This is a genomic window from Psychrobacter sp. YP14 (genome assembly GCF_003209315.1).
Taxonomy (GTDB): Bacteria; Pseudomonadota; Gammaproteobacteria; order Pseudomonadales; family Moraxellaceae; genus Psychrobacter; species Psychrobacter raelei.
Window position 1 is genome coordinate 1,095,757 of record NZ_CP029789.1, and the last position, 230,686, is coordinate 1,326,442.

The 230,686-nt window shown below is 44.8% G+C and carries 167 protein-coding genes, 2 tRNA genes, 4 pseudogenes and 1 other annotated feature (2 of these 174 running past the window's edge); of the genes and pseudogenes, 97 read left to right on the forward strand and 76 right to left on the reverse strand.

Translation table 11 applies throughout. The features are described 5' to 3' along the window. From sixA to DLE54_RS04730, 6 genes are all read left to right on the forward strand, one after another. Nucleotides 1-257: the 3' portion of a phosphohistidine phosphatase SixA gene (gene sixA, locus DLE54_RS04705; protein WP_011960202.1), read on the forward strand. Its footprint begins 199 nt before the window's first position; 257 of the gene's 456 nt are visible here — the last part of the coding sequence; its start codon lies off the left edge, out of view; it ends in the stop codon at nucleotides 255-257. Between the two features lie 62 nt (nucleotides 258-319). Beyond that, nucleotides 320-856, forward strand: coding sequence for a DUF4870 family protein (locus tag DLE54_RS04710; RefSeq protein WP_011960203.1), 537 nt, complete (start codon nucleotides 320-322; stop codon nucleotides 854-856). A gap of 239 nt (nucleotides 857-1,095) precedes the next feature. Next, on the forward strand, nucleotides 1,096-2,130 hold the full coding sequence (locus tag DLE54_RS04715; RefSeq protein WP_011960204.1) for a quinone-dependent dihydroorotate dehydrogenase: 1,035 nt from the start codon (nucleotides 1,096-1,098) through the stop codon (nucleotides 2,128-2,130). 45 nt (nucleotides 2,131-2,175) lie between these two features. Further along, nucleotides 2,176-2,727: a CvpA family protein gene (locus DLE54_RS04720; RefSeq protein ID WP_110816423.1), complete on the forward strand. Its 552-nt coding sequence runs from the start codon at nucleotides 2,176-2,178 to the stop codon at nucleotides 2,725-2,727. A 104-nt stretch (nucleotides 2,728-2,831) separates the two neighbouring features. Beyond that, the gene (gene purF, locus DLE54_RS04725; protein ID WP_011960206.1) at nucleotides 2,832-4,367 is read left to right on the forward strand and encodes an amidophosphoribosyltransferase; all 1,536 of its coding nucleotides are present in this window, start codon (nucleotides 2,832-2,834) and stop codon (nucleotides 4,365-4,367) included. Nucleotides 4,368-4,569: 202 nt separating this feature from the next. Next, nucleotides 4,570-5,085 carry a RidA family protein gene (locus DLE54_RS04730; RefSeq protein WP_110816424.1) on the forward strand — a complete coding sequence of 172 codons (516 nt, stop codon included), beginning with the start codon at nucleotides 4,570-4,572 and terminating at the stop codon, nucleotides 5,083-5,085. Between the two features lie 107 nt (nucleotides 5,086-5,192). On the opposite strand, the gene DLE54_RS04735 is transcribed toward DLE54_RS04730, so the two are convergent. The 5 genes from DLE54_RS04735 to yajC form a co-directional block, all read right to left on the reverse strand. Further along, entirely contained in the window at nucleotides 5,193-6,671 is a 1,479-nt protein-coding gene (locus tag DLE54_RS04735; RefSeq protein WP_110816425.1) for an anion permease, read from the reverse strand. Nucleotides 6,672-6,684: 13 nt separating this feature from the next. Beyond that, nucleotides 6,685-8,100 (reverse strand): MATE family efflux transporter, encoded by a 1,416-nt coding sequence (locus DLE54_RS04740; protein ID WP_110816426.1) that lies wholly within the window; start codon nucleotides 8,098-8,100, stop codon nucleotides 6,685-6,687. A 218-nt stretch (nucleotides 8,101-8,318) separates the two neighbouring features. Continuing rightward, the gene (secF, locus tag DLE54_RS04745) at nucleotides 8,319-9,515 is read right to left on the reverse strand and encodes a protein translocase subunit SecF (RefSeq protein WP_110816427.1); all 1,197 of its coding nucleotides are present in this window, start codon (nucleotides 9,513-9,515) and stop codon (nucleotides 8,319-8,321) included. 9 nt (nucleotides 9,516-9,524) lie between these two features. Further along, nucleotides 9,525-11,402, reverse strand: a complete 1,878-nt coding sequence (gene secD / locus DLE54_RS04750) for a protein translocase subunit SecD (protein ID WP_011960211.1) — start codon at nucleotides 11,400-11,402, stop codon at nucleotides 9,525-9,527. Nucleotides 11,403-11,673: 271 nt separating this feature from the next. Next, the gene (yajC, locus tag DLE54_RS04755) at nucleotides 11,674-12,006 is read right to left on the reverse strand and encodes a preprotein translocase subunit YajC (RefSeq protein ID WP_110816428.1); all 333 of its coding nucleotides are present in this window, start codon (nucleotides 12,004-12,006) and stop codon (nucleotides 11,674-11,676) included. A gap of 394 nt (nucleotides 12,007-12,400) precedes the next feature. Between yajC and DLE54_RS04760 the strand changes: the two genes are divergently transcribed. From DLE54_RS04760 to DLE54_RS04775, 4 genes are all read left to right on the forward strand, one after another. Further along, nucleotides 12,401-12,775, forward strand: coding sequence for a lipopolysaccharide assembly protein LapA domain-containing protein (locus DLE54_RS04760; RefSeq protein WP_110816429.1), 375 nt, complete (start codon nucleotides 12,401-12,403; stop codon nucleotides 12,773-12,775). Between the two features lie 258 nt (nucleotides 12,776-13,033). Then, complete coding sequence (pyrF, locus tag DLE54_RS04765) at nucleotides 13,034-13,747, forward strand: orotidine-5'-phosphate decarboxylase (protein ID WP_041773576.1); 714 nt, start codon at nucleotides 13,034-13,036, stop codon at nucleotides 13,745-13,747. Further along, nucleotides 13,744-14,538, forward strand: coding sequence for a metallophosphoesterase (locus tag DLE54_RS04770; protein WP_110816430.1), 795 nt, complete (start codon nucleotides 13,744-13,746; stop codon nucleotides 14,536-14,538). Before pyrF ends, DLE54_RS04770 begins: the two co-directional genes overlap by 4 nt. A 12-nt stretch (nucleotides 14,539-14,550) precedes the next feature. Beyond that, complete coding sequence (locus tag DLE54_RS04775) at nucleotides 14,551-15,402, forward strand: histidine phosphatase family protein (RefSeq protein ID WP_110816431.1); 852 nt, start codon at nucleotides 14,551-14,553, stop codon at nucleotides 15,400-15,402. A gap of 110 nt (nucleotides 15,403-15,512) precedes the next feature. On the opposite strand, the gene rpsT is transcribed toward DLE54_RS04775, so the two are convergent. The 3 genes from rpsT to ppsA all read right to left on the reverse strand — a co-directional run bounded on the left by rpsT (nucleotide 15,513) and on the right by ppsA (nucleotide 19,738). Then, nucleotides 15,513-15,779, reverse strand: a complete 267-nt coding sequence (gene rpsT, locus DLE54_RS04780) for a 30S ribosomal protein S20 (RefSeq protein WP_011960217.1) — start codon at nucleotides 15,777-15,779, stop codon at nucleotides 15,513-15,515. A 488-nt stretch (nucleotides 15,780-16,267) separates the two neighbouring features. Beyond that, nucleotides 16,268-17,098 (reverse strand): RDD family protein, encoded by an 831-nt coding sequence (locus DLE54_RS04785; protein ID WP_110816432.1) that lies wholly within the window; start codon nucleotides 17,096-17,098, stop codon nucleotides 16,268-16,270. A 252-nt stretch (nucleotides 17,099-17,350) separates the two neighbouring features. Further along, nucleotides 17,351-19,738 (reverse strand): phosphoenolpyruvate synthase, encoded by a 2,388-nt coding sequence (ppsA, locus tag DLE54_RS04790; RefSeq protein WP_011960219.1) that lies wholly within the window; start codon nucleotides 19,736-19,738, stop codon nucleotides 17,351-17,353. 533 nt (nucleotides 19,739-20,271) lie between these two features. Between ppsA and DLE54_RS04795 the strand changes: the two genes are divergently transcribed. The 5 genes from DLE54_RS04795 (at nucleotide 20,272) to DLE54_RS04815 (ending at nucleotide 26,630) form a co-directional block, all read left to right on the forward strand. Next, nucleotides 20,272-21,171: a pyruvate, water dikinase regulatory protein gene (locus tag DLE54_RS04795; protein WP_011960220.1), complete on the forward strand. Its 900-nt coding sequence runs from the start codon at nucleotides 20,272-20,274 to the stop codon at nucleotides 21,169-21,171. Between the two features lie 178 nt (nucleotides 21,172-21,349). Further along, a complete protein-coding gene (gene sthA / locus DLE54_RS04800; protein WP_011960221.1) occupies nucleotides 21,350-22,990 on the forward strand; it encodes a Si-specific NAD(P)(+) transhydrogenase in 1,641 nt (546 codons plus the stop codon). Between the two features lie 176 nt (nucleotides 22,991-23,166). Beyond that, a complete protein-coding gene (locus tag DLE54_RS04805) occupies nucleotides 23,167-23,598 on the forward strand; it encodes an HIT family protein (protein WP_011960222.1) in 432 nt (143 codons plus the stop codon). 171 nt (nucleotides 23,599-23,769) lie between these two features. Further along, nucleotides 23,770-24,804 carry a tRNA dihydrouridine synthase DusB gene (dusB, locus tag DLE54_RS04810; protein WP_011960223.1) on the forward strand — a complete coding sequence of 345 codons (1,035 nt, stop codon included), beginning with the start codon at nucleotides 23,770-23,772 and terminating at the stop codon, nucleotides 24,802-24,804. An 89-nt stretch (nucleotides 24,805-24,893) separates the two neighbouring features. Further along, a complete protein-coding gene (locus DLE54_RS04815; RefSeq protein ID WP_197708910.1) occupies nucleotides 24,894-26,630 on the forward strand; it encodes a dipeptide ABC transporter ATP-binding protein in 1,737 nt (578 codons plus the stop codon). A 75-nt stretch (nucleotides 26,631-26,705) separates the two neighbouring features. Here DLE54_RS04815 and folE read toward each other — a convergent pair whose 3' ends face one another. Continuing rightward, nucleotides 26,706-27,311: a GTP cyclohydrolase I FolE gene (gene folE / locus DLE54_RS04820; protein WP_011960225.1), complete on the reverse strand. Its 606-nt coding sequence runs from the start codon at nucleotides 27,309-27,311 to the stop codon at nucleotides 26,706-26,708. 266 nt (nucleotides 27,312-27,577) lie between these two features. Between folE and DLE54_RS04825 the strand changes: the two genes are divergently transcribed. After that, entirely contained in the window at nucleotides 27,578-28,384 is an 807-nt protein-coding gene (locus tag DLE54_RS04825; protein ID WP_041773301.1) for an enoyl-ACP reductase, read from the forward strand. A 92-nt stretch (nucleotides 28,385-28,476) separates the two neighbouring features. On the opposite strand, the gene DLE54_RS12055 is transcribed toward DLE54_RS04825, so the two are convergent. Together DLE54_RS12055 and DLE54_RS04830 are read right to left on the reverse strand one after the other, a co-directional pair. Then, nucleotides 28,477-28,641, reverse strand: a complete 165-nt coding sequence (locus DLE54_RS12055; RefSeq protein WP_162853843.1) for a hypothetical protein — start codon at nucleotides 28,639-28,641, stop codon at nucleotides 28,477-28,479. Nucleotides 28,642-28,884: 243 nt separating this feature from the next. Further along, nucleotides 28,885-30,060, reverse strand: coding sequence for a cupin domain-containing protein (locus DLE54_RS04830; RefSeq protein WP_110816433.1), 1,176 nt, complete (start codon nucleotides 30,058-30,060; stop codon nucleotides 28,885-28,887). Between the two features lie 184 nt (nucleotides 30,061-30,244). Here DLE54_RS04830 and DLE54_RS12060 point away from each other — a divergent pair, with 184 nt between their 5' ends. Beyond that, entirely contained in the window at nucleotides 30,245-30,409 is a 165-nt protein-coding gene (locus tag DLE54_RS12060) for an NF038104 family lipoprotein (RefSeq protein ID WP_197708911.1), read from the forward strand. 118 nt (nucleotides 30,410-30,527) lie between these two features. On the opposite strand, the gene purB is transcribed toward DLE54_RS12060, so the two are convergent. Together purB and mnmA are read right to left on the reverse strand one after the other, a co-directional pair. Beyond that, nucleotides 30,528-31,937 (reverse strand): adenylosuccinate lyase, encoded by a 1,410-nt coding sequence (gene purB, locus DLE54_RS04835; RefSeq protein ID WP_110816434.1) that lies wholly within the window; start codon nucleotides 31,935-31,937, stop codon nucleotides 30,528-30,530. Between the two features lie 532 nt (nucleotides 31,938-32,469). Next, entirely contained in the window at nucleotides 32,470-33,666 is a 1,197-nt protein-coding gene (gene mnmA, locus DLE54_RS04845; protein WP_197708912.1) for a tRNA 2-thiouridine(34) synthase MnmA, read from the reverse strand. 56 nt (nucleotides 33,667-33,722) lie between these two features. Here mnmA and ispF point away from each other — a divergent pair, with 56 nt between their 5' ends. The 3 genes from ispF (at nucleotide 33,723) to DLE54_RS04860 (ending at nucleotide 35,687) form a co-directional block, all read left to right on the forward strand. Continuing rightward, nucleotides 33,723-34,238 (forward strand): 2-C-methyl-D-erythritol 2,4-cyclodiphosphate synthase, encoded by a 516-nt coding sequence (ispF, locus tag DLE54_RS04850; protein ID WP_110816436.1) that lies wholly within the window; start codon nucleotides 33,723-33,725, stop codon nucleotides 34,236-34,238. A 236-nt stretch (nucleotides 34,239-34,474) separates the two neighbouring features. Continuing rightward, nucleotides 34,475-34,810: a Grx4 family monothiol glutaredoxin gene (gene grxD / locus DLE54_RS04855; protein ID WP_110816437.1), complete on the forward strand. Its 336-nt coding sequence runs from the start codon at nucleotides 34,475-34,477 to the stop codon at nucleotides 34,808-34,810. Nucleotides 34,811-35,201: 391 nt separating this feature from the next. Next, nucleotides 35,202-35,687, forward strand: coding sequence for a hypothetical protein (locus DLE54_RS04860; protein ID WP_110816438.1), 486 nt, complete (start codon nucleotides 35,202-35,204; stop codon nucleotides 35,685-35,687). A 94-nt stretch (nucleotides 35,688-35,781) separates the two neighbouring features. Here DLE54_RS04860 and creC read toward each other — a convergent pair whose 3' ends face one another. Both creC and DLE54_RS04870 read right to left on the reverse strand, forming a co-directional pair. Then, nucleotides 35,782-37,668 (reverse strand): two-component system sensor histidine kinase CreC, encoded by a 1,887-nt coding sequence (gene creC / locus DLE54_RS04865; RefSeq protein ID WP_110816439.1) that lies wholly within the window; start codon nucleotides 37,666-37,668, stop codon nucleotides 35,782-35,784. Next, nucleotides 37,665-38,465 (reverse strand): response regulator, encoded by an 801-nt coding sequence (locus DLE54_RS04870; RefSeq protein WP_049750988.1) that lies wholly within the window; start codon nucleotides 38,463-38,465, stop codon nucleotides 37,665-37,667. The genes creC and DLE54_RS04870 overlap by 4 nt, the downstream gene beginning before the upstream one ends. 301 nt (nucleotides 38,466-38,766) lie before the next feature. Here DLE54_RS04870 and DLE54_RS04875 point away from each other — a divergent pair, with 301 nt between their 5' ends. The 3 genes from DLE54_RS04875 to DLE54_RS04885 are packed head-to-tail and all read left to right on the forward strand — an operon-like array spanning nucleotide 38,767 to nucleotide 41,733. Further along, complete coding sequence (locus DLE54_RS04875) at nucleotides 38,767-39,432, forward strand: alpha/beta hydrolase (RefSeq protein WP_110816440.1); 666 nt, start codon at nucleotides 38,767-38,769, stop codon at nucleotides 39,430-39,432. A 24-nt stretch (nucleotides 39,433-39,456) separates the two neighbouring features. Continuing rightward, nucleotides 39,457-40,551 carry an esterase/lipase family protein gene (locus tag DLE54_RS04880; RefSeq protein WP_110816441.1) on the forward strand — a complete coding sequence of 365 codons (1,095 nt, stop codon included), beginning with the start codon at nucleotides 39,457-39,459 and terminating at the stop codon, nucleotides 40,549-40,551. Between the two features lie 60 nt (nucleotides 40,552-40,611). Further along, a complete protein-coding gene (locus DLE54_RS04885) occupies nucleotides 40,612-41,733 on the forward strand; it encodes a lipase secretion chaperone (protein ID WP_110816442.1) in 1,122 nt (373 codons plus the stop codon). Nucleotides 41,734-41,798: 65 nt separating this feature from the next. Here DLE54_RS04885 and DLE54_RS04890 read toward each other — a convergent pair whose 3' ends face one another. From DLE54_RS04890 to DLE54_RS04900, 3 genes are all read right to left on the reverse strand, one after another. Beyond that, nucleotides 41,799-42,233: a hypothetical protein gene (locus DLE54_RS04890; protein WP_011960240.1), complete on the reverse strand. Its 435-nt coding sequence runs from the start codon at nucleotides 42,231-42,233 to the stop codon at nucleotides 41,799-41,801. A 124-nt stretch (nucleotides 42,234-42,357) separates the two neighbouring features. Further along, nucleotides 42,358-42,888, reverse strand: coding sequence for an inorganic diphosphatase (locus tag DLE54_RS04895; protein ID WP_011960241.1), 531 nt, complete (start codon nucleotides 42,886-42,888; stop codon nucleotides 42,358-42,360). A 354-nt stretch (nucleotides 42,889-43,242) separates the two neighbouring features. After that, nucleotides 43,243-43,383 carry an entericidin A/B family lipoprotein gene (locus DLE54_RS04900; RefSeq protein WP_110816444.1) on the reverse strand — a complete coding sequence of 47 codons (141 nt, stop codon included), beginning with the start codon at nucleotides 43,381-43,383 and terminating at the stop codon, nucleotides 43,243-43,245. Nucleotides 43,384-43,754: 371 nt separating this feature from the next. On the opposite strand from DLE54_RS04900, the gene DLE54_RS04905 reads away from it, so the two are divergent. Further along, nucleotides 43,755-44,297 carry a tRNA (cytidine(34)-2'-O)-methyltransferase gene (locus tag DLE54_RS04905; RefSeq protein WP_011960243.1) on the forward strand — a complete coding sequence of 181 codons (543 nt, stop codon included), beginning with the start codon at nucleotides 43,755-43,757 and terminating at the stop codon, nucleotides 44,295-44,297. A 10-nt stretch (nucleotides 44,298-44,307) separates the two neighbouring features. Here the strand turns inward: DLE54_RS04905 and DLE54_RS04910 are convergent, their stop codons facing one another. The 4 genes from DLE54_RS04910 to tusD form a co-directional block, all read right to left on the reverse strand. Beyond that, nucleotides 44,308-44,694, reverse strand: coding sequence for a TusE/DsrC/DsvC family sulfur relay protein (locus tag DLE54_RS04910; RefSeq protein WP_011960244.1), 387 nt, complete (start codon nucleotides 44,692-44,694; stop codon nucleotides 44,308-44,310). Between the two features lie 95 nt (nucleotides 44,695-44,789). Next, nucleotides 44,790-45,137 carry a hypothetical protein gene (locus tag DLE54_RS04915; RefSeq protein ID WP_110816445.1) on the reverse strand — a complete coding sequence of 116 codons (348 nt, stop codon included), beginning with the start codon at nucleotides 45,135-45,137 and terminating at the stop codon, nucleotides 44,790-44,792. 44 nt (nucleotides 45,138-45,181) lie between these two features. Continuing rightward, nucleotides 45,182-45,505 carry a hypothetical protein gene (locus DLE54_RS04920; RefSeq protein ID WP_011960246.1) on the reverse strand — a complete coding sequence of 108 codons (324 nt, stop codon included), beginning with the start codon at nucleotides 45,503-45,505 and terminating at the stop codon, nucleotides 45,182-45,184. A gap of 24 nt (nucleotides 45,506-45,529) precedes the next feature. Continuing rightward, nucleotides 45,530-45,940 carry a sulfurtransferase complex subunit TusD gene (gene tusD, locus DLE54_RS04925; RefSeq protein WP_110816446.1) on the reverse strand — a complete coding sequence of 137 codons (411 nt, stop codon included), beginning with the start codon at nucleotides 45,938-45,940 and terminating at the stop codon, nucleotides 45,530-45,532. Between the two features lie 219 nt (nucleotides 45,941-46,159). Between tusD and DLE54_RS04930 the strand changes: the two genes are divergently transcribed. The 4 genes from DLE54_RS04930 to DLE54_RS04945 all read left to right on the forward strand — a co-directional run bounded on the left by DLE54_RS04930 (nucleotide 46,160) and on the right by DLE54_RS04945 (nucleotide 52,472). After that, nucleotides 46,160-47,500, forward strand: a complete 1,341-nt coding sequence (locus DLE54_RS04930) for a glycosyltransferase family 4 protein (protein WP_227535545.1) — start codon at nucleotides 46,160-46,162, stop codon at nucleotides 47,498-47,500. A 241-nt stretch (nucleotides 47,501-47,741) separates the two neighbouring features. Then, nucleotides 47,742-48,326 carry a phosphatase PAP2 family protein gene (locus tag DLE54_RS04935; RefSeq protein ID WP_413775373.1) on the forward strand — a complete coding sequence of 195 codons (585 nt, stop codon included), beginning with the start codon at nucleotides 47,742-47,744 and terminating at the stop codon, nucleotides 48,324-48,326. Between the two features lie 184 nt (nucleotides 48,327-48,510). Beyond that, the gene (gene glnE / locus DLE54_RS04940; RefSeq protein ID WP_110816447.1) at nucleotides 48,511-51,372 is read left to right on the forward strand and encodes a bifunctional [glutamate--ammonia ligase]-adenylyl-L-tyrosine phosphorylase/[glutamate--ammonia-ligase] adenylyltransferase; all 2,862 of its coding nucleotides are present in this window, start codon (nucleotides 48,511-48,513) and stop codon (nucleotides 51,370-51,372) included. Between the two features lie 170 nt (nucleotides 51,373-51,542). Next, nucleotides 51,543-52,472 carry a branched-chain amino acid transaminase gene (locus DLE54_RS04945; protein ID WP_011960251.1) on the forward strand — a complete coding sequence of 310 codons (930 nt, stop codon included), beginning with the start codon at nucleotides 51,543-51,545 and terminating at the stop codon, nucleotides 52,470-52,472. A gap of 105 nt (nucleotides 52,473-52,577) precedes the next feature. Here DLE54_RS04945 and DLE54_RS04950 read toward each other — a convergent pair whose 3' ends face one another. After that, a complete protein-coding gene (locus DLE54_RS04950; RefSeq protein ID WP_110816448.1) occupies nucleotides 52,578-53,651 on the reverse strand; it encodes an NAD-dependent epimerase in 1,074 nt (357 codons plus the stop codon). Nucleotides 53,652-54,040: 389 nt separating this feature from the next. On the opposite strand from DLE54_RS04950, the gene rfbB reads away from it, so the two are divergent. From rfbB to DLE54_RS04985, 7 genes are all read left to right on the forward strand, one after another. Continuing rightward, complete coding sequence (rfbB, locus tag DLE54_RS04955; RefSeq protein WP_110816449.1) at nucleotides 54,041-55,102, forward strand: dTDP-glucose 4,6-dehydratase; 1,062 nt, start codon at nucleotides 54,041-54,043, stop codon at nucleotides 55,100-55,102. Nucleotides 55,103-55,110: 8 nt separating this feature from the next. Then, complete coding sequence (gene rfbA / locus DLE54_RS04960; protein WP_110817309.1) at nucleotides 55,111-55,989, forward strand: glucose-1-phosphate thymidylyltransferase RfbA; 879 nt, start codon at nucleotides 55,111-55,113, stop codon at nucleotides 55,987-55,989. Further along, complete coding sequence (locus tag DLE54_RS04965; protein ID WP_110816450.1) at nucleotides 55,986-56,387, forward strand: sugar 3,4-ketoisomerase; 402 nt, start codon at nucleotides 55,986-55,988, stop codon at nucleotides 56,385-56,387. Before rfbA ends, DLE54_RS04965 begins: the two co-directional genes overlap by 4 nt. Then, a complete protein-coding gene (locus DLE54_RS12195; RefSeq protein ID WP_110816451.1) occupies nucleotides 56,384-56,848 on the forward strand; it encodes an acyltransferase in 465 nt (154 codons plus the stop codon). Before DLE54_RS04965 ends, DLE54_RS12195 begins: the two co-directional genes overlap by 4 nt. Further along, nucleotides 56,845-57,945, forward strand: coding sequence for a DegT/DnrJ/EryC1/StrS family aminotransferase (locus tag DLE54_RS04975; RefSeq protein ID WP_110816452.1), 1,101 nt, complete (start codon nucleotides 56,845-56,847; stop codon nucleotides 57,943-57,945). The genes DLE54_RS12195 and DLE54_RS04975 overlap by 4 nt, the downstream gene beginning before the upstream one ends. 39 nt (nucleotides 57,946-57,984) lie before the next feature. Beyond that, nucleotides 57,985-59,238, forward strand: coding sequence for a glycosyltransferase family 61 protein (locus DLE54_RS04980; RefSeq protein WP_110816453.1), 1,254 nt, complete (start codon nucleotides 57,985-57,987; stop codon nucleotides 59,236-59,238). 61 nt (nucleotides 59,239-59,299) lie between these two features. After that, nucleotides 59,300-60,181, forward strand: a complete 882-nt coding sequence (locus DLE54_RS04985) for a glycosyltransferase family 2 protein (protein WP_110816454.1) — start codon at nucleotides 59,300-59,302, stop codon at nucleotides 60,179-60,181. A gap of 84 nt (nucleotides 60,182-60,265) precedes the next feature. Here the strand turns inward: DLE54_RS04985 and DLE54_RS04990 are convergent, their stop codons facing one another. From DLE54_RS04990 to aspS, 7 genes are all read right to left on the reverse strand, one after another. Then, nucleotides 60,266-60,883 carry a YrbL family protein gene (locus DLE54_RS04990; protein ID WP_110816455.1) on the reverse strand — a complete coding sequence of 206 codons (618 nt, stop codon included), beginning with the start codon at nucleotides 60,881-60,883 and terminating at the stop codon, nucleotides 60,266-60,268. Nucleotides 60,884-60,927: 44 nt separating this feature from the next. Beyond that, the gene (locus tag DLE54_RS04995) at nucleotides 60,928-61,707 is read right to left on the reverse strand and encodes a glycosyltransferase family 25 protein (protein WP_110816456.1); all 780 of its coding nucleotides are present in this window, start codon (nucleotides 61,705-61,707) and stop codon (nucleotides 60,928-60,930) included. 67 nt (nucleotides 61,708-61,774) lie between these two features. Beyond that, on the reverse strand, nucleotides 61,775-62,539 hold the full coding sequence (locus DLE54_RS05000) for a glycosyltransferase family 25 protein (protein ID WP_110816457.1): 765 nt from the start codon (nucleotides 62,537-62,539) through the stop codon (nucleotides 61,775-61,777). Between the two features lie 30 nt (nucleotides 62,540-62,569). Beyond that, a complete protein-coding gene (locus DLE54_RS05005) occupies nucleotides 62,570-63,568 on the reverse strand; it encodes a Stealth CR1 domain-containing protein (protein WP_110816458.1) in 999 nt (332 codons plus the stop codon). Between the two features lie 78 nt (nucleotides 63,569-63,646). Further along, a complete protein-coding gene (locus tag DLE54_RS05010) occupies nucleotides 63,647-64,435 on the reverse strand; it encodes a glycosyltransferase (protein WP_110816459.1) in 789 nt (262 codons plus the stop codon). A gap of 45 nt (nucleotides 64,436-64,480) precedes the next feature. Beyond that, nucleotides 64,481-65,488, reverse strand: a complete 1,008-nt coding sequence (locus DLE54_RS05015) for a lysophospholipid acyltransferase family protein (protein WP_110816460.1) — start codon at nucleotides 65,486-65,488, stop codon at nucleotides 64,481-64,483. Between the two features lie 107 nt (nucleotides 65,489-65,595). Continuing rightward, complete coding sequence (gene aspS / locus DLE54_RS05020) at nucleotides 65,596-67,401, reverse strand: aspartate--tRNA ligase (protein ID WP_193564695.1); 1,806 nt, start codon at nucleotides 67,399-67,401, stop codon at nucleotides 65,596-65,598. Between the two features lie 242 nt (nucleotides 67,402-67,643). Between aspS and sohB the strand changes: the two genes are divergently transcribed. The 6 genes and pseudogenes from sohB to DLE54_RS05055 form a co-directional block, all read left to right on the forward strand. Next, nucleotides 67,644-68,642 (forward strand): protease SohB, encoded by a 999-nt coding sequence (gene sohB, locus DLE54_RS05025; protein WP_110816461.1) that lies wholly within the window; start codon nucleotides 67,644-67,646, stop codon nucleotides 68,640-68,642. Between the two features lie 170 nt (nucleotides 68,643-68,812). Then, nucleotides 68,813-69,850 (forward strand): alpha/beta fold hydrolase, encoded by a 1,038-nt coding sequence (locus tag DLE54_RS05030; protein ID WP_110816462.1) that lies wholly within the window; start codon nucleotides 68,813-68,815, stop codon nucleotides 69,848-69,850. A 35-nt stretch (nucleotides 69,851-69,885) separates the two neighbouring features. Continuing rightward, nucleotides 69,886-70,539: a DUF1543 domain-containing protein gene (locus DLE54_RS05035; RefSeq protein WP_110816463.1), complete on the forward strand. Its 654-nt coding sequence runs from the start codon at nucleotides 69,886-69,888 to the stop codon at nucleotides 70,537-70,539. A 442-nt stretch (nucleotides 70,540-70,981) separates the two neighbouring features. Beyond that, on the forward strand, nucleotides 70,982-75,160 hold the full coding sequence (gene hrpA, locus DLE54_RS05040) for an ATP-dependent RNA helicase HrpA (protein WP_110817311.1): 4,179 nt from the start codon (nucleotides 70,982-70,984) through the stop codon (nucleotides 75,158-75,160). Between the two features lie 27 nt (nucleotides 75,161-75,187). Next, nucleotides 75,188-75,406: a hypothetical protein gene (locus DLE54_RS05045; RefSeq protein ID WP_162617731.1), complete on the forward strand. Its 219-nt coding sequence runs from the start codon at nucleotides 75,188-75,190 to the stop codon at nucleotides 75,404-75,406. A 532-nt stretch (nucleotides 75,407-75,938) separates the two neighbouring features. Next, a pseudogene (locus tag DLE54_RS05055) lies at nucleotides 75,939-76,157 on the forward strand (alpha/beta fold hydrolase); the annotation flags it as partial. Between the two features lie 165 nt (nucleotides 76,158-76,322). Here DLE54_RS05055 and DLE54_RS05060 read toward each other — a convergent pair. The 3 genes from DLE54_RS05060 to DLE54_RS05070 all read right to left on the reverse strand — a co-directional run bounded on the left by DLE54_RS05060 (nucleotide 76,323) and on the right by DLE54_RS05070 (nucleotide 82,466). Next, nucleotides 76,323-77,855 carry a type I restriction-modification system subunit M gene (locus DLE54_RS05060; protein ID WP_110816465.1) on the reverse strand — a complete coding sequence of 511 codons (1,533 nt, stop codon included), beginning with the start codon at nucleotides 77,853-77,855 and terminating at the stop codon, nucleotides 76,323-76,325. Between the two features lie 79 nt (nucleotides 77,856-77,934). Then, nucleotides 77,935-79,638: a restriction endonuclease subunit S gene (locus DLE54_RS05065; protein ID WP_110816466.1), complete on the reverse strand. Its 1,704-nt coding sequence runs from the start codon at nucleotides 79,636-79,638 to the stop codon at nucleotides 77,935-77,937. Then, entirely contained in the window at nucleotides 79,635-82,466 is a 2,832-nt protein-coding gene (locus tag DLE54_RS05070; protein ID WP_110816467.1) for a DEAD/DEAH box helicase family protein, read from the reverse strand. The genes DLE54_RS05065 and DLE54_RS05070 overlap by 4 nt, the downstream gene beginning before the upstream one ends. A 168-nt stretch (nucleotides 82,467-82,634) precedes the next feature. Here DLE54_RS05070 and DLE54_RS05075 point away from each other — a divergent pair, with 168 nt between their 5' ends. Further along, nucleotides 82,635-84,578, forward strand: a complete 1,944-nt coding sequence (locus DLE54_RS05075; protein ID WP_227535555.1) for an AAA family ATPase — start codon at nucleotides 82,635-82,637, stop codon at nucleotides 84,576-84,578. Next, nucleotides 84,571-85,860, forward strand: coding sequence for a 5-methylcytosine restriction system specificity protein McrC (locus DLE54_RS05080; RefSeq protein WP_110816468.1), 1,290 nt, complete (start codon nucleotides 84,571-84,573; stop codon nucleotides 85,858-85,860). Before DLE54_RS05075 ends, DLE54_RS05080 begins: the two co-directional genes overlap by 8 nt. A gap of 654 nt (nucleotides 85,861-86,514) precedes the next feature. Here DLE54_RS05080 and DLE54_RS05085 read toward each other — a convergent pair. Beyond that, nucleotides 86,515-86,591 (reverse strand) — tRNA-Asp (locus tag DLE54_RS05085). Between the two features lie 56 nt (nucleotides 86,592-86,647). Further along, a tRNA-Val gene (locus DLE54_RS05090) sits at nucleotides 86,648-86,723 on the reverse strand. Nucleotides 86,724-86,934: 211 nt separating this feature from the next. Here DLE54_RS05090 and ftsY point away from each other — a divergent pair. Next, entirely contained in the window at nucleotides 86,935-88,128 is a 1,194-nt protein-coding gene (ftsY, locus tag DLE54_RS05095; RefSeq protein ID WP_110816469.1) for a signal recognition particle-docking protein FtsY, read from the forward strand. Nucleotides 88,129-88,215: 87 nt separating this feature from the next. Next, nucleotides 88,216-88,779 (forward strand): methylated-DNA--[protein]-cysteine S-methyltransferase, encoded by a 564-nt coding sequence (locus DLE54_RS05100; protein ID WP_011960272.1) that lies wholly within the window; start codon nucleotides 88,216-88,218, stop codon nucleotides 88,777-88,779. Here the strand turns inward: DLE54_RS05100 and DLE54_RS05105 are convergent. Beyond that, nucleotides 88,772-89,770, reverse strand: coding sequence for a GlxA family transcriptional regulator (locus DLE54_RS05105; protein WP_110816470.1), 999 nt, complete (start codon nucleotides 89,768-89,770; stop codon nucleotides 88,772-88,774). The genes DLE54_RS05100 and DLE54_RS05105 overlap by 8 nt on opposite strands. Nucleotides 89,771-89,927: 157 nt before the next feature. On the opposite strand from DLE54_RS05105, the gene DLE54_RS05110 reads away from it, so the two are divergent. The 9 genes from DLE54_RS05110 (at nucleotide 89,928) to DLE54_RS05150 (ending at nucleotide 101,391) form a co-directional block, all read left to right on the forward strand. Further along, complete coding sequence (locus tag DLE54_RS05110; RefSeq protein WP_110816471.1) at nucleotides 89,928-91,733, forward strand: acyl-CoA dehydrogenase; 1,806 nt, start codon at nucleotides 89,928-89,930, stop codon at nucleotides 91,731-91,733. A 44-nt stretch (nucleotides 91,734-91,777) separates the two neighbouring features. After that, nucleotides 91,778-92,560, forward strand: coding sequence for an SDR family NAD(P)-dependent oxidoreductase (locus DLE54_RS05115; RefSeq protein WP_110816472.1), 783 nt, complete (start codon nucleotides 91,778-91,780; stop codon nucleotides 92,558-92,560). 53 nt (nucleotides 92,561-92,613) lie between these two features. Continuing rightward, complete coding sequence (locus tag DLE54_RS05120; protein ID WP_110816473.1) at nucleotides 92,614-93,375, forward strand: SDR family oxidoreductase; 762 nt, start codon at nucleotides 92,614-92,616, stop codon at nucleotides 93,373-93,375. A gap of 207 nt (nucleotides 93,376-93,582) precedes the next feature. Next, a complete protein-coding gene (locus tag DLE54_RS05125) occupies nucleotides 93,583-94,299 on the forward strand; it encodes a 2Fe-2S iron-sulfur cluster-binding protein (protein ID WP_110816474.1) in 717 nt (238 codons plus the stop codon). After that, the gene (locus tag DLE54_RS05130; protein WP_110816475.1) at nucleotides 94,296-95,288 is read left to right on the forward strand and encodes an FAD binding domain-containing protein; all 993 of its coding nucleotides are present in this window, start codon (nucleotides 94,296-94,298) and stop codon (nucleotides 95,286-95,288) included. Before DLE54_RS05125 ends, DLE54_RS05130 begins: the two co-directional genes overlap by 4 nt. Before the next feature lie 2 nt (nucleotides 95,289-95,290). Then, nucleotides 95,291-97,732 (forward strand): xanthine dehydrogenase family protein molybdopterin-binding subunit, encoded by a 2,442-nt coding sequence (locus DLE54_RS05135; RefSeq protein ID WP_110816476.1) that lies wholly within the window; start codon nucleotides 95,291-95,293, stop codon nucleotides 97,730-97,732. Between the two features lie 21 nt (nucleotides 97,733-97,753). Continuing rightward, entirely contained in the window at nucleotides 97,754-99,061 is a 1,308-nt protein-coding gene (locus DLE54_RS05140; protein WP_110816477.1) for an XdhC family protein, read from the forward strand. Between the two features lie 19 nt (nucleotides 99,062-99,080). After that, on the forward strand, nucleotides 99,081-99,926 hold the full coding sequence (locus DLE54_RS05145) for an NTP transferase domain-containing protein (RefSeq protein ID WP_110816478.1): 846 nt from the start codon (nucleotides 99,081-99,083) through the stop codon (nucleotides 99,924-99,926). A gap of 301 nt (nucleotides 99,927-100,227) precedes the next feature. Further along, entirely contained in the window at nucleotides 100,228-101,391 is a 1,164-nt protein-coding gene (locus DLE54_RS05150; protein WP_110816479.1) for a cytochrome P450, read from the forward strand. Between the two features lie 124 nt (nucleotides 101,392-101,515). On the opposite strand, the gene DLE54_RS05155 is transcribed toward DLE54_RS05150, so the two are convergent. Beyond that, the gene (locus DLE54_RS05155) at nucleotides 101,516-102,262 is read right to left on the reverse strand and encodes a YebC/PmpR family DNA-binding transcriptional regulator (protein ID WP_011960283.1); all 747 of its coding nucleotides are present in this window, start codon (nucleotides 102,260-102,262) and stop codon (nucleotides 101,516-101,518) included. Between the two features lie 449 nt (nucleotides 102,263-102,711). Here DLE54_RS05155 and DLE54_RS05160 point away from each other — a divergent pair, with 449 nt between their 5' ends. The 3 genes from DLE54_RS05160 to DLE54_RS05170 all read left to right on the forward strand — a co-directional run bounded on the left by DLE54_RS05160 (nucleotide 102,712) and on the right by DLE54_RS05170 (nucleotide 105,781). Further along, on the forward strand, nucleotides 102,712-103,542 hold the full coding sequence (locus tag DLE54_RS05160; RefSeq protein ID WP_011960284.1) for an ion transporter: 831 nt from the start codon (nucleotides 102,712-102,714) through the stop codon (nucleotides 103,540-103,542). Nucleotides 103,543-103,667: 125 nt separating this feature from the next. Beyond that, complete coding sequence (locus tag DLE54_RS05165) at nucleotides 103,668-104,966, forward strand: ABC1 kinase family protein (protein ID WP_011960285.1); 1,299 nt, start codon at nucleotides 103,668-103,670, stop codon at nucleotides 104,964-104,966. 140 nt (nucleotides 104,967-105,106) lie between these two features. Further along, entirely contained in the window at nucleotides 105,107-105,781 is a 675-nt protein-coding gene (locus tag DLE54_RS05170) for a YoaK family protein (RefSeq protein ID WP_011960286.1), read from the forward strand. Between the two features lie 87 nt (nucleotides 105,782-105,868). Here DLE54_RS05170 and leuE read toward each other — a convergent pair whose 3' ends face one another. Together leuE and DLE54_RS05180 are read right to left on the reverse strand one after the other, a co-directional pair. Beyond that, a complete protein-coding gene (gene leuE, locus DLE54_RS05175) occupies nucleotides 105,869-106,525 on the reverse strand; it encodes a leucine efflux protein LeuE (protein WP_110816480.1) in 657 nt (218 codons plus the stop codon). Nucleotides 106,526-106,638: 113 nt separating this feature from the next. Continuing rightward, on the reverse strand, nucleotides 106,639-107,127 hold the full coding sequence (locus tag DLE54_RS05180; RefSeq protein WP_110816481.1) for an Lrp/AsnC family transcriptional regulator: 489 nt from the start codon (nucleotides 107,125-107,127) through the stop codon (nucleotides 106,639-106,641). Between the two features lie 395 nt (nucleotides 107,128-107,522). On the opposite strand from DLE54_RS05180, the gene leuA reads away from it, so the two are divergent. Beyond that, nucleotides 107,523-109,283, forward strand: coding sequence for a 2-isopropylmalate synthase (gene leuA, locus DLE54_RS05185; protein ID WP_110816482.1), 1,761 nt, complete (start codon nucleotides 107,523-107,525; stop codon nucleotides 109,281-109,283). Between the two features lie 140 nt (nucleotides 109,284-109,423). Here the strand turns inward: leuA and DLE54_RS05190 are convergent, their stop codons facing one another. The 4 genes from DLE54_RS05190 to DLE54_RS05205 all read right to left on the reverse strand — a co-directional run bounded on the left by DLE54_RS05190 (nucleotide 109,424) and on the right by DLE54_RS05205 (nucleotide 113,778). Continuing rightward, entirely contained in the window at nucleotides 109,424-109,681 is a 258-nt protein-coding gene (locus tag DLE54_RS05190) for a YfhL family 4Fe-4S dicluster ferredoxin (protein WP_110816483.1), read from the reverse strand. A 38-nt stretch (nucleotides 109,682-109,719) separates the two neighbouring features. Further along, entirely contained in the window at nucleotides 109,720-110,523 is an 804-nt protein-coding gene (locus DLE54_RS05195; RefSeq protein WP_011960291.1) for a YdcF family protein, read from the reverse strand. Between the two features lie 252 nt (nucleotides 110,524-110,775). Continuing rightward, nucleotides 110,776-112,191 (reverse strand): tRNA 5-hydroxyuridine modification protein YegQ, encoded by a 1,416-nt coding sequence (gene yegQ, locus DLE54_RS05200; protein ID WP_011960292.1) that lies wholly within the window; start codon nucleotides 112,189-112,191, stop codon nucleotides 110,776-110,778. A gap of 351 nt (nucleotides 112,192-112,542) precedes the next feature. Next, the gene (locus DLE54_RS05205; protein WP_110816484.1) at nucleotides 112,543-113,778 is read right to left on the reverse strand and encodes a YeiH family protein; all 1,236 of its coding nucleotides are present in this window, start codon (nucleotides 113,776-113,778) and stop codon (nucleotides 112,543-112,545) included. Nucleotides 113,779-113,968: 190 nt separating this feature from the next. On the opposite strand from DLE54_RS05205, the gene DLE54_RS05210 reads away from it, so the two are divergent. Beyond that, nucleotides 113,969-114,994, forward strand: a complete 1,026-nt coding sequence (locus DLE54_RS05210; RefSeq protein WP_197708913.1) for a LysR substrate-binding domain-containing protein — start codon at nucleotides 113,969-113,971, stop codon at nucleotides 114,992-114,994. A gap of 98 nt (nucleotides 114,995-115,092) precedes the next feature. On the opposite strand, the gene DLE54_RS05215 is transcribed toward DLE54_RS05210, so the two are convergent. Then, nucleotides 115,093-116,247 (reverse strand): S-(hydroxymethyl)glutathione dehydrogenase/class III alcohol dehydrogenase, encoded by a 1,155-nt coding sequence (locus DLE54_RS05215; protein WP_011960298.1) that lies wholly within the window; start codon nucleotides 116,245-116,247, stop codon nucleotides 115,093-115,095. Nucleotides 116,248-116,377: 130 nt separating this feature from the next. Between DLE54_RS05215 and DLE54_RS05220 the strand changes: the two genes are divergently transcribed. Continuing rightward, nucleotides 116,378-117,262 carry a LysR family transcriptional regulator gene (locus DLE54_RS05220; RefSeq protein WP_041773305.1) on the forward strand — a complete coding sequence of 295 codons (885 nt, stop codon included), beginning with the start codon at nucleotides 116,378-116,380 and terminating at the stop codon, nucleotides 117,260-117,262. 5 nt (nucleotides 117,263-117,267) lie between these two features. Here DLE54_RS05220 and DLE54_RS05225 read toward each other — a convergent pair whose 3' ends face one another. The 6 genes from DLE54_RS05225 to DLE54_RS05250 form a co-directional block, all read right to left on the reverse strand. Next, entirely contained in the window at nucleotides 117,268-118,134 is an 867-nt protein-coding gene (locus DLE54_RS05225; protein ID WP_110816485.1) for a mechanosensitive ion channel family protein, read from the reverse strand. Between the two features lie 190 nt (nucleotides 118,135-118,324). After that, on the reverse strand, nucleotides 118,325-119,782 hold the full coding sequence (locus tag DLE54_RS05230) for an aminoacyl-histidine dipeptidase (RefSeq protein ID WP_110816486.1): 1,458 nt from the start codon (nucleotides 119,780-119,782) through the stop codon (nucleotides 118,325-118,327). A 349-nt stretch (nucleotides 119,783-120,131) separates the two neighbouring features. Further along, nucleotides 120,132-120,365 carry a hypothetical protein gene (locus tag DLE54_RS05235; protein ID WP_011960302.1) on the reverse strand — a complete coding sequence of 78 codons (234 nt, stop codon included), beginning with the start codon at nucleotides 120,363-120,365 and terminating at the stop codon, nucleotides 120,132-120,134. Nucleotides 120,366-120,563: 198 nt separating this feature from the next. Further along, a complete protein-coding gene (locus DLE54_RS05240) occupies nucleotides 120,564-121,139 on the reverse strand; it encodes a VOC family protein (RefSeq protein WP_011960303.1) in 576 nt (191 codons plus the stop codon). A gap of 35 nt (nucleotides 121,140-121,174) precedes the next feature. After that, nucleotides 121,175-122,455, reverse strand: a complete 1,281-nt coding sequence (gene fahA, locus DLE54_RS05245; protein WP_197708934.1) for a fumarylacetoacetase — start codon at nucleotides 122,453-122,455, stop codon at nucleotides 121,175-121,177. Nucleotides 122,456-122,640: 185 nt separating this feature from the next. After that, the gene (locus tag DLE54_RS05250) at nucleotides 122,641-123,606 is read right to left on the reverse strand and encodes a LysR family transcriptional regulator (RefSeq protein WP_011960305.1); all 966 of its coding nucleotides are present in this window, start codon (nucleotides 123,604-123,606) and stop codon (nucleotides 122,641-122,643) included. A gap of 155 nt (nucleotides 123,607-123,761) precedes the next feature. On the opposite strand from DLE54_RS05250, the gene hppD reads away from it, so the two are divergent. The 4 genes from hppD to nhaC all read left to right on the forward strand — a co-directional run bounded on the left by hppD (nucleotide 123,762) and on the right by nhaC (nucleotide 127,658). Continuing rightward, nucleotides 123,762-124,880, forward strand: a complete 1,119-nt coding sequence (gene hppD, locus DLE54_RS05255; RefSeq protein ID WP_110816488.1) for a 4-hydroxyphenylpyruvate dioxygenase — start codon at nucleotides 123,762-123,764, stop codon at nucleotides 124,878-124,880. A gap of 86 nt (nucleotides 124,881-124,966) precedes the next feature. Then, entirely contained in the window at nucleotides 124,967-125,764 is a 798-nt protein-coding gene (phhA, locus tag DLE54_RS05260; RefSeq protein WP_110816489.1) for a phenylalanine 4-monooxygenase, read from the forward strand. 62 nt (nucleotides 125,765-125,826) lie between these two features. Beyond that, nucleotides 125,827-126,168 (forward strand): 4a-hydroxytetrahydrobiopterin dehydratase, encoded by a 342-nt coding sequence (locus DLE54_RS05265; RefSeq protein WP_011960308.1) that lies wholly within the window; start codon nucleotides 125,827-125,829, stop codon nucleotides 126,166-126,168. Between the two features lie 77 nt (nucleotides 126,169-126,245). Next, on the forward strand, nucleotides 126,246-127,658 hold the full coding sequence (nhaC, locus tag DLE54_RS05270) for a Na+/H+ antiporter NhaC (RefSeq protein WP_110816490.1): 1,413 nt from the start codon (nucleotides 126,246-126,248) through the stop codon (nucleotides 127,656-127,658). A 107-nt stretch (nucleotides 127,659-127,765) separates the two neighbouring features. Here the strand turns inward: nhaC and DLE54_RS05275 are convergent, their stop codons facing one another. The 5 genes from DLE54_RS05275 to DLE54_RS05295 form a co-directional block, all read right to left on the reverse strand. Next, entirely contained in the window at nucleotides 127,766-128,602 is an 837-nt protein-coding gene (locus DLE54_RS05275) for a PAP2 family lipid A phosphatase (protein ID WP_110816491.1), read from the reverse strand. 28 nt (nucleotides 128,603-128,630) lie between these two features. Then, on the reverse strand, nucleotides 128,631-129,101 hold the full coding sequence (locus DLE54_RS05280) for a diacylglycerol kinase (RefSeq protein WP_110817314.1): 471 nt from the start codon (nucleotides 129,099-129,101) through the stop codon (nucleotides 128,631-128,633). A gap of 216 nt (nucleotides 129,102-129,317) precedes the next feature. Beyond that, the gene (locus DLE54_RS05285; RefSeq protein WP_110816492.1) at nucleotides 129,318-130,652 is read right to left on the reverse strand and encodes a sensor histidine kinase; all 1,335 of its coding nucleotides are present in this window, start codon (nucleotides 130,650-130,652) and stop codon (nucleotides 129,318-129,320) included. A 45-nt stretch (nucleotides 130,653-130,697) separates the two neighbouring features. Then, the gene (locus tag DLE54_RS05290; RefSeq protein ID WP_110817315.1) at nucleotides 130,698-131,393 is read right to left on the reverse strand and encodes a response regulator transcription factor; all 696 of its coding nucleotides are present in this window, start codon (nucleotides 131,391-131,393) and stop codon (nucleotides 130,698-130,700) included. Nucleotides 131,394-131,491: 98 nt separating this feature from the next. Beyond that, a complete protein-coding gene (locus DLE54_RS05295) occupies nucleotides 131,492-133,207 on the reverse strand; it encodes a phosphoethanolamine transferase (protein WP_227535565.1) in 1,716 nt (571 codons plus the stop codon). A gap of 350 nt (nucleotides 133,208-133,557) precedes the next feature. Between DLE54_RS05295 and DLE54_RS05300 the strand changes: the two are divergent. From DLE54_RS05300 to DLE54_RS05310, 3 genes and pseudogenes are all read left to right on the forward strand, one after another. Beyond that, nucleotides 133,558-134,771 (forward strand): annotated as a pseudogene (locus tag DLE54_RS05300) (IS3 family transposase); the annotation flags it as partial. Next, nucleotides 133,833-133,949, forward strand: a sequence feature (AL1L pseudoknot). (Overlaps the previous pseudogene by 117 nt.) Before the next feature lie 293 nt (nucleotides 134,772-135,064). After that, nucleotides 135,065-136,042: an OmpA family protein gene (locus tag DLE54_RS05305; protein ID WP_110816494.1), complete on the forward strand. Its 978-nt coding sequence runs from the start codon at nucleotides 135,065-135,067 to the stop codon at nucleotides 136,040-136,042. 53 nt (nucleotides 136,043-136,095) lie between these two features. Continuing rightward, nucleotides 136,096-154,815, forward strand: coding sequence for a Calx-beta domain-containing protein (locus DLE54_RS05310; RefSeq protein ID WP_110816495.1), 18,720 nt, complete (start codon nucleotides 136,096-136,098; stop codon nucleotides 154,813-154,815). A 163-nt stretch (nucleotides 154,816-154,978) separates the two neighbouring features. Here the strand turns inward: DLE54_RS05310 and DLE54_RS12105 are convergent. Both DLE54_RS12105 and DLE54_RS05320 read right to left on the reverse strand, forming a co-directional pair. Next, a pseudogene (locus tag DLE54_RS12105) lies at nucleotides 154,979-155,202 on the reverse strand (transposase); the annotation flags it as partial. A gap of 311 nt (nucleotides 155,203-155,513) precedes the next feature. Further along, entirely contained in the window at nucleotides 155,514-156,500 is a 987-nt protein-coding gene (locus DLE54_RS05320) for a glutathione S-transferase family protein (protein WP_110816497.1), read from the reverse strand. 414 nt (nucleotides 156,501-156,914) lie between these two features. On the opposite strand from DLE54_RS05320, the gene potA reads away from it, so the two are divergent. Genes potA through DLE54_RS05345 form a run of 5 tightly spaced genes read left to right on the forward strand, consistent with a single transcriptional unit; the run spans nucleotide 156,915 to nucleotide 161,574 of the window. Next, nucleotides 156,915-158,063, forward strand: a complete 1,149-nt coding sequence (potA, locus tag DLE54_RS05325; protein WP_011960325.1) for a spermidine/putrescine ABC transporter ATP-binding protein PotA — start codon at nucleotides 156,915-156,917, stop codon at nucleotides 158,061-158,063. Beyond that, on the forward strand, nucleotides 158,056-158,958 hold the full coding sequence (gene potB / locus DLE54_RS05330) for a spermidine/putrescine ABC transporter permease PotB (RefSeq protein ID WP_197708914.1): 903 nt from the start codon (nucleotides 158,056-158,058) through the stop codon (nucleotides 158,956-158,958). Before potA ends, potB begins: the two co-directional genes overlap by 8 nt. A gap of 9 nt (nucleotides 158,959-158,967) precedes the next feature. Then, on the forward strand, nucleotides 158,968-159,744 hold the full coding sequence (gene potC / locus DLE54_RS05335) for a spermidine/putrescine ABC transporter permease PotC (RefSeq protein WP_011960327.1): 777 nt from the start codon (nucleotides 158,968-158,970) through the stop codon (nucleotides 159,742-159,744). 9 nt (nucleotides 159,745-159,753) lie between these two features. Further along, nucleotides 159,754-160,878 carry an extracellular solute-binding protein gene (locus tag DLE54_RS05340; protein ID WP_110816498.1) on the forward strand — a complete coding sequence of 375 codons (1,125 nt, stop codon included), beginning with the start codon at nucleotides 159,754-159,756 and terminating at the stop codon, nucleotides 160,876-160,878. 9 nt (nucleotides 160,879-160,887) lie between these two features. Next, a complete protein-coding gene (locus DLE54_RS05345; protein WP_110816499.1) occupies nucleotides 160,888-161,574 on the forward strand; it encodes a DUF1345 domain-containing protein in 687 nt (228 codons plus the stop codon). A gap of 102 nt (nucleotides 161,575-161,676) precedes the next feature. Here DLE54_RS05345 and DLE54_RS05350 read toward each other — a convergent pair whose 3' ends face one another. Both DLE54_RS05350 and DLE54_RS05355 read right to left on the reverse strand, forming a co-directional pair. Next, nucleotides 161,677-162,390 (reverse strand): 3'-5' exonuclease, encoded by a 714-nt coding sequence (locus DLE54_RS05350; protein ID WP_110816500.1) that lies wholly within the window; start codon nucleotides 162,388-162,390, stop codon nucleotides 161,677-161,679. 164 nt (nucleotides 162,391-162,554) lie between these two features. Continuing rightward, a complete protein-coding gene (locus DLE54_RS05355) occupies nucleotides 162,555-163,676 on the reverse strand; it encodes a multidrug resistance efflux transporter family protein (protein ID WP_110816501.1) in 1,122 nt (373 codons plus the stop codon). A 230-nt stretch (nucleotides 163,677-163,906) separates the two neighbouring features. Here DLE54_RS05355 and DLE54_RS05360 point away from each other — a divergent pair, with 230 nt between their 5' ends. From DLE54_RS05360 to DLE54_RS05375, 4 genes and pseudogenes are all read left to right on the forward strand, one after another. After that, on the forward strand, nucleotides 163,907-164,272 hold the full coding sequence (locus tag DLE54_RS05360) for a nuclear transport factor 2 family protein (RefSeq protein ID WP_110816502.1): 366 nt from the start codon (nucleotides 163,907-163,909) through the stop codon (nucleotides 164,270-164,272). Between the two features lie 159 nt (nucleotides 164,273-164,431). Further along, nucleotides 164,432-165,358 carry a bestrophin family protein gene (locus DLE54_RS05365; RefSeq protein ID WP_011960333.1) on the forward strand — a complete coding sequence of 309 codons (927 nt, stop codon included), beginning with the start codon at nucleotides 164,432-164,434 and terminating at the stop codon, nucleotides 165,356-165,358. A gap of 381 nt (nucleotides 165,359-165,739) precedes the next feature. Further along, nucleotides 165,740-166,846, forward strand: coding sequence for an RNA-guided endonuclease InsQ/TnpB family protein (locus DLE54_RS05370; protein ID WP_110816503.1), 1,107 nt, complete (start codon nucleotides 165,740-165,742; stop codon nucleotides 166,844-166,846). A gap of 18 nt (nucleotides 166,847-166,864) precedes the next feature. Then, nucleotides 166,865-167,992 (forward strand): annotated as a pseudogene (locus tag DLE54_RS05375) (iron-containing alcohol dehydrogenase); the annotation flags it as partial. A 163-nt stretch (nucleotides 167,993-168,155) separates the two neighbouring features. Here the strand turns inward: DLE54_RS05375 and DLE54_RS05380 are convergent. Beyond that, complete coding sequence (locus tag DLE54_RS05380) at nucleotides 168,156-168,902, reverse strand: hypothetical protein (RefSeq protein ID WP_110816505.1); 747 nt, start codon at nucleotides 168,900-168,902, stop codon at nucleotides 168,156-168,158. A gap of 533 nt (nucleotides 168,903-169,435) precedes the next feature. Here DLE54_RS05380 and DLE54_RS05385 point away from each other — a divergent pair. From DLE54_RS05385 to DLE54_RS05395, 3 genes are all read left to right on the forward strand, one after another. Further along, nucleotides 169,436-171,343, forward strand: a complete 1,908-nt coding sequence (locus DLE54_RS05385) for a hypothetical protein (RefSeq protein WP_110816506.1) — start codon at nucleotides 169,436-169,438, stop codon at nucleotides 171,341-171,343. A gap of 98 nt (nucleotides 171,344-171,441) precedes the next feature. Then, entirely contained in the window at nucleotides 171,442-173,235 is a 1,794-nt protein-coding gene (locus DLE54_RS05390; RefSeq protein ID WP_110816507.1) for a hypothetical protein, read from the forward strand. Between the two features lie 165 nt (nucleotides 173,236-173,400). Beyond that, nucleotides 173,401-174,396 carry a phosphatase PAP2 family protein gene (locus tag DLE54_RS05395; protein ID WP_110816508.1) on the forward strand — a complete coding sequence of 332 codons (996 nt, stop codon included), beginning with the start codon at nucleotides 173,401-173,403 and terminating at the stop codon, nucleotides 174,394-174,396. A gap of 53 nt (nucleotides 174,397-174,449) precedes the next feature. Here the strand turns inward: DLE54_RS05395 and DLE54_RS05400 are convergent, their stop codons facing one another. Then, complete coding sequence (locus DLE54_RS05400; protein ID WP_197708915.1) at nucleotides 174,450-175,709, reverse strand: MBL fold metallo-hydrolase; 1,260 nt, start codon at nucleotides 175,707-175,709, stop codon at nucleotides 174,450-174,452. 228 nt (nucleotides 175,710-175,937) lie between these two features. Further along, complete coding sequence (locus tag DLE54_RS05405) at nucleotides 175,938-176,843, reverse strand: LysR family transcriptional regulator (RefSeq protein WP_110816509.1); 906 nt, start codon at nucleotides 176,841-176,843, stop codon at nucleotides 175,938-175,940. 272 nt (nucleotides 176,844-177,115) lie between these two features. On the opposite strand from DLE54_RS05405, the gene dld reads away from it, so the two are divergent. The 6 genes from dld (at nucleotide 177,116) to DLE54_RS05435 (ending at nucleotide 186,313) form a co-directional block, all read left to right on the forward strand. After that, nucleotides 177,116-178,828, forward strand: coding sequence for a D-lactate dehydrogenase (dld, locus tag DLE54_RS05410; RefSeq protein WP_197708935.1), 1,713 nt, complete (start codon nucleotides 177,116-177,118; stop codon nucleotides 178,826-178,828). A gap of 168 nt (nucleotides 178,829-178,996) precedes the next feature. Then, entirely contained in the window at nucleotides 178,997-180,667 is a 1,671-nt protein-coding gene (locus DLE54_RS05415; RefSeq protein ID WP_110816511.1) for a fatty acid--CoA ligase, read from the forward strand. A 276-nt stretch (nucleotides 180,668-180,943) separates the two neighbouring features. Next, nucleotides 180,944-182,155 (forward strand): enoyl-CoA hydratase/isomerase family protein, encoded by a 1,212-nt coding sequence (locus DLE54_RS05420; protein ID WP_110816512.1) that lies wholly within the window; start codon nucleotides 180,944-180,946, stop codon nucleotides 182,153-182,155. A 214-nt stretch (nucleotides 182,156-182,369) separates the two neighbouring features. Then, nucleotides 182,370-183,578 carry an alanine racemase gene (locus DLE54_RS05425; protein WP_110816513.1) on the forward strand — a complete coding sequence of 403 codons (1,209 nt, stop codon included), beginning with the start codon at nucleotides 182,370-182,372 and terminating at the stop codon, nucleotides 183,576-183,578. Beyond that, the gene (locus DLE54_RS05430; RefSeq protein ID WP_110816514.1) at nucleotides 183,566-184,903 is read left to right on the forward strand and encodes a D-arabinono-1,4-lactone oxidase; all 1,338 of its coding nucleotides are present in this window, start codon (nucleotides 183,566-183,568) and stop codon (nucleotides 184,901-184,903) included. The genes DLE54_RS05425 and DLE54_RS05430 overlap by 13 nt, the downstream gene beginning before the upstream one ends. 201 nt (nucleotides 184,904-185,104) lie before the next feature. Beyond that, the gene (locus DLE54_RS05435; RefSeq protein ID WP_227535567.1) at nucleotides 185,105-186,313 is read left to right on the forward strand and encodes a WG repeat-containing protein; all 1,209 of its coding nucleotides are present in this window, start codon (nucleotides 185,105-185,107) and stop codon (nucleotides 186,311-186,313) included. Between the two features lie 134 nt (nucleotides 186,314-186,447). On the opposite strand, the gene DLE54_RS05440 is transcribed toward DLE54_RS05435, so the two are convergent. From DLE54_RS05440 to DLE54_RS05460, 5 genes are all read right to left on the reverse strand, one after another. Next, nucleotides 186,448-187,077, reverse strand: coding sequence for a glutathione S-transferase family protein (locus DLE54_RS05440; protein ID WP_110816515.1), 630 nt, complete (start codon nucleotides 187,075-187,077; stop codon nucleotides 186,448-186,450). 26 nt (nucleotides 187,078-187,103) lie between these two features. Then, nucleotides 187,104-187,781, reverse strand: a complete 678-nt coding sequence (locus DLE54_RS05445) for a type 1 glutamine amidotransferase domain-containing protein (protein WP_110816516.1) — start codon at nucleotides 187,779-187,781, stop codon at nucleotides 187,104-187,106. A 58-nt stretch (nucleotides 187,782-187,839) separates the two neighbouring features. After that, entirely contained in the window at nucleotides 187,840-188,904 is a 1,065-nt protein-coding gene (locus DLE54_RS05450) for an NADP-dependent oxidoreductase (protein ID WP_110816517.1), read from the reverse strand. A gap of 235 nt (nucleotides 188,905-189,139) precedes the next feature. Further along, entirely contained in the window at nucleotides 189,140-190,348 is a 1,209-nt protein-coding gene (locus tag DLE54_RS05455; RefSeq protein ID WP_110816518.1) for an iron-containing alcohol dehydrogenase, read from the reverse strand. Between the two features lie 513 nt (nucleotides 190,349-190,861). Further along, nucleotides 190,862-191,452, reverse strand: a complete 591-nt coding sequence (locus tag DLE54_RS05460; RefSeq protein WP_011960356.1) for a TetR/AcrR family transcriptional regulator — start codon at nucleotides 191,450-191,452, stop codon at nucleotides 190,862-190,864. 640 nt (nucleotides 191,453-192,092) lie between these two features. On the opposite strand from DLE54_RS05460, the gene DLE54_RS05465 reads away from it, so the two are divergent. Next, nucleotides 192,093-196,970, forward strand: a complete 4,878-nt coding sequence (locus DLE54_RS05465; RefSeq protein ID WP_110816519.1) for an NAD-glutamate dehydrogenase — start codon at nucleotides 192,093-192,095, stop codon at nucleotides 196,968-196,970. A 152-nt stretch (nucleotides 196,971-197,122) separates the two neighbouring features. On the opposite strand, the gene DLE54_RS05470 is transcribed toward DLE54_RS05465, so the two are convergent. Both DLE54_RS05470 and DLE54_RS05475 read right to left on the reverse strand, forming a co-directional pair. Then, complete coding sequence (locus tag DLE54_RS05470) at nucleotides 197,123-201,163, reverse strand: AAA family ATPase (RefSeq protein WP_110816520.1); 4,041 nt, start codon at nucleotides 201,161-201,163, stop codon at nucleotides 197,123-197,125. Nucleotides 201,164-201,280: 117 nt separating this feature from the next. Continuing rightward, nucleotides 201,281-202,876 (reverse strand): exonuclease SbcCD subunit D C-terminal domain-containing protein, encoded by a 1,596-nt coding sequence (locus DLE54_RS05475; RefSeq protein WP_110816521.1) that lies wholly within the window; start codon nucleotides 202,874-202,876, stop codon nucleotides 201,281-201,283. 213 nt (nucleotides 202,877-203,089) lie between these two features. Here DLE54_RS05475 and DLE54_RS05480 point away from each other — a divergent pair, with 213 nt between their 5' ends. The 6 genes from DLE54_RS05480 (at nucleotide 203,090) to DLE54_RS05505 (ending at nucleotide 212,651) form a co-directional block, all read left to right on the forward strand. Beyond that, nucleotides 203,090-204,292: a methyltransferase gene (locus DLE54_RS05480; RefSeq protein WP_110816522.1), complete on the forward strand. Its 1,203-nt coding sequence runs from the start codon at nucleotides 203,090-203,092 to the stop codon at nucleotides 204,290-204,292. Nucleotides 204,293-204,528: 236 nt separating this feature from the next. Then, complete coding sequence (locus DLE54_RS05485) at nucleotides 204,529-205,293, forward strand: ABC transporter ATP-binding protein (protein WP_110816523.1); 765 nt, start codon at nucleotides 204,529-204,531, stop codon at nucleotides 205,291-205,293. A gap of 1 nt (nucleotide 205,294) precedes the next feature. Continuing rightward, a complete protein-coding gene (locus DLE54_RS05490; RefSeq protein ID WP_227535569.1) occupies nucleotides 205,295-206,413 on the forward strand; it encodes an ABC transporter substrate-binding protein in 1,119 nt (372 codons plus the stop codon). After that, nucleotides 206,400-208,508, forward strand: coding sequence for a Fe(3+)-hydroxamate ABC transporter permease FhuB (gene fhuB / locus DLE54_RS05495; RefSeq protein WP_227535571.1), 2,109 nt, complete (start codon nucleotides 206,400-206,402; stop codon nucleotides 208,506-208,508). Before DLE54_RS05490 ends, fhuB begins: the two co-directional genes overlap by 14 nt. A gap of 20 nt (nucleotides 208,509-208,528) precedes the next feature. Beyond that, entirely contained in the window at nucleotides 208,529-210,004 is a 1,476-nt protein-coding gene (locus tag DLE54_RS05500; protein WP_110816524.1) for an MFS transporter, read from the forward strand. Nucleotides 210,005-210,371: 367 nt separating this feature from the next. Then, nucleotides 210,372-212,651, forward strand: a complete 2,280-nt coding sequence (locus tag DLE54_RS05505) for a TonB-dependent receptor (protein WP_110816525.1) — start codon at nucleotides 210,372-210,374, stop codon at nucleotides 212,649-212,651. A 186-nt stretch (nucleotides 212,652-212,837) separates the two neighbouring features. On the opposite strand, the gene cysG is transcribed toward DLE54_RS05505, so the two are convergent. From cysG to DLE54_RS05525, 4 genes are all read right to left on the reverse strand, one after another. Further along, complete coding sequence (cysG, locus tag DLE54_RS05510) at nucleotides 212,838-214,301, reverse strand: siroheme synthase CysG (protein WP_110816526.1); 1,464 nt, start codon at nucleotides 214,299-214,301, stop codon at nucleotides 212,838-212,840. Between the two features lie 216 nt (nucleotides 214,302-214,517). Further along, nucleotides 214,518-215,147 carry a phosphoadenosine phosphosulfate reductase family protein gene (locus DLE54_RS05515; RefSeq protein ID WP_011960367.1) on the reverse strand — a complete coding sequence of 210 codons (630 nt, stop codon included), beginning with the start codon at nucleotides 215,145-215,147 and terminating at the stop codon, nucleotides 214,518-214,520. Nucleotides 215,148-215,248: 101 nt separating this feature from the next. Beyond that, nucleotides 215,249-215,851, reverse strand: coding sequence for a DUF934 domain-containing protein (locus DLE54_RS05520; protein WP_110816527.1), 603 nt, complete (start codon nucleotides 215,849-215,851; stop codon nucleotides 215,249-215,251). After that, nucleotides 215,844-217,532 carry a nitrite/sulfite reductase gene (locus tag DLE54_RS05525; protein ID WP_110816528.1) on the reverse strand — a complete coding sequence of 563 codons (1,689 nt, stop codon included), beginning with the start codon at nucleotides 217,530-217,532 and terminating at the stop codon, nucleotides 215,844-215,846. Before DLE54_RS05525 ends, DLE54_RS05520 begins: the two co-directional genes overlap by 8 nt. Nucleotides 217,533-217,831: 299 nt before the next feature. On the opposite strand from DLE54_RS05525, the gene sat reads away from it, so the two are divergent. The 5 genes from sat (at nucleotide 217,832) to DLE54_RS05555 (ending at nucleotide 223,469) form a co-directional block, all read left to right on the forward strand. Continuing rightward, nucleotides 217,832-219,091: a sulfate adenylyltransferase gene (sat, locus tag DLE54_RS05530; protein WP_110816529.1), complete on the forward strand. Its 1,260-nt coding sequence runs from the start codon at nucleotides 217,832-217,834 to the stop codon at nucleotides 219,089-219,091. A gap of 538 nt (nucleotides 219,092-219,629) precedes the next feature. Beyond that, complete coding sequence (locus tag DLE54_RS05535) at nucleotides 219,630-220,004, forward strand: hypothetical protein (protein ID WP_110817321.1); 375 nt, start codon at nucleotides 219,630-219,632, stop codon at nucleotides 220,002-220,004. A 236-nt stretch (nucleotides 220,005-220,240) separates the two neighbouring features. Then, nucleotides 220,241-221,347, forward strand: a complete 1,107-nt coding sequence (locus DLE54_RS05540; RefSeq protein WP_110816530.1) for an RNA-guided endonuclease InsQ/TnpB family protein — start codon at nucleotides 220,241-220,243, stop codon at nucleotides 221,345-221,347. A gap of 172 nt (nucleotides 221,348-221,519) precedes the next feature. Continuing rightward, nucleotides 221,520-222,956, forward strand: a complete 1,437-nt coding sequence (gene cls, locus DLE54_RS05550; RefSeq protein WP_110816531.1) for a cardiolipin synthase — start codon at nucleotides 221,520-221,522, stop codon at nucleotides 222,954-222,956. Between the two features lie 114 nt (nucleotides 222,957-223,070). Continuing rightward, nucleotides 223,071-223,469, forward strand: a complete 399-nt coding sequence (locus tag DLE54_RS05555) for a hypothetical protein (protein WP_110816532.1) — start codon at nucleotides 223,071-223,073, stop codon at nucleotides 223,467-223,469. Between the two features lie 21 nt (nucleotides 223,470-223,490). Here DLE54_RS05555 and DLE54_RS05560 read toward each other — a convergent pair whose 3' ends face one another. The 3 genes from DLE54_RS05560 to DLE54_RS05570 form a co-directional block, all read right to left on the reverse strand. Further along, complete coding sequence (locus tag DLE54_RS05560; protein ID WP_110816533.1) at nucleotides 223,491-224,255, reverse strand: M48 family metallopeptidase; 765 nt, start codon at nucleotides 224,253-224,255, stop codon at nucleotides 223,491-223,493. Beyond that, nucleotides 224,252-227,605 carry a type I restriction endonuclease subunit R gene (locus DLE54_RS05565; RefSeq protein WP_227535580.1) on the reverse strand — a complete coding sequence of 1,118 codons (3,354 nt, stop codon included), beginning with the start codon at nucleotides 227,603-227,605 and terminating at the stop codon, nucleotides 224,252-224,254. Before DLE54_RS05565 ends, DLE54_RS05560 begins: the two co-directional genes overlap by 4 nt. Before the next feature lie 208 nt (nucleotides 227,606-227,813). Then, nucleotides 227,814-230,686 carry the 3' portion of an RNA-directed DNA polymerase gene (locus tag DLE54_RS05570; RefSeq protein WP_110816534.1) on the reverse strand. The gene runs 109 nt beyond the window's last position, so the window shows 2,873 of its 2,982 coding nt (coding positions 110-2,982); the start codon falls outside the window, past its right edge; the stop codon is at nucleotides 227,814-227,816.

The following is a 230,686-nucleotide window of genomic DNA, read 5'->3' on the forward strand; positions in this document are numbered from 1 at the left end:
CTGAGATACCGGTCATCGTACAGCCCAACATTACTCCAGGCGATGACCCGCTACAGGCACTGCACAGCTTAATGGATGTCGATGGTGAGTGTGTGGTGGTGGTGTGTCATATGCCGATTGTGGCAAAGATGGCTGCACAGCTGACCGCAGATGAGCCTGAGCCATTTAGTCTTGCAGAAGCTCGAATATTTGAAACTGTATTTATTGCGCCAAACATGGGCCATGAGATAGGGCGTTATGTGCCTAAGCAGTATTAGCAGCTTTATGGCTTAGCTGATTTTTTGCTGGCTGAAAAAACAACTTTAAAAAGGGGGCAATAATGGACCCGAAGCATTCTGATAATAATAGTGGCAAACCCACATTAGATAAGCCAAATCTTGATAGGCCAGTCTTTGACTCAACTACTGAGTTTGGGCATTCAAACTTGGTGCGTCAACCCATAGGTGCGCCTGATATATTAAGCCATGAGCAGCAAGAGTCTTTGATTCGTTATAACCACATCACCTACTTATTATATGCGCTTAGCTTTTTTACAGCGGGCTTGATGTGGATAGTGCCTATTGTTATGAATTATGCCCGCCGCCAGCAGGCTGACGGAACTTGGCTTGCCACACATTTTGATTGGCAAATTAAGACCTTTTGGTACAGTATTATCTTAGGCATCCTAGGCATTATCATAGGTGTGATTGGCTTAGGCGGATTGGGGATAGGTGTGTTTGCCGATAGCTCAAATGTGGCCTTAGGCTCAACTGCTCTTACTGTGGTCGGCGGCATTATATTTTTGTTTTCAATCATTTGGCACATCTACCGTATTGTCAAAGGCTGGATAGCCTTAAGTGATAAGCGGCCTATTTAGTAAGTGGCCATAATAAACGTGCCAAATCTCACAGTGACATCAATCACTTAGCTGTATTTTAGCGGTTATTTTAGTGGTTATTTTAGTTGTGACTAATCGATGATTTGGCTTACGTATGCTGTTATAATCAATACCTCTTGAGTAGAACACAACTTATCTTGAGTAAACCCATAATTGATCGAATGTGCTTGATTGCCATCTTCTAAATTTACTTATTTCATAACAGGTTACCTAGCGTTATGTCCTACGCCTTACTACGCCCTTTCTTATTTAATTTAGATCCTGAACATGCTCATGAGCTTACGCTGCAACTGCTAGAAAAAGCGCACAAAGCTCGGGCGCTTGGTTTTATCTATTCTCAGCAGTCTTTGCCGACTGAATGTATGGGTTTGCAGTTTTCAAACCCTGTGGGATTGGCAGCCGGCTTAGATAAAAATGGTCAATATATTGATGCGTTGGCTGAGCTTGGTTTTGGCTTTATCGAAGTGGGTACTGTGACGCCAAGACCGCAGCAAGGTAATGAAAAACCGCGCTTATTTAGAATCAAAGAGGCCGATGCGATTATCAACCGTATGGGCTTTAATAATCTAGGGGTGGATCGCTTAATCCAGAACGTTCAGCGTGCAAAATACAAAGGCAATATCGGCATAAATATTGGAAAAAATGCAGTGACGCCGGTTGAAAATGCCGCCGATGACTACATATATTGCTTAGACCGCGTATATCCTCATGCCTCTTATATTACGGTCAATATCTCCTCTCCAAACACCAAAAATCTACGTGACTTGCAAAGTGGTGAGGCCTTAACTGAGCTGCTAGACAGCATAAAAAACCGTCATAGTCAGCTGGCAACAGAGTATGGGTTTTATGTGCCCATGGTGCTAAAAGTAGCACCAGACTTAACCCCTGAGCAGGTCGATTATATTGCCAACCAGCTTATTGAATTTGATATTGATGGCTTGATTGCTACCAATACTACGTTAAGTAGAACAGGGGTAGAGGACTTGCCGTTTGGTGATGAGGCAGGTGGACTCTCAGGTCGCCCTGTGGGTCATCTAAGTACCCAGATTATCGAACAGTTTTATGAGCGACTAGAGGGTAAGGTGCCTATTATTGGGGTTGGCGGTATTGATAGTGGAGATAAGGCGGTACGTAAGTTAAACGCTGGCGCTACCATGATACAGCTGTACAGCGGTATGATTTATCAAGGGCCAAAACTGGTGCAGCAGTGTGTCGAAGCCATTACCAGTCATCGTGATGCCATGATGCTTTAGTAAGCCATCAATTGATAAAACAACTAAAGTAGGCGTGGAGAGAGTATGGGGTTTTTAGACATTGTTATTGCCATTATGGTGCTGGCAGGGTTGTGGCGAGGCTTTAGCGCAGGTTTTATTCGTAGCGCCATCTCGCTGGTAGGCTGGTTTATTGCCCTATTAGCTGCAACGCGCTTGGCCGATGATGTGGCGCCTTATTTGGCCAATGTTGTCAGCTCCCCCGTATTACAGATGGGCGCAGGCTTTTTGGCCGTGGTACTTATCGTAATGCTGGTGATTCAGATACTCACCATGCTGGTGTCTGGTATTGTCAAAAGCCTAAAGCTTGGTTTTATTGACCAGCTGGCCGGCGGGGTACTGGGTGCTTTTAAAAACCTACTTGTGGTGCTGGTGATGCTTAGTGTATCAGCGCCGGTACTGGTCAATACGGCCATGTGGCAGTCCTCTGTGCTTGCTCCAGAGCTACTGCCTTATGCCCCTTTTGCCAAAGAATTTGCTACCAAAGTGTTGGGTGAGGCATGGCAACAAATTGATGTGCCTGACTCGAAAAGCAATGAGCCCTCTGCTGTTGATTCAAACTCAATGGAGCAGCAGTAAGCGGGTTGATAACCAAAAGCTGAGTGTTTTCAGCGATGAAGTGTAGTTTAGCCACCACTAAATGAATCTTTTAACCAGTAAAGACTATTTTAAAAGGATAGAGTATGTGTGGAGTTGTAGGTGTTGCAGCACATGAACCAGTCAACCAGATGTTGTATGACGCATTAACTGTACTTCAACACCGTGGGCAAGATGCCGCTGGTATCGTGACCATGAAAGATGGACGCTTTTTTCTGCGTAAAGACAATGGTATGGTGCGTGATGTGTTTATGACACGTCATATGTTGCGACTTGTGGGTGAGTTTGGTGTGGGTCATGTCAGATACCCAACAGCAGGCACTTCAAGTAGTGCAGAGGCGCAACCTTTTTATGTAAACTCTCCTTATGGCATTACACTTGCACATAATGGTAACTTGACCAATGCAGAAACCTTGGCAAAAGAGCTGTATCAAGATGACCTACGTCATCTAAATACCAACTCTGACTCAGAGGTATTATTAAACGTATTGGCGCATGAAATTCAGGCATTAGGCAAAACTCAGCCTACGCCCGATGACATTTTTGATGCGATCAGCTCAATGTATAAGCGTATCGAAGGCGCTTATGCTGTAGTGGCGCTAATTACTGGTCAAGGCCTGATTGCTTTTAGAGACCCTAATGGTATTCGTCCACTGATTTACGGCGAGCGTGAAGCTGCTGATGGCCGCATCGAATACATGGTAGCTTCAGAGTCAGTGGCTCTGACTGGATCAGGATTCAAAGTGGTTCGTGATATCAAGCCTGGTGAAGCCATCTTTATTGACCTTGATAATAAGATGCACACCCGTCAATGTACGGAGCAAAAAGAGTACACCCCTTGTATGTTTGAGTATGTATATTTTGCGCGTCCAGATTCTATTATGGACAACATCTCAGTATACAAAGCGCGTCTGCGTATGGGCGAGAAATTGGCTCAGAAGATTTTGGATGAGTGGGGCAATGAGCACGATATCGACGTGGTTATTCCTATCCCAGATACATCACGTACCTCAGCGATGGAGCTGGCGCTTAAGCTTAATGTGAAGTACCGCGAAGGCTTTATGAAAAACCGCTATATCGGCCGCACCTTTATTATGCCCGGTCAGCAGCAGCGCAAAAAATCGGTGCGCCAAAAGCTAAATGCAGTACCGCTTGAATTTAAAAATAAAAATGTCTTATTGGTCGATGACTCTATCGTACGTGGTACGACCTGTCATGAGATTATCCAAATGGCGCGTGATGCCGGCGCCAATAAGGTGTTTTTTGCCAGCGCCGCGCCACCGGTTAAATTCCCGAATGTCTATGGCATTGATATGCCAGTACGTCATGAGCTGATTGCATCAGGTCATACGGTAGAAGAGGTTCGTGACATTATCGGTGCTGACCGTTTGATTTTCCAAGACCTAGATGACTTGATTGAAGCGGTACAAGATACTAAGCACAGCAAGGTAGAAGGTTTTGATTGTGCGGTATTCGATGGTAAATACATCACAGGTACCATTACCCCTGAGTATTTAGACTACCTGCAAGAGCAGCGCAACGATCAGGCCAAAAGCAAGGCAGGGGGAGTGGAAGTCATTGCAGATACGCCAGTGGACATGACTGGGGTACAAGAAAACTAAGCGAGGCGTTTAAGATCATTATCATCTGATAATATAAAGCAGATTGATGTTGACTGAAAAATTGCCCGCCAAGCTCACCATTAGTTTGTTATGATAAAAGCACTGCATAATTTATGCGGTGCTTTTTTTATGCTCATAATAGACCACAGTTTCTTTGTTTGACCTTTAACTAATAACAAACTAAAAATAAAATAGGATGGTTATGTTTCAGATATCTTTAAATAAAATTGCGATTGGCTCGCTGCTGAGTATCACTCTGGTAGCCCAAGCCATGACGGTACAAGCTGCCAGTCAGGGCGTCAACCCCAGCCAAAACTCTCATCCACCCACACCCAAAGTGAATATCGTCAGCAAAACAGCGCCTATTTTTTATGGTTCACAAGGCGCTTATCCTTTTTCTAAGGCGGTTCGGGCAGGCGATACTTTGTATCTATCAGGCGAACTGGGTATGAAAGACAATAAACTGGTATCAGGTGGTATTAAAGCGCAGACCGCTCAGGCCTTAGACAATATCAATCAAACCCTGTTAAGCTACGGTTACCAAAGCTCGGACTTGGTCAAATGTATGGTGATGCTCACTGATATTAAAGATTTTGATGCGTTTAATGACGTGTATCAGAGCAAGCTAAGTAAACCATATCCGGTACGCTCAGCCTTTGCCGTTAAAGACTTGGCACTAGGTGCTAAAGTTGAAATAGAGTGCATGGCCGTTAAATAGCCAGCTTAGGTTGGGCTAGTATGGATCATAAAAAAGACGCCCTGATACAAGGCGTCTTTTGGTGTTCTGGCGTTGGACAATATAACCGCTGCGCAATAACACAGGGGCTAGTAATAGCCGAGTACTTTCCACCAGATTAGACCAGAGCCAATCCAAACCACTAAGTTCACCACACTCATGATAGCGCCGACTGTCCACCACTCTTTTAAGGTGGTATAGCCTGAGTTAAAGATTACCGGAGCGGTACCGGTAGCATAGTGGGTGAGCGTCATCATGATGTTACCCGCGGCTGCTAATATGAGTGCATACAGCATAGGGGGCGCGCCTAGGCTTAAGCCGACTGCATAAAAAGCGGCGAACATGGCGGTCACGTGTGCGGTAGTACTGGCAAAGAAATAGTGCATGTACAAATAGACCAAGGTCAAAATTGCCACAGCGCCGACCCAGCCCACACCTGTTAGAGCAATGGCTGATTCGATATTGGATGAAAACCAACTGATTAAACCTAGTTTATTGAGATAATCAGCCATCATGACCAGCGCGCCAAACCATACGATGGTGTCCCACGCCGATTTTTCTTTTAGCACATCCTCCCAAGTCAATACACCAGCCATAATCAGCACAGACAAGCCTAAAAATGCTGTGGCTGTGGCATCTACACTAAACTGATCACCGAAGATAAGCGCAGGAATATTGGCCCAAAGCAGTAGCATTAGGGCAAACACCGCCAGCATAATTTTTTCTTGACGGGTGACGGAGCCAAGCTTGGCTAGGTTTTCTCTTGCATAGTTTTTGGCGTCAGGAGTCTCTTTAATCTCTGGCGGATACACCAGATAAATCACCAGCGGCATAATCAAGATACACAGTAGCCCCGGCACAAACATCGCCAGTGCCCAAGTGGTCCAAGACAGATGAATGTCGCTGCCTGTTGCCTTGTTGACTAAGTCAACGACTAAAGGGTTGGGCGCTGTGGCAGTAATAAACATACCAGAGGTAATGGGGTTGGCATGATAATTGACCATCGCCAGATAACGCCCCATCTTATTTTGGGTACCCTCTTCAGGCGTGGAGTGAAAGCTTAGCGCGATAGAGCGCATAATAGGATGAATAATCCCGCCACCTCGGGCTGTGTTTGAGGGCGTAATAGGCGCAATCATCAGCTCCGCTGCCGCTAATGAATAACCAATACCTAAGGTCTTTTTGCCAAAGATAGAGATGAAGTAATAGGCAATTCTTGAGCCAAGCCCTGTTTTAATCAGGCCACGTGATATCATGACCGCGATACCGATGAGCCAAATTAAGGGGCTTGAGAAGCTTGATAAGGCATCTTGCATAGCCGCTTTAGGCGTCTCAGCTGTCACGCCGGTTAAGGCCACTAAGGTAATACCGATAATGGCCAAAGCACCAATGGGTAAAGCCTTACCGATGATAGCCACGATGGTTGCCACGAACAAGGCTAATAAATGCCAAGCATTGTCGGTGACACCTTCAGGGGTGGGAATCACAAACCAAATAATAAGTCCTACCGCTATTGCTATTAGAGTAGGCCAAAGCTTAAAGGGAAATTTTTCAGGAGCTTGTGACATAAATATTCCTAAGTTAGTTTTTATTATAAATTAATACATCTTGGTTGCGCCATAAGACAATAGCGGCCACCACAAAGCGAGAAGCTAATAACCAATAAACCCCAAACCAGATGACCAGCATGGCATGCTCAGACCCATAAAGTGCGTACACTATATAGGTTAAAGGAAAGAAGATAGCCGACACGATAATGGCCACTTGACGGATTTTTGATCCTGCAGTTAAGCCAAACATGATGCCATCTAGCCAATAAGCACCAGCGCCCATTAATGGCAGTAACGTGGCCACATAACGATACTCTATGGCCAAGTCATATACCGCTGTCAAGTCGGTCATTAGGCTTAAAAAATAAGGCAAAACAAACGCCCAAATGATGCTTAACGATAAGGCCAATAGAAATGTAATGACACCAGTACGCTTGAGTGCAGTGATAAACTGATCACGACCCTTACGCGCCGCCGCCTGTCCTGATAAGCTCTCAGCTGCCACAGCAACCCCATCTAACGCAAAAGCGGAGATACTAAGTACTTGTAGCAGCAGTGCATTAGTGGCCATCACCAAGTCGCCTTGCTGAGCCGATAGACGAGTGATCCAAGCAAAACTTAAGGTAAGCAAAATGGTGCGGATAAAAATGTCTTTGTTCAAAGAAAACAAGCTGAGCATTTTATCAGCGGCATAAATTTGTTTGAGCCTAAGCGTTAAGTCTTGGGGCGGGGGTGACGCCAAAGCTTTGTGGGGCGAGGCAGCGGTACTTATGCTTGCCAAGCTTTTTTTGGCCAAAATAAGGGCGGTGACACAGCCGGATGCATAGCCGATGACTGTGCCCAAAGCCACGCCTTCAAGACCCATATCAAACAGATACACAAAGCTTAAAGTGAGCACAATATTAATGATAGAAATAAGCAGCTGCACCATCATCATTTGATTGGTTCGGCCTTGTCCGGCAAACCAACCAATAAAAGCGTAGTTCATCAGCTCAAACACAAGGCCATAGTAGCGTACGCTTAAGTAGGTATGAGCAGCTGCACTGCTGTTTGGCTGTGCACCGAGTAAGTCAAGGCCCAGACTCAAGATATAGGGTCGACATACCCACAGTAGCGCCGCCAATATCAGCGCAAGACCCAAGGAGCGGTACAAGATATCAGCCAGCTCATTGGGCGTAGCTAATCCGCTGGCTTGTCGACCCAAAGCTTGAGCGGCAAGACCAGATGACGCATATTGCAAAAAATTAAAGCTGACTAAGATAAGTAGCCACAGCTGTGAGGCAATGCCTAAGCCGGCCAAATTATAAGAGCTTGGAAAATGGCCTACCACACCCACATCAATAGCGCCTTGTAGTGGCATTGCAAGATTAGCAATCAGTACAGGGGCGGCAATAGCAATGATATGACGATAACTAAGATTGAGGGGAGCGGCTGAGTCTTGAGTCATAAAAACCTTAACTTTTTAATCAAATATGAAAGCAAATACAACATGGCCGGTCACAAAACATAAAAGCACCCTAAGGTGCTTTTATGGCTTGCGGCATATCAATTGCTGCATAAAAAATGTTAGGTGGGGCTAGTATCTCTTGGCAAAGATATTAACTCAAGAAGCAAGCTGTAACTTTAGTTAGCAAAGCTTCTTGAGTGATCTCCACAGACTTTATCTTAGTCTTCAAAAGCCTTAGGGTCGTTGAAGCTGACCACTTCTTCTTGGAATTCAGGCTTAACTTTTACGACGAAGTCATCACGCGATAAGCCTAAGGCTAACGGGATTGAGCTTGAGATGTACGTAGAAGAATAAGTACCTGCAATCAGACCGATGAAGAAGGCGAAGGAGAACCAGTATAGGCCGGCACCACCTAAGAACAGCATCGCCAATACCACAACCAATACCGTAGATACGGTCATAATAGTACGGCGTAAGGTCTCTGTGAGCGATAAATCAATGATTTGCCTTGGGCTGGCATCACGCACCCGTCTGAAGTTCTCACGGATACGGTCAAACACAACAATGGTATCGTTCAATGAGTAACCGATTAACGCCAAGATGGCGGCTAATACAGTCAAGTCAAATGGAAACTGAAATAACGCAAACACCCCTAAAGTAACAATGGCATCATGCACTAGGGCCAATAAAGCGCCCACAGCCAACTTGAACTGGAAGCGAACCGCAACGTACAGCATCATCATGACCAACGCTGTGACGATGGCAATGAGTGAGCTAAGATATACCTCGCTGCCCACCTGACTACCAATGATGTTTAAATTGCTAATTTCAGCATTGTTACCTGGTAAATCCAATGCTTTACCTAAGCTTTCATTAAGGCCAGCCACGTTATCTGACTGAGGGGGTAGACGTACCAAAAGCTCAGTAGTACCACCAAGATACTGTACGACAGCATCATCAAATCCAGATTTCTCTAGAGACTGAATGACCTCAGTCTGCTCTACTGGATTTTCATATTTGACATCTGCTGAGACACCACCGGTGAAGTCTAGCCCTAAATTCAAACCATTAATGAGCAGCGCACCGATACTGATCAAAACCATCAGAATTGAAAAAATAGCCATCGGCTTTTCAAGCTTCATGAAGGGGATGATGCGCTTAGAACCTACCGCTTTAATGCCCCCTTCGGCTAAAGCGGCTTCATCTTCATAGACGTCTGCATCAAAGCCATTGCTGGCTGCTAAATCTTGAGAGGTGGTTAAGTCTGTAGACTCTGACACCGCACTGCGATTTGAGCTGTTATTTTTACCATCACGGCGAGGGCCACGTCTGCGGCGACGACCGCCTTCAATATAGTCAGGATGTGAGCCGCCTGGCGTGTTGTTCGGTTGGTCGTTTTGATTGTTATTAGACATTATTCTCTCCTAGCCTATGCTCAATTTATCGACAGATTTACGGTTGCCATAAATCAGGTGAACCAAAGCACGTGTCACGATGATGGCTGTGAATAGCGAGCTTAAAATACCAATCGCTAGGGTAATTGCGAACCCTTTGATTGGACCAGAACCAATTGAGAATAAGATAATAGCGACCAATAACGTGGTGATGTTACCATCAAAAATACTGCTAAAGGCGCGGTCAAAACCGGCAACAATAGCAGATTTTGGCCTTACGCCCTCGGCAATCTCTTCGCGTATACGCTCAAAGATAAGCACGTTGGCATCCACCGCCATACCAATGGTCAATACGATACCAGCAATACCAGGTAGGGTTAAAGACGCCCCTAAGATAGACAATACCGCAATCATAATAATAAGGTTAAAGGCCAAAGCAATATTGGCAATCACCCCAAACAGACGATAGAACAAGATCATAAATAAGAAGACCAGTAAGTAACCAATCTTAGTTGAGAACAAGCCATCATCGATGTTTTGTTGACCCAGTGACGGACCAATGGTGCGCTCTTCTACGAAGTACATTGGCGCAGCCAGAGCACCAGAGCGAAGCAATAATGCCAGCTCAGCGGCCTCAGCATTACTGTTTAAGCCAGTAATACGGAATGAGGAGCCCAGCACCGCTTGAATATTAGCTTGGCTAATGATTTTGGTCTCAGCGTAGGGGGTACGCGTCTCAATGGTCTCGCCAGTGTTTGGGTCTTTGCTATAGGCGATTTTTTGTTTGTTTTCAATAAACAGTACAGCCATCTGCTTGCCAACAGCGCTCTTAGTGGCATTTTGCATCAGCTTACCACCAGCGGTATCTAGGGTAATATTTACCTCAGGTGCCCCATTTTCATCTAGACCAGAGGTGGCGCCTTGGACTTTTTCACCCGTTAAGATGGGCTGACGGTTTAGCAAAGATGGTGGGCCATCAAGTGTCATGTAAGGAAAGGCTTCGGTGCCTGCAGGAGGAATGCCACCTGCATAAGTGGTGTTCTCATCAGCAACTAAGCGAAACTCTAAGTTTGCGGTACGACCTAACACACGCTTGGCTTCAGCGGTGTCTTGGACACCTGGCAATTCAACCACAATACGGTTGCTACCTTGCGACTGAACCAACGCTTCTGATACCCCAAGCTCAGCGATACGGTTACGTAGTGTGGTTAAGTTTTGACCCACTGCGTATTCATTAATCTCTTTTAAAGTTGCCTCATTATAATTCAGGCGCAGCGCAGGACCTTGATCATCCATCAATGCCTGCATGTCAAACTGGGCACCATGGTCACGCTGGATAATGCGCTGTGCTTTGTCACGCAGATCAACATCTTTAAAATGCAGTACTAAGCCTTGCTCCACCACGTTAATACCTTTGGCGGCCACACGCTCAGCACGTAAGCTGCTGCGCACATCATTACTAGTGGTTTTTAGACGCTGCTCTAAGGCTTTGTTCATATCGACTTCAAGAACAAAGCGCACACCACCACGTAAGTCTAGCCCAAGCTTTAATGGCTTGGCACCGATACTGCGCAGCCATTCTGGGGTAGTTTGAGCCAGGTTTAAAGCCACAACATAGTCATTACCAAGTTGTTGGCGCAGTACTTCTTGAGCTTTTCGTTGCTCTGCCCCGTTTTCTACACGTAACAAAGCACTGTTACCTGAGAAAGTGGGATCATGATAGGCGATACCCGCTTCATCAAGCAGTTGAGTGGATTGGGTTAGCACCTCTTCAGTCAGCTCGGTACCTGCTGAGGCACTGGTTACTTGAACCGCAGGTTCGTCAGGATATAAATTCGGCAGAGCATAAAGCCCAGCGATGACGAGCACGGTGACGATTAAGAAATATTTCCAGGCAGGGTAATGCATAGTAGCTTCTTCACTTGAGGGAAGGGAAACAGTAGAGTGCTATAGGCAGTCTTTAACAGATAAGATACGTATAAAACGAGGTGATAAGCGCTATTGTTAAAGCAATCAAATTGGGCTTATAACACTGAACTATAGTTATCGCGAGTGACGCACTCTAATTCATTTAACTAAAACATATAATCCAAAAACCACTCCCATTTTGCCGTTAAACCAGTGATGGTTTAGGGGCATGGGGTTGGTTTTTGGATTAATTAACGGTCATAATAAACTGTTATTGCAAGCCATCAATTGTGCCATTTGGCAAAACTGAGATGACAGAAGCACGTTGTATCATTACGTCGTTTCTATTGTTTAGGCTAACTACCGCGTAATCGCCTTCAATAGATTTGATTTTGCCCATTAAGCCGCCGGCGAAGATAACTTCGTTGCCAACAGCCAACGAGTCCACCATATTGCGGTGCTCTTTGGCGCGTTTTGACTGAGGTCTGATCACCAAAAAGTAAAAAATTGCGAAAATGGCTAATGGGAAAATCCATTGCATAATCATAGCAGGGCCACCGGCCGCTTCTGGAGCCGCGTGGGCCGCTTGAATAAATAAACTCATCTTACTTCCTTAAAATTCAATAAATAACAGGGATTAGCTGTCGGCGGCAAGGCCTACGTTAAGGCAGGTCACCGACCTAAGATTGCGCATAATCTGACAGGCAATTTATGCCGCCCTTCCTGTTATTGGTATATAGGGCTATAGTTGTCATAATTTAACACGCATAGTACCAAAAAAATGGCCTATTGATAACTATTACTTGTAATACAGCACGTTAATCCGTGTGATTCGGTCATTTTTCACAAAAAAACAGATTATGGCATAAAATGAATGCTAGCGGCATGCGCTTATAAAGCGTTATAATCGCATTTATTAGCGTATTTAATAAGTCAATGTCTATAATAAATGCGCCCTATTTTACTTTTTTTCTAAATTTGATTATTTTGAGGTCACTATGCGTTTTGTCTTAATTGTTTTATTATTTTTGATTTTTGGCTATTCTTTGGGTCTGGTATTGGTCAACGGTAGCGAAGTGGCAGTAAATTTACTGTTTACTCAAGCGCCAGCCATGAACTTAGGTCTGTTATTAATTTTGTGTCTGTTCTTAGGTGTCGTGATCGGCATGCTATTGGCTTTATTGCTGTTTAAAGTACTACAAAACAAGTGGGAAATTGGCCGTTTGAATAAAGAGAACAAGCGCTTACAAGAAGAGCTGGCTCAGTCAACCATCGAGATAGAGCGTCTATCAACCGTTAAGACTGCCGATCAGACCATCTATGTTGACTCACAAGCGGGCGTAGATCCCGTGGATACGACCGTTATTAGATAAGATAAGATGTTATAGCGATTAAAAAACGACCTCAGGGTCGTTTTTTTTGGCCGAGTGTTTGAGTGACGGGTCATAACAATCGATTAACATGAAAACTAAGTGGTCAACTGTGGATTAATTTAGCGCTTTGCAGGCGCATCCTATATACTATTTATTTGCTCAAGCTTATCTGCTAAAGCGATTTAATCAGCTCATTTTATTATTTATGATACATGCTTAGGAGGCAATGTGACCCAACTTCAGCAGTCCAAGTCAATTCTGCAAAACAAACCACAATTAACCCGGCCCAATTCGCCTATTATTGTGGCGTTAGATAAAGCCTCTTTGAATGAAGCCTTGGCTTTGGCCGATCAGCTGGATCCTAAGTATTGCCGCGTAAAAGTGGGTAAAGAGCTGTTTACACGCTGTGGACCTCAAATTATCGATGAGTTACATCAACGAGGCTTTGAGGTGTTTTTGGATCTAAAATTCCATGACATTCCCAATACCACAGCACAAGCGGTATTGGCAGCAGCAGATATGGGGGTATGGATGGTCAATGTACATGCCAGTGCTGGTCTTGAAGCGATGCAGACGGCCAAAGAGCGCTTGGTAAACGGCGGCCATGAGACGTTATTGATTGCAGTGACAGTATTGACCTCTATGACTGAGGTGGGGCTGCGTCAGCTGGGGATCGATGTGCCGGTCAATGAGCAAGTTGAGCGTTTGGCGCTGCTGACTAAAGAGGCGGGACTTGATGGGGTAGTGTGCTCCGCTCAAGAGGCCAGTCGTCTCAAACAGCTTTGTGGGATGGATTTTCAATTGGTGACCCCAGGCATCCGTACCCTTGAGGATGCAGCCGATGACCAAAAACGTATTTGTACCCCAGAGCAGGCTATGAAAAACGGCTCAGATTATCTGGTTATAGGCCGCTCTATCACCCACGCTGATAATCCCACCCAAAAGATGTCACAAATTCTTGATACGTTATGAAACTACAACTATTAAGTGATCTTCATATCGACAGTTATGCCAAACGGGATAAGCCGCTGGGCCATATCCCAAAGACAGCGGCCGATATTATCTTGGTAGCCGGAGATACCGCCAACAGTGATAAGGGGATGGCTTGGCTACAGCAGCAAGCCATGCTCAATGAAACGCCTGTGGTGACCATTGCCGGAAATCATGAATATTTCTCAGAAGACATTTTGTGCTTCGATCAGCAGCTGGCTCAGTGGGATACTTTTGACAGTAACCGCATGAGTGGGCTAAGAGTACTACAGTGTGATCAGATTGATATCCAAGATGTGCGTATCTTAGGCTGTACTTTGTGGACCGACTATCAGTTTGGTGCCACCGAAGAGACGCGAGAGGTCGTCATGTCATTTATGCGAGACTACCGACAAATTTACGCAGGCGAACAGTTATTCTCGCCTGAGATTTCGGTGCAGATTCATGCTCAGCACCGAGCTTGGCTCAAGCAGGCTTTAATAGAGGCACACAGTGAGCACAAGAAGGTAGTGGTCATGACCCATCACAGTGTCACCCCCAGATCGGTATCACAGCGGTACGCAGGTATGCCAAGCAATGCTGCATTTGTCAGTGATTTAAGTGCTTGGATGCACAAGCCCTGGGCTCCCAAGCTATGGCTACATGGTCATACGCATGAGGCTTTTGACTATATAGAAGGCAATACTCGAGTGATTGTGAATCCCCGTGCTTATCCTGGTGAGGTGAGTAGTACTCAATTAGAGTTTGACTGGTCAAAAATGGTGGAGGTTTGATACGGCGAAATTATGACAAATAATTCAACAGATAAAATCACAAGCCATGACGTTCGTTTGGATAACAAGTCCATACAGCCGGAGTTTGGTTCTGCCAAGCTTAACACAGGCGATTTAACACTCACTGCCAATACCCCCAGTCTACATAAGACAGCGCCGGCGCCTGCGCATCTGCCACCGAGTATGATGCATTCGGTTAAGCATTTGCCGCATAATAATGAGCGGCTGATTTTATTCACCCGTCATTCTTTAAGAGAGCGCTCAAATGGTCAGGGCTTTGCCAGCTATGACTTACCGTTAACCCCACAAGGCCGAGTGTTGGCCAAGTCATGGGGGCGCTGGCTGGCAGAGTCTTTACCGTACTCTTTAGATACGCATAGTATTGCCAGTCCCATTTGGCGCTGTGTAGATACTGCCAAATTGATGCAAGAGGGGGCGGGGGTGAGTCAGCCCATTGCTCATGAGCCGCTATTGGTCGAGCCTGGTAGTTTGGTGGTTGATGCTAAGCTTGCCAATGCGGTGTTTAAAGAGATTGGTGCTTTAGAGTTTATCAATGCTTTTTTACAAAATAGCTTGCCAAGTACTAAGCCTGCCAATAAAGGGGCTTTAGATTTATTATCTGTACTGTATCAATCGCAGCCGCAGCCGGGACATTTGTCACTGGCGGTCAGTCATGATACTTTGCTCGCGGCATTTTTGGGGGTTATGACCCAAAGCACAGGTATTACTTGGGATGATTGGCCTAAGATGATGGAGGGGATGTTCTTGTGGTTTGATGATAAGCCGTTTGAGCAGGCGACTGCCAACTTTATTTGGCGTGGTGAGAGATTTGAAGTACCCACACAGCGTTTAATATTGCCTTAGTCTGCCAGTCATTTAAAGATTTATGGCTAAATTTGAAGTCTGTATCTGACAAAAAAAGCCCCTAACTTCATAAAAAGTTAGGGGCTCTTTTTTGGGTTATATCAAATCAATTAAGCTTTAAGTGCTTTGATTGCTTTGTTATAACGGCTCTTATGACGAGCAGCTTTGTTCTTATGGATAACACCTTTATCAGCCATACGATCAATAACAGGTACTGCTTTGTTATAAGCGGCAGTAGCGGCATCATAGTCACCAGCTAAGATAGCGGCATCTACTTTTTTGATGTAAGTACGGATCATTGAACGCTGTGATGCAGCGTGCTGACGACGAGTGTTGTTTTGACGAACGCGTTTACGAGCTTGTGCTGAGTTAGCCACGGATGTCTCCTTGGTAGAGTTTAATTACTAAAATTAGGACTCAGTAATAATTACTGATGAATATAAAAATCAATAGTTTATAGCAAAAACTAATTGACGCAAAATTCTATTTGTAAAATAACACAAAACTTATCAATTAATGCCATTAAGCAAGCTTAGGGCAGGGCAATGGTAAGCTTTCCTATTTTAGCCATCATGGATCTGAGACTATCCATTGACTAGCAAATAGTTGTTGACACAAAATAGCTGGTTATCAGAGCAGCCCATCTAATAACATGATATTTAAGTCTAAAGGGTTGTGAGTAATCACTTATCTTAGCTTAAATCTAAGCGGCCGTTGTGTCATTTACACCAAATTGGAATATTATATTTGTGTGTAAATTAAAGCCGCCAATTTTAACAAATTTGGCAGCTTAATACAATATAAACTCAAGAAATGAGCGGCTTTTGGGGCATATTAATAGCACCAAAGGCCTATAGCGAGATTATTATTTTTCTAACTGCTTAGGATCGGCTTTAACCACTCTGGTTTTGGCAATCCTATCGTGAATACTGCGGCGCTCTTTATTTATAGTCATCACCACAAAATCAGCCAATAAAATCATAGGGCCTACCATGGGTAGAATATACAGTGCTGACGTAATGACGCTGCGCATTAAAATAACCTGAGTCACTGAAGCCAGTTTTTTTGACTGCTCATCAACAATACGAATACCATTCACCAATTTACCAATGGTCTGCCCACGTCTTAGTAATAAGATCAGCTGAATGGCAAACAGCGCCAAAAACATAATCGAGGTCATTGAGCTTAAATGCTCAGGAACCGATTGCGCCAATTGGGTCATTTTTTCCATGTCGCCATTGGTGGCGGTAATTTTTGCAAAATCATAATTTAAGCCTGACAAAAAGGGTAAGTAGCAGGCCAAAAATAATAAAGCATCGAGCAGTACCGCAAAAACTCGGCTGCTAATGCTGGCCAGCTGTGTGGGCGCGGCCATGCTGGCGGTCTGTTTTTTTAGACTAACTGGTTTATTGATATTAAAAGGCTTATTGCCTGAGGGCGATGTAGTCGAATGAGACTCTTTTTTGCCATAAAGCTCAGCCACAGACACTCGCTTTGGCGGTACTGAGCTTATGCTGCCATTTGGGTTGTAGTGATTTTTGCCTTGGGTCATTTCACCAACTTGCTGCCACTGTTCCATACCGGCATGCCACATCAGATCACTTAAGTCTACCTGACCGGTGGCAAGCATATTATTGAGCTCTGTGAGCGTGTAAGGACCCGCCTGAACTTGGTTTCTTGCTAGATAAATCTGCATTGATATAACAACCTTTTGTAAAATCAAAACCACTACTTAAGACAAAATTCATTAAAACAGTTAAATTAAAGTGTTTAAGCTATTTTTATCCCTATAGTTTTTATAGTTGGGTGTAGCGCGGTGGCTTTCAATCTTATTTATTATATTAAATGAAAAAGACCACAATAATCAATAAAACTTGATAATTGTGGTCGCCGGATTAGAGGCTAAAGATTAACCTCTAAGCTGTCTGCTTTTCAGCGCTGTGCCTAATTAGCCATTTTGTTTGGCATTGGCATCATCGGCTAAGAACATCCAAGTGTCTAGGACTGAGTCTGGGTTTAATGATACAGAGTTGATACCTTGCTCCATTAACCAGTAAGCTAGATCTGGGTGATCTGATGGGCCTTGACCACAGATACCGACATATTTACCTTGCTTACGGCATTCTGCAATGGCCATTGACAGTAGTTTTTTCACCGCAGCATCACGCTCATCAAATAGATGAGAGACGATACCTGAGTCACGGTCTAGACCTAAGGTTAACTGAGTTAAGTCGTTAGAGCCGATTGAGAAGCCATCGAAATGCTCTAAGAATTCTTCAGCCAATAGGGCGTTGGTAGGTAGCTCACACATCATGATAAGCTCTAGGCCATTTTCACCACGTTTTAGACCGTTGGCGGCTAAGATTTCAACCACTTGACGCGCCTCATCAGTAGTACGTACGAATGGGATCATGATTTTAACGTTGGTTAAACCCATCTCATCACGCACACGCTTTAATGCACGGCATTCAAGATCGAAGCAGTCACGGAAGTTCTCAGACACATAGCGGCTAGCACCACGGAAACCAAGCATTGGGTTTTCTTCTGATGGCTCATACAGCTTACCACCGATTAAGTTGGCATATTCGTTTGACTTGAAGTCAGACATACGAACGATAACAGGCTGGTTTCTAAAGGCCACGGCTAGCGTTGAGATACCCTCAACCAATTTGTCTACATAGAAATCTACAGGAGAGGCATAGCCTGAGATGCGCTCTTTAATGGCTTGCGACACTTCACGTGGTAGCGTGTTCATGTTCAATAGCGCTTTTGGATGCACACCAATCATACGGTTGATGATGAACTCTAGACGCGCTAGGCCCACACCTGCGTTTGGAATTTGAGCAAATGAGAAGGCACGGTCAGGGTTACCCACGTTCATCATAATCTTAAATGGAAGCTCTGGCATAGAGTCGATAGAGCTGCTCTTCACCTCAAAGTCTAATAGACCTTCATAGATAAATCCGGTGTCACCCTCAGCACACGACGCAGTCACTTCTTGGCCATCGGTCAATACTTCAGTGGCATTACCACAGCCAACGATAGCAGGTACACCTAATTCACGAGCAATGATCGCTGCGTGACACGTACGACCACCACGGTTGGTGATGATGGCAGAAGCACGCTTCATAACAGGTTCCCAATCTGGATCTGTCATGTCAGATACCAGTACGTCACCGACTTGTACTTTGTCCATTTCATGGATGCTGTTTACCACACGTACTTTACCTGAGCCTACGCGCTGACCGATCGAGCGACCTTCGCATAAGATTTTAGCGTCTTTGCTTTGTACCAAGTAGCGTTCCATGACGTTGCGGTCTTGGCGACTCTTAACGGTTTCTGGACGTGCTTGAACGATAAATAGCTTGCCTGAATCACCGTCTTTGGCCCACTCGATGTCCATTGGTTGACCGTAATGTTTTTCGATAACCAATGCTTGTTTGGCAAGTTCAGTCAGCTCTTCTGTCGTTAGTGAAAACTGGTTGCGATCTTCTTTTTCTACTTCGATGGTTTTCACTGAACGGGTAGTGCTGCCTTCATCGCCATACACCATTTTTTGATGTTTGCTGCCTAGGTTACGGCGGATAACAGCAGGCTTGCCCTCTTTTAATAGCGCTTTTGATAGGTAGAATTCGTCTGGGTTAACCGCACCCTGTACCACCATTTCACCTAGGCCATAGCTTGAGGTGATAAATACCACTTCATCAAAGCCGCTTTCGGTATCTAGAGTAAACATAACGCCGGCCGCGCCAGTTTCTGAGCGAACCATACGCTGGATACCCGCTGATAGGGCAACACCTGCATGCTCAAAACCTTGGTGAACACGGTAAGCGATAGCGCGGTCATTATAAAGTGATGAGAACACCTCTTTAATAGCGATCAGAACGTTTTCGATACCACGGATGTTTAGATAGGTCTCTTGTTGACCGGCAAATGAGGCATCTGGTAAGTCTTCTGCTGTGGCAGAGGAGCGAACAGCAACCGCAATGTCTTGGCCTTCGCTCATCACTTCAAAAGCGTCACGAATTTCTTGCTCTAGTGACTTAGGTAGCTCTTGTTCGATGATCCAGTTACGAATTTTTTCACCGGTTTCGGTCAGTTTTTTGACATCATCAACGTCTAGGCTTTTAAGCTCATTGTTGATTTTGTCTAACAGACCTGTCTCGATCAAAAAGCTATTGAAAGCCGCTGCAGTAGTAGCAAAGCCGCCAGGAACACTCACACCTAAATCTGATAAGTGGCTAATCATTTCGCCTAAAGAGGCGTTTTTACCGCCGACTGTGTCGACGTCGTTTTTGCCTAGCTTGTCAAGGGTAATAACTTGCGGTGCTGTCATGATAACTCCAGGAAATAAGGTTATTTTTTTAAATTATAACGTTATTTAAAAAAATTGTGTAGGGTCAGTGCGCTGTGAGATTGGGCGTAGTCAACACTCTGACGGGTTACGGTAGTAGATTTGGGAATACTATAGCATTTAAGTTAATTGAGAGTCTATGTTGCCCAGTTGTATCAAGGCTGAATTATGCCGTTTTTAGCCTTTAATAGCATGGGTTATAATCTAATTAAAATACAGATATTTATTTTAGAAATGATAACTTTTTGGTTGTTTTTTGAACAGTTTTGAGCTTAAAGGCAGTTGCTATGGCTATTCTATGGCTATCAAAAATAAGGGCATTTAGCACACAGCCTAAATAAAACCTAAAAAAGACAGACGGGGTAATTGTCAAAATTAACTTAAATAGATTGCGATAAATCAGGTTAAGTTATTACATACTCAAAACTTATTACACACTCAAAACACCGATAATTTGATAAGATGCGCTTAGTTTATAAAATTTGGTTTTTAACGCTCTGCTGCTAAGGAATTTTATGGAAAATCTACTCAATACTCTGTCGGTAAAACCCACCATCCAAAATCGTAGTGCACTGGCTGTCGATGACAAGCCGCAAGTGATTCGGGTGGCCTTTTTTATCTCAGATGGTACCGCCATTACGGCAGAGACCTTAGGCCGCTCTATCTTAAGCCAGTTCGCCAGTGTGCCTTTTGAGACGCGAGTTATTCCTTATGTGGACACCATTGAGACAGCAGAGGCGGCGGTAAAACATATCAATGAAGCCTATCAGTCTACCGGTATTCTGCCTTTGGTGTTTGATACCATTGTGGATCCTGATATTCGTGCGGTGGTGAATTCTGCTCAGGCTTGTAATCTTGATATGTATGAGGGATTAATTGGCCGTATTACTGATGAGATAGGGGTAGAGCCAGACGGTCATTCAGGCCACGCCCATGATAATGTGGACTCAGAAACCTACAAATCTCGTATTGATGCGGTACATTTTGCACTAGATAATGATGATGGCGCTCGCACCCGTCATTATGATATGGCCGATATCATTCTAATCGGGGTATCTCGATCTGGCAAAACGCCCACCTCTTTATACTTAGCCTTACAGTTTGGTATTCGTGCCGCTAACTATCCGCTGACCGAAGATGATTTGTTTGATAACCAGCTGCCCAAAGCGCTACAGCCGCACCGTGGTAAATTGTTTGGTCTGATTATTGATACTGAGCGTCTTCAAAAGATTCGACAAGAGCGCAGAGCCGGTAGTCGTTACGCCAGTTATAAACAGTGTGAAGAGGAGCAGCGGGCAATTCAGGCAATTTATATGACCCAAAATATTCCCAGCCTAAATGTCTCTGAGATGTCGGTCGAGGAGATTGCTACCCGTATTTTACAAATTACCGGATTAAAGCGCCGTATTGGATAAGGCTACTTTACCATGACCTAAGGGTCAGTATTTGTTATAATGGCGCCAGTTTTTATTGGGCATTTTCACAGGCTCTAAAATAGCCAATATCAAAAAGTGATGCCGAAAAAAACATTTTGTGCCACTGAGCGATTGCCGTACCCACTGCAGCCAGAACTATAATACCAAAGAGGATGATATGTCTAAAAAACGTAAAGGTGATGAAACCAGCGATATTAACGATGACAAACAAAGCACTCAAACAGCGGCTAATGAGATTGGCAGTGCTGCACCTAGTGTGTTATCAGAAGTCAAAAAAACGCCTGTCAAAGCCAGTGACAGCTCGTTAGAGGACACCTTGTTTCATCCAAACCTCATCAGTCCATTAGATAACGATCGCATTCGTATCAATTCTGGGTTCACTCGTGACTCTGAGCGCCTAAAAAATGACAATCATGAGTATGAATATGATGCTGTCGTTGTTGGCGCAGGTCCTGCTGGGGAAGCGGCGGCCATGAAGCTTGCCAAATCTGGCAAAAAAGTTGTGGTAGTCGATGCCCGTAGTCAAGTCGGTGGTAACTCAGCCCATGTGGGGACCATCCCCAGTAAGGCGCTACGTCAGTCTGTGTTTAACTTAATTAACTATCGCCGTGACCCTTTATTCTCTCAAGGCTTAGACTATTATCAGGTACCTTTAAATAAGGTGCTGACCAAAGCGCGTAAAGTCGTGCGTAATCAAGTAGACACGCATACCCGTTTTTATGAGCGCAATCAGATTGAAGTGCGTCATGGCTGGGCAAGCTTTGTAGACAATCACACCTTGCATATCGAATTAGGTGACGGCTTAGGCTTTGAAACCATCACGTTTAACAAAGCCATTATCACAGTCGGTAGCCGTCCGTATCGTCCAGACTTATTAGATTTCGATCATCCACGCGTGTTTGACTCTGACAAAATCTTGCAAATGGATTATGTGGTCAAAAAAATCATCATCTATGGTGCTGGCGTGATTGGCTGTGAATATGCTTCTATCTTCACCGGTCTTGGCTATAAAGTGGACTTAATCAATAACCACGACTCGTTGCTCAGCTATCTGGATAAAGAGATTAGCGATGCTTTATCGCATGACTTCCGTCAGTTTGGGGTATTGGTTCGCAATAACGAAGAGATTGAAAAGCTTGAGACCTATGACGACTGCGTTATTTTATATCTAAAAAGCGGTAAAAAAATCAAATCAGATGCCATTTTGTGGTCGAATGGTCGTTCAGGCAATACAGAAAGCCTAAACTTAGAGGGCATTGGCCTAAAAGCCAACAGCCGAGGCCAGCTCAAAGTCGATGACACTTATCGTACTGAGGTTGAGAACATCTATGCTGCCGGTGATGTTATTGGCTGGCCATCACTGGCTTCTGCCGCTTATGACCAAGGCCGCTGTGCAGCTGCCTTCATGGTGGGTGATGAAGATGCTGAGCCGGTATCTAGCGTACCTACTGGTATTTATACCATCCCTGAGATTTCAAGTATCGGTAAAACTGAGCAAGAATTGACCGATGAGAAAGTACCTTATGAAGTGGGTCAGGCTTTCTTTAAGCATTTGGCACGTGCCCAAATCATCGGTGAGCGTTCAGGCGTACTAAAAATCTTATTCCACCGCGAAACCTTAGAGATTTTGGGTATCCACTGCTATGGTAATCATGCCTCTGAGATTATTCACATTGGTCAAGCCGTTATGAAATGTGGTCACAATCTAGAGTACTTTGTGAATACCACCTTTAACTATCCCACCATGGCAGAAGCGTACCGTGTGGCTGCGTTAAATGGTCTAAACCGCGTATTTTAATCTAAGTGGTTCAGTGTTTAACTACCATAAAAAAGGAGACTGCTTGGCAGTCTCTTTTTTATGGTGCAATTACAGTTGCAACTTGTCAGCGGTTGGTGTTGAATAGTTGGATAAATACGACTGATGTTGAGGTAAACGTATGCCTCATATAAACCACAACAAATAAGGACATAACGATGAGCATTAAGCATTACGAAGACGATAATATTTTTGCTAAGATTTTATCGGGTGATATCCCTTGTCACAAGGTATACGAAGATGACAAGACCTTAGCTTTTATGGATATCATGCCGCAAGCTAAAGGTCATGTGTTGGTTATTCCTAAACAAAAAGCGGTAGAGCTTTCGCAGCTTGAGCCTGAGTATGCCAGTGCGGTACTGATGACGGCCAAAAAGGTAATGGCAGCACAGCGTAAAGTATTTGATCGTGAAGGCATTATTCAAATGCAGTTAAATGGCGCTGAGGCAGGCCAAACCGTCTTCCATTATCATGTGCATCTCATTCCCTCTAATATCCATGAGCTGGGTAAACATGCTGTGGTTCAAGCAGACATGGCAGAGCTTGCACAGCAGGCTGAGCAGCTAGCAGCAGCGATTGAGCACGCTTAACAGGCCGCTTTGGGCGCTGGGTATCTAAACCTTAGGTTTTGAGTTAACGCTTGAGTTTTAGGTATTAGCCCTTACAATAACGGCAGGATAAAACGGGCTTGTCCTTATTAGGGCAAGCCTTTTTGTCTGCAAATAATATACTTCTTTTAAAATGATTTTTTGAGCGATTCAATGGCAAATGATATGACATTACCCACCACCTTGGCCGATCATCCCTTATTGCAGCCATTATATATTGGCGGATTAGAGATTCAGAACCGATTGATGGTGGCGCCTATGGCTGGAGTAACAGACAACCCGTTTCGACGCTTATGCAAGTCGTTTGGGGCCGGTCATGCCGTCAGCGAAATGATGACGGCTGATGCCACGTTATATGCCCATAAAAAGTCGTTATTTCGAGCCAACTTTGAGGGAGAAATTGCCCCCATATCCGCGCAAATTGCAGGCGCAGATGTTGATAAAATTGCTGAAGCGGCTCAGTATCAGGTCAATAATGGGGCGCAGATTATTGATATTAATATGGGCTGCCCGGCCAAGAAGGTGTGCCGTAAACTGGCAGGCTCTGCTTTATTAAAAGATGAAGATCTGGTGGCACGTCTGCTGGATGCGACAGTGGCCGCAGTGGATGCACCTGTCACTTTAAAGACACGCTTGGGCTATGAGAATGGACAGGAGAACATCTTGCGTGTGGCCAAACGAGCAGAAGAGGCGGGTATTGCTGCCATTGCTATCCACGGCCGTACTCGAGAAGACAAATACGGAGGTCAGGCCCGTTATGATCTCATTCGTGAAGTAAAGCAATTGGTTAACATCCCGGTGATTGCCAATGGCGACATTGACAGCCCCCAAAAAGCCATAGAAGTGTATGAGCAGACCGGCTGTGATGCCATTATGATTGGTCGTGCTGCTCAAGGTCAGCCTTGGCTGTTTCGAGATATCGCCCATTATTTGCAGACCGGTGAGATATTACCAGCCCCCAGTATTGAGCAGTTAAGACAAATTGTATTGACTCATTTACAAGAGCTATATGATTTTTATGGTGAATACTCAGGCTGCCGCATCGCCCGCAAGCACATTGCTTGGTATACCTCTGGTATCGAGGATTCTAACGCCTTTAGGCAGGCCATGTATGGCGAGGAGAGCACTGCTGGTCAATATAAAGTGGTGGATAAGTTTCTATCCTCTCATTCAGCTCGTGAACGCTAGACCGGCATCAGTACAGACCAACTTTGGCTAGGATTCACCGCTCAAATGGGTTAAATTAGGCGTTCAGTCTTTGTTATGAGAATGAGTCCATGCCCGTAAGCCCTGCCAACCCCTCCGATTCTGCTTGTCATCCGGCTCAATCTACTAAGATTGACGGCTCATCTATTAATCATAATTGTGCTGAGCAATATGGCGGTGAGCCGGTGCTGAGTGTCAGTCACCTACATATTGCGCAAGCACACACTGTGCTGGTGCAGGATCTATCCTATCGGCTGTATCAAAAGCAAACTTTGGCCATCGTTGGCGAGTCCGGCTCTGGTAAGTCTTTATCGAGCTTGGCGCTCCTTGGCTTATTGCCTGAGAGCTTAAGCGTTAAGGGGACGGTCAGCTTACAGCAGGTAGGTGAGTTGCCCATCACCCAGCAGCCGGATGGCTTTGCTAGGCGTCAAGTTAAGCGTGAGCGTATTTTAAAGCAAGTCCGCGGGGCAAAAATTGCGATGGTGTTCCAAGAGCCAATGACGGCCTTAAACCCCCTGCATACAGTAGGCAAGCAAATTGCTGAGAGTCTGCGCTTGAGTGGCCTCCCAAAATCTCAGATTAAAGCGCGCATTATTGAGCTGTTAAATGATGTCAATATCAAGCAGCCTGAGCAAAAATTAAATCGCTATCCGCATGAGCTCTCAGGGGGTCAGCGTCAGCGGGTAATGATTGCTATGGCGCTTGCTCAAAACCCCGATGTGCTCATTGCCGATGAGCCCACCACCGCTCTTGATGTCAGCTTGCAGCATGAGATTCTTGAGCTGCTTAATCGGCTAAAACAACAAAAAGGCATGGCGATGTTGCTGATCAGCCATGATCTGAACCTAGTACGCCGCTATAGCCATCAAATCATTGTGATGCAGCAAGGCACAGTGGTGGAGCAAGGGCTAAGTGAGCAGATTTTTAACCATCCCCAAAGCGCTTATACCCTGTCATTAATTAACCAAAACTTTGGCCCAGCGCTATCTTTATCAGATGATAGCGATACCGTACCTATTATTAAAGCCATCAACTTATCGATTGCCTTTGCTGCCAAAAAAAGTCTGCTGGGCGGGGTGAGTGAGTGGGCACCTGCAGTAAACAATGTCAGCTTTGAGTTGGCCCGTGGCGCCTCGTTAGGTATTGTGGGTGAGTCAGGCTCAGGCAAGACCACCATCGCCTTGGCCCTGTCTCGATTGCTCAGTACTCAGGCCCAAGTAAGCGGCGAGATTGACGTGGCAGGCATAAAAGTAAATAGCCTAAGCAAAAGTAAGCTGCGTCACTTTCGTTCTACCTTACAAATGGTGTTTCAAGATCCTTTCGCCAGTATCAATCCACGATTTAACGTCATGCAAATCATTGAAGAAGGTCTATTGGTAAAAGGGGTGGACAAGGCTGAGCGTGAAAAGGCAGTGATTGACGTGCTACAAACGGTGAACTTACCGCCAGACTTTGTTTATCGCTATCCACATGAGCTGTCAGGAGGTCAACGTCAAAGAGTGGCACTGGCACGTGCACTGATTATGCGTCCAAAGGTTATCATCTTAGATGAGCCGACCTCTGCCTTAGATAGCAGCACCCAGGTGGCTGTGGTGCATCTACTAAGAGATATCCAAGCTCGGTTTGGTATCAGCTATATCTTTATCAGCCATGATCTAAAAGTTGTACAAGCTTTGTGCCAGCACATTATGGTATTAAAGGCGGGGGCGTGTGTCGAATATCAACCCACTCAGCAGCTATTTGAGAATCCTCAGCATCCTTATTCAAAGTTACTGATTGATACCAGTGCCCATAGCCAGCAGTTTTAACCCATCAAAAAACCCGCCTATAAAGACGGGTTGATATCAGTAAACACGGTCAATGGCTAGGGATAAATAAGCGGTTTAAAGCTTTGAGGCCGGCAGCGCAGCAAAGAATTCGTTGCGGGCTTGCATATCCGTCTTAAAGTCGCCTAGCATGGCTGTGGTACGGGTGCTAGATAACTGCTTATTGACCCCGCGCATCATCATACACATGTGCGAGGCGTCCATAACTACAGCTACGCCGCGGCACTGAGTCACCTCCATGATGGCTTCAGCGACTTGTTGGCTTAAGCTTTCTTGGATTTGTAAGCGGCGGGCATACATATCGATAATGCGTGCCACTTTGGATAAGCCCAGTACTTTGCCATCTGGTAAGTAGCCCACATGAGCGACACCATGAAACGGCAGCAAGTGATGCTCACACAATGAGTAAAACTCAATATTATGCACCAATACCAACTCAGAGTTATCCGTAGGGAATACCGCATTATTGGTCACTTCAGTGAGTGATTGATGATATCCTTGGGTTAAATAACCAAATGCCTTGGCGGCGCGAGTAGGCGTATCTAGTAAGCCTGGTCGATTTAAATCTTCTCCAGTAGAGGCGATTAATTTGGCATAAAGATCAGGACTGGGCAGTCTGGGATCTAGGGCAGTATTTAAAGAATTTGAATTAGAATCACACATAGTTATAAATAGCAAAATAGAAGAATGCTATAGCTTAACGGCTACAAATAAATTGTAAAGGTCTTTGTCAAAAAATAGCTGAGTATTTTTCACCTAAGAGATAAAAAAACACAGATTACTGTGAATTATGCTGACTTTTGTATTATTATGCACATCACAAAAGTCTGAGTGAACACTTGGTACTAAAAATGGAGTCCTTTTATCTTAACATCAGGTGGGGGACAATGATAAAACAACGAAAAATTATAAATAAGGGAGTAATAGTGATGTTATTACAAGGTAAACGTTTTGTGGTGACGGGTATTGCCAGCAAGTTATCTATCGCTTGGGCCATCGCTGAGGCATTACATAGAGAAGGGGCGTCATTGATTTTAACTTATCCCAATGACAAGATGAAAAAACGCGTAGATATGGCGGCAGAGGCTTTCGGCGCAGATTTGGTATTGCCCTGTGATGTGGGCTCGGATGCTGAGATTGACGCGTGTTTTGCCGCTGTGGCTGAGCACTGGGAAGACGGTATCGACGGGGTAGTCCACGCCATTGGTTTTGCACCCGCTGATGAGCTTAATGGGGACTTCACTCAAGTGACCAGCCGTGAAGGTAGCGCCATTGCTCATGACATTTCTGCGTACAGTTTTGTGGCGCTGGCACGTGCCTCAAGAGCACTATTGGCCAAGCGTCAAGGCTCATTACTGACGTTGACTTACCAAGGCAGTATATCGGTTATTCCAAACTACAACGTAATGGGTATGGCCAAAGCCAGCCTTGAGGCCAGTGTGCGCTATTTAGCGGCTTCTATGGGCGGCGAAGGTATCCGCGTCAATGCCATCTCAGCCGGTCCAATCCGTACCCTAGCGGCCAGCGGTATCAAATCATTCCGTAGAATGCTTGATGTGAATGCTAAGATTGCGCCGCTACAACGCAATGTGACTCAGATGGAGGTGGGTAATACAGCTGCCTTCTTATTATCACCTTGGGCCTCAGGGATTACCGGTGAAATTGTATTTGTAGATGGTGGCTTTAATACCGTGGCTATCAGTGAGCAGTTGCTATCGCTGGGTGACGAAGAATAAGCATGCCATAACATCAAAGCACATCAAATAAAAAAGACGCTAACGAGGGTTAACGTCTTTTTTTATAAAACTTTGATTAAAAATAAACTTAATTAGCTGTCTTGGCTATCTTCATGGTCTTCGTGATCATGCAGACCCTGCATCATATCTAAGGCACAATCATCGGTACGCTGCTGGTCTTTTTTGTCTAAATGGTCTTGGTTAATATCATTACGCGCCATTTTGGTGGTTTCGTTAACGCTATTATCATCGGACATGGTGGTTCTCCTTGTTACAGCACTCCGTGCAGTGGGGGTCTATCTATGTTATTGATTGGGTGATTGATTGGTTGTTATTAAAAAATTATAAATAAGTCACTTTTTTATTATAAAACCAAATTAAACCTAGTGTGTTTACAAATGTAAACTAATATGGAGATGTGGTTAATAAAACCACCCACCGCACCTTAGTGTATCAATGATGTAACGCAGCGCACAAATTTTAAGCGCTACAGCCGATGATTACTGGGCATCGAAGTCCAGCCACACCCAGCTGTTTTCAAGCCAGCCCATTATTGTCTCAAGCGGCAAATCAGCGGCCAATAAATCCTGATAAGTTAGGCTTTGTGCATCCGCTAAGCGTTGTAATAGCTCGGCTTCACAGCCGATTATGTCCTCTAAACGCTGACCGTTGGCAAAGACAGTGATTTGGTCTGCCTGTTGGCTATAAATGAGGCGGCTGCTGTAGTCTGTCTTAATGACGGCGCCCTCTTTAAGTGCCTGCTCCAGCTCTGAGACATCGAGCGCTTCTTCGGGCACCAGTAGCTCGTACTGGCGCTTGCTGACCACTTCACTGACGGCTTGTGCAATCAGCTGATCACCTTGTTCAGACTGTAGCTTGGCCAACAGCTGAGACTTAATTTGGGCAATACTTGAGGCTTCAAGTTGACCTGAAGGCTGCAAGGGCTGCTCTAGTAGCAGTGGGGTAAATAACGAGGGCTCAGCGGTCGCAATGTCCACCAAGCTATCTAGTACTTGCATTAAGTTTGGACGTCGAAAGCCAAATGAAAAAGTCAGGCAATCATCCTGAGCCACCCCGTAATGAGAGAGCTTGGGTGGCACATATAACACGTCACCTGGCTCTAATATCTCATCAAAGATAAGCTCACCCATGTCATCGAAAATACGAATGGGTTGATCGGCAATAAACTCAGTACCGGCATCACACACCTTGCCCAGTTGCCAGCGTCTGTGACCATAGCCTTGCGCCAAAAACACATCATATTCATCATAGTGCTTGCCCACAGAGCCGCCAGCAGGGGCGTAGGACACCATAATGTCATCACGCTGCCACTGCGGAATAAAGTTAAAAGCATGCCATAATTGACCCAGCTCAGGTGACCATTGTTCTAAGTTTTGTACCAACACTGTCCATTGCTCAGGTAAATCGTCAAACATTTCCTCAGATAAAGGGCTTTGCTGAAGATGCCACTGATCGCCTTGTGACGTTGGGTTTTGGGTCAGCAGCCGAGCTGTGGCTGCCTCATCTAGGCTAAGACCTAAAATATCATCTGGCTCAAACATGCCGGCCAGTTGTGGTAGGCCTTGTTTAATGAGTAAAGGTTTTTTTTGCCAATAGTCACGCAAGAAGACCTCAGGGCTGATGGTATCTGGCAGACAAAACTTAATGGTATTCATAAAAAAGGGTATCCATATTGAGGGTATAGGTGGCGAAATAAAAATATTAATGGGGCTTTTATGAGTGCAAAGAAAGAAAAAAATATAAAAATTGGGTGTTGTATCTGATTTTATTGCTTTATTATGAGCACTAAAATCAGACAAGTTATTTGTCTTTTATGTTTATTATTGCATTAAGGTATCTATGAAAAAACTCACCCTTTTGACCATTCTTATTAGCAGTCTCATGCTCCAAGCCTGTGTCCATAAGTTGGTCACTGTGCCGGTTAAAGTCGCCTACAAAACCACAAAAGGTGTGGTGAAAGGGACAGCAGCGGTTACTCGTGCTGTTATCCCAGGCGGTGATTAAACGCATCAGGTAATTAAAGCGCTTATCTTCTCCAATAATGAGATACATAAGTTGTATTATGAATAAAGACCCTACTGATGAGTAGGGTCTTTTTTATAACAGTGAGTAAATAACAGCATTATTTATTTAATGCAGCAATCCACTCTTCGATGGCTAGGGCTTGTTCATCAGCATTACCAATATAGGTGGCAGGGGTCAGCTCACGTAAGCGGGCTTTGTCTGCATCTGGCACTGCATCTAATTCATTGCTATCAACAAACTCAAGCATTTTTTCACGGGTCATGGCCTGGCCACGGGTTAACGCTTTTAGCTTCTCGTATGGGTTTTCAACACGGTAGCGGCGCATCACAGTTTGGATAGGCTCTGCCAATACTTCTTGAGCATTATCAAGATCGCTATCTAGCTTCTCAGGATTAACTTCCAATTTGCCAACGCCTTTTAGGCACGCATCATAAGCAATCATGCCTTGAGCCAGACCAACCCCAATGTTACGTAGAACAGTTGAGTCAGATAAGTCACGCTGCATACGAGAGATAGGCAGTTTTTCGCCCAAATGCGCCAGCATGGCATTTGCCACACCCAAGTTACCTTCAGAGTTTTCAAAGTCAATGGGGTTAACTTTGTGCGGCATGGTGGATGAGCCGACTTCACCGTCTTTAAGTTTTTGCTTGAAATAGCCTAAGCTGATGTATTGCCAGATATCACGGTTAAAATCGATTAACACGGTGTTAAAACGACGCAGCGCATCAAATAGCTCAGCAATATAGTCGTGTGGCTCAATCTGAGTGGTGTAAGGATTAAAGGTCAGACCTAAGCGCTCAGTGATAAATTGCTGTGCATGTGCTGTCCAATCAACCTCAGGATAAGCAGATAAATGAGCGTTGTAGTTACCCACGGCGCCATTGATTTTGCCTAGTAGCTCAACTTGATTGATTTGCTTGATTTGACGGGCTAGGCGGTAGGCCACGTTAGCCATCTCTTTACCCAAAGTCGTTGGGCTGGCAGTCTGACCATGAGTGCGAGACAACATAGGCTGGTTGGCATGTTCTTTTGCCAGTGCCACGATAGAGTCTGTCACTTGTTGCAATTTGGCAACCACGATGTCACGGCTGTCTTTTAGCATTAATGCATAAGATAGATTGTTAATGTCCTCTGAAGTACAAGCAAAGTGGATAAACTCTAAGCTGTCCTCTAGCTGAGCATTACCACGAAACTTGTCTTTGATGAAGTACTCAACCGCTTTTACATCGTGGTTGGTGGTTTTTTCGATGTCTTTAATCGCTTGTGCGTTGTCTTCGCTAAAGTTATCAACGATGGCGTCTAAAAAGGCATTGGTCTCTTGATCAAACTTGGCCAATTCAGTGATGGCATCATTATCGGCTAAGGCTTGCAACCAACGAATCTCAACAGTAACGCGGGCTTTAATAAGACCAAACTCTGATAAATGAGCACGTAATGAGTCAGCACGGCTGGCATAGCGACCGTCAATCGGAGATAGGGCAGTTAAGGCAGATAAAGAGGCAGACATAAATATCCTTTAGCTCAGTGGGTGAAAAACAAGAATAGGAAACGACAAATTGTTAACACAATAAATAAAAAACGGCTGCCGCGATGGACAGCAAAACTCAGACCAAACAGCAAAAACGTAAATCAAATACAGCGTCTGATCAGCGTGGTTTGCAATTATAGCAATTAATGACGTTAAGTGACTTTTTAAGTCTAATAAAGACTAATAAAGTTAAAGTCTAATAAAGTCTAAAAAAGCAAAGTCTAAAAATTGGCGCTATACCGAAGCAGCAGCATCAAATATAGCACTAATAAATGCATACAATAAGAATGAAGTGACTATGAGGTAAGCCACAGTCACAGCACATAAGAAAATAAGTTTATTCTTCGAATAGTCGGGCTTAGAATTGTCAGAGGACTCACTAGTAAGTGCAATCAGCCCTAGCAAAATCGAAAGCCAAACAACAACTAATAGTAATAGAATAAACATAGCACTCCATATAAGCATGATTTCTTTTATATCAAGGAGTGACTAAATGACTTATCTCACTTAATTACTCAAACGACTCAATCACACCGCCGCCTAAGCACACCTCGCCGATATAAAATACCGCAGACTGACCTGGTGTGACCGCACGTTGTGGCTCATCAAATATTACTTTTACGCGGCTGCCATCATCAGAGTCAGCAAATACCGTGCAGCTTTGATCGGGCTGACGATACCGAGTTTTGGCCATGCATTTGAGGCCTTGCTCACTAAAGATAGCAGCTGGCGCGATACGCTCAACCCAGTCAAGCTTATAAGCGGTTAGGCGTTGGCTAAGCAGCATCGGGTGGTCATGACCTTGACCAACAATCAGCTCGTTGTTACTCAAGTCTTTTTGTAGCACAAACCAAGGCTCTTCAGGACGGTCTTTGACCCCGCCAATACCTATGCCGCCGCGCTGACCTAAGGTGTAGTACATGAGGCCATCGTGCTTGCCAATAGTAATGCCATCATCGGTCACGATGTTGCCCGGCTTGGCCGGCAAGTATTGCTGCAAAAAGTCTTTAAAGCGGCGCTCACCGATAAAGCAAATACCGGTTGAGTCTTTTTTCTTAGCCGTAATCAGATCATGCTCCTCAGCAATACGGCGTACTTCAGGTTTTTCTAACTCGCCCACTGGGAATAATGTCTTAGCAATCTTGTCGCCGCCCACTGCATGTAAGAAATAGCTTTGGTCTTTGTTGTTATCAAGCCCACGCATCAGATGCGCCACTTCAAGCCCATCTTCACGGGTGTAATTGACACTGCGGCGGGTGTAATGACCGGTGGCAATGTAATCTGCGCCTAGGGTCACAGCGTAGTCTAAGAAGGCTTTGAACTTGATTTCTTTATTACACAGAATATCTGGGTTTGGGGTACGGCCGGCTTGGTATTCGGCTAAGAAGTGCTCGAATACTCGGTCCCAATACTCCATCGCAAAGTTTGCGGTATGTAAGGTGATGCCTATTTTGTCACACACCGCTTGCGCATCGGCCAAATCTTCCATAGCTGTACAGTATTCGGTGCCGTCATCCTCTTCCCAGTTTTTCATAAACAAGCCTTCTACCTGAAAGCCAGCTTGCTGCAGCAGTACCGCAGAAACAGAAGAGTCCACACCGCCAGACATGCCTACGACCACACGAGTCTGGGCAGGATTGGGCACATCGCTTAGGCGTAGGGCGGGCAAATTATAGGCGTTATTATCAAAACCAGTAGATGTCGTCATAAGTATCAGAAACTATGCTAAAATTTGGGCTAAATTATAACACTGATAGGCTGATAATGATAAGAATTGGACAAGGTATTGATGTACACGCGTTTTATGACAAAAAGCTGGACGCACAAAGCGCCAAAAGTGAGCCCAATCAATTTGTTACCCTAGCGGGCGTGAAGATTGAGCACAGCCACAGTCTGCTGGCTCACTCTGATGGCGATGTGGTATTGCATGCACTTGCCGATGCGCTTTTGGGCGCTTTAGCACTGGGGGATATTGGTCAGCATTTCCCAGATACTGATGATGCCAATTCAGGACTAGACTCACGCGTGCTGCTGCGCCATGTTTATGATTTGATTCTCCAAAAAGGCTACAGCTTAGTCAATGCCGATATCACGGTCATGTGTGAGCGTCCTAAGCTTGCCAAACACAATATGGCGATGCGCCTTAATATCGCTCAAGACTTACAGACTCACGTTGATAATATTAGTGTTAAAGCCACCACTACTGAGAAGTTAGGTTTTACGGGTCGTCAAGAGGGTATTATGGCCAGTGCTGTGGTGTTATTAACAAAGCAGGTGTAAGCTGATTTTTTAGCAAAAGCTGAATTGAGATGACAGATAAGATGCATTTTCGTTGTATTTTTTGTTACTATCCCCATAAATACTATAATTACCTATGAATGATATTTTTAGCCGCTACACCGGTTAGACGCCAGGCTATTGACGCCTAGCTGATTCGGTACTAGCATTCACCAATTTGTTAAACTGTAGCTTTAAAACTGTAGTTGGCAACCTTGTCTCACCATTAAGGAATTGATATGACAGAACAAGCCCAAGACATCGAAACGTTAATTCGTAACCAGATTAAAGAAAACCCAGTGCTACTTTATATGAAAGGTACGCCGCAGTTTCCGCAGTGTGGTTTTTCTGCTAAAGCCATTGAAGTATTAACTCAAATTGGTCGTCCATTTGCATTTGTTAATATTTTAGAAAACCCTGAAATTCGTGCCACTTTGCCAAAAATTGCCAACTGGCCGACTTTCCCACAGCTTTGGATCAATGGAGAGCTTATGGGTGGATCTGATATTATTCTAGAGATGTATCAATCAGGCGAGCTTAAGCCTTTAGTAGAAGAGCACAGCCCAGCTAACTAATCGTTTAGCAGCGGTTAATTAAAATAAGTTAGTACCAAAGGCCCCGGAATGATTCTGGGGTTTTTTTTGGTCAAGAATTTAAGAAGTAAAGCGATTTGAATAACAGACAAGCTGTTATGTTTTTGTATATGTGCCCTTTAGAAGTGAGCGCTCATCACCATATAGATAACAAGCAACATAAACAACAAGCAACCTAAACAACAAGCAACCACAATAAACGATAAACATATTTAGTGAGCCCTAACCCATATAGGCTGCTTTAGCTTAAATCTCGCTTAGCGATGCTTTATAAATTAGCTTTTATAACAGCAGCGAAACACAGGCAAGATGTCAGCTGAGATCAAGTGGGGTAACCTGTGGGACAAATACGGGCTTAATTAGGAAAATGACTATGACAGATGATAAATTACTGCAAAAAAGACAGCATTTAGAAGCGCAATCAGAGAAAATTATGGCGATTGCCAAAGAGCCGCATTCTTCTTTGAAGTGTATCCACCTATTAAGTGTGGCAGGCGGCGCGACCAGCGAGACTTATAGCGCCATTGAGCAGCGTATCGTCACTGATGATGATATCTCAGGCGCCTATCACCTTGCTTTAATGGCACAATCTACCCCAGACTTACCCGTAGATGCGCGTCAGCTTATTGAGATGGTGGTGACCAAAGGCGACAATGCGCAATTAATCTCCTTATTAAAGAATTTACCGGTACCGCCAGTTGAGGTAATTAAGCAGCGTCTTATCGACAGTGGCGATGAAAACGCCATTGCGCAGATGACCGCTTATCTTGAGGCCAATCCAGAAGGGGTGGGCAGCCAAGGTATGTTAGGCAGTGGCCAAAAAGAGCGTATCGTGCCGTTAAGCCCCTCGCAAAGCTAACTTTGTAAGAATTGATAACCACCTAAAGGCCCCATAACATATGTTTTGGGGCCTTTTTTTATTTAAAAATCAGTACACTGTGCCAAGACAATATCTAAGTGGTTGTCGTCTCGCTGCCACTGCGCTCATTACCAGACACACGGGTTAGGGGTAAATATAAAATTAACTCGACGCCGGTGAACTGAATCGGTGTGGTGGGGCTATCACGGTTAATATCCGTATCCTCTAAGATAGCCTCTAGATTATGGACGCTGACATTACCGCTGTGACGCTCGATGACTTGTTTGACTAAGGTTAAGCCAAGTCCGGTGCCTTTTTTGCCTTGAGTGGGGCTGGCATTACTGAGGCTACTTACACCGGCTGCACCTTGCGACGAGATGGGAGCAGCTTGCGGCTTTGAATACTGATGCGAGAGGCTAAAATAGCGATCAAACACCTTACTTAGCGCATAGTCAGGAATAAGATTGCCATCATTGATGACCGACAGCTTAATATAATCAGTTTTTTGGATGGTCTGAGAGGTGAGGGTGATAGTGACCTGATTGTGAGCAAAATATAGAGCGTTATCGAGCACATTTTGCAACGCTTGCGTGAGCCAAAATTCATCCGCTAAGATGCTGTTGTTATCCGCTTGTGGCAGTTGGCATTGATAATTGATTTGCAGGTTTTGGTATTGACGCTGCATCTCATAACCGGACACCAAAGTCTTAATTAACCCATCTAGATTAATACGCTGCATGGCCAAACGAAAGGTCGGCTGCTCAATTTTGGCCAACAGCAGCAAACGATCAATTAAGGACTGTAGCTTGATGCTTTGCTCGGTAATGGTTTGGCTCAACATCAGTCTGTCTTCACCGTCCAAATCCGTCTCTTCAAGCAGCTCACCGCTGGCACGAATGGCGGTCAGCGGGCTTTTTAGCTCGTGGGTAAGGGTATGCACATAGTCAGTGACATAAGCACGGTTTTCGAGACGATGCTTCATGCTCTCGATGGTATCACTTAATTCATTGAGCTCACGCCCTAGATAAAAATAAGGCTTTTTGGTGTCTTGCGCCAATGACTGCGTATAACGGGTGACCAGTAAGGTGCTTTGTCTTAGCCACCAAGCAATTAGACCCGCCATCAATAAGGTGACGATACTGATGATAAGCGAGGCGGTTAGCATGCGCTGGCGAGTGGCATTAAGATAGGGCAAGACGGTGGAGGTGGGTTTGCCGATACTGACAACACCAATGATTTGCTGTGGGTCACTGGAGCTGTAGATGGGCTGGGCGACATACATGACTGACGAGCTTGAGTCTTCAGGATTAGTGCGTGTGGTCCGGGCACCGTATTTGCCTTGCAAGGTCAAATTGACATCGTTCCAGCTTGAGTAATCTTGGCCCTCAGCGTTGGCCTCAGGCATTATGTCATTGCCATCCTTGGGTAAGGAGTCGTAGATAACAATGCCTTCGTTATTGGTGATGTACACCCGAAAGCTGCTGTGTGTCTTTTCGTGATACCAAGTACCAAAAGGTGCAGAAGCTGGGCGCGCTGGATCGATGGTTGTATTGTCTGCACTAGATGGGTGTTGGGCCGCTTGCTCCTTGGTGGGCAAAGTGGGTGCCAAAAACGCATTATCGAGCATCGACTGATAGTGTCTATCATAAATCTCACCGGACTCCACCGCTGACTGCAAGCTTGCTGCCAGCAGCTTTGAGGTGTCCACTAAGGTATCCTCGATAACTTGTTGGGTGATGGGGCGCACGTAGTTAAACAACTGATTGAACACCACTATGCCTGAGATAATCACGATAACCCCAACCGCTATCCATATTCTAAAAAATAAGCTTAAGTTGAGGATTTTTTTGGGTTTTTTGTCTTGAATCACAGGCGGAGTCTCTTTGCCAGTGGGGTGAAGTTTGGCGTACCAGTTCGCAGAGCCGGCTTTATTAAGCGCTTGTTTTGTCGCTTCGCTCAGCTCATTATCCTCATCACTCATGAACTACAAAGCCCATAGCCAAGACCCCGGTGGGTATGGATAATCTCCAAATCCTCACGCTCACTAATTTGTGCCAATTGCTTACGTATAGATTTAACGTGGCTATCAATGGTGCGCGCTAATCGGTGATCGGGATAATCACTAATCGCGTTTAAGAGCTGTTCACGGCTAAAGACACGCTCCGGATTGGCCAACAATGCCAACAATAATTTGCGCTCAGTATTGCTCAGCTCAAGCTTGTGGTCATTCCAGTACAAGGTATAGGTAAGCGGCTCGTAACGCCAAATACCTGAATCTAACTCAAACAGTTGTGGCGTGGTGTCCTCAGCGCTGCTGATGTGCGTCTCGATGCTGGTGGCGGACAACTGCTCGCGGCGCCAAATGGCTTTGAGACGTGCTACCAACTCTCTGGGGCTAAAGGGCTTAGGGCAATAATCATCACCGCCCATCTCTAAGCCCAAAATTCTATCCACCTCGTCGCTGCGGGCGGTCAAAAATACAATAGGCAACTGCTTTAGTATCCCAATGCCCTCGCTGTGACGAATGTCTTGACATAAACTTAAGCCATCACCATCAGGCAGACCCACATCCAGCACAATGCCAGAAAGTGGCTGCTGCTGATCGTTGAAATGCTTTAGGGTAGGGATGACACTACTGGCGTTATCCAGCCAAGTCACTTGCCAGCCTTCGCGCTTGAACGTCACTCGAAGCGACGTGGCGATGGCAGGATCATCTTCGACGATCAGAATATGAGGGGCAGGAGATTGGCTTGCAGCGAAATTAGATAATGCCGTCATGAAAAATACCAGATAATGAAGCGAAGAGGGGCGAAAACAAATTAACAGGCCTAATCCTAGCATAGCTGATGCCAAAATAGATGTGTTTCAGATGAGCAGACTATGAAAAATTAATGAATGTCAGTATCGTCAAATGAGTTCAGAGTCAATAGCAGCAATTTGAACTGGCATGTAAAAACGCCTACCCGCTGGGTGTGTTAAAATTACTAAGAAGTTTGTTAAATAGGTAACGTCGCGCAAGTTATTGACGGTGTGACGACACCCAGCGCTGATAACCCATAAAAATACGATAAGGATAATTATGACCCACTATTTAGATTGTGTTGTTGTAGAGCATAACCCAGCCAATAAAGACATTGATTGTGCTGTGATTTGGCTACATGGCTTAGGGGCCAGTGGCCACGATTTTGAGCCTGTGGTGCCCGAGCTAGGCCTACGCAGCGATCTGGCGGTACGCTTTGTATTCCCGCATGCGCCCAATATTCCAGTGACCATCAATGGCGGCATGGTGATGCCAGCTTGGTATGATATTTTAGAGATGAGCTTAGAGCGTAAAGTGGATGTGGCACAAATTGAGAAGTCTGCTGCAGCCATTCATGATTTAATTAATCGTGAGGTTGAGCGCGGTGTGCCTCATCAGAACATTGTGATTGCCGGCTTCTCTCAAGGCGGGGCGGTGGCCTATCAAGTGGCTTTGACCCAGCCTGCGCCACTAGCAGGTCTATTGGCACTATCTACGTATTTGGCCATAGACGATGCAGCAAGCTTTATCCAAAACAAACAGCTGCCGATTAAGATTGATCATGGGACTCAAGATCCGGTAGTTCCTATTATTTTGGGTCAACGTGCCACAGACAGTCTAACGGCAGCTGGCTATGACGTAGATTTTTCGGCCTACCCCATGGCGCATCAGGTCTGCTTACCACAGCTTCAAGCCATTGGTCAGTGGCTAAACAACGTACTGTAACCTCAGCCAATACAGGGATGTTTGATGAGTGTATTAACCCAAGTTAATAAAAGCACGGCAGCTCAATCTAAAAAATACGCAGTGGCTGCAGCTATGCTACTGGCAATGAGCCTTTTAGGGCTGGCTAACCGCGCTGCTGCGGCTGAGTATTACAATTGCTCTAATCCCACGGGCTGTCAGCTGATAAAGAGTATTGAGCCAGAGGACAACCTGACCGCCACACAGTATCCTGTGGTATTGGCACATGGCTTGGGCGGTTTTAATAGCTTATTTGGTATCATTAATTACTTCAATGGCATTCCCGAGGCATTAATAGCAGGCGGTAGCGAGGTGTATGTCACCAAGACCTCGGCCATTCACGATGCTGAGTTTCGGGGTGAACAATTGCTACAGCAAGTACAAACCATCACCGCTGTTACCGGCAAACAAAAAGTGAATCTAGTGGGGCACAGCCTAGGCGGCATAGACATTCGCTATGTGGCTGCAGTAGCGCCAGAGTCTGTGGCTTCAGTGACTGCAGTCGCCAGCCCTGAACAGGGCTCAAAAATGGCCGATTGGCTATTAAATCTGGTGACCAACAGCAGTGCCAAAAGCGGCTACGCACCAGGTGAATACAATCTGCGGAGTCGGGCTTTAATTAACTTTCACAATGCTTTGGGACGCTTTTTAGATTACGGCTCAGGTATCAATCGCAAACAACTACAGCAGCAAGACGGGGTGCGCGCGGTTACCGGTTTGACCACAGACTATATGGCACACTACTACAATCGAAAATATCCTGCGGCCATGCCGAGTGAATACTGTGGTCAGCCGCCGGATAATTTTGTGGTTAATGATATTCCCTATTATTCCTTCTCAGGGGTGGGCACCATCACCAATGGTCTAGATCCGAGTGATTATCTGCTGTCGCTTACCGCATTGAGCTTTGGTAAAGATGATGCCAATGATGGGCTGGTATCGGCCTGCTCTAGCCGGATAGGCTATGTGATTCGAGATGATTATAAAATGAACCATTTAGACTCAGTCAATCAGATGTTTGGTCTGGTGGCTTGGGGTGAAGTAGATCCGATTTCGGTATATCGCGCCCAAATCAATCGATTAAAAAATAATGGCTTATAAAAATCAAACTGCTCCCGCTGTGTCTACAAGGTGCGACCCAATAAGTGGTAAAACCAAGCTATGAAAAATAAATCATGGATTAAAACGGCGTTTATTGTGCTTATTGTGGCCTGTGTGATAGGCGCTATTATCTTCTTAATACCAAGATTTAATACGTCTGATAAGCCGGCAGATACGGCAGCGACCCCCTCTAAGCGCTCCTCTTTAAACCATACTTTGCCAGTTCAGGCTGACAGTGAGGAGCAGATAATAGATTTGCCTTATCCTGAGGACCACTTTGTCACCGGTGTTGAGCGGCTGCCTAAGTCGCTACAAGGCACACAAGTCGATGGTGAGATTATTGTCACAAAAGAGGGGCAACTGGTAGCTACGCCGGGCCTACGTCGCCTTTTTGATTATTTTTTGTCGGCGCTTGGAGAGGAGGACAGTGCCACCATCGATGCTCGTGTTGAGGCATATATTAGCAGTCGTACGCCGCAGCCAGCCGCTGATGCTGCCATAGATACTTACTATCAATACCAGCAGTACCTTAAGCAGGTGGCGGCACTTGAGAGTCGCTTGACCAATCAGCAACAAGCAGCTAAAACATTGGAGGCGATGCAGGCAGGTGAGGTGGATCTTGCGCGTATTAAGCAGCAGCGACAACAGGTGCAAGCTTTGCGTCAGCAGATATTGGGCAAACCAGTTGCTCAGGCATTTTTTGCCGCCGATGATCAGGTGCAAGATTATAATATGGCCATGTTACAAATTGCCCAAGATAAGTCTTTGAGTATCGCTCAAAAGCAGCAAGCTCAGCAGGCCTATATTCAAAAACTACCTGAGTCAGCGACCAAGCAACAATTACAGCAGCAAAAGCAGATTGAACAGCTTATTAAGCAGACGCAGCAGATGAAGCAGCAAGGTGCCTCAGAGAAGCAAATATTTGAGATGCGCGCGAAGCTTGTGGGACCTCAAGCAGCTCAGCGTTTGGGTGCATTGGATAAAAAAAATCAAGACTTTGACCACAGATTTACTCAGTATCAGCAGCGCAAGCAGCAGATTTTGGCTACCAACAGCAGTGATAACAATAAACAGCAGCAAATTACTCAGCTTGAGCAGCAGCTATTTAGTGAGACAGAACAAAAGCGCTTAGTCGGCTATGAGGCTTACCGAGCATACCTTGATGACGGTCAACAGCCCTAGCTTACTAAGCGGCTTAACAATATTAATCTAAAAGGAAAGTAGTGCTCTAAAAGGACAGTAGCTCTCTAAAAAGGCGTGTTGTCTTTAGGCACAATTTGCCAAAAGATTAAGCTTAACAGTACGACTATCAATAAGATAACCAGCAGGCGTTTGGCCCAATAAGGCAACAGCGGCTTTTTATATCCCAAGTGTTGTAGATGGTTGTCTAATCCTGAGTTTAGCGCTTGCAGCTTAGGATTGTCTTTGATTTTTTGATTGGCAGCAGTATTGAGCTGGCTGGTGGTTTTTGAGACGGCCATCGGCTGTTTTTTGTTTTGTTTGGCACTAATGGCGGCCACATTTTTGTCTTGTTGCTGCTTGAGCTTTTGTTCATGCTCATCAATGATAACCTTGGCTTCACCCATGCCAATGCCTTGCTCTTCGGACAGCGTTTTTATGGCCATAACCAAGTTGTTTTTTTCAACCATTTGGGCGATGTGTTTGGGAAGTTTGGTAGACATAGTCAGTTCTCAAGGCATAATAAGGGCTTTTAGCACAGATAGTAACAAAAAAAGCACTCTAACTTAAGGTTAAAGTGCTTTTTTATATTCTATTTGCCAGTGTTATAACAGGCTTAATAGCAGATTATTTGTCTTTCCAGCGCTGAATGGCTTCTTTGATAACTTCTTTGGCTTCAGCCACATCGCCCCAAGATTCTACAACGGTAGTGCCTGCTTTTTTCAAATCTTTGTAGTGGCTAAAGTGGAACTCTAACTGCTCAATAAGACGTTTTGGTAGGTCCTCTAAGCTGTTGTAAGCGTTGCCGTTGTTACGGTCATCGGCAGGCACAACAACGATTTTGTCGTCTACTTCACCGTCATCAACAAACTTCATCACACCGATAACTTTGGCTTTTAAAAAGATACCTGTGGTTAGTGGCTGTTCAGTGATGATTAGTGCATCAAGCTCATCACCGTCTTCATCTAAAGTTTGTGGGATAAAACCATAGTTGCATGGCTTAGCAAAAATAGCTGGCTCAACACGGTCAAGTTCGAATACAGCCAATTCACGGTTCCATTCGATTTTGTGGTTGCTACCGGTTGGGATTTCAACAACAACGTTAATTTCGCCGCCGTCAACATCGCCTGCATCTAAAATCACGTTAAAATCTGCCATGTTTTTCTCCAAGATAGGCTCTAAAAAGAGCATTGATTTGTCATAGTTTTAAAAGTCATGCTGATTATAACAACTTTTACTTGATTGCCAAGTTATGACAATATTCCAAATAAACATTTGTCAGCGCAAGGTTTGTTATTTTAACACTTTTTGGTGGGCGAATAGATCAGGTTATGCACTGGTAAAACAGCGTGTGGCTTATAAATAAGACGGTCAGCTAGATAGTACAGTAGAATGCAGTGGCCCAAAACAACAAAAGCCCACTAAAAAAGTGAGCTTTTATCGGTTTACCAGTATTTACCAATATATGATATGGATATGGCAGACCTCAAGACAATACAAAACTAAAAAAGTTTAGATTTTATTTTCAACTTTGTCAGCAGTTTTAGTAACGCCTTCACCGGCTTTAGATACGTCTTGGCCTAGGCCTTTGAAAGTGTTACAACCAGATAGTACAACTAGAGCAGTTAAAGAGGCAAATGCTAACTTTTTCATAATAAGTCCTTAAAAGTTGAAAAAATAAATAATATAAATTCATCACTGTGTGCTAAGGATAGGTGTCTTCTGGATTAACTAGGTTAACCATCGAGTAGCGCTAACTATAAGTTAACACCAAATACTACGATAAAATACCTAACACTAGATGATCAGATAATAAAAACCTAGGTTTTACAGACATTTGTCGACTGAGAAAACGTTAAGTTTTAGAAACACAGCAGTTATCCTTAATTACATAATATATCAATTAGTCCAATAGCAACAACAGAGAAATGTGTGAAATTTATCTAAAACTGTCATAGAATTGTAAATTTCGATACACAGACGGACTATTTGTTTTTACTTCGTCTCATTTAAGGCAACATTTTATGACCATTCACATTGTGCTTGTGCACCCAAAAATTCCTAACAATACCGGCAGCGCCATCCGTTTGTGTGCCAACACCGGAGCTCAGCTGCACTTGGTTGAGCCATTAGGGTTTGATTTAGACGATAAGAAGCTACGCCGTGCAGGGCTTGACTATCATGAATACGCAGCCATGCAAGTGCACAAAAACTGGCAAGTGGCGAAAGAGGCGCTACAAGCAGCAGGCTGTCATAAGATGGTAGCATTGACCACTAAGCTGAGTCATCCGTTTTATGAGTATGATTTTGGCGATAGCAATGCGGCTGAGCATGAGAGTATTGCTTTGGTATTTGGTTCAGAGACGGCAGGCTTAGCTGATGACATCCGAGCAGACATTGGGGAGAGCAACTGGCTGCGTTTGCCCATGTTACCAGACTCTCGCAGCCTAAATCTGGCCAATAGTATCAGCATCTGCTTATATGAAGTATGGCGTCAAAAAGGCTTTTATGGCGATGAAGGGCGAAGCACCGGATACACCGAGCTGACCCCTTATGATCCTAAATAACCGGCAAGCATTATAAGCAATTGGGCGGCTTGGGTAGCCCTGCGATGCGATTGACATGGCGGGCAACCAAACCGGTATTAAATAACTGCTGCAGTAATTGATTGCTGATATTGTGCTCAGGCAAGGTTTTCATCAGATACTTAATTAAGGGGCGGGTGGTCGGCGGGTGGTTAAACTGAGTGTGAAAGTCTCGCACCTGCTGCAAAATCTGATAATGCTGCTCGGTCAATTTTACGGATAGCGTATCTGCTAGCTGCTGCGCAATCTGAGGGGTCCACTGGGTATGGTCAAGCAAATGCCCCTCTTCATCAAGACCCAGATAGGCTAGGTCCTCTGAGGTGACAGCAGCAGTCTGTGAAGCGGGGCTGGTAGAAGATGAATTCATGGCTTGACTCATAATTTAACGGCTTAAGGGAATACACATTATGGGATAGATTGTCTTATGAGATAGAATAAATCGTCTTACGGGATAGAATAGATCATCGCATCCCACTAACTGAGTGAATTTAACGTTACCACGCGATCTACTTCTTGGGTTAATGCCACCCACTGCGCATCACTAATGACGTGTACTTTACTCACATCCAAATTGACCCGTGCGGTCTCATTAAGATGAGCCAAATCATCGGCCAGAACATAGAGCGCATGGATGTTTTCAATACGATATTCAGACTCATCATCACCGTTTAGCTCATTGATATACACTTGCAGCCAAGGCAGATAACCTGAAGTTTCAGCCAATAATAATAGACTGTCACCGCCGTGCCATAAGGGAGCCAGCTCTTTGACGGTGGCTTTAAGGGTATTCATTGGGGCCTGTAATTGAAACAAAGTGGACATGGTTTGGCTCTTATAATTTGGGAAAACACTGATGCGGATACAGGTTAAAAAGATAGAATCTGCTGAAAATTATTGGCGTCAAAATCTTCTGGAATGAAGTCGACTTGCTGCGCAACATCACCAGGCAACATGCCAAAGATCCAACTGCTAAACACATCGTCAGGTAGCCAAGCGGGCGCAATATCATACAAATCTAGTGATTTAATCATGCCATGTAAGCGGCTCTCAGGCTGCATTAATAAGCCAAACACAGAGCTGCTTAGCATCAATTGTACGTCTTGTCCGAAGCTTGCTAGAGTTAGGGCTAGGGCGCACCCTTCATAAGTAGCGGTTTCGGTGGCGGTGGTTAAACGAATAAGTAATGACACAGAACTTCCTTTTTTAATCTATCTTTAAAAACGAATGACCTTGGTGGCTAAGGCCATTTGCTCAGCCAGCTCCCCAAGTCCCACCAGCTCAAACCCAGCTGCTAAGTTATTGGTCTGTAGTCTGTGACGCGCAGCATTGTCCTCATCGGTTACGCCGCGGGTTAAGGCGGTACTCACACACACGGGTAATCTTTGCTGGTACGCGGCGCTAAACTGGCTCCAAAGCTGGGTTAAATCGGCTCTATCTGCACTCTGCCAACGTAGCGCATTGGCCGTATTGGCTGCATCTGCATAAAAGAAAATGGCCAACTTAGCAGGCGACACAGTATCCGCTTCTTGAGTATGCTGCATAAAGGCTTTGGCATAACGATAAGCATGCCACGCAAGCGGCTGGCTTGGGTCGGCGGTAATCAGTAATAACGTCGTTGTCGTCATAAAAGTATCAGCTTGTACAATAAAAAAGGGCGCATTTGGCGTTAATTATACATGATTTGAGCATGTTATAAGGACGCAAAGCCAACAAATAAGCTGCATAACTAGGTTAAGCTAAAACCTAGTCTGTCATTAAACTGTGATTTTACCGCCATAAAAGTGTCAACTATTTGTTTTACAGTAAGGCTATAGTCCCAAATTAGCAATCTAGCAGGAGGCCACATGCTAAATCATAACATGGACACCCGAGCAGCACCCCTTGTCGCTGACTATGGCTTTGATAGCTTATTGGCCAATTTAGCGTTAACTTTTGATAAGCAATATACTTTGACGGACGTCACTGCTTATTCAAAGCCACTACACATCTTACTGGTGACCGAGACTTGGACACCAGATATCAATGGTGTGGCGATGAGTTTGGGACGTTTAATGCAGCAAATCTCTCTACAAGGTCATCAGGTGAGCCTCATCCGGCCCAAACCCAAATCAAGTTCTGTCGATATGCCCATTCAAGGTCTTGGCACCCAAAACCTAGGGGAACAAAGCCGTAGTTTGGTGCTTAGCCATGATGTGCAGGTAAAAGGCATGGCGATACCTAAATATGCTAATTTGCAATTTGGGTTGCCGGTATATTTCACCATAAAAAAACAGCTCAAACGCATTGCTCCTGATGTGGTACATATTGCCACCGAAGGGCCTCTAGGATGGGCGGCGCTCATGGCTGCAAAGTCGCTTAATATTCCTGTTACCACCGGCTATCATACTCAGTTTCATGACTTTAGCCGGCACTTTGGACTTGGCCTACTGGCAGGGCCCATCATGGCCTACTTTAAATGGTTTCATAATGCCTCAAAAGCCACTTGTGTGCCGAGTAAAAAGACGCTGCATGACTTACAAAATCTAGGATTTAAGCGGCTGGTGGAAGTAGGTCGCGGCGTAGATTTAAAGTGGTTTAACCCCAGGCATCGCAGTGACGCACTTAGAGCACAGTGGGGGGCGCACACTCATCACACGGTACTGATTATGGTGAGCCGTTTGTCGCCTGAAAAGCAGATAGACTGGGTAATAGATGCGTTTAAGGCGCTACAGCAGCAACAGCTACATCGAGCGGTTAAGTTGATAATAGTGGGAGATGGGCCAGATAGAGATCGACTACAGGCAATGGCGGCCAACAACAAAGAGGATATTATCTTTGCGGGCACGCAGACTGGGCAGGCTTTGGCTGAGCATTATGCCAGCGCCGATGCCTTTGTGTTTGCAAGCCAAGTTGAAACCTTTGGTAATGTGGTGGTAGAGGCGATGGCCAGTGGCCTGCCGGTGTATGCCTTTAATGATGCAGCCGCTGGTATGCTGGTCACCCCCGATAGTGGCCGGCTTGTGACGTTAGGTGATAAAGTAGGGTTTATTACTGCCATCTCGCAGCTGCCAAAAATGCAGTGTTTAAAAGAGCAGGGAAGTCATGCGCGAAAGAGTGTGGCTCAGTGCTCTTGGCAGCGCCCCTCTGAGAAAATGCTGACCATGTTTTATCAAGCCTTGGTACCGAAGGCTACTATAAATAGTTAGACTAAAACAGTTAGACTAGACTATAGGCGCTTATGGCTGGTAAAACGAGATGTACACACAGAGTGATGAAATAGATGAGTATTTTTTACAAAATAAAGTAAACTCAATGACTTAAAATATGATAATTAGTTTTTATACTTTTTTAATGCGCCATAACCTAATAAGGGGATAAGCGGTGAAATCTAACCAAGCAAAGCCTTCTTTGGTGCGCCAACTGCCGCCAAACATTGCGCCGAGTCCTGTGTTCACCTTATGTTCACGCAGTCCAGCACTGGCCGTTTATGTCAATCAGCTTATATCATGGGACACCACAGTGTGTATCCATATCAACCGCTATTCTACCAATTATGCTGTGGCCATCGTCTTTAAATCTATTAGCAGATTAGGAGATGGGTGGTTTTGGTATGCGATGATGCTGGCGGCTTTGGTTGTTTATGGTCAACAGGCTTTTTTGCCGATTATAACCACTTTACTCATTAGCCTGATTGGGCTTGCGGTATATAAAGTATTAAAAATAAAAACGGTACGCCCCAGACCCTATCAAGTACATCAGGTGATAGTGCTCGGTGAGCGGCCATTAGATGTGTTTAGCTTTCCCTCAGGACACACCTTACAAGCGGTGCTGTTTAGCGCAACTTTAGGCAGTTATTTTCCTCAGCTGCTGCCTGTCATGATGCTTTTTGCATTATTGGTGGCCTTATCGCGTATGGTGCTTGGCCTGCATTATCCTACCGATGTGCTGATTGGCGGTGCCATAGGCTATAGCTTATCTTTATGGGCACCTGATATGCAAAAGATGGTGGAGCACAGCCTGCTACTGCTGTAAGTAACCTTTGCTGTAAGTAACCTTTGCTGTAAGTAACCTTTTATCTTACGCTGAAATGAGGCTATTAGATATGAGAATTTTTGCTATAAGGATATAAAAATTTAACACGAACAGTTATCTTCTAACCGCTTTTTATGTGGTAGGCTAATAGCACACTAGCACTTTTAAGGAGCCGTGCCCTATCATGCCCTCTGACCGTAGCCTCATTGACCAATTAACTCAAAACGTCCTTTCACTAAGCGCCCAGCACATAACCCAAGAGCACATTCAAGCACTTAAGATGGCCAGTCCTTTTGCTTATCAAATCTGGAAAAACAAGCCGGCTATTTGCCAAAACTTTTTGACCAGTTATCCTTTAGGTGAGCTGCTGACTCGCCAGCAAATCTGTGATTTGATTGATGATTACACCTTAGACGATGGGTTAGAGGGCGAGCTTAAGCGGGCCGATGAAGCCGGCGTCATGAAAGGTCTGCGCCGCTTGCGTGAGCTATTGATGCTGCGCTGGATTTGGCAGGACGCTTTGGGTCTCATTGCGCTTGAACAGCTGACCGGTGAGCTATCAGATTTTGCGGATAATTGTCTGATATTCGTTAAAGAGTATGTTTGGGAGCAATTGGTTGCGCGCTATGGCCGGCCCACATATATTGATGAAAAAGGGCAGCGTCAGTTCGATGACATGGCCATCTTTGCCATGGGTAAGCTTGGGGCGCAAGAGCTGAATCTATCTAGTGATATCGACTTAATCTTCGTACACCGTGCCCGCGGTGAAACCGATGGTGATAAATCCAAAGGCACCAAAAGTATAGATAATAAGCGCTTTATGATTCGCTTGGGTCAAAGCATTATTAAGATCTTAGATACTTGCACGGCAGAAGGCTTCGTGTTCCGAGTCGATATGCGCCTACGCCCTTGGGGTGAGGGCAGTGACTTGGCCATTCACTTATCGGCTTTAGAGAAGTACTTTGCTGCTCATGGCCGCGCATGGGAGCGGTTTGCGTGGCTAAAAGCGCGGGTGATTAATGAGGTTGACGATAGGTTTAATAGTCAATTAGAGAGCATCATTAAGCCGTTTGTGTTTCGCTATTATGTCGATTACAGTGCCTTTGCTGCACTGCGTGAAATGAAGTCTTTAATTCAAAATCAAGTGGCGCAGCGAGAGGACTTAGACAATGTTAAGCTCGGTGCCGGCGGCATTCGAGACATAGAGTTTGTGGTACAGGCTTTCCAATTAATATATGGCGGTCGTCACAGTCAGCTTGAGGTCAAGTCCTGCCTCAAAGCGATGCAGGCTTTAAACGAATTTGATTTCATCGATGATGATACTTACCACAATCTAGAGGCCGCTTATCGTTTTTTTCGCCGCGTTGAGCATGGTATTCAGGCCATTCATGACCAGCAAACTCAAAAGCTGCCGCACAATCCAGAATGCCAGCACAATTTGGCGCTCACCTTAGGCTTTGATAATTGGGATGCTTTTTTACAGCGTCTAAATGAGCATCGCCGCAATGTGCATCTCCCCTTTGATCGTATGGTGACTGAGCGCCAGACGCCTACCAATACCGCTGTTGCCTCCAGTGATGAGCTGCAAAGCTTAGATGAGGTGCTTAACGAGGATAACAAGGCCAAGCTTGAGCAGTTTTGGTCAAGCAAAATGGTGGCCAATCTATCTGAGGAGGCCAAACAGCGATTAGATGCCGCTTATCCTGTATTGGTGCATGCGTTACTAATTCATGAAGCCAAGCAGGGCTTAGCCAATGTGGCATTACCCAGACTTATCGACTTATTAGAGGCCATCTGTCGCCGCTCTATATATCTAGTGATGCTCGCTGAAAACCCAGATGCCACAGTTAATCTGATTCCCATGCTCTCGGCAAGCCCTTGGATTGCTGGCGAGTTGACCCGCTATCCGGTCTTGCTTGATTCATTCTTGCAGCAGCGCTACCGCCACCTGCCGGACAAAGAGGAGCTTGCCAATATCCTGCGTCAGCGCCTTTTGCGCGTTGAGCCTAATGATGAGGAGATGCTACTAAACGTGCTTAGATTGTTCAAAAACAATCAGGTGCTGGCTGTAGCCGCCAGTGATGTGCTGGCCGAACGCCCGATTATGAAGGTGTCTGACTCCTTGACTTATATTGCTGAGGTGGTGCTTGAATTCACCTTAGAGCGTGCCTTCTCAGAGCTGGTCAAGCGTCATGGCTATCCGATCAATATGCAAGGCGAGTCAGTAACCGAAGCGCACAACGGCTTTGCGATTATTGGTTATGGCAAGCTTGGTGGGATAGAGATGTCGTATACCTCAGATCTTGATTTGGTATTTATTCACCAGATTAATGAGCAAGCAATGACCACAGGGCTTAAACCGGTTAGCGGCATGAAGTTTACCGCGCGTTTGGCCCAGAAGCTGATGACCTATCTCAATACCCAAACCCGAGATGGGCGTGCTTATGAGATTGACATGCGACTGCGACCTTCGGGTAATGCTGGCATGATGGTAGTCTCAAGCCGCTCCTTTGAGCGCTATCAATTAGAAAAAGCTTGGGTCTGGGAGCATCAAGCCTTAGTACGGGCGCGCGCCATTTGTGGTGACAGTCGGGTGATACAGGCCTTTAATCATACTCGCAAACAGGTGCTCACGCGCAAATGTGATATTGCCGACTTAAAACAGCACGTGATTGAAATGCGCGGCAAAATGAAAGACCATTTGGGCAGCAACCCCTTAGCTCAGCAGCAAGGTGAGTTTCATTTAAAACAAGATGCAGGCGGTATTGTCGATATTGAGTTTATGGCGCAATATGGCGTATTGGCCCATGCCCATGACCACCCAGAGCTGGCGCAGTGGAGCGATAATGTCAGAATTTTTGAAAGCTTAGCGGCCGCTGGAGTGTGGGATGCTGAGACCTGTGAGGGACTTACTAAAGCCTATCTTCTACTGCGCGCCGCGATGCATCAGCTGGCGCTTGCTAACGAATCGGTGGTGGTAGATGCAGCGGTCTGGAATGAGACACGCGAGTATGTCATCTCTAAATGGAATGAGATAGTGGTGTAGCCTAGGACTCAATATAACCAAATCAAATGCGCTACAAAACTAAAAATTGATAGTCAATTTAGGCCGCAGTGATATACTAAAATGATTGACCTCTCCTAAATATGCTGTTTATTATAAGGGGAGATCATGCAGGCTCGATTGACGATTATTGGCGTAAAGGGAACAATATTATGAGTATGGCAACAACGGAAGGCAAGCTTTGGCTAAACGGTGAAATGGTCAATCAGCCTGATGCCAAAGTGCATGTGTTAACGCACAGTTTGCATTATGGTATGGCAGTATTTGAAGGGGTGCGTGCTTATCAAACAGAAGATGGTCGTACTGCAATCTTTAGATTAGAAGATCACACCGATCGCCTAATGGGCTCTGCCAAAATCTTTCAATTAAATGTCCCCTTTGATAAAGCCACTTTGAATCAAGCCCAAAAAGAGGTCGTTAAACAAAATGGCTTTGAGTCGGCCTATATTCGTCCGCTTATCTGGGTGGGCGCTGAAAAACTAGGACTCTCCTCACGAGATAATAGTATCAATGCCATGGTTGCCGCTTGGAAATGGGGCGCTTATTTGGGTGAGGAGGGCATCCAAAAAGGAATCCGGGTTAAAACCTCATCCTACACCCACCATATGACCAACGTCACCATGTGTAAGGCCAAAGCAGCGAGCAACTATCCAGTGTCTATTATGGCCAACCAAGAGGTGACTCGCAACGGCTATGACGAAGCCATCTTGATGGACTCTCAAGGCTATGTGTGCCAAGGTTCAGGCGAAAACTTATTTATGGTAAAAAATGGCGAGCTACATACGCCAGATTTGGCAGGTGGGGCATTAGATGGGATTACCCGCCGTACGATGATTCAGTTCGCTGAGGATTTAGGCATTAAAGTGGTCGAACGCCGTATTACTCGCGATGAGTTTTATTTAGCCGATGAGGTGTTTATGACCGGTACTGCCGCTGAAGTGACGCCCATCCGTGAATACGATGATCGCACCATTGGTAATGGCGGACGCGGTGACATCACACAAAAGCTGCAGAGCTTATATTTTGATGTGGTACATGGCCGCAATGAGCAGTACATGGATTGGCTGAGCTTTGTTGATTAATTAAGCGGTATAGCTGTTATGCTCTAAGCCCTTATTTTAGGGATGCCTTAAATATAAAAAAATCCGGACATGATGTTCGGATTTTTTTATGTGAAGTGTCCGTAGTTATTTTTTAAAATAACCACGATACCAATTAGCGAAGTGTTTGATACCCTCAGCCAACTCTGTATTGGGGGTAAAGCCGGTTAATTGGGTTAATGAGCTGGAGTCGGCGTAAGTCGAAGCCACATCACCAGGCTGCATATCCATCATAATCTTCTGTGCTTCTGTGCCAAATTCTGCCTCTAATGTACGAATAAACGCCATCAAGTTTACCGGTGAGTTATTGCCAATATTATAGAGGCGATAAGGGGCAGAAGAGGTTTCTGGACTCGGATGTCGGGGGTCAAAGGTTGGTGCACCCACATCTTTGCTACCGGCCGGAGTATCTAAAATCGCCAAAATACCCTCGGCAATATCACCAACATAGGTAAAGTCGCGGCTCATATCACCATGGTTGAATACTTTGATAGGGCGGTTATTAGAGATGGCATCAGCGAACAACATCGGCGCCATATCAGGGCGTCCCCAAGGACCATAAACGGTGAAAAATCTTAAACCAGTACAACGAATACCAAACAGATGCGCATAAGTGTGTGCCATCATCTCATTCGACTTTTTGGTGGCAGCGTATAAAGAAACAGGATGATCAGTGTGATCTGAGGTCTTAAATGGTTGTGATTGGTTTAGACCATAAACCGAGGAGCTTGAAGCAAAGCATAAGTTATCTACGTTATGCTGGCGGCAACCTTCTAATATATTCAAAAACCCAACCACATTGGTTTCAACGTACACATGTGGGTTCTCGATAGAGTAGCGAACACCCGCTTGTGCGGCTAAGTGACACACCGCATCGAACTGATGTTCGGCAAACAAGCTCTCCATCGCTGCACGATCTGCAATATCTAGCTTAATAAATTCAAAATTAGCAGAAGAGGTGCTATCACGGCTTGAATGATCAGCGGTCATCGTTTCAGCGTCTAAAGTCACCCCCAGCTCGCTTAATCTGGCCATTTTTAACGAGACATCATAATAATCGTTTAGGTTGTCCACGCCAATAATCTGATCGCCGCGTGCCAATAGTTTTTGGCACACATGAAAACCAATAAATCCTGCTGCGCCTGTTACTAGTATTTTCATGCACTTATATCCGTAGGTTTCTTCGAGCTTAATAAATTAACTTACAATGAATTTAGTACTTTTAAGTGTATTTTTTAAGAGCACTAGGTCGAACTTTTAAAATCTATAGCATAGCTTGTGGGTGAGGATAATAACAAATAACCTGCTTTAAGCATATGATGCGACTTACAATTTCTATAACTTCTGTCATAGCGATGATATCTGAGAAAAGTATTTATAAATTACGCATAAATTCAGCATCTTAACTATATAACCTTACCAGCTTTATTGTTATTATTACTTGCTTAGAATTTTCAATAAATCAAAAGTTATTAGTACTATAAAATTTAATTAACTTTGCTAAGTTGTTACAATACCTATTACTTCTATTTAAGGCATACATTGAGTCTATGAAAATACTGATTACTGGCGGTGCAGGCTTCATTGGTTCTGCGGTTGTCCGTCATATTATAAGCTGCACCGAAGATGAAGTGTTAAATATTGATAAGCTGACTTATGCAGGAAACCTAGAGTCATTAACGTCTGTTGAGGATAGCGCTAGATATCAATTTAAACGAATAGATATCTGTGATAGAGCCGCTGTTGAGCAGGTATTTGAAAGTTTTCAGCCAGATGCTGTCATGCATTTAGCCGCAGAATCTCATGTCGACCGCTCTATTGATGGACCTGCAGAATTTATTCATACCAACATTATTGGTACTTATACGTTATTGGAGGTTGCTCGTCAGTATTGGCAATCTCTTAATGAGCACAATAAGCAGAGCTTTCGGTTTCATCATGTCTCAACAGATGAGGTCTATGGTGACTTAGAAAATACTTCTGATTTATTTACCGAAACCACAGCTTATGCTCCAAGCTCGCCTTATTCAGCCTCTAAGGCCAGCTCAGATCATTTGGTGAGAGCGTGGCATCGTACTTATGGTCTACCAGTTGTTATTACCAATTGCTCTAATAATTATGGCCCCTATCACTTTCCTGAAAAGCTAATACCGCTAGTTATATTAAATGCACTTGAGGGTAAGGCGTTGCCTGTATATGGTAAAGGCAATCAAATCCGTGACTGGCTTTATGTAGAAGACCATGCGCGTGCTTTATATAAAGTGATTACAGAGGGTTTGACAGGTGAGACTTACAATATTGGTGGTCATAATGAGAAGCAAAATATTGACGTGGTTAAGACCATTTGTCAGATATTAGATGAGCTACAACCACAGGCGAATGGTCAGTCTTATGAGTCTCTTATTACTTTTGTTAAAGACCGCCCAGGCCATGATCTCCGTTACGCCATTGATGCTCGTAAAATATACAATAAACTTGGTTGGCAGCCCGAGGAGAGCTTTGAGTCTGGCATACGTAAGACAGTACAATGGTATTTGGCAAATCTAGACTGGTGTCGACGTGTACAAGACGGTAGTTATCAACGTGAAAGACTGGGAGTACAGCCAGAATGAGTAAAAATATGAATACTAAGGGTATTATTCTTGCAGGTGGCTCAGGCACTCGCTTGTATCCGATTACTAAAGGCGTGTCTAAACAGCTACTGCCCATCTATGATAAACCGATGATTTATTATCCTTTATCTGTGCTTATGCTGGCAGGTATCCAAGATATTTTAGTCATTAGCACCCCAGAAGATATCGATGGCTTTAAGCGTCTGCTGGGTGATGGCAGTCAGTTGGGTATTGATATTGACTACGCGGTTCAGCCAAGTCCTGATGGATTGGCACAGGCGTTTTTGATTGGTGAAGACTTTATTGGTGATAGTAATGTCTGCTTGGTTTTGGGTGATAATATCTTTTATGGTCAAGGCTTTACGCCAATGTTAAAAAAAGCAGTAGAGCGTCCAACCGGCGCGACTGTTTTTGGTTATCAAGTGAAAGATCCTGAGCGCTTTGGTGTGGTTGAGTTTGATGATAATCAGCGAGCCATCTCATTAGAAGAAAAGCCGGCTCAGCCAAAATCCAATTTTGCCGTCACTGGGTTATATTTTTATGACAATGATGTGGTTGAGATGGCCAAACAAGTACAGCCCTCAGAGCGAGGTGAGCTTGAGATTACCAGTATCAATCAAATGTACTTACAGCGTGGTGACTTGAATGTGGAGTTACTAGGGCGAGGTTTTGCCTGGCTAGATACCGGTACTCACGAAAGCTTACTGGAAGCGGGTATGTTTGTTGAGACGATCGAGAAGCGCCAAGGTTATAAAGTAGCTTGCTTAGAGGAGATTGCCTTTAATAATGGGTGGTTGTCAGCGCAGCAGGTACAAGAGCAAGGCGCGAAGTTAAGTAAAAACAGTTATGGACAGTATTTATTAGCGCTGGCAGAAGGCAGATTATGAGTTTGGTTCATTGGATAGATTTGCCAGTATTAGGTGATGATAGAGGCTCATTGGTAGCCATTGAAGCCTCAGATACCATCCCGTTCGAAGTTCAGCGGGTGTACTATATTTTTAATACCAAGTCAGGTGTTGCGCGTGGTTTTCATGCGCATCATCAATTGCAGCAGCTTGCGGTGTGTGTGTCTGGTAAATGCCGTATGGTACTTGATGATGGGCAAACCAAAGAAGAGGCGTGGCTTGACTCTCCTGATAAGGGACTGTTAATAGGCGATATGATCTGGCGTGAGATGCATGATTTTAGTGATGATTGTGTGTTACTGGTATTGGCCAGTGAGCATTATGATGAGTCAGACTATATTCGTGATTATGATGAGTTTTTGAAGGTGGTCAAGCAATGAGTTTCTTCATTCATGAAAAAGCGGATGTGGCTTCAGTCGATATCGGTGAGAACACCAGAGTCTGGCAGTTTGTGGTCATTTTAAAAGGTGCAATCATTGGCAGAAACTGTAATATTTGTGCGCATACGTTGATTGAAGATGATGTGATTATTGGAGATAACGTCACTGTAAAATCGGGTGTGTATGTCTGGTCTGGAACCCGAATAGAAGACGATGTTTTTTTGGGCCCAAATGCGACATTAACTAATGATCTTATGCCTCGATCTAAGCAATACCCTGATGAATTTTCAGGAATTACTTTGAAAAAAGGGGCGAGCATAGGTGCAAATGCCACAATACTCCCTGGTATAACTATAGGTGAAAAGGCGATGGTGGGTGCCGGTGCGGTTGTAACCAAAGATGTTCCCGCTAATGCTGTTGTGGTAGGTAATCCAGCAAAAATTATAAGGTATTTAAAATGATTCCTTTTTTAGATCTTAAAGCAGTAAATCAGCAATACAGAGATGAGCTGGTTGCGGCAGCTACGCGAGTGATTGATTCAGGTTGGTATATTGGTGGTAATGAATTAAGCCGCTTTGAAGATAGCTTTGCCACCTACTGCGGGACCAAACACTGCATTGGTGTGGCAAATGGCTTAGATGCACTAATTTTGACCCTTAAAGCTTGGATGCTTATGGGCAAGCTGCAAGAAGGGGATGAGGTCATCGTACCCACCAATACCTATATCGCTAGCATATTGGCTATAAGTGCAAATCACTTGACACCTGTGCTGGTGGAGCCTGATGTTGTAACGTGTAACTTAAGCCCTGAAAAGGTACAGGCAGCCATCACTGATAAAACTAAGGCTATTTTGCCGGTGCATCTATACGGACAATTAGCAGATATGCCTAATATTATGGCACTTGCTAAGCAACACAATTTATTGGTACTAGAGGATGCTGCACAAGCACACGGTGCCAGCTTAAATGGTACCAAGGCTGGAAATTTTGGCAATGCAGCAGGGTTTAGTTTTTATCCTGGCAAGAATTTAGGTGCCTTAGGGGATGCTGGGGCAATAACCACAAATGATGATGAGCTGGCACAGACTTTAAGAGCTCTACGTAATTATGGCTCACATGAAAAATATAAAAATCTATTTCAGGGTGTCAATAGTCGTTTAGATGACATCCAAGCGGCTATGCTAAGCGTCAAGCTTGGTTATCTAGATAGTGAGATAGCGCATAGACGTGCAGTAGCCAAAGTCTACTTAGATGGCATTCATAATCCAGCGATAACCTTGCCCGCCTATTATAGTGAGTCTCATGTGTGGCATGTGTTCGTAATTCGCTGTGACGATAGAGATAACTTGCAAAGATATCTGGCAGATAACGGGGTGCAGACGTTGATCCATTATCCAATTGCACCGCACAAGCAGCAGGCCTATCAGCAGTGGAATCATATCAGTTACCCAATAAGTGAAGCGATTCACCAGCAAGTACTTAGCTTACCGATGAGTCCAGTTCTGTCTATGGATGATGCTCAAAAAGTCGTTGAGCTTTGTAATGCGTATCGTTCATAGTTCACAAAACCATAGTTGACGAATTTGTGCGGTGCACTTATGAAACTGGGAGGAGAGGTGCAGATAGTGAAACAGAGCTTAGCCGGTGGTAGAAGTGGTGTATCCCAACATCTAAAAGAGCTTGAGTTTAGGTTAAAGCATAAGCGACTTGAGAAGCGGTCTGTTGAAGACATCAAAACGTATGTTTTGTTAAAAAAAGCAGAAACAAACAGTATCTCAAATAGCCCTAAATATAATAATCAATGTCATTATGAATGCAGCTATCAGCCGGTTGATATTAAACTTTACGAGTTAAGTGATGTTTATTGCAATATAGAATGCTCAAGCTTTGTTAGCGGTGATATTAAAAGTGTTTATATAGAAGAGTTTCCTTACATCTCTTGTCAAGACGCTAATTATAAATCAGGGTTTTTAGTACGTCATGATACAAAGAGTGCGTATATAAAAAACATAAGAAAAAATAGTGTTAGAGCTTTTAAAAGGGCGCTATTCTTAGGTGGCAATGGTTCATTTAATTTTTATCATTGGATGATAGAGATTGCCCCGAAGTTATTAGTATTAACAGATGAAGCGCTAACACAAAGAGCGGTCAACACCATCATAGTCAGTGAGTGTGTCCAAAAAAACGATAATTATCAGTGGATATTACAGCAGTGTCTAAAACATCTGCACGATATTGAAATTGTTTATGCTCAGCCTAAAGAGGTGCTCTTTGTTGAGCATCTATACTTTGTAAATACCTTTAACCAAACCATCTATAACTACCATAATTTCTTAGACGATTATCGTACCAGTACTATCTTCAATAAGGAGGTTGTCATTGACTTACGTCATCGTTTATCTAATGCCACTTTGCACTCTCCTGAACAACGGCTAGATAGCACTTCTCATAAAAAAATATTTATTTTGCGTAATGAAGATGCCGTAAGCAGTTATAACAAAAGAAGTTATAACCAAGATGAGGTATTTTCTTTTTTTGAAAAAGAAGGCTTCGTCGGGGTTTATCCTGATAAGCTTAGCCTCATTGAGCAGATCACTATGTTTCAAGAGGCAAGCTTTATTGTGGGGCCATCTGGTGCAGCTTGGTCTAACTTATTATTTGCACAAGAGGGTACAAAGGCGATCAGTTGGCTTCCTGAACAATTAAAATACTTTGATACATATTGTTCCTTAGCAAATATACTGGGTGTGGATATGCATTATTTACAGTATCAGGTGAAATGCGGTAAGGTGCATGGCTCTTATCGTTTAGACCTTCAGCAATTAATAGACTTGTATCAACAAATTCAGTAGTTGGTTTAATAGTGGCTAAAACCATTATAAATCACAGTTTTTATCACATTTAGGTAGCAATATGAGTACTTCTGGTCCCTTAGTTTCGGTGGTGATTCCTTGTTATAATCATCAAAGTTTTGTGCAAGACTCCATTCAAAGTGTCATTGATCAAAGCTATAAAAATATAGAATTAATAATTATAGACGATGGCTCTAAAGATAATTCAGTCCAGAAAATCGAGGAAATGATTCTGGCCTGTGAGCAAAGATTTGCCCGATTTGAATTTAGGAATAGACCCAATAAAGGACTCAGTGCTACTTTAAATGAGGCACTTGAGTGGTGTCAGGGTAAGTATTTTGCTGTATTGGCTTCTGATGATTTAATATTGCCTCATAAAACTGATGCACAGGTAAGTTTTTTAGAGCAACACCCAGAGGTAAATTCAGTATTTGCTGGCGTTAAGCTGATCGATAGTCGTCATAAGGAGCTGTCTGTTTCTTTAAGAAAGCCTGGGGTTTATAGCTTTGAGAGTATCATTATGAATAAACATGACTTTCCTGCTGCCACACAGTTACTTAGGTTAGAGGCGGTTAAACAGGTTGGAGGATACAATCCAAAAATTGCTTTAGAAGATTGGTATATGTGGTTAAAACTTAGCCAAATTGGCGATATTTACTATCTCAATGAGGTGCTAGGTCTCTACCGGCAGCATGACAGTAATTTTTCTGGCAATATTGAAAAAATGATGCAAGGTCGAATAGAGGTTCTCAATTGCTTTAAAGACTCTGAATATTATGAGCCGGCAATGGAGAAGGTTTTGTGGTCTAATGCACGTAGAGAGTTTGAGAGTAAAAAGGGACTAGAAAAGCTTGAGAAGTTCTCAGGGCTATTTAAGCAAAAACCATTGAAAGCGACGAATCTAGTGTTTAAACAAATGATTAAAAAAGTCAAAAATAAATAGTAGGCGATAAGGTAATGGGGCTTGATATTACCAATAACGAAAACAAGCCCCAACATACCGATTGCTACAGAGAACTAAAAAAGTTTATATCCCTATTTTAGCCTTAATCTTAGCTTCCACCTTTCTAATATTTTTATCATTGATGGTCTTACTCATTGCTCTAAATGGAATGACTAATTTCTCACCAATGCCATCTACCAGTACAAATTCAGGGCGACCTTGGCGCGATTCGGTATACATGATACCGCCAATGTTAACCTCACCAAATACCACGTGGTAATCACAGCAGTCGTCAAAGAATTGATCGAGTGCCTTTTTCTGAGCTTCGCCAAATTGTTGCTGGTTGACCAAATCCTCTAAGGTTTTAGGCTCTCCAGAGGGAGCAATAATCTTTTCAGTAACCAGTCCGAGTCCTTGATCTGTGTCAATAAAGCCGTGTACTGTTTCTATAGGGAAGGTAAATAGTTTTTGGCTGTAATGGGTTTTACACAGCTGTAAATACTGCAATAATTCACGGCGAAACTGGCGATAGATACCTTGATGACGATTAGCGCGTAATCGGCTTTGAGTCGCTCGGCCACCCTCAGCTGTCGCATTTTCAGGCTTCATTAATTTTATGACCTTATTAGCCTCATCTGGATGCTGATAAACTAACTTTTGAGTCCCTTGTCCTAACAGTTGTAACTGATCAATTTTAATCATAAAAGCTAAGCCTTATAAGTTAAAAGTAGAGATGGTAATAAGGTTTATTTAAATACTATTTTTTTGGCAAGCAAATGCTTTTTGGTGTTTCTAATAAGTCTACTGGCCTCTAATTGTAATTTACTAAAGCCCTTTTTCTTCTCTTGTTTACGACGCAGCTTACGTTCAGAAGATAATGCACTGGGTAAGGTTACCTCGCTGTTATTATCTTGTTTCTTCTTTAAAATCTTCTCTTGCTCACACAGGGCCGGTAGCATTTGATAGACAGGCTCTATTTGAGTGGCAATAAACTCATCAAAAATCATTTTATCGACAGGTTTAGCAGGCTGTTTTAAAATGAAGTCTAAAAAAAGCTTAGCACCCTGCAAAGATAAGATATATCCAGCGGCACCTAGGTTTTTACCTTCAAGAATAGCAAGCTTACGCTTATTAGGTATTACCTCATAAGTCTTAGAGGATAAATAAGCCTTTTTTGAAAATGCCTCTATTTTAATAATATTCCAATCCGGTTGTATCCAATTGGTCTGGGTCAGTAACTCTGTGGCATCTTCTCCCAAAAAAACATCGTCTTCGAAGATGGCGACATAATCAAGCTGCTCTGCAATGATTTTCTCCCATACTGCAACATGGCTCATCATACATGCCAGCTCAGTAGGGGTTAAATCTGAGGTATCCTCTAAGTTTAGACTCTTAGCGTATTGAGCTGCTTGCTCAGGTCTTAGAGCGTCAAAAAACTCATAGCTAAGGTGATGTTTCCCAAATTCATTTTCGATGTGTTGACGTCTTTTATTGGCAGAATCTAAGCTAATAATAATATTCTTCATAACTGTTTTATCCATATAAAGCACTGGTATTTGGGCTAAACCAGATTTTGAGTAGTTTTTAATACAGTTATTTATTCAAATAAAGATGCTTAACAGCCGCCGCTTTGTCTTGTAGCATTCTTTTTTGTTTTTTGAGATTATAGCTGCCATCTCGGCCTTCTTTATCTTTACGCTGAATATTTTGACTGGACTGAGTGCCTAAAATATCACTATCGATCCCCATAGGGCTAATCACGGCGGGCCAAACACCTAGACCTTTGCCATTTTGACTGAGCCATCTTTGAAAGAAAATATCGACTGGCATCGTAATGGGCTTGCCATGCTTAATAAATTCTTCGGCGCCTTTACGTGACCAAATCAGCCCAAGACCCCTAATAGGAAAATAATAGGCGTGCCAAAGCGTATGTTCATTGATGGTTGTGATATCTTTGGCCAGTTTCTTTTTTTTGGCAGCAATATTGACCAAATACCAGTCAAGCTCTGGATGCGCATATAAATACGATACGGCCTCTTTGACTACCGGCGCAAATGCACTGGACATCTTCATATCATCTTCTAAAACTATCAGCATATCCGCATCGGTCTCAAGAAACTTCTGGGCGCACTGATAGTGACTCAGATAACAGCCGATTTCTGAGTTTAAAAGGCTGCGGCCTAAGTTACTACGCGTTTGTTCGTCATCATAATCGACAAACTCAGATAATGCTTTACCACGCCCATCATACGCCGATATTCTTTCAAAGTCCCAGTTCTGCTGCTGTAGCTGCTCGGTAGAGCGCTCGAGTCGTTTGTCACTGCCATCTAAGTTGATTAAGTAAGTTAATACTTTCATAAGAGGTATCTTGTCCTTAGTGTGTGATAGTCAGCCTTGCGCAGTCAATAGTGACTGCGGCAGGTAGGACTGAAGCTTGGTAAACATGGCCTCAGTAACTTGAGCAAATTCTTTAGCGGGCAGTTGATCCATACTTTGTATGCAGCCATATTTGATATTAGAATCTTGCAAACCTTTAATAAACTGCTGCACACTGCGCTCATCTTTTAGATAATTGATGTCAATATCAGGCTTTAAGATGACCTGATTTTGCTTGATTTTCAAGTGATTCATCAATGATATGGGATTAAACTGCTCCACATCACGAAATTTATACTCGATTTGTTTAGCCAGTAGCGTAGGCTTGCTTAATAAGAAATTTCGCAAAATATTTTTATCAACAATATGCGGATAATGATGTATTTCAAAGAACTTGCTCATCCCCGCCAGTTGTGCCCCCAGCATTTGAGCAATAGTATGCTTAGGCTGCACCGGCTTACCCACTAGCTTTTGTAATGTCTTGCGGTAATCAAGCTTAGCCTTCAGTGGCAGGCTGCTACGCCAGTGGCCATACACTACCATCTTATTATCAGTCAAAAAATCTTCAATCTGGGCTGGTTGATTAAAAAAGAAGTCATCATTTAAGTAGATAAAATAATCAGACAGACCTGGTATATTGCACAGCATGGTCTCAATCGAGCGGGTATTAAAGGTTGGCAGATACTGCTCGTAGCCTGCGAAGATTTGCTTGTGGTCAATAATGCGAATTTTGTCTTGGGTACAGATACCTTGTGCCGCAAACTCTTCGATAAATTTAGGCTGCTGCTCATCAGAGACGATATAGATATAGCGACAAAAGGGCACGTATTTTAAAATAGAGGCCACGTTAAAATAGATTTCATTGTTACTGGCAAAGCGAGTGGCACTAATCGCATCAGAGGCCACTTGAGTGGTTTTTTGATACGACTGGCGCTTTTGCTTGAGCTTCGGGTCATCACCGTCCACCCAGGCGATAACTAAGTCTATTTCAGATGGGGATTGTAGGCTCACAAGGGCTCTCACTATGTCATGGTAATATAAGTATCTGGGTAGATAGCTCTTTAGTTATCTGCTACCGAGTCGATGTTTTTATTTCCAGTAATCCTTAAGCCAAGGGCTTGGCTTCACATGGCGATACCATTTACCGCCACCACCTTTAATCGCATCAGGCGGATTAATCTCACCATGAAAGATAATAATTTTAGCGTTATCAGGTAAGCTTGGCGCTTTAATAAAACTCATAGCAGGAGAGGGCATACATTGGTATTTAAAGCTTACGCACCAAGTTTTATCCCAGTACTCTAAGTGGTGATGCTTACGCAAATAATTAGATAAATAAGCCTGCTCATGACGTACCTCTTTGCTTATCTTGGCAAAGTTTTGCTCGAAGTGACTGAGCAGGTTGGGATAGGTGTTTTGACCAATTTTAAAGCGGTACACTGAGCTGTTGCCCACCATGCGCCAAGGCTTTTTCCAGTCACGGATGATGACCACGCTGTCATCAAACTTGGCTTCGTATTCAAAAAAAGCATCGATATTATCAACAATAACAATATCAATATCCAAAAATAGCGCAGTACCTTTTAAGTCATATAATTCAGGCTTAAAGGTGGTTAGCTTCTTCCAGCCACGTTCAGGCAAGCCCTCAGGTAGATTGAGCTCAGGAATAGGGTAGCAGCGCACATTGGGGTCAATACCCGTCTCATCATCGGTAAGGCATACCATCTGAAAATCTAATGTCAGATGACGCTTGACCATATTGTATAGACGGTTGACATACTCAGGGCCATATTTGGTGCCCCATTTCATACAGATCACATAGCGGGCCTCACTATTTGAAGAAGGCGTAAGGCGTGAGTCAGATTGGGTAGTTGTCATGAGTTACTCGGGCCAAATAGGTGGGTTTAGGAGTCAGTAAAATGCTTACTTGTCTAATGAGCGCTCTAATGTGCGATCGGGTGAATCCTCTAATGCTTCATTTTGCCGAGCATTTTGGGTCAATAACTTAGGTTTAACATAAGCGCCAATAAACTGCTTTAGCTGATCCGTACTGGCTTTGTAAGGATTGTTGATTAAGGGAATTTGTTTGAAGCGTCGATAGCTCCACATATAGTGATCAGGGAAGCGCTTGATCATGTCCTCCATCGCTTTGTTTAAAGCGCTGGTAGCAACTACAATGTCCTTATCAAATAGCTTAGGGTCATCTAAGGCGAAGCAGTGGACATCAAAGCCGCTTTTTAAGGGTGAGTCATTGTCACTGCGTACACAGACCAGTCCTACCAATGAGCACTTGGTCTTGCTGGCAAGCTTGGGTGCAAGCGTACTGGTTAATGTTTCAATACCAAAAAATGGTGCTTGAACACCGCCTGAGGGCTGAGGCACATGGTCGGGTAGGATGATACTAAAGCCGCCAGATTTTAAGGTCTTAAAAATGGCCTTTATACCCGAGGCGTCAGTGGGGACCATCTGTGAGTTAAGGCGTTGGCGGCCTTGCAGAATAAAGTCATTTTGAAGTCGGTTTTTGACCGGTTTATATAAGATAGTAGGTGAGCCAAATTGATTCAGCCAGGCATTCATAATCTCCCACGTACCCAAATGCGGGACAATGGCAAGCATGCCCTTAGGATCTTTTAAGGCAGCCTCAAGTATCTGCAGATTATATACTTTATTGACTTGGTTGATGCTCCAAGCAGGCGGCATCGCCCAGCTTTTCACTGATTCAACCGTGCTTAAGAGTTGATTGCGAATAATTTGTTCTGAAAGTTGCTCACGAGCTTCATGGTCAAGCTCAGGTGTTGCCAATTGCAGATTGATATCAATGCTGCGTTTGATCGAGGTGTTAGGAATATTATTCACGATGGGAGTGACGAAAAGTGCCACTGCCCGCATAGCGGACAATGGCACAAATTTGACGGCATTTAATGGGTTCATAGACTTAACTCGCAATAAGGGGTAATTATCTAAGCTATTGAATAACCACCGCTTTGCCAGCTAAGTGTGCTGCTGGTGGGGGCTAGCCCCACAAGCGGTTAGCTAAATTACTCTTTGTTTTCAGCTTGCGCTTTTTCGCGCACACGAATGCCCAGCTCACGCAGCTGACGGCTGTCGACTTCTGCAGGGGCCTGAGTTAATGGGCAGTCTGCAGTTTTGGTTTTCGGGAATGCAATCACGTCACGAATAGAGCTTGCGCCCACCATAAGCATAATCAGACGGTCCAAACCGAAGGCTAAGCCGCCATGCGGAGGCGCACCGAATTTTAAAGCGTCTAATAAGAAGCTAAACTTCTCGTTGGCTTCTTCTTCTGAGATACCTAAGGCATCAAATACTGCACGCTGCATCTCAACTGTGTTAATACGTAAGCTACCACCGCCAATCTCAGTACCGTTTAGTACCATATCATAGGCGATAGATAGGGCTGTTTCTGGGTTGTTTTTTAGCTCTTCAACTGAGCCTTTTGGCATGGTGAAGGGGTGGTGCATTGAGGTCCACTTACCATCATCGGTCTCCTCGAACATTGGGAAGTCGACGACCCATAGCGGAGCCCACTCACAAGTTTCCATGTTCATATCTAGACCGATTTTGACACGTAGCGCACCCATAGCATCATTCACAATCTTGGCTTTATCTGCACCAAAGAAAATGATGTCGCCATCTTGTGCGCCTGTGCGCTCAATTAAGCTTACCAACACCTCATCGCTCATGTTTTTGATGATAGGCGATTGTAGGCCAGACTCTTTGTCGACACCATTGTTGATGTTGCTGGCATCGTTAACTTTGATATATGCCAGACCACGCGCCCCATAGATGCCGACGTATTTGGTGTATTCATCGATTTGCTTACGGGTTAGTGAGCCACCATTTGGCACACGTAAGGCGGCCACACGACCTTTAGGATCGTTAGCAGGGCCTGCAAACACTTTAAAATCAACCGACTGCATCAAGTCTGCGACGTCGATTAGTTTTAATGGGATACGTAAATCAGGCTTATCAGAGGCATAGTCACGCATTGCTTCAGCGTAGGTCATACGTGGGAACTTACCTAAGTCCACATCTAGCATGGTCTTAAATAGGTTTTGGATCAAGCCTTCGTTGATGTCCATGATGTCTTCTTCAGACAAGAAAGACGTCTCGATATCCACCTGAGTGAATTCTGGCTGACGGTCGGCACGTAAGTCTTCATCACGGAAACACTTGGCGATTTGATAATAACGATCAAAGCCTGCCACCATTAATAACTGTTTGAACAGCTGTGGCGACTGAGGCAAAGCAAAGAAGTTACCTGGACGGGTACGTGATGGCACAAGATAGTCACGTGCACCCTCTGGTGTGGCACGCGTCAAAATTGGGGTTTCAACGTCTAAGAAACCTTGGTCATCTAAATAACGACGGATGGTAGAGGTGGCTTTGGCACGAAATACCATACGCTCTTGCATCTCTGGACGACGCATGTCTAAATAGCGGTATTTTAGGCGCAAATCTTCTGATACAGAGATATTCTCGTCATTTAATGGAAATGGCGGTGTTTCAGATTTGGCCAATACGACAATTTCTTTGGCCAACAGCTCAACATTACCACTGGTCATATTCGCGTTTTCGGTACCTTCATAGCGCTTGCGCACACGACCTGTAATCTTTAATACATACTCAGAACGTGCAGCATCAGCGGTTGCAAAAGCTTCTGGCGTATCGGGGTCAACGACAACCTGCAAGATACCCGCGCGATCACGCATATCTAAAAAGATAACCCCACCATGGTCACGGCGACGATGAATCCAGCCTGTTATAGTGATGGTTTGCTCTAGTAACGCTTCGGTTACGGCCCCACAATACTCGGTACGCATCATAAATTGTCCACTACCTATCAGTTATCAAAAAAGAATTCTTATAAATTCAAGAAGGTTCTGTCAAAGAATTTTTATCAAACGCACATTATGCCTAATCTTGCGTGTTGATACAACCAAACACCCTTGAAATTATTGAAATGCAAACGCATATTAATAACAATATGATAAAAAATTATTTGTGCTAGAGCGTTATTATATCCCATCTAGTTTTCGATATGTTTTATACCCTTAAAGGAATATTTATGTTGTTTTATCCGGCCAAAAACCCAGTTGAGTTAAAAGTAGTTCATTTAAATAAAAGTCAAAACGAGCGTCGCAAGCATCTTATTGAAGCGACAGGGGACAAAAATGCGGTAAAACAATTCCAAAAAGCACTGGCCAAAAAAGCCAAGCAAAAACTAAAAGACAAGTCTAAAGCGAAAGCCAAGCAAAAGCGTGTATTTGTGCTTGATTTTGATGGTGATATTAAAGCCAGTGCCGTTAAGCACTTGCGCGAGGAGATCAGCACCATCATCAGCGGCGCCAATAAGGGTGATGAGGTGGTCATTCGTCTAGAGTCAGGCGGGGGCATGGTACATAGCTATGGCTTGGCTGCAGCTCAATTGGTGCGCCTCAAAGACGCCGGCTTAACGCTCACCATTGCCGTGGATAAAATCGCTGCCAGTGGGGGTTACATGATGGCCTGTGTGGCAGATAAAATTTTAGCAGCCCCGTTTGCCGTTATCGGCTCAATTGGTGTGGTCTCACAAATGCCAAACTTTAATAAATGGCTAAAAAAACACGATATCGATTATGAAATGTTTACCGCAGGTGAGTACAAGCGTACGGTGACTGTTTTTGGTGAGAATGATGATGACGATCGTGCCAAATACACTGAGGAGCTAGAGCAAACACATAAGCTATTTAAGCACTTTGTGACCACCTATCGCCCGCAGCTGGACTTAACCAAAGTGGCCAATGGCGATCATTGGTATGGTGAGGATGCGCTGCATTTAAACCTGGTCGATGAGCTGACGACCTCGGATGCATATTTGCTAAAGCAAATGGATGAGCATCAAGTGTATGCCATTTTATCACGCCAAAAACCCACTTTGGCTGAGAAGTTGGGTTTTGCTAACGCCGCTCATTCGGCGGTATCAGGCTTGGTAAGCACCGCAACCAAGTCAGCGTTGACTGTGCTGGGTAATAAATTGCCTGAGGTTATGAGCAAGATTGAGCAAGACAAGCGTTTAAAGTTTTAATGGTTGGATAAACTATCAGCCACTTGATGTGAAGAAAAAGCGACCTTAAGGTCGCTTTTTTTGATGGATTTATCTTGTAATAACCTGAATGATAAGGATTGAGTTTAATCAGCAAAAACCAATCGTTAAGACCAGTAATCAAAGATAAATTAACCAAGGATAGGTGTTCAATGGATAAGCATTTGACGTTTAATAAGACACTTTTAGTCAAGATGGGTTTGGCGGGTGTGCTGGCAACCTCTGCGGCAGCACTTGTCATCGGCCGCATCTGGAAGCCAGATTTGCAGGCCTCTAAGCTTAAGCATTGGGAGCTGCCGACCAGCTTTTATGTCGATGTAGAAGGATTACAGGTGCATGTGGCCAAGTCTGAGACATCTGATAACTTAGCGGCTACTAATAACTGTGAAGCGCAAAGCGGCGCTGAAACTTTGTTACTAATCCATGGCACGTCAGCCAGCTTGCATACTTGGGATGGCTGGACTGAGGCGCTTAAAGAACAATATTGCGTGGTACGCTTAGACTTGCCAGCCTTTGGGTTAACAGGCCCTTATGCTGATGATACCAAGCCCTATAGCTTAGATAATTATGTTGATACTGTCATTAAAGTGATGGATAAGCTTGATATCAAGCGAGCGACCATTGCCGGTAATTCGCTTGGCGGCGGCATTGCTTGGCTAACTGCTTTAATGCACCCTGAGCGGATTGACCGCTTGATATTGGTTGATGCATCAGGCTTTAAATTTACCCCCAAACGCATGCCCATTGGCTTTAAACTGGCACAGTCTCCCGTATTAGATGGTCTTACTGAGCATGTACTCCCCAAAAGCATGGTGCGCAGTAGTGTGCAGAGTGTTTATGCAGATAAATCCAAGGTAAGCGATGACTTGGTGAACCGTTATTATGAGCTCAGCCGCCGTGCAGGCAATCGTAAAGCCTTGACCAGACGCATGCGCGAGGGGTTATATCAAGATGAAGTCAAGCGCCTGGGTGAGATTACGCAGCCCACACTGATTATCTGGGGCGCACAAGATGAATTAATTCCTATTGAAAGCGCTTATAAATTTAAGGCTGCCATACCCAATAGCCAATTGGTGGTATTTGATCACCTAGGTCATGTGCCGCAAGAGGAAGACCCGAAAGCCACAGTGGCTGTGGTGAAGCAGTTCTTGCGAGACACCAAATCTGATTATACTAAGTCGTTTAACTAAATAAATCATCCAGTATTGAGTCAAAGGGGCAGAGTATGACGACACTGTTTATGGTGCAGCTCGGCGCCACACCAAAGGGTCGGCTGATTGAACAGCACGACATGTTCTTTGGGGTAGCAGATAAGGTAGGCGATTTGATAGATGCGATAAATGCCCACTGGCCTGCGGTCAAGAACAAATGGCATATCGACTCTTATCGTAGCGTCACTACGGTTATTAACCCTGATGGCAGTGCTTATCATATTGAGTGGCAGGACGATAATACTGCAGAAAAAGATAATATAAACTCGTCAATTAAGAGTAACCAGAGCACAGATAACGCTTCCGACTTAAAACTGTTTTTTATTAATTTGGGTGGCTATCAAGAGGGCAGTATCGAAGAGTTTCATTACAAAATGCTGGTGGTTGCACCCACTCAAGCTACAGCAATGAAAGCGGCCGCTACGACCGAGTTTTATAAAAATTACAGCTATAATGACGACGATGTTCCCTTCAATGCCGCCTCACACATTGATAATAAACATCAGGTGGATGTCGATGATATCTATGATGTTAATGGTCTGCTAAGTGTTGGTCGACTGGCTATCACGCCTATACCTGTTGGTTCTATTGACTTTGATGAAGCTGTAGAGGATAAAAATTATGTCGGCTACCTCAGTCTCAAGACGCTTAAAAGTTTGGCGTTGTGAGTTTGGCATTATAAGTTAATTTCTCGTAATCAAGGGCAACTCAAAAATAACCGCTCAGCAGTGTTATAATAAACCCTTGATTGTGCGGCCATTACCCCTCATAAAACCCCCATGCCCTTTGAAGTAATGGCATGAGAAATATAAAACGTCTTAGCGTATAAAGTAGGGGTTCAAGCGGCCATACCTGCGCCCACGTCTGTTTATTTTACCCCGTACTGTTCTACCTTTTTATACTATAGATAGTTGTGTCACTGCAATGCTTTGCTGACCCCAAAATTCAAGCCGATAAAGCCAAAAAAAACTTATGACTAAAGACACGAATAGCACTGCCTCCTCTAACCCTCAAGAGCCCTCGTTAACGCAGGCGCATCAACATAATGCGTCTGTGGTAGAGGATGGCTCAAACGATAAGATAAGCTCTAAATTGGCTGTTTTTGAATCGATGAAGGAGCTGCCGGTACTGGCCAAAGACCGTCATTTTCTAAGCCGCTTGCAGCGTGAATTATCACGTCTGCCAAAAAACGCAGACCCTAAAGTATTGGCAGACAAGCAAGCTAAGTTTGAGCAAATAAAGCAGCGCTCACAGCACGTGGTACAACAGCGTATTGATAGCATTCCTCATAATTTGCCGCAGCTGCTTAATGATGAGCTGCCAGTCAGTAAGCGCAGCATCGATATTATTCAGGCCATCACCGACCATCAAGTGATTATTGTGGCCGGTGAGACCGGCTCAGGTAAGACCACTCAGCTGCCGAAGCTTGCGATGCTGGCAGGCCGAGGTATTACGGGTCAGATTGGCCATACTCAGCCCAGACGACTGGCGGCGCGCAGTGTGGCCAACCGAATTGCTGAAGAGCTGGGTGAGCCACTTGGGGAAACCGTTAGCTTTAAGATTCGGTTTAATGAGCAAGGCAGCGCCCAATCCGTGGTCAAATTAATGACCGATGGTATCTTGCTGGCCGAGCTGGGTCATGATCGTTTTTTAACCCGTTATGACACAATTATTATCGATGAGGCGCATGAACGCAGCCTAAATATCGATTTTATTATGGGCTATTTAAAACAGCTGCTGCCCAAGCGTCCAGATTTGAAGGTGATTATTACCTCAGCCACCTTGGATACCGGCCGTTTTAGTGAGTATTTTGCTCAGTATGACCCTGTTAAAAAGCGTATGGTGCCGGCGCCTGTTATTGATGTCGAGGGCCGAGGTTATCCAGTTGAAGTGCGCTATCGTCCGCTGACAGATACCCCAGTGAGCAGCTCAGATGACGACAGTTATGATGACTTTGAGGATAATCTGCCGCGTGCGGTGGTGGCGGCGGTAGAGGAGTGCTTTGAAGATGCGATTGCTAAAGGGCATCCTGAGCATGCCGATATTCTGATATTTGCCGCAACCGAAGCAGAGATTCGTGAGATGCAACAGGTGCTGGTGCAACATGGGCCGCGCCATACTGAAGTGCTGCCATTATTTGCGCGCCAGACTTACGCTGAGCAGCAGCGTATCTTTCAGCCCTCAGGTCGCGGCAGACGCATTGTTATTGCCACCAACGTGGCAGAGACCGCGCTGACTGTCCCGGGTATCCGCTATGTTATTGACTTAGGTTTTGCGCGTATCTCGCGGTATTCGTATCGCTCACGGGTACAAAGACTGCCTATTGAGGCCATCTCACAAGCGGCGGCCAACCAGCGTAAAGGGCGCTGTGGTCGTGTGGCGCCTGGGGTATGTATCCGCCTATATTCAGAAGAAGACTTCGCCAGTCGCCCTGAGTTTACTGAGCCTGAGATTCTGCGTACCAACTTAGCATCGGTGATTTTACAGATGGCAAGCTTGCGTCTGGGCACAGTAGAGAGCTTTGATTTTATCGAACCACCTGATAGCCGCTTGGTCAAAGATGGCCGAAAGCTGCTCGATGAGCTCGGTGCACTGACGCCAAAAAATAGCGACAGTAAAAAACCTGTGGCTAAGCAAACACTCAATGATGTCAAGCTGACCCGTATTGGTCAAAAAATGGCACGCATGCCGATTGACCCAAGGCTTGCCCGTATGCTGGTCGCTGGTAGTGACTTTGATTGTATGCTTGAGATGCTTATCATTGTGGCTGCACTTGCGGTGCAAGATCCCAGAGAGCGTCCAGCCGAGAAGCGGGCTCAGGCTGATCAAAAACATGCTATTTTTCGTCAAGAAGACTCTGACTTTCTATTTTATCTAAGCCTATGGAACGCTCTATATGGCGGCGGTAGTAATAAGCTAAGCAGCAGTCAGCGCAAATCCTTTGCCAAAAAGCATTATCTAAGCTTCCCGCGTCTGCGTGAATGGGAGAAGACCTACCGCCAGCTTGAGCAAATGGTGACTGACCTAAAGCTGCTCACAGACTCTGGCACAGAGCATAAAGACAAGCCCCACACGCAAAATGACGCTGCTAAGGGCCAGCGTCATGCCAATCAGGCAGTAACCGTGGCCAAAAGCGTGGCCACGGACCTAATTGTTGATAATGCCAGTGATAACAAGGTCAATGAAGCGCAGCGTGCGGTGAAATATGCCAACCTGCATCGTGCGTTACTAACCGGCTTACTGTCTGTTATTGCGCATAAGACAGATCAGCGTGGTGAGTATCTGGCTGCACGTCAACAAAAAGCCAAAATATTCCCAGCCAGTACCGTGTTTAAGCAAGTACCTGCTTGGGTAATGGCGTTTGAAATAGTTGAGACCTCACAAGTATTTATGCGCACCGTGGCAAAAATTGAGCCAGAATGGATTATCTCTGCCGGGGGCAATCTGCTTAAATACCATTACTTCGAGCCGCATTGGTCGAAGAAAACCGGTCGCGTGCGTGCTTATGCTCAGATCAGCTTATTTGGTCTGATTGTGGTCGCTAAGCAATTGACAAATTATGAACAGATTAACCTAGAGGAGTCACGAGAAATATTCATTCGCGATGGTCTTGTGACTGGTAATCTGGGCCGTCAAGCACCTTTCTTGCAGCACAATATGGACAAAATTGCAGATGTTGAGCGTATAGAAGAAAAGCTGCGTCGCCGTGATTTGTTAGTGGATGAAGAGGACTTATATCAATTCTACGAGCGCAAAATCCCAGAACACATTGCCAGCCGTAAAGCCTTTGAAGACTGGCGTGCTGATATTGAAAAAGAAGACCCAAAATTCTTGTTCTTTACCGATGAGGATGTGCTGAAAGAGACGGCACCGACCACAGGCGAGTTCCCAGAGGTTTGGCAATTGGGTGATTTAAAGCTGCCTCTTAAATACGTGTTCGATCCGGCCTCTGAAGATGATGGGGTGACCATTAGAGTACCGCTTGCTGCCTTACCGCAGCTAGATGCCATTGAATTGTTATGGGGGGTACCAGGCTGGCGTTATGAGCTGGTGCTGCAATTGCTCAAATCCTTGCCCAAAGAGATTCGCCGCAAGATTGTGCCCATTCCCAATACCGCAGACAGCTTATATGACGAGCTTGAAAAAAATCACCAGCAAGGTTTATTAAACCAGCTGTGCCAGGCCTTGCAGCGCCGCGGTGTGCTTGGGGTAAAACCAGAGGACTTTAATCCAAGCGCTATCGACCGTTACCTGCAGCCACAAATCTGTGTGGTTGATGACAAAAAGCGGGTCATTGAAAAAGGGCGTGATCTTAAAGCATTGCAGCAACGTCATGCCAGCAAGACCAGTCAAGCGTTAAGCAGCAGCCAAGATACGCAAGGGGTACATACCAGCTTCCCTGAGCACTTTAGATTTAGCAAAAACCGTCATAGTGCCGGTATTGTGATGAAAGAGTTTTCTGCACTGGTGGCTGATGAGGCTGGCGAGGCGGTGACCATTCATCAATTTACCGATGTGACAGCAGCGCTAAAAGCGCATCGCAAAGGGGTATTGACCCTTATCCGCAGCAAACTCGGTGCCAAGCAAAAGCAGCTCACCAGTCAGATTGATAAGACCTTTAAGCTGGCCTTTGCGCCTTTAGGCGATATGGAGAAATTAAAGACCATCGTGGTAGACGCCACGCTTGACGCCACCTTAGAAGCGTACGCACCAAGCTTTGAAGATCATGACGAAGCGCTGCCTGATAATGCTGATAAAGTTGCTGAGAAATTGGCCAATCAGTTGCCGCTAGATGACACAGAGTTTGAAAAAACATCTGAAAAGGTATTGGCCAATTTCTTATTAGAAGGCCAAAAAGTGCTAAGACTGCTGCGAGATGTCTATGCGCGATGGCAGCGTATCCGCCGCAGCCTACTGATGCTTGATCGTGACGTGTTTGGTGAATCGATAGATGATATCGAGGATCAGCTTGATGATTTGCATTTGTCAGACTTTGTGTATCGTATGGCGTATGAGGATTGGCAGCAATATCCGCGTTATCTTGAAGCATTAGAGATACGCATTGAGCGCTTAGAGCATAATCTTGATGGCGATCTGGACGCGGTGTATGAGCTTGATGTCCATATGGAGCGTTTGGCGGGGCGTGCAGATGACGAGACCATTAGTGACTACCGCTGGCTGGTTGAGGAGTTTCGTATTCAGCTGTTTGCGCAGCCGATGAAAACCCGTCAGTCGGTGTCACAAAAGCGGCTTAATAAAATGTGGGAACAGGTCAATGCTCGGCGGTAAATGTTAAAAAACCAAGAGACTTGCCTTATGTTGCCTGCTGTATTTAACGGCCATATCGGCTTTCTTCAGCAGCCAGGCGGCGCTACAGCATTATTTAAACCAGATCCTATTGAGTCTAAAAGAGCCACAGATAAACAGGCCCGGTTTAAAGCGTTATATGTATTGATACGTAAAAACGTTTACCGTTTTGGCCGCTTATCTAATTTTAGTTTGTATCTAATAAGGCCTCAGCTTTTATCTATATAAGATAAGCTGAGGCCTTTTTTTATCATCAGTCGCCGTAAAACCACCGACTTCAAGGGGTGGATATAAGGCGACAAGGTTGCTACAATCAATCAGCTATAAAGTTAAACCATCTACAAAAAACAGCTAAGACAAGTATAAATTGCGAGTACGCAGTGTCTTGACTGGTCGATGGTATTCCACACACACCCTCAAACTAGCTCGTGTCAACAGACAATCTTAACGGTAGGGTTAGTTTGAAATAAGAATCTTAGATGCAAGGTGTGAATTGCAAGGCGGTAGCCACCTCTAAGATTTGCGGTCGGGCTTAACCGTCTAGCTGTAGGAATCCCCTAGGTTTAGCGAGGGGAGGAAGTCAATGAGTAATAAGATAGTAATATAAAATGGGATTGGTTACTACTAAAAAGATAGTGACTATTGAAAATTTTTGTACTATATTCACTATTCTTTTAGTAGCAGCTTTTTTAGTAGTGGCTTTTCTGTTATTAGTGACTTGTATTTTAAGATTTGATTTACACGCCATAGGAGACACTTAATGTCAGTACACACATCGCTCTATCAATGGGCAACAGTACCTACTGAATTTATCAGTGCAGATGACATTGGCTTTGCCTATCGTGATTATGGTCAGCAAAGTGGTGGCACACCCATCATATTTTTAAACCATTTGGCAGCGGTTTTAGACAATTGGGATCCTCGCATTATGGATGGTATCGCCCAAACACATCACGTTGTGGCGTTTGATAATTCCGGGGCGGTTCACATGTTCACATCCAATAAGCCTGTAGATTTGAATGTCTCTATAATCTAATCAATAGCTTTAATTTCTTGTCTTTCAAGTCCGCCAACACCAGCCTAACAGCTCCATTAAAGATCCTTACTCTTAATACTAAAATACACGCTAAAAGTAATAATCGTCTTAACCCTCAAGCTCATCCAAGACTGCTCGAAAACTTGCCAGCCCAGCCTCAATGTTATCAATAATATCGCTGGCTAAATCTTCAGGATCAGGCAGGTTCTCTAAGTCAGTTAATGAATCATCCTTTAGCCAAAAAATATCTAAACTTGTTTTATCACGTTTCTTGATATCCTCAATACTATATTTACGCCAGCGTCCATTTGGGTTGGTCTCAGCGTCATAAGTCTCGGTGCGCTCGTTAATATTATCTGCATTGTAGCAAGTAATAAAGTCTTGCAAATGCTCTAGCGTCATCGGTTTACGCTTAAGCGTATGATGCACATTGGTACGGTAGTCGTAAATCCATACTTCTTTAGTGACAGCCTCTTCTTGCGCAGGATGATTATCGAAAAATAAAACGTTCGCCTTAACACCATTTGCATAAAAGATACCTGTTGGCAGGCGTAATATAGTGTGTAAATTGGTTACTTCTAGCAGCTTCTTACGTACTGTCTCGCCAGCGCCTCCTTCAAACACTACGTTATCAGGCAGCACAACAGCCGCCTTACCATTGGCTTTTAGCATTGTATAAATATGCTGTAAAAAGTTCACCTGTTTGTTAGAGGTAGTCGCCCAAAAGTCTTGACGGTTATAGACAAAGTCTTCTTTTTCTTGTTCGCCATCTTCATTGGTGACTGTAATACTGCTTTTTTTACCAAATGGTGGGTTAGCAAGCACCATGTCCACACTATTGCCATTTGTCCCAATAAGGGCATCATCAGAGCTAATAGGGCTTGTACCATCGATCTCACCGATACCATGTAAAAATAGATTCATTAAGCAAAGGCGGCGAGTGTTTGCGACAATTTCATTACCTGAGAATGTATTCTTTTTAAGGTTTTCTTTTTCTTCTTTGTCAAGATTATGATTTTGCTCAATGTAATCGTAGGCTGCTAATAAAAATCCGCCCGTACCCGCCGCAGGGTCAGCAATAGTGATATTTGGACCAGGCTGCATACATTCGACAATGGCTTGAATTAGCGGGCGTGGGGTAAAGTATTGCCCAGCGCCAGACTTAGTATCTTCCGCATTTTTTTCTAAGATGCCCTCATAAATGTCGCCTTTTACGTCTGTGCCTAGCCTTGTCCATTTAGTGCTGTCAATCATGTCAATTAGGCGAGCAAGCTTGGCAGGGTCTTGGATTTTGTTTAACGCTTTGGTAAATATCTGCCCCAGTAGCCCCTTTTGTTTGCCAAGCTCACGTAGCAACTTTAAATAGTGGCTTTCAAGCTCAGCGCCTGTACGGTTGGTTAAGCTCGTCCAGTCAAAGCCATCGGGGATACCTGTATCACGGTAGTAAGGTGGTAGGCTGTATTCATAAGCCATTTTTAAAAAGATAAGATAGGTGATTTGTTCTAGGTAATCGCCATAGCTGACCCCGTCATCACGAAGGGTGTTACAAAAATTCCAAACTTTAGAGACGATAGAGCTGGTTTGGTCGTGCTGATTAGTTGTAACAGTAGACGTATTGGGAGTAGTAGAAGGTTTGCTCATGGGTGGTTATCTCATTTAACAATATGTCGTTTAATATAAAGGTATAAGGAACAGCGGGCATAGTCTATGTCGAGCTCACTTATAACGGTAGCTTAATTTGCCCTTGCTCTGTCGTTGCGTCATCCGTGTCTATTTTGGCTGATTTACCTTGAGCGTCTGTTGCCTTGGTTTTAACTTTAGCTTTCTTTTTAGGGGTGCGTTTAGAGGTTGCTTTATTCTTTTTCTTAGCGTCTTTGGCTTGCTGTTCTGCCAAGGCTTGAGCTTCCCGTTCAGCTTTGATTTGCGCTAACAATTCGCTGGCAGGTGGATCATTAGGATCTTGTGGTACAAGCTTACCTTGAAAAGCTTTGTGGAGAATTGAGGTTTTTAGGAGATTGGCTTTGATTAACTGGTTATCAATATCAATAATTAACCTGTCTGTATCTGATAATTTTTCTTCAAGCTGTTTAACAATTTCTTTTTGCTCATCTAGACTAGTGAAAGGGATAATAAGATTTGATACTTTTGATAAGCTCAATGTATGAAGTCCAGTTGTAGAACTGGCTACCTTAACAATTCTTTTTCTGCCAATTGGTGACATTAGAAAGTACAGGATATAATGAGGGTCTACATTATTTAAAGTTCTTGCTTTGATAAGATGATTTTGGTGATAGCAAGGGTCTATCTCTCCATTCCAAAGAGCAACCCTGCCAATATGTTCAATGCTACCGTTACCTTCCACAATAAGAAGGTCGCCCTTCTGTAAAAGCACTCTAGGCTTTTCAGATTCTTTGATACCTATATAAGTTATATCATCCAACCGAAGTTCATTGGCATATACATTCGCTACTCTGAGATAAGGAACTTGTTCTTCAAGAGTTTTTCTGGAGGAGTTTTTGGTAAGTCCTCCTGAGATGGTTGATAAACTTTCTAAGAAATGTTCAGACCAGCAATCAGGTAAAATATCATTTAATTCTGTTTTATCAACATTGGCTATATTAGTTATTTGCTTCGGCTTACTAGGTTTTCTGCCATTCTTACCTTCTTTCTCCCACGCTTCAACCGACTTTTCCCATTCTTTAATTTGCTGGTCGTAATGGGCTTGTCGTGCCATTTGAATTTGCTCTAATAATTCGTCAGCTGTGGGTAACGACTTACCAGTATGCTTAGCATAATTTTTACGCCACTCTGCCGTGAGCTTACCTTCGAAAGCATGTTGTAGTAGTGATTGGCGGTATTGTTCCAGTTGCCGTTTCGCTAAGGTCAAGTTTGCAATACCTGCATCTACTTCTGAAAATAGGGTTTCAATTTTATCTACAATTCTGTTTTGTTCGTTAAGAGAACATAAAGATATATTTAGCTTTTCAAACTTACTCTTATTAACTATCGGAATAGTAGTGGCTGAAGCATTTGCTTCTAACTGGTTTATAAATTTACTAGATTGAACTTGATAGAAAATAAATTTTGAATTCAAATATTGACTTGGCACAATAGAGTTAATTTGTTGATTAGTGGCAACAGGTACATTGTTCAAAGCGGTTTTACCTAAATTACCAATACAGGAGACTAGAATAGAGTTCTCAGGCAGTAATCGGGCAGAAGTTAATCCTATTTTTGATAAATAGGTATCGCTTTTATTTATGATATTATTCTGAAGGTGAGGCGGTTTTATGAAGGGTATGTCTGAACCATAATTTTCAGAATGTTTAGTAGGTGGAGTATTTCCAGTAACAACTTCTCCAATTTCATGCAACTGTATTTCTACCCAGTTGCGACTTTCACCTAAAGTTTCTTCATTTATCATGCAATCAACTCAATATTTATTTCGTCTAGTAAATTATCAAAATCGGAATTTTCGCTTAATACATCATACGCTTGCCCTAAGCCACCATATTGATTAAATGGACTTAGCTCAAAGTCATCAGGCATTATCGCAAACGAGGTCGTTACATGGTCACGTATCATCCGTAGCCATTGCATTTGTTCCTCAGTAAAGGGCGTTTTACTTCTGGCATTGTGCGCAAACACCCAATCTTGGAAGTTCTTACGGACAGTATTATCAAAGGGCATTAGTTTATCATCAATCCCAATCACACGGCGTACCAAACTGACCAAAGCAATCAGCTCGTCATCCACTCTTTTAGAAGTCACACCATCAAGCATAGAGTACGCTTGCCACACCTTGAATATAGCCAATGGCGGCTTACTGGCTTGAATAGCGTCATACAGCTCTTTAATCATCTTAAAGCTTAATGCCTGACGCCGATAAGGCTGGTTATATAATATCTGCAAAGCGGTGATGCTGTCTTTATTGGCTTCTATATAATCTTTAAACCGTGTGACGATATGCTCAGCTTGTTCTGTTTGGTCGGTATCCCAACCAAGGTTTGTCACCTCATCGAGGTTTAAATGATCAATCTTTTGCTCGTTTTCACGGCGTATTTCTTCAAGCTGGGTAATTAGCTCGCCCGTTAACCAGCGACTGGCTTCTTTCACCCGTTTTTTCTGCGCTTTTTTAACCGCTTTATCACTAGGCGTTCCATCATTGCTTATCCCTTCAAGCTCACAGGCAGCTTCATGTACTAAGTCGGCATCAATCGCTGTAAATAGCTCTTTAATTAGATGGCTTAATGGAATGCCATTGGTAAACATCTCTAAAGCTTTATGTTGCTCAGGCTCTAAGGCAATATCAAGCCGTTTTAGCCTGCTGGCAAGTGAGCTGACCGTATCCGTATCCGATTGACCCATGACCACACCCATCGCCAAATCTCGAAAGCTGACTGATTTTTTGGTGTCTAATTGGCTACTGCTGGTCTTTAGCGATTTGGTCACACCAACGGCATCAACGATAACATAATGTGTCTTAGCCGTTTTAGCACTGGGCGACACTTTCTGTAGACCTTCTTTATCCAGTGTGCGTGTACCACGACCTTTCATCTGTTCAAAAAAGTTGCGACTTTTCACATCACGCATAAACAATAAGCACTCAAGTGGACGCACATCTGTACCTGTGGCGATCATGGTCACCGTTACGGCAATACGGGGGTTGTAGCTGTTTCTAAAATTCGCTAGCACGGTTTTGGCGGCTTCGCCTTCTTCGGTCACATTACCATTGTCATCTACTCGGTCTTGTTTTGTTTTATATGTAATCTTTTTGCAAAACTCGTTACCCTTACCAAATTCTTCACGTACTATATTGATAATGTCATCGGCATGGCTGTCACTTTTGGCAAAGATAAGAGTTTTAGGTACTTCGTCACGAGCAGGGAAGATAACGGGTAAGCTGTCCTTAAAGGCCCTGATAATGGTGCGTATTTGGCTAGGGTTGACGATGCCTTTATCGAGTTGTTTTGCGTTGTATTCCTCATCTTCGTCCTGTAGCTCCCAGCGCTTACGGCGAGTTAGCTTTTCTCTATGCTCTATTAGCTCATGTGCGGTTAGTTTTGCACCTTCTTTGGTAATCTTTGTCTCGATTAAATACACCTCATTGCCCACATTAACGCCATCGGCAACGGCCTCTTCATGGGTATATTCACTCACCACATTTTGATTAAAGAATCCAAAGGTGCGATTATCAGGTGTTGCCGTCAGACCAATCAAAAATGCGTCGAAATAATCGAGTACTTGTCGCCATAAGTTATAAATAGAGCGATGACACTCATCAATAAAGATAAAATCAAAAAACTCGGGAGGAATATCTGGGTTATAAACCACAGGTAGTGGCTCTTTGATGTGTTTCTCAAACACCTCTAAGCTTTCTTTTTCTAACGAGTCATCAAATGGCTCACCCTTTAGCATGGAGTACATGCGCTGAATGGTACACACATATACCTGAACCCCTGACGGAATGTGTGGCGAGGTGATGACTTGAGCATTATATAATTCAGTAAACTTGCGGTTGTCGTCTTGCGGAGAGAATACAATCATCTCCTGTTCGGCTTGCTCGCCTAAGTTGATGGTATCTACCAAAAATAAAATACGCCGTTTGCCTGTATATTTGAGCAAACGGTACATAACACTAATGGCGGTATAGGTCTTGCCAGCGCCCGTTGCCATTTGGATGAGCGCTCGCAAATGTGCTTCTGAAAAAGAACGCTCTAAATTGGTAATGGCTCGCTCTTGGCACTCTCGTAAACCAAGCTCTGATGCTGGCAGGCTGTTTGGATTAAGTGGTGGCATGTCACGAAGTTTTTTGCGTAGCGTGTTTTTACCTTCGTCGTACCATGTTTGCAAGGTTTCTGGCCGATGAAAATTAAAGACTTCACGTGCACGAGGATAAGGATCATTACGATTGGTAAACCGTGTGATTATCCCAGTAGACTCATACAGAAAGGCAATGTCAGCGTCATCAATATGCTTGAGCTCGCTGGTGGCATAGCGCTCGCTTTGTTCTTCAACAGTCGTTATTTTTTGACCGTAATTTTCTTCTTTTGCTTCAATAATACCGACAGGCTCTCTATCTATAAATAGCACATAATCGGCGGGACCAGTATCTGTTGGATACTCACGCACTGCTACCCCTAAAGCTGCATTAGAGTTGTAGTCTTTTAACTTTTGTACGACCCATCCTGCTTGCTTAAGCTGACGGTCAATATTATCACGAGCGATGTCTTCGGGACGTTGGTTAGCCATAAGGTTACTGATTTTAAGAGTTATTTTAATACTTAAATATAGCGGAAAACTGATCGTAATGCCAAACTAATAAGGCGACGATTGCTTGCGCATTGGATATAGTATTAATGCTAAGATAAATGTAAGTTGCCCAATTAAAATATAAGTGATAACAAATAAGGACGGTAGATGAATTTTTGGCATATGCAGTTACATCCTGATAATGATAGTTGGGGGTTAGAGCGGGAAGTTTTAGAAAAAACAAAATATATTGGTCTAGGTGACTGGAAAGAAAAGCGAAAAGCACAGCAACTTAGTTTTCAAAATGAGATGCATATTGGAGATATTGTAGCTATTAAGAGAGGAGAAACTCCAATAGCATTAGTAAAAGTTATAGGAGCGTATGAATATAGAGAAAATCCTAACAAAGACTTTGATTGGTTTGAAAGGCGACGTAAAGTTGAAATACTTGATTGGTATCATTCTGAATACAAGCTATACGTAGCAGGTAGAAAAACGCTCACTAAGTGCGATATGAATAGTAGTGCCAAAACTAATAAATCAATAAGAAAATGGTATGGGATGGCTATGGATAAGATTCAAATAAATGAAGTTGCTAAGCTATTAAAATACAAACACCAAGTTATCCTTCAAGGGCCACCTGGCACAGGTAAGACCAGATTAGCTAAATTGGTCGCAGAAGATTTAACACATATAGAGCAAAAAGGTAAACCACAAGATATTTTGGATAATTTGGTGCAAAGCTTTGACTCTTCAACTGATACAGTGCAATCAAATCGTACTAAGTTTAAAAAACTACTTACAGAGTTTCAAAATGCTTTTCCTGTCGAATCATTAGGAAGCATGACATTAGACGATTTTCCAATTGGTAACGGAAAGAACGACTCTTTTTGTTGGTGGATTGAAAGGGGACTTGAAGATTTAGGGAAGTTTTCTCCAGGGAGCTCCAACAACTATCCAATATATTGGAGTAAAGATAAAGAAGGGTATGTTATCAATAAAAAGATTGGTGACAATATAGATGCAGAAACCGCCATGCAAGTAATTGCCCGTCAGCTAGATAAGTTAGTTCAAGAAACTGACTTAGAGGCATCAATAGCATTGTTGGGCAAAAGTTTTACGCTAAAAGTGCTCAATAGCTACTATCCAGATAAATATTTTCCTATAAACAGTGAAAACTCATTAAATCATGCTTTGAAGTTATTTGGTGCTTATGACCGTAAAATGAACTTAATCGAAAAAAATAAAAAGCTATACGCAATTTATCATGACAAAAAAGAGGAGTTTAACAAAGATATAACGGTCAATGAGTTTGCAGGTCTTATATGGAATAATTTTAACTTAAAAGACGGTGAGCGTCTGTCAGAATCAGACGAAGTTATGACTCAGGGAGAATATAAAGTCATTCAATTCCATCCAGCATATACCTACGAAGACTTCGTTCGAGGAGTTGTGGCTAAAACAAACGAAGATGGCAACATACACTACAAGGTCGAAAATAAAGTTCTCGCTCAATTCGCTAAAAAGGCTTATGAAAATCCAAACAGCAACTATGTCCTTATTATTGATGAAATCAATCGAGCTAACTTACCATCAGTGTTAGGCGAGCTAATATACGCACTCGAATACCGTGGTGAGACTGTCGAATCCATGTATGAGCTTTTAGATAAAGACGATGAGGATAGGCAGTCACATAGTTCAGAAAGAAATATTACTCTACCGAAGAACCTATACATTATCGGCACAATGAACACCGCTGACAGATCAATTGGTCATATCGATTATGCGATTCGTAGACGGTTTGCATTTTATGATGTTCCTCCTTCAGTTGAAGTTATTAACTTTGCTAAAGCAAAAGCGTTATTCAAGCAAGTACAAGCATTATTTAAGACAGATAGTGGTGGGCATTTATCTTCTGATTTTAATGCCAGTGATGTTCAACTAGGGCATAGTTACTTTCTTCCTTCTAAAAAAGATATGCCAGAGCAAGAATTCTACATCGAGTTAAAAAATAAGCTCGACTATGAAATTAAACCTATTTTGTTTGAGTACATTAAAGATGGCGTGTTATTGGACTCAGCTAGAGACGTTGTCGAGGGATTAAATGTCTGAATTGATTCTTTCGATCGAAAGTGATGGCATTATTCGTGAACATCATGTTGTCACCTTTAACTCACTAAATGGCTCATCAGTTAAGACAATCTTCTTTCAAAACAACGATAAGAAACCCTGTGTTCAAGTAAGACGTGATGTAGAAAATACGACGCTGAGCATGTCTTACTATATTGGCACGGACTGGCTTATTGAAAATGAGCAGGCTATTTATGTTGCTCCTAAAGTAAATAGTCTAGGTCAACAGGTTGACTATTTGGGTATGCTGCACGCCAGTTTATCTCATGTAGATGCTCTAAGTCATGCAAAGGAGCTATATGAGATAAAGCTCAATCAGCCTTTTATTGAAGTTGATCAGCAGATGGACTTAATTACACCGTTAATAATGCTACAGTTTTTGCATACGTTAAAACACATCGTCATAAAAGGTCTTAAAAAGTCCTACTATAAAGTTGAGCATAATCTTGCCAGTAAAATTAAAGGCAGGGTGTTGACCTCTAAAAATATTAAGAAGAACTTAGTTCAGAATAAGCCAATCAATACCTATTGTCAGCATGATGAATTTGGTCTTGATAGTATAGAGAATAGAGTGTTAAACCACACTTTAAGCTTTGTGAGACGTTATTTTGCAAAATATCCTGCCTACAATAAACTTACTAAATCACTCATTGATTTTTGTACGCCTGCTTTTGAAAATGTAGCAGATAAAGTCGATTTGAAAGCGCTTAAGCAGACAAAATATAATTCGTTTTATAAAGAGTATAAGCAAGCTCTGGATTTATCGAAAATTATCTTCAAGCGTTTTGGCTATCATATTAGCGAGGTTGAAAGTACTAATTCGAGTAGGGTCTCAGTCCCTCCATTTTGGATAGACATGTCTAAGCTTTTCGAGCTATATGTTTTAAGTTTATTAAAAGACAAATATGGCAATAAGATAGTTTTTCAAGCAAAAGGCAATTATGGAGAACCTGACTTTCTCTTATTGGAGGACAACACACCACTAATCATGGATGCTAAATATAAGCCTTTATATCAAAATCATGATTACAACTCGGATGATATTAGGCAGATTAGTGGCTATGCAAGAGATCATAAGATTTTGAATAGATTAGGCTTTGCAACTCAAGCTGAGCGAGAAAACAATGTGGTAGGATGCGTCATTATTTATACCGACCAAAGCGGTAAGAAAGAACTTCCTGAGACGCTAACAGAAACACCTATTGAGCAGTTTACTAAGTTTTATAAAGTACCGATTGCCATGCCAGTGCTTAGAACGTCTTAAACGTTTGTCAATATTTCAGTCTGTAATTAGGAAATGACCTAGAGGATTTCCTTTGAATCTTGCTATTGCTTAAAGTCTAAGTTTAATAAAGCTTTATAAATTTTTAACTGCCTTGAGATTATAGCTACATTGTTTACATATATATAAGATAAAATATGATCAATTACATTGTTTCATCTTGCACAACCAAGAGAAAAAGTAAATATCCACATTTTTAAATTATGGATATAACGATGTCTGAATCATCCATCGGTTGAAAACCATTAAAAAAGTATCAATATTTTGTAGTGCTTTTTCAAGATAAAATAATCTGATAGTACTAACTTCAATAGAAAAAATCGGGAGTGCAATCCACCCCCATATTATTTCTACTTTGGTCACAAAATGGTCACCATTTGGTCACTGAGCGATTGGTCATCGTAGACTAGCTTAATTAGTAACTAAGATTAATTAACAACCATTTCTTAAATCAAATCCAAGCCAGTACTTACTAAATTAAAATGGGAGAGAGTTTGTCTGAATCTCTAAAACTACGATGAGACTGTATAGATAAAGGGATGAAAAGAGGTAAGTGTAGAACCAATAAACACAAAAAAACCTCAAGTATAAATACTTGAGGTTGAAACTTTGTTTTAAACACTAAGTTTTAAAATATGGCGCAGCGGACGGGACTCGAACCCGCGACCCCCGGCGTGACAGGCCGGTATTCTAACCAACTGAACTACCGCTGCTTAGGTCGCTTTAGAATGTTTAGCCACTTTCTAAAAAAGTGGTACTCTATAAAGAGTGGTGGGTGATGACGGATTCGAACCGCCGACATTCTGCGTGTAAGGCAGACGCTCTACCAACTGAGCTAATCACCCTGAATGTAGGAGCGTATTATATACATATATCAATATGTGTCAAATTTTTTCTGCAAAAAAGTGGAGAAAATTCAAAATTTTGATTTTAGTGGGCTAAATAAGGGGATTTATCCTGGTTTGGGGCAGATATGGTAAACTACGCGGTAATTAAATACTGCATCTCATGATGACACATGCAAAACCATAACTGTAAATAAAATAAGAGACGCCCATGAATAATGCAAATAATCCGACCCGCGTGGTCATTGACCTCGATGGTAGCTTAGATGAATTGGACGATGATGACATCACGTTGCCGGATTTGGCTGAGCCGCAAGACATACCTATTATCGAGACCCCTCGTGTGGTGCAGGCCGCCGCAGACACAAAACCTAACCCAGTCTCCTCGACATCTACCACTGCCAGCTCAGTAACCTCAACGCCAGAGCCAGTCGCTCAGACGCTGACACAAAGTGAGCAGCAAAAAGAGGACAAAAAGCGTGGCGGTTGGTTCTCACGCATGAAATCAGGCTTATCTAAATCGCGTAAGAATTTGGCAGAGGGTGTGGCCAATATCTTAATCGGTGGTAAAGAGATTGATGATGAGCTACTTGAGGAAGTAGAAGATCAGCTGTTGGTGGCAGATATTGGGGTAGAAGCGACTGATAAGATTATCAAAAGTTTAACCGAGCAGACCGCCCGCGGTGATTTGATTTATTCGCATTCTTTATATAAAGCCTTACAAAAAGAGCTGGTTGAGATTCTTGAGCCAAAAGTGGCCCCGCTGATCATTGATACCAGTAAAAAACCTTTTGTTATCTTAGTAGTAGGCGTCAATGGGGTAGGCAAGACCACCACCATTGGTAAATTGGCCAAGCGATTGCAAGGCGAGGGCAAGTCGGTCATGTTAGCTGCCGGTGATACCTTTAGAGCCGCTGCCACCGAGCAGTTACAGGTTTGGGGTGAGCGTAATAATATTCCGGTTGTGGCGCAAGGTCATGGCGCAGACAGTGCGTCAGTGGTCTTCGATGCCATGCAATCTGCCAAAGCCAAAAATATCGATGTATTAATCGCCGATACAGCTGGCCGCCTGCAAAACAAAACTCACCTGATGGCTGAGCTTGAAAAAGTAGTCCGCATCATGCGCAAATCTGATCCCACGGCGCCGCACGAGGGCATGATTGTATTAGATGCTGGTACTGGCCAAAACGCCATCAATCAGGTCAAAATCTTTAACGATGCGGTGCCCCTAACCGGCATTACCATCACCAAACTTGACGGCACAGCCAAAGGTGGTGTGGTATTTAACATTGCCAATACCACAGACATTCCGATTCGCTATATCGGGGTGGGTGAGTCTATTGATGACTTACGTGCCTTTAGTCCGAAGCAGTTTGTGGCTGCATTGTTTGAAACCGATGAATAATAGGCTTGTGTCTATCTCAAAAAGTAACCTTTACTCTTAAAAAAATGGCATCATAAGGTGCCATTTTTTTGTTTGAGACCTGTGATTATGATTGTAACTACCACCTCTTTTGCCCAGCATAGCTTACTGCTTATTGCTTCAGATATACCCTCTGCAGAGCCCAAATTGGTCAGCTTAGATTGGCTAGCCAAGGGTCAACAGTGGTCTGACTCAAAGTCACTGGCACCGCTAAAAAAGCGTCATCAACTAATGGATGATGATTTTCAGTTTATTGACGAAAATAGCCTAAGCAAAGATAACCCAATTGAGTCACTGCTCATAACCACCATCACCCAATTACAGCAGTATCTAAAAGGTGAGCGCCAACAGTTTGATATTGCACTAGACTGGTCGTTGGGTACGCCATTTCAGCAAAATGTCTGGCGGGCGTTACAACAAATTGCTTATGGAGACACTATAAGCTATGCACAATTGGCGCAAAATATAAACAAACCCACCGCCTACCGAGCGGTGGCCAATGCCAATGGCAAAAATCCCTTTAGTATTATCATTCCCTGTCACAGAGTAGTGGCCAGTGATGGTGGCTTGGGCGGATATACTGGTGGTCTTGATAAAAAACGCCTGTTACTACAACTAGAAACGCTCAGCTAACAGTGCGAGCAAATTTATTTTGATACGCTTTTGGGGTTAGGTGCGTGGCACGCTTAAACAAACGGCTAAATGAGGATAAATCATGATAGCCCACTTGATAGGCGAGTGACTTGATGCTCACATCGGCCGACTCTAATAGGCGTTTTGCCTGCTCAATACGTACCGCTTGAATATACTCTATCGGCCGCATAGACAGGCAGGATTGGAAGCGGCGGTTTAAGGTGCGCGGTGTGATATTGACCCGCTTGGCTAAGTCACTGACTTGCAGCGGCTCGGCAAAATTTTGTTCGATATACGCTTGAACTTGGCTCACCACTGGGTCTGAGTGTGGCGTATGCAAGGTGACATTGGTATAACTGTCCTGATGACCGGTTTTTTTGTCAATTACTTGAGTCTTGGCCACTTGCGCTGAGATTTCACGCCCACAATAGCGCTCTATTAACAATAGCGCTAAATCATAAAACGCACTGCCGCCTGCAGCGCAAAATATATTATCTGACTGAGTGACGAAGTGCTGTTGTTGCAGGTTCACATTGGGAAAATCTTGCTTAAATTTATTGGCATAGCCCCAGTGAGTAGTCGCCGCTCTTCCCTCCAATAGCCCAGCTTTTGCCAATAAAAAGGCGCCACTACAGTTGCTGGCTATATCGGTACCAGTGTTGGCAAGGCGCTGCAGCTCAGTTAGCAGCTCAGTGCTGTGTGCCAATACCTTATCGATAGAGTCGCCAATAGTGGGAATAAGCAGCAAATCACAGTGTTTAATGTCTTTGATATCACAGTGCGCTTGGATAATTAAACGATTACTACAGCGAATATCGGCCTTTTGTAAACTGGCAATCTGTACGTTAAATTTAGGCTGTATGTCTTGATCCAAAAAACGCTGCCAACTGACACCGGTAAAAGAGAACAAATCTAGAGCACCCGTCAGGGCGCTGCCCAGCACCCCATCAAATCCTACGATAACGACTTTAAATGGTGCCCTGTCACTCATGAAGACTCCTTAGTTTGCGGCGTAATACGGTAATCAATTGGGCAGGTTAACCCTAATAGATGTCAGTTACCACCTTAATTATGTCATAAATGACAATGTGGTAAGGCACAAAAATGCACTAATATTGAACCACTGATGATTGTTAAGAGAGAACAGCATGGACGCACAGAGCTTAATTAATGAGTTTGAGTTACCCTTTCAGCTTTACGATGTACTAAATACCGAGCAATTATGTCAGCACCCTAAATTCGCTGAACATTCACGTGATACCTTCGATGCCACCATCGATACCGCCAAAAAAATAGCCACCGATCTCTTCTTACCGCATAACACAGTCGCTGATAAAAACGAGCCACAGTTCGATGGCAAAAAGGTAACGATGCTCAATGACGTAAAAGTAGCCTTTGATGCTTATCGCCATTCTGGCTTTATCGCCGGCCGCTATGATTTTGATCAAGGTGGTATGCAGTTACCTGAGACGGTGATGACGGCGGTGGCCGGTTACTTTATGGCAGCCAATCCATCGACCACTGCTTATCCATTTTTGACCACTGCAGCGATTAATGTGTTGATGCACTTTGCCAATGATGAGGTAAAACAAGCCTTTGTACCACGCATGCTCAGCGGTGATTTTACCGGCACTATGGCTTTGACTGAACCGCATGCCGGCTCTTCTCTTGCCGATATCAGAACCACCGCCACACCCCATGATGACGGCACTTATCGTATCCGTGGTAGTAAGATTTATATCTCAGGCGGAGATCATGAGTTAGCTGAAAACATTGTGCATTTGGTGTTGGCTAAAGTGCCAGGCGGTCCTGCTGGCGTGAAGGGCATATCGCTATTTGCGGTACCAAAATACCGCTTGGATGCTAATGGCAAACCCGCTGAGCGTAACGATGTACATTTGGCCGGTCTAATTCATAAGCTGGGCTACCGCGGCACCACGTCAACGGCGCTTAGCTTTGGCGATGCCAATGACTGTGTTGGCTATCTGATTGGCGAGGTGCATTTTGGCCTACGCTATATGTTTAAGATGATGAATGAGGCACGCATTGCAGTAGGCTTTGGCGCAGCTATGATTGGCTATCGTGGCTATCAGTATTCGCTGGCCTATGCCAAAGACCGTTTGCAAGGACGAGTGGCCCCACATCTTAAGCCTGATGATCCTGCGGCGGCCATCATCGAGCATGGCGATGTCAAGCGTATGCTATTGGCACAAAAGGCCTATAGCGAAGGCGGCATGGCTTTGTGTCTGTATGGCTCAAATCTCATTGATCGTATCAATACTTGCGATGATGACACACAAAAACAAGCCTTGTCTGAACTGCTGGATTTATTAACCCCTGTCTTAAAAGCTTGGCCTTCAGAATATGGCCCCAAAGCCAATGATTTAGGTATTCAGGTATTGGGCGGCGCAGGCTACACCCGAGAGTATCAAGCAGAGCAGTTTTGGCGTGACAATCGTTTAAACCCCATTCACGAGGGCACCAATGGCATACAAGCCTTGGACTTAACTTTCCGCAAATTATGGCAAAATCAAGGGCTTGGATTACAGGTATTGCAGCAAGAAATCGCTCGAGACTTGATTGCCATTTCGACGTCGCAAACCGCGAAGCTTGCTAACAAATTGCAGATTTATATCGAACAGCTGCAGCCGCTGCTACAGCATGTGGGTCAAACCCTAAGCACACCAAAAGCTGCCACCTTGAGTGCCAATGCACAAGCTTTAATGACGGTATTTGCCACTATTGTTATGAGCTGGATTTGGATTCGCCAAGCCAGCAAGGCCGAGCAGCTATTAGCACTTACTGAAAATGGCGCTAAGCAAAATTTTTATCGTGGCAAAATTCAAGCAGCAAAATACTTCATCGATTGGGAGCTGCCGCTCATCCAGCGTGATATTGAGCTGCTGACCACGGACAATGCGGTGTGCCACAGCATGCAGCCTGAGTGGTTCTAACGGATCTAATTTAACATAAAAACCTAACTAAGCTGAGTATCAAAATGGAATTTGAACCCAACAAAACTGTCGCCAACGTCCTCAACAAACGCATCTTAATCACAGGCGGCGCTTCCGGTATTGGCGCGGCCAGTGCAAAGCTATTGGCCAGTCGCGGCGCTAAGATAATCATTGCTGATTTGGCTGAAGACTTAGGCCATGCTTTAGCACAGCAAGCTTGGGCGTCAGATCAAACGATAAGCTTTATGAAAGTAGATGTCACTCAAGCTGCTGAGGTTAACGCATTATTTGCTTATGCCGTAGAGCAGCTGGGAGGCCTTGATGTGGTGATCAATAATGCTGGGGTCGATCACCCACCAGCGCCGCTACACCAGTTAACGGAAGATGACTTTGATCGTTGTATGACGGTGAATGTCAAAGGGGTTTGGCACTGTATGCGCGCGGCCATTGCTTGCTTGAGTCCTCATGGCGGTGGTCACGTGATTAATGTGGCCTCTATTGCTGGTCTACGCTCAGCCCCCATGCTGTCAGCTTATAGCGCCTCAAAGCATGCAGTGATTGGACTGACTAAGTCTGCTGCTATTGAGTATGCCCGTGCCAATATAAGGTTTAATGCCGTCTGCCCAAGCTTTATTGATACCCCTATGGTGCGCAACAGCATGCTTAATATGAGTGAAAAGCAGCAGCACGCTTTACTCAACGCCAGTCCGATGCGCCGACTGGGCAAAGTGGAAGAAGTTGCCAGTGCGATTGCTTGGCTGGCCAGTGATGAAAGCAGCTTTATGAATGGTCACAGCTTAACTTTAGATGGGGGTATGTTGGCATAATAAAGCCGCATATTGCCTGTGACCTGTATTTATCTACTAAAAAGGAATTTTTTATGAAAGACTTATTTGATTTAACTGGAAAAGTAGCACTGGTCACCGGAGCCAGCCGCGGGATAGGAGAGGCCATTGCTCGCTTATTGGCAAATTATGGTGCCCAGGTAATTGTATCGAGCCGTAAGCTTGAAGCCTGCCAAGCAGTCGCGGATAGTATCGTTAAGGACGGCGGCAAGGCCAGCGCTTATGCGTGTCACGTGGGAGATATGTCTCAGATTGATGCGATATTTGAGTATATTAAAGACACGTTTGGTCGCATAGATATTTTGGTCAACAATGCTGCAGCCAATCCTTATTATGGTCATATTCTAGATACTGACTTGTTGGCCTTTAATAAAACCGTAGAGGTAAATATCCAAGGCTACTTCTTTATGTCGACGGCAGCTGGCAAGATGATGCGCGAGCAAGGGGGCGGGGTAATCTTAAATACCGCTTCAGTAAACGGCGTTACTCCAGGGGATAAACAAGGCATTTACTCTATTACCAAAGCGGCGGTCATAAGCATGACCAAAGCCTTTGCTAAAGAATGTGGGCCGCTCAATATTCGAGTGAATGCTTTGCTGCCGGGCTTGACTGATACCAAGTTTGCCTCAGCACTGACCAGCAATGATAAGGTGCTTAATATGGCGCTGGCTATGATTCCGCTTAAGCGTGTGGCACAGCCAGAGGAAATGGCTGGCACGGTGCTATATTTGGTCTCTGATGCGTCAAGTTATACCACAGGCGCTTGTATCAACGTCGATGGTGGACTGCTCGCTTAAGCCTATTTAAGGCCCCGCTGTTTGTAACCCTCATGAGATGCCCATGAGGGTTTTTTTATTAAAAAGTCTAGTGTTTATTTTCGTGTTTACTTAAATGCACAGTCTCACAACATTTTATCATTAAATAAAATGTGGATTTTCATTAGGATAGATAAGAGCTCAGTTTAACCGAGACTTTCCCAAACTTACTTGCCAGCGGACGCCAGCATGACTACTTTATCGCTTACGATTAATAATAACCTATATCACTTCGAGGACCTTGACCCTCGCACCACCTTACTTGACTTATGTCGTCATCAACTACAAATCACCGGACCCAAAAAAGGCTGTGACCATGGGCAATGCGGTGCTTGCACCATACTCATTAATGGCCAGCGCATTAACAGCTGCTTAACTTTGGCGGTGATGCACGAAGGCGATGAGATTACCACCATTGAAGGTATTGGTCTGCCAGAGACCCTCTCTGATTTACAGCAAGCTTTTAAAGAACACGATGCCTTTCAGTGCGGCTATTGTACGCCCGGTCAAATCTGCTCGGCCACAGCGCTGATTGAGGAAGTCAAACAAAACTGGCCAAGCTATGTCACTGAAGATCTAAAAAATCCGGATGGCGCCTTAATCCAAGAAGTTGCAGAGCGTATGAGTGGTAATATTTGTCGCTGCTCAGCGTATCCTAATATCATTAATGCCATCTCTGAAGTCCTACAAAAACAGGTCAATCAGAGCAAATCAGTGGCGCATCCATCGACCTCAGATAACCTAGATAGCTCATTAGACAGTTCAGGCAACCCAAGCAATAAGCCAGCAGTCTCGGCAGCAGTGAGCGGCATATGGTCGCCACCACCAAGCCAGTCTCAAGTCCATAAAGACAATGCCAATAAAAGCACCAACAATCAGTCTCAAGCTGCAGGAGAAAACTCATGAAACGTTTTGATTATGTCCGAGCCAGTGAGTTAACCCCTGCCTGCAAAGCAGCCAGTGTAGAGGGCGCAGCCTTCATCGGCGGTGGCACCAATTTGCTGGATTTAATGAAATTTGAAATTGAAACCCCGATTAAGCTGGTGGACATCACTCAGCTTGAATTAAAGCAAGTAGAGCCGACCGAAGCGGGCGGATTACGCATTGGTGCGCTGGTGACCAATAGTGATTTGGCAGCGCATCCCAGCGTTATTGAAAATTATCCAGTGCTGTCACGGGCGATATTGGCTGGTGCAACGGGGCAATTACGTAATAAAGCAACCACAGGCGGTAATTTCTTACAGCGTACCCGCTGCTATTACTTCTATCAGCCTGATAGTCCGTGCAATAAGCGCAATCCAGGCAGTGGTTGCCCTGCCATTGACGGGGAGAATCGCTCTCTTGCTATTTTGGGTACCAGTGAGCACTGTATCGCCCAGCACCCCTCTGATATGGCGGTAGCGATGCGGCTGCTTGATGCAACTTTAGAAACCCAAAAGGCAGATGGCAGCACACGTCAGATAGCGATTAAAGATTTTTATAAGTTGCCCAAAGACACGCCGCATATCGAAACCGTGCTAGAGGCAGGAGAGATGATTACTCATATTATTCTGCCGCCGCCGACAGCAGGGATGCACACCTACGATAAGATACGTGACAGAGCCTCTTATGCCTTTGCTTTGGTATCGTGCGCGGCTGTTATAGACGTTGATGAGACAGGTACTTTGACTACCGTACGCTTAGCTTTCGGCGGTATTGGTACTCAGCCTTGGCGCAATGAAGCGGTTGAGGACGCTTTAGTCGGCACTAAGGGCGGTATCCCAGACATTGTCCATGCGGCTAATATATTATTAGAGCAGGCTCAAGGATCGGGGCAAAATGATTTTAAGATCACTTTGACTCGCCGCTTATTAAAACAAATCATTCAGCGCGCGCTTGCCGCTAAGGACGCATAATCATGGCTTTATTTAATTCAAACGCGACCAAAAAGATGGTAATGAATGATCCGGTCGATACGTTATTTGATAAGACCTCAAGCCAGCTGGTAGGTAAGCCTATCACTCGGGTGGATGGCGCCTTAAAGGTAAGCGGGCAGGCAGCATATGCTGCTGAATACCACCGTGACGGTCAAGCCTATGGGGTCTTAGTGGGGGCGACCATTGCCAAAGGTAAAGTAAAAAAAATCGATGCAGAGTCCGTCGCTGATATTCCTGGTGTGATTAAAGTGGTGACCGATGCTCAGCATTTTTTGCGCAATTCACAGCAGGGCGGTGAGTTAGAGGCGCCAACACAAGGTGCAGTAGAGGTTGCTTATCATGGTCAGCCCATTGCTGTCGTGGTTGGTGAGACCTTTGAGGCAGCAACGGAGGGGGCTAAGGCACTGCGTATTCGTTATGAGGATGAGACGGATAATGCAGCATTAGATTTTGATAAAGCTTTAGCAGACGCGCATGAAGTCGATGAAGATGCAGGCTCAGATAATAATGCCGAGCAGGGTAATCCTGAGCAGGGGCTAAAGTCGGCTGCGGTGACATTAGATCGTACTTATACCACGCCCAGCCAAAGCAACTCGCCGATGGAGCCGCATTCTACTTTGGCTTATTGGGAAGAAGATAAGTTAACCCTTTATGCCTCTAATCAGATGGTGGCCTTTAGTAAAAAACAAATCGCAGACGCTCTGGATTTAAAAGACGATCAAGTGCATCTGATTTCACGCTTTGTGGGTGGCGGCTTTGGTAGCAAGCTTGGCATCTCTCCTGAGATTATTGCTGCTGCCGTGGCAGCCAAGCAAGTAGAGCGCCCTGTGCTTGTTATGATGACCCGCCCGCAAGTGATGGAGGCGACGGTACGCCGCTCGAACACGCAGCAGCGTATTGCAATCGGCTGTGATGAGAACGGAGTGATTGATACGCTGATTCACGATACGATTTCAAGTAACTTGCCCGGTGAGGGCTTCTTTGAGCCAGCCGGATTATCGACTCATTTTTTATATCGCGGTGAAAATCGCAGAGTCCATTACAAAAAGACAGACATGAACTGGACGCTAGCAGGCTCTATGCGTGCGCCAGGGGAGGCTGTGGGTCAGATTGCACTAGAGTGTGCGATGGATGAGCTGGCGTGTCAGCTTAACATAGATCCTATTGAGCTGCGCCGCCGTAATGAGCCTGAAAAAGACCCGTCACAAGACATTCCTTTTTCCACCCGTCAGTTACTGGCATGTATGGAGCAAGGGGCTAAGGCCTTTGGCTGGGCGGACAAACACAATTCCGAGCCGGCCAGTCGTCAAGAAGGGGATTGGTGGATTGGTACAGGGATGGCCGTTGCTTCTCGTGGTAATCAATTATTACCCGCCGAAGCACGGGCCACCTTACAGCTTGACCCGACCAAGACATTTGGGGTCAAAGCAGTGATTGAATCAGATATGACAGATATTGGAACCGGCTCGTATACGGTATTCTCCCAAGTGGCCGCTGATTTGTTAGGACTGCCCATCGATCATATTGAGATGACATTGGGCGACAGTGCTTTGCCCGCATCATCTGGCTCAGGTGGTAGCTTTGGGGCGGCCAGTGCAGGAAGTAGTATTTATTTAGCCTGTGCCAAGCTGCGGGAGCAAATCGCTGAAAAGGTCGGACTACACGCCGATACCATACAGCTTACGCAAGGTCAGGTACAACAGCAGGGTGAACATCAAGCAAGTTTACTAGAGTCGGGCGTTGAAACCGGAAAAGCGGTGTTGCAAAGTGCAGCGGATGCGGTGCTTAAGTCCGTCGATACGGCGGCACAAAAAGCGGGTTTAGATAGCGATTTGGGCAGTGATAAAAACAATTCTACTGACTATTTTAGCGATAGCAGCAGCCATGCGTTGGCAGATATTATCGCAAGCTATGAGGATCAAAAACTTAGTGCCAAAGGTCAGATTGCCCCAGGCAAAAACGGTAAAACCCACCGTCAAGCCTGTTTTGGCGCTAACTTCGCTGAAGTCGCTGTACACCGCTATACTGGTGAGATTCGAGTGAAGAATATGACCGGTGCCTTTACAGCCGGACGTATCTTAAACCACAAGCTGGCGACCTCACAGTGCTATGGGGGTATGGTGTTTGGCATTGGTTCGGCACTGATGGAGGAGGTCATCCACGACAAGCATGATGGCCGCTTATGCAATCATGATTTGGCAGAATATCATCTGCCAGTCAATGCCGATGTGCCACAGCTTGAGGTTATTTTAGTTGAAGAGGATGACCCGTATACCAATCCGATGCACATCAAAGGCATAGGTGAGACGGCCATCTCTGGGGCAGCTGCGGCCATTGCCAATGCGGTCTATAACGCGGTTGGGGTACGTATTTATGACTTTCCGATTACGCTAGATAAGCTGATTGATCACTTACCTGACTAACAACAAACAAAAGGTACCCTTATGAGCAATCAGATATCTGATATCCTGCAATTGGCTGATCAAGCCATCGCCACTGATATAGAGGCGGTGCTTGCAACAGTCGTACACATTGAAGGCTCCGCTTACCGTAAGCCTGGCGCCATGATGCTTATCTGCGCTGATGGTCAGTCGGTGGGTATGATAAGTGGCGGCTGCTTAGAGCCGCATATCATAAAAAAGGCGTTATGGCTGACCCGAAATGGGCCAGTGGTACAGGTCTATCAAACGGGTGAGGATTTGACTGAGGAGGGTGCTGCAAAGACGCAGGCTGTCGATGATATTGAGTTTAGTATTCAAACAGAGCTTAATTTTGGTTTGGGCTGTAATGGGCGGGTGCATGTGCTGTTTGAGCGCCTAGATACTGCCAAAGCGTATCTTAAGATGATTAAACAGGTTAGGCAGACCCAGCAGCCGGTGACAATGGCGACGTTAATCCGCTCACAAGAGGCGAGCCACCCAGTGGGCTTACACGTTCAGTTAACGTCAGATTTTAAAGCAGTACAAGTCGCTTCTGCTAACAGCATTACCGCTGATTGTGATGAGCTGATTAATCAAGCCATTCAAAGCTTGTCGGCCAAGTATGTGTCAGCCAAACATACAGCGTCTGGCCTAACACAAAAACCAACCGATTTTGCCACCATCACCAGTGTGGCTCAGCAAGATATCACTCAGCCGGTACAGACCCAGTGGCTGGTTCAGCAGCTGCAACCACAAAAGCGGCTGCTTATCTGCGGCGCAGGCAATGATGTGCATCCGCTGGTACGTTTAGCCAAAATGCAGGATTGGCACGTCACTGTGATTGACAGTCGCTCTCACTATGCTACTCGTTCACGCTTTATGGAAGCTGACCAAGTCCAGTGTGTGCCGCTTGAGGATACCCAGACCTTATTGGCACTGAGCCAAAATGCAGCGGTGGCAGTGATGTCGCACAGCCTTACTCAAGATAGAGCACGGCTGCAAGTGCTGCTTGCCAATCCGCCTTTATATTTAGGACAGCTGGGCCCCAAATACCGTACTGAGCGCCTAATCGATGAGATTAAGCAAGCGTATCAAGGCGATGTTAATGGCTTAGAGCAAGGTATCAGTCAGCTGTATTATCCCATCGGTTACAAGCTAGGCGGGGATGGGCCTGAGGCGTTGGCGCTAGGAGTTATGGCGCAAATCAGTGCAGTCATGCATGGCAAAGAAAAGACGCTCAGTGCGTCTAAAAATGCAAGAGAGGTAGACTATCCGTCTCAGCCGAAGATAGCGTCAGATAGACGGTATAAAGATAGATGGGCCGCTCAGTGATAAGGATGGTTTTAATTAAATGATTGTTTCTAGCTTTTCCAAACTATCTAAATCATCTACTGTTTCTATATCACTGCAAGCGCCACCTGAGCATGCCGTTATCCTGCTGGCCAGTGGTTTAAGCAAGCGCTTGGGACAGCCAAAGCAGCTACTTACCATAGATACTCAGCCACTGCTTGAGGTGATGACCCAGCGTGCACTGGATACGTCGCCTAAAGCGGTTATGCTGGTCGTGCCTGAGTCTCATAGCATTATCCACCCCTTGGCCGAAACATTGGCCGCCCAGCATGATGTGCTCACCCCAGTATTTAACTCATATCCAGAGCAGGGCATGGCTTATAGCTTAAATTTGGGCATTGATGCGCTTAATAAAAAAGTAGCGCAGGGGCTGAGCATAAAAAGAGTGGTTATCATGGGGGTGGATCAAATATTACTGGATACGCCGCATTTGCATCAGCTGCTACTCAGTAGCGAGCAATCCGTTAAAGATATTCAAGCTAATGGCGATAATGCGGCTGATAACAACAGTCCAGCGATTAACAATAATTTAGCGGAAAATTTAGCGGACAACAAGGTTGTCGCTAGCGGCTATGGCCGCTCTTATAAAGACTTAACTGAATTATTACCCAACAAGGCAGTCAATCCTAATACAAATACGAATATTATGGGTCTGCCTATTGCCATTGATTATGAGCTGTTAACCCAGTGGCAGCCCACACTCACAGGTGACAAAGGGCTGCGTAATTTAATTAGAAGCTTGGATGATAAACAGCTTCATGTGATTGATAATATAAAACTTAGCTTGGATATAGACACACCTGAGCAGTTAAGCTTTGCGCAGCAACAAGGCTGGCTAGACCGTTAATATAGCTAATACCTTTTCTAAAAAACAACTTCTAAAAAACAACCTAGCTTGGTTGATTTTTAGATTTGGTATAACAATCGTGTGTGATGAATACGCGGTCAGCAGTCTGTCTCATAACAGTAAATAACAGCAAAGCATGAAGCGTAAGCCTTTCGTATTACTGACAACGTAGGTGGACAACGTATACTAGAGATTAAAGACACAAGGTCTTGTGGTTGCGGTTAGACAGAATATAAAAGTGACTCAAGCCTTGTTTTATACTTTATGATGTGATGTATAAGTTGATTGTCTGGGAGGTATCATGTTTGGCGATTCTAAAATTAAAGCGTTATATTCAGAAGATGACCAGCGAAGCCTGACAGATATGCGGCGGCAGCAGCAGGATATTATAAAAAATGAGGCCGGTGAGTGGGTGCTGTTACGCCATGCAGATGTGAAGGCGGCGGCGCTTGATGATGCTGCTTTTTCTAGTCATGTCTCGCGGTTTTTACAAATTCCGAATGGCTTAGACGGCGCAGAGCATGACCAGTATAGAGCACTGATTAACCGCTATCTTAGTCAAGAGGCCATTACCCCTTATATGCCACTATTTCAACAAGTGGCGACAGAGCTTGTATCGGGGCTACCTAAACGGGAGGTCATTAATGCCGTTACGGATATAGGGACGGTCTTTGCAGTGCGTGCTCAGTGTCAATGGCTAGGCTGGCCTGCAGAGGTTGAGCCTATCTTAGTACAATGGGTCAATGACAATCACCAAGCCAGCCGCTTAAAAGACACTGCTAAGCTTGCAACAGTAGCACAGGATTTTAATGAAATTATTCGCTCAGTTATCGCCCCATTTCGGGATACAGACTCTGCTGCTGCTAGCCATAACAAAGCAAATCAAGACAGCGTAACAGCTCAGCTATGCCGTGAGCAAATAAAGGGACGCCCACTTAGCGAGGCGGAAATCGTGTCTATTTTGCGCAATTGGACTGGGGGTGATTTGGGGTCTATGGCATTATGTGTGGGCGTAGTGGTGGCTTATCTTGCCCATCATCCTAAGCAGCTACAGCACTGTGCCAATGCCTCTGATGCAGAGCTTGAAGCCATTATTGATGAGATACTGCGTCTTGATAATCCTTTCCCCTCAAACCGTAGGATAACCAAGTGTCCGGTGACTTTAGGCGAGCATCAATTGCCTGAAGGGGCTAAGGTACATTTAGACTGGATTTCAGCAAACCGCGATGAGGCCGTATTTGGTAAAGATATCTTTGATCCAGTCAGACATGCAGCGGATAATCTGGTCTATGGTATTGGCCGTCATGTGTGTCCTGGGCGATTATTGGCTACTTGGCAGCTTAGAATCCTTATCCGAGCACTGCTTGCGCATGTCGAGGCGATCACGCCAGCACCGAATGAGTTATTTGAGCGGCAGCTGCCTCCGTTAGGTGGGTATAGTCGTGTGCCTGTTGTTTTAAGTTAATATTGTTATCTATTTTGGCTATACTTTACATCGTAAGACTAAAAAAGCAGCCCCTATTGACATAGTGGCTGCTTTTTTTATGCTATGGTTGTTAGTAGTGATAATATTTAAAGCGACTAACCACCTAGCCTAACTGCGCTAATACGTCATCAGTGAAGTCGACGTTGGTATGCACATCTTGTACATCGTCTAAATCTTCTAGCATATCGATCATTTTCATCACTTTTTCGGCATCATCGATATTATCGATAAGCGCGGTGGTCGAAGGCGACATGGTAACCTCAGCATTGCTCGACTCATAGCCGGCTGCATCTAACGCATCTTTTACCGCACCAAAAGTGTCAGGCTCAGTGATGACAAGTAAGCTTTCGCCATCATTTTCGATATCGACAGCGCCGGCATCTAACGCCACTAACATAATCTCATCTTCAAGTGAGACATCATCAAAAATGATTTCGCCGCGTTTGGTGAACAGATAAGCCACCGAGCCTGCGGTGCCTAGGTTGCCGCTAAACTTGGTAAAGGCGTGACGCACTTCACTGACGGTACGGTTTACGTTGTCAGTCATGGTCTCAACCAAGACAGCCACACCGCCCACACCATAGCCTTCGTAGGTCAGCTCGTCCATTTCGCCGCCGTCAGAGTTACCGGCACCGCGCTCGATGGCACGCTTGATGGTGTCTTTGGTCATGTTGGCCGATAGAGCTTTTTCGACTGCAGCACGTAGGCGAGGGTTAGATTCTGGGTCAGGGTCACCTTGTTTGGTCGCTGAAACCAGCTCACGAATGATTTTGGTGAAGATTTTGCCGCGCTTGGCATCCTCTTTGGCCTTTTTGTGCTTAATATTTGCCCATTTAGAATGACCTGCCATAATATGGTTATCCTTATCAATTACGTTAAACAAATCAAGGGTATTATCCGCTTGGAGTGTATAAAAAAGACCTAGCACCCTCGGCAGCTGTAATAATAGGCCAGCTGCGGACGCACTATGTGGCCATGAAAGTATGAGTGTTGACTTGAATTTTTTACTGATTGCGCCGATAGCAACACGGCGATAAATAAGAGGGGCTTGATGACCTGAGCAGTTAGGGAAATGGCCTTGTACTTTGAGTCTAACAAGCCTCTAAAAGAGCTAGATTATAGCAGAAATTTGGGTTTGGCAGGATAGCTTATTTTTTGGTGCTAAAGCGGTTTTCATTGAGTTTAGGGTGTTAAGCCATATAAAAAAGGATGTGCTAAAAACAAAGTTTGTCTAATAGGTAACATTGCCGATGTAATAACGTATAATGGGCCACTCTTATAGATCAGTTACCCGTATTTATGAAAAAACTCTCCTCAAATACGCTAAATCATCTACGCGATCGCATTCATATTATCATTGAAGGCACAGATACGCCTTTAGGTAAGCTGTTTGATATCGTATTATTGATAGCCATTGCCGCTAGTGTGGCCGTGGTGATGTTAGACAGTGTGCTGTATTTGCGCCTGCAATTTGGTACAGTATTCTTTTATGCAGAATGGTTTTTTACCATTTTATTCACCATAGAATATTTGCTGCGCCTGTTTTCGGCACCCAACCGGGTACGCTATGTATTTAGCTTCTTTGGGGTGGTGGACTTATTGTCTGTATTGCCCAGTTATTTAAGCTTAATATTTGGTGGTGTTCAGTACTTAATTGTGGTGCGCATCCTACGTATTCTACGTGTGTTCCGAGTGTTAAAGCTCAAATCTTATATGCAGCAAGCGGGGTTTTTGGCCGCAGCCCTACGCACCAGTCAACAAAAAATCACCGTGTTCTTCTTGTCCTTGGTGCTGTTGGTTATGATTTTCGGCTCGGTCATCTATGTGGTCGAGGGGCCAGAAAATGGCTTTACCAGTATTCCGGTATCTATCTACTGGGCGACGGTAACTTTGACCACGGTGGGCTATGGCGATATGTCACCTAAGACCCCTTTAGGTCAGTTTATTGCAACCATGGTGATGATGACCGGTTACTCCATTATTGCGGTGCCGACCGGTATCTTTACCTCTGAGCTTGCTAAGAGCATGCGCCCGCAGCTACATCCAGTCACTTGCCCTAACTGTGGTAAGTTTGGTCACGCCGCCGGTGCTCAGTTTTGTGACCGCTGTGGTCATGACCTGCACATCTAGTTTTGCCTTATAAGTGCCGATTTTATCTATAATATAGCGGCACTTTGCTCATGTTACAGACGCATTAAGTTATAAATTTTACGACCTAATGCCTGACCTTCTTTTGTTAATAGACTCAAAATCCTATGTCAAATTTATTGAAAAAATCCTTCAATGTTGTCAATCGTGTCCGTCACACTGCCAGTGTGGCCGGCTTATCTGCATTGCGTGTGGCCAAAGGTGAGCGTCCAGATGCGGTCATGCTGCGTGAGACGTTCGAGCAGCTTGGCACCACTTATATAAAAATTGGTCAGTTTATCGCCAGCACGCCCTCCTTGTTTCCGCGTGACTATGTGATTGCCTTTCAAGGCTGCTTAGACCAGACCACGCCGCTGCCGTATCAGTATATTGAAGGGGTATTAAAGCAAGAGCTGTTAACAGACCATCACAGCTTGGATGAGTTGTTTTTGCATATCGATGAGACGCCGCTAGCGTCTGCTAGTATCGCCCAAGTGCACGCGGCAACGCTGCGTGATGGCCGTGATGTGGTGCTAAAAGTCCAAAAGCCGGATGTCGATGTGATCATGCAGACCGATCTTGGGGTGCTGCACGGGGTGACCAAGATTATGGAGCGCTTAATGCCGCAAATGCGTTTTGCCAGTATCTCGCCGATTATCGATGAGATTCGCACCCGTATGTTGGCTGAGACCGACTTTATCGCTGAGGCGTCTAATATCCGTGATTTTCAGCAGTTTTTACAGATGACGGGCAATCAAAAGGTGGTGGCGCCTGAAGTGGTGGATGAGCTGACCACCAAAAAAGTGCTGACCATGAGCCGCTTGCATGGTATCTCTATGGTTGATGAGGTGGCGATGCGCCAATATAGCGCAGATCCTGCGCAAGTGATGGCCGATACGCTCAACACTTGGTTTGCAAGCCTAATGATGTGCAACAGCTTCCACGCTGACCTGCACGCTGGCAACTTAATGCTGCTTAAAGATGGGCGTATTGGCTTTATTGATTTTGGTATTGTCGGTAAGCTAAAGCCTGAAAGCTGGCAAGCGTGTATGGGTATGATGCAAGCGCTACAGGACAATGATTATGTGACCATGGCCGGTTGTATGATTGATATGGGCATGACTCATGATCGTGAGCAAGTCGATCAGGCACAGCTGGCCGGTGATTTGGCAAAAATGATTACCCGCATTATGGCAGAGGATAAAACCTATACCAGCGGCAAGCCTTTTAATACCAAAGAACAGGCCGATGAGCTAAACAAAATGATGCTAGAGATTGTTGAAGTCGGCAAACGCCACGGTATTCATTTCCCGCGCGACTTTGCGCTGCTGACCAAGCAAATGCTGTATTTTGACCGCTTTATGCGTACGCTTGCACCCGACATGGATATGTTTAATGATGCCCGCGTCAGCTTGCTGGGTAGATAATGGGCAGATAAATAGTGAAAAAGGGCGCCGCGTTAGGGTAGGGCAAATAAGTAGAGGACTGTATACGCGCCCGATGGATAATCTTTTGATTAGTAATATACGTTTTTGATTTGGTACACACTTAACTGTAAGTAGTGCTTATGATAACTAGGTTACCTCTTTGGATTTTGATTGGTGGGGCAGTGCTGGCTTTTAGTGCCGGCTGCATCAATATTATTGCGCTTAGCGGCTTTACCAATTTATCGGTGTCGCATGTGACCGGCAACGTCAGTTATTTTTCGGCAGCGTTGGCGCAGATGAATTTTTCGCGGGTGCTGTTCGTGGGGGCATCGCTGCTGTCATTCTTGTCAGGCTCGATTTTAAGCGGCTACCTGATTGGCCAGCACTCGTTAAAGCTTGGCCGCCGTTATGGCATTGCCTTATTCACCGAAGCTGGCTTATTGTTTTGCAGCTTTTTATTGTTTTTTCACCATGATTATTTCGGTCAGCTGCTGGCGGCTATGGCTTGCGGGCTACAGAATGCCATGGTAGCCACCTACAGTGGGGCGGTTATTCGCACCACGCATTTGACCGGTCTGACCTCAGACATGGGGGCCGCTATTGGTAACTGGTTGGCAGGTCGACCGATTAGCAAGCTAACCTTGGGCTTCCAGGCCATCATCTGGTACAGCTTCTGTGGCGGCGGTGTGGTAGGGGCTTATGGGTTTTTTAAATTGGGCTATAGCGCCATGCTTATTCCGGTTGGCATTGTGTTTATGGCAGCCGTCTTCTATCAAGTGGCCTCAAGTCGTCTGCCTGAAAAGCGCGAAACATAACTCAATTAGACCCAAAGCTTAGTCAATAAAAAACCGCTCAAAGCCATTTGAGCGGTTTTTTATTGACTAATTTTTTAGCTTCGCGCTTTACATCAATTGCGCCTGCCACAGCTTAATAGCAAAGCCGATAAATAACAGACCCACAGCGCTCATGCTAGAGACAATCAGCCAAGGATGTTGGCTGAATTTTTTAGCCAGTTTTTGACCAGAAAATGCCAAAACAGTTAAATAAGTGAAGCTGATGCACTGTAAGATGATGGCCAATACCAAAAAAGACAGCAGTGGATGCGGATAAGCAGGGTCTACGAACTGCACAAAAAACGATAAGAAAAATAAAATGGCTTTGGGGTTGGTGAGGCTTAGCAACATGGCGCGATAAAAGAAATTTTGATTGGGGTTTGGGACCGCAAGCTTGGGCTTGGCATCCGCCAAAAGCGCACGCTGCTTAAAGGTATGATAAGCACCGACTAACAGCTTGATACCAAGATACATAAGATACAGGCCGCCGATCAGCTTTATGCCATTAAACAAAGAGGGGTACAGCTTAAGTAGTCCGCCTGCGCCAAAGATGGTAACTAAGATAAGTATCCCATCACCCACAAAAATACCAGCTATGGCTTGATAGCCTTTACGCACGCCATGGGCAGCCGCGACCGCCAGACAATATAGACTGTTGGGGCCGGGTAGTAAAATAATCGCAATAGTGCCAATGATATAGGCGGTAAGATCTGTTATCCCAAACATAAAGGCTCCTTTGGCCTATATTGTAAACGCACTATTATAGTGAATTTTTTGGCCGCTGCGTAAGCCTTTATAGTTTAAATCAAGCCGCGTTTTTTGCGTTATTATTAACCGAGCTATCTAATGATGCCGCGATTAAATACCTCACGCAGCTCAAAGCTGGTATGCACTTGACTGACGCCCTCTAGGCGGTTTAAGCGGTGCAATAAAAACTCCTCATAATGCGCCATATCACGCACCACCACCTTTAATAAATAATCTTCAGTGCGGCCGGTGACAATGCTGCAGCTGACCACCTCATCGAAGCTTTGGATTTTAGCTTCAAACTCAGCAAAGCGCTCAGCAGTATGTCGGTCCATACTCACCGCAATAAAAATAGCCAGGCTATAACCAAGCTTCTGCGGATCAACCAAAGTGTGGTAACCGGTGATAACACCCGCTTCCTCTAAACGCTTAATCCTTCTGGCGCAAGGGGTAGCCGATAAATGCACCGCTTCAGCAATATCGGTAATGCTCATGCGGGCATCTTGTTGTAGTAGGGTTAAAATCTGCCGGTCAATGGCGTCAATATCGATGGCTGGGGAAATATTTGAGAATGAGCGCATAGCGGTTTATCCGGAGTAATAGGATGCTTATTAGTGATTTTCACTAATTTATGATAAATAAAAAACATAATACGCTAATTTTGATTAAAAATCGGGTTAATTTTGTGGGATTATTTTCACCCCGCTTTGATATGATAGTCAGTATGGCGTCATAGTTAAATAAACCGTATCGATAAATAAATAGTATCAATAAGCAGCTGGCGAAAGTATCTATGTTCTTGATAGACTTAAAGAAGTAGCATAGACTTAAGACGCTGATAAGCGCGTCTAAAAAGTAGATGGTTTGTGCAAAGTCAGCTTGTTATGCCAAATCAATTTTAAGGGTATGGATATAAACCCATTAACATTAACCAAAACCAATGTGATAAAAAACAATCGACCAAAGAGGGCACCCCATGAGCCAAGTTACTAGCCAATCAACCCCAGTGGAACCTAAGGTAAAGCCTAAGTTTGACGCGTTTGATTTTCGTAAATACCAACCTTTTGCTTTCGCACCCAACTTATCTGATCGCACATGGCCAAATAAGACCATTGAAAAAGCGCCGATTTGGGCCAGTGTGGATTTACGTGATGGTAACCAAGCTCTGATTGATCCTATGACCATCGAACAAAAGATGCAGTTCTTTAAACTGCTGGTCGAAGTGGGCTTTAAAGAAATTGAAATCGGGTTTCCATCAGCTGCGCAAGTGGAATTTGACTTTGCGCGTAAGCTTATCGAGGAAGGACATATTCCAGAGGATGTGACCATTCAGGTATTGGTGCAGGCACGTGAGCATTTAATTGAACGCACCTTTGAGGCGTTAAAAGGCGTACGCCGCGCTGTGGTCCATGTGTACAACTCTACCAGCCGCGTGCAACGTGATAAGGTTTATGCCAAAGACCTTGATCAGATTAAGCAAATTGCGATAGAAGGCGCAAAAATGCTGCAAGACCATGCCGCCAAGCATCCTGAAACAGAATGGGTGTTTGAGTATTCACCAGAAAGCTTTAGCCAAACTGAACCCGATTATGCGGTGCAAGTGGTGGATGCGGTTAACGAGGTGTGGAAGCCTGAAGAGGGCCAAGCGGTGATCATCAACTTGCCAGCTACGGTTGAGTCATCCATGCCAAACGTCTATGCCGATCAAGTCGAGTATTTTTGCCGTAATATAAAAAACCGCGAGCATGTGATCATCAGCTTGCACACCCACAATGACCGTGGTAGTGCAGTGGCCGCCGCTGAGCTTGGGGTATTGGCCGGCGCCGATCGCATCGAGGGCACACTACTTGGTAACGGCGAGCGTACCGGTAACATGGACATTATGATTATGGCCATGAACTTATATAGTCAAGGCGTTGATCCTGAACTTGATCTAAGTGACATGAGCCGCATTGTGCAAGTGGTCAGTGAGTGCAATAACTTGCCGGTGCATCCACGCCATCCTTATGTGGGCGAGTTGGTGTTTACCGCCTTTAGTGGCTCGCACCAAGATGCGATTAAAAAGTCACTTGATTACAATGAGAAAAACAGCGATGCCACTCAAAATATCTGGGATGTGGCCTACTTACCGATTGATCCCGCTCATATTGGCCGCAGTTATCAAGATGTGGTGCGCATTAACAGTCAGTCTGGTAAAGGGGGCGTGGCTTATATTCTACAGCGCAACTATGGCTTTAACTTGCCGCGCTGGATGCAAATTGACTTTAGCCGCGTAGTACAGCAAAAAGCGGAAGAGGCAGCGCGTGAGCTCAAAAATGAGGAAATCTTAGAAGCCTTTGAGTCCACTTATCTACATAATTCAGGCTTTGAGCTATTAGATCATAGCGTGAATAACAAAGGCGGTGACGTTGAGTTTAGCGGGCAAGTGATTATCAATGGCGAAACCGTTGAAATCTCCGGCAAAGGTAATGGTCCGTTGTCGTCATTTATCGATGGGGTTGCACGTCACACAGGCAAGAAGCTGCATATTATTAATTACTCAGAGCATGCCATGACTCAGCCTGTGGCCAATATGAATGAGGATGAGGATACCACCAGTGATAAGACCAATGCCACAGCGGCAGCTTATATTCAGCTCAACGTGGATGGCGAGATTTACTCAGGTATTGGCACCCACACCAGTACAGTATCTGCCATGTTGCGCGGTGCATTATCTGCCTTATCGCAAGCTTTTTAAGGTTAAGGGGTGTCATTAACCGCTTACCCTAAAAACCTATTTTAGTTTTCAATAAAAAAGGCGTCTTATAGACGCCTTTTTTATTGATGAGCTTTTTATTTGTGGATAAAGGGGTATCTTTTATTATTGTGCCCAAATTATTATTGTGCCCAAATGTTTTGATGTTTTTGCAGCAGCTGCTCTTTATTTTCAATACGATCAGGGTCAGGGATGATACAGTCAATGGGGCATACCTTATCGCAGGTCGGCTCGTCATAAAAGCCCACGCATTCGGTACACAGACTGGGGTCAATGACATAGGTCTTTTGCCCCTTTTGATCATAACTGATGGCTTCATTGGGGCATTCAGGCTCACAGATATCACAGTTGATACACTCAGAGGTGATTTTTAAAGCCATAGGACGTCTCCTTTTTTATCAACCAAACCGGCTTAAGTTTAATATTCGCCCAACAGCCAACCACTGATGTAGGCAAAATACTCTCGAAACCAAGAGTTGTAACGTATCGAGAGCGGGGTCGTGCTGGCAAGTGCCACCAGATTGGTGTAGCCTTGATGCTCAGCGATGGCCAGCGAGCGCGGGATGTGGAAGTCACTGGTCACCACAGCAATTGGGTCATTTAAAGAGATGCCTTGCTCGGTCAAAATCTGCTGACTAAACAAGAAATTCTCCTCAGTACTGGTGCTGTTTTTTTCTTGCTGAATGTGCTCAAGTGGGATGCCATAAAGCGCGTACAGATAGCGGGCCATGGCCTCACCTTCACTGCGTATCTCACCCATGCCGATGCCGCCGCTGGTGATGACCACCGCCTGTGGTTGTTCCTTTATTAAGGGAGCAGCGGCGTCTAAGCGACTGGCCAAAGTAGGGGTGGGCAAACCATCTTGAATACCGCCCCCAAGTACGATAATGGCCGCCACTGTCTCATACGGTTGGTCAACTTGCTTAATATTTTTGTGTAATGAAAAGGCAAATACAATAAAGCTTATCAGCCACAGGACAAATATTGCCCACAGCAGCTTCCAAACCATACGCCAGTGTTTACTTACCTGTAGCTTGGCTTTTATCTTATGCCAAAATACGGCATGAATGATAAATATCAGACCCAGCACAAAAGGGACTAGGGTGCCAAAGTTAATTTTGTCAGCGGCAATTAAAATGGCACAGTCTATTACTAAAATAAGCCCGGTGATAAACAGTAGGATATTGAAAGCTTTGAGGTAATACGACTGGGGGATAGGCATTATCAAGGGTCTATTGGTTGGCGTCAAAGGTGGGTTTAAGTGTGAAATAAGTGGTGCGTTAGTATACTATCTAAAAGCTTACGCTAAAACCGATAAAACATTTGTCTTTTTGACAGGTTTTAGCGTAAGCGGACGGGCGATATTAGTCGTATCTAAATCAGTAGCGTCTACTAATTAATCATATCTAAATCAGTAACGACTCATTGGTAGCGACTAAGATAACGGCAACCATAGACTAACAGCGAATAGATATTAGCTGAAAATGGCCTGCTTTACGTTTTTCATGACCAATGCAAATTGCAAAGTGTCCTTGTCCATCTCTTTAAAGGGGTTACTAATCTGGGCCACCCAACCTGACCCTAAAGCCGCCTCAATCGAATTGCCTTTTTTGTCCCACATCTGCTCAAGCGTATAGGTAACATTGCCTTGTGGGGTCATAATCTCGATGGTGTCGCCGACCTCAAGCTTATTTTTAATCTCAAGCGTTAGACGCTCGGCACTGATGTCGATGACTTCGGCCACAAACTGCTGTTGATCTGTTTTTGAAGCACCGTATTCGTAGTTTTGATAATCGCTGTGGACATGACGACGTAAGAAGCCTTCGGTGTAACCACGGTTGGCTAACCCATCTAAAGCACCAATCAATGACTCATCAAAAGGCTTACCCGCCACCTCATCATCAATGGCTTGACGGTATACCTGAGCGGTGCGAGCCACATAATAATGCGACTTGGTTCGACCCTCAATTTTTAAAGAATGTACGCCCATTTGAGTCAGCTCAGGCACCAACTCTACCGCTCGTAAGTCTTTAGAATTCATGATATAGGTACCATGCTCATCTTCGTACATGGCCATTAACTCCCCTGGACGGTTTTGCTCTTCTAGCAACACGACCTCATCGCTTGGCGCTTGGACATAGTCATCGCCCATAACCACGTCACCATTTAAATTAACAGTGTCGATTTGCTGAGCTGGGTTGAAGGTTTGTACTGGTACAATATCGCCCGTTTCATTTTCTTGAGCTTTATAAGTATTGTAGCTCCAGCGGCAAGCATTGGTGCAGGTGCCTTGGTTGGCATCACGTTTGTTGATATAGCCGGATAGCAGACAGCGACCAGAGTAGGCCATGCATAATGCGCCATGGACAAAAACTTCAATCTCCATGCCTGGCACTTCATCGATGATTTGCTTAATCTCCTTTAATGATAGCTCGCGTGAGACGATAACGCGGCTTACCCCCATTTGCTTCCAGAACTTAACAGTAGCCCAGTTGACCGCATTGGCCTGTACGGATAAGTGGATTTCTATATCAGGGAAATGTTCACGCACCATCATAATCATGCCGGCATCCGACATAATCAGTGCATCAGGTTTCATCTCAATCACAGGACGGATGTCCTCGATAAAGGTCTTAAGCTTAGCATTATGGGCTTGGATATTGACCACCACATAAAACTTCTTGCCCAAGCTGTGTGCATACTCAATACCACGGCGCAAATTGTCTTCATCAAAATCATTGTTACGCACGCGCAGACTATAACGTGCCTGCCCGGCATAAACCGCATCGGCACCGTAAGCAAAAGCATACTGCATATTTTTGAATGTACCCGCAGGGCAAAGTAGCTCTGGGGCGCGAGGAGCAGGAGCGATTTGATTTGATTGAGTCATGTGATTACCTATACTTGAGACAGCCACAATTATTGGCCAATTGTGGCTTTAATATACGTATTAATAGAGGATAAAAGCAGGCTATGTGCTAAAGAGTAGGGCGTATTATAAGCTATATGAGCCTATCATTAAATGTTTTAAAGGTTAGAGGCCCTGCCATCAAATCTGTAGAACTAAACTTGAGAGATTTTAATTGCCCAGCTTGACGATCATAATCAAACCATACCTGTCTTGGCGATTTATAGCATAAACTCTTTTGTAACCCCTGCTGTCAAATCTGTGCATTTAAACTTGGTAGTCTGACTTCCTCTATCTAAATGAACAATAAACCACAGGTTAGATCGCTTAACTTTAACTAATCTGAGTCATCACTATATTAATAGCCGCGCCACCTAAGATAAGCCAAATAAACATAACTGCTGCTAAGACTAAAGGCTTAATGCCCGCTTTTTTAATGGCGCTAAAATGAGTGGTCAGGCCCAGTGCAAACATAGCCATAGTGAGTAGCAGATTATCCAGATGTATCATAGCTTGAGTAGCGCTTTGTACCACAGGAGCAGCAGAGCCTGGTAATAAGCTGAGCAAAGAGTTGATGCCAACCATGGCCAAAAATACAAAGGCAAACCAAGGCACCTGAATACTTTTGAAACGCTGTAATATAAGCTGTATCTTGCTGGGCTGATGTGTAGAGGATATTGCTGTGTTTTGAGCGGCCGTATCTACTGAGGTGACAAATACAGATAGCAGCAGTAAAAATGGGGCCAGCATCATTACCCGAATCATTTTAGTAACCACTGCTGTATTGCCGACTTCAGGGCTGATGGCATTACCGGCAACCACCACCTGCGCCACTTCGTGAATGGTGGAGCCGATATAGACGCCATAGTGCTGAGGATCAATAATACCTGCAAGCCAGCCCATCTGGTACAGCAGTGGATACAGCAGCATAGATAAAGTGCCAAACACCACTACAGTAGCCACAGCGATGGTCACTTTATGCGACTCTGCTTTGAGTACCGGTTCTGCTGCAATGACTGCTGCTGCCCCGCAAATACTCGCGCCTGAACCAATCAGCATGGTGGTGGTTCGATCCATTTTTAAGACTTTGGTACCCAGTAAGTAGGTTATCATAAAGGTAGAGCTTAATACCAAAGCATCAGTGGCGATGGCGCCGCCGCCGACACTCACCACTTGCGCCAGGGTAATCTTAAAGCCGTATAGCACAATGGCCAAGCGCAGTATTTGAGCTTTACAGAAAGTGACGCCTTCTGTCAAAGAGTTGGCAAATCTTGGATAGAGGGTATTGCCCAGAACCATACCTATCAAAATGGCTAAGGTTAATGCCGATAAGCCCAGCACGCTATGCTCAGTCCAATCTTGAATGCGCTCATTTAACCAAATACTGATTAAGCTGCCAGATAACACCATCAGCAGCCCCAATATGTTTTTTCTATTTGGCAGATAATCGCCTAGCATCTGATTCAATTTATTCAATAAAGCAGACACACACAGTCGATATAAGCCTTTATTGTCTCGACTGTACTGAGTGGGATGGATTTTAATTGGGGTAGTAGGATGGGCTCTCATAAGATGGCTCGCTTAGTTTAAAAAAGACGCACTGAAGCTTATGGCTATGAAAGATAAGCTATTTAAGAATTACTATATTCCTTTTTTGTATATTAATAAAACAGATTGATTAGATAGTTTTTATCGATAAAATAGGTTAGTGTATACAGATGCCGTATTTTTAGTCTAGAAACCTTGTAAGGTGTTAAACATGCCCGCCTCAACGTCTAATGCGTCGACAACTGCCATTTCATTAACAGTTGGCCACGCTTTATTGCCCAAAATCACTTTAAAACAGTTGTCGGTCTTTATTAGTATTTACCAGACAGGCAGTACCAGTGCGGCCAGTGAGCAGCTACATTTGTCACAGTCAGCGGTGAGTAGTGCGCTCATGGAACTTGAGGATCGGCTGAAAATGCCATTGTTTGAGCGCATAGGGCGGCGTTTGCATCGCAGTGACAATGCCGAGGCCATATACATTCAGGCTCAAGCCATAATGAGCCAATGCTTAACGTTAGAGCAGTATCATCAATATCAAGCGGGGCGTATTCATATCGGTGCCAGTACGACGATAGGCAACTATGTGCTGCCCGCTTTAATCCAGCAAATTTATGGGAATAGCCCTGAGGCCAAGGTAGAGTTTTTTATTGGTAATACGCGAGATGTGGTGGCCGAGGTTGAACAATTAAAAGTGGACATTGCATTGGTAGAGGGTAGGCCAAGACCCACTGACAGCAAGCTGATTGAACAACAAGCCTGGCGCCATGATAAGTTAATGGTGTTTGCTAAAAAGGACAGTCAGTGGTTGGCAGGCCGTGAAGATAAGCGAGAGAATAATAGCAGTGATAACAAAGTGGCCAGTTATCAGCTCACTACCCAACAATTGGCCAAAATTCCACTATTGGTACGTGAGTCGGGGTCAGGGACAAGGCAGGTTATTGATGAGCAGTTGCTGCAATATATGCCGCAAACGGAGCGGGTATTGGCCATTCAGCAGTCAGAAGCCATCAAGAATATGGTCAAAGCCGATATAGGCTTTGGCTGTCTATCACAGCACGTGATTGAGGCGGACTTGGCACAGGGCAATCTGATTGAGATTGAGATTAAAGATATTGATTTGCAACGAGTATGGTGGATGATTTGGCACAAGCAACGCCATAAAAGTGAGATATGGCAGCAGTTTGTGTCAAGCTTGGTGCAGGATAAAGGCTGTGCTCAATTACATGGAATTGATTAAAGACTCAATGGCTTAGGTATTTAAATAAACAGGGGCCACCTACCAAAAGTAGATGACCCCGGTTGCTTTTTTTGATTCATGTAACGGCTAAATCAAAGCTAGCTGTTAGCGGCAGACTGTTTTAATGCATCAAAGTGAATAACACTGCGAATACTTTTACCCTCATGCATTAAGTCGAATGCTTCATTGATGTCCTCTAAGGGCATGGTGTGCGTAATGAAGTCTTGTAATGGGATTTCACCTGCCAGGTAACGTTCAACATAGCCGGGTAATTCAGTACGGCCTTTGACGCCGCCAAAGGCAGAGCCTTTCCATACACGACCGGTGACTAACTGGAACGGACGGGTAGAGATCTCTTGACCTGCACCGGCCACACCGATAATAACCGACTCGCCCCAGCCTTTATGACAACACTCAAGTGCTGAGCGCATCACATCAACGTTACCAATACATTCAAATGAATAATCTACGCCGCCATCGGTTAATTCGATGATGATGTCTTGAATAGGGTGATCGTAGTCTTTTGGATTGATTAAATCGGTAGCACCTAGTTTTTTGGCCAATTCAAACTTGCTCTCATTGACATCGATACCAATGATGCGGCTAGCGCCTGCCATCACCGCGCCAATCACTGCAGCCAAGCCAATACCGCCCAGACCAAAAATCGCCACAGTTGAGCCTTTCTCAACTTTTGCAGTATTCATCACAGCGCCCATACCAGTGGTCACACCGCAGCCAAGTAAGCACACTTCTTCAAGCGGCGCATCTTTATTGACCTTGGCCAGTGAAATCTCAGGCAATACCGTGTATTCAGAGAAAGTAGAGCAGCCCATATAATGATAAATGGGCTCACCATCTTTATAAAAGCGGGTGGTACCATCAGGCATTAAGCCTTTACCTTGCGTCTCACGTACGGCTGAGCAAAGGTTGGTTTTGCCAGAAGTACACATTTTACACACGCCACACTCTGCGGTGTATAAAGGAATCACATGGTCACCCACTTGAACGCTGGTCACCCCTTCGCCGACTTGCTCAACGATACCGCCACCTTCATGGCCCAAAATGGCGGGAAAAACGCCTTCAGGATCGGCACCTGATAGGGTATAAGCATCGGTATGACACACGCCGCTGGCAAGTACTTTAATCAATACTTCACCTTTGCGAGGCAGCATGACATCCACTTCTTCAATTTTTAAAGGCTCATTTGGGCCCCAAGCGACGGCTGCTTTTGATTTAATAAATTTATCAGACATAGTTGTGCTCTCTTTATTATTCGTTGTAAAAAAACGGGGTTGGAATAATGATGTGAATCATTATAGATTATCTCATATTAGATGATAATATGATGGTTTGACAAATATCTTTTACATAATGGTAATAATGATGAAGTGGGAAGGTATTAGCGAGTTTGTGTACGTAGCAGAGTATGAGAGCTTTACCCGAGCGGCCAAAGAGCTGGGTATTTCTATCGCTCAGGTCAGTCGGCAGGTAAGTGCCTTAGAAAAACGGCTAAACATTAAGCTGTTGTATCGCACCACCCGCAAGATTTCATTGACCGAAGAGGGGCAGGTGTTTTATAAGCACTGCCGAGGGGTACTTGATGGGCTTGATGCCGCCGAGCAAGCAATTAGTAGCTTGCAGTCAAAGCCGCAAGGTAAGATTAAATTGACCGCACCGGTGACCTATGGTGAGCAGCAATTGTTGCCTTTGATTAATGATTTTATCGTACAGTATCCGGATATTAAGGTCACGGCCTTTTTAAGCAATCAAAAGCTAGATTTGGTCGAGGGCGGCTATGATCTGGCGGTGCGTATTGGCAAACTAAGCGACTCGACGTTAATGGCAAAAAAGCTCGGTCACCGTACCAATTTTGTGTGCGCCGCGCCGGATTATTTAGACCGCTATGGTACGCCGCAAACTTTAGCTGAGCTGGCTAGTCACAACTGTTTGCTAGGCAGTTTGGATTATTGGCACTTTAAGCAAGCGCAGAGTGAGCGCAACATCCGAGTCAGTGGCAGCGTCCGATATAACAGTGGTTATAGTTTGGTTGATGCTGCCTTAAAGGGTATTGGTATGGTTCAGTTGCCAGATTATTATGTCCAAAAATATCTTGATTCAGGGAAACTTATCAGTGTACTCGATGACTTTCGGGAGCCTGAGGAGGGAATATGGGCGGTGTATCCACAAAACCGGCACCTATCTACCAAGATGCAATTGCTGCTACAGTATTTGCAGCAGCATTTAAATGTACAATCTGGAGGCAAATAAGCGGGTTAGTTGGGCTTGCTATTGGCCGCTGACGCTTTGTTAACCAGGCTGTCTAAGCCGCTCACATGAATTTTACGCTGCGGGAAGGGGATGTCAATTTGATTGGCATCGAGCGCTTCTTTGAATTCTTCTAACAGCTGGCACTGCATGGCCCACCAGTTTTCATTTGAGGTCCACACGTTTAAGGTCAAGTCCACTGAGTTATCGCCCAAATTGGTCACCCGTACCACAGGCTCAGGGTCTTGAAAGGCTAGGGGGTTGGCTTTGGCTGTGGTTAACAAAATATCTTTGGCAACCTTGATATTGGCCTCATAGCCGATGCCTACGGTGATATCGACCCGGCGGTTTGGTAGTGACGTATAATTAATAATCGCTGATGTACTGATGTCATTGTTTGGAATCACCACGTCATGATTGTTGGTGGTTGTAATATGAGTATTAATCAACGTAATGTCGGTGACTGTGCCGGTATAGCTGCTAATTTGGACATAATCTCCGCGCACAAAGGGGCGAAAAATCACAATTAAAATGCCCGCGGCAAAATTAGATAATTGATCTTTTAACGCCAGACCCACAGCCAGTGCAGCGCCGCCTAATATAGCCACAACAGAAGTGGTCTGTACCCCAACCTTACTTAAGGCGGCTAACACCACCACCACCAGTAACAAACCGTGTAATAAACGGCTTAAAAAGCTTGAGACGGTATCATCTAGGTGGCTGCGGGTCATAATCCCATGCGCCACCCTAACAATCTTGCTTGCCAGCCAACGACCAATAACTAAAATAATAATGGCAAGCGCAACCTGAGTCAGTAAGTGCACAGTACTGCTGGTCAAGGTGGCAATATCAAGTGTAAATCCTAAAAACTGCATGTGGGGTCTCTCTATAGCGAAGTTGGCTTTAAAAAGTCAGGTTAAACAAAAAAGGGGCACAGTCTTAGGCCCCTTTTTTTGGATAAGTTATCATAACATGCTAGGCGCACCATCCAAAATTTAGGCCAGTTTTCGTCCACCTGGTCGCATTTTTTCTGATTTTATGTTATGTGGGTGGTTATGATTGGGGCTATTTTAAAGCCGATAGTACCAATACTAACCAGTCCCAGAATGTAGCCACACTAGCAATGTTAACCCGCTCATCGGGTGAGTGCGGCATTTCAATGGTAGGGCCAAACGATACCATTTGCCACTGTGGGTAGTTTTGACCGAGTAAACCGCACTCTAAGCCGGCATGAATGACCGTCACATTCGGCTCTTGACCCAATAACTTGCGGCCTTGCTCAATGACGGTATCAATCACGGCTGCGCCAGGCTCAGGTTTCCAGCCTGGGTATTCACCGGCCAATTGTACCTTGGCGCCGAAGCTTTCAAACAAGCGCTTCATTCTATTAGCTAAATCATCACGCGCCGCATCATCTAGCGAACGCAGCAAGCTTTGTAGCTCTAACTGATTGTCTTGGGTGTCAATTTTGGCCAAGTTGACCGAAGTTTCTACCACGCCGGGGGTATTCATGCTCATTCTATCTACACCGTTGGGGCATAAGCGAATGGCGGTAAGTAAGGTGTGCTGTGAGTCGCTGTGCCAAGTCTGCTTAGGCATATCGGTACGCTCAAGAGACACACTCATATTGCGATCTTCTAGCGGCAGACCCCGACGAATAATGTCAACTTCAGTGGTTAAAAGCGGATTTAATTCAGACTCATCAAGGTCACTGACAAATACGGCGTCAGCTTCACGAGGAATGGCATTGCGTAAATTGCCGGCGTTAATCGCCGCCACTTCGATGTGTTCGCTTACGCTGTCTAATAAGCGCGAGATAATCAAGGCAGCATTACCCCGCTGTTTATGAATGTCCACCCCTGAATGCCCGCCTTTTAAGCCTTTCACGGATAAGCGATACGCTTGAGCGGCTTTTGGGGTTTGCCAAGTAATCGGCAGGGTAAAAGTGGCATCAACGCCGCCTGCACAGCCAATACAGATGTCGCCCAGCTCTTCAGTATCAAGATTCAGCAGTAAGCTGCCTTGTAGCCAGCCGCCTTGCAAGCCTTTGGCCCCGTCCATGCCGGTTTCTTCGGTTGCGGTAAATAAAGCTTCTAACGGACCATGCTCGATATCCTTGGAGGCCAGTACCGCAAGCGCTGAGGCCGCCCCAATACCATTGTCAGCGCCTAACGTTGTGCCCTTGGCGGTGACCCATTCATTATTAAGCTCTGGATCGATATAAGCGTCAATAGGATCGGTGCTAAAGTTGTGGCTGCTGTCGGCATTTTTTTGGGCGACCATGTCCAGATGGTTTTGCAAAATAACCCCAGGCGCATTCTCCATACCTGCTGTGGCAGGCTTACGCACCAGCACGTTACCGGCTGCGTCACGCTCAGCCCACAACCCCAGTTTGGCCGCTTCATCGAGTACAAACTGCTGCACGGCCTCTTCTTCGTAAGAGGGGCGCGGAATTTGGGTTAAGGCATAAAAGTAGTGCCACACTAAGGCGGGGGTAAGGCTTGAGAAGGGGTTATTTGACATCGTAGAGATCCTAAATCAGGCCGGCAGATCTGGCTGGCCGGCATAGGTAAAAAAATAAATGTTTAAAAACCCAGTATTGTAAGACAGCATGACAGCGCTTGGCAATGTAAGATGATATGGGCGTTTTCTATCGCTCAATCGAAGGGCGTGCTAATGCGACAACTAGGCACGCCGGCCCGAGCGTGAGCATATTTGGGCGGCAATGTCACTTTTGTTCACCACATCAAAACGACAACAAAGACGCCGAAGCTCAAAACCAAAGCTCAAAACCAAAGCCTAAAAAAGCAGGCTAAGAATATATCCGCCTGCTTCATTTAAGCTATGCTTTATTGGCTGAGGTTAACACTCACTAGTGAAAGCTGAGCAGCATCTCAATATCACGCACACTGATGTTTCTAAATAAAGCTTGCTCATCAACTGGCATGCGATTGGTGTGTTCTTTTATTAAAGGGTATAGAGCATGGGCAATATCTGCTGTGGATGAATAATACAACGTGGGATCGGTTTTTATAAGTTTTTGCAGATACTGCTGTATTAGGCGTTGTTTTTTATGCTGATCGAGTTCTGGGGTAGGGGTGGTCATATCATCTTCCTGCTGTTAGGCAATTCTTCTTATGTGCAGAGTATGTACCAATCCTCGGTTTTATCAAGTTTTTATTGTAATCGTTTTGGGCAGTAGCGCTGTCAAAACAAGCGGTCAAAATACCGCTTGTTTTGACAGAAGTGGCTATTAGGTGGGTTAGTTAAATTAGCTAACCAATCAATCAATCAATCAATCAACTTATTCCCCAGCCGGAATGCTGTCTTTTACCGCCGCAAGCTCTTGTGCGTGTAAAAAATGGGTATGGTTCGGGGCACGTTTGGTACGCGTCCACTCCTCAAGCATGTCCTTTTTCATCTCCTCAGTAATCAAGGCTATTTTTTCAGGCGACGTCTCATCATCATAGGTCAGCTCAATACGATGACCATTGGGATCAAAGAAATAGATGGAGTGGAAGATGCCATGATTGGTGACCCCAAGCACGTCAATACCATTATCCTCTAACTGCTGCTTGGCGGCCAATAAGGCAGCTCTGTCTTTTACCTTTAGCGCTAAATGCTGAACCCATAATGGGGTATTGGGATCAGCACCCATCTCAGGCTGGTTTGGCAGCTCAAAAAAGGCCAAAACATTGCCGTTACCTGCATCCAAGAAGATGTGCATATATGGGTCATAGGCCTTTGTGGAGGGCACATAATCCTCGGCAAAGGCCAGCACAAACTTCATATTTAGGTTTTTTTCATACCACTCAACGGTCTGTTTGGCATCCTTACAGCGATAAGCGACGTGGTGAATTTTTTCAATTTCAAAGCTCATATCAAAGTCCTTTTGATGGCATACCTCTTGGGTATTTAGTTCATAAATTTAAAATCTAAAGCGGGCAGTAATGTGCCGCGCACCTCGCCAAAACCGACTCGGATGCCGTCTTTTTCACTATAGCCTTTCATGATGACCGTATCACCATCTTCTATGAAGGTGCGGGTCTCGCCATTGCTTAAGGTAACCGGTTTGGTCGCATTCCATGCAATCTCAAGCATTGAGCCATATGAGTCTGAGGTAGGGCCTGAGATGGTTCCTGAGCCCATCAAATCGCCCACTTGTACTGAGCAGCCTGAAATGGTGTGATGGGTTAATTGCTGCGCCATCGACCAATACATATGTTTGAAGTTGGTGTTACAGACCACAGTAGGCTCATCGGCTTTTTCTGCCAAAATTTCTACCGATAGATTGATATCATAGGTGGTGTCTGAATTGTGCTCGCGTAAGTAAGCCAATGGTTTCGGTTCTTGCACGGGAAGGTCGGTCTTAAATGGTGCTAAGGCATCTAAAGTAACAATCCACGGTGAGATAGAAGAGGCAAAGGTCTTGGCATTAAATGGGCCTAAAGGCACGTATTCCCACTTCTGGATATCACGAGCTGACCAGTCGTTAAGCAGTACCATACCAAAGATATGCTCCCAAGCGTCATCGATAGAGATGGGCTGGCCGATATGATTGGGTTTGCCGACCACAAACGCAGTTTCAAGCTCAAAATCTAGACGACGACAAGCTGAGAAAATAGGACGTTCATCGGCATTAGGTTTGATCTGACCTGAGGGGCGTACCACGTCTTGACCACTGACGATGATAGTGCTGGCGCGGCCGTTATAGCCGACAGGCAGCTCAGTCCAGTTGGGCAGTAAGGCATTTTTTGGATCACGGAACATGGTGCCGACATTGGTCGCATGCTCTTTTGAGGAATAAAAGTCGGTATATCCAGGCACATGAAGCGGCAAATGTAGGCAAACGCTGCTTTGGTCAAACAATACTTTAGCCTGTAGTTGCTCATCGTCTCGTAAAGTAGCAGTCTCAGCAGACAATAGGCTTTGAACTTGGCTACGCGCGGCGGTCCAATTGTCTCGGCCCGACTCAATAAAGTCGTTTAAAGTGGGTTTGTTAAAATAAGGACCACCGGTTAGGGTCAAAAGCTTGGCCTCTTCTAAGGCTGCCAGATCCAAAACCTTATCACCTATGGCCACACCGGCGCGGCGTACGCCGTCTTTGGTCTCACTAAAGATGCCGTAAGGCAGGTTGTGAATGGAGAAGTCGCTATCAGGGGCAATGGTCAAAAAAGAGCGAAGCTGAGTATCGATAAGAGACATAGAAAATCCTTTTTCTTATAAATTAATGGGCATGTAGATTAATAGGCATGAGGTGTAAAAATTACGCTATATATTATGATATAAGTAATCAGTTTCTAATAATGTAATTTATATTGATTAAGTTTGCAAGATGCTTCGTGCAATTTTTTTTATCAATGGCATCGAAGCTACACCCTCTATTGGCTGTCTTGAGTCGGTGTGTGAGATAAAAAACCTATGTTGGCAAGACTGGTGAAGTAATCCTCAAAGTAATGCTGTAAGAAGCATTTGAAAGTTTTGCTCGCTGGCGATAGCGCTCGTGATGAGCGCTGATAGATATAAAACTTGCGTAATTTAACCGGCTCAGCCAAGCACTTGAGCACTAGGTTGTTGGCACTTATCCAGTCGATGACCTCAGGCATATAAGGTAGGCATAGCGTAACGCCAAATCCTTGGCGGGTCATCTCAAGCGCAGTGGACATAAAGTTAACTTTGTAGGCAGCATTCTTGATTTGTAGCGCCATAGGCTCGCTGAGCTCTAAGGTGACATGATCAATAAACGGTCCGTTGAGCGTGATTAGGGGCAGACCCAATAAATCATCCCATTTCACCACAGGCTCACAGGCCAGCGGATGCGCTTGTGGCAACACAATACAAAACGGTAGCTCATATAGTAGATCAGCGCTCAGGTTTTCATCGTTTTGATCGGTGTTTAGCTCAACCCCCACGCCCAAATCCACCTCGATGTTTTCAATATGTTGCAGCACATCCTCAGCTGAGCAGTCAAGCAGACTCACCTTAATCTCCGGATACAGCTTGGCAAATTGAGCAATGACCGCTGGCATCGATGAGGCGGCAAATTGTGAGACCGCCAGACGCACTGTGCCCTGAGCCAAGCTGGTTAAGCTTGAGGCTTCATTTTCGAATAAGGTCAGCTCATTGAGTACCCGCCGAGCTTGCGGTAATAAATGGTGGCCAACCACAGAAAGCGACAGCTGGCGAGTAGTACGGTCAAACAGCACCACATTTAAGGTATTCTCCAGCTCTTTAATCAGCCCACTGACTGCAGATTGGGTGAGGTGCATTTTATCGCTGGCGCGCGTAAAACTGCCAGTTTCCGCCACATGGATAAATGCATTTAATTGACGCAAAGTTATATTCATAACAAATCCTGATAAATAAATCATAAAAAACGATTAGTCTTATAAATAAACCTATTCTAATATGATTACAGCGTCAATAACTTTTATTGATGAATTAAGTTTTGCCAGTAATGGCCAAAATAATATGAGTTTTCATGAATTAAGGATGATTTAGCATGGCAGATTTATTTGACAACCCTATGGGTCTTCGTGGTTTTGACTTCGTAGAGTTTGCCTCTCCTGAGCCTGCATTGGTGGCAGAGCTTTTTGAAAAATTAGGCTTTACCCATGTGGCCAACCACAGATCCAAAGACGTGGCCTTGTATCGTCAAGGCGATATCAACCTTATTTTAAACCGAGAGCCGAGAAGTCAAGCCAGCTACTTCGTTGAAGAGCATGGTCCAGGTGCTTGTAGCATGGGCTTTCGAGTGGCTGACTCTCGACAAGCTTATAAGCGTGCCATTGAGCAAGGTGCACAGCCTGTTGAGATACCCACTGGGGTTATGGAGCTTAAGTTGCCAGCCATCAAAGGCATTGGCGGCTCGCTTATCTATCTGATTGACCGCTTTGAGGAAGGTAGCTCTATTTATGATGTAGATTTTGAGTTTTTACCGGGTGTGGACAAGCATCCTAAAGGCTTTGGCTTTAAGGTTATCGACCACTTAACTCATAACGTCTATCGTGGTCGTATGGCGTATTGGGCCGACTTCTATGAGCGTATCTTTAATTTTCGTGAAATTCGCTACTTTGATATCAAAGGCGAATACACCGGCCTAACCAGCAAGGCCATGACGGCGCCTGATGGTAAAATCCGCATTCCGCTCAATGAAGAAGCACGTCAAGGTGGCGGCCAGATTGAAGAGTATCTCATGCAGTTTAATGGCGAGGGTATTCAGCACATTGCGCTACTAAGTGATGACTTATTGGCCAGTATCGATAAGCTAAAAGCGGCCGGCATTCCGCTAATGACAGCGCCCAATGATACCTATTACAAAATGCTTGATGAGCGTCTACCTGGGCATGGCGAAACAGTCTCAGAGCTGCAGACTCGAGGCATCTTACTCGATGGCACCACAGAGGGCGGCACGCCAAGACTGCTGTTACAAATTTTCTCTGAGACCATTTTAGGCAGCCCGGTGTTCTTTGAGTTTATCCAGCGCAAAGGCGATTATGAAGAAGGCTTCGGCGAGGGTAACTTCAAGGCGTTGTTTGAGTCTATTGAGCGTGACCAGCTGCGCCGCGGTACCATTGATGCTGATGGGGCATCAGACAAAGATACGGCCACTGCAGTTTAAGCGGTATATATACAGCAAGGATGCTACGACATAGATGTTGGCGGTTAACAGTGATTTTAGCCGCCCTTTGATTAAGGATAACTGGCATGGAACGCACTGCGTTATCGACAAAACAGCCCTACGTCTCGCACACGCCAGATGAACAGGGCCACATTATTTATAGCGACTGTGAAAATCAAATGTGGCAGGCGCTGCTTGAGCGTCAGTTAACTCAGCTACCAGGGCGGGCTTGCCCTGAGTATTTACAAGGTCTGGATAAATTGGCCTTGCCGCACACTCACATTCCGCAGCTGCCGGATATTGATGCGGTACTGCTAGAGGCCACAGGGTGGCGCACCGCTATGGTACCAGCGCTAATAAGCTTTGGTAAGTTTTTTAAACTGCTTGCCAATAAGCAGTTTCCGGTAGCGACTTTTATTCGCCGTAAACAGGACATGGATTACATCCAAGAGCCGGATATTTTTCATGAAATTGTCGGCCATTGTCCTTTGTTAACTCACCCAGCCTTTGCAGCTTTTAATGAAACCTATGGCAAGTTAGGCCTTGAAGCCACTGCTCAAGAGCGGGTGTTTTTGGCACGTATGTACTGGTTTACCATTGAGTTTGGCTTGGTGGGACATAACCCAGTAGATCGACGTATTTATGGCGGCGGGATCTTAAGCTCACCTTCTGAGACGCTATATGCGCTAAGCGGCGAGCCCGATTACCGCGAATTTAATCTCATTGATGTGCTGCGCACTCCCTATAGAATTGATCATATCCAGCCCATTTATTATGTGCTTGATGATTTAGAAACTTTATTTGAAATCGCGGATAGTGATGTGATGGGGGCGGTGCATCAGGCCCAGCAGTTGGGTTTGTTTGAGCCTTGCTATGCGCTTTAACGTCGCCGACCTATTTTTACTTAATATGTGTATATGAATCTGAATAAAACAAGGATGTAACCATGACCCAATTATCTCAAGCCAGCTGTGAAGTTTGCCGTATCGGCGCGCCCACAGTAACCGACCTCGAGGCCAAAGAGCTGTTAACTCAAGTCCCTGAGTGGTCAATAGTCGAAATTGAGGGCATCAAACAGCTACACCGAGTGTACAAATTTAAAAACTTTGTCAAAGCCATGGCGTTTGCCAATCAAGTGGCGGACATCAGTGAGGCAGAAGGTCATCACCCAGGGTTATTTGTCGAGTGGGGCAAGGTCACTGTGAGCTGGTGGTCACATAGTATCAAAGGTCTGCATCATAATGATTTTGTGATGGCTGCCAAAACCGATGTGCTGTATCAGCCTTAACTTGGTCGTCTTTTACTGAGTCAATTTAAAATCAACAATGAAATTTATCACCTTCATGGCAACATAAGGATATGTTAATGCCTCCACAAATACTTACTCAAATCTCCCCCAAACTTGCCTTCGTGCTCTCAACCATCATCATTGCCATCATGGGCGTGACCATGATTGGCTTTGGCTGGGTGCCACATTTGTCTTTGATACTTGCCATCTGTGTGTTGTTGGCAATAGGCCTGATTAAAGGGCTGAGTTTTGATGAGATGCAGTCACAAATGGCGGTAGGCGTGCTGCGCGGTATTGGCGCTATTTATTTGTTTTTCTTTATTGGTCTGATGGTATCGGCTTTAATGATGTCAGGGGCGATACCTACCTTAATGTACTTTGGTTTTGAGCTGATTTCTCCGCAGTTTTATTATATTTCAGCCTTTGTGCTGACCTCCATTATTGGCGTGGCCTTGGGCAGTAGCTTAACCACAGTAGCCACGCTGGGGGTAGCGTTTATTGGTATGAGTCATGCCTTTGATGCGAACGTGGCAATCGCCGCTGGTGCTGTGGTATCAGGCGCGTTTTTTGGCGATAAAATGTCGCCCTTATCCGATACCTGTACTATTGCCTCATCCATTGTGGGCATAGATTTGTTTGAACATATTCGCAATATGACGTACACCACAGTGCCAGCTTGGATACTCACCTTTGGACTATTTTGGCTGTTATCAGGAGACACCACCACATCAGACTTAAGTCAGGTACGAGCGCTTCAAACACAGTTGGTAGACAGCGGCTTAGTCCATGGCTATTCGGTATTGCCCTTTGTGGTACTGGTGGTAATGGCGTTGTGCCGTATCAATGCCATTTATACCATTATCTGCACCATCGTTGTCGCACTAATCATAACCTATGTGCACAGCTCACCGAGCTTGTCAGATTTGGGAGGGTATTTCTTTAGTGGCTATCATCCAGCAGAATCTTTAGATCTTGGTGAGGTGGGCGGCATGTTATCGCGTGGCGGGGTAAACAGCATGTTCTTTACTCAGACTATTGTGATTTTAGCATTAAGCTTAGGGGGTCTATTAACTGCACTGGGTATCTTACCTGCCTTATTAACGGGCATTAAAGACAGCTTGACCACCTCAGGCCGAGCCATTGCAGCAGCAGCGATGTCTGCCTTGAGTATCAACGTACTTATCGGTGAGCAGTATTTAAGCTTACTGTTGTCAGGCACAGCGTTTCGACCTGTGTTTGAAAGATTAAATTTACACCCAAAAAACCTATCACGTACCATTGAAGATGCCGGTACAGTGATTAATCCTTTGGTGCCTTGGAGTGTGTGCGGGGTGTTTATTAGCCAAGCTTTAGGCGTCTCTGTCATTGAGTATTTGCCCTATGCCTTCTTCTGTTATTTGTCTTTTTTCTTGACCATCATCTTTGGCTTTAGCGGCATTACCATCACCAAAACCAATACAACTACTCAGCCGGTGGTAACCCCAAGCTAAAGCTTAGCAAGGCGGCCTAAAAAAGGGCTTAGCGCTTAAGTTATTTAAGTGCTAAGCCCTTTTTGCTGTGCTTATAATGTGCTGTGTCTAAATGTAAGCTTTGGATGTTAAGGCTCTGTATGACAGTTGCCTAAATGAGCAGAGTTATGGGTAGCCGCAGGCGTCTTGAATTGAAACTGACGGCGCTGTGTATGAAAAAACAGCATGGCGATGCCATAACAAATCCCCCAAGATAGCCACATGGACACCAGAGTGTGGCTAAAGAAGTGATCGCCGATCATCATTTTATATAGCCCCATAATCCAGCCCAGCAAAGTCACCATGATTAACATCCTCATTTTTAAGCGATAATATCTTGGTAAATAAGCAAAAGCATACAGGGCAAATCCGGCGCTGGCATGAGCTGCAGGGAAGCATTTGGCTGGGGTTTTGGCCAGCATGTCCTGCCAAATGGTTAAATAAGGCAAGTCGCCATCAAAGAGCAGTAAGTGGCTTGGGCAGCTGACATGGGTGAGCGCTTTTAGGCTGCCGATAGTGGCCGGTACCATCAATACCGCTATTATTAGGTACCCAAGCTCATGTTTACTCAAGGGCAGCACCCAGCGGCCATAACGACTTGATGCGGCTATAGCAGATTGACTAATGCCTAGAGGCGGTTTTGTGACAGAGATTATCAGTAAATTGAGCACTAAGTACACAGCCATTAAGATAAGCACTGTCTTTGGAGCGTCATAAAAAATAAATCTAAAGGGCTGGGCATCTTTGGCAATAAGCCACTGGTTGTGGCCATAGAAAAGCTTGCTGATAGTGACATCAAGCCAGCTGTGTTCAAAGATTAAAGCAGAGGCGATGGCCGACACCATTAATAGCAGCCAACGAGATAGGCTTTGGCGCTGAGGGGGATGAGTAATAAAGCTTGAGTTAATATGACTATGAGGGTGCACTTGCCACCTCCTTTAAGATAGAAGATCGTTAAAGTAGCGATAGGCTAGACAGTGCTATCATCCATAAGCAAAAAAGCAATAGCAGCACCAAAAATTGCGCCGCCGAACCCACATCCTTGGCAATCTTAGCCAGCGGGTGCTGAGCCGTAGAGGTGTGGTCAACACTGGCTTCAAGACCGGTATTAATCAGCTCAACGATAAGTGATAAAAATGAGGCAAACACCAAAATCATCTTGATGGTCAACGCAAAGGGTAGGGCAATCACTGCCACAACCAATATCAGATTCAACCAAAACAGCTGACGAAATGCCGCCTCAGTACGATAGGCTGCCCTAAATCCGTCTAAAGAATAACCGCCGGCTTTCAGCACTCGGGACCATCCTTTTTTACCCTTTAATTGATACGCAAAACTTGGTGTTGTTATTGGTGTTGTTAATAGAGGCGCCTGAGCGTCATTGTCTAAGTTTGGCTTTATGTCTGCCCCCTTTGGCTTGGCCATGGGATATACAGACTTAGCAGGGTGTGGGTAATCGGTCATAATAAAATCTTAGTGATAAATTAAAAAAAATCGGCTAAACCTGGCAAAAAATAACCAAAGCGGCCATCTTTTATCATGACTACATTATAAGTAGGAGAGGGTTAAGAAAACGTTAAGATAACCTCGAGCGTAAGTGGTTTTAAAATTACATCCTGATTTATATTAAAAATCAAAGGCTTAGCGTGCTTGGCCATAATGTATGGTAAAAGTACTACCGCCTGCCTTATTGCTACTATGTGTTAAGCGCCAACCTAGGTGACTCATAATACGCTGTACAATACTAAGTCCAAGACCTGAGCCTTCAACTTTAAGTTCTTTGGGCTCAATTCGCTCGAAGCGCTTATATAACAGCGGCATCATATGATCCGGAATGCCCAGTCCGGTATCTGACACTGAGATGCTCTGCTCATCAATGACAATAACCACCTCGCCTGAGTCTGTGTATTGAAACGCATTTTTGATTAAGTTACCCAAAGCCATTTTAAGCAGCTCTGGCCGCACAAAGGTGTGGTAGTCTTCAGCCGCTTCTATACGGCAAGTCACGCGCTTGTATTGAAGTAGATAACTTAAGCGTGTCACCTCACTTTGGGCAATGTGATTGATGCAGATCTTAGGTGCGTCAAGCTTCTCAGGGGCACGTGACAAAAGCAATAAAGCGCTGATTATCTCTGACGTCTCTTTGGCTGTAGTGTTAATACGCTGAGTGAATTCTAAGGCTTTAGGGTGATCTGATAACTGCGCCTGTAATACCTCTGATGCCCCCATAATTATGGTTAAGGGGGTTCTTAATTCGTGACTGACGTCGCCGGTAAATAGCTGCTCACGCTTGAGATACTGCTCAAGTTTGTTATTTTTGTCATCAATGGCACGTGCCAATACCCCAACCTCTGAAGGCAGGTCAGTGAGCTCATCAAAGTTATGCTGATCGGCTTCTACCGCATCTTTTAGGTCAAGAAGTGGTTTGATAATGGCTTTAGATGACAGATAAGAGAAGATAAAAGCCATCAGAATACTCAGTAAAATCACCCCAACCAAGGCTCGCAAAAATATGGCTTCTAGCTCTTCAAAAAGTGCCAGTACTGGATATTGATCACTATCACCGTAGCGGGCAGGCAACTGCTGAGGCGTAGCCCCTGTATCTAGGTAGCTTAAAAGATAATCATGTCCCTCATAATGATAGTTAAAAAAATACAAATCTGCTTCTTGCCCCTTTTTCGTGACCACACTTTTTTTTTGTATGTCGGAAGTAGCTTGAGCTTTAAGGGCTTGTGGTGCTGAGCTTAACGGATAGATACTTACCCCAAGACCTGGAGTGACTGGGGTGGATTGTAAGCTGGCTTCAGCCACCTCGGTGGTCAACTGTAGCTGCTGTAACAGATAGCTTTGTACCAACAGCGCTTCAATCTTATCTTCTGCAACCTCAAATATGGCAATAAAAGTGGCACACAGCAAGATGGTGAAGAGTAGGTAGGATAAGCGAAACTTATTGGCGATTGTATCGGTATTAAACATAAAGCATCTGCCAGTAAAAACATAAAGTATAGTGTTACAGGACGCTTATAAGGCGCGCTTATCTTCAGGACTAATTATTTGATAACCCACACCAGGCACGGTGATCAGCATGGCGTGATCAAAGGGTTTGTCGACTTGAGTACGCACGCTATGCAAATGGGTACGTAACGCATCACTATTGGGCAGATCTTCACCCCAGACCTTTTCTTCAAGCTCCGACTTACTCACTATATTGGGATAAGACAGCATTAAGGTTTGTAGGATTTTAAAGCCAGTCGGGGTCAGTTTAAGTGGGATATCGTCTCGATAAGCGGTGTGCTTTTCAATATTTAGAGTCAAAGGACCCAGTTTAATGTCTTGCTCAAAAAACTCATCTTGATGACGGCGGATAAGCGCTCTGACTCTGACCTCAAGCTCTACCAAAGAGAAGGGCTTGACCAGATAATCATCGGCACCACTGTCAAATCCGGCCACTTTATCTGATAAGGTATCGCGCGCTGTGAGCATCAACACGGGGGTTTTATTGTGCAGTTTTTCTCTTAGTGCTTTACACAGCTGTGTGCCATCCATGCCTGGCAGCATCACATCGAGCAAGATAACATCATAAGTGTTTTCAGCGGCCAGCGTTAAGCCGCTTGGACCATTATGAGCGTTATCGAGCTGATAACCCTTGGGCTCAAAAAAGGCATAGACGTTGGCCACAATATCTGGATTATCTTCGATGATGAGTATTTTGTGCATGTGTTTTAATTCACTTGTATCAATGCTGGAAGGCCAGCGCATGGCACTAAGTTTCAGCTTATAAAGCTAACAATAAGAAGCTAAAGGAAGCTAAGTGTTTAGCGCTGAGCCTGAAAAAAAGTAGGTTTATGGTCTGCCTCTTGGGTGCTGATATTAAAGTACTGCAATAAGCTAGGTGCTAAATAATCTTGTGAGGCCGGAGCAGTTAGCTGCGAAGCAATGGCTTGACTATCCATATGGTTTGAGGCCGGTGACCACACAATAACGGGTACTTGCTTTTGTGCTTTTGGCGCTATTTTATAAGGCAGGCCATGTAAGTATATATTGTTCTCGCCTAAGCTTTCGCCATGATCGCTAAGATACACCATAACCACATCATACGCTTGTTCATAAGGCCTTAAGGTGTCAATAATATTGTGCAAAAAATAATCAGTATACACAATGGCATTGTCATAGGCATTAATCACTGACTGAGTGTCACATTTTGAGAGCTCATTGCTTAAACAGGTCGGTTTAAATACCTCAAACGCTTTAGGATAGCGTTTGTAATAAGCCGGACCGTGGTTGCCCATTTGATGGAGTACCACTAAGGTGTCTTTTGGTGGGCTGTTTTTTGAGCCCATTACCAATTTATCAAAATCTTTTAACATGCCAATGTCTCGGCATTCAACATCACATTCCAGATTGGTTGCCTGAGTTTTGTAATCCTCAAAAGTGACGCGATCGGCCACCCCTTTAGAGCTTGAATTATTGTCACGCCATATCACATTTACCCCTTGTTTATGCAAGGTGTCTAGCACATTTTCATTATAGCTTGCCATATCCACATCGAACTTATCTCGACCCAGATAGCTGAACATACAAGGCACAGAATAAGCAGTAGAGGTGCCACAAGAGCTGACGTCTTTGAAGCTATAGATGTCTTTGGTGTTTGACAGCAGCGGCATAGTATTACGTGCATATCCATTTAGACCAATATGATCGGCACGCACGGTTTCTCCCACTACCAGTACCATAAGCTTAGGCTTGGTAGAGGCTGGGGCAATGTGCTTGGCATCAGTCGCGTGGGCAGTAAGGGTCTTTGGACGGCGCATTTCATCAAATTTATCTGTGCCCAGTTTAATAGAAGAATAAATAGGCATCACGGGGTTGGCATAAAAACGCACCTGTTTATGCTGACGAAAAAAGCTGGCGTACTGGTCACCAAAGGGCAATAGACAAGCGGCCATCAAAGCTAAAGTGGCGATAATCGCCCCTATTTTTTGTAAGGCTGCAAACTTTAACGGCACCGTTTTAATGCGCAGCTGTGAGACAAGTAAGGCGGGGATAACACCAAGTACTACTACCCGCATTAAGAATGCTGGCGCGAATAAATCCATAGCTTCTGCTTGATCGGTCTCAAGCCCATTTATAAGCATGTGAGTATCAAAGATAGTCCCGTAACTGTCAGTGAAATACGCACAAATTGCACCAATCATTAACGCCAATATCAGCATAGGTTTGTGCAGGTATTTGTGACTTACTAATTGCAGTACCAACCAAATTACACAAAACAGTAATCCACCCACTGACATTACAAAGGCCCAGCTATGAGCCACCGGATAAATAGCAGTAAGCTGATTAAAGAAACTAAAGTTTGCCGTCAGTGTCAAATAAAGTGCCACTATGAATACCAATATATTGGCATTCATAGGCCTTTGAGAAAACAACTTCAAATACGAGCGCTTGTCTACACTGCCTTGCTGGCTTGAGGCAAAGTTCGTGGGCTGTGATAAGGGAGCAGTATCGACTGAGGAAGAGGTTTGATTCACCATATGCAGGCTTCTTGTAGGAAAAAACATGCCTGTATGGTAATGATCGGGTCGTTAAGATAGCGTTAAGACCCTCGATACAAAGAGTGTGTCAAAAAAGAGTAAGCGTATAAGAGTTAAGCTATAAGAATTAACGATGAGAGTATGAGTAATGATTACTAAAAATTTTTTTATTGTCACCAAGATTAACTGACCTGCATTTGGTAGTAAGAGTCTTAGGGGTTGTCACTATTGATGTTTAAGTAAAGTTTAAAGTATGCATCTTTGTTTGTGAGGTATGCTGAAGAAGCAGTAGAATAAAACTGAACCGCCCCGGGATTGTCGGAGACTCAATTTTCTGAGAGAATACGAAAATGAAAACACGAAACTATACCCCTGAAATGAAAGAGCGAGCCGTCCGTATGCTAATTGAAGCTAAAGACGATTACCCATCCACCTGGTCAGCCATCAAAGCTATAGCGCCAAAGATAGGTTGCACACCTGATACCCTACGATCATGGCATAAAAAGCACATTGATAAAACCATTCCTGCAAATATTCAAGCTCAAAGCCAAGCCGAGCGTATCAAAGAACTTGAACGGGAGAACAGAGAGTTAAAGCAAGCCAATGAAATTATAAAGAAAGCAGCTGCTTTTTTCGCCCAGGCGGAGCTCGACCGCAAACCCAAGTAATGGTTGATTTCATAGATGACCACAAACAACAATATGGAGTCGAGCCAATCTGTAGAGTATTACCGATTGCTCCATCCACATACTATCGTGCTAAAGAGCTAGAAGAAAATCCTGAAAAACGTTCACAGCGTAGTCAGCATGATGACTTCTATCTTAATGAGATTAAACGTATTTGGAAGGACAGCAAATGCCGTTATGGTGCTCGTAAAGTCTGGAAACAGCTGAAGTCCGAAGGTATACATCCTGCACGTTGCACTGTAGAGCGGTTAATGCGTCAGCATAGCATGCAGGGTATTTGGCGAGGTAAGGGTAAGATAACCACTAAGTCTCGTGATGATCAAAAGCGTGCTGATGATTTAGTTAGTCGTAACTTTACTGCCCATCGCCCTAACCAGCTATGGGTTGCTGATGACTTTACTTACGTTAAAACATTGAGTGGTTGGGTCTATGCCGCCTTTATCATTGATGTGTTTGCTCGCGCTATCGTTGGTTGGAAAGTATCAGATCGTATGAACACTGATATGGTGATGGCAGCGTTAAATCAAGCCATTGCAGACAGAAACCATCCTAAAGATGTCATTCATCATAGTGATCGCGGCGTTCAGTACTTATCCATTCGCTATACTGATAAGATGGTTGATTCTGGCGTCATTGCATCTGTTGGTACCACAGGTGATTCATATGATAATGCGTTGGCTGAAACGGTTAACGGGCTTTATAAAGTAGAGGTGATTGAATATTTAAAACAGCAGTGGCAAGGTGTAAGCGATGTTGAATTAGCAACCCTTGAATGGGTCGATTGGTTTAACAAAACACGTTTGCATAGTACGATTGGTTATGTGTCGCCTTTTGAGTTTGAGAGACGATACTATGATAGTCTTACTGAGTCAGACCAGACCAAGCTGCTTGACTCAAGTAATTCACTCTCCGATATAGTCGGGGCGGTTCACTCTACGGTTTTTTCAGCATACATCAACAGCGACTTGATAGGATAATTAATAAATTGGTAAAAAATATTTTTATTATAATCGATAATAATATTTTAATATTCCTTAATAAGTATTATAATATTAAAAAGATTACATGTAGTTAATTGTAAGTCGTATAAAGTAATTAAATATAATATTTTGCTAGCTGTTATTACTTTTTTATAACTTTCATTCATTTGCTCAAATCAGGATTCTAAAGTATGAAAACGAAAAAATTATTTACTACACTAGCTTTGTTAACGTCAAGTTTATTAGCTATAGAATCACGTGCAGTGAATATTTTGAATGAAAGCAACTCTAAAGCAGTAGGTAATGTAAGATGGCATCTACAATCAGATACTAAACCTGAAGATTTAATTAAAAAACCAATACCTAAAGATAATGTCAGTATCTTTTTTGTTAGACCATCAGATAATGATCCCGAACAGACGAGTGCCAATATTGCCATTAATGACCGCTATCAAGTAAGTCTTCAGCCGGGTAGCTTTACTCAGGTTTACTCATGTGTAGGGGTTAACCGTTTAAGTACTGAGGTGACTGGACAAAAAACAAATGACCTGTTAGCGAATAGTATCGATTTCAATCTAGCCCCAAACAACCACTATTTTTTCTATGTAGATGTAGATAGCCAAGGCAACTCAACTATCCAGCCAATAGAAAGTGACAAAGCACTCGACTACCTAGAAGGTAAACGTTATCAAGCGCACCAAGTTACACGAGTCGTTCCGAACTGTCCAGTTATAAAGCCTAGTGCGCCAGTTATAACATCACCCGTACCAGCACCGGTACTTGAAAAAGAAGTCAGCATAGAGCTTGAAGTATTGTTTGACAACGATAAGGCTATCGTTAAGCAGGAGTACTTTAATGAAGTTCAAGAACTGGCAGAATTTATGCAGAAATACAGCAATACCTCAGCAATAATAGAAGGTCATACAGATAGCAACGCTAGTGATGACTATAACCAAAAGCTATCAGAGAGACGCGCCAACGCTATTAAACTGATCCTAATTAGTAAATTTAATATTTCACCTGACCGACTATCAGCTATAGGCTATGGTGAGCAGCGTCCGAGAGCGACTAATAAAACCGCAGAAGGTCGTCAACTAAACCGCCGTACCATCGCTGTTATCAAGGAGCGAGTACGAGTGGATCAAGAAGGCAACCAAATATTAAAGTAAAAGCCCTAAACAAATTTATTTGAAAATTAATATTATAAGCTAGAGTAAAAATCATGAAAACTGTTATCGTAAAAGTTCACAACAGCAAACAGACCATACAAGAAATTCAAGCTGTTACTAAAGATGGCCAACCCAATATCATCAAAGCTGTTAAGAACGTCAACTATGAATTTTTTGACGAGTCAATTGGACGTGCACCAAACCACGTTATTACCAAGCGGATAGATAATAATCTACACGTTTCATTTGAGCGTGAAGGTAAAGAAACTGATTTGATTATTGAGGGCTTTTATAAGTCTACTAAAAAACAAAATGAAGCCAACCATATCGATGAAGAAGCAAGTAATGATCAAGCACTAATTGGTATGGCTGAAGATGGAAACTATTACTACTATATACCAGATACAGGTCAAGTATATGACTATGTCACGCAGCTAGAAGTTGGCGCGATAGAAGGTCAAGCGTTAGGTGGTGATGAAATGCTTGCACCATGGTGGGTTACTGCGCCTGTAGGATTTCCTTGGTGGTTAGGTTTAGGTCTGATTCCTATTGTAGCTATAGGTAAAGATAATAATGATAAAGGGCCTGTAAAAAACCCTCCTGTGGCAAATGATGACACCGTACTAGGTGAAACCAATAAGCCTGTGATAATAGATGTCATTAATAATGATACGGATGCTAATAATAACCTTGACCCAACGACGGTTAAGCTTATTGATCCAGATACGGGTAATCAAACCACGGAAGTTATAGTGGCTGGTGAAGGGGTATGGAAGGTTGATACGATAACGGGTGACGTAACCTTTCAACCAGATCTAGGCTTTACTGGTGATCAAACACCAATAAAATATGTAGTGTCTGACACCACTGGTCTACAATCAAACGAGGCAACGATTACTATTGTCTATCCGCCAACGGTTAGCATTGCAGCCACTGATGATAAAGCGGTTGAAGGCGGTGCTGATGATCCGTTAGTGTTTACTGTGTCACAAGACAAGGTCAGTAACTTTGATACTACAGTTAATGTGAAGCTTGGTGCCTCTGACAACTCAATTGAAGCGGCAGATATTGCTAGTATCAGCTACACCAATGCCGCTGGTACAGTGGTGACGCTTAGCACTCAAGCAGACATTGCAGACTTCCTAACCAATGGGGCGACCATCACCATTAAAGCGGGTCAGACAGCGGCTCCTGCAATTACGGTAACTGTTGTTGATGATGCGATCTATGAGCAATCAGAAGAGATGGTGCTTGAGATTAGCAGTCCAGTTAACGCCACCTTAGGTAGCGCTAGTGCTACCGGTGTGGTGTTAGATAATGACAATACCGGTACAGAAGAGCCTAACGATGGTGATAAGCCAACGGTTAGCATTGCAGCCACTGATGATAAAGCGGTTGAAGGCGGTGCTGATGATCCGTTAGTGTTTACTGTGTCACAAGACAAGGTCAGTAACTTTGATACCACAGTTAATGTGAAGCTTGGTGCCTCTGACAACTCAATTGAAGCGGCAGATATTGCTAGTATCAGCTACACCAATGCCGCTGGTACAGTGGTGACGCTTAGCACTCAAGCAGACATTGCAGACTTCCTAACCAATGGGGCGACCATCACCATTAAAGCGGGTCAGACAGCGGCTCCTGCAATTACGGTAACTGTTGTTGATGATGCGATCTATGAGCAATCAGAAGAGATGGTGCTTGAGATTAGCAGTCCAGTTAACGCCACCTTAGGTAGCGCTAGTGCTACCGGTGTGGTGTTAGATAATGACAATACCGGTACAGAAGAGCCTAACGATGGTGATAAGCCAACGGTTAGCATTGCAGCCACTGATGATAAAGCGGTTGAAGGCGGTGCTGATGATCCGTTAGTGTTTACTGTGTCACAAGACAAGGTCAGTAACTTTGATACCACAGTTAATGTGAAGCTTGGTGCCTCTGACAACTCAATTGAAGCGGCAGATATTGCTAGTATCAGCTACACCAATGCCGCTGGTACAGTGGTGACGCTTAGCACTCAAGCAGACATTGCAGACTTCCTAACCAATGGGGCGACCATCACCATTAAAGCGGGTCAGACAGCGGCTCCTGCAATTACGGTAACTGTTGTTGATGATGCGATCTATGAGCAATCAGAAGAGATGGTGCTTGAGATTAGCAGTCCAGTTAACGCCACCTTAGGTAGCGCTAGTGCTACCGGTGTGGTGTTAGATAATGACAATACCGGTACAGAAGAGCCTAACGATGGTGATAAGCCAACGGTTAGCATTGCAGCCACTGATGATAAAGCGGTTGAAGGCGGTGCTGATGATCCGTTAGTGTTTACTGTGTCACAAGACAAGGTCAGTAACTTTGATACTACAGTTAATGTGAAGCTTGGTGCCTCTGACAACTCAATTGAAGCGGCAGATATTGCTAGTATCAGCTACACCAATGCCGCTGGTACAGTGGTGACGCTTAGCACTCAAGCAGACATTGCAGACTTCCTAACCAATGGGGCGACCATCACCATTAAAGCGGGTCAGACAGCGGCTCCTGCAATTACGGTAACTGTTGTTGATGATGCGATCTATGAGCAATCAGAAGAGATGGTGCTTGAGATTAGCAGTCCAGTTAACGCCACCTTAGGTAGCGCTAGTGCTACCGGTGTGGTGTTAGATAATGACAATACCGGTACAGAAGAGCCTAACGATGGTGATAAGCCAACGGTTAGCATTGCAGCCACTGATGATAAAGCGGTTGAAGGCGGTGCTGATGATCCGTTAGTGTTTACTGTGTCACAAGACAAGGTCAGTAACTTTGATACTACAGTTAATGTGAAGCTTGGTGCCTCTGACAACTCAATTGAAGCGGCAGATATTGCTAGTATCAGCTACACCAATGCCGCTGGTACAGTGGTGACGCTTAGCACTCAAGCAGACATTGCAGACTTCCTAACCAATGGGGCGACCATCACCATTAAAGCGGGTCAGACAGCGGCTCCTGCAATTACGGTAACTGTTGTTGATGATGCGATCTATGAGCAATCAGAAGAGATGGTGCTTGAGATTAGCAGTCCAGTTAACGCCACCTTAGGTAGCGCTAGTGCTACCGGTGTGGTGTTAGATAATGACAATACCGGTACAGAAGAGCCTAACGATGGTGATAAGCCAACGGTTAGCATTGCAGCCACTGATGATAAAGCGGTTGAAGGCGGTGCTGATGATCCGTTAGTTTTTACTGTGTCACAAGACAAGGTCAGTAACTTTGATACTACAGTTAATGTGAAGCTTGGTGCCTCTGACAACTCAATTGAAGCGGCAGATATTGCTAGTATCAGCTACACCAATGCCGCTGGTACAGTGGTGACGCTTAGCACTCAAGCAGACATTGCAGACTTCCTAACCAATGGGGCGACCATCACCATTAAAGCGGGTCAGACAGCGGCTCCTGCAATTACGGTAACTGTTGTTGATGATGCGATCTATGAGCAATCAGAAGAGATGGTGCTTGAGATTAGCAGTCCAGTTAACGCCACCTTAGGTAGCGCTAGTGCTACCGGTGTGGTGTTAGATAATGACAATACCGGTACAGAAGAGCCTAACGATGGTGATAAGCCAACGGTTAGCATTGCAGCCACTGATGATAAAGCGGTTGAAGGCGGTGCTGATGATCCGTTAGTGTTTACTGTGTCACAAGACAAGGTCAGTAACTTTGATACCACAGTTAATGTGAAGCTTGGTGCCTCTGACAACTCAATTGAAGCGGCAGATATTGCTAGTATCAGCTACACCAATGCCGCTGGTACAGTGGTGACGCTTAGCACTCAAGCAGACATTGCAGACTTCCTAACCAATGGGGCGACCATCACCATTAAAGCGGGTCAGACAGCGGCTCCTGCAATTACGGTAACTGTTGTTGATGATGCGATCTATGAGCAATCAGAAGAGATGGTGCTTGAGATTAGCAGTCCAGTTAACGCCACCTTAGGTAGCGCTAGTGCTACCGGTGTGGTGTTAGATAATGACAATACCGGTACAGAAGAGCCTAACGATGGTGATAAGCCAACGGTTAGCATTGCAGCCACTGATGATAAAGCGGTTGAAGGCGGTGCTGATGATCCGTTAGTGTTTACTGTGTCACAAGACAAGGTCAGTAACTTTGATACTACAGTTAATGTGAAGCTTGGTGCCTCTGACAACTCAATTGAAGCGGCAGATATTGCTAGTATCAGCTACACCAATGCCGCTGGTACAGTGGTGACGCTTAGCACTCAAGCAGACATTGCAGACTTCCTAACCAATGGGGCGACCATCACCATTAAAGCGGGTCAGACAGCGGCTCCTGCAATTACGGTAACTGTTGTTGATGATGCGATCTATGAGCAATCAGAAGAGATGGTGCTTGAGATTAGCAGTCCAGTTAACGCCACCTTAGGTACCGCTAGTGCCACCGGTGTGGTGTTAGATAATGATTCAGCACCTGCGCTTACGGTCACTGATGCAGAAGTCACAGAAGGTGGTGATCTTGTTCATGAGGTGACCTTACAAGGTCCAGCAACCCAAGCAGACGTCACTTATAGCTTTAGCTTAGTGGGTAACACTGCTACAGAAGGTGCTGACTACACGGTTCCTCCGACATTTAGTAATGGCGTTATCTATGATGCTGCTACAGGCACCATCACGGTACCAGCGGGTGTGACCAGCTTTACGGTGACTTACCCAACGATTGATGATGTTATTCTTGAAAATACTGAGACCACGACGGTGACAGTTGGCGGTGTTAGCGCTACTGGTAGTATTCTTGATAATGATTTAGCTCCTGCGCTTACGGTCACTGATGCAGAAGTCACAGAAGGTGGTGATCTTGTTCATGAGGTGACCTTACAAGGTCCAGCAACCCAAGCAGACGTCACTTATAGCTTTAGCTTAGTGGGTAACACTGCTACAGAAGGTGCTGACTACACGGTTCCTCCGACATTTAGTAATGGCGTTATCTATGATGCTGCTACAGGCACCATCACGGTACCAGCGGGTGTGACCAGCTTTACGGTGACTTACCCAACGATTGATGATGTTATTTTTGAAAATACTGAGACCACGACGGTGACAGTTGGCGGTGTTAGCGCTACAGGTAGTATTCTTGATAATGATTTAGCTCCTGCGCTTACGGTCACTGATGCAGAAGTCACAGAAGGTGGTGATCTTGTTCATGAGGTGACCTTACAAGGTCCAGCAACCCAAGCAGACGTCACTTATAGCTTTAGCTTAGTGGGTAACACTGCTACAGAAGGTGCTGACTACACGGTTCCTCCGACATTTAGTAATGGCGTTATCTATGATGCTGCTACAGGCACCATTACGGTACCAGCGGGTGTGACCAGCTTTACGGTGACTTACCCAACGATTGATGATGTTATTTTTGAAAATACTGAGACCACGACGGTGACAGTTGGCGGTGTTAGCGCTACAGGTAGTATTCTTGATAATGATTTAGCTCCTGCGCTTACGGTCACTGATGCAGAAGTCACAGAAGGTGGTGATCTTGTTCATGAGGTGACCTTACAAGGTCCAGCAACCCAAGCAGACGTCACTTATAGCTTTAGCTTAGTGGGTAACACTGCTACAGAAGGTGCTGACTACACGGTTCCTCCGACATTTAGTAATGGCGTTATCTATGATGCTGCTACAGGCACCATCACGGTACCAGCGGGTGTGACCAGCTTTACGGTGACTTACCCAACGATTGATGATGTTATTTTTGAAAATACTGAGACCACGACGGTGACAGTTGGCGGTGTTAGCGCTACTGGTAGTATTCTTGATAATGATTTAGCTCCTGCGCTTACGGTCACTGATGCAGAAGTCACAGAAGGTGGTGATCTTGTTCATGAGGTGACCTTACAAGGTCCAGCAACCCAAGCAGACGTCACTTATAGCTTTAGCTTAGTGGGTAACACTGCTACAGAAGGTGCTGACTACACGGTTCCTCCGACATTTAGTAATGGCGTTATCTATGATGCTGCTACAGGCACCATCACGGTACCAGCGGGTGTGACCAGCTTTACGGTGACTTACCCAACGATTGATGATGTTATTTTTGAAAATACTGAGACCACGACGGTGACAGTTGGCGGTGTTAGCGCTACTGGTAGTATTCTTGATAATGATTTAGCTCCTGCGCTTACGGTCACTGATGCAGAAGTCACAGAAGGTGGTGATCTTGTTCATGAGGTGACCTTACAAGGTCCAGCAACCCAAGCAGACGTCACTTATAGCTTTAGCTTAGTGGGTAACACTGCTACAGAAGGTGCTGACTACACGGTTCCTCCGACATTTAGTAATGGCGTTATCTATGATGCTGCTACAGGCACCATCACGGTACCAGCGGGTGTGACCAGCTTTACGGTGACTTACCCAACGATTGATGATGTTATTTTTGAAAATACTGAGACCACGACGGTGACAGTTGGCGGTGTTAGCGCTACTGGTAGTATTCTTGATAATGATTTAGCTCCTGCGCTTACGGTCACTGATGCAGAAGTCACAGAAGGTGGTGATCTTGTTCATGAGGTGACCTTACAAGGTCCAGCAACCCAAGCAGACGTCACTTATAGCTTTAGCTTAGTGGGTAACACTGCTACAGAAGGTGCTGACTACACGGTTCCTCCGACATTTAGTAATGGCGTTATCTATGATGCTGCTACAGGCACCATCACGGTACCAGCGGGTGTGACCAGCTTTACGGTGACTTACCCAACGATTGATGATGTTATTTTTGAAAATACTGAGACCACGACGGTGACAGTTGGCGGTGTTAGCGCTACAGGTAGTATTCTTGATAATGATTTAGCTCCTGCGCTTACGGTCACTGATGCAGAAGTCACAGAAGGTGGTGATCTTGTTCATGAGGTGACCTTACAAGGTCCAGCAACCCAAGCAGACGTCACTTATAGCTTTAGCTTAGTGGGTAACACTGCTACAGAAGGTGCTGACTACACGGTTCCTCCGACATTTAGTAATGGCGTTATCTATGATGCTGCTACAGGCACCATCACGGTACCAGCGGGTGTGACCAGCTTTACGGTGACTTACCCAACGATTGATGATGTTATTTTTGAAAATACTGAGACCACGACGGTGACAGTTGGCGGTGTTAGCGCTACAGGTAGTATTCTTGATAATGATTTAGCTCCTGCGCTTACGGTCACTGATGCAGAAGTCACAGAAGGTGGTGATCTTGTTCATGAGGTGACCTTACAAGGTCCAGCAACCCAAGCAGACGTCACTTATAGCTTTAGCTTAGTGGGTAACACTGCTACAGAAGGTGCTGACTACACGGTTCCTCCGACATTTAGTAATGGCGTTATCTATGATGCTGCTACAGGCACCATTACGGTACCAGCGGGTGTGACCAGCTTTACGGTGACTTACCCAACGATTGATGATGTTATTTTTGAAAATACTGAGACCACGACGGTGACAGTTGGCGGTGTTAGCGCTACTGGTAGTATTCTTGATAATGATTTAGCTCCTGCGCTTACGGTCACTGATGCAGAAGTCACAGAAGGTGGTGATCTTGTTCATGAGGTGACCTTACAAGGTCCAGCAACCCAAGCAGACGTCACTTATAGCTTTAGCTTAGTGGGTAACACTGCTACAGAAGGTGCTGACTACACGGTTCCTCCGACATTTAGTAATGGCGTTATCTATGATGCTGCTACAGGCACCATCACGGTACCAGCGGGTGTGACCAGCTTTACGGTGACTTACCCAACGATTGATGATGTTATTTTTGAAAATACTGAGACCACGACGGTGACAGTTGGCGGTGTTAGCGCTACAGGTAGTATTCTTGATAATGATTTAGCTCCTGCGCTTACGGTCACTGATGCAGAAGTCACAGAAGGTGGTGATCTTGTTCATGAGGTGACCTTACAAGGTCCAGCAACCCAAGCAGACGTCACTTATAGCTTTAGCTTAGTGGGTAACACTGCTACAGAAGGTGCTGACTACACGGTTCCTCCGACATTTAGTAATGGCGTTATCTATGATGCTGCTACAGGCACCATCACGGTACCAGCGGGTGTGACCAGCTTTACGGTGACTTACCCAACGATTGATGATGTTATTTTTGAAAATACTGAGACCACGACGGTGACAGTTGGCGGTGTTAGCGCTACTGGTAGTATTCTTGATAATGATTTAGCTCCTGCGCTTACGGTCACTGATGCAGAAGTCACAGAAGGTGGTGATCTTGTTCATGAGGTGACCTTACAAGGTCCAGCAACCCAAGCAGACGTCACTTATAGCTTTAGCTTAGTGGGTAACACTGCTACAGAAGGTGCTGACTACACGGTTCCTCCGACATTTAGTAATGGCGTTATCTATGATGCTGCTACAGGCACCATCACGGTACCAGCGGGTGTGACCAGCTTTACGGTGACTTACCCAACGATTGATGATGTTATTTTTGAAAATACTGAGACCACGACGGTGACAGTTGGCGGTGTTAGCGCTACAGGTAGTATTCTTGATAATGATTTAGCTCCTGCGCTTACGGTCACTGATGCAGAAGTCACAGAAGGTGGTGATCTTGTTCATGAGGTGACCTTACAAGGTCCAGCAACCCAAGCAGACGTCACTTATAGCTTTAGCTTAGTGGGTAACACTGCTACAGAAGGTGCTGACTACACGGTTCCTCCGACATTTAGTAATGGCGTTATCTATGATGCTGCTACAGGCACCATCACGGTACCAGCGGGTGTGACCAGCTTTACGGTGACTTACCCAACGATTGATGATGTTATTTTTGAAAATACTGAGACCACGACGGTGACAGTTGGCGGTGTTAGCGCTACTGGTAGTATTCTTGATAATGATTTAGCTCCTGCGCTTACGGTCACTGATGCAGAAGTCACAGAAGGTGGTGATCTTGTTCATGAGGTGACCTTACAAGGTCCAGCAACCCAAGCAGACGTCACTTATAGCTTTAGCTTAGTGGGTAACACTGCTACAGAAGGTGCTGACTACACGGTTCCTCCGACATTTAGTAATGGCGTTATCTATGATGCTGCTACAGGCACCATCACGGTACCAGCGGGTGTGACCAGCTTTACGGTGACTTACCCAACGATTGATGATGTTATTTTTGAAAATACTGAGACCACGACGGTGACAGTTGGCGGTGTTAGCGCTACTGGTAGTATTCTTGATAATGATTTAGCTCCTGCGCTTACGGTCACTGATGCAGAAGTCACAGAAGGTGGTGATCTTGTTCATGAGGTGACCTTACAAGGTCCAGCAACCCAAGCAGACGTCACTTATAGCTTTAGCTTAGTGGGTAACACTGCTACAGAAGGTGCTGACTACACGGTTCCTCCGACATTTAGTAATGGCGTTATCTATGATGCTGCTACAGGCACCATCACGGTACCAGCGGGTGTGACCAGCTTTACGGTGACTTACCCAACGATTGATGATGTTATTTTTGAAAATACTGAGACCACGACGGTGACAGTTGGCGGTGTTAGCGCTACTGGTAGTATTCTTGATAATGATTTAGCTCCTGCGCTTACGGTCACTGATGCAGAAGTCACAGAAGGTGGTGATCTTGTTCATGAGGTGACCTTACAAGGTCCAGCAACCCAAGCAGACGTCACTTATAGCTTTAGCTTAGTGGGTAACACTGCTACAGAAGGTGCTGACTACACGGTTCCTCCGACATTTAGTAATGGCGTTATCTATGATGCTGCTACAGGCACCATCACGGTACCAGCGGGTGTGACCAGCTTTACGGTGACTTACCCAACGATTGATGATGTTATTTTTGAAAATACTGAGACCACGACGGTGACAGTTGGCGGTGTTAGCGCTACTGGTAGTATTCTTGATAATGATTTAGCTCCTGCGCTTACGGTCACTGATGCAGAAGTCACAGAAGGTGGTGATCTTGTTCATGAGGTGACCTTACAAGGTCCAGCAACCCAAGCAGACGTCACTTATAGCTTTAGCTTAGTGGGTAACACTGCTACAGAAGGTGCTGACTACACGGTTCCTCCGACATTTAGTAATGGCGTTATCTATGATGCTGCTACAGGCACCATCACGGTACCAGCGGGTGTGACCAGCTTTACGGTGACTTACCCAACGATTGATGATGTTATTTTTGAAAATACTGAGACCACGACGGTGACAGTTGGCGGTGTTAGCGCTACAGGTAGTATTCTTGATAATGATTTAGCTCCTGCGCTTACGGTCACTGATGCAGAAGTCACAGAAGGTGGTGATCTTGTTCATGAGGTGACCTTACAAGGTCCAGCAACCCAAGCAGACGTCACTTATAGCTTTAGCTTAGTGGGTAACACTGCTACAGAAGGTGCTGACTACACGGTTCCTCCGACATTTAGTAATGGCGTTATCTATGATGCTGCTACAGGCACCATTACGGTACCAGCGGGTGTGACCAGCTTTACGGTGACTTACCCAACGATTGATGATGTTATTTTTGAAAATACTGAGACCACGACGGTGACAGTTGGCGGTGTTAGCGCTACTGGTAGTATTCTTGATAATGATTTAGCTCCTGCGCTTACGGTCACTGATGCAGAAGTCACAGAAGGTGGTGATCTTGTTCATGAGGTGACCTTACAAGGTCCAGCAACCCAAGCAGACGTCACTTATAGCTTTAGCTTAGTGGGTAACACTGCTACAGAAGGTGCTGACTACACGGTTCCTCCGACATTTAGTAATGGCGTTATCTATGATGCTGCTACAGGCACCATCACGGTACCAGCGGGTGTGACCAGCTTTACGGTGACTTACCCAACGATTGATGATGTTATTTTTGAAAATACTGAGACCACGACGGTGACAGTTGGCGGTGTTAGCGCTACTGGTAGTATTCTTGATAATGATTTAGCTCCTGCGCTTACGGTCACTGATGCAGAAGTCACAGAAGGTGGTGATCTTGTTCATGAGGTGACCTTACAAGGTCCAGCAACCCAAGCAGACGTCACTTATAGCTTTAGCTTAGTGGGTAACACTGCTACAGAAGGTGCTGACTACACGGTTCCTCCGACATTTAGTAATGGCGTTATCTATGATGCTGCTACAGGCACCATTACGGTACCAGCGGGTGTGACCAGCTTTACGGTGACTTACCCAACGATTGATGATGTTATTTTTGAAAATACTGAGACCACGACGGTGACAGTTGGCGGTGTTAGCGCTACAGGTAGTATTCTTGATAATGATTTAGCTCCTGCGCTTACGGTCACTGATGCAGAAGTCACAGAAGGTGGTGATCTTGTTCATGAGGTGACCTTACAAGGTCCAGCAACCCAAGCAGACGTCACTTATAGCTTTAGCTTAGTGGGTAACACTGCTACAGAAGGTGCTGACTACACGGTTCCTCCGACATTTAGTAATGGCGTTATCTATGATGCTGCTACAGGCACCATCACGGTACCAGCGGGTGTGACCAGCTTTACGGTGACTTACCCAACGATTGATGATGTTATTTTTGAAAATACTGAGACCACGACGGTGACAGTTGGCGGTGTTAGCGCTACTGGTAGTATTCTTGATAATGATTTAGCTCCTGCGCTTACGGTCACTGATGCAGAAGTCACAGAAGGTGGTGATCTTGTTCATGAGGTGACCTTACAAGGTCCAGCAACCCAAGCAGACGTCACTTATAGCTTTAGCTTAGTGGGTAACACTGCTACAGAAGGTGCTGACTACACGGTTCCTCCGACATTTAGTAATGGCGTTATCTATGATGCTGCTACAGGCACCATCACGGTACCAGCGGGTGTGACCAGCTTTACGGTGACTTACCCAACGATTGATGATGTTATTTTTGAAAATACTGAGACCACGACGGTGACAGTTGGCGGTGTTAGCGCTACTGGTAGTATTCTTGATAATGATTTAGCTCCTGCGCTTACGGTCACTGATGCAGAAGTCACAGAAGGTGGTGATCTTGTTCATGAGGTGACCTTACAAGGTCCAGCAACCCAAGCAGACGTCACTTATAGCTTTAGCTTAGTGGGTAACACTGCTACAGAAGGTGCTGACTACACGGTTCCTCCGACATTTAGTAATGGCGTTATCTATGATGCTGCTACAGGCACCATCACGGTACCAGCGGGTGTGACCAGCTTTACGGTGACTTACCCAACGATTGATGATGTTATTTTTGAAAATACTGAGACCACGACGGTGACAGTTGGCGGTGTTAGCGCTACTGGTAGTATTCTTGATAATGATTTAGCTCCTGCGCTTACGGTCACTGATGCAGAAGTCACAGAAGGTGGTGATCTTGTTCATGAGGTGACCTTACAAGGTCCAGCAACCCAAGCAGACGTCACTTATAGCTTTAGCTTAGTGGGTAACACTGCTACAGAAGGTGCTGACTACACGGTTCCTCCGACATTTAGTAATGGCGTTATCTATGATGCTGCTACAGGCACCATCACGGTACCAGCGGGTGTGACCAGCTTTACGGTGACTTACCCAACGATTGATGATGTTATTTTTGAAAATACTGAGACCACGACGGTGACAGTTGGCGGTGTTAGCGCTACTGGTAGTATTCTTGATAATGATTTAGCTCCTGCGCTTACGGTCACTGATGCAGAAGTCACAGAAGGTGGTGATCTTGTTCATGAGGTGACCTTACAAGGTCCAGCAACCCAAGCAGACGTCACTTATAGCTTTAGCTTAGTGGGTAACACTGCTACAGAAGGTGCTGACTACACGGTTCCTCCGACATTTAGTAATGGCGTTATCTATGATGCTGCTACAGGCACCATCACGGTACCAGCGGGTGTGACCAGCTTTACGGTGACTTACCCAACGATTGATGATGTTATTTTTGAAAATACTGAGACCACGACGGTGACAGTTGGCGGTGTTAGCGCTACTGGTAGTATTCTTGATAATGATTTAGCTCCTGCGCTTACGGTCACTGATGCAGAAGTCACAGAAGGTGGTGATCTTGTTCATGAGGTGACCTTACAAGGTCCAGCAACCCAAGCAGACGTCACTTATAGCTTTAGCTTAGTGGGTAACACTGCTACAGAAGGTGCTGACTACACGGTTCCTCCGACATTTAGTAATGGCGTTATCTATGATGCTGCTACAGGCACCATCACGGTACCAGCGGGTGTGACCAGCTTTACGGTGACTTACCCAACGATTGATGATGTTATTTTTGAAAATACTGAGACCACGACGGTGACAGTTGGCGGTGTTAGCGCTACAGGTAGTATTCTTGATAATGATTTAGCTCCTGCGCTTACGGTCACTGATGCAGAAGTCACAGAAGGTGGTGATCTTGTTCATGAGGTGACCTTACAAGGTCCAGCAACCCAAGCAGACGTCACTTATAGCTTTAGCTTAGTGGGTAACACTGCTACAGAAGGTGCTGACTACACGGTTCCTCCGACATTTAGTAATGGCGTTATCTATGATGCTGCTACAGGCACCATCACGGTACCAGCGGGTGTGACCAGCTTTACGGTGACTTACCCAACGATTGATGATGTTATTTTTGAAAATACTGAGACCACGACGGTGACAGTTGGCGGTGTTAGCGCTACTGGTAGTATTCTTGATAATGATTTAGCTCCTGCGCTTACGGTCACTGATGCAGAAGTCACAGAAGGTGGTGATCTTGTTCATGAGGTGACCTTACAAGGTCCAGCAACCCAAGCAGACGTCACTTATAGCTTTAGCTTAGTGGGTAACACTGCTACAGAAGGTGCTGACTACACGGTTCCTCCGACATTTAGTAATGGCGTTATCTATGATGCTGCTACAGGCACCATTACGGTACCAGCGGGTGTGACCAGCTTTACGGTGACTTACCCAACGATTGATGATGTTATTTTTGAAAATACTGAGACCACGACGGTGACAGTTGGCGGTGTTAGCGCTACAGGTAGTATTCTTGATAATGATTTAGCTCCTGCGCTTACGGTCACTGATGCAGAAGTCACAGAAGGTGGTGATCTTGTTCATGAGGTGACCTTACAAGGTCCAGCAACCCAAGCAGACGTCACTTATAGCTTTAGCTTAGTGGGTAACACTGCTACAGAAGGTGCTGACTACACGGTTCCTCCGACATTTAGTAATGGCGTTATCTATGATGCTGCTACAGGCACCATCACGGTACCAGCGGGTGTGACCAGCTTTACGGTGACTTACCCAACGATTGATGATGTTATTTTTGAAAATACTGAGACCACGACGGTGACAGTTGGCGGTGTTAGCGCTACAGGTAGTATTCTTGATAATGATTTAGCTCCTGCGCTTACGGTCACTGATGCAGAAGTCACAGAAGGTGGTGATCTTGTTCATGAGGTGACCTTACAAGGTCCAGCAACCCAAGCAGACGTCACTTATAGCTTTAGCTTAGTGGGTAACACTGCTACAGAAGGTGCTGACTACACGGTTCCTCCGACATTTAGTAATGGCGTTATCTATGATGCTGCTACAGGCACCATCACGGTACCAGCGGGTGTGACCAGCTTTACGGTGACTTACCCAACGATTGATGATGTTATTTTTGAAAATACTGAGACCACGACGGTGACAGTTGGCGGTGTTAGCGCTACTGGTAGTATTCTTGATAATGATTTAGCTCCTGCGCTTACGGTCACTGATGCAGAAGTCACAGAAGGTGGTGATCTTGTTCATGAGGTGACCTTACAAGGTCCAGCAACCCAAGCAGACGTCACTTATAGCTTTAGCTTAGTGGGTAACACTGCTACAGAAGGTGCTGACTACACGGTTCCTCCGACATTTAGTAATGGCGTTATCTATGATGCTGCTACAGGCACCATCACGGTACCAGCGGGTGTGACCAGCTTTACGGTGACTTACCCAACGATTGATGATGTTATTTTTGAAAATACTGAGACCACGACGGTGACAGTTGGCGGTGTTAGCGCTACTGGTAGTATTCTTGATAATGATTTAGCTCCTGCGCTTACGGTCACTGATGCAGAAGTCACAGAAGGTGGTGATCTTGTTCATGAGGTGACCTTACAAGGTCCAGCAACCCAAGCAGACGTCACTTATAGCTTTAGCTTAGTGGGTAACACTGCTACAGAAGGTGCTGACTACACGGTTCCTCCGACATTTAGTAATGGCGTTATCTATGATGCTGCTACAGGCACCATCACGGTACCAGCGGGTGTGACCAGCTTTACGGTGACTTACCCAACGATTGATGATGTTATTTTTGAAAATACTGAGACCACGACGGTGACAGTTGGCGGTGTTAGCGCTACAGGTAGTATTCTTGATAATGATTTAGCTCCTGCGCTTACGGTCACTGATGCAGAAGTCACAGAAGGTGGTGATCTTGTTCATGAGGTGACCTTACAAGGTCCAGCAACCCAAGCAGACGTCACTTATAGCTTTAGCTTAGTGGGTAACACTGCTACAGAAGGTGCTGACTACACGGTTCCTCCGACATTTAGTAATGGCGTTATCTATGATGCTGCTACAGGCACCATCACGGTACCAGCGGGTGTGACCAGCTTTACGGTGACTTACCCAACGATTGATGATGTTATTTTTGAAAATACTGAGACCACGACGGTGACAGTTGGCGGTGTTAGCGCTACTGGTAGTATTCTTGATAATGATTTAGCTCCTGCGCTTACGGTCACTGATGCAGAAGTCACAGAAGGTGGTGATCTTGTTCATGAGGTGACCTTACAAGGTCCAGCAACCCAAGCAGACGTCACTTATAGCTTTAGCTTAGTGGGTAACACTGCTACAGAAGGTGCTGACTACACGGTTCCTCCGACATTTAGTAATGGCGTTATCTATGATGCTGCTACAGGCACCATCACGGTACCAGCGGGTGTGACCAGCTTTACGGTGACTTACCCAACGATTGATGATGTTATTTTTGAAAATACTGAGACCACGACGGTGACAGTTGGCGGTGTTAGCGCTACAGGTAGTATTCTTGATAATGATGTTCGACCAACGATATCGATAAACGATGTTACGGTTAATGAAGCAGATGGCACTATGACATTTACAGTTACATTAACTGGTGAAACTACAGAATCTGTGACTGTTGATTATGCTACAAATAATGGTACAGCAAACTCATTATCTGACTATACTGCTACGTCTGGAACTTTAACATTCCCACCTGGTACTGTATCCCAAACCATCACTGTACCAATTACAAATGATAATACATGGGAGCAAACCGAAGTCTTTAGTGTAATCTTATCGAATGCTACTAATAGCACCATTGCAAAGGGGACCGGTATTGGTACTATTATTAATGACGACATTACTGCTGTAGATGATACTGCAAATGCAAAAGAGGGTGGTGGGGTAAACAATATTGCAGGAGGCATTAATCCAACAGGCAATGTGTTAAGTAATGACGATCCAACTCAAACCAATGCTATTGTAACTGAAATTCGCACTGGAGCTATTGAGGGTTCTGGAGCTTCTGGAACTGTCGGTACAGCGTTAGTTGGAACCTATGGTACCTTGACGCTAAATTCAGATGGTGGATACACCTATATTGTTGATAATTCTAATGCTATTGTTCAAGCATTGAATGAAAATAGTGCACCGTTAATAGAAAGCTTTAACTACACTATGAGCGATGGAACTTTAAGTGATATTGCGGTACTAAAAATTACCATCAATGGTACCAATGATATTCCTGTCATTAATACTATAGCTCCGGTTCGAGTGTCAGAAGAAGGGCTTGTTGGTGGAATTAAAGACAATATTGGTACTAGTGATACTACTAATGAGATAACAGCTAGTGGAACCATCTCATTTACTGATGTAGATAACACTAATCTAGGAGACTTTAGTGTTACATTAAATGGTCCAGCTGGTATTAAAGTTCAAGGTAACGAAGTTATTTGGACATGGAATGCTGGTACAAATACATTAACGGGTACAGTTACTTTAGACGGTTCTTCGGTCAAGGTGATGACTATTGAAGTTGGCTCAATTAAATCTACTGGTACAGGCTTTAGTGCCGACTATAAGACAACTTTGTTACATGCTATAGATCATGCACCAAATAATCCAAATGCTTCAGTGACCAGCATCGAAGATGAATTAGCTATCGATTTTGGAGTTGTTGTTAATGATGGTAGAGGCAGCTCTCAGTCGGCTGTACTATCAGTAATCGTTGAAGATGATTCACCAACACTGGGACTAGGTTCTATCAGCATACCAGTTGAGCCAGTGAATTCTAACGTGATGATTACTTTAGATATCTCAGCAAGTATGAATTATTCATCAGGTGTATCAAAACCAGGTGGTGGAGAATATACTCGTCTTGAGGTTGCTAAACAAGCAATTAATAAATTGCTTGAGGGTTATGACGAACTGGGTGATGTCAGAGTACAGTTGGTGACATTTAGTACATCCGCTAACGGCAATCCTGGTAATATTGTGAATAGATGGATGACAGTGTCTGAGGCTAAAGCTATTGTCAGCGGTCTTGGTGCAAGCGGAGGTACCAACTATGATGCTGCATTATATGCTGCTACTCAAGCTTTTGAAGAGACAGGCAAGCTTGCAAATGCAACAAACTATTCTTACTTTTTGACGGATGGCAATCCTACCTATGGACAAACCAGTGATGCTAACAAAGTATGGACGGGTGGATATTATGATACTAAGGTAGGGGTACAAGATACTACCTTAGGAGGTAGCGTACGTACCGGGCCAGGAAACTCAAGTGACTTTAGGGATGCGGGTATTGGAACAGGTGAGGAGGCAGCTTGGATCGCATTCCTAGAGAGTCAGGATATTAAGTCTTATGCGTTTTCAATGGGAACGGGCGTGAGTGATACTACTAATCTAAAACCTATAGCCTATGATGGTACTCCAGATGGGGGTGGTAATACTAATGATGCAGAGCTTGCAAAGGCAATTACTAACTTAAACCAACTTGATGATATTTTACTTGGCACGCTTCCGGCCTCAGTATCTAAAAACTTGATAAGAGGTGACTTAAGCCCAGTACATGCAGGTTATGGTGCTGACGGTGGCATTATCTATGAGATTACTATAGATAATAAAACTTATCGATATAATGAGGGTAGTAATAAGGTGTTTGTAGATAATGTCGCTGTTGCATATAATGTTTATAACCCAGCTACATTTGACCTCACTATCAAAACGGCTCAAGGTGGGGTTATGGTTCTAGATGTGTTAAGCGGAGAGTATACTTACCAAGCAGCTGCATCAAAATTTTATCAAGAGTCAATAGAGTTTACAGTTAAAGATAATGATGGTGATTATGTATCGTCAAATCAAATTTTGGATATATATCTAAAAGGAGATGGTGTCAACTTAACAGGAACTGCTAATTCCGATATTTTAATAGGTCGTGCAGCTGCTCCCGATGTTCTTAAAGGTGGTGCTGGTGACGATATTATTCGAGGTAAGTCTGGCAATGACATTTTAACTGGCGGTGATGGTAATGATACCTTTGTTTGGTTAGCTGCAGATAAAGGGAGCATAGGCACACCTGATTTTGATATCATTACTGATCTTGCTCCTGGTGATAAGATTCAACTGAGTGATTTATTACAAGGTGAAACCCTTGATGATGTAGTGAGCATGGCAAAATATGTTAACTTGGAGGGCAATGTTCTTCATGTTAGCTCAAATGGAGGATATATAGGTGGTACATATACCGCTGCTCAAACAGATCTTAATATTCAGTTAAATGGTTTTACGGGTACTGTAGATGACTTAATTAATAATTATATTATCTAACTATCCTGTTTATTAAGTTAGTAAAAAACCAGAGACTAAGGTGAACTGACCCCCAAAAGTTGGATATAGCTTTTGAGGGTCGGATTAATTTTATCGTAGACACTATCTCGCATTTTTTAACGGAGAAAAAGATGGGGTTGTTGGATGCTTACATTTCTGCAACGTATAGCCCTTTGCTACGGTAGTATGCGCTAAGCTCAGTCTCTGATAGTCTGCTGGTCTCTATGATGGTGGCAAGCTTGGCTTCGCTTGACTTGACCAATTGTCAGGGGTGTTCTTATTTCCAGGCATGGGCTGTCCTTGTTCGCGGGCTTTATTACGCCAATTATATAGGGTCTGTAATCCTATGCCTTCACTTCTTGCAACTTCTGCTACGCTCTTGTTCATCGGTGGCGATAGTTTGCTTAATATGATTTGTTTTCTCTCTTAACTGTATCTTGACATCTCCATTCCTTGTCGCTCCCTTTACATTGTTTTAGGGGTTAAAACTATCGTCACATAGGGGAATAGTGTGGGGTAAATACACCGAAATTTTGACCAAAAAAAGCCCAGTAGCACTGTCTGGAGAGCAGCGACTGGGCGAAGGAAAGAGTTTTATAGTTCTAGTTGTTGTTATAATATTATTTTGTATTGTAATAAGTAACAATCAGCGGTGTTTTTAAGTGGATTAAGCCAATTGCTTCAAGCTATCCTTAGTCTTATTTAGATAAACTTTCACGGCCATGCGGCGTCATAAAGTCAATCTCTGGGCCAACCGGTACGATTAAGGTTGGGTTAATGGTGTCATGGCTACCATAATAGTGGGTCTTGATATGGTCCATGTTCACAGTGTCGGCAACGCCAGGCACTTGATACAGGTCACGTAAGTAGCCCCAAAGGTTTGGATAATCTACGATACGTTTGATGTTGCATTTAAAGTGACCGACATACACAGGGTCAAAGCGCACTAAGGTTGTGAATAAGCGCCAATCAGCTTCTGTGATGGTGTCACCAGTCAGATAACGATTTTTTTCAAGTCGAGCCTCAATGGTATCTAAGGCCTTAAATAAATCAACAACCGCTTCTTCATAGGCCTCTTGAGTGGTAGCAAAGCCTGATTTATAAACACCATTATTGATGTTTGGATAGATGTAGTCGTTTAACTCATCAATCTCGCTACGCAGCGCCTCTGGTAAGAAGTTCACGTCTTTGTTTGCGCCCACTTCATCAAAGGCTGAGTTAAACATGCGAATGATTTCAGAGGATTCGTTGCTCACAATGGTGTTGTTCTTTTTATCCCAAAGCACAGGTACGGTCACGCGGCCTGTATAATCTGATTTGGCTTTGGTATAGATTTGATGCATGTAATCTGCATTAAAGATTGGGTCTGGGATAACGCCTTCACCCTCATTGAAGGTCCAGCCGTGCTCATGCATTAAAGGATGCACCGCAGAGACTGAAATCATGTCCTCTAAGCCTTTTAGCTTACGATAAATTAGAGTGCGATGCGCCCAAGGGCAAGCCAGTGAGACATACAAATGATAACGATTAGGCTCAGCCTTAAAGCCCTCAATACCACTTGGTCCGGCACTGCCGTCTACGGTTACCCAGCTTCTAAATCTTGAAATGTCTCTTTGGAAGCGGCCGCCTGTTGCTTCGGTGTCATACCATTGATTTTGCCATTTACCTTCTACTAATAATCCCATATCTTTATGCCTATCAAATGTTATTAAAATTAATTTCTTCTCTTGAAGTGCTAACTTTTATAGTAGATGATTTTTTATAAGCAATAAACAGGCGTTATGGCAATATATTGTTCTTATTTATAGAACAGTTGTGAGTGACATGTCTTTTTTGTTAGTTTTTTAGATACTTTCTCTGTACTCATCGACGAATCATTTTTTAAAATCAGCTGCGTACAAAGTTTGTAGATGAAGACATCAAACCTAGGCGCTCATAATTAGGTATAGTAAGCGTATGTGAAAGGCATCAAGATTTTGTCGAGTCAACACGTGTGCTGTTTTGATATTGCAATTAATCTTCGCTATATGTTGGATTTTTAGTGTCGCTCATGTACGATAACGCCTTACGAACCTATACCCTGATATGAGATCGCTCCTATGTCGCTTAATGAAACTTCGGCACTGGCTTCAGCCAACGCCACCGAAAAAAAGTCGCTGCTACAGATTCGTGGGCTAAACAAAGCCTATGATGATACTCAGATTCTAAAAAGTATCGACTTAGATATTTATGATGGCGAGTTTTTAACTTTGCTGGGGCCTTCAGGCTGTGGTAAGACCACACTACTGCGCCTCATAGGCGGCTTTGAAATGCCGGATACGGGCTCTATGCAGTTAGATGGGGTCGATATCACCCATCTACCCGCTGAAAAACGCCCAATTAATACCGTGTTTCAGCAGTATGCACTATTTCCGCATATGAATGTGTATGACAATATCGCGTATGGTTTGAAGCTTAAAAAAGTGCCCAAAGCTGAGATTGATACTCGGGTAAAAGAGGCGCTAAAAATGGTACAGCTTGAGCATACCATAAATCGTCGCCCACAAGACTTATCAGGGGGGCAGCAGCAGCGTATTGCAATTGCGCGTGCGGTGGTTAACCGTCCTAAAATGCTACTGCTTGATGAGCCTTTGTCTGCGCTTGATGCTAAGATGCGGGTGCAGATGCAATCTGAGCTTAAGCGCTTGCAGCGAGAGCTTGGTATTACCTTCGTATTCGTAACTCACGACCAAGAAGAAGCCTTATCGATGTCTGATCGTATTGCGGTAATGAAAGCTGGCGAGTTTCAACAGATTGATTCACCCATTCGTATTTATGAAACCCCAGCTAACTTATTTACTGCCAACTTTATCGGTGAGACCAACTTATTTAAAGCTCGTGTGCTAGAGGTGGCTGATAAACACATAAAAGTAGAGGTCACTGAGCAAAAAGAGGGCTTTCATCCGATACGTGAGTTGCCGCGTCCAAAATTTGCGGTGCAAGTGGGACAAAGCATTAACCTATTGCTACGCCCAGAGGATATTCGCGTTTATTACCTCAATGAAGGTCATGAAGGTTTGGTCGGGCACGTGATCGATAGTGCTTATAAAGGCAGTACCTTAGACTCTGTGATTCGTCTGCAAAATGGCAATGTGGTTAAGGCTTCTGAGTATTTCAACGAAGATGATCCCAATTTTAACTATAAATTGGGCCAAGAGGTGCGTGTAGACTGGGTTGATGGCTGGGAGTGGATTTTACCTGATGAATAAATCAACATTATCTAATGCCATTAGTCACAGCAAAAATAATGGCCGCCTATTTCAGCGGGTCACCTTATTTGTAATTTGGGCCTGGCTGGTTATTTTTGCATTATTGCCCAATATATTGGTGGTACTAGCAAGCTTTTTAACCCGCGATGAAGATAAGTTCTTGGCAATGCCATTAACGGTTGAGAACTACTTACGCTTCATCGACCCATTGTACGTCAAAGTTTTTTTGCATTCGTTAAGTATGGCGGCCATTACCACCTTGATTTGTCTGCTGTTAGGCTATCCTTTTGCATGGCTGATTAGCCGAGTATCAAAAAAATGGCAGTCGTTTTTAATGCTATTGTTAATTATTCCATTTTGGACCAACTCACTGGTGCGCTTGTATGCTGTAAAGCTGATTTTGGCGGCCAACGGGCTGTTAAGCTCAGCACTGATTGGAGCTGGGCTGATTAACGAGCCACTACAGATTTTATATACCCAAAAGGCGGTCATCGGCGGACTGGTGTATCTGTTATTTCCATTTATGGTATTGCCGCTGTATGCAGTATTTACCGATTTGCGAGACGACATTGTACTGGCTTCAAAGGACTTGGGCGCCAATAAGTTTCAAACCTTTTGGCACGTTATATTGCCATTGACCACGCCCGGTATTATCTCAGGGGTGCTGCTGGTATTACTGCCGGCGATGGGGATGTTCTATGTGGCTGATATCTTAGGCGGTTCACGTAACTTGTTGGTGGGTAATATTATTAAGTCGCAGTTTTTGGATGCACGCGACTGGCCGTTTGGCGCTGCAGCGAGTGTGCTGTTGACCTTAACGATGGCAATATTGATTGCCGCTTATTACGCCAGCAGCAAACGCATTGGCAAAACTGATCATAATGAAGTGGCATAGGGGAGTTGTATGAGTAGTTCAATGAAGTGGCTGTCTCGCCTCTATTTAACCCTAATGTATTTGATTATGTTTGCGCCAATTATGGTCATGGTGGTGTTCTCATTTAACGCCTCCAAGATTGGTTATCACTGGGGCGGCTTTAGTTTACATTGGTATCATGAGTTGTTTAGCAATGAGGCTATGATTCAAGCGGCCATTAATTCAGTGTTGTTGGCAGTGGTTGCGGCGACGGTTACCACAGTGATTGGCGGGCTTACCGCATTGTCTTTTCAGCGCTATGACTTTAAGGGTAAAAGCGTACTGCAAAGCTTATTGTTTGTGCTGATGATGTCGCCTGAGATTGTGCTGGCCATCTCGCTATTGGCACTGTTTTTAATCATAGGTATTGAGCTGGGCTTTATAACCTTGTTATTAGCGCACATTACCTTTTGTCTGCCTTTTGTGGTGATTACCGTATCAGCCCGATTATCGAGTATGGACAATAGTGTATTGGAAGCCGCCCGTGACTTGGGTGCCAGTGAATTTACCATGATTCGTACGGTACTGTTGCCCATTATCCTGCCTGCGGTATTGGCCGGCTGGGTATTGGCCTTTACTTTATCGCTGGATGATGTGGTGGTGTCTACTTTCAATACCGGTGCCAACTTTGAGATTTTACCGCTACAAATTTATTCTATGGTGCGGGTCGGGGTGAAGCCTGAGGTCAATGCGGTGGGTACCTTATTATTGGCCATTTCACTGGTGGGCTTGGTCATCTCTCAATTACTACTTCTTAAAAAACGTTAAGGATTTATGATGGCTAATAACAACTTATTCTCACGCCGACGTTTTTTGGGAATGACAGGTGCAGGTTTGGTTGGCTTATCGGGACTGGGTCTAGCCGGCTGTCAGCGCTCTAATATCGACACTGATACCGCCGATTTGGCCAATACCGCGCGTGGTAACGTGGTCAAGGTCTATAACTGGACCGAGTACATTTCAGACAGTGTGCTAAAAGGCTTTACCCAAGAGACGGGCATCGAGGTCATTTATAGTACCTTTGACTCCAATGAGGCCATGTATGCTAAGCTAAAATTGATGAATGGCAGCGGCGATTATGATGTGATATTTCCAGGTACAGACTTTGTCGATAAGATGCGCAAAGAGAGTATGCTTGAGGTCATAGATCATAATAAGCTCAGTAATTTTGGTAATTTAAGTCCTACCTTCTTAGATGCCTCGTTTGACCCACAAAACAAATTTAGTGTGCCCTATCTGTGGGGCTCATCTGGGATTGCAGTCAATAAATCCCGTATTGATATTAACAGTATCACCTCTTGGAATGACTTATGGCGTCCTGAATTTGAGGGCCGGGTGATGCTAATGAATGATTTGCGTGATGTGTTTACCATGGGGCTATTAACCTTAGGTTATCCCGCCACCACTCATGACCCTAAGCACATTGAAGCGGCATACCAAAAGCTGTCAAAGCTTATGCCCAACGTGCGCACCTTTAACTCAGATGCACCGCGTATGCCGTTTATGGAAGGGGAGACGTATCTGGGGCTTGCCTGGAATGGTGAGGTGATTATGGCGCAAGATCAGGGCATGCCTGAGCTTGATTTTGTGTATCCCAAAGAAGGGGTGATTATGTGGATGGATAACATGTCCATTCCCAAAAATGCCAAAAACCGCGAAAATGCCTACGCCTTTATCGACTATCTACTGCGCCCAGACAATGCCGCCATTATTAGTGAAGAGATCGGTTACGGCTCACCTAATGAAAGCGCCAAGAAGCTGATGCCTGCAGATATTGCCAATAACCAAATTATCTATCCTCCCGATGACTTACTTGGTCACGCTTTGTTCCGAGAAGATGTTGGCGATACCACAATGGCCTTGTATCAAAAATATTGGGACCGACTCAAGGTCGATATGTAGGCCGGCATAATGAGCGCTTTATCCCATCTGCTTAATCACCATTGGCGCTTATTAGTCAGCTTACTAATAGGTGCCCTGATGGGTGGCGTGGTCCACCTAACGTGGCACGTCTCATTGAGTGCGGCACTGATTATCGGTTGGGATATCACCGTGCTATCATTTATTGCCAGCATTATTGTGATGATGAGACATGATACCCTGCATAAGCATTTAAGCAGTACTCGGCAAAGCACCTTTTTTATTTTATCTTTAATCACAGTCTCAAGCTTCATCTGTGTCTATGCCATCGCTCGGCAAACTCAGTTGGCTGAGACTTATAAAGATATCACATTAGTACTGAGCCTGATTTTGACCATAGCCACTATTTTTATTGCCTGGTTGATGATTCAAGTGGTATTTGCGCTGCAGTATGCTTATTTGTATTTTTCTGAACAACAAAAAGGCCAACGCTTGCCGCTGGCCTTTCCTGAAATGAGCTTGGATATAGATAAAAGTACACCCAGTACCAGCGAGCCACCTAAATATGTCGATTTTTTTTACTGTGCTGTGGCAATAGGCACCTCTGGGCAAACGGCAGATGTTACGTTTACTTCCCTTAAAGGCCGCAAATTGGCCATATTACACTCAATTATTGCCTTTGCTTTTAACCTTAGTATTATTGCGTTACTGATTAATATCATTGCCGCCTATTTATAAGGCCGATGGGATAAGATCGATGGGTGATATGGCCGGTGCTGTTATTCATCTAGCTGATATTATTGTGTTTAGTTTATCGATGCCAAAAGCGCCGCTAGTGGCTTAAGAGTTGAGTGCCTGCTGGCAAGCCTCAGCCAAATAAGGGTCTATGCTGTCTTGACCCATAAGCCATTTTAGATAACCTGCGCCATCAGAGCTTGCGGCTAACTCAGTAATGGCTTGGCCTTTATATTTACCAAAGCTTAAGTGAGTAGGGATGCGCGCCATTTCGCTAAATTGATACAAGCTTTCAACATCTGTAATGTTATGACCTTGGCTATTGGCAAGCTCAATTAAGCTGCCAAGTACTAGCTGGGTAAAATAGATGTCATAAATAGCAGCGTGCGCGTGCTTGGCTTGCTCGCGTGCCACTTGACGGTGAAAGTGATACAGCAGTGATACCAGTTTATGACTCTCAAGAGTCGGCAGTAGATAGCTTGACATTGCTTTGGTACAAATGAGCTTGGGCGTGTGGGTGACGCCGGCATTTTTTAGTACCGCCATATCATAGTCTATGTTATGGCCGACTAGGTATTCGACGCTGTTTGGCAAACGAAACTCTGTGTGTGGCGGTTCATGAGCCACATCCTCATCACAAATGTGTGAGGTCGCCATAGAGCCCAAGCTTATCGGTTTTAGTGGATTGAAGCGCTTGGATCGGGGGGCTTGGATAACCTCGATTTTTGCATTATTAATGGCAATAATGCTATAGGCCGCTTCCGTCATATGTGGATCTACCAGCCCTGTGGTTTCGGTGTCTAAAATATAAGTGGTCATAATAAATAGGCCTAAGTTTGATTTACTACATTATAATGACAAATCAAGCTAAGGTGATGACATCTTTATCAATTTGTTGCCACGAGCAGTGCTCTCAAAGACAAGATCAACGGTTACTCTAACCGCTGGTTTATACAATTTATACTAAAATAGCCTTGCCTAGTTCAGTTGTTTTTGGCAAATAACACCAGGCCTAAGATAATGATCGCCACGCCCACTAAGCCAAGCGCAGAAGGTAGAGCATTGTTTAATAAAAACATACCGCCAATTAAAGCAAAGATAACCTCGCTGGCTTGAGTGGCATCCACGCCGGCCACTTCACTGGATGTTTTGGCCTCTTCACGGGCATACAAAAATAGTCCTGTGGCTACCACACCTGCCAATAATGCCACCAAAAAAGTATTAAAAACCTGAGAAGCGGCAGGTAAAGGGGGCTGTATGATCACTGCCAGAATCAACCAAAAGGGTAGGCTACCGAGCGTCATTAGCCATATTTTATTAAATGAGCTTTGCAGCAGTAAGGTATCAAATGAGGGGATTTTAGCAGTAAGATAACGAGTGACCCGGCTATCCGTAACAGGGTGCGTCTTCGCATTATTATGAGCACCAGTACCAGTACCAGTACCAGTATCAGTGCCAGTATCAGTGCCAGTATCAGTGCCAGTAGCTACTAATAGCTCCTCTGCTGCCATATCTGCATAAAAAGCAGAGAACAGCTTAGCATTGGAGGAAGCTTGCCATACCAGCTGATTACCAAGCGGGTAGCTAAACGCGGCGATGAGTGCTGGCAGGGCACCATACACTAAGATGTCAAACAAGGGCGCTTGGTTTTGAGTATCGGCATTTAGGCCTTCGCTTAAATTAACTAACACCACCCCTAAAAAGATTAAAAAAGCGTACACAAATATCTTTTTCTCAAAGCGCTGACCAAATGCCATTAAGATAAATAAACTGCTCACCACAGTAAACATAAAGGTGGCTGCGACCACCCAACCACTGACGTGATCAGCGGCATAACAGATGCCGGCATAAAATATACCAAAGCCAATACCACCTGTGATGCACCAAAACATAGGGTTTCTCAGAAACAGCTCAGTCAGCTGTTTAAGGCGTCCCATGCCGTGCTGAGCGATAATAATGGCCGAGACTAGCAGCAGCATAAACACATAGCGTAAACTGGCAGACCAAAACCAGTGTCCACCAACACTACTCATCAGCTCATTGATGACAAAGGTTGAGCTAAAAAATGCCCCTGCTAAAAGCCCCAATAATATCAGTTTTACCACTATAGCCCATCCTGGTTGTTTATGTCGTTTATGACAGTTTATCTGACTTTTGGCCAACTGCAATAGCTGGCTTAAATCAAATAAAAAATAAGCAGGCCAAACTAAAATATTACCAATATAAAATCTGCAACAGTGCGTAATGGGAAAGTTTTTTATAATAAAATAAGCTTAAAATTCGCCATATTGAAAGCTAAATTGACATTAAAGAAAATTAGGTTAAAGAGGAAGTTATGGAACAACAAATTAGCGAGCTTGAACAACAGCGTTTTAACTATTTACTAAATAAACAGTATGATGAGTTTGCTGCACTGTGTGATGCCGATTTACGCTATGTGCACAGCAGTGGTGCGATGGATGACTTGTCTTCGTATTTACAAAAACTTAAGTCTGGGTTCTATGAGTATCAACAGCTTGATTATGAGATCAATCAGGTCATCGATATGCAGGATTATGTTATGGTTACCGGTGACTTTTATGCGCAGGTCTTAGTTGATGGCCAGCCTATCTCTTTGAAAAACCGCGCCCTCTGTATTTGGAAAAAGCGGGGTGATGAGTTTAAGTTTTTTATGTATCAGGGCACGCCTTTTACTAAGTGATTTAACTGTGAGCTTCGGCTCATAGGTTGGTCTTTAAATATATGGGATATTATCTCATCTTTTAAATGACAAAAATTTTAATGCTAAAATAGACATCTAAAAAATTATCTGTAAGCTAAGCGCCGCGTCCATTTATCCTAGCGCAACAGGAACGTTATTATGCTCGTTTTGCAAAAACCCAATGCATTTAAGATACTGTTTACGCTACGTGGCTCCATTATTCCTCATATTTATCCCCAAGTACTGTTTATCATTTTAATCAGTACCATAATCTCCGCAGTTCAACACTGGATTCCAAGCTCGTTTTCTTCTTATAGTGCCGCGCCTTTTACCCTTATGGGGATAGCTTTGTCCTTGTTTTTGGGATTTCGCAACAATGCCAGTTATCAGCGTTGGTGGGAGGCTCGAACCTTGTGGGGCCAGCTGGTATATGAGTCGCGCAGCTTTACCCGTCAAGTGATGTCTTTTATCGATGACACACAACCAGGCGCTCAACAGGCGCAGCATACGATGGTGAATCTGACCATAGCTTTCACACATGCGCTGCGTCATAGGCTGCGTAAGAGCTCACCTTGGGCGGATGTTGAGAGGTTTGTGGCACCTGAGTATCACGCTGGTATGCGTGAAGCTGGCAATTTACCTGAGTATTTATTGAGATTACTGGGCCAACAGCTGGGCGCTTGCCGGCGAGACAACCTTACCTCAGATCTTATGATCCAAAACATGGATGATAGACTGACCTCATTAACTGTGGTGCTATCAGCCTGTGAGCGTATTGATAAGACGCCGCTGCCACTTGCCTATACGTTACTGGTGCATCGAACCACGTATCTGTACTGCTTCATGTTGCCTTTCGGGCTGGCCACCTCGCTAGGCTGGGTGACGCCCTTTGTCTGTGGTGTGATTGCCTATACCTTTTTTGGTTTAGATGCGCTCAATGAAGAAATAACAGACCCCTTTGGCGAAGCGGCCAATCAACTGCCTTTAACCACTTTATCACGCACCATTGAGCGAAATTTGCTTGAAGCACTGGGCGAGGATAATCTTCCCCCTGAACTGCTGCCTGAGAATGGTTACCTGCCTTAATCATTAAACAGTCAGCATAATCAAGCAACCCGCTTAATAGCAACTACTCTGATTCTAATTATAAAAATGTGGATATAAGTAATTTTAAAAATATATTTTAAATTATAAGCCATACCCCCTTCCAAATCTCAGTGTACATCTGTTATATTATCCAGCGCAGCTTCAGTATGAGGTATGCGTACAGATGCCTGTACTCTGTATTGAGTGTTACTAAAAACAAAAAACAAACTAATAGGGAAGTTATCATGGCTTTATCACAATTTTTTATCACCGATCGCCGTAAAACCACCCACTTCAGGGGGCGGATATAAGGCGACACACACTGTCGTGATTAGTACTTAAAGTATTGCAAGTTAAAATTAACCTCGCCATACTAACCCTATGAAAACACTCAAGCTACGCATCAAAGACAAACATGCAAACCAGCTAAACAAACTAGCTGGGAGTGTTAACTATGCGTGGAACTATGTTAATGTGTTAAGCTTTGAGCATTTAAGACGCACAGGTAAGTACTTTTCGGCCTATGATTTAAGCCAATACACCAAAGGCAGTGGAGAGTATTTAGGCTTGCACTCGCAAACTTTGCAAGCCATTAACGAAACTCATGCCAAATCTCGTAAGCAGTTTAAAAAAGCCAAACTTAATTGGCGAACCAACCGACCCGATGCCAAACGCAAATCGCTTGGTTGGATACCTTTTAAAAAGTCTGCTATCAAGTATCTACATACCAGACAAACGGGGAAGAAAGCACTGAAATCAACCATACAGCTATCGCTCTGTAAAGGTCAAAAGCTTATCATAGACGTATTCGATAGCTACAATTTGTCTTTGTATCAAATCAATACGCTTGAGATAGTGCAAGACAGCCGTAATCGTTGGTATGCCTGTATTACCGTCAAAGATTTTCCTAGACAAGCAAGTGGCAAAGGCAGCGTTGGTATTGACTTAGGCTTAAAGCAGTCTGCTACCACCTCAAACGGTGACAAGCTGACAACCAAACAAACGCAAAAGTGGGCTAAAAAGCTTGCAATAGCTCAAAGAGCGAAAAACAAACAGCGAGTCAAAGCAATCCATGCCAAAATTAAAAACTCAAGATTAGATGCAATACACAAATTCACCACCCAATTAGTTAAGGATAATGCCTTAATTGTGGTTGGTGATGTTAAATCACGCTCATTTACCAATTCGATGACCAACCTAGCTAAATCAACATACGATGCAGGATGGTTTGAACTCAAAAGACAACTGGAATATAAATGCAAGTATGCAGGTTGTCAGCTTGAAATAGTGAATGAGAGTTACACTACCCAAACCTGTTCGCACTGTCTTAAAATAAGTGATAGTAGTCCAAAAGGTAGAGCAGGTCTTGGAATAAGGGGATGGAGGTGTGCTGAGTGTGGCACATGGCATGATAGAGATATCAATGCTGCTAAGAACATCCTTGCGGTCGGGCTTGACCGTCTAGTTGTAGCAATCCCCTCGGTTTAGCGAGGGGAGGAAGTCAAGCCTTCTAATAACTTAATTGGGGAAGGCGCATTAGAAAAAGGTCTTGAGCAGTTGGCAAGATTTAATTGCAAAAAAGTATTTGTTGTAACCGATAAGATTCTGGAAGAAATTGGGGTCGTAAAGCAGATTACGGGGCCGCTAGAATCAAAGGGCATCGAGATTAAGCTGTTCACCGAGGTTCAGCCCAACCCCACTGTGGCAAACGTCGAAGCAGGTCTGACTGAGCTAAAAACATTCGAGGCAGACTTAATGATTTCTCTTGGTGGCGGATCAGTGCATGACTGCGCTAAAGCGATAGCTGTCGTGGCTACCAATGGTGGCAAGATTCAAGACTATGAAGGATTAGATAAGTCTAGCAAGCCGACACTGCCTTTGGTGGCCATCAACACCACCGCAGGTACTGCCACTGAGATGACTCGATTCTGTATCATCACCGATGAGTCAACCCACATTAAGATGGCCATTGTTGACAGCAATTTAACGCCCATGCTGTCTATTAACGACTCAGGCATTATGTCTAACATGCCAGCAGGATTGACTGCAGCAACCGGTATGGATGCGTTAACTCACGCTGTTGAGGCCTATGTATCTACCGCGGCCAGTCCCATTACGGATGCTTGCGCTCTAAAGGCCATTGAGCTAATCGCTCAGGCATTACCTACGGCAGTAGTTGAGCCTAAAAACATGCAGGCTCGTGAAGACATGGCCTACGCTCAGTTCTTAGCAGGGATGGCATTTAACAACGCCTCTTTGGGCTACGTGCACGCTATGGCGCACCAGTTAGGTGGTATGTATGACTTACCGCATGGGGTGTGTAATGCACTGCTATTGCCACATGTGGAAGCTTTTAACCAATCAGCGGCCAAAGACAGGCTAGATGTGATTGGTAAAGTATTGGGTGATAATAACGCCAATCTTGCTGGTCTAGATACCATTGATGCGATTAAAAAACTGGCAGATATTGTTAATATTCCTAAGTCTTTAAAAGAGCTTGGCGTAAAACGTGAAGATTTCGATGAGCTGGCCACTAATGCCTTAAAAGATGTGTGCGGCCTCACCAACCCAATTCAAGCCACTCATGAACAAATCGTGGGTATCTTTGAAGATGCCTTTGAAGCGCGCTCATAGTCTACTTTCACCCGCTCTTATCAACGTAGCAAATCAGTTATAGGGGGCATATAAAAAGGCAGATTAGACCTAATGGATTAAGTCTCTTCTGCCTTTTATCTTGCCTTTTTTGGGTCATTAAAATTGAGCTGGCGATAATAGGCTCAATTGCAGCACGCGGCTGCTAACTCTTATAGGTATCAGGCACCTCAAAGATAGCCGGTGGCAAAATCACCCTATCTAATCCCCAACATTCAATGGCATTCATATACTCTTCAGGCTCCATATGTGACAAAGAGCGTCTTCGGCTGGGATCATTAGGCGGCGGGTTAATCTCAAAGCCTTGATAGCTCAAAGTGAGTATCTCAGATAAGCCCAGTACCAAGTGTGCCCCATTGAGCGCCACTATCACCACCTTATGCAAGTTGGCATTTTTAATCAGCTCTATAAAGCGATAAGATCTATTGAGGCTCTCATCCTCATTGTTGATCACACTGGGCGGTGTGATAATCACCGGTAGAATACAAAAAAAGTCGTCACCCTCAGGATTATCCATATAACCTTTTAGGCTCAAGTACTGACGGGTATAGAGCACTATAGTGGACTCAAAATTGGCGCACGAGACATCATAGATATACATCAAAGCGATGTACCCTTGGCTTTGGATGATGGTATATTCAAAAGTGGAGAAGTAGGGCGGCCAGTTGGTGGCCAAATTATTCAAAAACCGGTCCACCGCAGCAGGAATTTCGCCTGCATAAGAGTAGGGGTCGATAATATGGCGGCACAGATCCTTAATGTTGCTCAAGTTATGCTTATCAATTTGATGATAAGGTGACGCCAAAACCTCAAAGGGGAATTTAGGAAGGGTGTTATTGAAAAAATCTTCAATAACTAGTTTTTCGTCATATTCATAGTCATGTACTCTCATCGTCATCTCACTTATTAACTTTTAGATGGGTTAAGAACCAATTAACACCAGACCGCAAGGTAAGCGTAAATAGACGGGCCAAAATAGCAAAAATGTCATTTTTTAGCGTCAAACAAGGCCAGCCAAAGCGCTCCTAAAAGCAAGGAGGGGCTGTCTTAGTCAGTTAATTGGTTTATTAAATGAGATGGAGCAACAACTTAAAACGAAGTATTTTTTAATGATAAAGCTAATGATAAAGCGTTTTTTAACTATAACGCGTTACATTACCGGCCAAACCTTAAAAAAGATAACCAGAGATAGTTAACAGCGGCTGATAGCAACATACACATATACGCTTGATCAGCGCTCTAATTTTAACAAAGATTATAAAATAAGCAATAAGCAGTCAGAGAGTTTTTGTTATTGTGGTTTTTGTACTTTGTAATCTTTTGTATTGAGTAAAATTAGCGTACTATCAAGGATATGAAAAGGGTGTCAGATAAATATTTACAAATTTTGGTGTTCAGTATTTTTTAAATAGGAAGTAGGAAGTTATGGCCCATCGCAAAGGACAGCCCTTACCTCAACGCTCTTTAAGAGCCGATATGAAAGCGGTTCTGTGCTATAAGTGGTCGTCAAGCACACGGCATGCGACGCTTATTGGCGGCATTTGCTTATCACTTATGGGGTGCCAGTCTACAGCCGTTTTAAGCGCATCGGCACCGGCGAACTTAATAGACTTCTCAGTCAGCGATCCGGCCCTTACTCAGGCTCAGAGCAAAGCCTTTCAACACACCCTACAGCGCAATCAAGCGGCATATCAACAGCTGTTTGATCAAAGCGCCTTTCCTGATAGCGACACTCAAGCCAAAAATAAGCTTATTAGCGCGTTGCGCCAACATCTGGCTACCGAGCATGTGGCTGTAGCAAAAGCCCGTTATCACCTCACCCCTTTTATTGCTGAGGGCAGTATTGATGCTGGTGCCGACAGTTTATTTAACACGGTATTAGACATTGTTGACTATCAAAACAGTCACGCTGAAGATGAGGCTTATAGTGAGGAGGAGGTGACTGGTGATGATGTCTATTATGATGAGGAAACAAATGCTTATTATTATATAGATGACGCAGGCGAAGTGACTGTTATAGAAGAGGCAGCTGCGGCTGTTGCTGCTGCTGACAGTGATGAGGAGGGGTATGACAGCGATGCGGACGATGGGGCGGCAGATTATGCAGGCTATGAAGAAGGCAGTTTTTTAACCCGTAATAATCCAAAACGTATGTTGGCCACTTACGAAGAGATGCAGGCGGCTAAGCAAGATAATGCCAAATCAGAAGCAGGCATCGGGGGCATGGGGAGCTTAACGGCTTTGCTGAGCATGAGTAAAAAGACACCTGAGCAGGTCGCTGCTGCTAATGCCTATCAGTACCAATACCTTACTCTCAATAGTGTCAGCCAGTACAAGCCAGCAGAGCGCCGGTATAACAGCGTTTACAGCTATGACTATGCAGCGCCGACAGTAAGTGGCACCATACAATTGCCCTTTGCGATAGACTTTAATAACAGCCGTGTGTCTGTTGACCCCTCTGCCTTAATGCCTCTGATGGCACTGGTAGATCCTGAAAACACCCCTTTGCCCGATCAAATGATATCGAAGACAGTCGATTTGGGGTTGCCTGCCAGCATCACCTCACAGATTCCGCCTGCAATCATCTATGATGCCAGCATTGCCGCCATGCAAGACAGTATCGCAGAGCTTGACCCTGAGCTGTTTAGCTTAATCGACATCCAAAACGATGACTTTGCCAAGCAGATTGGGGCAGCCCAAGGTATTAAAGTGTATTTTGGCAGTAAGCAAAGTGGTGAGCTTATTGGCAAAATATTTAAACACATCAGTACGGCATTAGAGCGCTATGTGGATGCGCATCCTGAGGCCTACCCTGACAACCATGGCCTAAAAAATGCCATAAAAAAAGTACAGCTTTATAACAAAGGTTATCAAAGTGGGGATATCGGCTCCCTACTGCAACTGATTGAAGCGGTAGTGCCGATCTCTTTTAATCAGGTTAATTATTATTACCTAGATCAAGCCGGTCACTTATTGGGTAAACAGCAGCGTATCAATCTGGGCAGTGACCTTATTGGGATGCAATCGGCAATGCTCAATCAGATACGCTACGACCACAATAGCTTTAGCCAGCATGCTTTAACCCCACTACTTGAGCAGTCCTTTGGTAGCAAGGCGCCGAAGTCTATCGATGGCAATGCTTGGTTGCAACAGATCAAGCTAAGCAAACAAAAGCAGAGTTTGGCGCAAGCAGCACGAGAAGAGTACTTTTATATCGATGCCACATGTGTCACCCAATATGAGGGCACTGATGATGACGACTATCATGAAGATGAGGCTCATAATGACTGCCGCAAGGATAGCTACGATGAGCACAGTTATGGGCCACAATAAGCCGTTTTGAGTAAAGGCCTTTAAAGCGCTTTATGCGAACCCTTTACAATCTACCTCAATTATCACCCTTATCAGAACTAGGCTATCAAGGACTTCTCATGACGTGCAATACTCATATAAATACAGCATCAAAGCCGGCAGCACAGCGATCAGAGCAAGCGAACACCGCACTGGCTAGACAGCTGCCACGACTCAAAAAACTGCCACGACTCGAAAAACTGCCGCTATCACTGACCTTGCTGGCAGGCAGCCTGTTACTTGCCGGCTGTCAAACCACAGCGCTGCAATCACATAATGATGCATCGCCTATCGAGGCAAAAGCAGCGCTTAAGCAGGCACTACAGAAGCAGCGTACGAGCGCTTATAGCTATCATAGCCAGATTAAAATCAGTCCGGCCATGTCACCTGACACGGTTAACGCTGAGGACTTAGGCGTCACTGACTCTTTAGATACTTACTGCGAAAATACGCATGATCAGGCGTATATGGGTTTACTTGAGCAGGCAGATGGTGCGCAAAAACCTGTGCAATCAGCCCAGTTTGACGCACAAAGACAAGCCATTAAACAGGCTTATATCGCTTGTAGCAAGGCTTATCAAGCGTGGCAATATAATCAGCCTGATGAGTATGATACTGAGAACCAAATCGACTATGAACAAAGTGAGCAGACAGCTGATGAGAGTGTAGCGCTTGATGAGCACGCTATCAAACCGGTCTCTGAGTATTACCAAAACCTGTTTGATAATTATCAGCACAAGCCCACTAAGCTCGATGTCAAAAAAGCCAAACTGCTACAGGCTTATCTATTAAAGCCATCGTCTATCCATGCTCAAGGCAGCTATCAGCCCGCTGCTGGTAAGTTTACGATCCTAATGAGCGCTCAGTATTTTGCCCATAATAATAAAATCTCTATCAATCAGCCGATTTATGTAGATGCCAAGACCGGCAGTATTTATTTATGGGCCGATAATTTTGCGATGTTAACCTCAGAGTATCTAGATACTAAGCTTGGCACCACTTGGCACAATAAATGGCTAAAGCTAACTTTAAATGATGGTACGTTGCCTCAAGGTTTTGCCCAGTCGCTAATCAAAGCGCACTTCCAAGCTTTAGACAGACTGTATGAATCTGCGCCGGTTAACGAGTTTGAACCAGTGGCACCCCGTCAGTTAAATAGACTCTCTGGAGCGTTAACTGAGCAGCAGCTTAGCCTTATGTTGGCCAGCCCACAGGTGATTCGCCGCACCCAAACAATGCAAGATTATTATCAGTCTTATCATGACTATATCCGTACGTTGTATTCTATTCTTAGTGCCAAGTATCCGCAGCTTGTGGCCGAGACTGATGCTGTCAATGTTTCCAATGCTGCCAATACTGATAGCAAGGACAATAGCACTGCTGAGTCGGTAAGGCTAAACGAGGCCACTGGCAATACATTTAGCAGTAAATCCTTGATACAAAAAATGCTCACGTCCATGAGAACTATGATAGACACTGAGTCTGATCAGCTGATATATGGGGTGTATAGCGGTGAAGGTCAGCTGTCTGACGATCAAACGCTTAATCAAAGCGTAGAGCAGCTTTATGGCCTAGCTAATAACGGTCAAATACAGTGGCAGTATCTGCATAATATAACCAGCCAGCCAGACATTGATAGCCTGAGCGTCGATGTGTTTCAGCGTTATTTGCCACTTTCAAAAACACCGCTGGACTTTGTTAACTTGCCGGCCAATATGCAAAAGCCTAATGCCAATAATAGCGTTGATCTAAGACAATATAGTGACGCGTTAACTGAGCGTTATCGCAGTGGTGAAGGGACTGTGATAGGTAGATTGTTATTAAGTCAAATTTTGCAACCAGACTTAGTTGGTCCGCCATTACAAAGCGAGTGATGGAGCAAGGTTAAGTCGTAACAGGTATCTATCTCGGCGTAAGTTTATCTAAGCATAAGTTTATCTAGGCATAAGTTTAATAGTGCCTAAATCTGGCATAAACTAGGGTGGCTAAAATATACATGGTAAACTCCCTAAAAGTACTCACAAAGGTCGCCATCATCTATGCTCAGTCTCATTCAAGACAATCAGCAGCTGTCCTTTTTAATTGGCTTGATTGTATTTGTCATGATATTTTTATGGACGCTGCAGCACTCAGTGATTGAGTATGGCAATAGAGTGCGGACACAGTTATTGGACTATGGCCGCGCTTTGGAAAGAAGATTTGGTATCAAGCAGCGCCTAGCTCAGCTAAAGATCAGTTATCCTAAGCTGTACCATTTTTTTTGGCAGAGACTACATATCGAGCATTTTTATGGCTTGCCTTTGACCGCATTGGTCTTGGTAATGGGCTATGTGTTATCACTATTTGTGGGTCTGGTCGAGGATGTTGTCACCTCAGAGTCTATCGTGGCGATGGATCATTTTGTCTCGCAGCAGATGAGCGTCATGAGTGATTCAGGGGTAATTGATTTTTTTATTCTAATCACCAGCTTGGCCTCCACGCCGATTACCGCCTTGGTCATGGTGCTGACCACGCTATTGTGCTGGCTAGTAGGGCAGCGCTATTTAATTATAGGGCTGCTTATTGCCACCTTGGGCAGCACTGGATTTACTTTTTTAAGCAAAATGCTGTTCCAGCGTGAGCGGCCAATAGATATTTTGCTCCATGAAGCAACCTACTCATTTCCCAGTGGCCATGCCACAATTTGTGTGGCGTTATATGGGTTTATTGCCTATTTGAGCATCCGTTTTAGCACAGATTTTATGAGACAAATACGCATTGGCGCCGTCACCATATTTTTATGTCTCTTAATTGGCCTAAGCCGAATTGTGTTAAACGAGCATTATTTAAGTGATGTGATGGGTGGCTATTTGGTAGGTACATTGTGGCTGACTGTCGCCATTAGCGTGATGGAATGGATAAGCGCAAAAAACAAAATCAACTGGGCGGTTGCTTGGTCGCAGCCACAGCGTCATTTGCTATGGTTTGGCGCCGCCTGCGTACTCATTGGCGCAGTCATTTACGCCAATTTGTCTCAGTTTCCACTTTTGTATTGAGCCGCTTTGGTGATAAAACACAGCGGATATTGTCGTTAAAAAGATAACCTCTACTATGAGGCTTTGTGCTCCCACCAAGGCGCGGTGGGTAGTGTGTCGAGGGTGAAGACTTGGCCGATACGGGGGGTGGCCACTTTGATTCTGTGTTTGTCAGGCTGAGTGCTGTTGTAATTATCGAAGGCAAGTTTGAGTCGTCGAACCGGTTCACGCCAATGATGCACGGACAAATCAAACTTGCCCCAATGGATTGGCAGCACGACTTTTGCCTGAACATCGATGCCAGCTTGCGCCGACTCTTCTGGCATCATATGAACGTTGCGCCAGCTCTGGTTATAAGCGCCATCTTCGATAAAGGCCACATCAAAGCCGCCAAAGCGCTCACCGATTCTGGCAAATTCTTCTGAGTAGCCGCCATCGCCACTAAAGTAGACGCTCAGCTGCTGAGACTGTACCGCCCAGCTCCCCCATAGCGAGGTGTTTTGTCCGGTTAATCGGCGTCCGCTAAAATGCCTAGTGGGCGCAAAGGTGAGCGTAATCTCATCCTTAGATAAAGAGGCGCCGCCAGTGATGCTGGCACTCTCATACCAATCATATTCGCTGATATTGTCCGCCGCCACCCCCCAGCGTATCAGATGCGCTTTTACGCCAAGCGGCACATAAAAATGCCCCACTTTATGCGCCAGTTGTTTAATGGCTTTATGGTCTAAGTGATCATAGTGGTCATGAGAGATAAGCAAGCCATCGATAAAGGGCAGATCCTTTGCCTGCGGCGGGTGTGTCATCTTAAAGGGCTTGCCGCCAATGGGCAACGGAGAGGCACGATGAAAAACTGGGTCGGTCATCAGCAGCTTACCTAAGATGCGAAACAACACAGTTGAGTGCCCAAGCCAGACAAACTCGCCGTCCTTTAATGTAGTGTCTACGTGAGGATTGGTTATCGCTTTGGTTGTCGCTTTGGTTGTTTTTTGCTTTAAATTTAGAGGCACCGTCTCTATGGGATAGCTTGGATTTTTACCCTTAGGAGGAAATAAAAACTGCCACAATAAGCCACCAGATTGAGCGTTTTGTGTCTGTTTTTGAGCGATATAAGGTGCGATATCATTAAGCTTGCCAGCGATAACGGCGCTTGATACCGGCAAGTTAACAAAGGTCTTGCCATTAAAGTTGGGTGAGTTGGCGATTCGCTTGGCTGTATCACTGCTTGGTTTACCGCCAAATGTCGGGGCAAATTGCAAAAATAAGCCTATTAAAACAACGATGGCTAACATCAGGATAAATAACCATTTTAGGATAAGCAGAGCACTGTATAGCATAATGGGTTAATCCTTAGAGACACTAAACTTTGAGAGGCTAAACTTTGAGAGGCTAAGTTAGATACAGCCTTACTGTGTGAAGCTTATCGTTTAGACAAAAAATGGTGTCATGGGTTTTAAGGCGTAGACAAGGTAGAAGTATAGCTGTCGATTATGGGTATAAAAATGCACAAAATAAGATAATTTGTGTCTTTTTATACCAAGTTTGTGAGGTGCTTACGGCTGGCATTAACAATAATAAGCCTGTTTTTGCCGCAAGGCTTCACCCAAATGATCAACCAACCGTTTTAGCTTTTGATCTGGCTGCCGAGCTTTGGGATAAACGGCGTACATGCCCATTTTTTTGCGGGTAAAGCGGCTTAAAATTTGAACCAGTGTCTGTTGCTTTAGTTCATCGTATACTAGGGCTTGAGGTAAAAAGGCGATGCCTAGGTTAGCAAGTGCCGCTTGTTTGATAGCGCTTAAGTGATTGCTAAGAAAGCGGCCATTTATAGTCAGTAATTGCTCCGTGCCCTCGATATACAAAGGCAATGCGCTGCTATAACCATTATTAAATTTATACATCAAGCACTCATGGTGTATCAGATCATCAGGTGTCTTAGGGGTACCATGCTGCTTTAAGTACTCTGGGGCGGCACAGATTATCCATTGGCTGTCTATAAGGCGTCTGGCAATCAAGGATGAGTCCTCAAGTTTGGCGGTTCTGATTGCCAAATCAAATCCTTCTTCTATGAGATCTACCAGCCGATTGGTGATATTAAGCTCCACTGAGATGTCAGGATACTTTTTGCAAAAATCAGCAATAGCATCGCTCAATAATAAATTGGCGGAGACCACAGGCATGGTAATACGTATTAGCCCCTTCATATCTTCACCGTAACGGGTCACCGCATTTTGCGCTTCTTGAAAAGCTGACTGAGCAATTTTTGCTTTGTGATACAGCGTCCGTCCGGCATCAGTCAAGCTCAGCTTTCTGGTGGTTCTGTACAAGAGCTGCGTATTTAAACTCTCCTCAAGTCGAGCAATACGTTTGCTCACCACCGAGTTGGTTAACCCCAGTTTGTCAGCGGCTTTAGAAAATGAGCCGTCATCGACCACTTGGACGAATAACACCATATCATCAGCTTTGACCATATTTGTTCTCCAATGGGTGTAATAGACTGGTGATTATAGCAAAAAAGGAAAATAACCTTGTCCGTTTTGGCAATATATCACTCCCTAAGTAGCCAGTAGAATGCTATAGAGCATTTTACTCTCGTCAGCTGCGACATTCAGAGACACGATATGCACCGGTGTCATTGTGAGGGCAGTACTTTATATTCTTAATTATCAAGGGCATTGATGTTATGAGCGATATTCAATCAGCAGGCAGTACGGATCATATTTTCCCCTCAAAGCGGGTGACTTTGGGTACACTGACGCCCGATCAAGTGCTGCAACAGCTCACCCAACTGTTGGGTGCGGCTAATATACAAGCAGATCCCACAAAAAACGAATACTACCGAATGGGGTGGCGCTCTGGTGGCGGCAGTGCTTTGGCGGTATTGTTTCCGCAGACTTTGCTGCAGATTTGGCAAAGCTTAGAGGTCTGTGTGGCAGGCGACTGCATTATCATCATGCAAGCGGCCAAAACAGGTCTGACAGAAGGCTCAGCACCCAACGGCGAGGATTATGATCGACCGGTTATTGTTATTAATACACTGGCCTTAAATCAGCTGTATTTGGTCAATAATAACCAGCAGGTCATCAGCTTGCCAGGCGCCACATTGCATCAGTTACAAAAGCAGCTCAAGGCGGTCAATAGAGCGCCGCACTCAGTGATAGGATCATCGACTTTGGGCGCGACTATCGTGGGCGGCGTGTCGAATAATTCAGGTGGCGCTTTGGTAAAAAGAGGACCGGCTTACACTGAGCTGGCGTTATTTGCTCAAATCAATGAACAAGGTGAGCTGATATTGGTCAATCACTTAAATATCGATCTTGGGACGTCGCCAGAGCAAATCCTAACCAATCTACAAACCGGTAATTTTGATAAAACCAAGCTGTCAGATAATGGCAAAATGGCTTCGGACAAAGAGTATGTGGCCCGTGTCAAAGATGTCGATGCAGATACGCCAAGCCGCTTTAATGCAGACAAAAGAAGACTTTATGAGGCCAGTGGCTGCGCCGGCAAGCTGGCAGTTTTTGCAGTGCGCCTAGACACTTATCCAATAGCTGCCCAAGAAAAAACGTTTTATATCGGCAGCAATAGTATTGGTGAGCTTGCACAGTTAAGACGACAGATACTCTCAGGCTTTACCCATATTCCTGAAGTTGGCGAGTATATGCACCGTGATATCTTCGATGTCTCAACCAAATACGGCAAAGATACTTTTTTAAGTATTAAGCATTTAGGCACTGATACCTTGCCCAGATTGTTCTCCATCAAAGGCGCTATTGATGCAAAGCTGAACAAATGGTCTTGGATGCCAAAACATTTCACCGATAAAATGATGCAGTTTATTGCCAATATTTTCCCCAACCATTTGCCCAAGCGAATGACGCAATATCGCAATAAGTACGAGCATCATCTTATCCTAAAAATGAGCGATGCAGGCATAATAGAGGCTCAGGTATTCTTGGAGAAGTTTTTTGCTGACTCGACAACCGGAGATTATTTTGAGTGCAGCGATGAGGAGTCAGAAAGTGCGTTTTTACATCGTTTTGCCGCTGCTGGCGCCGCTTTAAGATATGAGGTGATACATCAAGAGGAGGTCGGCGATATATTGGCACTAGACATCGCCATTCCTCGTAATGAGTTAGCTTGGTTTGAAGCGCTACCAGAAGAGATTAATCAGCATTTGGAGAAGAAGCTGTATTACGGACATTTCTTTTGTTACGTGTTCCATCAAGACTATATCTTAAAAAAAGGCAGCGATGCTCAGCAGGTCAAACACCTCATGCTTGAGCTTTTAAACACCAGAGGGGCCAAATATCCTGCTGAGCATAATGTGGGTCACTTATATGAAGCAGAGCCTGATTTGCAAAACTTCTATCAGCGCTTAGATCCCACCAATAGCTTTAACCCTGGCATTGGAAAAATGTCAAAAACCAAGCGCAATTGTTCTTGCTGTTTGTAAATAGCGGCTAAAAATGTCTGATCCATAGGCGGCGCTCTTGGACAACAAACGCCAGTTGAATACAACGATACGCTAAATTATTGACTTGTTTTTTAGACATTTATAGAAATCGAACACTGAATGTATTACAGTAGGGGCATTAACGAAATACACTTAAAAGGAATTAGAATGATGAATCATTACAACGCCGCTGCCCATGCTTACCAATTTCCACTGACCATCAAGCAGTTATTAAACCGCTCAAAAGTCACTTCGCAAAATGAAGAAATTGTCTATGCGGATAAAAAACGCATGACCTATACGGAGCTGTTCTCACGTATCGGTAAGCTTGCCAATGTCCTAGACAGTCTTAATTTAGATAAAGGGGATGTGGTGGCGGTGATGGACTGGGACAGCCACCGCTTTTTGGAGTCTTACTTTGCCATTCCCATGTCGCAGTATGTGCTGCAGACCGTCAATATCCGCTTGTCTCCAGAGAAGGTGCTGTACACCATCAACCATGCCAAGCCCAGAGTGCTGCTGCTAAACTCTGAGTTTGCGCCTATGGTAAAAGACTATCAGTTTGAGAACTCGTCGATTGAGCATATTATTTGGCTCGATGACAATGGGGTTAGTAGTGAGGGCGTGTTTGGTAATAACCAAGCACGGTTGTTAGGTGAGTATGAAGCGCTGCTTGCCGAGGCCAGTGATGAGTTTGAGTTTCAAGACTTTGATGAAAACACCATTGCCACCACCTTTTATACCTCAGGCACCACGGGCAATCCTAAAGGGGTTTTCTTTAGTCACCGTCAGTTGGTACTGCATGCGTTAGCGGAAGCAGCGACGCTGGGCGTGTTGCCACAAAAGCAAGGCCTAGTGTTGGGTGATGTGTATATGCCAATGACGCCGATGTTCCATGTGCTGGCGTGGGGCTTTCCTTATACCGCTACCATGCTTGGTATGAAGCAGGTGTATCCGGGTCGTTATGCACCTGATGTGATGTTGAAGCTCATTGAGACTGAAAAGGTGAGTATCACCCACTGCGTACCAACTATTTTGCAGATGCTACTTAAGCAGGCCGATGCAGAAGGCAAGCGCTTTAATGGTCTGAAGATGATTATTGGTGGCTCACGCTTATCTGAAGGGTTAGCGCAAACCGCATTATCAGCAGGTATTGAGGTCTATACTGGTTATGGTATGTCAGAGACGGCGCCGCTGATTAGCTTGACGGAATTTAGATCAGATGATCCTGAGATGAGTCTAGAGGAAGAGGCGAAGCGACGTAGCCTAACCGGCAAGCCGGTCATAATGGTGGAGGCCAAAATTTGGGATGGTGATGGCAATGCGCTACCGCACGATGGTAAGCAAACCGGGGAGCTGGTACTGCGCGCGCCTTGGTTAACCCAGAGCTATTTCAAAAATGCCGATGCTGGTGATGAGTTATGGGTTGGCAGCTATATGCACACCGAAGACATTGCATTTATGACCGAAGATGGCACATTAAAAATTACCGACCGTCTAAAAGATGTGATTAAATCTGGTGGTGAGTGGATATCATCCTTAGAGATTGAGACCATTTTATCGTTGCATCCTGCGGTCGCTGATGTGGCGGTGATTGGGGTACGTGATGAGAAGTGGGGCGAGCGTCCACTGGCGGCAATTGTATTAAAGCCTAATTGTCAGGATGTGACTGCTGAGGATATCAAAGCCATTGCGGAGAAAGCTGCTGAAAAGGGTATGATTCCTAAGTATGGCGTGCCTGAGCAGTATAAAATTGTGGATGACTTGCCGAAGACGTCAGTAGGCAAACATGATAAAAAGTTGATGCGTGAGATGTACGCTGGTCAAACCACTATTTAAGCGGTCTTTATATTAAGATGGTTTTATTAAGTTAATATTTGAACCCTAGAGTAATATTTAAAAGCCGTGGCAGTGATGCTGCGGCTTTTTGTCTAAATACCAATATGCTAGTATAGCCCCCTGTTAAATATGGGTTTGATAATGGGCAGTTATCATACCCCGTGATGATATGAAAATTAAATGACCTGATTATGTGGGTGTTTATTTATTCAGAGGGTCATCATCACGTTTGTTTTTAGAACTTATAGAGCTATTTAAACTGGGGCAAACATTCACATGCAAACCAATAACAAAAGTTTGGCAGCCAAGGGTGCAGAGGCTGCTGATACCGCAGAAGTGTTATTTGAACAAATCCAAATCAAACAAGATTTACAAATCGGCTTGATTACATTAAATCGTGAAAAATCACTCAATGCGTTAAGCACCACTATGTGTCAGATGATGAGTGATAAGCTCACAGAGTGGGAAAAAGTCGATAACCTCGTGGCAGTCGTCATTCGTGGGGCAGGTGAGCGTGCTTTGTGTGCTGGTGGTGATATCCGTCAGTTGTATCAAGCGAGGCAGCAGTGGGACGGCGAGGGTATTGCACCACCTGAAGCGATAGACTTCTTTGCCAGTGAATATCATTTAGATACCCAAATGCACGAGTATCATAAACCGATTATTATCTGGGGCAGCGGTATTGTGATGGGCGGCGGTATGGGGATACTAAGCAGCAGTAGCCACCGTATCGTGACTGAGACCACACGTGCAGCAATGCCAGAAGTAAATATTGGGCTATTCCCAGATGCGACAGGCAGTTGGTTCTTACAACGATTCCCAGCCAAGACTGGACTGTTTATGGGTCTAACCGGTGCAGACGCCAATGCCAATGATGCCTTGCTATGTAACTTAGCTGATTTTAAGATGAGCAGTCAAGACTTTGACGCCATGCTACAAAGCTTGTGTGATGCAGACTGGAGCGAGGCACTGGGTCAACCGACTTTAAATAGCCTAAGCAGCAAACTGCATCAAATCACGTCCAAAACCCTCAGCGAGTTTAGCAAGCAATCTGTTAAAAGCGTCGAATTTGCACCAAGCAATATTGCTAAGTTTATGGTGCCGATACAGCGCTTAATGAGCTGTGGCGGTCTGGATAAAATTGATGCTATTTTGCAGTCGGACTCGGGCATTGAGCAGTTTTATCCAGAGTTTGCCAGCAGTGCGTGGTTTCAGGCGGCCGTGGGGAATTATCGCTATGGTTGTCCGGTGACCAAAGCCATTACTTATGAGATGTATCAGCGCGCCCACAACTTGTCATTAACCGAAATTATGACACTTGAAACCAATGTGGCGCTGCACTGCGTCAATTATCCTGACTTTAGTGAAGGGGTACGTGCTTTACTGATAGACAAAGACCGCAAGCCGCAGTGGAGTCGCAGCCTAGCTCAGTGTTTAGATGTTGAAGGTCAAGCCTACATTCAACAACACTTTCAAGCGCTATCCTAGGTTTTTCAGCGTGACACGACATGATGTGTCATTTACGCCTATAAAAATTTTATACGAGACAAGATATGAGCAAGGCAGGCTTCAGCGCTGCCTTGCTTTTTTTATGTTTTAACGCTTTGGCTAACATAATCTGTTAGTATAAAATGATAATATTCGGTGGTAGGCGATAAGCCGAACTGTGATTGTGATGAAGTTATTATACAGGAGAGCAAAAATGGACTTTGCCCAACTACCAGCACCGCCAAAGGTGAGTGCTTGGCTAGATATGGATGCACTCGATCATAATATTAAATTGGTCAATCAAAAGACCCAAGCGGTTAAGCTACGCATTGCGACTAAGTCAATTCGCTCTATGGATGTTTTGCGTTATATCCAAAAACACACCCCTCACTTTATTGGCCTTATGTCTTACAGCGCTGCTGAGTCTGTGTACCTGCTGCAAAATGGCTTTGATAATATCCTATGTGCTTATCCAACTTTAGACAGAGCAAGCGTGACAGAAGCCCTGAAATATAATCAGCAAGGGGCGACTATGATTTGGATGGCTGATCGTATTGAGCATTTGCATCTGCTAAATGAGATAGGCAAACAGCAGGAGCAATCCGTTGAGGTTTGCTTAGATATCAATATGTCTATGCCACTGCCTAAGCTATATTTTGGTACTAAGCGCTCCGCCTTGATGCGCAAAAGCGATGTCAAAACGCTTATAGAACAAGCAGGTTCTTTATCGCATATAACAATCACTGCAATGATGGGTTATGAGGCTCAAATTGCTGGACTGGCAGAGCATCTGCCGGGTAAGTCACTGATTACGCCGGCAATTAAGCTGTTAAAAAATAGCTCAAAAAGACAAGTCAGTCGCCGCCGAGCAAGTATGGTGCACTGGATTAATAAACAGGGGTATCCGCTTAAATTGGTCAATGGTGGCGGCAGTGGCAGTATGGACTTTACCTCAAGCCAGCCTGAAGTGACTGAGATTACGGTGGGTTCTGCGTATTATAAGCCGGCCTATTTTGATTATATGGACAGTATGCAGCAATTTAAGCCGGCGGCAGGCTTTGTGTTGCCAGTCACTCGTCAGCCTGAAAAACGGGTCATTACTTGTCAAGGGGGCGGCTTTATTGCCTCAGGTGCTATCGGTACCGATAAGGTGCCTGTGGTGCATTATCCTCCAGGCTTAAGCTTACTGCCCGATGAAGGGTTTGGAGAGGTTCAAACCCCATTTGCGGTAGATGAGGCAGTAATCAAACAAGGCAATATGCCAACAATCGGAGAGGCCGTCTGGTGTCGCCATGCCAAAGCGGGCGAGCTGGCTGAGCATTTTAATGAGTTGGTGTGCTACCGTGGCAATAAGCCGCTAATTGTAGAAGGCGCTGCTCAAGTTATGACAACTTATCGAGGAGAGGGACTGTGTTTTCATTAAGACACTGGCAGGCAAGCCGTCAGTGGGAGAATTGGTCCGGCTATGTCACCGCTACGCCAGAACAAAAGCTCTCGCCAAGCTCAGTAGAAGCGCTGCAAGAGATCATCAAACAGGCACGTATACATAAAAAGCGGGTGCGGGTTACCGGCGCTGCACATTCTTTTAGCGGCTGCGCCAAACCTGAGGAGATTGCGGTTAGCCTGCATAATATGCGTGGCATAATCTCAGTAGACAAACCCAACAAACAGGTCACCTTGCACGCCGGCACTTACCTGCATGAGATTGGTCCGGCTTTGGCAAAGCATGGCTTGGCACTTGAGAATATGGGTGATGTGCAAGCACAAACTATCGCAGGTGCGGTCAGTACGGGTACTCACGGTACAGGTATTGGGCTTGGCTCATTGTCCAGTCAAGTGGTGGCGTGGGAGTGGGTAGATGGTCAAGGTCAGCGGCATACGCATCATCGAGGCGACCCGGATACCGATGAGCTGGGCAATGCGTTACATGTCAGCTTGGGCATGCTTGGCGTCTTTACCAAGCTTACCCTAAAAGTGGTCGATTTATATGGTCTAAAAGAGAGCAATGAGCCAATAGACTTTGAACAAGGATTGGCAGGGTTTCATGATACAGCACGTGCTCATAGACATATGGAATGGTTTTTATTCCCAGGCACCAATAAGATACAGCAGAAGACCTTATCTGTTGTGGCACCACAGCCCATGCGCCGAGCACAAAAGCTCAAAGATCATTTTGAAAGTATCGTCATACTCAATGGTGCTTTCTACTTGCTCTCTGAGTTGGCAAGAATGAACCCTAAGCTGACCAAAAAGGTCAGTGAAATATCAGCAAACTCTATACCCAATACCCACCGGCAAGGTTATAGCTATGAAGTGTTTCCGACACCGCGTGGGGTCAGGTTCAATGAGTCGGAATATTTTATTAAGCTGTCAGACTTTGATCAATGCATTACTGAGATTAACGACATCTTATTACAAGATGATAAGCGCTCACACTTTCCTATCGAAGTACGCACTCATAAAGCAGAGATAGGGATGCTAAGCCCAACTCAGGGTGAGGACTGTGCGGTATTGTCTTTTCACGTCTATAAAGGCATGGACAGCGAGCCGTTATTTAATTGGCTCTATGACTATATGAAAAAATGGCAGGGCCGTCCGCATTGGGGCAAGATAAATAAATTAAGCAGTGATGAGCTGCAAGTATTATACCCGCAAATGAAGCGTTTTTTGCAAATCAGGCAGGTATATGATCCAGATAATGTGTTTATGAACCGCTGGCTTGAGCAGAAGTTTTTTGGCATGGAATAACACATCAGTTCAAACAAATAGAGCTATGGTTGGTATCAAGCCATGATTAATATTAAAAATATTGATAATAAAAAGTAGGCGAAATAGGCTTGCTTTATTACTACTTGTTTGCAACAAATTATTATTTACATGGTATCTACGCCACATATCTGCTATTTTCTTAATCCTCTAAACTCACAACCTCATGCATCATCTAAAGCTATGATAAAAATTGTTAACGGTGTAAAAAACCATTTTTCTTCTCAAACGGCGCAAGCCAATACTACAGCTATCAGTGCCACAAAAACCCATAACTGGCTAAAACTGAGCAGCCCTTGGCTTAAAGCCGCTGCACTGACTGCCACATTAGGCGCTATGAGTGTGCCAGCTTACGCCGCTTGTCAGGTGCCTAAAAGCTACTACTCCAATGTGTTTTGTACCTCAAGCAGCAATCACTTCTTGGCACTCAAAGACTCAGGCCAGCCCGTAGCACTACTAGACAATAGGGGTAGGCGAGTTGCTGACTTGTCTCGCTACACCGGTGTCGATGTCAGCAAAATTAGTGAGGGCCTTATACCTGTGCAGCGTATGGGTAAGCTTGGTTATGTTAACTTAGCGGGCCGAGAAATCATCCCCGCGGTCTATGATGTCATCCGAGGTGACAGTCAAACCAGAGGCTGGGCCCGTGCTGCTAATGGCAACCGCATTGTGGTCAAAAAAGGGGGTATGTTTGGGGTAATTGATATTCGCAATACAGTGGTGTTACCGTTTTCGCCCAATTATGTCAGTATTAGTGACTTCTCTGGCAACCGAGCCAAGATTACGACCCGTGCCGGTACGCAGTGGATTGATGCATATGGTAAAGCCATTGCAGCGCCTGCATCTGCTGCGACTCAGAGTATAACGGCTCGTAATCCGTCAACACCTGTGGTCAAAACCACCACCAATATTAAAGCGCCACTACCTAGCACTACGGCGCCGCGCACAACTGTGGCTACCAGCCAGTCAGCGATAGAGGCACTAAATGCGCTTCAGCGTCCAGAGGCCATCAACTCAGGCCCTGTAGTTGCTCCAATGTCATCGAATGCATCATCGGGTCCGGAGATTTGGCAGCCTGAACAGCGCGATGGTAAATGGGGCTTCGTTAACTATAGCGGTGTGCCGATGATTACCTTCTCATTTAATCAGGTCACCCCGTTTTCTGAAGGGTTAGCGGGCGTACGTATGGGAGATAAGTGGGGATTTGTAAACTTGGCGGGTGAGTTGGTTATTCCTTTTAACTATACCGAGTCTACAGTTCAGCGTATTCGCGGTGCTAATTATAAAGGTGTCCAACCCTTTATGTTCACGGGTGGAAAAGCCTGGGTCGGCAATACAGCCAATGGCGCACAGATGTGTATTGATACCGAAGGTAAGTATGTTTCTTGTTAGTAATGTTAGCTTGGGTATAAAACTCACTGATTTGTAAAGATTTGGGTTTACCGCATAAAAAAACAGCCCCTTAGTCATAAGGAGCTGTTTTTTTATGGCCGGTGTCTTTATAAGCGTTATGGTTTAACTAAAGCTTATTTTGACGCATCATACTGCGCTTCTAACTGCAAAGCACGCTGATAGCTGTCAATGTTAGATAGGCTATCTGCATAAGCTTTGATATGGGGGTAGTCATTCAATAAGCCGCGCTGTGCCAACATAATTAAGTCAAATGACAGCATAAAGTCGGCACCGGTTAGCTTATCAGATACGATAAAAGATTTACCTTCAAGCTCATCATTTAGATAGCTTAATAAATTATGCTTTTCTTTGGCGATATAGCCTGACAAAAACTCATTGTCAGTGATGCCTGCTTTATTAACAAATAATTCAAGCAATAAAGGCACCATGATTGAGCTTTCAGCAAAGTTCATCCACTGTAGATATTTGCCATATTCAGCACTTTGCGGCGCAGGACGCAACGTATCAGCAGCAAAGCGTTTAATTAATAGCTCCGTAATCGCCACAGACTCTGCAAGCACTTGGCCATCAAGCTCGATGACAGGTGATTTACCCAAGGGATGCACCTGCTTTAGGCTTTGTGGCGCAAGATGCGTGGTCGCGTCACGTTGATAGCTGACCACTTCATAGGGTTGACCCAACTCTTCTAATAGCCACAATATGCGCAGTGAGCGAGATTGATTGAGGTGATGTAATTTAATCATGATATTAGCCTTAGTAATAATGAGTCTTAAGCTTGTAGACGTTGAATAAGACGCTTGGCCGCATCTTCAGATGAAGCGGGGTTTTGACCGGTGATAAGTAGGCCATCTTCGACCACGTAAGATTGCCAATCCGCATCTTTTTGGTAATGAGCACCATTTGCTTGTAGCGCATCTTCTAGTAAGAACGGCACCACATCAGTTAGGCCAACCGCTGCTTCTTCGGTGTTGCTAAAGCCGGTGACTTTTTTGTCTTTTACCAAGTATTCGCCATCGACTTTTACATTCTTTAAGGCAGCAGGTGCGTGGCAAACGAAGGCAACTGGCTTATCTAACTTAACAAATTCTTCGATAAGAGCGATTGAGGTGAGATCAACCGCTAAGTCCCACATGGGGCCATGACCGCCTGGGTAGAAGACGGCGTCATAATCAGCAGCATTGATATCAGCAAGCTTATGAGTGGTCGCTAAATGCGCTTGGGCTGCGCTATCTTGCTTAAAGCGATCGGTGTATTTAGTTTGAGCGTCAGGGGTATCACTGCTTGGGTCAAGCGGCGGTTGACCGCCGGCAGGTGAGGCCAAAGTAATCTCAGCGCCCGCATCTTTAAAGGCGTAATAAGGCGCGGCAAACTCTTCTAACCAAAAACCGGTTTTTTTACCCGTTTCTGCCAATTTATCATGTGAGGTAAGTACCATTAATATTTTCATCAGTTATCCTATAGCAAAGATCTATTTTTAAAATTCGGTCATTTATTTATAAATTCAGTTATTTGGGGTCAGCGACTTTAACCACGGTTTTGCCAAAGTTATTGCCCTCTAACATATCCACGAAACCTTTTGGCGCATTTTGTAGGCCATCAACGATATGCTCTTTGGTTTTTACCTTGCCCTCAGAGACCCATTTGCCCATGGTTTGTAAAAACTCAGGGAAGTGATCGCCATATTCTTCGAAGATAATAAAGCCTTTAACGGTTAGACGCTGTCTTAAGATGAGGCTCATGAGCTGGCTTAAGCGATCTTTGCCTTCAGGCAGCTCGGTCTCATTGTAATGAGCAGCAAGACCACACACAGGGATACGAGCGTGCGCATTCAGTAGAGGCAGTACCGCATCAAATACACGGCCACCCACGTTTTCATAATAAATATCAATGCCGTTAGGACATGCGGCGGCTAGCTGCGCCTCGAAGTCATCGCTGCGGTGATCAAGACACACATCAAAGCCGAGCTCTTCAACGGCGTATTTACATTTATCTGCACCACCTGCGACGCCCACTACTTTTAGGTTATGTAGTTTGCCCACTTGACCGACGGTCGCACCGACTGGACCGGTTGCTGCGCCTACTACTAAGGTCTCACCTGCTTTTGGCTTACCAATATCAGTTAATCCCATATAGCCGGTGAAGCCTGGCATACCCAGCACACCTAAGCCGTAAGAAGGGTTGCTCATCTCTTGGGTTAATTTATATACACCCTCACCAGTACTGACGCTATAGTCTTGCCAGCCGCCATAAGCAACCACAATATCGCCTTCGCTAAAGCCCTCAACGTTTGAGCTAACCACTTGCGATACGGTAGCACCAAGCATCACATCACCCATTTCTAGCGGGTCGGCATAGCTTTTGGCATCACTCATACGACCACGCATATAAGGATCAAGCGATAAATAAAGGGTGCGTAATAACATCTCATTATCGGCTGCACGGGGTACGTCAGTTGTCGTTAATTCAAAATTATCGTCAATTGGCTTGCCATGAGGACGGCTGGCCAGTTTGATTTGACGGTTTAGGGTATCTGATTGGGCTGTATTAAATGGTGTATTATCAAAGCTCATAAGTGGAAATCCTTGGTGTATTTATGCAGTTTATTGTTATTAAGGGAGGTAGGCAGCAGCGGTTGTTGAAACCAGATTATATTTAAGCCAAATCAATGGACTGCTATTTTTATTATTTGAAAATCTTTAGAGGTGGGGGCGCAGCCACCTATTTTATTATAGAGTAGGGCGGCTGTGCCTATGTGGTGCTTTTGTACCTAATTTATGACTTAAGCTAAGTGGCTTTAAGTGGCAATTAAGCTTGGGCTGCACGCTGTAAAATACGGCGTGAAACTTCTAAATCATTGGTCTTATGCTCACCAAGCTTAGTCATACCATGTGCTTGTAACTGCTGAACAATAGGCTCAATGGCGCTTTCATCTAGGTTGGCATCAGCAAGGTTTACCGGTAAGCCTAAATCCTTAAAGAAGCGCTCAGTGTGCACAATGGCCTCTTCAATGATGGCGTCATCGTCTTTGGTAGTGTCGCTGCTGATATGCCAGACATTGCGGGCATATTGTAAAAGCTTGTCTTTTTTGCTGTCTTTTAACTCACGCATCACTGAGGGCAACACTATGGTTAACGTGCGGGCATGATCGATGCTGTGTAGAGAGGTTAATTCGTGACCAATCATATGTGTGGTCCAGTCTTGAGGTACGCCGGTACCAATTAGACCATTTAAGGCCATGGTTGCTGTCCACATGATGTTTTTGCGTACTTCCAGATCCTCTGGATTGGCTTTAACGGCTTGACCTTCACTGATTAAGATTTTTAGCAAGCTTTCTGCAAAAGCATCTTGGACTTTAGCATTTACTGGATAAGTTAAATACTGCTCCATGACATGGACAAAGGCATCTGCCACGCCATTCATTACTTGACGTTCAGGCAAGGTTAAGGTCTTAGTAGGATCTAAAATTGAGAACTTTGGATAGGCCAATGGGTTACCAAAGGGTAGCTTGGCTTTACGTTCACTGTAATTAATCACGCCACCTGAATTCATCTCAGAACCTGTTGCTGGAATAGTCAATACAGCACCTAAGTCAACCGCTGAATCAATGTTTCTGGTATAGCTGGTGAGTGCTTCCCAAGCTTGGTCGCGCGACACGGTACCATCATCTTGTGTTAGGTGTGAGACCAGTGCCACAAATTTACTGCCATCAATGACGGAACCACCACCCACCGCTAGAATAAAGTCGATATGGTGCTCATTCACCATATCAGCGGCTTTCATCAAGGTGGTGAACTCAGGGTTTGGCTCAATACCACCAAATTCAAAAACTTCACGAGTGCTGTCTGCTGTATTTAGGGCATCTTTTACTTCATCAAGTGTGCCAGTACGCTGTGCTGAACCGCCGCCATAAGTAATTAATACACGGGCGTGGTTAGGTACTAGATTGGACAGCTCTTTAATTTGACCGTCACCAAAGACGATACGCACAGGGTTAAAGTATTGAAAGTTGTTCATAAAAATCCTTAAAGTAAAGGTAGGGGTAAAGACTAGGTTTGTTATCTGTGGCTATAATACGCTCTAATTAGACCGGTCGTCTAGTTAAATTACAAAACTACCTAACTTTTGTGGACGGTTTTTATAACCGAGTGAGAGGAGGGGATTACATTAGGACTAAACAAGGGAATCAAAGAGGGGCGTTAAACAGATAAGTTAACGGTTAACAACATCATTTAAAACACAATGCTGCATCATTTGTGCTAGATAAAAGTTGGGGGCATCCCATATCCAAAGCGATAGCGCCAAAAATGATAGCCGATCTGCTAACGCTAGAGCCGGCTATCACAGCCGCTGTGTCCACAGTACACTGCGCTAAAAACAATGCACCGCACTAACAAATATAATAAGCTAAAAAACGTACCAAACTAAAAAACGTACCAAACTAAAAAACGTACCAAGCTAAAAAATATATCCTGCTAACAAATGTACCAAGCTAAAAACTAAAATAAGCCAAGCGACATCTCAGCAAGCTTAGCGCCCAAGCTCTGAGGTGGTCATCTGCCATACCTCAGATAATGGAATATTAGACTGACTGGTCTTGGCAATTAAGCTGGCCCCCAACCAAGCATAGTACCAGCGCTTGGCCAGACTCTCTGCTGCCACATTTTCGGTCTTAGGCACAGAGCCATCTTCCCAGCCAGCCTTAATCTGATCGCTAATCCAGCCAATGGTCTGCATATAACCGCCCGCTAAGGCTTCACGCATAGGGTCTGAGATATCGGCCACCTCACCACTTAATTTAACCACCAAGCATTTTTCGTGATCGCAGCCATTTTGCTGAGTGTCATACCAAAACTGAAAGTAGTTATACAGTTTTTGTTGTGCACTAATATCTTGGTTAGAAATGGCCTCAAGACGGCTTTTATAATGCTCAAAGTAGCCTTTAATAATGGCTTCACCAAACGCTTCTTTGGAGGCAAAATAATGATAAAAAGAGCCTTTGGGCACGCCAGCAGTATCTAAGATAAGCTTGATACCGACCGCAGTAAAGCCTTTATGAGCCAGCAGTTGATATCCAGTGGCCAACAAATGCGACTTAGTATCGCCTTTAGCGGCTTTCACAAAATCCGCTTCAATAGTAGGTAGTGTCGCTGCCTCAGTCTTATGGCGGACTGCGACGGTATCAGGGGTAGAAGAGCTCATAATTAGGTATCCGTTATACAGCCGCATCACCCTGTTTTGGTAGATTGCGACAAATGCTAAGTAGTAGATTAAAGTCGGCTGAGTATAAAAATCGTTGGTATTTATATGGTATTTATTTGGTGTTTATTTGGTGTTTATTTGGTGTTTATATGGTTTGTTAGTAATAGCTCGTCAGTATGAGTATTTATATAGTCGAAGTAAAAGTCGCCGAAAGCTTATATAGGATTTGTTAGGATAATCCAGATTGAATTCAAGACGAAACTACAAAGCTGATACAAGAATATAGACCAGTCGTCTAGAAAGTTACCATTTTAGCACATATTTACCTTATATTGGCCTCAATTACGGATATGTATAGCAATAAAAATCAGATTACAAGAGCAGTTTATTTAATAAAAGCCTACTAATAATTATGAATGAACAGGTAATGATGAAACATTGTTAAACCCTTTAGTCTCAAGCCTAGGAGGAGTAAAATCTAGCTTTAAAACAGACAAAAATCTAGTTTTAAATTTCGATAATAAACCAATAATTAAATAAGCTCTCAAAGGGATTTATAATGAAAAACACGCTTGCTTTAAGCGCTGAACGTCTTGAAAACATAAGTAATATTGCCACAAGCTATGTCAATAAAGATAAGGCTTTGGTAGACAACTTCATTTCGGTCTATTACCGCAGCTTAGCGGCGCGTACCGCTGATAAAGAGTCAGATGCTGACTTAGCCGGTATGGCGCTGCATCACTTTGTGCTATTAAAGTCTTATAAAAACAATCAGCCCGCCCTACGCCTATTCAATCCAAGTATCGAAGAGCAACATTTTCATAGCGGTCATACCGTGTTGCAATTGGTCGCGTATAACCGCCCATTTTTGGTCGATACCTTGACCATGTGTATTGAGGCACAAGGTCTAGATGTACACCGCATCCACAACACCATTATTGATGCCAAACGCAATGAGGCAGACGAGATTATTGCGGTAGAGGGTGTGCAAGACAGTGATACCCGCTACTTGTCATTGATTCATTGCGAAATCGAGCGTACAGACAGCAAGACCATGCAGTTATTAAGTGAGCGCATCTTAAACAAAATCGCCACTTTAGATACGGTGGTTGGCGATTGGCAGGCCATGCGCAATAAGCTTAGCGAAATTAAGCAAGAGCTTGATAATACGCCTGTGCCTGAGGTGTATAGCAGCGCAGATGAAATTAAAGCTTTTTTGCAGTGGATTGCTGATGATAACTTTATCTTCTTAGGCTTTAGAGAGTATCGCTTAGAGGGCAATGCCGACAGCCTTGAGCTAGCCAATGACGCCGACTTAGATGCGGAGCATTTAGACGCAGGCAAGACCATTAACCTTATTTCTGTAGGCAACAGTGGCCTTGGCTTATTAAACGGGGTTTCTGAAGACACACCGTCCAGAAGTTTTGCGCAGCTACCAGACAGTCTAAAAGTGCTAATGACCATGCCGCGCGTGGTGTTACTGTCAAAATCAAGTCAATTGTCACCCATTCATCGTCCCGTATATATGGACTTTTTGGGCATTCATAAATATGATGCGCAAGGTCGCCTAATTGGCGAGTACCGCTTTATTGGCTTATTGACCTCTCAGGCATATCAGCTAAGCGTGCAGCAAATTCCGCTACTGCGCGAAAAAGCCAATAAAATTATGGAGCAAGCCGACTTTCCAAAAAATGGCTACAACTATCATAAATACATGCACATCATCAACAGCTTGCCACGCGATGACTTGTTCCAAGCCAATATTGATGAGCTGTATCCCATCGTCTCTGGTATTGCTCAGCTAAAAGACAAAAAGCGTCTGCGCCTATTTACCCGTGTCGATCACTATCAACGCTTCGTGTCGTGCCTGGTCTATATCCCTCGTGATAAGTTTAATACCAGCTTACGTCTTAAGATGCAGCAGGCGTTAGTAGATGCCTTTAATGGCATTTCCTCTGGCTTTACCACTGAGTTCGATGAGTCATATCATGCCCGCGTCCATGTGCATGTGCGTACCGAGCCTGGTCAAATCAATACGGTCGATTTACAGCAGCTAGAAGATGAGCTCAATGGCCTGATGGAGGACTGGAGCGATCAGTATCAGCAAGTTATGGTCGCCGCTTTGGGTGAGCAAAAAGCCAATAGCCTGTTAAAGCGCTATTTAAATACCATTCCTGCCGCTTACAAAGAGCGCTTTGATGTCCGTACCGGCGTGACTGATACCAAGCGTCTGGCCAGCCTAAGCGACAGCAATCCTATGATATGGAAGCTGTATCAATCTACTGGTGATGAAAGCAATCAGCTGCATCTAAAGCTCTATGGCTTAAATCAGCCCACCATTTTATCCAACATCTTACCGATTTTAGAAAACTTTGGGGTGCTGGTGGTCTCAGCACAGACCTACGAGTTTGATTTGCCTGAGCAGTCAATGTGGCTGCAAGAGTACGAGCTGACCATACGTAATGCTAAGACCATTGATTTGGCAGTGGTGCGTGAGCAGTTCGAGGACAGCCTAGCGCAAATTTGGGCGGGCCGTGTTGAGAGTGACTCACTAAATGAGCTGGTGTTGGCCACCCGCTTGGGTACATTTGAAGTCGTGGTACTGCGGGCATTAATGCGCTATATCCTACAAGCCAAAGCGCCATTCTCAAGTCAGTATATTCAGCAAACCTTAGTAAAAAATGGCGATATCGCAGTGATGATTGCCGACTTGTTCGATGCGCGTATGAATCCGGACTATAGCGAGGAGGTACGAGTCAGCAAAACTCAAGCGTGCCAAGAGCAGCTAAAAGCGGCGCTGGCTAAAGTAGATAGCCTAGATGAAGATAGAATCTTGCGTTGGTACTTGGACTTAATCAATGCCATGCTACGCACCAACTTCTATCAGCGTGATAGCGAGGGTAACCGTAAAGACCGCTTGTCCTTTAAATTTGCGGCCAGTGATATCCCCAATCTGCCTAAGCCCAAACCGATGTTTGAGATCTTTGTGTATTCCCCACGTGTGGAAGCCATTCACTTACGCGGCGGAAAAGTGGCGCGTGGTGGTCTTCGCTGGTCAGACCGTATGGAGGATTTCCGTACCGAAGTGTTAGGCTTGGTTAAAGCACAAATGGTCAAGAACGCAGTGATTGTGCCAGTAGGCTCAAAAGGCGGCTTTATCGTGAAGCAAAAAAGCCCCGCTGATGGCCGAGAAGCGTTCCAAAAAGAAGGTATTGAGTGTTATCAGACCTTCTTACGCGGTATGCTAGATGTGACTGACAACTTAGTCGATGGCAATGTGGTGCATCCGGACAATACAGTGCGTCACGATGAGGATGATCCATATCTGGTTGTGGCAGCTGATAAAGGTACCGCCAGCTTCTCAGACATCGCCAATGGCGTGGCTGCTGAATATGGGTTTTGGCTCGATGATGCCTTCGCCTCAGGTGGCTCAGTCGGTTATGACCACAAGGCTATGGGGATTACTGCTCGCGGCGCTTGGGAATCGGTCAAACGTCACTTTAGAATGTTGGGTCTAGACATCCAAAACAAAGACGACTTCACCGTCGTGGGTATTGGTGATATGAGCGGCGACGTGTTCGGTAATGGTATGCTGCTGTCTAAGCATATCAAGCTGCAAGCTGCCTTTAACCATATGCATATCTTTATCGATCCTAATCCAGATACGGAGGCATCTTACGCCGAACGTGAGCGCTTATTTAATCTACCGCGCTCAACGTGGGATGATTATGAAAAATCGCTTATTAGCCAAGGCGGCGGCGTGTTCTCACGCTCAGATAAATCGATTGTCATAACTGATGAAATGAAAGCGGCCTTTGATATCTCTGAGGACAGCTTAACCCCCAATGAGTTGATTGGTCGCTTATTAAAAGCGCCGGTGGACTTAATTTGGAACGGCGGTATCGGTACGTACGTCAAGAGCCGCGAGGAGAGCCATGCTGATGTGGGTGACCGAGCTAATGACGCGGTTCGCGTTAATGGTGAGGATATCCGTGCCAAAGTCTTTGGTGAAGGGGGTAACTTAGGCTGCACCCAACAAGGCCGTATTGAGTATGCCTTATATGGTGGCCCACAACATGAAGGCGGTCATTTATATACCGATGCCATTGATAACTCAGCCGGTGTTAACTGCTCAGATCATGAGGTCAATATTAAAATCTTATTGGGCAAAGTGGTTGAGCAAGGTGATATGACCACCAAGCAGCGCAATGACTTATTAAAGAGCATGACCGATGAAGTGGCTCAGTTGGTACTGCGTCAAAACTATCTGCAGCCGCAAGCCTTAGAGCTCAGTCATTTAGATGGGGCAGATAACCTAACCGATCATAAGCGTATTATTGATTATCTAGAAGCACAGGGCCGTTTAGATAGAGCCATTGAATTCTTACCAAGTGATGAGGTGATTGAGCAGCGCATGAAGTCAGGCGTTGGTATGACCCGCCCTGAGCTTGCTGTGATATTGGCCTATGGCAAAATGTGGGTGTATGAGCAGCTATTAGAGTCAGATCTTCCTGATGATCCTTATTTCGTTAATGAGCTGCGTAAATACTTCCCAGATGAGCTGGCAAGCCGTTTCTTTGATGAGATGACCCGTCACCGTCTGCATCGCGAGATCATCAGTACGTATCTGACCAACAGTGTGGTAAACCGCTTGGGTATTGAGGCCATCTTCCGCTTGTTTGAAGAGACTAATCAAAGCGTAGCGACCCTAATCCGTGCTTATGCCATTGCCCGTGATATCTTTGCAGTCACTGACAGCTGGCAGACGCTTGAGGCCTTGGATAACCAAGTAGACGCCGTAACCTTGCTGCAGTTAGAGGTCAGAGTGCGCTCGGTGTTAGAGCAGGGTATTGTGTGGCTGGTTAATGCTTTTGGCAATGATTTGCAAGTCGCACCAACCATTGAGCGCTTCAAAAATGGGGTGTCTGAATTAACTCAGTCACAAGGCATTATTGCCCATCAGTTCGAAACACATCTAGAAGAAGATGTGTCTGAGTTGACCGACTTAGGACTCAATCAAGATCAGGCTCAAAGCTTTGCCATCTTACCCTATGCTATTGATGCCTTAGACACAGCGCTACTGGCTGAGCAGTATCAGCGCCCGGTGGATGAGATTGCACAGCTGTACTTTGAGGTTTATCAAAACCTGCATATCGACTGGCTAATGCTACAAGTTGAGCATCTACCGCAGCAAGACCACTGGGACAGACGTGCGCGCTATGCACTGCTTAATGAGCTGACCCGTAGTCTGCGTCAGATGATGAACAAACTTTTGTCTCAGGACAATGCAGCGGCCACTCTTGAGCAGTGGCAACAGGCTCACAGACAAGCCATTGAAGATATGGCGGGTCAAATGTCTAAACTGAACGGTACTGAGGTGGGCTTATCAGCGCTCTCGGTTATGATTAGCGAGATTAACAAGCTGATTTCTGAGTAAGTAGCGAGCGCTTGATAATGAGCGTTATGTGTCTCTAATAAAAAGACCTCTTTATCGATAAAGAGGTCTTTTTATTTACCTGTATTCTGCCTTTAGTATGATGATGACTGAGCTTAGCGCTTATAACGAGACATGTTAGAGAATAGAGGGCATTAATCCTTAACCGCCGAACAGCCAGGACCGCTGAGTTTACTATATCCGCCTGAGAGTTTATCCACTCTAATTTGGGTGTGAATTCTATCTTTAAGCGCTTGCACATGCGAGATAATCCCAATCAGCTTGCCTTCTTGCTGCAAGTTGGTCAGCGTGTTGAGCGCCACATCCAGCGAGTCCTCATCAAGTGTACCAAAGCCTTCATCCAAGAACAGCGAGTCGACCCGAATGTTTTGGCTGGCCATACTCGATAACCCCAGTGCCAAAGCCAGACTGATTAAGAAGCCTTCGCCGCCCGATAAGTTTTTGGTGCTGCGTATCAATCCGCCTTGATAGTCATCAATAACGTTAAGCTCAAGTGGACTGTTCTCGTCACGTACCAGTATGTATCGGTCACTCATTTTGCGCAGCTGAGTATTGGCGTTGCTGACCATAATCTCAAAGGTGAGCCCTTGAGCGAAGGTGCGGTATTTTTTACCATCGGCAGAGCCAATTAAGCCATAGAGCTCTTGCCAGACTTTAAGCTTTTGTTTTTGCTCAGCTATCTTCTCAAGTTGGGAGCGCTGATCTGTTTTTCGCGCCTCATTGGTTTGTAGCTGCTGATTGATGCCGCCCACCTGTTCGATAAGCTCATCGACTAAGTCTTGTTGCTGTTGCCGCTGAGCCTGTAGATTTTCTTTGGTGTCTGTGGTTTGCGGATTAGCCGTTTTATGCTGTAGCTGATGTTCAACCGTTTTTAAAGCATTTTGGGCATAATTTAGGGCATTAACAATCTCTTGCTGTCGTTGATTGAGCGCATCACGCTGTTCTTTGGGCAGGCGAGCGGCCAAATAATCGGCCTCAGAATCAAAATCATGGGCAAGAAGCTGTGTGCCTAGCGCGTGCTCTTGCTGAGCAAGTTGACTTTGTAATTCAGACAGCTGAGTCTCAAGGCGTAGGCTTTCTGCTTGAAGCGTGCTTAATTGATGCTGCGTATGGCTGTGCTCTTTAATTATTTGATTAAGCTGGTCTTTGGCACTATCAAGCGCGGCACGCAATCTGCTGTCTTCGCTATTGACTTGCTTATCACCAAATAAATCACGGCGGCGGCTTTGCAGCTGAGTCATCTCATGTGACAGCTGACGGATGGTGTCACTCAATAGCGCAAGCTGGCTGTGCTCTTTGTCTGCCTGAGCCTGATTGCTTTTAAGCTGTGTGTCTAATGTTTGGATCTCAGTGAAGAGCTGCTGCTTGGAGGCCAGCTTGGCTGCATAGCTGTTATTGAGCGCGCCCATCCATTGACTAAGATTGCGTAGCGGCTGTAATGAGTCATAGCACTGCTTGTCATCTAAGTGTTGCTGGTTATTCATACAGTGTCTAAGCTGAGCCAGTGACTGCTCGCAATCAGTAAGGGTCTGTGAGGCGTCATTAATCGCCGCACTGTCTTTATACTTATCTAGCAAACCTTGCAGCTGTTGAACGCTCTCACCAAGCTTACTAAAACCTTGATCTATAAAGGCTGTAGCTTGAGTGATACTATGCTGGTTAAGCTGCTGCTTGGCTTCAATGTCCTTGATGTGCATCATTAGCCTTTGGTTATCAGCCTCTATCGCTTTATGCCGCTTCTCGATATCTGTTATCTGCTGGGTCAGCGCATCTTGTTCCTCTAAAGACTGCTTAATCTGCTGTTTTTGATGGTGTAATCGCTGCTGTGCGTCATAAATACACGCTGTAATTTGCTTGCCCGTGGCTAGTAAAGCCTCAAGCTGCTGCTGGTTTGGCTGACTGTCAAAATCTGCTGTTAGCTGCGATAGCTTTAACAATAGAGCCGGCTTAGGCGCCGCTGGCTGCTGGTCGTTCTGATGATTTTTTGGATCGCTGCTTTGAGGATCAGTTTCATGAAGGTGAGCGCTGCTATTTAGTAACTGCTGTTGCAGCACGGTGGGGGCAGCACTTAATTGCTCAGATAACGTATTAGTATGGTTTAGTATCTGGCTTAGTGTTGTATTAAGTCGCTGTAGCTGGTTTGTCAGCTGAGCGTGGCTTTGTTGCTGCTTATACTCAGTGTTTTTATAAGCCAGCTTGGCGTCGTCCAAATTTTGCTTGGCACGATTAATTTTAGCGACTATTTGAGACAGCTCATCTTTTAATTGATGGAGCTTGGTATGAGCCTCAGATGAATTAGATTTTTTGTTAGCAACACTAGGGTGTTCGGTAGAGCCACACAGTGGACAGGGCTGATTATGGGCTAACAGCTCGATATAATCCTCAAGCTTGGCCTCCAGCTCAATGATTTTTTGTTGTTGTTCTACTTGAGATTGTTTGTCCTGCTGATGACGGTTTAGCATCTCAAGATCTTGCTCAGCCTGTTCAATGGCGCTTTGTAGGTCAGCCATATCTGAGTCAAACTGAGTGGTGACTGCCTTTTCAGCGCTGATTTGAGTGGCCAATTCAGCTTTATTATCAAGGTGCTGCTGTAGTATGGACAGCTGCGTGCTCAAGGCATCATTGTGCTCTTGCTGCTGACGAAGTGCCGCCAAAGGCTGACCCTGTAACAGTGCTTGCTGCGCGTGATATAACTCAGTCAACTTGGCTTGTTTTGTTTCATAAAGGGCCTGGTTCGTGGCCTGTTCTTGCTTTAGGGCGTTTAATTGTTGGGTCAGATCCTTATTTTCTTGCTCTTTTAAGTGCTGCTGCTGATACAGCTTATAGTTATTTTCAAGCTCAGCTTTAAGAGTTAAGCCGAGGGTATTTAAGCCACTTATATCCACATTTAGCTGGCTGTGGTGCTGGTACTGCTGTAGGTAGCTGTCAACCTCAGCCAGCTGCTGCTGGGTTTGGCTTTTATCTGATATAAGGCGTGTTATTGTTGCCTTGAATTCGGCCAAGCTTTGCTGATGGGTGTGCTGTAATTGTTGCTGCTGCTTTAGGGTAAGCTGCTTTTGTTCAATTTGATTATCTAGCTGGCGCGTTTGTTCAATCACAGGGAGCGTGTCATTCAAGACTTGGTTAGCTGATGCTTCACGCTTTTGTGCCTGAGTCATTTGTGTTTGCTGCTCATCAAGCTGCTGCTGTAAGACAGGGATTTGCTGCTGTTTATTAGACAGCTCTTGATCCAGCTGATGTTTTGAGGCGCGCAGATTACGCACTTGTGTATAGTGACTTTCAATCTCTAACGCCTTATTGGCACGCTCTAGACGTTTTGCATCCTCTTCAAAGGCTGTTTTTGCTTGTATGGATACCGCCACATCGGCGTTAAGCGTCACCACTTGCTCTGTAAGCTGTTCAACCTCAGTGATCCATGTTAATTGATCCTCTAATTGGCTAACGATGGCGCGGTTATCTGTCAGTTGTTTGGTATTGGCCTCGAGCTGTTGCTTGAGTTGGGTCTCGGCCTCTACATCGAGCAACTCTAGCCCCTGAAGCTTGGCCTGCAAGGTATTAAGAAGGGCTTCTTCTTGTCGTTTTTTTTCGTGCACTCGCTCAGAGATGGTGGCATAAATATCGGTGCCGGTTATCTTCTCCAAGATGTCGGCACGCTCATCGGCTTTGGCGCTTAAAAATGCCGCAAAGCTGCCCTGAGCCAATAAGATGGAGCGGGTGAATTGCTGAAAGTCCATACGGGTAAGTTCAACAATTCGCTTTTTGGTCAGCGATGATTTTTCTTCAAGAACCGTACCGGCTTTTTGTCCCTCATGATCGCTGGCAAGGGACAGCTCATGGGTGGCGTCTTGCAAGTTACCGTCAGGCTTACCATGGGCACGGCGCTGATACCAATGACAGCGGTAATGTGTGCCATTTATATCAATCACCACTTCGGCCAGACACTCCCCAGTTTGGCGAGTCATCACCTCATTGGTCGATTTACTAATGTTACTGATCCGCGGTGTTTCTCCATATAGCGCTAAGCAAATGGCATCCAAAATGGTGGTCTTGCCTGCGCCTGTGTGCCCAATAATGGCAAAAATACCTTCGTTGATATAGGCTTCATCGCTAAAGTCGATGCGCCATTCGCCCTTTAAAGAATTTAGGTTTTTGAGTCGTAATTCAATCAGTCGCATGGGATAACAAGCCGTTTAAATAAATAACGTTGAAATAATTAAAACATAGTAAATAGCAGCACAAGGGCAATAGTAATAGCAACATGAGCATAAGCAGCACGTGCACCAGCAATAGATCTACTCGGCCATCGAGTCATCATGATGGATTTGATACACGATTTGTGCATAGGCCTCGCGCAAGCTGGGACGCTGAGATTCTGCCACTTTATTCGCCACTAAGCAGCGCTCAAAGACCTGCATTTCATCCAAGTCTTGCAGCGTCTCATGCGTGCTCTGTGCTTTGAGCACCTTGTTACGAACCTGATGGTTCTTGATTTTTAATACCTCAAAAGGTGTGCCAGCCACGGCAGCATGGATCTGCTCGCGCAAATCGCTGACGATTTCATCGCCGGTATAAGCCACCTCTATCCAAATGGGCTTGGTGTGTGGGAGTTGTTGCAGGCTTTGTAGAATATGATTGATATCACCTGAAATGGGCAAGAGCTGCTGAAAGCAAGGCACAGTAATCGCGATAATTTGCATGGTATTATCGGCGGTGATGTGCAAGGTTTTGGCCGCCAGTGCCTCATCTGGCTTATGCTGCTTGTCTAATTGGCTTATAGAGTCTGCTGCTGAATCTGCATGGGTTTGCAGCTGAGATGGCTGATTTGCTGTCGGCTCAAGCCAATCGTCAAATAAATCTCCACAAAACAAATCCGCTTGAGATAAATTGGCAGCTACGCCTGCTGCCGGTGTCGTTAAGGTATGGCTGGGCTTAGCAGATATTTGAGGTGCAGTAGAAGCCTCCTCAATGCGCTCTTTAATGTGCTCTTGAACGCGCTCTTTAAGGCTATCAGAGGCTAAGTTTTGGCCAAACTGTACCAACAATACCTGTTTGGTCTGATTGGCCTCTCCAAAGCCCATCGCAATAGGGGAGCCACTATAACGAATGTGCTCACGGCCGCCCACCTTTTGCGGCACATGCAGGTGCCCAAGTGCCACATAATCAAAGCACTCATCAAACATATCGGCTGAAATCTTACCCAGACTGCCGACATACAGCTCACGTACCCCATCATCAGCTGTGGTCGCACCCCCTGCGGCAAACAAATGACCAGTGGCAATAAGAGGGATATGGCGCTGCTGCTGAGCGATCAGCTTGGCCTGTTTGGCTTTGGCAACCTGCGCCACCTTCGCATAGTGCTCATGGATACCAGCCAACAGATTGGCATCTTTATCTGCGCCTGACTCGCCTGCTTGAGCACTACGCACATCACGGTCACGAAGATAAGGCACCGCCGCAATGATGCATTGCGCTTGATCTTGGCTGTCTGTGAGCACCAATACTTCATCGGCCACATCTTCGCAAGCGGTGCCAATCACATGCACGTTTAACGCTTTGAGCACATTGGCTGGCGCGTCCAAGAGGGTAGGGGAGTCATGATTGCCAGCCACCACCACCACGTGATCGCAGTGCGACTTAGAGACCACACCCAAGAATTCATAGTACAGCGCTTGAGCCTTATTACTGGGCGTCATGGTGTCAAATACATCACCAGCGACGATCAGCACATCGACCTCATATTGCTGCAAGGTCTGAGTCAGCCATGCCAAAAAAGCCTCAAATTCATGGTAGCGTAATTGGCCATACAAACGGCGTCCCAGATGCCAGTCTGAGGTATGTAAAATGGTGAGTGGTTTTGGGGGATGGGATAACGAAGTAGGATTTGACATAAAGGATAGCAGAGCAGGTTAAATAGTTAAGAGGGCGACTTGTCGTTAAATTGTCGTTAAAAGAGCGACTTAATCAATAGCAAAGAGGATAAATTATCATAGCACAAATACCGCAAAAGCTGAGCAGGATAACCAGGCTGTCGCGAAGTTTATTATTGTTTAGTGTATGATAGTGGTTTTTTTAGTATTGATAAATGAAAGAAGGTAAATTTCGTGTTAGTAGCAACAAGACAGTATGTTCAATGGCAAGAAAATGGCAGTCTACACCGTGCACAATGGCTCTCACAGAGCAATCATGGTCCGCCTACCCGCATCGTTATCATCGATGACACCACCACGGCAGATACCGCCTACCGCTTAGCCAATGCCGGCACTTCTATGCTGTGGCGAGGCGACTTTCATAATGCCAAGCAATTAATTCAAGCCCTGCAGCGCCGTATTGATCGTGCTGAGCTGCGCAAGGCTGAAAAAACCGCAAAAAAAGCCGCTCAAGCAGTGACTGATTCAATGAGGGGTGACTCAAAGCCGGTGAGCGCGTCACAACACCTGCCGAATCTATTTCATAAAAACCGTTTGGCGCAAACTCAGCGCTCTCGAATATTAAGCCGCCTACTATTACATTTCGATGCCAATTATCAACTCAATCTAGGCCGCGCCCCTGAAGTCAGGGAGGCTTGTACAGCTGCCTTTGGTAAGATGGATGAGGCATGCGTGTTGTCCTTTCGTGACTTGCAGGGCGCATTGGGTGCCGCGCAGTGGCGCAAAAAAGGCGTTCCCGTTGAGGCTCTAGGCGTATCAATTCACCCTCATTACGGTGTGTTCGCACCAACCCGCCAAGAATATGTGCAGCTGCTACTTGATGCACCTATGCCAAAGCCTTGCGATATCGCCTATGACATTGGTACCGGTACGGGTCTATTATCCATTGTTCTGGCGCAGCGTGGTGTAAAAGAAGTGATTGCCACTGATTTAAATCCCCGCGCATTAGACTGTGCCGATGATAACTTCGAACGCCTGCAAATTGAACAGGTACAGCTGCAGCAAATAGATCTGTATCCCAAGCAAGCGCCGCTGGCTAATTTGATTGTCTGTAACCCGCCTTGGCTGCCCGCCAAACCCAGCTCACCGTTAGAGTATGCAGTATATGATGCCAATAGTGCGATGTTGCGTGGTTTTTTTATGGGCGCAAAGTCGCATTTGGCCGACAACGGTGAAGTCTGGTTGATATTGTCAGATTTAGCCGAACATTTACAGCTACGTAGCCGTGAAGAGTTACTTGGCTGGATAGAGGAGGCCGGCTTAAAGGTCAAATATCGCTTAGATACTGAGCCAACCCATGGCAAAAGCCAAGATAAAAGCGATCCATTATTTGAAGCGCGCCGTGCTGAGGTGACTTCGCTGTGGTGTTTGTATTAGGTTAACGCAGTGGACTTGTGACGGCAAAGCCTTAGGCGTATTCAGCTTAGGTGCCTATTGATGGCTATTAGTAATATGCGCCTAAGCTTGCCATACCAAGCCTGTACTGTAAGCATACGCTAGATTTTTTAAGTGAATGATAATTGTTTTTATTATCGTTCGTAAGTATAATGTGACTCTAAATTCAAAGCATATTCAATTGCTTATTAATTTTTCACCTAATCTACGGCGATTCTATGTTACAAGCCCAGCACCTTTCTATTAGCCGTCAAAACACCCTATTATTACAAGACATAAACTGTCAGATTGCGACCAATCAATTGGTTGCTCTGGTTGGCCACAATGGCTCCGGAAAATCCACTTTAATAAAAACCTTGGCAGGCGAGATGTTACCAAGCTCAGGGTCGCTTGTGCTTGAAGATAGACCGCTTAGCGATTATGGCAGTAAAGATTTGGCCAAAAAACTGGCCTATTTGCCGCAGCAGTTACCCGATGCCGCCTCTTTTAGCGTCAGTGAGCTTGTGATGCTCGGCCGCTATCCGCATCAAAAATGGCTACAAAAACCCAGTCAAATAGACCGTGATAAAGTCACTGAGGCAATGCATTTGACTCAAGTGGCACCTTTTGCTGATCGCATTGTGTCTACCTTGTCGGGCGGTGAGCGAGCACGGGTTTGGCTGGCGATGTGCTTGGCTCAAGATACCCAATATCTGCTACTTGATGAGCCATTGGCAGCACTAGATGTCCGCTATCAGCTAGAGGTGATGGCACTGATTAGACAGATGGTAGATACACAGGGCTTGGGAGTGGCTATGATTGTACATGATATTAATCTTGCCGCTCAATATGCAGACCGTATTGTTGCGCTAAAAGCTGGGAAAATCTGCCATGATGATACGGTGGCTAATATCATGCAGCCAGACGTGTTAAAAGATATTTTTAATGTCGATATGCAGCTGCTAACTCATCCAGTTAATGGCCAACCTGTGGCAGTGGTGTAATATGAAAGTGAGACTGCCTCCTCTAAAAAAACCACCCATCAGCCCCACCACCTTCCCATCCAATCAGACCGCTTTAACCAGACATTGCTTGTTTAAATCTGCAGCGTTTAAGGTGATACAAGTGCTTAGTGTGGCAAGCCTTGTGCTCACAGGCTGTGACAACGTCGATGGTGCGGCTGATTCCACACAAGATAAGCCTGCACTTAATGACTCATCAGCCCCCTCTCAGATAGAGGCGCTTGATCAGCCAGACAGCGCTTCGGCTAACCCTTCTAAGAAGTCCCTGAATGTGGTGTCACCTGATTGGGGGGTGTCGGCCACGCTTACTGCCATGGGGCATCCTCCCATTGCTACCGGGGATATGAGAGTGTGGGATCAATGGGTGGCCCAGCCCAAACTGCCATCCTCCGTCCATGACTTAGGCATACGCTATCTACCCAATGCGGAGCTTGCTGCACAGTTGCCGGTTGATTTAATTATAGATAACTTTTTTTATGAGCACTCACGCGGGGTATATGGTGACGTACCGGCGCAGACGGTCATGTTTGCCGCTCAAGGTAAGACGGCTAAATGGTCAGATTATACCGCGCCTACGCGTAAGCTTGGGAAGATTATAGGCTATCCTGCGCAAGCAGAGCAGTATATCAATCAAAGTCAACAGCGCATTAATCAGGCCGGTGCAAAGCTACAACAGCGGTATCCTGCCATCAAAAAATTTGCCGTGGTGCAGTTCGTTGATGCCAATAACATGCGTATGTATGCCAATAACAGCTTGTTTAATACTGTGCTGACTAAGATGGATAAGCAGTTGGTTGCATTGGGTGAGGGCAATGAGTGGGGGTTTGTGCCCATTCAAATGGGAGACTTGACTCAGCTTGAGCCAGATGTGTGTCTATTGATTATCAAGCCCCTAAATCCTATCACCCAGCAGCAAATCCAAGACAGCTTGGTGTGGCAAAGACTGGGCTATGGCGCCGATCCAAGTACCTCAGACACCAGCCGTTGTATGACCATTTTGCCACCGGTATGGATTTATGGCGGTATGGCATCACTCACCAGTTTGGCAGACAATCTTGCCTCAGCTACCTTAGTTGGAGGCCGTGCTCATGACATCAAATAATCGTCACTCTATGCCTAATAGTAATCAGAACAAAGACAATAGCAATAGCCATCTCACTAAACGCTCAACGCAAGCGGCTACAGACAGGCCAGTTGCAGTCTCCTCCTTGGCTTCGGCAGTAGAGGTCAAACACTGGCGGGCATGGGCCTTGATACTGATACTGTTAGCGGCTATTGCCATCAGCAGTTCGGTATTGATTGACAGGCTTTGGGAGCTGCCAGTTAGCCAGCTGTTTAAGTCAAGCTTTACACTTGATGTGGCGGATATGGCGGTGCAGTTAAAGCTGGTCGCTACCAGCGTGGTGGCCTTATTGGCTGGAGGGTTACTGGGGGTGGTCAGTGTGTTATTACAACAACTGGTCAAAAACCCTTTGGCCTCTGATACCACCTTGGCCATTGGCACTGGCGCTCAATTGGCGCTGCTTATTGCGACCTTATTTGTGCCAAGTTTAGCGATTTATGGTGGGGTATGGATTGCCTTTGTCGGGGCGCTGTTTAGTTTGGTATTGGTATTTAGCTTATCAGCGCCCAGCCGTTTTAATCCCCTAATCTTAGTGTTAGCCGGACTGGTGGTAAATATTTTACTGGCTTCATTTGCCAGCACTTTGGTATTGTTTTTTACTGAGCATAGCGTCGGTATTTTGTCATGGGCGGCTGGGTTTTTAACGCAAAATAATTGGCATACCACGGTTAAGCTTGCCGTAACGGCCATAGCACTGGCGGCGATAAGTATTCCCTTATTAAAGCCGTTAACCCTAATGAGCCTAGATGATATGCAAGCCAAACGGCTGGGTGTACCTATCAATGCCTTACGTTTAGCGGTCATTGCTATCGTGGCTATCGTATCGGCGCTGGTGGTCAGTGAGGTGGGCTTGATTGGGTTTATCGGCTTGGCGGCAGCAAGTTTGGTGAATGCCTTGGGTATTGGCTCTATCGGGCGCAGATTGGTAGCGGCCTTTGGCTTTGGCGCTTTATTGCTGTGGTTGACCAGTAATGTGGCGCTGCTATTAGAGCCGGTGATGGGGACGCCGATACCGGCAGGCTCTATCACTGGCGTGTTGGGTGCCCCGCTGATTATTTGGCTGATTTTACGTCAAAGACGCCAAGGCGTGACGCCTATTACGCCGATGTTCACGCCCCAGCGTAAAGCCATCAACTGGTGGCGGTGGAGTGTGGGCGTACTGCTACTTATTGCTTTAGTTAGCGTATGGGTCAAAGACCTCTCAGGCATTGCCTTTAGTACAGATTGGGCGCTAACCCAGCAATACCGATTGCCGCGCACGCTAAGTGCTGCTGCTACCGGTGTTATGCTGGCTACCGCCGGGGTGTTGCTACAGACCTTGACTCGCAACCCCATGGCCAGCCCGGAAGTACTGGGCATCAGCTCTGGGGCTGCATTGGGGGTCATTGGCGGCTTTTTATTGTTGCCCGCTTTTGGGATAAAAGCTGGTGCCCTAAGCTTGGTTGGCTCAGGGCTGGCAGGGGCGTTTTTGGTGCTATTACTGATTATTTGGTTGGCGCGTAAAGTCACGCCAGCTTACTTACTGCTGGTCGGTATCGGGATTGCCGCTATGATGGATGGCATCATGAGTATGGTCAAGCTGTCAGGTGACCCAAGACTTGAGGCCATGCTGAGCTGGCTATCGGGCACCACGTATAGCGCCAGCCCTGAGACGGTCTGGTACCTGATGATAGCAGCAGCGGGACTGGTGGCGCTTAGTATGTTATTGATTAAGCCGCTAAGAGTGCTGGGATTAGGTGAGTCGGTGGCCAAAAGCTTGGGCGTTAAGGTGAGGTTTTATCAATTGGCGCTACTGATCGTGGTGGCAGCGCTGAGTACAGTCAGCACATTAGCGGTGGGTCCGCTCAGCTTTATTGGGCTGATGGTGCCGCATTTGGCCACTTCTTTAGGGGCAGTGCAGCTTGAGAAGCAGCTGCCATTAGCAGCACTTCTGGGCGCGGGGGTGATGGTCTTAGCGGATTGGATTGGCCGCTATATCATCTTCCCTTATGAGCTGCCGGCAGGCACCATAGCCGCTATCATTGGGGGACTGTACTTTATATGGCTCATTCGGCGCAGTTCGGTTCATCAGTAAGCTAAGATTAGCATTATCTGATGACACACTTATCACCGCCGCCTGGCTCGTTATCACAACAAGCCTACCGGGATCCAGATAGCCGCCAAGTACGCCGAGTGCTGTGGACCTTGCTATTGGGTGGCACAGTGGTCAGCTTTAGCAACAGTGCGTTAAACCCGGCCATCCCTGTTTTTATGTCCATATTTTCAGTAGATATTGTGACAGGAAGCTGGCTGTTAAATGGCTATGTACTGGCAATGAGTGTGGGTCTGATGCTCAGTGGCTATTTGAGCAAGGCCTTTTATTTTAAGCAGGTATATATCTGCGCCATTACTGGATTTATGATGGGCTCAGTGCTGGGTATGTCAGCTACCAGCTTGTCATTGATTATTATAGCAAGAGTCATTCAAGGACTGGCAGGCGGCTTAATTATCCCCTTATCCATCGGCCTGTTATATCAGGTGTATCCCAGCGCTCAGCAAGGCCGAGCGATGGCGTTGTGGGGGATAGTCATTATGATGTCTTTGGCTTTTGGCCCCTTAGTTGGGGCTTTTTTAGTGGCACATTTTGCTTGGTGGACTTTATTTGCCATAACCTTACCGCTTAGCGCCTTGGTGGTGGCCATGGCAATGAAGTGGCTGCCCTGGCTACCTGAGCACCAAGCACCAAAAACCCGCCACAAGCCGTTTGATAAAAAGGGCTTTATGGGATTGCTGCTTTGGCTACTGGCACTAAGCTTATGGCTCAATACCTTAAAGTCAGACTCTGCGATGCAAAGCAATGGCTTGATTCAATTGGTGCTACTGGCCGGCTTTGTGGTCACGGCTGTCATCTGGTGGCGCTATGAGCAACGACAGTCAAACCCGCTACTCAATGTCAATTTGTTTGCCAATAAAACTTACTTGCACAGCACAATATTAAGTATCACCCAGACAATTGGTCTAATGATGGGCCTGCTATTTTTGCCTATTATCATTCAGCAAATAATGCACAAAAGCGCGATGTGGACAGGCTTGGTGTTAATGTTTGCCACCTTGATTGCCAGTGTGACCACTCATATTGCTGGCGGTATTGTCGATAAATATGGCGCTAGGGATATTGGCAGTGCAGGGGTGGTTATCAGTGCGATCTCTATGCTGATGCTAGCTTGGGGCTTAGTGACGCCTAATATCTGGCTAATGATGCTGGTCATGGGCGTCCAGGGAGTGGGAACAGGATTGGCCTATTTACCCACCACAACCGTTGGGTTGAGTAGTCTGGATAAGCCTATGGTGACCGAGGGCGCCGCCTTAAATAATATCAGTCGCCGTATTGTCTCTACCCTGTTTATTGAGCTCGCAACCTTATATATCAATAGTGAAGGACTGGGGATATTCATAAAGCTCATGCCAAGCTTATCAGAAGCTCACGCGCTAGTAGCACCGATGCAAGAGGTGTTTGTGGGACTAGCAATGCTATTGTTGATGACGCTTATTTCTGCCAGACAGCTGCCATCTGGGTTATCAGATAATTGAGAGTAAATAGGGATAGATAAGCATGAGTGATAAAAATTATAAGCTAAGATAGCGGCCTAAAATAGCAATTAATGATTGAAATAATTATGTTTATTTAACTTTTGGGAGCCATTTTTTTGTAATCAAATGTAGAAATGCTAATAATTATCATTTACAATATCATTCATATTTACAAGATTGATACCTTCAGTATTATGAGGGTATTGATTGTTACTGTGCTTTATCTGGTATTGTTTTCTACCTTGGATTTAGTAGATATTGATGGATTAGATAAACATTGATTGGCACTTAATTTATGACCTAAAGGTAGAATCGATTTTGAGCCTCAGCACGCCTAAATCTAGTCCAAAAAAGAGACCCTACCTATATGAAAAACCATCATCTTGCATTATCTGTTCTAAGCTTATGTGTGAGCCAGCAGCTTTATGCCCAAACCGAGGCAGGCGCTGCTGCAAATAATAATCCAAGTGTAGATATCTCTGAGTCGATACAAACGCAGCAGCAAGCAGCCCCTCAAGCAGAATTTGAGGCGATCGTGGTTAAGAGTAAAGCAAAAACAGGGACAGCCTTAGCACAGAAAATTAGTGAAATGCCCGCTGTAACCCAAATCATTCCCGAAAAAGATATCCAAGCTCAAGCGGTGGGCAGTCGTACCACAGGCGACATATTGGCGCAGCTTATTCCAAGCTTAGGCACCAGTAGCGGCTCGACCAGTAACTACGCCACGACTATGCATGGCCGTCCGGTACAGTTTTTATTAAACGGGGTGCCGTTAACCGGTTCACGTAACTTATCTCGAGAGCTCAACAGCATTGATCCGGCACAACTTGAGAGAGTGGAGGTATTATCAGGGGCGACCAGTATTTATGGGGCAGGCGCTGCCGGCGGCTTAATTAACCTAGTTACCAAATCTACGCAAGGAGTCGGCTTACAGCACCAAACCCGTTTAGGTCTAAGCAGTGCTCGAGATTTTGACTCTGATTCATTGGGCTACAGCGTGGGCCAAAGCCTCGCTTATGGCGGTGAGCAGATGTGGGGCCGCTTGGATGTTGATTATGAAGAAAAAGGTGGAGAGTTTGACAGTCACGGTCATCGTATCAGCCCTGATGTCAACCAAACCGACCAGCAAGATACCAAATCACTGAGTGTCAATGCCAATATTGGCGCAAATATTGGACAGTCACAAAGTGTCGATTTGGCAGTGACCTATTATAATGATGAGCAAGAGACGGACTATGGCCCAGATTATGGCAACAATCTAGGGGTGTTATTGAAGGGGAAGACGCCTTCACTGCGTGCCGTAAAAGGGGCGCATTTGGATCAAGAGCCGATGACACGCAAAACCTCGGTCAATCTAAACTATAATAACAGTGATTTTGCCAAATCTAACCTGAGCATTACCGGGTATTACCGCGATGAAAAAGGACGTTTTTATCCTTCTGGTAAGCAGGTAGGTAAGGCGGTAATAGTCGCTCAGTCAGAGGCAGATATTGAGGTGGCTGGTGTCCGCGCCGCCATGCAAACTGAGTTTGATATCAAAGACATGCCAACGCTTATAAGTTATGGTGCAGATTACGAGCGTGAAAAAAGTGAGCAGACCTATTACGGTCAAGATTTAGATAAGTTTATTGCCAGTAATGGTCTAATCGCTGAGTCAAATGGGCATACCTATGCTGGCGGGCCTGACACCACTACCGATAAAATCGGTGCCTTTGTCAATGCAGACATTGACTTAAGCGATAAGTGGCATACCAGCGCAGGTATACGTTATCAAAAGCTCAAATCAGATACCGATAGCTTTACACCGCTTGCTGAGCAGGTATTGCAAGAGTATTTTAATCAGCCAGCAGGCAAGGTTGCACCCGGCAAGACCAATCACAGTAAGACCTTATTTAATATAGGCACCAGCTATCAGATTACCCCTGAAGACCAATTATTTGCCAATTTCTCTCAAGGCTTTACCACAGCTGATATCCAGCGCGCGCTACGCGATGTTCCGTCAGGCTTTGTGGTCAACTCTGATAATGTGCAGCCCATCGAAGTGGATAACTATGAGCTAGGCTGGTCGGGCATTCACGGTAACACTCGAGCCAAATTAAGTGGCTTCTATAACGAGTCGGATAAGACGGTACGCTTCAATGATGATTATACGGTTGAAGTTGTCGACACAGATGAGCGTGTTTATGGGGCAGAAGCGTCTATTAGTCAAAAGCTTGATGATAATTGGCAACTGGGCGGCAGCTTGGCGTATACCCGAGGCCAATACAAGAGCCAAGGCGACTGGCTAGAGCTTGGTGCAGATCGTCTGACCCCGATCAAGGGCACAGCTTATGCGCAATATAACTTCGATAAGGGCAGTAATATTCGCCTGCAAGTTCTAGCAATCGATGGCACGGACAGAGCCTATAAAGATCAACAAAAAGACAATGATACTAAGACCAATGCCAATGCTATCTCAGGTTACGCCACGTTTGATTTGTTAGGTCAAATGCAGTTGGGTCAAGGCAAAGGCAGAATTGATTATGGGATTTATAATCTACTCAATAAAGAGCATATGAATGTGTATCACCAAGCCACCTATGGCGATATGAACCGCCTGCCATCACAAGGCACTACCTATGGTATCAGCTATACCATTGATTATTAAGTCTATCAAGGCTTACGAAACTTTAGCAGACGCTGTGCCGGCACTCACTGCTAAGAGCCTGTAAGGGTCTGCTAATAGCCCGTCATAACCAGGCATTACCAGCCATAGCAATAAGGGCAATGACTTACTGAGTCGTTGCCCTTATTGTTATGGTCTTTATTGTTATGGCAGAATGTTTGCCTGTTTTTAGAGCATATTTAAAGCATGCGCCTGCTGATCGGTATTTACTATATGCTCCCCATACCAAGCAAGCTCATCATGCAGCTTAGCCACCTCACCGACGATCAGTAGCGCTGGGGTAGGCAGAGGATTGGCCTCATGCTTGGCAACGATATCTTGTAAGGTGGCGGTCATGACTTGCTGAGTGGGCATACTGGCCTGAGAGATAATCGCAATAGGCGTCTGTGGGCTACGACCGGCATCCATTAAGCCCTTGGTTAAGCGCTCAAGCGAGTGTAGCCCCATATAAAATATGACGGTCTCATTCGGATTGGTTAAGGCAGCAAAGCCGGTATTGGGCTCGCCAGACTTTAAAAATCCGGTAACAAACCTTACCGACTGTGCATAATCACGGTGAGTCAACGGGATACCGGTATAGCAAGAGGCGGCGCCCGCAGCAGTAATGCCAGGTACCACTTGATACGCAATACCTGCTGCCCGTAGCGCTTGTATCTCTTCACCGCCTCGGCCGAACACGAAGGGATCACCGCCTTTAAGACGCACCACACGTTTGCCTGAGCTGGCCGCATCTATCATGAGCTGATTAATGCCTTGCTGTGCCACGGCATGATTGCTGCGTTTTTTGCCGACAAACACCTTATCGGCATCACGGCGGCACAAATCTAGCACCTCGCTTGATACCAATGCATCATAATAGACAATATCGGCCTGCTGCATTAAGCGCAGGGCTTTGAAGGTAAGTAGCTCTGGATCACCAGGGCCTGCACCAACGATATATACCTCTCCCACAGACTTAGGGTCAGCTTGCTTAACATCACTATTGCTGCTTAACTGCTGATGGGTCTGCTCAAGTTGTTGTTTTAGCGCCTGCTCGGCCTCCACGCTACGCCCAGCAAACATCAGCTCACTCACTTTGCCCTCAAAGGCCTTCTCCCAAAACTGACGGCGGCCGGTCAGTGTGGGTATTTTTGACTTGACCTCATCACGCATGTCGCCTGCCAGCTTAGCCAATTTGCCATAGCCTTGAGGAATTAAGGTCTCCAAGCGGGCACGAGTCAGGCGGGCAAGCACAGGCGCTTTGCCATTGGAGGAGATGCCAATAACGATGGGGTTTCGATCAACGATGGCCGGAAATATAAAGTCGCATAAGGGCGGCGTATCCACCACATTCACGGGGATATTTAACGCTTTACAGTCGGCATGGACTTGATGGTTTAACGCCTCATCATCTGTGCCGGCGATGACAATACGCTTGCCGTCGATGTGTTTTTTATCATAGTGCGCTGTGATAAGCGTATGTCTTTCATCGCTTAAAAGCTGATGTATCTCTTGGCTAATCTGTGGGGCTAATATGGTGATACACGCACCTGCACGCGATAGCAGGTCGGCTTTACGCTGGGCGACTTCGCCACCCCCCACGATGAGCACAGGTTGATTGGTTAATTTAAAAAATAGGGGAAAGGTGTTCATAATCGGTAGGCTATTTATTATAAGATATGCCCATTATGGCGTATTCGATGACAACAAGCATGGAAGTATTTGATATTACTTAATGCGTAATTGTCATAAGGCTATGTTAATTAACCGATTTTCAGAATTAATGATACAAAAAGACACCGCCTAATGAGCCATTAAGCGGTGTCTGTGTCTCTAACTGGCCTTAATGCTTACTGGCCATCCAGAGGATTACAGCTGAGTGTGTAGACCACACTCACGGTTTTCTTCAACTTTGGTCGGATCAAAATAATCAAACTCATTAGGCAGGTCATGCTCTGCTAAGTAAGCGTCTAAGTCTTTATCGTTTTTGTAGAACAAAGGCGCGACTTTTAATACGCCGTCTTTTGACTGGCTAAGCACATCAAGACCTTGACGGAATTCGGTTTGGTCTTTGCGGATGGCATTGAACCACACATCAGGCTTTAACTCAGCCAAAGCACGTTTAAATGGCTCAAGTTTTACCTGCTCAGTGAATTCGTCATGTAGTGGGTTATTTACGCTTGGAATACCGTTCATGGTGGCGTCACGATGGGCGCTGGTTTGCTTAGGAATATAAGTCACTACGTTTAGGTTTAGATCTTTAATCAGCTTGTTAGCGAAGTCATAAGTGGCACGTGTGTTGTAGCCTGAGTCTACCCAAAGTACAGTGATATCCGGCTTTTGCTTGGCCACTAAATGTAAGATGGCTGACTCATAAGGACGGAAGTTGGTGGTGATGATTGGGTTTTCGGCTTTGGCAAGCGCCCACTCAACGATTTGCTCAGGGGTTTTGCCTTGAAGCTCTTGGTTGGCTTGGTCGATATTGATTTCGATGGTCATAGGAGTGTCCTTATTTTATAAGAGTGATAAAGTTTTTTTTGAGAGTATGAGCCAAAGCGGGCTCTAAGTTTATACCGTAAAACGCCAATTCTTTAAAAGCGCTAAGCTTGCTTTCTAAACATTGGCAACTGACTGGCCACGCTGCCATCATAAGAGGAGGGCAGCACTGAGAAAGCCGCTTGAATGTCATCGGTCACATTCTCAGCTCGGATAATAAAGCTGTCCACGCCGGCACGCTGCAAATACACAATTTGATCACGGCCAAAGTCACCTGCGATACGGATCTCGCCCTCAAAACCTTGCTGGCGTAAATGACGCGCTTGGCTAAAGCTGCGACCATCACTGAAGCCTGGCTGATATAAGACCACAAGGTCTAAAGCATTTAACAACGGGCGCTCGCTGTCTTTACAAGCTGCCAACAGCTGATCGAGCTGATCGGTTGAGATGCTGGTGTCGGCCCATAAGCCCACACGGCTGCTGTGATTGGCAATCATCGCCAATACTTCGGTTAACAGTCCTTGCGGCGCTAAAATATCAGACAGCGGTAAGATAACATCTAGGCGTTCAGACTTATTTAACAGCTCACTTAGCTGAGTGGTCTTAGCGGCCACGCCATCTGGCAACTCTGAAGTAAAGAGCGCATACCAGGTGTCCTCAGCGGTAATGTCTTTGGCCTGCGCATCTAAAATACGGTGATTACCCATATACAGCCTCCTTAAATGGCGTGATGCCTACACGTTGTACAAATTCAGAAAACGGTTCTGGATTATCGCCTTCAACATGACGCTGCTGAGTATAGACGTCCAACACTTTTTGTAGCGTTGGTGCTACCTCTTCTGTGGCCACTGAGCGGCCTAAGATATTGCCCAGACGGGTATCTGATTTTGAGCTTCCGCCTAAGCTAAACTGATACCAATGCTCGCCTTTTTTATCGACCCCTAAGATGCCAATGTCCGCAACGTGATGGTGGGCACAGGCATTCACACAACCAGACATATTCAGTTGAATATCACCTAGGTCATATAGGTAATCTAGGTCATCAAAGTGCTTTTCGATTTGCTCAGCAATGTTAAAGGTAGTGGCATTAGCAAGCGCACATAAGTCAAAGCCTGGGCACACAATCATATCGGTTAATGTGCCAATATTCGGACGTGCTAAGTCAATTTCAGTCAACGCTTCCCATAATGCATATAAATCCGTTTGCTTCACATCGGCAAAAACTAAGTTTTGTTGATGGGTTCCGCGAATCTCACCAAAGCTATACTCATCAGCTAGGTCAGCAAGGCGATCTAATTGCTCATGGGTCACGTCACCTGCCGGCACATATTTGCCATTGACAAGTCCGGCCTTTAAAGACACCACGACCGCACGGTAACCGGCCACTTTATGCGCAACGGTATTACGAGAGTACCAGTCCGCAAACGCCTTATTCTCTAAGTGCTTGTTAAGCTCAGATTGGCTTGCCAGCGTATCGATATGCTCATAATCAAACTCAGGGAAATAGCTTTTGGCAGTCTCAATATTGGCATCTGTTAACGTCAATTCACCATCTTTGGTGAAAGTCTCCCATTCTTTTTCGACCAGTTTGGTAAACTCTCTGGCGCCCATGTTTTCAACCAGAATCTTAATGCGAGATTTGTACTTTGACTTGCTGTCACGGCGACCATGAAGATTATAAACACGCAAAATGGCATCAAGATAGCTTAGCAGGTGCTTGCGAGGCAAAAACTCACGTATGGTTTTACCAATCACAGGTATCCGGCCTAAGCCGCCACCGACAATAACCTCAAATCCAACTTCGCCTTCTTCGTTTTTGACAACGTGTAGACCAATATCGTGTACTTGAGTTGCCGCACGGTCTTCGGCGGTACCGATAACCGCAATTTTAAATTTACGTGGTAAGAAAGCAAACTCAGGGTGGAAAGTTGACCACTGACGGATAATCTCGCAATAGGGGCGAGGGTCTTCAACCTCATTGGCATTAATACCAGCATAGGGGTCAGTTGTGGTATTACGGATACAGTTACCTGAGGTTTGAATCGCATGCATCTGTACCGAAGCCAATTCGGCTAAGATATCAGGCACTTCTTCTAGTTTTGGCCAGTTTAGCTGCAAGTTGGTACGTGTGGTGAAGTGTCCGTAACCACGGTCATACTTGCGTGTAATCTCAGCCAACTTGCGTACTTGATAACTTGCCATCAGCCCATAAGGAACGGCGATACGCAGCATAGGCGCATGACGCTGTATGTATAGGCCATTTTGTAGGCGTAGTGGCAAATATTGCTCTTCGGGTAACTCCCCGGCTAGGAAGCGACGGGTCTGATCGCGAAACTGCTCAACCCGCTCATCAACCATGGCTTGGTCCGCATGAGTGTACTTATACATAGTTCATATGCCCTTGGATAACAAAAAATCATGCAGCTATACTACCTATGCTTATAGTGTTTTATAAATTCATATCTGACATATCTATATCCAAAGAGAGCATAGATAAGAATAAGTAAATTTGGTTAGTCTAATGCAATCGATTTTTATAAATAGCCTAAGTAGATAATTTAAGCCTAATTATTTGAGCTTAATCATTTAAGCCTACTGTATGCTTTGCTGATATGGGGTGCGATAAGGGCCATTTACCGCCATATTAGTCTTACTTAGACTCTCTGTTAACCTTACTGGATGATGTTATGACTTCACAAAAAATAGTAAAACGCCTTGGCAAAACCAGCATTGTACCGCCGCATGGTAGCGATGAGCTAAAGCCTTTATTACTAGAGGGTGAGGCGCTAAGCCAAGCCTTACACAATGCCAAAAACCTACCCAAGATTACCCTAAGCTCACGTGAGCGTGGCGACTTAATTATGCTGGGTATTGGTGGATTTACCCCATTAGATGGATTTATGAATCAAGCTGACTGGCAGGGGGTTGTGGATGAGATGACCCTAAAAGCCGGCGCCCATAAAGGCCTGTTTTGGCCCATTCCCATCACCTTATCTACCAGCAAAGAGCAAGCGGATAGCCTAGCCCCAGGCGATGAGGTGGCTTTAGTGGCAGAAGATGGCGAGATTATGGGGGTCATCACTGTTGAGGAGACTTACACCATTGATAAGGCGCATGAGTGCCAGCAAGTGTTTACCACCACAGAAGAAGAGCACCCTGGGGTAAAACAGGTGATGGAGCAAGGTGAGGTGAACGTGGCCGGTGCGGTCAAGGTGTTTAGCCAAGGCGAATTCCCAACCTTATATCCTGAGATTTATAAGACGCCTGCTGAGACCCGCAAATTGTTTGAAGAGAAGAACTGGCAGACCATCGCCGCCTTCCAGACCCGCAACCCAATGCACCGCTCGCATGAATACTTGGCCAAAATTGCCATTGAGATCTGTGATGGGGTGATGATTCACTCGTTATTAGGCGCTTTAAAGCCAGGTGATATCCCTGCTGAAGTGCGCCAAGAAGCCATCAAGACCTTGATTGATAATTACTTCAAAAAAGACACCGTCATTCAAGCCGGCTACCCATTAGACATGCGCTACGCCGGTCCTCGTGAGGCATTGTTACATGCGCTGTTCCGTCAGAACTATGGCTGTAGCCATCTGATTGTCGGCCGTGACCACGCTGGTGTGGGCGACTATTATGGTCCTTTTGATGCGCAGGCTATTTTTGATGAGATTGACAAAGATGCTATGTTGACTCAGCCCTTGAAGATTGACTGGACCTTCTGGTGTAATGCTTGTCAGGCCATGGCTTCGACTAAGACCTGCCCGCATGACGCTGAACATCATGTGAAGGTATCAGGTACCAAGCTGCGCAAGGCTTTATCTGAAGATCAAGAAGTGCCTGAGAACTTCAGCCGTCCTGAAGTGCTACAAATCTTACGTAATTATTATGAAAGCATTGCCAAAGAAGACCGTGCTGAGGTTAAGCTGGTCGGCGCTTCTGCTCAATAGTCGATCTGCATTACAAGCTGCTATGTACAGCTAACGGCATCATTTAGTATTGGCTATATTTAAGATAAAAAGTATTTAAGATAAAAAGTCAGCTTCGGCTGGCTTTTTTTGTGCCCAGCAATCGGTAAATATCATAAAAAGTAAACATTAACACTACGTGAATCTAAACCTAGATAGTCAACAAATGTTATACTATTTGAATCTATAAAGACTCTCCTAAAAAATAATTAAAAAAAACCCAACACACAAGCTGCTATAAAAATGGTAAATATCTCTATTAGAGAGTTTGCTTAGGGCTTAACTTTTTGCCAAATTAGGCTTTGGCGATAAGGTATTGGTTAAGGTATTGGTATTGTAGAATTTTTTGATTTAATGGGAGTAGGGTGACAAACCATTATCACCTTGATGCATACGCTTGAGGTGGGTTTGTTTGATGTTGAGGGGCAAGGTGTCAATCAGTGTCAATAACAGTTATGGTCGCATTGGTACAAACTAAGCTAGGCACATGGTCTGCTTATTAAGAGGTATAGTCAGCGTTATGGGTAACAAATTAGCACTTATGACGGGCGGCTTTCTGCTCACAGCAGCAGTTACAGCCATCGCAGCAGAACTCCAGATCGACTCTGAAAAAGCCCCGCTATATATCGGCAAGTCGGTCATGGCATGTGGTACAGTGGCAGAGATTACTCATATGCCCAATAGGCACTACATTAATTTTGACAAAAAAAGTCCCAATCAAAGCCTCACCGCCTTGGTGTGGAACAAAGACTATGTATGGTTTGAGAAGCGCTACGGCCGTATGGACAGTTATGTGGGTAAAAAGATGTGTGTGCTTGGCAATATCACCTCCACCCAAAGCTACTTACAGATTAATGTGACCAATCCGCAATTTTTGCGTCTGCCCAATAGATAATACGCTGGCCAAAGCCGCTTTAAGCTTATGCCTGTATCTTTTGTCCTGATTCAAATACGCCAGCTGCCTGCCGCTTAACATAACGGATGAGGCAATTAGACCAGCTTAGGCTGGTTTTTTTATCACCGGTCGCCGTAAAACCACCCACTTCAGGGGGTGGATATAAGGCGACACACACTGTCGTGATCAGTACTTAAAGTATTGCAAGTTAAAATTAACCTCGCCATACTAACCCTATGAAAACCCTCAAGCTACGCATCAAAGACAAACATGCAAACCAACTAAACAAACTAGCTGGGAGTGTTAACTATGCGTGGAACTATGTTAATGCGTTAAGCTTTGAGCATTTAAGACGCACAGGTAAGTACTTTTCGGCCTATGATTTAAGCCAATACACCAAAGGCAGTGGTGAGTATTTAGGCTTGCACTCGCAAACCTTACAAGCCATCAACGAAACTCACGCCAAATCTCGCAAACAATTTAAAAAAGCCAAACTAAATTGGCGAACCAATCGTCCTGATGCCAAACGCAAAAGCCTAGGCTGGATACCCTTTAAAAAGTCTGCTATCAAGTATCTACATACAAGACAGACAGGCAAAAAGGCACTTAAATCAACCATACAGCTATCGCTCTGTAAAGGTCAAAAGCTTATCATAGACGTATTCGATAGCTACAATTTGTCTTTGTATCAAATCAATACGCTTGAGATAGTGCAAGACAGCCGTAATCGCTGGTATGCCTGTGTTACTGTTAAAGACTTTCCCAAACAAGCAAGTGGCAAAGGCAGCGTTGGTATTGACTTAGGCTTAAAGCAGTCTGCTACCACCTCAACGGGCGATAAACTACAGATTAAGCAGACTCAAAAATGGGCGAATAAATTAGCAGTCGCCCAGCGTGCAAACAATAAAAGCCGGGTAAAGGCAATACACGCCAAAATTAAAAACACAAGATTAGATGCAATACACAAATTCACCACCCAATTAGTTAAGGATAATGCCTTAATTGTGGTTGGTGATGTTAAATCACGCTCATTCACCAATTCGATGACCAACCTAGCTAAATCGACATACGATGCAGGATGGTTTGAACTCAAAAGACAACTGGAATATAAATGCAAGTATGCAGGTTGTCAGCTTGAGATAGTGAATGAGAGTTACACTACCCAAACCTGTTCGCACTGCCTTAAAATAAGTGATAGTAGTCCAAAAGGTAGAGCAGGTCTTGGAATAAGAGGATGGAGGTGTGCTGAGTGTGGCACATGGCATGATAGAGATATCAATGCTGCTAAGAACATCCTTGCGGTCGGGCTTGACCGTCTAGCTGTAGGAATCCCCTCGGTTTAGCGAGGGGAGGAAGTCAATGCGTGTGCCTGCTACAGTTAGCAACCCAATGGCATCACAAGCTGAGCTATAATAAATGACAAGTGATCACCGCTTAGCTTCTAGAGTAGGGCTTTACTATCAACCACTATAATAAGAAGCACCCTTGTATTTTTTATACTTAGAGAGTGACGGCATGTTTTTGGATTTTTTACTCGGCCTACATTTTTTGATATGGCTTACCATCTCGCTGCGGGTATTGGCCCGCCATGATCTGTCCGCTCCGGCTCGTCTGGCTTGGCTGGTGGTGCTGTTTATCTTGCCATACGTAGGCGTGGTGGTGTATTGGATGTTTGGTGAGGTGCATTTAGGTATTAACTTCACCCACCGCTATGATCGCATCACTCAGAATCTGGCCGAAAGCTATCCTCAAGTGCTGGGCGATAAAGACACGATGGCACAGGTGGTAGAGCGTGAATATCAAGCAGCCGGATATGCGGCGAGTGTCACCGGCTTTCACACTACGTTGGGCAACCGTGCGGAGCTTATGGCCGATGCCAAGGCAACGCAGCAGCGTATGATTGCCGACTTCGATGCCGCCACAGATCATATTCACGTGATGTATTATATTTGGCTAGATGATGACATGGGGACCGCCGTGGGTGAGGCATTAATGCGTGCTGCCAAACGCGGGGTGCGCTGCCGTGCCATGGTCGATGGCTTAGGGTCACGCAAGCTGTTACGCTCCTTATTGTGGAAGCGGATGCAAGACGCTGGGGTTGAGGTGAGTGTGGCGCTACCGATCAATAACTTGCTAAAAGTGCTGCTATTTAGTCGTATTGACCTACGCAATCACCGTAAGATTACTGTGATTGATGGCAAGATTGGTTATGTCGGCAGCCGCAACAGTGCTGATCCTGAGTTTCGGATTAAGCCAAAATATGCGCCCTGGGTCGATATCATGCTGCGGGTACAAGGCCCGCTGGTTGCCCAAAATCAGATGCTCTTTGCCAATGACTGGCTGATGGAAAACCCCGATACCGATTTTAACAGCTTCCCTTATGTCACCGAGCCGCATCCTGAGGGCATTGCCGCGCAAGTCTTCGCCGATGGTCCTACTCAGCGTCAAGGCACCACGCCGCAGTTTTTGAGTACGCTGATGAGTCAGGCACGTCACACCCTTATCATCTCCACTCCCTATTTTGTCCCAGATTACACCTTGATTAATATGCTGTGTGCCACCGCTTACCGCGGTGTGGCGGTGAGCATTATCTTTCCAAAAAACAACGACTCCTTTATTGTGGCCGCCACCAGTCACAGCTACTATTGGCAGCTGCTTGAAGCCGGCGTGAAGGTGTATGAGTATAAGCCTGGCTTACTGCATGCCAAGACTCTAACGGTGGATGGTAAGATCAGTCTGATTGGCTCGACCAATTTAGACTTGCGCAGCTTCGACTTAAACTATGAGAACAATGCGTTATTTTATGATGAAGCGCTCACGGCACAGATTGTGGAGCGTCAGTATGCGTATATCGCTGACTCAGATGAGGTGATGCGTCAAGAGGTGCGTGACTGGCCGATTTATTACCGCATCTGGATTAATATTGTCTCCACCATGGGGCCGCTGCTCTAGACAAACACCGTTACCAAGGGTAAACCGGCCTTTACTGAGTGTGTATACAATCTGTGTTAGCTTAATAAGCAGGTGACGACACCTTAAATGACGGATTAAGAAAAGGATGAAGTAATGAAATCAGAATCTGCCGTGAAGCTCATCATTGTAAGCTTAATAACAGCCGTGGTACTGGTGCTTATCGTAATGGCCGGCTACCCATTTTATAAGGTTTGGTCGCAAGAGATGCGCGGTAAGGCAGCATTGGCTGAGGCCACTCAGTCAAAAATGATCCAGATTGAGCAAGCCCGTGCAGAGTTAGAGTCCGCACAGCTCAGAGCGGAGGCTATCAAGATTATCGGCCAAACGGCCAAGGAGTACCCAGAATACCGTGAGCAAGAGTTCATCGGTGCCTTTGGTGAAGCGCTGCGTGAGGGTAAGATTAATCAGATTATTTATGTACCGACTGAGGCCAATTTGCCGATATTAGAGGCGGGCAAGCGTCAGCCTGTGGTCGAGGCGTCTGGCGATTAAGCGTAGGGAGCAGCGCTTACATTACTCATTTAGATACAGCTCGGCCATGCTATCAAGCTGAGTTTTTAGTGCTTTCCACTGCGGCATGACTTGGGTTAGCAGCCGCCAAAATTGCTCACTATGGTTGTACTCAGCAATATGACACAGCTCATGGAGTATCACATAATCAATGCACTCTTTGGGCGCTTTGACCAAATGCGGATTGAGCACCAGATTACCTTGGGTAGAGCAGCTGCCCCATTGTTTTTTCATCGACAGTAGTCGAAAGGCAGGCATGCCCTTAACCCAATCGGTCTTAGGCAGCATGGCCAATAAGCGCTCATAGAACACCGCTTTGGCTTTTTGCTGATACCAGTTATCCAGCAAGCTTTTGACTTTGGCGGCTCTTTCTTGAGTCTCAAGCTGCTCATGGCTTAGGTTGACATTAAGCTTACCTCGATACAGTTTTACCGCTTCTGGCCGCTGATCATCAGCTGTGACTTTGAGCACATATCTTCGCCCCAAATAAAACTGGGTCTCGCCGCTGATATAGCGCTTGGGCAGTACATCGCTTTTTTGCTTGGCAAAATCTTGTACGTGCTGCCATATCCAGCCCGCCTTTTTATTTACTGAGCTTTGTATAAAGGCTTGTGTGGTGTCCATAGGCGCTGTGACCACTACCCGCTGGTCGGGGTGAACCTTGATGCGTAATTTACGACTATTGGCCTTGCGCACTACTTCATAATCAATGAGTTTTTCGCCATAATATAAGCGGTGGCTGTTTTTGGCTGTAGCGCGGTCTGTCATCGCTTGCCCCGTGAGAGACCCAAGCGTGCGATATTAATCACTTCTTGAGCCATACGCTTGGTATTGTCTATACCGATTGCCTTGTACAATAAGCGCATCATTTCAAAGTTAATTGACTTCTCCATTTGGGCAGGATTTAACGAGTTCTCGCTAACCGCAGTATTGACGAGTTTATCAATCTCAAATGCATAATTGATCAAGTCCTGCTCGCTAAGCTGATTGTCGATGAGCAAACTTTTGGGAAATAAATGCTTAAACAGACCAAAGTAAGCTTGAGCATGCTTGTTATGCACACCTGATGGATCAACAAAGGCATTGGGCACATCGGGCATGTTACGGGCTTTGACATCCTGCTCGAAGTCGGCAAACATCATATATTGCTTCACTGGGGCATCGAACATGGCCTTGGCATCTTCAATGGCCTGCTTTAATAATTTAGAAAAATGCTCTTGAGCATAAGGGTCATCGGCCAAGTCTACTTCAATCATTTTGGTCACTCGGCTAGTAATCTTATCGGTCTGGTTACGTGCCTCATCATCGTTCAGCTGTTCAGGCTTGACCTCTTTCCCCATATTACCCACCAGATAAGCACCCTCAGGCTCTTTGACCTCAAGACCGGCGATGTGCTTATTGAGTAGGTTTCGAATGTCGTCTTCATACTCATCAAAGTCGATGGTCTCATTGGCATCTTCACGCACTTGCTTACGCAGCTCGATAAAGGCCTTTAAGTCTTTTTTATACAAATTGCGCTTTTTGTCAAAAAAAGTATCGTCGAAGTAAGACGCCGATTGCAGCGCCACTTTCATGGTATTGGCAAATTCAGTCAAGGCGGCATAAAAGTCATCGCGTTTTTTAAGGTTGGTATCGACGACCATGCCATCACGCTGTTGCATCTTGGGCGATAACGCCTGACGTAGTGCGTGCCCATCTTGCTTATTAGCCACATCAGCGAAGATGGCCCAGACCTTGCTATGCAGCATGGGCAGCTTCTTATACTCACTCTGCATCGAGCTATACAGGCCAGCTAAGTCATCAATATCAAACCCGCCTTGAGTCCGCTCAGCCAAATTCTGATAATCTTCGATGGTGGTATCAAGCTCTTTTAAAATACCTCGATAATCAATAAGATACCCAAATTGCTTATGACTGTGTAAGCGGTTCACTCGGGCGATGGCCTGAATCAGGTTATGGCTTTTAAGCGGCTTGTCGATATACAGTACGGTGTTTTTGGGCTCATCAAAGCCGGTCAATAGCTTATCGACCACGATCATAATATCGGGCCCATCGTCTTGGCTAAAGGCATCGATAATGTCCTTGGTATATTGCACATCATCCATACCATAGTTGGGCGCGACATGCTGCATCCACCAGTTTTGAACGATATCTTTACTCTCTACATCGACCTCAGTATGGCCCTCTCTGGTATCAGGCGGTGACATCGCCACCACTGAGGTGACTTTGCCAATATTGTCTAGTGCCTGCTTATAGCGAATGGCTGAAGCTTTAGAGTCGCAGGCCAGTTGACCTTTTAACCCTTGCTGTTTGAAGTTTTGAAAATGGTCTGAGATGTCATGGGCGATAAGCTCAATACGCCCCTCGACTTGATACACCTGTCCTTTTTTGGCAAATTTACGCTTAAGGTCGGCTTTTTGTTCAGTGGTCAGCTTCTGAGTGATGCGATCAAACCATTTATCAATGGCGACATCATTGGTGTTGAGCTCAGGTATGCGCTCTTCATATAACAAGGGGGTAACGGTCTTATCGGCTACCGCTTGCTGCATGGTATAAGAGTGGATGATTTTACCAAATTTATTTTCGGTCTTATCGTCTTTGAGTAGCGGCGTACCGGTAAAGGCAATAAAGGCGGCATTGGGCAGCGCCTTTTGCATAAGGATATTATTGGCACCATTTTGGCTGCGGTGACCCTCATCGACCAAGACGATAATGTTTTCGCTGGGGTTATAAAATTCGGGGTACTGCGCGGCGGCGCCAAATTTGTTAATAATAGAGAAGATAATACGCTCATTACCTTGCCCCACCTTTTTTGCCAAGTCTCGACCCGATAAGGCCTTGGCCATCGCTTTGTCTTTATCGCTAAGGGCGCCAGCTGAGATAAAGGTGCGCGCAATTTGGTTTTCTAAATCAATGCGGTCAGTGACTACAAACACCCGGCATTTGGCCAGATCCTCAAGCCAAATCAAGGCTTTGGACAAAAACACCATGGTAAATGACTTACCACTGCCTGTGGTATGCCAAATCACGCCGCCCGCGCGACTGCCTTTGTCATCAAGCTGACTGACCCGCTTAATCAGTGCCTTAATACCGAATACCTGCTGATAGCGGGCGACAATCTTGCCGGCACGACTGTCAAATAAGGTATAAAAGCGGGTCATATCCAGTAGCCTATCGGGGCGCAGTAAGCTGATAATCAAGCGGTCTTGGTCAGTCACTGTCAGCTCCCCTGACTGGACAAGCGGTAGGTATTCTTGCTTATCTCTAGGTTTGCGATGAGCGAACAAAGCCGCTAATTGATCTGGGTGTACCGGCTGATTTTTTAATTGTTTAAATTCTGCCTCTTCAAGCTCTTCTTCAATCCATTTAGCCCAGAATTTCTCTGGGGTATTGCAGGTCGCATATAGCCCCTCGTAGCCATTAATCGCCAGTAGCAATTGGCTATAAGCAAACAGATGCGGAATGTACTTTTGGCCTTGGTTACGCAGATGCTGCGATATGGCCTGGCTATTGGTGGATTTGTGCGGATTATTAGAGTCTGGGCGCTTGGCCTCGATGACCACCAGTGGCAGACCGTTCACGAAGCAGACGATATCAGGGATGACATTGCCTGTGGCATCGCTGTTTTGAACCACCATCTCCTCTGTCATATGGTAGCGGTTGTTATGGATATTATCCCAGTCAATAAGCTTAATGGTTGGCGATGCTTTTTTACCATTAACGAATTCAGTAACCCCAACGCCATATAGTAGGGCGTCATAAATGATTTCATTGGCTTTACTAAGCCCTTGATTTAAGGCTGGGGTGAGCTGATGCACAATCTTATCGATGCTGGCATCAGATAAGTGATGCTGTTTGCCTTCAAAGGGAAAGGTTTGACTGGCTAAGAACTCACGCAGCACTGGCAATAGCATCACTTGGTTGCTGCTATGGGTCGCTGAGTGGCTAATGGTATTATTCTTGGGGCTGCGCAGCTTGAAGCACTGTGCTGGCGATAGATAGTGATAACCCAAGTTCATTAACAAGGTGAGGGCAGGTATCTTGGCACTAAATTCTTCTTTGAAGTTTATACTTGGGCTGGTGTGCATAGTAATATCAAATCCCGATTCAATCATCATAAGCCGCCAGCATTTAGCGCTACGCTGGCATGGTATTGCTTTATTCTATTCTAATTTATACGCACAACAAAGCGCATCGCCATGAGCTACGCCAGTATATTCGCTACAATCGGGGCTAAACCGCACCTAAGGCGAGGTGGATAGCTTTAATCCAAAGTTTATTAATATTGTCGTGTTAATTGGTGCGTAAGACGCAAATCGAAAGCCATTAACGATCTAAAACTGAGTCATGATTATAGCCTGGTGGCAAGTGTTTGAAGTAGTCTGATTTACCTGGCTTTGACTTGAATTGAAAGTCTCTAAGTTTTTTTATATTTAATGTTGTTGTTAATATGCATGAGTTTTCTCCACCCTTAACATAAATAATGTTCGAATTAACTGTTTTAGTAGGTTGTAATATGCAAGACCCACCGTATTGTGATGTATTAACCTGAAGAGTGTAGCAGTGAATATCTCTAACGACTGACTCTAAGATATGACCATAATAGTTAGTATCTTTATTCCATACACAGGCTACTAATAAGTCAATTTCCGATTTGAATAATGAGCGATGTGTTATGTCTGAAAGTTCAAAACAATTATAAGTAGTAAAACAGGTACCCCGCCAAGATATCTTATGGTAATAAGATTTAGGTTTTAAATACTTGTTTGCAGGTTGGAGCCGGAAGGTCTGCAGCATCTCTAATTCAGCAGGCGCATAATGATTTTTAATTCGTGCCGTCATCACACACGATTTGTATTTATCTGAAGTTCGAAAAGGTAGTACCTCGATAATAAGGTTGAAAGCTGTATTATCTACTATCCAATGCTCTAAACCAAAAATAAGTCCAATTTGATTTCTTCTTGAGAAAGTAATCATAAAAGGGAGCCAACTGACAGGAATAGCTACCTCTGGGAGTACGACCATGTCTGCGTTCTCACTTATCGCAGAGTTTAAAACTCTATATAATGTTTCCTGTCTTTCAAAGCTAATATTGGGTCCTCGATCTTTACGAATTGCATCTTGAATATTAGCTGCATTTAGCTTTATGTTTGCTATAGCTAAAATTAATTTTTGTTTAGATTCGTTGCCTTCAACCTCTAAATGAGACTTAACTATTTTTGACTCTTCGTTAACAGCACTAGTAAATTCAATAGGTTCGATACTTTGTTGGAATTTATCTTTGTATTCAATCAATACATCCTCTAATAAATCATTTAAGTTTTTACCAGCGCTAAGAAGCTTATTTAGATTAAATAATTGCCATTCATCGAGATGAATAAATCTTGGAGAATATCTAAGTTTATTATTGTCGAGTTCAATATCTTTATTACTTATAAAAGAGGTTTCTATAGTTAGGTCATGGTTACTCTCATTGCCGCTTTTTGAATAGTTAGCTAGTGGCCAAGCGACTAAGTTATGCCTTATTAAGTTTGAACTTCTAAAGCTCCTAGAATGTTTCTTTAGTTCCTCTATCTGCACTTCAAACGAGTTTATTTTTCTCAATATCCTTTCATTAGCAGTATTATCTAACAAGCCCATAGTCATTGCTAAAGAAAGGTTGTTAAATAATTTTAAGTCTTCTTGCAAATATTCAGTAACACCTTTGAGTTTATATTTTCTTTTAGATTTTAAATACGTAATCTTATTGATTTCACTATTAATATAATTATAGAAGAATATTACGAACTTATTACTTCTAGTAATCACTGCATACTGGTATATTTTTTCCCATAAGCGAAAGTATTGGAGAGCATTCTGTCCTTTAAAGAAGTGTTTAACTTGTGATAAAACAGTATCGCTTTCATTTGTTCTACAAAGTCTATGGGCAATTATGTGACTTGAAAGATACTTTGCTAATTCTGTTTCATTTTCTACAAGCCCTACCATATTACGTAATTTATTAGTTGAACCATTATAAATAATATCGTACGCAAATTCTTCTAACTCTTTATTTATATGGTCGCTTGGTAAGAACTTAAAAGCACTGCTTTGTTCATCCAGCTTTTTTTTAAAGACTTCGAGACTTGCTCGACTATGGTTTTTATCAAGGAAATGTAAAATAAGCTTATCTTTTTGAATTTCAAATGATTGGTTGTGTACGTTGATTGTATAATTTGATTTTTTATTTTCATTGATAGTCAATGTAATACCAAGATAATGCTCTATGAATGATTCAATCGGTGAACCATTACTTCTAAAATCAACGTTTTCTGGTTGTTTGAAAACCATGATTATATCGTCTACATATCTACCATAATAATCTGGTCTAATATCACTCTCTATCAAATCATCAAATTCAGACAAATACCAGTTTGCAATAATAGAGGATGAAGATAGACCAATTGGCAACAATAGGTTATCTTCACAGTCAGTATGAGTTTGTTTGAAGCTACTACTTATAGATTTTTGGTATTTAACAAAAATTTGTTCAAGCAAATAATTGAGCCTTAGCGCTAACTGACATTTATCAGTATCTTCTTTATAATGATCCTCAATAATTTGTTTTATTTCTTTAAAGTCTACATCCACATTATAGTAAAACGATTTTATATCTAGAGATAATACAGCGACGTCTTCCCCATTTTTAGAGATATTGTTTGCAACATCAATTGCTTGATCTCTCCATTTGTTGTATTGGTTGATGTAACGTTTAAAAAGTTCAGTGCCGTTGGAGCTGTTCTTATTCATAGCATTTTTTAGTACGAATGGATGCATGCGGTTTCCGTAGCTACACTTGTTCATTTTAGTTTCTAAAACTGAACCAACAAACAGACACCATATAGTTTCAATAATATGGAGTTCTACAGGAGCACTTATAAAATAATTTAGCTTTGAAACAAAATACTTATCTGATTCTCTTACATTACTGATGAATAGGCCTTGGTTCTCTTTATGTTCTCTATGTCTAGAGTCTTCTTCTCGTTCAACGGCTTTAGGTAATAGGTGATAGCTTATTCTATCTAACCATCTGCTGAATTGTTTGCTATCACTGTATACATCGCTATTAATAATTAAAGCTATTTTTTCAAATACATCGTCAAGTCCATTTTTACTTTCTTCTTCACACTCCATTAGCTGGCTTAGCTTTATATTATCTT

Bases quoted from the DNA above. Each gene is read 5' to 3' on its own strand.
- DLE54_RS04710 (WP_011960203.1), top strand. From the start codon at position 320: ATGGACCCGAAGCATTCTGATAATAATAGTGGCAAACCCACATTAGAT.
- DLE54_RS04715 (WP_011960204.1), top strand. From the start codon at position 1,096: ATGTCCTACGCCTTACTACGCCCTTTCTTATTTAATTTAGATCCTGAA.
- DLE54_RS04720 (WP_110816423.1), top strand. From the start codon at position 2,176: ATGGGGTTTTTAGACATTGTTATTGCCATTATGGTGCTGGCAGGGTTG.
- purF (WP_011960206.1), top strand. From the start codon at position 2,832: ATGTGTGGAGTTGTAGGTGTTGCAGCACATGAACCAGTCAACCAGATG.
- DLE54_RS04730 (WP_110816424.1), top strand. From the start codon at position 4,570: ATGTTTCAGATATCTTTAAATAAAATTGCGATTGGCTCGCTGCTGAGT.
- DLE54_RS04735 (WP_110816425.1), bottom strand. From the start codon at position 6,671: ATGTCACAAGCTCCTGAAAAATTTCCCTTTAAGCTTTGGCCTACTCTA.
- DLE54_RS04740 (WP_110816426.1), bottom strand. From the start codon at position 8,100: ATGACTCAAGACTCAGCCGCTCCCCTCAATCTTAGTTATCGTCATATC.
- secF (WP_110816427.1), bottom strand. From the start codon at position 9,515: ATGTCTAATAACAATCAAAACGACCAACCGAACAACACGCCAGGCGGC.
- secD (WP_011960211.1), bottom strand. From the start codon at position 11,402: ATGCATTACCCTGCCTGGAAATATTTCTTAATCGTCACCGTGCTCGTC.
- yajC (WP_110816428.1), bottom strand. From the start codon at position 12,006: ATGAGTTTATTTATTCAAGCGGCCCACGCGGCTCCAGAAGCGGCCGGT.
- DLE54_RS04760 (WP_110816429.1), top strand. From the start codon at position 12,401: ATGCGTTTTGTCTTAATTGTTTTATTATTTTTGATTTTTGGCTATTCT.
- DLE54_RS04770 (WP_110816430.1), top strand. From the start codon at position 13,744: ATGAAACTACAACTATTAAGTGATCTTCATATCGACAGTTATGCCAAA.
- DLE54_RS04775 (WP_110816431.1), top strand. From the start codon at position 14,551: ATGACAAATAATTCAACAGATAAAATCACAAGCCATGACGTTCGTTTG.
- DLE54_RS04785 (WP_110816432.1), bottom strand. From the start codon at position 17,098: ATGCAGATTTATCTAGCAAGAAACCAAGTTCAGGCGGGTCCTTACACG.
- ppsA (WP_011960219.1), bottom strand. From the start codon at position 19,738: ATGACAGCACCGCAAGTTATTACCCTTGACAAGCTAGGCAAAAACGAC.
- DLE54_RS04795 (WP_011960220.1), top strand. From the start codon at position 20,272: ATGGAAAATCTACTCAATACTCTGTCGGTAAAACCCACCATCCAAAAT.
- sthA (WP_011960221.1), top strand. From the start codon at position 21,350: ATGTCTAAAAAACGTAAAGGTGATGAAACCAGCGATATTAACGATGAC.
- DLE54_RS04805 (WP_011960222.1), top strand. From the start codon at position 23,167: ATGAGCATTAAGCATTACGAAGACGATAATATTTTTGCTAAGATTTTA.
- dusB (WP_011960223.1), top strand. From the start codon at position 23,770: ATGGCAAATGATATGACATTACCCACCACCTTGGCCGATCATCCCTTA.
- DLE54_RS04815 (WP_197708910.1), top strand. From the start codon at position 24,894: ATGCCCGTAAGCCCTGCCAACCCCTCCGATTCTGCTTGTCATCCGGCT.
- folE (WP_011960225.1), bottom strand. From the start codon at position 27,311: ATGTGTGATTCTAATTCAAATTCTTTAAATACTGCCCTAGATCCCAGA.
- DLE54_RS04825 (WP_041773301.1), top strand. From the start codon at position 27,578: ATGTTATTACAAGGTAAACGTTTTGTGGTGACGGGTATTGCCAGCAAG.
- DLE54_RS12055 (WP_162853843.1), bottom strand. From the start codon at position 28,641: ATGTCCGATGATAATAGCGTTAACGAAACCACCAAAATGGCGCGTAAT.
- DLE54_RS04830 (WP_110816433.1), bottom strand. From the start codon at position 30,060: ATGAATACCATTAAGTTTTGTCTGCCAGATACCATCAGCCCTGAGGTC.
- DLE54_RS12060 (WP_197708911.1), top strand. From the start codon at position 30,245: ATGAAAAAACTCACCCTTTTGACCATTCTTATTAGCAGTCTCATGCTC.
- purB (WP_110816434.1), bottom strand. From the start codon at position 31,937: ATGTCTGCCTCTTTATCTGCCTTAACTGCCCTATCTCCGATTGACGGT.
- mnmA (WP_197708912.1), bottom strand. From the start codon at position 33,666: ATGACGACATCTACTGGTTTTGATAATAACGCCTATAATTTGCCCGCC.
- ispF (WP_110816436.1), top strand. From the start codon at position 33,723: ATGATAAGAATTGGACAAGGTATTGATGTACACGCGTTTTATGACAAA.
- grxD (WP_110816437.1), top strand. From the start codon at position 34,475: ATGACAGAACAAGCCCAAGACATCGAAACGTTAATTCGTAACCAGATT.
- DLE54_RS04860 (WP_110816438.1), top strand. From the start codon at position 35,202: ATGACAGATGATAAATTACTGCAAAAAAGACAGCATTTAGAAGCGCAA.
- creC (WP_110816439.1), bottom strand. From the start codon at position 37,668: ATGAGTGATGAGGATAATGAGCTGAGCGAAGCGACAAAACAAGCGCTT.
- DLE54_RS04870 (WP_049750988.1), bottom strand. From the start codon at position 38,465: ATGACGGCATTATCTAATTTCGCTGCAAGCCAATCTCCTGCCCCTCAT.
- DLE54_RS04875 (WP_110816440.1), top strand. From the start codon at position 38,767: ATGACCCACTATTTAGATTGTGTTGTTGTAGAGCATAACCCAGCCAAT.
- DLE54_RS04880 (WP_110816441.1), top strand. From the start codon at position 39,457: ATGAGTGTATTAACCCAAGTTAATAAAAGCACGGCAGCTCAATCTAAA.
- DLE54_RS04885 (WP_110816442.1), top strand. From the start codon at position 40,612: ATGAAAAATAAATCATGGATTAAAACGGCGTTTATTGTGCTTATTGTG.
- DLE54_RS04890 (WP_011960240.1), bottom strand. From the start codon at position 42,233: ATGTCTACCAAACTTCCCAAACACATCGCCCAAATGGTTGAAAAAAAC.
- DLE54_RS04895 (WP_011960241.1), bottom strand. From the start codon at position 42,888: ATGGCAGATTTTAACGTGATTTTAGATGCAGGCGATGTTGACGGCGGC.
- DLE54_RS04900 (WP_110816444.1), bottom strand. From the start codon at position 43,383: ATGAAAAAGTTAGCATTTGCCTCTTTAACTGCTCTAGTTGTACTATCT.
- DLE54_RS04905 (WP_011960243.1), top strand. From the start codon at position 43,755: ATGACCATTCACATTGTGCTTGTGCACCCAAAAATTCCTAACAATACC.
- DLE54_RS04910 (WP_011960244.1), bottom strand. From the start codon at position 44,694: ATGAGTCAAGCCATGAATTCATCTTCTACCAGCCCCGCTTCACAGACT.
- DLE54_RS04915 (WP_110816445.1), bottom strand. From the start codon at position 45,137: ATGTCCACTTTGTTTCAATTACAGGCCCCAATGAATACCCTTAAAGCC.
- tusD (WP_110816446.1), bottom strand. From the start codon at position 45,940: ATGACGACAACGACGTTATTACTGATTACCGCCGACCCAAGCCAGCCG.
- DLE54_RS04930 (WP_227535545.1), top strand. From the start codon at position 46,160: ATGCTAAATCATAACATGGACACCCGAGCAGCACCCCTTGTCGCTGAC.
- glnE (WP_110816447.1), top strand. From the start codon at position 48,511: ATGCCCTCTGACCGTAGCCTCATTGACCAATTAACTCAAAACGTCCTT.
- DLE54_RS04945 (WP_011960251.1), top strand. From the start codon at position 51,543: ATGAGTATGGCAACAACGGAAGGCAAGCTTTGGCTAAACGGTGAAATG.
- DLE54_RS04950 (WP_110816448.1), bottom strand. From the start codon at position 53,651: ATGAAAATACTAGTAACAGGCGCAGCAGGATTTATTGGTTTTCATGTG.
- rfbB (WP_110816449.1), top strand. From the start codon at position 54,041: ATGAAAATACTGATTACTGGCGGTGCAGGCTTCATTGGTTCTGCGGTT.
- rfbA (WP_110817309.1), top strand. From the start codon at position 55,111: ATGAATACTAAGGGTATTATTCTTGCAGGTGGCTCAGGCACTCGCTTG.
- DLE54_RS04965 (WP_110816450.1), top strand. From the start codon at position 55,986: ATGAGTTTGGTTCATTGGATAGATTTGCCAGTATTAGGTGATGATAGA.
- DLE54_RS12195 (WP_110816451.1), top strand. From the start codon at position 56,384: ATGAGTTTCTTCATTCATGAAAAAGCGGATGTGGCTTCAGTCGATATC.
- DLE54_RS04975 (WP_110816452.1), top strand. From the start codon at position 56,845: ATGATTCCTTTTTTAGATCTTAAAGCAGTAAATCAGCAATACAGAGAT.
- DLE54_RS04980 (WP_110816453.1), top strand. From the start codon at position 57,985: ATGAAACTGGGAGGAGAGGTGCAGATAGTGAAACAGAGCTTAGCCGGT.
- DLE54_RS04985 (WP_110816454.1), top strand. From the start codon at position 59,300: ATGAGTACTTCTGGTCCCTTAGTTTCGGTGGTGATTCCTTGTTATAAT.
- DLE54_RS04990 (WP_110816455.1), bottom strand. From the start codon at position 60,883: ATGATTAAAATTGATCAGTTACAACTGTTAGGACAAGGGACTCAAAAG.
- DLE54_RS04995 (WP_110816456.1), bottom strand. From the start codon at position 61,707: ATGAAGAATATTATTATTAGCTTAGATTCTGCCAATAAAAGACGTCAA.
- DLE54_RS05000 (WP_110816457.1), bottom strand. From the start codon at position 62,539: ATGAAAGTATTAACTTACTTAATCAACTTAGATGGCAGTGACAAACGA.
- DLE54_RS05010 (WP_110816459.1), bottom strand. From the start codon at position 64,435: ATGACAACTACCCAATCTGACTCACGCCTTACGCCTTCTTCAAATAGT.
- DLE54_RS05015 (WP_110816460.1), bottom strand. From the start codon at position 65,488: ATGAACCCATTAAATGCCGTCAAATTTGTGCCATTGTCCGCTATGCGG.
- aspS (WP_193564695.1), bottom strand. From the start codon at position 67,401: ATGATGCGTACCGAGTATTGTGGGGCCGTAACCGAAGCGTTACTAGAG.
- sohB (WP_110816461.1), top strand. From the start codon at position 67,644: ATGTTGTTTTATCCGGCCAAAAACCCAGTTGAGTTAAAAGTAGTTCAT.
- DLE54_RS05030 (WP_110816462.1), top strand. From the start codon at position 68,813: ATGGATAAGCATTTGACGTTTAATAAGACACTTTTAGTCAAGATGGGT.
- DLE54_RS05035 (WP_110816463.1), top strand. From the start codon at position 69,886: ATGACGACACTGTTTATGGTGCAGCTCGGCGCCACACCAAAGGGTCGG.
- hrpA (WP_110817311.1), top strand. From the start codon at position 70,982: ATGAAGGAGCTGCCGGTACTGGCCAAAGACCGTCATTTTCTAAGCCGC.
- DLE54_RS05045 (WP_162617731.1), top strand. From the start codon at position 75,188: ATGTTGCCTGCTGTATTTAACGGCCATATCGGCTTTCTTCAGCAGCCA.
- DLE54_RS05060 (WP_110816465.1), bottom strand. From the start codon at position 77,855: ATGAGCAAACCTTCTACTACTCCCAATACGTCTACTGTTACAACTAAT.
- DLE54_RS05065 (WP_110816466.1), bottom strand. From the start codon at position 79,638: ATGATAAATGAAGAAACTTTAGGTGAAAGTCGCAACTGGGTAGAAATA.
- DLE54_RS05070 (WP_110816467.1), bottom strand. From the start codon at position 82,466: ATGGCTAACCAACGTCCCGAAGACATCGCTCGTGATAATATTGACCGT.
- DLE54_RS05075 (WP_227535555.1), top strand. From the start codon at position 82,635: ATGAATTTTTGGCATATGCAGTTACATCCTGATAATGATAGTTGGGGG.
- DLE54_RS05080 (WP_110816468.1), top strand. From the start codon at position 84,571: ATGTCTGAATTGATTCTTTCGATCGAAAGTGATGGCATTATTCGTGAA.
- ftsY (WP_110816469.1), top strand. From the start codon at position 86,935: ATGAATAATGCAAATAATCCGACCCGCGTGGTCATTGACCTCGATGGT.
- DLE54_RS05100 (WP_011960272.1), top strand. From the start codon at position 88,216: ATGATTGTAACTACCACCTCTTTTGCCCAGCATAGCTTACTGCTTATT.
- DLE54_RS05105 (WP_110816470.1), bottom strand. From the start codon at position 89,770: ATGAGTGACAGGGCACCATTTAAAGTCGTTATCGTAGGATTTGATGGG.
- DLE54_RS05110 (WP_110816471.1), top strand. From the start codon at position 89,928: ATGGACGCACAGAGCTTAATTAATGAGTTTGAGTTACCCTTTCAGCTT.
- DLE54_RS05115 (WP_110816472.1), top strand. From the start codon at position 91,778: ATGGAATTTGAACCCAACAAAACTGTCGCCAACGTCCTCAACAAACGC.
- DLE54_RS05120 (WP_110816473.1), top strand. From the start codon at position 92,614: ATGAAAGACTTATTTGATTTAACTGGAAAAGTAGCACTGGTCACCGGA.
- DLE54_RS05125 (WP_110816474.1), top strand. From the start codon at position 93,583: ATGACTACTTTATCGCTTACGATTAATAATAACCTATATCACTTCGAG.
- DLE54_RS05130 (WP_110816475.1), top strand. From the start codon at position 94,296: ATGAAACGTTTTGATTATGTCCGAGCCAGTGAGTTAACCCCTGCCTGC.
- DLE54_RS05135 (WP_110816476.1), top strand. From the start codon at position 95,291: ATGGCTTTATTTAATTCAAACGCGACCAAAAAGATGGTAATGAATGAT.
- DLE54_RS05140 (WP_110816477.1), top strand. From the start codon at position 97,754: ATGAGCAATCAGATATCTGATATCCTGCAATTGGCTGATCAAGCCATC.
- DLE54_RS05145 (WP_110816478.1), top strand. From the start codon at position 99,081: ATGATTGTTTCTAGCTTTTCCAAACTATCTAAATCATCTACTGTTTCT.
- DLE54_RS05150 (WP_110816479.1), top strand. From the start codon at position 100,228: ATGTTTGGCGATTCTAAAATTAAAGCGTTATATTCAGAAGATGACCAG.
- DLE54_RS05155 (WP_011960283.1), bottom strand. From the start codon at position 102,262: ATGGCAGGTCATTCTAAATGGGCAAATATTAAGCACAAAAAGGCCAAA.
- DLE54_RS05160 (WP_011960284.1), top strand. From the start codon at position 102,712: ATGAAAAAACTCTCCTCAAATACGCTAAATCATCTACGCGATCGCATT.
- DLE54_RS05165 (WP_011960285.1), top strand. From the start codon at position 103,668: ATGTCAAATTTATTGAAAAAATCCTTCAATGTTGTCAATCGTGTCCGT.
- DLE54_RS05170 (WP_011960286.1), top strand. From the start codon at position 105,107: ATGATAACTAGGTTACCTCTTTGGATTTTGATTGGTGGGGCAGTGCTG.
- leuE (WP_110816480.1), bottom strand. From the start codon at position 106,525: ATGTTTGGGATAACAGATCTTACCGCCTATATCATTGGCACTATTGCG.
- DLE54_RS05180 (WP_110816481.1), bottom strand. From the start codon at position 107,127: ATGCGCTCATTCTCAAATATTTCCCCAGCCATCGATATTGACGCCATT.
- leuA (WP_110816482.1), top strand. From the start codon at position 107,523: ATGAGCCAAGTTACTAGCCAATCAACCCCAGTGGAACCTAAGGTAAAG.
- DLE54_RS05190 (WP_110816483.1), bottom strand. From the start codon at position 109,681: ATGGCTTTAAAAATCACCTCTGAGTGTATCAACTGTGATATCTGTGAG.
- DLE54_RS05195 (WP_011960291.1), bottom strand. From the start codon at position 110,523: ATGCCTATCCCCCAGTCGTATTACCTCAAAGCTTTCAATATCCTACTG.
- yegQ (WP_011960292.1), bottom strand. From the start codon at position 112,191: ATGACTCAATCAAATCAAATCGCTCCTGCTCCTCGCGCCCCAGAGCTA.
- DLE54_RS05205 (WP_110816484.1), bottom strand. From the start codon at position 113,778: ATGAGAGCCCATCCTACTACCCCAATTAAAATCCATCCCACTCAGTAC.
- DLE54_RS05210 (WP_197708913.1), top strand. From the start codon at position 113,969: ATGCCCGCCTCAACGTCTAATGCGTCGACAACTGCCATTTCATTAACA.
- DLE54_RS05215 (WP_011960298.1), bottom strand. From the start codon at position 116,247: ATGTCTGATAAATTTATTAAATCAAAAGCAGCCGTCGCTTGGGGCCCA.
- DLE54_RS05220 (WP_041773305.1), top strand. From the start codon at position 116,378: ATGAAGTGGGAAGGTATTAGCGAGTTTGTGTACGTAGCAGAGTATGAG.
- DLE54_RS05225 (WP_110816485.1), bottom strand. From the start codon at position 118,134: ATGCAGTTTTTAGGATTTACACTTGATATTGCCACCTTGACCAGCAGT.
- DLE54_RS05230 (WP_110816486.1), bottom strand. From the start codon at position 119,782: ATGTCAAATAACCCCTTCTCAAGCCTTACCCCCGCCTTAGTGTGGCAC.
- DLE54_RS05235 (WP_011960302.1), bottom strand. From the start codon at position 120,365: ATGACCACCCCTACCCCAGAACTCGATCAGCATAAAAAACAACGCCTA.
- DLE54_RS05240 (WP_011960303.1), bottom strand. From the start codon at position 121,139: ATGAGCTTTGAAATTGAAAAAATTCACCACGTCGCTTATCGCTGTAAG.
- DLE54_RS05250 (WP_011960305.1), bottom strand. From the start codon at position 123,606: ATGAATATAACTTTGCGTCAATTAAATGCATTTATCCATGTGGCGGAA.
- hppD (WP_110816488.1), top strand. From the start codon at position 123,762: ATGGCAGATTTATTTGACAACCCTATGGGTCTTCGTGGTTTTGACTTC.
- phhA (WP_110816489.1), top strand. From the start codon at position 124,967: ATGGAACGCACTGCGTTATCGACAAAACAGCCCTACGTCTCGCACACG.
- DLE54_RS05265 (WP_011960308.1), top strand. From the start codon at position 125,827: ATGACCCAATTATCTCAAGCCAGCTGTGAAGTTTGCCGTATCGGCGCG.
- nhaC (WP_110816490.1), top strand. From the start codon at position 126,246: ATGCCTCCACAAATACTTACTCAAATCTCCCCCAAACTTGCCTTCGTG.
- DLE54_RS05280 (WP_110817314.1), bottom strand. From the start codon at position 129,101: ATGGCCAAGCCAAAGGGGGCAGACATAAAGCCAAACTTAGACAATGAC.
- DLE54_RS05285 (WP_110816492.1), bottom strand. From the start codon at position 130,652: ATGTTTAATACCGATACAATCGCCAATAAGTTTCGCTTATCCTACCTA.
- DLE54_RS05290 (WP_110817315.1), bottom strand. From the start codon at position 131,393: ATGCACAAAATACTCATCATCGAAGATAATCCAGATATTGTGGCCAAC.
- DLE54_RS05295 (WP_227535565.1), bottom strand. From the start codon at position 133,207: ATGGTGAATCAAACCTCTTCCTCAGTCGATACTGCTCCCTTATCACAG.
- DLE54_RS05305 (WP_110816494.1), top strand. From the start codon at position 135,065: ATGAAAACGAAAAAATTATTTACTACACTAGCTTTGTTAACGTCAAGT.
- DLE54_RS05310 (WP_110816495.1), top strand. From the start codon at position 136,096: ATGAAAACTGTTATCGTAAAAGTTCACAACAGCAAACAGACCATACAA.
- DLE54_RS05320 (WP_110816497.1), bottom strand. From the start codon at position 156,500: ATGGGATTATTAGTAGAAGGTAAATGGCAAAATCAATGGTATGACACC.
- potA (WP_011960325.1), top strand. From the start codon at position 156,915: ATGTCGCTTAATGAAACTTCGGCACTGGCTTCAGCCAACGCCACCGAA.
- potB (WP_197708914.1), top strand. From the start codon at position 158,056: ATGAATAAATCAACATTATCTAATGCCATTAGTCACAGCAAAAATAAT.
- potC (WP_011960327.1), top strand. From the start codon at position 158,968: ATGAGTAGTTCAATGAAGTGGCTGTCTCGCCTCTATTTAACCCTAATG.
- DLE54_RS05340 (WP_110816498.1), top strand. From the start codon at position 159,754: ATGGCTAATAACAACTTATTCTCACGCCGACGTTTTTTGGGAATGACA.
- DLE54_RS05345 (WP_110816499.1), top strand. From the start codon at position 160,888: ATGAGCGCTTTATCCCATCTGCTTAATCACCATTGGCGCTTATTAGTC.
- DLE54_RS05350 (WP_110816500.1), bottom strand. From the start codon at position 162,390: ATGACCACTTATATTTTAGACACCGAAACCACAGGGCTGGTAGATCCA.
- DLE54_RS05360 (WP_110816502.1), top strand. From the start codon at position 163,907: ATGGAACAACAAATTAGCGAGCTTGAACAACAGCGTTTTAACTATTTA.
- DLE54_RS05365 (WP_011960333.1), top strand. From the start codon at position 164,432: ATGCTCGTTTTGCAAAAACCCAATGCATTTAAGATACTGTTTACGCTA.
- DLE54_RS05370 (WP_110816503.1), top strand. From the start codon at position 165,740: ATGAAAACACTCAAGCTACGCATCAAAGACAAACATGCAAACCAGCTA.
- DLE54_RS05380 (WP_110816505.1), bottom strand. From the start codon at position 168,902: ATGAGAGTACATGACTATGAATATGACGAAAAACTAGTTATTGAAGAT.
- DLE54_RS05385 (WP_110816506.1), top strand. From the start codon at position 169,436: ATGGCCCATCGCAAAGGACAGCCCTTACCTCAACGCTCTTTAAGAGCC.
- DLE54_RS05390 (WP_110816507.1), top strand. From the start codon at position 171,442: ATGACGTGCAATACTCATATAAATACAGCATCAAAGCCGGCAGCACAG.
- DLE54_RS05395 (WP_110816508.1), top strand. From the start codon at position 173,401: ATGCTCAGTCTCATTCAAGACAATCAGCAGCTGTCCTTTTTAATTGGC.
- DLE54_RS05400 (WP_197708915.1), bottom strand. From the start codon at position 175,709: ATGCTATACAGTGCTCTGCTTATCCTAAAATGGTTATTTATCCTGATG.
- DLE54_RS05405 (WP_110816509.1), bottom strand. From the start codon at position 176,843: ATGGTCAAAGCTGATGATATGGTGTTATTCGTCCAAGTGGTCGATGAC.
- DLE54_RS05415 (WP_110816511.1), top strand. From the start codon at position 178,997: ATGATGAATCATTACAACGCCGCTGCCCATGCTTACCAATTTCCACTG.
- DLE54_RS05420 (WP_110816512.1), top strand. From the start codon at position 180,944: ATGCAAACCAATAACAAAAGTTTGGCAGCCAAGGGTGCAGAGGCTGCT.
- DLE54_RS05425 (WP_110816513.1), top strand. From the start codon at position 182,370: ATGGACTTTGCCCAACTACCAGCACCGCCAAAGGTGAGTGCTTGGCTA.
- DLE54_RS05435 (WP_227535567.1), top strand. From the start codon at position 185,105: ATGATAAAAATTGTTAACGGTGTAAAAAACCATTTTTCTTCTCAAACG.
- DLE54_RS05440 (WP_110816515.1), bottom strand. From the start codon at position 187,077: ATGATTAAATTACATCACCTCAATCAATCTCGCTCACTGCGCATATTG.
- DLE54_RS05445 (WP_110816516.1), bottom strand. From the start codon at position 187,781: ATGAAAATATTAATGGTACTTACCTCACATGATAAATTGGCAGAAACG.
- DLE54_RS05450 (WP_110816517.1), bottom strand. From the start codon at position 188,904: ATGAGCTTTGATAATACACCATTTAATACAGCCCAATCAGATACCCTA.
- DLE54_RS05455 (WP_110816518.1), bottom strand. From the start codon at position 190,348: ATGAACAACTTTCAATACTTTAACCCTGTGCGTATCGTCTTTGGTGAC.
- DLE54_RS05465 (WP_110816519.1), top strand. From the start codon at position 192,093: ATGAAAAACACGCTTGCTTTAAGCGCTGAACGTCTTGAAAACATAAGT.
- DLE54_RS05470 (WP_110816520.1), bottom strand. From the start codon at position 201,163: ATGCGACTGATTGAATTACGACTCAAAAACCTAAATTCTTTAAAGGGC.
- DLE54_RS05475 (WP_110816521.1), bottom strand. From the start codon at position 202,876: ATGTCAAATCCTACTTCGTTATCCCATCCCCCAAAACCACTCACCATT.
- DLE54_RS05485 (WP_110816523.1), top strand. From the start codon at position 204,529: ATGTTACAAGCCCAGCACCTTTCTATTAGCCGTCAAAACACCCTATTA.
- DLE54_RS05490 (WP_227535569.1), top strand. From the start codon at position 205,295: ATGAAAGTGAGACTGCCTCCTCTAAAAAAACCACCCATCAGCCCCACC.
- fhuB (WP_227535571.1), top strand. From the start codon at position 206,400: ATGACATCAAATAATCGTCACTCTATGCCTAATAGTAATCAGAACAAA.
- DLE54_RS05500 (WP_110816524.1), top strand. From the start codon at position 208,529: ATGACACACTTATCACCGCCGCCTGGCTCGTTATCACAACAAGCCTAC.
- DLE54_RS05505 (WP_110816525.1), top strand. From the start codon at position 210,372: ATGAAAAACCATCATCTTGCATTATCTGTTCTAAGCTTATGTGTGAGC.
- cysG (WP_110816526.1), bottom strand. From the start codon at position 214,301: ATGAACACCTTTCCCCTATTTTTTAAATTAACCAATCAACCTGTGCTC.
- DLE54_RS05515 (WP_011960367.1), bottom strand. From the start codon at position 215,147: ATGACCATCGAAATCAATATCGACCAAGCCAACCAAGAGCTTCAAGGC.
- DLE54_RS05520 (WP_110816527.1), bottom strand. From the start codon at position 215,851: ATGGGTAATCACCGTATTTTAGATGCGCAGGCCAAAGACATTACCGCT.
- DLE54_RS05525 (WP_110816528.1), bottom strand. From the start codon at position 217,532: ATGTATAAGTACACTCATGCGGACCAAGCCATGGTTGATGAGCGGGTT.
- sat (WP_110816529.1), top strand. From the start codon at position 217,832: ATGACTTCACAAAAAATAGTAAAACGCCTTGGCAAAACCAGCATTGTA.
- DLE54_RS05535 (WP_110817321.1), top strand. From the start codon at position 219,630: ATGGGTAACAAATTAGCACTTATGACGGGCGGCTTTCTGCTCACAGCA.
- DLE54_RS05540 (WP_110816530.1), top strand. From the start codon at position 220,241: ATGAAAACCCTCAAGCTACGCATCAAAGACAAACATGCAAACCAACTA.
- cls (WP_110816531.1), top strand. From the start codon at position 221,520: ATGTTTTTGGATTTTTTACTCGGCCTACATTTTTTGATATGGCTTACC.
- DLE54_RS05555 (WP_110816532.1), top strand. From the start codon at position 223,071: ATGAAATCAGAATCTGCCGTGAAGCTCATCATTGTAAGCTTAATAACA.
- DLE54_RS05560 (WP_110816533.1), bottom strand. From the start codon at position 224,255: ATGACAGACCGCGCTACAGCCAAAAACAGCCACCGCTTATATTATGGC.
- DLE54_RS05565 (WP_227535580.1), bottom strand. From the start codon at position 227,605: ATGATGATTGAATCGGGATTTGATATTACTATGCACACCAGCCCAAGT.